Below are 186,291 nucleotides of genomic sequence, written 5' to 3'. Positions count from 1 at the left end.
GCATGTGTTAGGCACGCCGCCAGCGTTCGTCCTGAGCCAGGATCAAACTCTCAATTTAAAAGTTTACACTTTTAGTTTGAAATGATTAATCTGAGACAACTGTTAAGTTGTACACCAACAATTAAGTTGGTAACTCAAGCTCATTACATACTATTTAGTCTTACGACTAAAAATTTACTTTTTACTAAAGTAATTAACTGGTTTAGCAAAATATTATTTTGCTATTCTTTACCTATTTCTCTGTTTAATTTTCAAAGACCAATTTGTTTTGTCATTAAGTGACGACCTCTACAATTCTACTATTTAATTTTTAAATTGTCAACATATTTTTCTATTTTTTTAAACATTATTTCTAACTTAGAAAATTATTTAACTTTTAAAAATAAACTGCTACAGCTACTCACTCGGAGCGACAAAAACTATTATATCAAATCTCTTAGATACTGTAATTACACTATTATTATATTCCCATAGATTATTCTTATTTTTCGAAATATATCTTTCTTTTTCTCCAATTTACTCATAGTGATACACTAGGTTAGTTATATTGTAATTTTAATGATTGTTCACAAAACACCTCTAGTTTTTATAAGGAATTTATAACTATCCCTTATTTTCATTTGATTTTGCTTCATACAAGGAATATGAATATATAAAAAAAGCTTATTCGAAATAATTTCGAATAAGCTTTTTACTATTTTAATCTTCTGTTTCATTATTTGTTTCATCTTCTGTTTCATTATTTATTTCATCTTCTACTCTATCCTCTAATTCTAATTCATTATCTTCAGTAAATGGAGTTTCTTCAATTTCTTCTTGTAAAGAGTTCTCAACTGTATCAATTGCACTACTACAATTAACCCCTTCCTCACAATTAACTTCGTCACTACAATTAATTTTAGCTATAGCAACTATATTATCTCCTTCTCCACTCCTCATTAAAGTAACTCCCATAGTATTCCTACTTGTAGTTGATATTCCAGCAACATTTAACCTTATAACAATACCATTGCTATTTATAAGTATCATTTCATCGCCATCTTTTACTATTTTAGCACCTACAAGTTTTCCTGTTTTCTCTGATACCTTATAAGTTATTACTCCTTTACCACCTCTATGTTGAAGTGAGTATTCTGAAACTAAGGTTCTTTTTCCGAAACCATTTTCACTTATAACTAAAAGTTCCTCTTCAGGTGTAACAATATTCATAGCAACTACGATATCATCTTGTCTTAGCGTTAATGCCTTAACTCCCGTTGCAGTTCTTCCCATGCCTCTTACATCTTTTTCGCTAAATCTTATAGAATAACCATTTTTAGTAGCAAATAACATTTCACTATATCCAGTTACTATTGCAACTCCGATTAATTCATCATCTTCTCTTAAATTTATTGCCTTTAACCCATTCTTTCTTATAGCAGCATATTTATCAAGTGATGTTTTCTTGACTAATCCATGTTTTGTACCCATTATAAGATAATTATCTTCCGTAAATTCTTTAAGAGATATAACAGCTTGAATTTTCTCGTCGCTCGCTAAAGGTATAATATTAACTAAATTTGTTCCCTTAGCTGTTCTTCCACCTTCTGGAATCTCAAATGCTTTTAATCTAAATGCTTTACCTGTATTTGTGAATAATATAATATTATTATGAGTTGAGGTTATAAAAATATGTTCTACAAAATCATCTTCTTTTGTAGTGACACCTTGTATACCCCTACCCCCTCTTTTTTGAGCGCTATAGGTATCAGCTGGAAGTCTCTTTATATAGCCTGCATGAGTCAATGTTATTACAACATCTTCTTCTTGAATTAAATCTTCCTCATCTAAGCTATATGGATTTTTCTCTATTGCTGTTCTTCTAGTATCACCATATTTATTTCTGATTTCCAAAAGCTCATCATTTATTATTTTAAGAAGTACTGTTTCATCTGCTAATATTCCTTTTAAATAATTCACTGTTTTCATTAATTCATTATACTCATCTTCAATTTTATCTCTTTCAAGACCTGTAAGTCTTCCAAGTCTCATATCAACAATAGCAGTAGCTTGTTTTTCTGATAGATCAAAAGCATTCATTAAACTTTCTTTAGCTTCACTGATACTTTTTGCTGCTCTTATTAAACGAATTACTTCATCAATATGATCTAATGCAATCTTTATACCTTCTAGAATATGAGCTCTAGCTAATGCTTTATCAAGATCAAATTGAGTTCTTCTTCTTATTACCTCTTTTTGATGATCCAAATAATAAACCAAGCACTGTTTTAAATTTAAAGTTTGAGGTTCTCCATTTACAAGTGCTATCATTATAACTCCAAAAGTGTCTTGCATCCTTGTATGTTTAAATAGCCTATTTAAAACTATGTTGGGGTTTGCATCTCTTTTTAGTTCTATAACAATTCTCATACCTTCTCTATCTGATTCATCTCTAAGATCTGATATTCCATCAATTTTCTTATCTTTTACTAAATCTGCAATACCTTCAATAAGTCTTGCTTTATTAACTTGATAAGGTAATTCTGTTACTATAATTGCATTTCTGCCTTTATTTTCTTCAATGTCAGTTTTAGCCCTTACAAGTATTCTTCCTCTTCCAGTTTCATAAGCACTTTTTATTCCTGCTCTTCCTAAAATTATTCCTGCTGTAGGAAAATCTGGACCCTTTATTTTTGTCATTAAATCGCTTATTTCTACTTCTGGATCTTCAATAAGCATTAATACTCCATCTATAACCTCTATTAAGTTGTGTGGAGGTATATTTGTTGCCATACCTACTGCAATACCAGTTGATCCATTAACTAAAAGATTTGGAAATCTTGATGGCAAAACTGATGGTTCTTTTTCTTCCCCATCAAAGTTAGGAACATAATCCACTGTCTCTTTATTAATATCACGAAGCATCTGTATTGTAATTTTGCTCATTTTAGCTTCTGTATATCTCATTGCTGCTGCTGAATCACCATCTACAGAACCGAAGTTACCATGACCATCAACCAAAATACATCTTTGTGAAAAGTCTTGAGCCATTCTAACAAGTGCTCCATAAACCGCAGTATCACCATGTGGGTGATATTTACCTAAAACGTCTCCAACGATTCTAGCACACTTTCTATATCCTTTTTCTGGTGTTAACCCTAGTTCATGCATAGAATATAATATTCTTCTGTGAACGGGTTTAAGACCATCACGAACATCTGGAAGTGCACGACTTACTATAACGCTCATAGCATAATCTATATAGGATTTCTTCATTTCTTTTCTTATATCTACAGGTAAAACTTTTCCCTGATTGTTCATATGTTACACCTCTTTAAACAAAATATTTTAACGACATTTCTGAATATAATTAAATAATCTATACGTCTAAGTTAAGTACTTTCTTAGCATTTTCTTGAATAAATTCTCTTCGTGGTTCTACTTTATCACCCATGAGAATAGTAAATATTTCATCTGCTGCCATTGCATCATCTACACAGACCTGAAGGAGAATTCTCTCTTCGGGATTCATTGTTGTGTCCCAAAGCTGTTCTGGATTCATTTCCCCAAGACCTTTGTATCTTTGTATATCAGTGTTGGAGTCTTTTCCACCAAATTCCAAAAGTGTCTTTTCAAGCTCTTTTTCGCTATATACATACTGCTCTTTTTTACCCTTTGAAACCTTAAATAGTGGAGGTTGAGCTACATATACATGTCCCTCCTCAACTAACTCTTTCATGTATCTATAAAAGAATGTTAGAAGTAATGTTCTAATATGTGCTCCATCTACATCAGCATCTGTCATAATAATAATACGATCATATCTTATTTTTTTCACATCAAAATCTTTACCTATACCCGCACCAAATGCAGTTATCATAGCTCTAATTTCAAGAGATGCTAGCATTTTATCAATTCTTTGCTTTTCAACATTCATTATTTTTCCTTTAAGAGGAAGTATAGCTTGGAATTTTCTATTTCTACCTTGTTTTGCTGAACCACCAGCTGAATCACCCTCGACTAGATATATTTCACATTCCATAGGGTCTTTTGAAGCACAATCTGATAATTTCCCAGGAAGAGTTGTACTTTCAAGTATAGATTTTCTTCTCGTAAGCTCTCTTGCTTTTTTTGCTGCATCCCTTGCTCTAGCTGCATTTAATGACTTGTCTATTATATTTTTACCTAGCTCAGGATTTTCCTCTAGAACATTACTGATAGCCTCACCAACTATGCTATCAACTATGCCTCTTACTTCACTATTGCCAAGTTTAGTTTTTGTTTGACCTTCAAATTGAGGATCTGTAAGCTTTATAGATATTACAGCTGTAAGACCTTCTCGTACATCCTCACCAGATAAGTTTTTATCATTATCTTTTAAAAATCCAAATTTTTTAGCATAATCATTTACTATTCTAGTTAGTGCGTTTTTAAAACCAACTAGATGTGTTCCACCTTCTACAGTATCTATATTATTCGCAAAAGAAAATATATTTTCTGTGTATGTATCATTGTATTGTAATGCTATTTCAACAATATAATCATCCTTACTTCCTTGTATATATATAGGCTCTGGATGAACTTTACCCTTATTTCTATTTAAATACTCTACGAAGGATTTTATTCCTCCCTCATACAAAAATTCTTGCTTTTTATCTTCTCTTTCATCTTCAAGGGTTATTCTTATACCTTTATTTAAAAAAGCTAATTCTCTTAATCTTTGAGAAACTGTTTCATAATCAAAATCTATTTCCTCGAAGATTTCTGCATCAGGAGCAAAATATATTTTTGTCCCATGTTCCTGCGTTATTCCTATTTTTTCAAGTGTACTAGTAGTTTTTCCTTTTGAAAAAGTTTGCTTCCATATTTCGCCATCTACCTTAATTTCTACTTCACAAATTTCAGATAGCGCATTAACTACAGATGCGCCAACACCATGAAGACCACCTGATACTTTGTATGCTCCACCACCAAATTTCCCACCAGCATGAAGTACTGTCATTATAACTTCTACAGTAGGTATTTTCATTTTATGATGTATTCCTATAGGCATACCTCTACCGTCATCTATAACTGTTATAGAATTATCTGCATGTATAAAAACATTAATATTCTTACAAAAACCTGCCATTGCCTCATCTATGCTATTATCTACAATTTCATAGACTAAATGATGAAGCCCACGAATACTAGTGCTTCCTATATACATACCAGGTCTTTTTCTTACTGCCTCTAATCCTTCAAGTACTTGTATTTGACTTTCGTCATAAATATTATTTAATTCCATGAATGTTCCTCCTAATTTACTCTAAAGCGCATAATATACAGTTTCTGTTCTCTTAGCTAGTGTTTGAGATGATATTGGTGAAAAATATATTTTACTTTTTTTATCTACCTCAGCTATAACAAATGATTTAGACATATTCTTTGTTATTCTTTCTACAAAACCATCTTCTTCTGCCATTCTTAAAAATTGATTAGTGTCCGAACTGTACATAGTAGTTTCCATGTCAAATATACCTATAATGTCTTTTATAGGTACTACAACATTTTCCCCTAAATGTAAAAACATACGATACCCTCCTTAATATTAATACTATCTTATTTAAATCTATGTAATTTCTCTTAATTCACCTGATATAACCTCAAATATTTTACTTTCAGAATTTAAATGTTTTCTAATATCATTGATACCAGTGCAAGTAATTAATGTTTGAACTTCACTAATAGAATTTAATATATATTCTTGCCTTTTTGTATCTAATTCAGACAAAACGTCATCAAGTAATAATACTGGGTATTCTCCAGTTAATTCTTTTATTATTGCTAGTGCAGAAAATTTAATAGTTAAAACTGACGTTCTTTGTTGTCCTTGCGATCCAAAAATTCTAGCATCGTTGCCGTTAATATCTATAGAAAAGTCATCTCTATGTGGGCCTATTGATGTTGTTCTAGTTTCTATATCTCTTTTTCTATTTTTACACAGAAGAGAATACAATTTTTCTCCTATGTTATCAGATCCTTTTATGGGTGTTAGATACTTAATTTCTATTACTTCACTATTAGACGTTATATCACTATGTATTTTTTTTCCTTTTAAATTTAATTTTTCTACATAAGTAATTCTATCTTTTATTATAACCGCACCAAACTCACTAAGCTTTATATCATATACATCTATAATATCATCGTTTGTATTCCATTTCTTTATAGCCAGATTTCTCTCATTTAGAATTTTTTTATATTGAGTTAAGCTATAATAGTAACGGCTGCTTAACTTACATAGTTCTATATCTAAAAATTTTCGTCTATGTGAAGGTGAGTCTTTAACAATATTTAAATCTTCGGGAGAAAACATAATCACATTGAAACTTCCTACAAGCTCCGATAGTTTTAAAACCTTTATAGAATTAATATTTATTCCTTTTTTACCTTCTTTAAAAATCTTTATTTCTATCTTTTTATCTAATCTAGTTTTACATACATAAAGCTTTATATATGCTTCTGTGCCATTCCAGTTTATTAATTCTTTATCTCTATTGGTTCTATGAGACTTAGCCAAACTACAATAATAAATCGCTTCTAAAATATTTGTTTTACCTTGTGCATTATCTCCTACAAATACGTTGGTGCCTTTATTTAATTCTATACCTAACTTGTCAAAATTTCTAAAATTCATGAGTTGTAAATATTTTACATACATATAATCACCTATAATGATTATAACATATATATATATAATTATATTATTTAATATGTATAATTATATTCTTAAAATTCTTTTATAATAAGCATAAATTGTGCACCGCAGAATGTTTAATATTTCTACGGTGCATTTATATATTTTAAACTATTTTATAAGACTCATTATTAAACTCAATTATGTCACCTTTATTTAATTTTTTACCTCTTTGAGTTTCTATTTCACCATTTACTTTAATGTCCTCATTTTTTATATAAAATTTTGCTTCTGAACCTAAACAAGCTATTCCAGCCCATTTTAGAAAAGAATCTAATTTTATTATATCTGTCTCTATCTTTATTTCATTCATTTTAAAACCTTCTTCCCACAAATATTATTATAAATATATTTTTTTGTTAATTATTTGTAGCTCTTATTCTTACTGGTAATACCATATAAGTACAATTATTTATTTCCTTATTTTTTACCACACAAGGATTAACACCGCTAGAAAACTCCATAATGATTTCTTCCTCTTCCATGATTTTAAGTAGTTCTATTAGGTATTTAGAGTTAAATGCAATTTGCAGAGGCTCTCCTTGCAAAATTATATTTATTTCTTCTCTAGCCTTTCCCAATTGAGAATTAGATGTAATTACCATGTTATCTTCTTCTATATTAAATTTAACTAAATTTGTATTTCCCTCTTTTGCCATAAGAGATGCTCTTTCTATACAGTTTAGAAGTTCTGCTCTTTTAGCTGTTATTTTTAAATTATATTCTTCAGGTATTATTGAACTATATTTTATGAACTCACCTTCCAGGAGTCTTGATATAACCTTTGTTCTACCAATGTTGAATAGTATATGGTTTGGAGTGAATGTTATATTAACATTTTCATCGGTTTCTTCTAGTATTTTTGATACTTCGCTTAATGTTTTACCTGGTATTACAGCATTTATACTATAATCGTTATCTACACTTTCACTTCTAAAAGCTACTCTATATCCGTCTAGAGCTACAAGATTAAGCTTTTTGTCTTTTATTTCTAACAATACTCCTGTAAGAATTGGTCTAGTTTCATCTTGAGCAACTGCAAATATAGTACCTTTCATCATATTTTTTAATACTTTTTGAGAAATAGAAAAAATCATATTTTCTATTACATTAGGTAAACTCGGATAATCATCACTATTCATGTGTATTATAGTTGCGTAAGATTTTTGGCATACTATTTTAATCGAATTATTATCATCAGAAGATATCTCTATTGTACTATTAGGTAATTTTCTTATAATTTCACCAAAAAGCTTAGAATCTAGTACTACACTTCCATCTTCAATAACGTCTGCAGTAATTTTAGCTTCAATGCTTAAATCGATATCTGATCCTATAAGCGTTATCTCTTTATTTTTTGCAATTATTAATATTCCTTGTAGTATAGTCATAGTTGATTTTCCAGTAATAGCTTTTTGTACATTTGAAATAGCTTCTTGTAATACGTTTTTTTCGCATATAAATTTCATTAAAAAAAGGCCTCCTTGTCCACATGGGAAATTAATTAAAGATAGGTAAGATACTAATCAAAAATAGTAGTAATAGTAGTAGGGGCTGTTGATATGTTAATAACCTATGCTAGGCTTTAAGCCTGAACAATAATCCATCTAACTAAATGTGGACATGTATGCAAAAAAAAACCACAGTTATCCACAGTATCAACAGTTGAAGCTTATGTATTATTTTATACACAGGATTATATATAACTAGTATCAACAATTGTTAGTAACATCAGTTAATACAGGCATTATGCTACTTTTGACTTATCTTTTTAGTAAGTTCTGTTATGTTATCTTGTAAATTTTCATCTTCTTTAAGACCTTTAGATATTTTCTCGCAGGCGTGTATTACGGTTGTATGATCCCTGCCTCCAAATTCTTCTCCTATTTTAGGTAGTGACATATCTGTAAGTTTTCTGCACAAATACATTGCAATTTGTCTTGGAAAGGTTATGTTTCTAGTTCTTCTTGAAGATTTAAAATCTTCAACTTTTAAATTAAAATAGCTAGAGACTATATCTTGGATTAGTTCAATAGTTACTTGTTTTGAATTTCGATTAGAAATAATATCTTTAAGTGCTTCAGAAGCTAAATCTATACCAATTTCTTTATTAGTTAGTGAAGAGAAAGCTACTATTCTAATAAGAGCTCCTTCTAGTTCTCGTATATTAGATTTTATTTTTGTTGCAATATACACTAGGACCTCATTAGGAATAACTAAATTATCTACATCAGCTTTCTTTTTTAGAATAGCAATTCTAGTTTCAAAGTCAGGGGCTTGTGTATCGGCTATAAGGCCCCATTCAAATCTAGATCGAAGTCTGTCTTCTAGAGTAGGTATTTCTTTAGGTGGTCTATCACTAGATAATATAATTTGTTTATTTGCTTCATGAAGATCATTAAATGTATGAAAGAACTCTTCTTGAGTACGTTCTTTACCTGCAATAAATTGAATATCATCAATTAAAAGTACATCTACATTTCTATACTTATTTCTAAATTCTACGTTTTTGTCATCTTTAATAGAATTGATAAGTTCGTTTGTAAATTTCTCAGAAGATACGTATACCACCTTAGATTTAGGATTATTAGCCAATATATAATGACCAATAGCATGCATTAAATGTGTTTTACCAAGACCAACTCCACCATAAATAAACAGTGGGTTATATGCCTTAGCAGGAGATTCAGCTACAGCAAGAGAGGCTGCATGAGCAAATCTATTACTATTTCCAATTACGAAAGAATCGAAGGTATACTTCGGGTTTAACGTTGCAGACATTTCGTCATTAACCATTAAGCTATTCCTTTCGGCTTCTCGTTTTGATTTAGGTGACTCTATTTCTGCTACTTCTTCAGATAATATAAAGAATTCTATCTTATATGTTTTAGATGTAAGTAATTTTACAGCATTCATTATTAAATCTTTATATCTATTTTCTAGAATGTCTTTGGTAAAATTATTAGGAACACCTAATTTAAAAGTATTGTTATCTAAGGCCATAGGTTCTATACTTTTAATCCAAGTATTAAAACTAACTTCTGTAAGTTCGCCTTTTATTATGTTTAAGGTTTTTTCCCAGATATCTTTAATTTGGGTGCTCATTTTCTATCCTCCAGTCAATTAAAAAAAAATTTTATGTAACAGTAAACAATGTATAAACAAAGTTATAAACATTAAATTTATAACTTATAACTTGTTAATAAGTAGCATTAAAAATATGCACATGTTAATAACTTTGTTAATATTTTTGATTGGACTTAAATTACTAACAATATAAAAAAAAACATATCAACATATTAAATAACGAATAAATCTACTTATATAGCTAAAAACAGATAAAAGGTATAAATTTTGGACAATATTGTAGGAGTTATTCACAATTTTGTCCACAACTTGTGAATAACTTTATTTTTATATAGGTTATTCACAGCCCATTCTTATATAATATCAAAAAAAAGCAAGGTGTTCAAGAAGTTATCCACAAAAAAATATATAAATTTAAAAAATATCAACAATATTAATAAAAATGCTTATCTTGACATTACAAGGCTATGAATATATAATCTAATAGTAAAACTATAAATATGCGATTGTAACGTGATTGCTATAATGTAAGATTTAAAACGAGGGGGTGTAGTAGATATGTTCATGACTTACCAACCAAAAAAGAGACAAAGAAAGAAAGAACACGGATTTAGAAAGAGAATGAAAACAGCTTCTGGCAGAAACATTCTTAAAGTAAGAAGACAAAAAGGTAGAAAAAGATTGACAGCATAAGGGCCGCTAATGTGGCCTTTTTCTGCAATTTGCGGAAAAGAGGGCGGCTAATTTGAACATTAACGTGAAGAAATACAGAATTAGAAAGAATGCTGAATTTAGAACAGTATATAGGAGAGGAAAATCTTTTTCTAACGTATCATTAGTTATATATATTTATAAAAACGGTAAAGATATTAATAGATTAGGAATATCTGTGAGTAAAAAAGTTGGAAATAGTGTAATTAGAGGTAGAGTAAAAAGACTTATTTCTGAAAGCTATAGGCTTAATAGTGAGGGATTAAAGGCTGGGTATGATTTGGTTTTCATTGCAAGAAATCCTTCCAATTCTAAAAATTATAAAGAAATAGAGAGTGCACTTAAAAATTTGCTAAAGAAGGCAGGTTTGATTAATAATGAAAAAAATATTTATACTGGGCATTAAACTTTATAGAAAATATATATCACCTGTTAAAAGGCCTTGTTGTATATTTTACCCTACATGTTCTCAGTATACTTTAGAAGCTATTGAAAAATATGGAGCGCTAAAAGGCTCTATTATGGGAGTAAAGAGAATACTCAGATGTCACCCTTTTAATAAGGGTGGATTTGATCCAGTTAAATAACCATTCGGGAGGTTTTTTATTTGAATTTTGATTTTTTAACCGTTCCACTTGAAAAGCTATTTTTCTTTATACATAGTGGAGTGCACAGTATCATACCTATTGAAGATGTATCTTTTGGATTAACAATAATTGTTTTTACAATTTTAATAAGGGTGTTATTGTTACCATTAAGTATTAAATCAACAAAATCAACTGCTAAAATGGGTGCAATTGGACCAGAAGTTAAAAAAGTCCAAGCAAAATATAAAAGTGATCCGCAAAAGTCTCAGCAAGAAGTTATGAAACTTTACAAAGAAAATGGAGTAAATCCAATGGGTGGATGTTTGCCAATGATTATTCAAATGCCTGTTTTATTTGCTATGTTTTATGTATTTAGAAACTTAGATATGAATGGCGCTGGTTTCTTATGGATGAAGGATTTAACATTAAAGGACCCTAAGATGATATTACCAGTATTATCTATGGTTACAACATATTTTTCATCAAAAGTTATGCAACCAAAAGTAGTAGGAGACGATTCAAAATCTAAACAAACGTCAACAATGAATGTTGTAATGGCTATTTTTATGGGATTTATGAGTCTTAACTTTCCAGGGGCATTAGTATTATATTGGGTGTTAAATAACATACTACAAATACTTCAAACACTGTGGATTAATAAATTAGATGATTCAAAAAAAAAGATTTAACACAAGTGCCTAATAATTTTGATATTTAGAAAGGCGGGTGTAGTACAATATGAAGGTTATAGAAATGATGGGAAAAACCGTAGAGGATGCAATTAATAATGCATTGAATGAGCTTAAAGTTACAAGAGATAAAGTAGAAGTTAAAACCATAGATGAAGGTAGTAGAGGGTTTTTAAATATTATAGGGGTAAAACCTGCTAAAATTGTAGTGTCAGTAAAAAGAGATATTTTATTTGAAGCAAATATTTTCCTTACTGATGTACTTAAAGCTATGAATATGGAAGCAGAAATATCACTTAAAGAAGTAAATAATGAAATCAAAATTAACTTAATTGGACCTAATATGGGACTATTAATAGGATATAGAGGCGAGACTTTAGACTCTCTTCAATATCTTGTAAGCTTAGTTGTAAACAAAGATCATAATGAAGAATATAGAAGAGTAATATTAGATACTGAAAATTATAGAGCAAAAAGAGAAGAGACTCTAAAAAGACTTGCGTCTAAAATTGCCTATAAGGTAAGGGCTAGTGGTAGAGTATTAAAACTTGAACCTATGAATCCTTATGAGAGAAGAATAATACACTCTACGCTTCAAAATGATTCATATATTTATACCTTTAGTGAAGGTGATGAACCATATAGAAGAGTAGTAGTTGATTTAAAGAAAGCCTAAGGGCTTTCTTTTTAAATTATAAAAATAATTATAATGATGTAATAAAATTACAGAAACTATATAGATATAATGTGCTAATGAGGATATAATAATAGATACGCATAAAATTAGGAGGTAGTATTTAATGAAAGAATTCGATACTATAGCTGCAATAGCAACTAGTATAGGTGAAGGTGGTATATCTATAATTAGAGTGTCTGGTGATAAGTCTATAGAAATAGTAGGCAGTATATTTATAGGCAAAAATAACAGAAGACTTCATGATTTAAAACCTTACACCATGAGATATGGTCATATTATTGATAAAAATGGAAATAGATTAGATGAAGTTATTATTTCCTATATGAAAGGTCCCAAAAGCTTTACGGCAGAAGATACTATTGAAATAAATTGTCATGGTGGAGTAGTCGGTACTAATATAATTTTGAAAGAAATTATTCGCGCAGGGGCAAGAATGGCAGAGCCAGGAGAATTTACTAAAAGAGCATTCCTGAATGGTAGGATTGATTTAAGTGAGGCTGAAGCAGTTATAGACATAATAAGGGCTAAGACAGAACTAAGTTTAAAATCAGCCCTTATGCAATCAGAAGGTACAATTTCCAGGGAAATAAAAATCATAAGAAATAAATTACTTACTGTGATTGCACATATAGAAGCTACAGTGGATTATCCTGAAGAGGATATGGAAGAAGTAACTGCAGAAATGGTAAATGAAGATGTTACTGCATTAATAAGTGAAATCGACATACTTTTAAGTACTGCAGACGAAGGTAAAATTTTAAGAGAAGGCTTAAGCACTGTTATAGTTGGAAAACCTAATGTAGGAAAATCGTCACTACTTAATGCTCTTGTTAAAGAAAAAAGGGCTATTGTTTCCGATGTTCCAGGTACTACAAGGGATGCAATAGAGGAATATATAAGTATTTGCGGTATACCAATTAAAATAGTAGATACTGCAGGTATTAGAGATACAGAAGATATAGTTGAAAAAATAGGAGTAGAAAAATCAAAGGAAAAAATTGATGAGGCTGATTTAGTTATCTTAATTTTAGATCTAAGTAGTAAGATTTCTAATGAAGATAGACAAATCATTGAATATATAAAAGATAAAAAATATATTGTACTATTAAATAAAAGTGATTTAGGTGGTAAAATAGACGAGAGTGAACTGAAAAATCTTAAATCAAAATATATAACTAATGTTTCTATAAAAACAGGTGAAGGATTAGATCATGTTAAAGAATACATTAAAGACTTATTTTTCAAAGGTGAAATAAAAACTGAAGGAATATTTGTTACAAATAATAGACATAAACAGGCTTTAATAAGAGCAAAAGAAAGTTTGGAATCATCATTAAAAGCATTAGAATATACTAAGGCTATAGATTTGGCATCAATTGATATACGAAATGCATGGACGAATTTAGGTGAGATTACGGGAGAATCCTTAGAAGAAGATATTATACATAAGATATTCTCGGAATTTTGTCTAGGAAAGTAGGGATAGATATGAAATATATTGCAGGAAATTTCGATGTTGTAGTTATTGGGGCTGGTCATGCAGGTTGCGAGGCAGCGCTGGCAGCTGCAAGAATGGGATGTAAAACACTAATTTGTGCTATAAATTTAGATAGTGTTGCATTAATGCCTTGTAACCCCAATATTGGTGGAACTGCTAAAGGACATTTAGTAAGAGAAATAGATGCTCTTGGTGGTGAAATGGGAGTGAATATTGATAATACATTTATACAATCTAGAATGTTAAATACGTCCAAAGGTCCAGCTGTCTTTTCGCTTCGAGCACAGGCGGATAAAAAAGCGTACACTGAAAGAATGAAAAATGTATTAGAAAAACAAGAAAACTTATATTTAAAACAATTAGAAGTAGTTTCTATAGATGTAATGAATGGAAAAGTTGAAGGTGTTCTTACGAAAAATGGGGGGTACTTTGAGACTAAGGCTGTTATTATTGCTTCCGGAACATATTTAAAATCAGAAATAATAATTGGAGATCTTAGATTTGAAGAAGGTCCTAGTGGACTTCTTCCAGCTAACAAACTTTCTAAATCCTTAGAGGAAATAGGGATTAGACTCCGAAGGTTTAAAACAGGAACTCCAGCTAGAATAAATAAACGATCAGTTGATTTTTCCAAAATGGAAGAGCAATGTGGAGATAGGTCGATAGTTCCATTTTCATTTATAAGTGAAGATATAAATAGGGAACAGGTATCATGTTATCTGACCTATACAAATGAAAATACGCATAATGTAATTAGAGAGAATATTGGTAGGTCGCCACTATATAATGGATCTATTTCTAGTACGGGACCTAGATATTGCCCTTCTATCGAAGATAAAGTAATGAGATTTGCGGATAAGCAGAGACACCAAATATTTATTGAACCTGAGGGTGAAACTACTGAGGAAATGTATGTTCAAGGTATGTCAAGTTCACTTCCTGAAGAGGTTCAGATTGAAGTATTAAAAACTGTTCCAGGACTTGAAAATGTAGAAATTATGAGAACTGCTTATGCAATAGAATATGATTGCATATATTCCACGGATTTAAAACTTACATTGGAATTTAAAAACACTAGCGGATTATTCTCAGCAGGGCAAATAAACGGTTCCTCAGGATATGAAGAAGCGGCAGCTCAGGGGCTTATGGCAGGAATTAATGCTGCACTTATTATTCAAAACAAGGACCCATTAATATTAAAAAGATCTGATGCGTATATAGGAGTTTTAATTGATGATTTAGTTACTAAAGGTACTAATGAACCATATAGGATGATGACATCAAGGGCAGAGTATAGATTGCTTCTAAGGCAAGATAACGCTGATTTAAGGCTAACTGAAATAGGATATGGGGTAGGCCTTGTTAAAGAACATAGATATGATTTATTTGTGAAAAAGAAAATGCAACTTGTAGAAGAAATTAATAGAATTAAACACTTACAAATCACAAATAAAAAAGAGATAGAGGAATTTTTGATTTCTTGTAACTCTACACCACTAAAAAAGCCCATTAGCCTATATGAGCTCATAAAAAGACCAGAGCTTGATTATTATAAAGTTTCAAAACTTGATATTGATAGGCCTAAATTAGATAAATATGTACAAGAGCAAGTTAACATTGTTTCAAAGTATGAAGGGTATATCCAGAAACAATTAGAACAAATAAAACAATTTAAGAAGTTTGAAAACAAACTTATACCAAAAGATATAAATTATGATCAAATAAAAGGGTTAAGGATAGAGGCTATGCAAAAATTAGGTAAAATCAAACCGGAAAGTATAGGTCAAGCTTCTAGAATATCAGGGGTATCACCTGCAGATATGACTGTTTTAATGATATATATTGAGCAACAAAATAGAATTAAAAATAGTTTGATACCTAAAGTTAATATTTAAGTTATAAAATGAACATGGAGGTGGAATATGGAATACTTTGATATATTAAATGAGGCTAGTAATAATGTAGGGCTTGATTTTACTGAAAAAAAATACCAACAATTTATGAGATATAAAGATCTTATAAAAGAATGGAATAAAAAAATAAACTTAACAGCTATAAAAGAAGATGAAGATATAGTAAAAAAACATTTTATTGATTCTATGAAAGTTTTTAATTTTGAGGAGCTAAAGAGTGCGAAAAGTGTAATAGATATAGGGACTGGAGGTGGGTTTCCTGGTATACCTATGAAAATAATGAAACCCGAAATAAATATAGTCCTATTAGATTCACTGAATAAAAGAATTAAATTTTTAAACGAAGTAATTAAGGATTTAAATCTAAAGAATATTAGTGCAATTCATGGTAGGGCAGAAGATTTTGCACAAGAGCATCAGTATAGAGAAAAGTTTGATGTTGCAGTTTCAAGGGCTGTTGCTAATTTAACAGTTTTAAGTGAATATTGTATACCCTATGTAAAGGTTGGAGGATATTTTGTTGCAATGAAGGGACCTGCCGCTGAAGAGGAAATTAAGTGTTCACAAAATGCAATAAGGAAATTAGGTGGACGAATAGAACATATCGAAAAAGTGCAAATTGAAGACAGTGATTTAAAGCATAATCTTATAATAATAAGTAAAATTTCTGTAACTCATAAGCAGTATCCTAGAGGTGCAGGTATAGTTTCTAAAAATCCGCTGTTATAATGTCATAATTTGTCATACGATTTAATAAAAAAAAAGAAGGATATTAGACAGAAAGAGAGAATTGTTAATATAAGGAAAAAACTTGAGGGATGGTATATTATGCAAAACAACGTTAATTATGTATCTATTGAATTAATTTCACCAAATGTTTATCAGCCTAGAAAGCATTTTAATGAAGAAACTATTGAAGAACTGTCGCAGTCAATTAAATCTTATGGAATAATTCAACCACTAACAGTTAGAAAGAGTGGAGAAACTAGATATGAATTGGTAGCGGGAGAGAGAAGACTAAGAGCAGCAAAAAAAATAGGACTAGAGCAGGTTCCAGTAATAATTATAGATATTACAGATAAAGATTCTGCTGCAATTGCATTATTAGAAAATTTGCAAAGAGAAGATTTAAATTTTTTGGAAGAAGCAGTGGCTTATTCTAATCTTATTCAAGATCATTCCTACACACAAGAAAAGTTAGCTCAAATAATAGGAAAAAAACAATCAACTATAGCTAATAAACTAAGACTTTTAAAACTAGATAAAGAGATAACTAATGTCTTGGTAGAAAACAAACTTACTGAAAGACATGCTAGAGCACTTTTAAAATTACCCAATATAAACATTCAAAAGAAAGTGCTTAAAGTAATTATTGATAAATCACTAAATGTTAAATATGCAGAACAACTTATTGAAAGAGAATTATTAAAGTTATGCAGAGATGAAGTAGCTGTGGGGGGAAAGAAAAAAATCAAAGGAATTTTTGCTCCTAGAGTATATATAAATACGATTAAACAAGTTTTTGATAAGTATGGGATAAATGCAGAATATAGATCTAAGGAATTAGAAGATAGTATAGAAGTTACAATAAAAATACCTAAAAAATAACAAATATATAAAAAAGAGAATGTTTCACGTGAAACATTCTCTTTTTTTATATTTTTTTTGAGAAAAGACTATTAAATTGTGGTACATAAATATATAATAGCTTTAGAGAATATAAAGAGCTTTATATTCTCTAAGGAATTTTATATTATAAAAAAAAACTTTATAGCGAAAATAACTCATGAAAATAAGAATAATATTACGAATGGTAGGTGTAGTCATGAAAACTATATGTATTTTCAATCAAAAGGGTGGGGTAGGTAAAACTACTACGAATATAAATCTATGTGCATATTTAGCTATGCAAGGCAAAAAAGTTTTAACAATAGATATTGACCCTCAAGGTAACACCACAAGTGGATTGGGTTTTGATAAAAAAAAGATAGATTTATCAATATATGATTTATTAACATCGGATATTTCAATAAGAGAAACTATAAAAGAATGTGAACTAATAAAGAATCTATACGTAGTACCTTCTACAATGGAGCTTGTAGGTGCAGAAGTAGAATTAATCAATACAAGTAATCGTGAAAATATGCTAAAGAAAAAGCTAAAAGAAATTGAGGGTGAATTTGACTATATTTTTATAGATTGCCCTCCGTCACTTGGAATATTAACTATAAATGCACTTACTGCTTCAGATACTGTACTTACACCTATTCAATGTGAGTTTTACGCTTTGGAAGGTGTTGGTCAACTAATTAACACCATAGGGCTTGTTAGAAAATCTTTAAATAAAAAGCTGGAAATTGAGGGTATAATTTTAAGTATGTATGATAATAGAACAAAACTTTGTAATGAGGTTGTACTAGAAGTAAAAAAATATTTTAATAATAAAGTTTACGATACAACTATACCTAGAAATATAAGATTGGCAGAATCACCAAGTTTTGGACTTCCAATTATGTTGTATGATGATAAATGCAAGGGTGCAGAGGCATATGCGGAATTAGCAAATGAATTTTTAAATAGACAAGGGAGATGATTAGTGTTGAGCAAAAAATTTGGGCTAGGTAAGGGTCTTGGTGCTTTAATACCAGAAGAAGAATTTGCAGAGGATGGTTCCTCAATTATAAAAATATCTATGAATTTGATAAAAGCTAACAAAGATCAACCAAGAAAAAGTTTTGATCCTGGGAAAATATCTGAATTGGCACAATCAATAAAAGAACATGGTGTGATACAGCCTATCATATTAAATAAAGAAGGTGATATATATGTAGTTATAGCAGGTGAAAGAAGATTCAGAGCAGCTAAAAGTATTGGGCTAACTAATATACCAGCAGTCATAATGAATGTAGATAACAAAAAAATATTAGAAATATCATTAATAGAAAACATTCAAAGAGAAGATCTAAATGCTATTGAAGAAGCAATAGCTTATAAGAAACTAATAGTAGATTTCAATCTTACGCAGGAAGATATTAGTAAAAAGGTGTCCAAGTCAAGAACAGCTATAACAAATTGTATGAGATTACTAAACTTAGATGAAAGAGTTCAAGATTACATAATAGATGGGGTAATATCTGAGGGGCACGGAAGGGCAATACTCGGAATAAACGATAAACAAATACAATATGAAATTGCGCAAATGGTTATAGATGATAGTCTCAATGTTAGACAAACAGAGAAAGTAGTGAAAAATTTTGATAGCGAAAAAAAGGTAAAAGTAGTGGAAAAACAAAACAATATATACTATAAAGATGTATTGAATAAGTTAGAGAATCATTTTGGCACTAAAGTTTTTATAAACTCTAAGAATAAAAACAAAGGTAAAATAGAAATTGAGTATTACTCAGAAGAAGATTTTGAAAGAATTTTAGAAGTTTTTAATATATAATGTTTCACGTGAAACATAATAGGAAGGATGTAATTTAAAATGCAGAGTATATTTAATTTTATAAGTAATGCAGAGGTATATATAATACTATCTCTTATAGTTGTTGTTTTTATTTTAACAGTAATAATTATAATGACATATAGGTTTTTAAATAAATTAGAGAACAAATATAGAAAACTAATGAGAGGGGTAAATAAAAAGAATTTAGAAGATGTTGTTATATCATATTTAGATAAAATTGATGAAGTTAAAGAAGAAAATGATGTTATGAAACAAATGTTTAATGGATTAAATGGGCAGCTAAAAACTTGTGTTCAAAGGACTTCAATTATAAGGTATAAAGCTTTTGAAGATGTTGGGAGTGATTTAAGTTTTTCAATAGCACTGCTTGATGGAAACCAAAATGGGGTTATATTAACCAGTATATATGGTAGAAACGAAAGCACTACTTATGCTAAACCGGTGGATAAAGGGATATCTAGGTATGACTTATCACAGGAAGAGAGCAAAGTGTTAGAGCAAGCTATGAATTCTAAATAAAAAATATGAATATAGTATAATAAAAAATCTCTTTTAGGACAGAATAAAAACAAAGGGGTTTTTTTATGGTAATATGTATTTCACAAGAACTTGTAATTTTACAAGATGAGCTAATTAAAAGAGGTCATACAGTAATAAATAATAGAGAAAATAATGTCTGTTGTGACGCAATTATATGTAATCTTAAAGACGGTGGACTAATAAAATTGAATATGCAAAATAACATTAGAAGAGAAGGAACACTAATCATTGATAGTGGAAGTAAAACTATTGATGAAATAGAATATATATTGTGTAATAGAGTGTATAGTAATATTTTTTAAAATCACTTCTGGTATGGTTTTAGATTAACGAATAAATATGTACAAACATTACTAAAAATATATTTAGAAACATAAATCGAAATAACAAGTAAAGTATAACGTTATATTTTACTTGTTATTTCTTTAAACATACTGGAATTAAATTTCAACATCCTTTATAGTTGATTCATTATAAAGAGAATTAAATCTTCTTCCACCTATAGATTTGAGTATTGAATGATATAAACCGTTTGATATAGCATCAGCAAGCATCATAACTGTATACAATCTTGTGTTTTGAAGTACCATAAATTCAAAGGCACCAGATATATTTACAACGCCTGTTATGCTTAGGTCACCCACTTTAGGTAGATCTTTATTCATAGCTGCCCCAGGGCTTAAGGGCTTTTCCTCAACAATGATTTTACCTACATTTTGCAAACTACCTAGGCAAGCATCAATTGCAATAATATAAGGATTGGTGTAAGAATAGTTAATTTCATCAATTGTTTCACATAAATTTTTAGCATGTACTGGACATTCAAGACTACCATAAACATGGATTTCATTTCTAACTAAAAATTTAAGCTTATTTCCAACAAGGGGGCCTAAACTATCACCAGTAGACCTATCAGTACCAATACATAAAACTACAATAGGACGTGAACATTTAGCTATGGGAATAATATACTGACTTATAATATCTCTTAACTTATAAGTGCAATCTTTGGACATAGAATCTAAAATAACTTTATCTACCATAAAAAAACCTCCTATTTGGATTTTATCCATGTAGGAGGTTTTTTATTCTACAAAACTTCAACTTTTTTCAATATATTGTAAAACACTACTAAAAACATGCAGAATAACATTCCAAGAATACCGTTTGCTCGGAGTCCTATAAATATAGAGGCTAAAACCGCTACGGGATGAATTCCTAGTGAGGTAGATACAATTTTAGGTTCAATAATTTGTCTTACTATAGTGATAATTATATAAGATATTAAAAGGCCTAAAGCTGCTACATAATTATGCGATATAAAAAATATTATTATCAAAGGAAGGTATATAGCTCCTATACCAAAAATAGGTAATAAATCCAATACTCCACACAATATACTTAGTGTAACGGCATACTTAACTTTAAAAATTAAAAAAACAACTAAGGTTTCTAAAAATGTTATAGTGATTATTAATAAGTAAGAAAGTAAATAATTTTTAAACATTTTTTTTGATTCTTCAAAAATGGAGGTTATTCTATCTCCGTTTTTACTAGGAATTAAATCTGATAGTTTTTTAGTTGAAGATGATAAATCTTTTGTGAAGAAATATGTGGCAAGTAAAGTAAATAATAAAACCATTAGAATATAGGGTATAGCGGAAACAAAACCTAAAGTCTGTGAAAATATTTTTGTGGAGGCATCAAAACTAATATTTATGGTTTTAGTAATATACTCAGTGATATTTGACTCGATATTACTGAGTATACTTGGATCTAGATTTTTATAATAATTTTGCATATTTATTAAAAAATTGACTATGCTATCTTTGTTAGAAGATATATATAACTGTATATTCTTTGCCAGTTGTATTGTTTCGGAAGTTAGAGTAGTAATTACTAAAGTTAGTAATACAACAATTATTGTGAAAAAAACTGTTGTAGTTAATAATGATGCTACAGTACTTTTAACATTAAATTTTTCCATTAAATATTTTGTTGGAATTTTAAGAATTAACGCTAAAATAAGAGCTAGTACAAAAGGAAGGGTGTAGTCTATTGTTCCAAAAAATATTACAAAAATGAAAGTATACAAAATAAAGAATATAGCTAATTTATCAATTTTTTGTAGAAATTTATCCATGTAAAAAATCACACCTTTCTTATAATAGTACTTAGGGAATTCAGAGTATAATTAATGTCCTTAATATCGTTAAAAGGCCCAATACCAAATCTTAAAGTGCCACATGGATATGTACCTATGGTTTTATGAGCTAGTGGTGCACAGTGGAGGCCAGTTCTTGTTATAATTCCATATTCACTATCTAGTAGAAATCCCAATTCTGAATTGTCAATTTTTGTAGAATTAACAGAAATGGTTGCTGTTCTTTTAGAACTATCGGTTAATCCATAAATTTTAATGGAGTCTATATTTAATAATCCGTCTATAAATTTCTTTAATAAGTATTCTTCATGCTCTCGAATTGCGTCTATACCTTGAGTATTAATAAAATTTATACCTTCTAAAAGACCTGCTATACCGGGAGCGTTTTGAGTCCCACTCTCGAATTTATCAGGTAAAAAATCTGGTTGACTAATACTTGAAGAAAGACTACCAGTTCCGCCCTCCATAAATGAAGTACATGCTTCATTTAGAGTGTCGTCAATTAAAAATCCGCCAGTACCCTGAGGTCCGAGTAAACCTTTGTGGCCAGTAAAGGCTAGGGCATTACAATTTAACTTGTAGAAGTCTAAGGGTATTACTCCAGCAGTTTGTGCAGAGTCTATGATGAAAAAGATACCTTTTTCTTTACATATTTTACCTATAGCTTCGAGTGGTTGAATACTTCCAATAATATTTGAGGCATGAGATAGAACTACGAGCTTCGTATTAGGCTTAATTGTATTAACAAAATCATCTATGTTGATAAGGCCTTGTTTTGAACAGGGAACAATGTCTAATTCTATAATACCATTTTCTAAAAGACCGTTTAAAGGTCTTAGCGACGCGTTGTGATCCATTGAGGATGTTATTACATGCCAACCACTTTTTACCACTGTTTTTATAAGTGTATTTAATGAAGTGGTAATGTTTGGTGTGAAAATTACATTCTCAACTTTATCAAAGTTAAAAAAGTCCATTAATGCATATCTACAATTTAAAACAACTTTATTTCCTGCAAGAGACGCAGTGGTTACTCCTCTCCCGGGATTTGTTCCCACGTTCATCATATAGTTCATCATCGAAGTATAAACCGCTGATGGTTTAGGAAATGTAGTAGCTGCATTGTCTAAATATATTTTCATAGTTCCCTCCAATTTCTTTAAAAAAAAACAATAGTATTACTATATTTTATAGAAAGTGTAATATCTATTAATATTATCAATAACAAGATAAATTTTGTTTTGATATAATTTATAATATAAATAGTTTATAATAATATTATATGAGAGTGTATTCTATAATTTTATATCTAATAATTACATTATAATTACATATTTATTAATTAACGTATAATAGAATATTATAATCTAAAGCGTGGTAAATGTATATGAAATTAGAAGTTTTCCTAGAGAAAGGGGTGTGAAAGTTTTAAGTTAATTATTAAAAATTAATTTGAAACGTAAATAATATGAATAATATAATAGATTGTAAGGGTTTAAAATGTCCAATACCTGTAGTTAAGACTAAAAAATATTTTGATTCAATAGAAAGTGGAGATAGTACAATAATTGTAGATAATTTAGTTGCTAAAAAAAATATAGTAAAACTAGCTGAAGGCAGTGGATATAAGAGTATTGTAGAAGAAAAAGATAAATTATATTATATAAAAATATCTAAAGAAAAATGTGAAGTCTTAAACATTGAAACTAAAGAAAAGAAAAAATTTACTTTGGTTTTATCTAGTGATAAGCTAGGCCTTGGGGATGATAAGCTTGGAGATATGCTTATGAAAAGCTATATATATGCACTATCAGAAGCAGATTTAATACCTGATGATTTACTTTTTATTAACGCGGGGGTAAAGCTTACTATAAATAGTTCACCGGTACTTGATAGTTTAAAACAGCTAATACAAAGAGGAACAAACATATTAGTTTGTGGGGTGTGTATTGATTTTTATAATCTAAAGGACGAACTTGCTCTTGGAGAAATATCAAACATGTACACCATAGTACAATTAATGAATAATGCAGACAAGACTATAAAACTATAATACATGGAATAGGGTGAAATACATTGAATAAATATTATATAGTAACATTTCAGAATACACTTGAAGCTATGAAAGCAGAAAGAGAAGCTTTAAAAAAACAAATTGTGTTAATAGTTATTCCCACACCTACTTATATAACTAAGAGCTGTGGTATTAGCTTGAAAATAGGAGATGAAAACATTCAAAATATAATTGAACTTATAGAATCAGAAACTATAAAAGTTAAAGAAATTTTTATTCGAGATGGAGAGAGTGTAAAAGTTATGACCATATAGTTATGGAATTTAAAGGTGGGATGTGTAGTGAAAGTTTTTAATTTAGGAGACATTGTTGAAATGAAAAAAACTCACCCTTGTGGCAGCAAGAACTGGGAAATTATAAGGTTGGGTGCGGATATAAAAATAAAATGTTTGGGTTGTGCAAGGATAGTTATGCTTCCAAGAATAAAATTTGATTCAGCTGTAAAGAAAGTCATAAAAGAAAACCCTATAAAACAATAATAATAATAATACCTTGTTTTTTTTGTTGATAGGTGATATAATTTATTCTTGTAATCCCTGCCGTGCAATGCATGGCCGTTAGTCCGAGGGGAGGAGGTGAAATTAATGAGAAAATATGAAACTATATTCATATTACATCCATCATTAGACGAAGAAGCAGTTAAAACTAATGTTGAAAAATTTAAAAGTGTAATAGAAAACAATGGTGGAGTAGTTGAAAATGTTGATGCTTGGGGTAAAAGAAAATTAGCCTATGAAATACAAAAGGTTGGTGAAGGCCACTATACATTAATCAATTTCAATGCAAATCCCGATTTACCAAAAGAATTAGATAGAGTATTCAGAATTACTGACAGTGTTATAAGACATATCATAATAAATCCAGAAAAATAGGTGGTGTTTTTATGAATAAAGTTGTTTTAGTTGGTAGATTAACAAAAGACCCTGAGTTAAAATTTGCTCAAGGGACAGGAACAGCTGTAACCACTTTTACTATTGCCATTAATAGAAGATTTAAAAGAGAAGGTCAACCAGATGCTGACTTTATACCAGTAGTGGTATTTGGAAAGACTGCTGAAAATACTGCCAATTACATGAGTAAAGGCAAACTTTTAAGCGTTTCTGGAAACATTCAAACTAGAAATTATGAAGCTAAAGATGGTACTAGAAGATATGTTACTGAAGTAATTGCTGATGAAGTTGACTTCCTTGAATGGGGAGGAAATAAAACATCAGATACGAATACTAATCAAGGTGGCTATAAAGGCGAATCAAATGCTGGATCAAATGATTTTGGCAGTGCTAGCGATATAACACCAATTGATGATGGAGATATTCCATTCTAATATTAGGTAAGGAGGAAAAAAAACAATGGCTATGAACGAGCGTAAAAAAAGTGGCGGCGGTGCTGGTGGAAACAGAAAGAGAATGAAAAGAAAAGTTTGTGCTTTCTGTATGGACAAAGCAACTGCAATCGACTATAAAGACATAAATAAACTTAGAAAATATGTTACAGAAAGAGGGAAAATTCTTCCTAGAAGAATTTCTGGAAACTGTGCAAAACATCAAAGAATGCTTACTGTATCTATAAAAAGAGCAAGAAACATAGCATTATTACCATTTACTACTGAATAGTAAGCTTACTATGCATAGTAAGCTTTTACTAATAAATAGCAAATGACTGAAAGCAGCACCTTATGGTAGCTGCTTTTATTTTTCATTTATTAAAATCAAATAGAAATGAAGATTTAGTAAATAATTAAAATATAATTAGAAAAGGGTATATGCTACAGTACAATTTGTAGTATACTTGTAGTTGCAACCCATAAAATGTAAATGACGTGGAGCATTATATACAACTATAAATTACATATATATAAATAAACTTTAGTTGCATAAATAATGAGAAATCACTAAAATAGAGTTATAGGTATAAGGTTACAGGGGGAGATGGTATACTATGAAAAGAGAAGATTTTAATATAATGTCTAACGTTAGGATAATTGAAAGCATGAAGGCTGAACTACTATGTATAATAGGTGATTTCTTCAAATTATTAAGTAAAGGAAGTAATGTAGCTCAAGATGCTATACTGGATTGTATTTCAGGGGCGATAATACTCCTATATATTTTAGGTGAAAGATTAGGATACTCTAATGTAGCTGTAGATGAAAACATGAAAAAGAAACTAAAAGTTGGTATAGTTGAAGGAGATAATATAGAAAAGGATGGGAAAGACCTGAGTAAACTATATATGCACATAAAAGGAAGGTAACAATGGAAGAAAAAATGCGGAATAAAAATTATAGTACAAAAGCAATTGTAGAAGCTTCTCTTATATCTGTTATAATTTTAGTGATTATGATTATAATAGGATACTTACCAATTGTATCAGTTATAGGAACTTTAATATTACCAATTCCTGTGGCAATACTCTATATAAGGCATAATTATAAAATAACAATCATGGCTATAGTTTTAAGTGTAATTTTAACGTCCTTAGTCTATAACCCAGTAATGGCAATATATGCTGCTATAACTTGTAGCATTGTTGGTATTACGCTTGGCTATTGTATTAAGAGTAATAAAACATCATCAATAACACTATTGTATTTAGCTATTAGCAGCGCTATATCTAAAATATTAACTGTAGCTTTTTTTATGTTATTTATAGAAAAAGTAAGTTTTATGAATTTCCTTAATAACAAATTAGACTTTTTCAAACAATCAATGAATGGATCGTTACTAGAATTAAAAGCCATTTATACGCAATCAGGAATAACCCCAAAACAGTTGGAAATTTTAGATAAAAACTTTGATACAATAAAAGGAATAGATGTTAATATTTTTTTGGTAGCAATACCTGCAGCTATTTTCATTGGCGCTCTTATATCAGCTTATTTGAACTATAAAGTGTCCAGTGCTGTATTAAACAAACTAAATTACAAAATGAATGAAATTTTACCGTTTAGAAAATTTTATGTTAATAATATAGTAGGAGCAGTACTCATAGGCACGGTTTGTATAGGCATAATATTATCATCGAAAAACATACCGGGTGGGAACTATATACTTGAGTCATCTCAGTTTCTTGTACTGTGTGTGTTTATTATTAACGGGCTCGCTGCAAGTATATATTTTCTAAGAGTTAAAAGAAATTTATCTAAACCTATAGTGGTATTAATTATAGTGTTAACAATGTTAACGAAGGTAAGTAGTGTTTACTTTTCAATAGGACTTATGGAAATGGCTTTTGACTTTAGAAAGCTTGACCCTTATAGAATTAAAAGAAAATAATGGGGGCTAATTATGGATAATAAATATAATAATTTTAATGTTAATAATAAAATATATATGGTGACCATGGCCCTACTCATATGTATAATATTTTATTATGGACACATTGAAGCAGGAATGTTAACACTTGGATTATACGCAATACTGGCAGTGTATAATATTTATAACTCAAAGGTTAAAAAAAGTGAATGGAAAAAATTCATCGAAAACTTTTCATCTAAACTTGATATAGCAACAACAAGCACTTTAGTAAAGCTGCCATTTCCACTATTAATAATAGGGTATACAGGAAATATTTTATGGTATAATCAAAGTGTGACTACAATGCTCGAAGGAGAAGATCTTTTAAATAAAAACATTAAGGATATAATTAAGGAGCTTAATCTAAAACAAGTTTTAGAGGGTAAAAAGAAATTATTTCTAAATGTTAAAATAAAGGATAATTTTTATGAAGTTTATACTAATATGGTGGATACAAACGAAAATAAAAATATTAAAGATAAGATCATGCTCTTATATTTTTACGATACAACGGAAAAAACGAATTTAATAAAAGGTATTAACGGTAATAGAGAAAGCGTAATGTTAGTAGAGGTTGATAATCTTGATGATGTTGTTAAGACTACAGAAGAAGATAAGGCACCGCTACTTATTGCAGACATTGAAAGGGCAATAAACAGCTACGGACAGAGTGTAAATGCTGTGGTAAAAAAATATACATCAAATAAGTATGTTATTATAGTTCAAGATAAGTATATTGAAAAAGAAATAGAAAAGAAATTCGATATTCTAGATAATGTCCGTGAAATAAGCAATGGGAATAAACTTGCAGTTACTCTAAGTATAGGAGTAGGAAGGGGAGAAGATACGCCCCTTAAAAACTTTGAATTTGCTACGTCGGCTAAGGAACTTGCCTTAGGTCGTGGTGGTGACCAAGTTGTAGTGAAAAAAGGGGATAAATTATCTTTCTTCGGAGGAAAAACTAAAGAAGTTGAAAAAAGAACTAAGGTTCGCGCAAGGGTTATTGCTCATGTATTGATGGATTTAGTAAATGAGAGTGGCGCAATTTTTATTATGGGACATAAAAATCCGGATGCTGATTGTTTAGGCTCTGCAATAGGACTGTATAGCATTATTAAAGATTCAAATAAAGAATGTTACATTATTCTAGAAGGGATAAGTAGTGGCATAAAAAGTATGATGGATATATTATCAGAAGATGTAGATTATAAAAATACTTTTATAACAAGCGAAAAGTTTAAAAGTGTTAAAAAATCTAATAACTTGCTTATATTGGTAGATGTTCACAATGAAAGTTATGTGCAAAATTTTGAAATAGTTAAAGAAGTAGAAAAAGTAGTTATAATTGACCATCATAGAAAGTCACAGGATTTTATACAAGGGGCAGTGGTTAGTTATATGGAACCCTATGCATCATCTGCTGCTGAATTAGTTACTGAAATGATTCAATATATGGTAGATAAGCCAAAACTTAAACATGTAGAAGCTGTGTGTCTTTTGGCTGGAATATGTGTAGATACAAAGAATTTTTATTTTAAGACAGGGGTTAGAACCTTTGAAGCAGCAGCTTTTTTAAGGCGACATGGTGCAGATAGTTTGGATGTTAAAAAAATGTTCTCTGATGATTTAAGTATTTATTTAAAGAGAGCTGATATTATAAGAGCTGCAAAAATCGAAAATGAAATTGCCATAGCAGTTTGTCCTCCCACAATAGATGATACAGTAGTCGCTGCTCAAGCCGCGGATGAACTTCTAAATATTACTGGTATCGAAGCGTCATTTGTGATTGTTAAAATAGGAGATGAAGTATTTATTAGTGGAAGGTCTCTTGGAAAAATAAATGTACAGTTGATACTGGAGGCATTAGGTGGTGGTGGACATATGACTATGGCAGGTACGAAGTTTATTTCACTAAAACTTGAAGAAGTAGTGGTGAAATTAAATAGTGCGATAAAGGAATACTTAAGGGAAGGTGAATAATAATGAAAGTTATATTATTAAAAGATATTAAGAGTGTAGGTAAAAAGGGTGATGTAATAAATGCTGCAGATGGATATGCAAGGAATTTTTTGTTTCCTAGGAAGTTGGCAGAGGAAGCTACAGATGCTAATATGCACATACTAAATAGAAAAGATGAAAACGAAAGAAAAAAGAAAACTTCTGAAATTGAAGAGGCGCAAGAATTAGCTAATGAGCTTAAAGACAAAGTTATAAAAATGGTTATGAAAGCTGGAGAAAATGGGAAACTTTTCGGAGCAATTACAACTAAAGATATAGCAGTAGCATTAAATGAACAATGCAATTTAGAAATAGATAAAAAGAAAATAGTAACAGACACAATAAAATTATTAGGAACTTATGATGTAGAGATTAAAATATATCCAGAAATATCTACGAAGATAAAAGTTCTTGTTTGTGAGCAATAATCATATAAAACGGAGGGAGGAAGCGCTTTAGTAAATAAATGATAGTTTTATTTATTAGGGCGTAATAAGTTTGAATACATTATTTGTTAATAAATCAGGAGAAGAGATTGAAAAAGATACGTTACCAATAGATACCCAAATTGACGTTTTATATGAAATAATGAGAAATGTAATAGATGAGGGTAGCATAAAGGCGAAAACTGTAAAGTTTAAACTTCAAAAACATATTAAAAGTGATGATATATATAGAAGAGCATATGCTTTAAATAAAATCATTAGTAATGGTAAAGGAATAGATATAGTACCTAACCAGAAAAATATACATGAGGTGCTAGATAATACTAATGAGTGGCTCACTGAAGAAATAGCTAAGAGGTATGTCCAAAACAAGATTGAGGTTGAAGTAGAAAAAAACCTAATGGAAAAGCAAGATAAGTATATTGATGAAGTAAGACTTAGTATAATTAAAAAACAAAAAGGTCCTGAAAATGCTAAAACAATTAAAAAATATGAAGAGTTAAAAGCACTTGATAGGAGAAAACTTACTAAAAACATACAAGCTATTTTAAGACCAGAGAGTTTTAATGAAATAGTTGGACAAGAAAGAGCAATAAAATCTCTGCTATCTAAAATGGCATCGCCATATCCTCAACATATTATTCTTTATGGACCACCAGGAATTGGTAAAACAACTGCAGCTAGGCTTGCTCTTGAGGAAGCTAAAAAGCTAAGCTATACAATTTACGATAAAGATGCTGAATTCGTAGAGGTGGATGGTACTACGCTTAGATGGGACCCCAGAGAAATAACAAATCCACTACTCGGTTCTGTACACGACCCAATATATCAGGGAAGTAAAAGAGATTTAGCTGATGTTGGAATCCCAGAACCCAAAACAGGTCTTGTAACAGAGGCTCATGGAGGGGTATTATTTATTGATGAAATAGGAGAACTTGATAGCATACTCCAAAATAAATTACTCAAAGTATTAGAAGATAAAAGAGTTGAATTTTCATCATCATATTATGATCCTGAGGATGAAAACACACCTAAATATATAAAATATTTATTTGATAAAGGTGCTCCAGCAGATTTCGTTTTAATAGGTGCTACAACTCGTGACCCATCAGAAATAAGCCCGGCATTAAGGTCAAGGTGTACTGAAGTTTATTTTGAACCATTATCTTCCGGGGATATTGAAAATATCGTAGTAAATGCTGCAAATAAATTAGAGGTTGAAGTTGGCGATGGAGTTGCAGAGACTATTAGTAGATATACTATTGAGGGAAGAAAAGCTATTAATATTTTAGCGGATGCCTATGGATATGTATTGCATAATAGGGAAATATTATCTAATTCTAAGGTTAAAATTGAAGTTAAAGATTTATTAGATATTATATCTATAAGTAGATTAACTCCATATGAAGAATTAAATAATGAAGTTAAATTTGAAGTTGGACATATATATGGGCTTGGAGTATCTGGCTATATAGGATCAACTATTGAAATAGAAACATCAGTATTTGAGGCAAAGGAAAGTGGTAAAGGCCAAGTAAGGTTCAATGATACGGCCGGAAGTATGGCTAAGGACTCGGTATTTAATGCTGCATCAGTAATAAGAAAGACTACCAATAGAGATATAAAGGATTATGACATACATGTAAATATAATAGGTGGCGGTAAAATTGATGGACCTTCAGCTGGAGCTGCTATAACGGTATGTATAATCAGTTCACTCTTAGATAAGCCATTAAGACAAGATGTTGCAGTAACTGGAGAGATATCACTAAGAGGTATTATAAAACCTGTAGGTGGTATATTCGAAAAAATTTATGGTGCAAGAAGAAAAGGAATAAAGCTAGTTATACTTCCAAAGGACAATGAAAAAGAAGTACCTATTGATCTTGTGGATATCGAAACAAAAGCTATATCAAACATAGAACAACTAATGAAATTAGTTTTTTAACTAATATCATTAGTTTAGGAGAGATAAAAAATGGATACACCTCTTAGAAGTTTACCTTATAATTTAGAAGCAGAACAATCAATAATTGGGTCAATGCTTATTGATAAAACCGCCATATCAAGGGTGGTGGAGGTTTTAATAACTGAAGATTTTTACAGAGATTCTCATAAGGTTATATTTAATGCTATTTTTGAATTATACCAAAAAGATACACCTATTGACATGATTACTTTACTGGAACATTTACGTTCTTCTGAAAAATTAGAAGCTTCAGGTGGAATTACATATATCTCAGAGATAAGTAATTCAGTACCATCTACTGCAAATTTAAGCTCATATATAAAAATTGTAGATGATAAATCTATTTTAAGAAAACTTATAAGAGCTTCCACTGAGATTATGGAGAATTGTTATAATAAGCAAGACAACGTGGAAGCAGTAATGGATCTTGCAGAGCAAAAAGTATTTAATATAGCAGAGAGAAAGAATTCAAGTGAATTAGAACCGATGAATACGGTTCTTGAAAGAGGTTTTTTAGAAATAGAAAGAATCTTTAACAATAAAGGTGAAACAACAGGTATATCTAGTGGTTTTCCAGAACTTGATGATAAAACGGCTGGATTTCAAAAGGGAGATATGATTCTTATTGCAGCAAGACCTTCTATGGGTAAAACTACTTTTGCACTAAATTTAGCTGAGTATGCAGCACTTAGAGGAGGAAAAAGCGTAGCCATATTTTCCCTAGAAATGTCTAAGGAACAGCTTTCTTATAAATTACTTTGTTCAGAAGCAAATGTTGACATGTCGAAGCTTAGACATGGTGCTTTAGAAGATAGGGACTGGGAAAACATAGCCAAAGCTTCTGGTCCCTTAGCGGCTGCTAAAATATTCATTGATGATACAGCGGGAACTTCTGTTATGGATATGCGTTCAAAGTGTAGAAAACTAAAAATGGAGCACGGTATCGATATGATAGTTATTGACTATCTTCAACTTATGTCTGGTAGCAATACAGAAAGTAGACAACAAGAGGTATCAGAAATATCAAGATCTATTAAAGCTCTTGCAAAAGAGATGGAGTGTCCAGTTATTGCACTGTCACAGCTATCTCGTGCGCCAGAGCAAAGAGCTGACCATAGACCTATGCTATCTGACCTTAGAGAATCAGGGTCTATTGAGCAGGATGCTGACGTTGTTATGTTCTTATACAGAGATGAGTATTATGATGCTGAAACAGAAGATAAAAATATAGCAGAGCTAATAATAGCAAAACAAAGGAATGGCCCTATAGGAACAGTTAAGCTTGCATGGATAGGTCAATTTAGTAAATTTGCAAAACTTGATGTTATTTATAGTGATTAGGAATGAACTAAATTTTAAAAGCAAGAATAGGATAACAAAACTTATAAAGTTTTGTTATCCTATTTTTTTATAGATAATAACAAGAAATTCATATCAGGAATGAGCTGTTGTGGGTATTTGATTCAATGTATATATATCTACATTTGTATATATATATATAAATATAGATATATATATAGATGAACATAAATAAACATATATATGTAGATGAATATATATGTTTACAAATAGGCTAGTGGATAATATTTAGTATGTTTTTATATAAAGATCAGTACTATATAATGAAATTAAGATAAAAGAGTAGCGAGATGTATAAATATATAGGTATATAGATATATAAACATTTGTAGATATATTTACAAATGTTTATAAGTAGGCAGATAAACGTATATATATAACCTTACAAATATTTGAAAGTATTTCAAAATAAAAGAAGGATATTACATTTTAATACAGAATATATAGGTATAAACCATAAAAAGAAACATTTAGGAGGATAAAAAAATGAATTTAGTTGAAATATCAAAAAAATACCCTGCGCTAAGTAAAGTGTTAGCCTCTGTATTAACTGTAGACATAGGAAATACCTTTACAAAAACAAGTACGGATGTTACTTTTGCTAGTAGGGTATCATCAGTAAATAAACATGGTTCAAGGGCTACTGGAGTAAGTAACATCACTTGGAATGGAAAGTTATATACGGTGGGTAACAAAGAAGGTAAGCTTAATATGGAAGCTAATAAATACATGTCAGATCATTATAAGTTGAACCTACTTAATGCTATTGCGCTAAGTTTTAAAGGTGAAACTAGCATAAAGGTAAGACTTGCTGTAGGGCTTCCTGCTGAATACTATATAGATCATAGTGTTTCTCTCAAAAATGAGATTAAGAAGATGGAAAAACAATCTATAACATTAAATAGTAAAACATATGATATCGAAATTTTAGATGTACAAGTATTTAAACAAGGAGGTACACTTAGTGCTGAAACTATGGAAATGTTTAGTTATCCAATGCTTCTACTTGACTTTGGTGGAGGCACTTTAGATGTATCTCATTGGAAATATGAAAAAGATGAATTTGGTAATAAGGTGCTTGGAATGACTAAGGCTAGTAGTTTTGCTCAACACGGGTTCCAGCCGACAATAGAATCTATACTAACTAAATTTAATTCTGCAGAAGGTTCTGATGGTAATTATGATATATCAGATGCTATTGAATATTTAGAAGATAATGAACTACCTTTTGGAGAACCAAATGTGTTACAAGAAATTAAGGACCTAGTGTTAAGGCCGTATGTAGAGAAAGCAATAAGTTCGATTAATAGCTCTTTTAAACCTAATATTTGTAAAGATATTAGAATAATAGGAGGTCCTGCCGAGATACTACTAGAATACTTACAGAATGAATTTATTAGAACCGAGCCAAAGCTAATAGATAATAAAAATCCTCAATGTGCTAATGCTATATTATTTGCTGAAAGATATAAAGAACTGTTAGTATTAGAATTTTTAGATGGAAATAAAGAAGTTGCTGCAACTACAGAAGTAGGATATTAATTATGGGGGCACTCCGTAAAACTGTATCATCAAACTTAGGAGAGGAAACAGATAAAGATTTAATTGTTTATGTGAGCAATATGGAGAAGAAGGGTATCAATAATTCTAAACTTATAAAGCAGTCACTAAGATTTTACAGGGACTATGGAAATAAAGTTAAACAACTTGATACAGTCGATATTGCAAACATTCTGGATAACCCTGAAGTTAAAGAGTATATAGGTAATATAGTTGGAGATCTTTTTAGAAGTGCTATACCAAATTCTAATTCACAAATTAATGATATAGATATTGTTAAAAAATTAAAGAGAGAACAACAAGAGAGAGAGAGAGATTCTGTTGAGAGTGAGTATAAGAAAAAGCTTAATTGTGTTAAAGATATGTCCTTATAGAAAGGAGTGGCCGAAATGCCACTCTTTTTTACTGCTGAGACGAATAAATTAGATACATATAGTAAATTTTTTACACATATGATAAAATGTAAAGGGAATATTTAAAATAATAGGAAAAGGGTGATTTAATGTTCTGTCCAATTTGTGGATCTCAAAATGATGATGCATCAAACTTTTGTAAAACCTGTGGAATTAATTTATTGATTAATTCACAGAAAACAGGCGTAAGGAATGTCAGTGAAAAAAATTGGTTAGTTGCATTATTACTCTGTATTTTTCTTGGACCACTTGGTGCTCATAGATTTTATGTTGGGAAAACAGGTACAGGAATTTTAATGTTTTTAACTGGTGGCGGATGTGGTATATGGTTTATAATTGATATTATTTCTATTGTCACTAATTCATTTACGGATATAAATGGATTACATCTAAACAGAAATATGTATAGCTATTAAAACATCATCTGCGATGCTGTAATATTAACGACTTCAGAAGGAGACTTAGACTTCCTCTGAAGTTTTTTATTTGTTATAGCATGTAATTCCAAGTTATACAAATGGGAGACTTTCCCTCTAAAATACCGTTAAATATAGAAAAAGCTGAAGTCGCGATACATTCAGATTTTTTTAAAAATATGTATACTTGTCATTAAGTCGACTATATAATGTAGTATGAATATGTTACTATGAGGTTAATATATATGTGAAAAAATAATATTGGTGTATAATAAGGTTATTATAATATAAGGAGATAAATATGGAAATGAAAAAAATAAGTGAAATAAAAAAAGGTGATAGGGTTGAAGGGTTTTATATTATAAAATCTGTAGATAGCAAGGTTCCCAACAATAGTAATACAAATAAATATTTAGATTTTAATTTGGGAGATGTCACTGGAGATATAAATGCAAAACTCTGGGAATGTAATGAAGAATTAGAAAATAAATTTAAACAAAATATTTTAGTTAAAGTTAAAGGCAGTGTAAATGAGTGGAGAGGAAAACTTCAATTAAAAATTGAATCTATAAGACTTGTTGAAGAAAAAGATGGCGTTAAAATTGGTGATTACGTTGCAGTTGCACCATATTCTCCAGAGTGTATGTACGATGATATTTTAAATTACCTATCTAAAATTAACAATATAGATATTCAAAATATAGTCACCAATATTTTAAGTGATAATGAAGAAAAATTAATGTATTATCCTGCGGCTAAATCTAACCATCACGCTGTAAAATCAGGCCTTTTATATCATACGACAACTATGCTTAAGGCAGGAGAAAAGTTAGGCGAGATTTATACCTTTTTAAATATGGATTTACTTTATGCAGGTATAATACTTCATGATATTGGTAAGATATATGAAATGGATGCTAGTGAACTTGGAATTGTAAGCACATATACAGTGGAAGGGCAACTAATAGGCCATATCGTTCAAGGAATTAAAATGATAGAAACGGCAAGTATTGAAGTGAAAGCAAGTAAGGAAGTATCCATGTTACTGCAACATATGGTATTATCTCACCATTATGAGGCTGAATATGGAAGCCCTAAAAAGCCTATGATACCAGAAGCAGAAATGTTACATCACTTGGATATAATGGATGCTAGAATGTATGACATTAATAAGGCTTTAAGGGATACAGAAGAAGGTAAATTTTCAGAAAGAATATTTTCATTAGATAATATAAGTATTTATAAGAGTTTTATTAGTAAATAGGCTCAATTTTTTTATGAAGGTGATGAAAATGAAGGGAATAAATAGAGGAATTTGCATAAAATTTGTGAGACGATAACTAATTATAATTAGTTATCGAATAGAACAACGCACTTATTCAGTATTGTGAGTAAGTGTGTTGTTCCTTTTAATCCTGCAAGTTAAGTATATACGAACTATTATTAAAGAAATTTAATTATTATTCGCGTTTTGTATTGACTGAGTTAAACTGCTCTGATATTATTAAGTAGGTATAAAAACATGGATAACTTTTATTTTAAGTCGAAAAAGACAGGAGGAATAGTGAAATGAAAAATTTTTACGATGTAGTTATTATAGGAGCTGGACCTGCGGGAATATTTACGGCACTAGAGATATCTAATAAAAAACCTGAACTTAGTGTACTTATAGTTGATAAGGGAAGAAGTATAGAGAAAAGAAAATGTCCAGCTAGAGATAACGGCAAATGCGTTAAATGCAATCCTTGTGGCATAACATTTGGATGGTCAGGAGCAGGAGCGTTTTCGGATGGTAAGCTTTCGCTAAGCCCTGAAGTGGGTGGAAGACTTCTTGAATATTTTTCTGAAGATGAATCAAGAAAATTAATTGAGTATTGTGATGATATATATATAAAATTTGGGGCGAATGAAAAAGTGTATGGACTTAATAGTGACAAAGTTGAAGAAGTTAAATACGAAGCAAGCAAACATAATATTCGCCTTATTGAATGTCCTGTAAGGCATTTAGGAACAGAACTTGCCTATGAAGTTTTAAAATCTATGTACCATCATTTAATGGATAATACAAACACAGAGTTCGTTGAACTTAGTGAAGTAGAAGAAATATTAGTAGAAGATAACAAAGCTACTGGAGTCTTATTAAGAAGTAGTGGAGGCGTGGTTAAAGTCAATGCAAATTATGTTGTAGCAGCGCCAGGTAGAGGTGGAGCAGAATGGGTTTCAAATCAGGCTAAGAAACATAATATTACAGTTGCTAATAATGCAGTAGATATTGGTCTTCGTGTAGAGGTGCCCAATTCTGTTATGGACCATCTAACAAGGGATTTATACGAAGCAAAACTAGTATATTATTCTGATACCTTTGACAGTAAGGTTAGAACCTTCTGCATGAACCCAGGTGGAGTAGTTTCAGCTGAATATTATGATGATAATAAGCTTGCGGTTGTAAATGGTCATAGTTACTCGGATAAAAAGCTTAGAACAACTAATACAAATTTTGCAATGCTAGTATCTACTACATTTACAGAACCCTTTAATCAACCTATTGATTATGGTAAGTATATAGCTAAGTTAGGTAATATGTTAACTGGTGGAGGCATAATGGTTCAAAGACTGGGGGATTTATTAAAGGGAAGAAGAACAGATTATGATAGATTAGCTAAATCAACTACTGTACCTACTTTAAAATCAGCAGTTCCGGGGGATTTAAGCTTTGTATTGCCACAAAGGCATTTAACTTCCATTGTAGAAGCGTTAAAGGCTTTTGATAAGATAGCACCAGGGTTATATAGCAAGAACACCTTACTGTATGGAGTGGAAGTTAAGTTCTATTCTAGTAAGATCAGTACTAATGATAAATTTGAAACATCCATTAGTAATTTGTACACCATAGGAGATGGAGCGGGAATAACTAGAGGGCTAATGCAAGCATCTGCAACCGGTGTAGTCGTAGCAAGAAACATAGTAGAAAAGTCATATTAATAAGAAGTAACTTGAATAATTGGTTATTTGAATAGTTAACGTGTATAATTTAAAGGGTGTGTAAACATATGATCAATAAAATTCTTGAACTTAGTAGGAAATGAATTTTATTGCAAAAATAATTGAAAGCGAGGAATTTATATGTCAGCATTTATTGTTTTAGGAGCTCAATGGGGCGATGAAGGTAAAGGTAAGATGACAGATTATCTTGCACAGGGAGCTGACCTAGTTGTCAGATCTCAAGGTGGAAACAATGCAGGTCATACTGTAGTAGTAGGAGAAAAGGAATATAAACTGCACTTAATACCATCAGGAATATTATATAAAGATAAATTGAATGTAATAGGTAACGGGGTTGTTATAGACCCAAAAGCGTTATTTGAAGAAATTGACTACTTAGAAAAACTAGGTGAAAACATAACCCCTGAAAGATTGATTATTAGTGATAGATCGCAGGTTATAATGCCATATCATAGAGAGTTAGACAATTTATATGAAATAGCAAGAGGTAAAAATGATATAGGAACTACCAAAAAAGGTATAGGACCATGTTACACTGACAAGTTTGAAAGAAGTGGAATTAGAGTATGTGACATACTTAAAAAAGATGTTTTAAAAGAAAAACTTAAAACAAGTTTATCAATGAAAAATGATATAATAACAAAAGTTTTGGGTGGAAAAGCACTAGATTTTGATAAAATATATACTGAGTATTTAGAGTATGCAGAAAGAATGAGACCTTTTGTAAAAGATATATCAGTTAAAATTTATGATTCTATAAAATCAGGAAAAAATGTTTTATTCGAAGGAGCACAAGGTACTCTTCTAGATATAGATTATGGTTCGTATCCGTTTGTAACTTCATCGAACACTATTGCAGGAGGAGTTTGTACTGGAACAGGAATAGGACCTACTATGATAACAAATGCTGTAGGAATAGCAAAGGCATATACTACAAGAGTAGGAAAAGGACCATTTCCAACAGAACTTAATGATGAAACAGGAGAATGGATTCGCGAAAAAGGCTTTGAATTTGGTGTGACAACAGGTAGAGCAAGAAGATGTGGATGGCTTGACCTTGTTATATTAAAAACTTCGGCAAGAATTTCAGGTCTTACTAGTTTTGCTGTAACTAAAATAGATACCTTAGCGGGACTTTCAAAAATAAAAACATGTGTAGGATATAAATTTGAAGGAAGCATTATAGATTATTTTCCAGCAAGTTTAGAAGATTTAGCTTGTTGCGTACCAGTATATGAGGAGTTTGATGGTTGGGACGAGAGTATAGCAGATGCAAGAAGTTATAAAGAACTTCCTGAAAATGCAAAAATATATTTAAAGAGAATAGAAGAGTTTACAGGAACAAAAATTTCCATAGTATCAGTAGGACCTAAAAGAGATCAAACTATGGTATTAACAGAGATATAGCAGATAGAGATATATAGTTAGGAATAAAGGGCATACTAAAAATTAAATAAATATTTAAATTAGTAGATAATTGTGATACAATTATTTCAAATTTAAAAAAGTGAGGTAGATGATATGAAAATAACTAAGGATATGACAATAGGAGAAGTTGTAAGACAATTTCCAGAATCAGTAGAGATATTAATGGGATTTGGAATGGGCTGCGTAGGCTGTCCTTCAGCACAAGCTGAAACATTAGAAGAAGCAGCAATGGTTCATGGTCTTAATATAGAAGAATTAATGACTGCGTTAAACGCATAAAAAAATGAAGACACTTAGCAAATGCTAGGTGTCTTCATTTTTTATTAATAAATACTAAAAGGATTCTATAGAGTAGTACTTTTTATTTTTTTAATGGAAAGTACAACAGGTATGGTAATTATGGTAGCTATGATGGCTTCAGGAACACCATTTAATACAGCTATACCATATATGGTTTTAGCGGCTACAGATGCAGGTATACCCTTAGCAATAGCAAATTTAGCTGCATATAGAAAATATATCATTGTAAGTACTCCAAAGGTGTTGGTTAAAGAACCAATTACGGTAGCAAGTCCAATTTTTAGGCTATCATTTTTAATGAAGTTTAGTTTATAAACATAATAAGAAGTAAGACCAATAAGAACTCTTGGTAATATGGATACTAGAGGATTTATAAATGCAAAAGATAATATATTGGGAGCCATAATATTTTGCATAATGCTGAAGATCCCAAATATGAGTCCAATAGTCATTCCTACAATTGGGCCTCCAATTATTGAACCTATAATAACAGGAATATGCATAATAGTTGCTTTGGCACCAGGTAGTGGAATAAAACCGTATCCAGTTAAACCTAGTACTACACAAATAGCTGATAACATACCGATTGTTGTAAGTTGATTTGTTTTTATTTTTCTGTTTTTAATAGAATTCATAATCATGATTTCCCTCCGTTCTTATTCCATAAGGATATAAGTCGACCTTATTTATAAGCTTTATTAATAGTTCAGTTTCATAAATGAATACCGACATTAATATTTTAGCACTTTTTTAATGAAAATTACATAGAAAAGAATAATTTTATTTTGAGGATCATGATATATAAAATTTTGTGTAAACATTATACTGTTAATGTTTACCGAATCAATTTAGTTTGATATTATTTTAGTAATAAAGAAAATTAACAATTAACAATTATAATGAAATAATAAGAAATAAAGAGGTGGTATTATGAGTAGAATTCCAGTAATTACAGATAGAAATTATAACGTTCATTATTATGAAGTAGATATTCATAAAAAGGTTTTAATTACGAGTATTATAGATTATCTTGGCGATATGGCAATGTACCAAAGTGCAATACTTGGAGTTGGGGTAGATTATCTTAAAGAGAATAAGATGGCTTGGGTACTATATAAATGGGATATAGAAATGGAGTCGTATCCACTATTAAACGAAACTATAAAGGTGAAAACTTTTGCACATTCATTCAGAAAATTTTATGCCTATAGAAAATATGAAATTATTGATGCAGGAGGAAATAAAATAGGATATGCAAATTCTGTGTGGATTCTAATAAACACAGATAGAAGAAGACCAATAAGAATTACAAGTGATATGTATGAGGCCTATGGAATAGATGACAGCAATAATGATGCTTTAAACATTCAGGATATACAAAAAATAAATACAGTTCATGAAGAGAAAAGGTTTAATGTTAGGTATAGTGACATTGATACAAATAAGCATGTAAATAACGTTAAATATGTGGCGTGGGCGCTAGAAACAGTTCCTAAAGATATAGTATTAAATTATGAATTAAAGAACATTAGGGTAACCTACATAAAGGAAACAACCTATGGAGAAACCATAAATGTAAGCACAGAAATCATAAGAGAAGAAAGTAAAACAATATGTAGACATAAAATCATAAATGAAGAGGGTACAGAAATAACCCTCTTAGAAAGTACTTGGACTGAGTAAACTGGTGATTATTTAGAAGCACTTTTTCCTGCAATTGCACCAGAACTCCATGCCCATTGAAGGTTATAACCACCACAATCGCCATCTACATCTAATACTTCGCCTGCAAAGAATAAATTTGAAACGATGTTAGATTCTAGTGTATCGCCATTAACTTCTTTTGTATTAATGCCTCCAGCAGTTACTTGAGCATTGGCAAAAGAATTAGTACCAGAAACCTCGAATTTCCATTGTTTTAGAAGTTCATATAGAGCGATTTTTTCCTTTATGTTTAGATTAGAGCAAGGTTTATAAATATCTTCTACCTTTGCTTCTTTTAAAATTATTGGAATCACTTTCTTATTAATTATTCCAATGAATGAATCATAAACCGAACGATCTTCAAATATTGACCAATGATTAGATAAAAAATCATTTAGCGCTTTATGCTCAATAGTTGGTAACATATCGATTATTAAAGATGCTTTTTTATTTTCAATTGTTGCCATGGATGCAATTCTACTAAGTTGAAGAATTGGAGGGCCAGAAATACCATAGTCTGTGAAGAGTATTTCTCCAAATTCTTTTTGTACACATTTATCATTTATATATAAATCTGCATAACCATCAAATTTTACTCCAGATAGTGCCTTTAGTTTGTTATAGTTTAATTTAAGCTGAACAAGGGCTGGTGCGGGAGATATTATACTATGGCCTAATTGTTTAGCCAAGGTATATCCAGAGCCGTCAGAACCAGTTTTAGGGGCGGATTTACCACCGGTAGCAATAATTAGTTTTTCACAATTGTATGTAGCATCGTCTACTGTAGAAATAATAAATTCCTTCTTTTTCTTTACAATTTTTTTAGCTTTAGTGTTTATATACACAGGAATGTGTTTTTCTTCTAGAGCAAAGCGTAGTATATCCAGAACAGAAGAGGCTTGTAAGGACATAGGAAACATTTTACCGCCATCTAAAGTTACTAAGGGGAGTCCTAAACATGCAAAAAAATCTACAGTGTCTTTTATGGTAAAAGAATCTAGTATGTTATTGTGAAAATATAAATTTTCACTGTGATATCTATCGTTATTTATATTTGTATTGCTGATATTACATCTTCCGTTACCGGTAGTTAATATTTTTTTACCTAGCCGATCAGTGCCTTCAATTATAGCTACATCTATTCCATAGTCTTTAGCTATAAGAGCGGAGGTTATACCAGCGGCGCCCCCACCAATTATTATAAGAGAATGTTTCAAAAAAATCTCTCCCTTCGAGAAAGTGAATTATGTTTTTAATATAAAGTCTTTTACTTATGAGTTTACCCTAAAATGAGTAGATTGAACATGAATTTTTATTTTAAGACACAATAAATCATAGAATTTGCTTACTCACGACCAATATGTATTAAATAATGTATATTATATTTACAATAAAAACTGTTGAATTCACTGAACTTATTTGCTGTATAAAAAAAAAAATAAAAAAAAACACGAAAATATGTTGACACTTCGACAAAAATTATGTATTATAGTCTATGTTGGGTTGCGAGGCGTAAGTGCAATGATAACGAAAGCACAAACTAAATAAGTGACAACTTTTAATAAGGCTCCTTGGTCAAGCGGTTAAGACACCACCCTTTCACGGTGGTAACAGGGGTTCAATTCCCCTAGGAGTCACCAAAAAACATATATGGGAGCATAGCTCAGCTGGGAGAGCATCTGCCTTACAAGCAGAGGGTCACAGGTTCGAACCCTGTTGTTCCCACCATATATGGCCCAGTGGCTCAGTTGGTTAGAGTGCCGCCCTGTCACGGCGGAGGTCGACGGTTCGAGTCCGTTCTGGGTCGCCATATGTTTGCTAGCATGGCTCAACGGTAGAGCAGCTGACTTGTAATCAGCAGGTTGTAGGTTCGATTCCTATTGCTAGCTCCATTTAAAATTTAATAAGGCTCCTTGGTCAAGCGGTTAAGACACCACCCTTTCACGGTGGTAACAGGGGTTCAATTCCCCTAGGAGTCACCAAAAACATATATGGGAGCATAGCTCAGCTGGGAGAGCATCTGCCTTACAAGCAGAGGGTCACAGGTTCGAACCCTGTTGTTCCCACCATATATGGCCCAGTGGCTCAGTTGGTTAGAGTGCCGCCCTGTCACGGCGGAGGTCGACGGTTCGAGTCCGTTCTGGGTCGCCATATGTTTGCTAGCATGGCTCAACGGTAGAGCAGCTGACTTGTAATCAGCAGGTTGTAGGTTCGATTCCTATTGCTAGCTCCAAAAAAAGTCCTAAACATTTGCTTAGGACTTTTTTTTGTTTTAAAAAAAATTAAAATCACTATGATTTATAGTGATTTTAATTTTTTATTTATAAAAACAATTAAATTATTTTGATTTACTTAAATTTTTCTTTATTCTTATGTCTTCACAAAAGAATTTGCAAGCTGTAAAATTGCCGAGTAATCTTGAAGTTATTCTTTCGGAATAAGTATTAGCCAAATTCCCAAGAGTTAAATTAGTAGAAACTAGCATTTTCTTTTGTTTTAGTAATTTGGTGTTAAGTAAATTAAACATTTCCATTTTAGTAAAATCTGAAATTTGTTCGGTACCCAAATCATCTATAATAAGAAGGTCACAATTTATTAGCATCTCTTCTAAAGAAGTATCACCATTAAATCGAATTTCTTTTAAACCTTTAATAAGTTCCTCAGCAGTCCGATATACCACAAAAGAGCCTTTGTCCATTAGTTCCTTAGTGATACAGTGAGACAGAAAAGTTTTTCCTGTGCCAGGGCCACCGTAAAACAATAAATTTTCATCAGAGGTATCAAAATTTTTCACAAAGCTCATTGATTTAGATAAAATCTTTTCTATATTTTTTTTTGGAGATTCTGATTCAAGATCGCTTTTTTTAGAAGGATAGAAATCTAATTTAAAATTATCAAAGTTATGAGTTTTTAACATATTTTTAAGTTCGGAACCAGTGTAATAAACATCTATAACTTTTTGCTTAAAACAAGAGCATTTAGCATTTCCAATAAAACCGGTATCTCTACATTTATTACATTTATAATGTAAATTAAGGTAATCCATATCAAAACCGTTGGATACTAATAGTTCAGATTTCTTCATTCTTAAATCCATTATTTTTTCTCTTAGAGTGTGCAAGTACTCATCTCTATTATAAATACTTTTCATAGCACTAATAGATAATTCTATACATAATTTACCTATTTTTTGATCTATTTCAATAATTTCAGGATGAGTCTTTTCTATATGAGTTTTTCTGTTTCTAAAATTAGTTTCTTCTTCCAGTCTTACTTTATCATATAGTGCTAATATTTTTGTTTGATAACCCTTAATCATTATTATCCCATCCTAGTAATTTTTTTTCGAGTTCATCGAAGTCATAGGCTCTTTGTTCATAATCGTTAAAGCTTCCCTTGGCAGGTTTTGAACCAGCAGTATTAGATTTAGTAGTGAGTGTACGTTTTTTATCTTTTTTCTCAATATCCTCTAAAGAATTTATACCATCTTTAAACCAACTATTTAAAATACCATCAATATATTTAAAGTCGGCTCTGTTAAGTCTTGCAAAACAAATATCGCAAGCTTTAAATATAACGTCAAGAGAAAATTTATAAACATTTATCCACTTATCTAATATTTGTTCTTGAGGTTTCATTATTTCTGGAGCTTTTATTCCTAGATAATTTAATATTTTTCTGATATTTATCCATTTATCCTCGTGTTTTCTTATATAGGATTGTGCATCTTCAATATTTTTAATATTGGCATCATGCCATGCAATTGCAATGGTTTCTATATATCTATAGTCTACTTTACCTTTTGATACACAATATTGTATTAACAGAAGTATTAACTCAGGGGCAAAATTATAATCTTTTTGCCAGCTTAGGTACATCGTCATTTCTTTTGGGGATAATGGTCTTGCTATTAGTTTTTCAATATCTTGTAACATACCCTTAACCGAAGCATTAGCTAATTCTTCAATTAAATTTATACTATGCGAGTTATCAGTTGGAATATCTAATAAATCTAAAAAATCGATATTAAAATTACCCATATTATCAATGGCAGTCATTTTAATTAGGTTCTCATCATTCCAATAGTTCCAAGCATTAACAACATCTGTTTCTAGAAGTCCTAGTGTATTTGCAATAACAGAAGATGTTGCACCTATTTCTCCACAGGCACAATACTTTAGCCCAAGAAGATAAACTTTAACGAATTCTCCCCTAGCTCTAGGCATGAACTTATCTATAAAAATATTACTCACAGGAGTATATTTGAAATTCTCATTCTTAAACATGAAAGTACTCATAAAGTCACTACCTTTCTTTTCTATTATAAAACTATAATTTTAAATTATTTAAAATACCTTAGTTTATAAAAATTATATTATTCAACTTATAGTATACCATATAGGTGAAAATAGAAATAAAAAATATATTTCAATAATGTATATTATTAGAAATAAAGGGCATAATAAGTAAGTGCTATAGGAGGTATAAGAGTGAGTATTTTAAAAAGAAACAAAACAATTATAAGTGTGATAATCATAACACTTATAGTTACTGCTAATATTTTGTATTTCAATGTTTATAGATTTAGTGGTTATAAAGTTTCAATTGGAGGCAATACCATAACTTTCGTAAAAACTAAAAAGGAGTTTAACAAGATATATAGTGAATTGCAAAGCGAAATTAGATCTAAATATAGCAATGTCGTTATAAAACAGGATTTCACCTTAGATAATGCACAGGTAGTTAATTATGATATGTTTGTGAGTGGAGAGAACCTTAAGCAAGTAATGTTAAAAAAATTAAATATAGTAGTAGAAGTATTTTTAATGAAAGCTGATGATAGAAAAGTGGCATATGTGGCAAGCGAAAAGGTGGGAAGTGAAATTTTAAATTCCGTAAAAGACTATTATTCTAAGAAAACTGTGATGGATAGCATTAGAAATATAGAAATAAAAAATAAAATTAGTTATGAGCCTGCTAAAATAAAATTAGGGAACTTAAGTGAAAGCAGTGAAGTTATAAGTGCGTTAATAAAATACAATGGTAGTGCTAAAAAGCCACTTATAACAATAAAAGTAGTAGGCAATATAATAAAAGAACATAAAATATACCCTGCTATAATTATGCAATCGTCGAATAAATTAGCAACGGGTGTAAGTAAGGTTCAAAAGGAAGGTAGGGAAGGAGCAAAAAAAATTACTACTGAGATAATAGTCCTCAATAATAATACTGTTTCTGAAAAGTTGTTAAAAGAAGAAATTACAACTAAAGTTCAAAACAAGGAAATATTAGTAGGAAACTATAAACCAGTAATTCTTACGGCTTCTAGTACAATCAGTCCATCAAGAGGTAGTATAAGTTCAAACTTTGGTATGCGTTGGGGAAAAATGCATAATGGAGTTGATATAGCAGCAAATGTAGGGACGATAATAAATGCCGCATTAGGTGGTACAGTAACTTTTGCTGGCATACAGGATGGATATGGCAAGGTAATAAAGCTTGCCCATACTGAGGGCATAGAAACTACATATGCACATTGTAGTGTTATAACTGTTAAAAAAGGTGAAAATATAAAACAGGGTGAAAAAATAGGAGAAGTAGGAAATACGGGGAATAGTACAGGACCTCATTTACATTTTGAAGTAAGAGTAAATGGAGAGCCGCAAAATCCTGAAAAATACGTAAGGTAATAAAAGTTTAAAAGGTATATAAGTATTTGTATATGGAAAGCCTAATTTAAAAAAGGAGGCTTGAATTTTGAAACGCATTAATGGGAGAGAATTGGTTGATAAACAACGCGGGAAATTTATAAGTGGATTAGATAAGTATGTTGATACGGAAGGTATAGGCAGTAAGCTTGTAAATATACCTACAATAATTACAGGACTTAATGAAGATGGCACTATAATACAACAGGAAATTGAACCTTACGCATATGAGGTGATTGATCAAAATAGTTTATTTACAGATTAGTATTTTCATAATTACAGAGCATACAATTAAAGTGATTAACATATTATTTAGTTGTATGCTCTATTTTGGTGTAAATTTTTCGCAAGGTGTGCCCGTGGATTCTTTTACTAATAAGCATGGGAAATTCAAAGATTTAAAACCATAAAATTTACAACCTTTAGGGAAAGAAACATCCCAGGTAACATAATAATACTTGCATTTACAACAATTTATTTTTTCGTTTGCCATAAAAACTCCTTTAAGAAAATAAAATATTAAAACTTTAGTTTAATGATAGCATGTTTTAAGGCATAAAAAAATAGATATAGTTTATTTAAAATTATATCTATTAAAAAATAAAAAACTTAACCTCCAAGAGTTACATCTTGGTCATTATACCAATTTAAAGCATTTGATAAATGTTCCGGTTTAAAATCAGGCCAGAAGTCATCTATAACATAAAAGTCAGAATATATGGATTGTAATGGAAGAAATCCGCTAAGGCGCCGTCTTCCACCCCAACGAACAATCAAATCTACTCTAGAAATATCATTGGTTTTTATACAATTAAATATATTACTCCTTTTACTGCTTTTGTTTGTGTCAAGATTACTTAAATCCCATTCCCAACCGTAATTCACGAGAAAGTTTAGCTTTATACCTCCCTTTCCAAAGGTTCTACGGGAGGTGTATGGAAGTAGTTCTTTAGGAAACATAGGTGATTCACTATTTCCTACTACTAATAAATCAGCATCCTGTGTACTTAAAAGCTTTACTGCATCTACACAAGCTTTAACAAAAGCCTCTCTTTGCAAGGGTGGTCTTTTTGTGTTGTCAGTAGTAAACCCATAATAAGTAATTTCTTTTACACCTACATCTTTGCAAATTTTATACAAAGACAAACCGGGGTCTAGTCCAAAGGAATATCCTTTATCTTTTGATAGCCCATTGTCCACAGACCATCTTCTATTTCCATCGGGTATTATTCCAATATGATTTGGTACTCTCATGTTATCACCCTTTACTTGTGAATTTTTATAACTTATAAATGATAGTATCTCCATTATTGATATATTAATCCACACTTTCTATTTAAATTTTTTTCTGTATCCACATTTCCTGCATAATTCTTCAACTGCTTCTCTTCTGGAAAAACCATCTATAATGTTATTAGCTCTTTTAGTTTCAATTATCTCAGAAAAAGGAGTTTTATGAATGTTGCCTAGGTTAATTACGCCTTCTCCGTCAAGGCAGCAAGGTACTACTGTGCCATCTACTAATATGGCTGCTTGGGTTCTAAGACCATAACAAAAACTAGGACTACAATCTTCTTCTACTTTTAGATCTGGCCACTGAAATTCATGATCTTGGTTTAAATAAACTTTATTACAAAGTTTAATACCCCGACCGGGATGTATTTCTTCTTCAATTTTATATGTTAACTCGAAGGCATTTTCAATTACAGAAAGCAATTCGCTATTTTTCTTATTTTTGTGATTTGTGTTATTATCCACATCTAGATTCCATAATCTTAAGGAAAACAGGGTACTTGTTGCATTTATAGCCTCCTTTATAAAAGAAATAATATTATTAACATATTCATTTTTATCAGAAACACTGTCATTGCTATCAAAGCTATGCAGGGAAAAATTAATTTGTCTTAGTGAGGGCTTTAAAATTATTTTGTCTTTAACTTTTTTTATAAGTGTACCATTGGTAGTTATGTTAACCTTAAAACCTTTTTCATAACTTACATCCAAAAATTCATTTAACTTCGGATGTAGAAGGGGCTCTCCTTTAACATGCAAATATATATAATCTGTATGAGGCTTTATTTGATCCAATATATTCCTGAAAGTTTCTATACTCATAAACTCAGGAGACCTAAGCGTCTTTGGGCAAAAACTGCAGGAGAGATTACATACATTTGTAATTTCTATATAAAGCTTTTTAAATTTTTTCATCTTGTATACTCCAATCATAACTGCCTTTATTTATTTCATCCACATAGATTGTAGCATATAAAAAATATGATAACATATGTTTTAACATTTATGACACCCTGAATTTATATATGAATAATATTTTCACATGAGGTTAAAAATATATTTATAGTTAAAAAGGAGGAAAAGATTATGGCGTTATTAGGAAATCCATTTGTTGCAAATGTTCCAAGGCAAATGTCAAATGAAGAGCTAGCTCAAGCAATTCGTGTGGACATTGCTGGGGAACTGGAAGCTATCATAGGTTATGAAGCGCATGTAATGGCAACAGATGATGAAAGGGTAAAAAAAGTATTAGGTCATATAGCTGATGAAGAAAGAAGGCATGTTGGGGAACTTGAAGAAGTTTTATACATGTTATCGACAAAGGATGCTCAATTTATTGAGGAGGGAAAGCAGAAAATCAAAGATCAGAAGTCCCAAAACTTTCAAAATCCAATGCAGTAATCTTAAATTTATATATGAAAAATAGTTTTTTGCCATCCTTTTGGGTGGCTTTTTATATTATTACAAAAAATATGGCTTTTTTTAAAATTATATAAAATACAGAACATAAAAAGGGTTAAATTCATAATATATACAGTGTATTTATGTTATGGAGGGAAAAATTTGAAAAAACTAAATTTCGAGAATTTATACGTTAATTTTGGAAATGGAACAGGGAGAACAGAACCGATTATACCAAGGAAATATACCTTAACTCATTCAGATACTACAGGGGAATTATTTTTGACAATTGCAGAAAAATATGATTATAAAAAAATAAGTGACATGAGGGATGAAGTGCTAGCTGAATGGGTTTTCATTAATAATGAGTATGCCCTTATGGTTAATCTTATGGTAGATAAAGAAAAGAACCTAGTAATGTCAGCAGTTCGTAATAGCATTTTCGTTAAAGAATTACCGTTGGCATTACAGGCAATTAGATATGGCGATAAAGAATTTTTCGTAGAAAATTCTACTTTAGATAAAGCACCTATTTATGTAAAATTTAATTCTATTTATCCACTATTTAATCGCCAGGAACTATGGGGTACATCTTCAGATTATAAGTAAAGAATCTTAATTAAGCATCCAGATAGTATAATTTAAAACTCCAGCAAATGATACCCAAGCTATATAAGGAATCATAAGATAACCTGCAGTTTTATCTATTCTATAAAACTCAAAAGTAGTTAAAAGAATGAATACTAACAATACAAGAAGTTCTAAGAAAGCTAATGCATACAATCGGTATCTGAAAAATATAATGGACCAAAGAAAGTTTAAGAATAACTGAATACCATATAAAATGAGCGCTTTGGATACATCTACTCCTGATTTACAACTCATCCAAATTCTATAGGCAGCTACAGCCATTAAAAGGAATAGAATTGTCCATACTACAGGGAAAATCCAGCCTGGAGGTGAAAAAGATGGTTTATTAAAACTTTCATAAGCATTAGTAGGACTCATACTTAAAAACCCACTTAATAAACCTATACCCTGTGCTAATAAAACGCTAATTAACAAAGCTATAATGTTTTTCTTACCTTTTACCTTAAAAATATTAAACATAAAACATCTTCCTTTCTATGATTATTTTTAGTAGGGACGTTTTAGCAAATAAAAAAGCTTCTAAATAAGTATACTTACTTAGAAGCTTTTTTATACTATTTTTTCCACCGTTTTAGTTTACGAGTATTTTTTGTTAGAAAATATGCCATAATTTTAGGAATTTTCATTGCTACTATTTTTTCGGTTACTAGTGCTCTCATTTCATTTACAGTAATATCAGGCAAAGTAAATTCACCATTTTTATAACAATGACTGCAATATATTTCACTTAAACTTCCATCCGTTTCCGTTCCAGCACCTTTTTCATCCTTATATATAGGCATTCCACAACTTTGACAATTAGTATCTTTACTATTCATAAATAACACCCCATATCCAATAAATTTTTTAATTCACTTTAATGCTATACATTAAACCACCCTTTGCGTTTAAACCATAAAAACATTTCTATTGCAATAATAACCATAATTAATAAAATTATAAAATAACCGTATTTAAAGGTAAGTTCAGGCATATTTTTAAAATTCATACCGTAAACGCCTGCTATAAATGTTAGTGGTATAAAAATACTTGTTATAACAGTTAAAACCATCATATGTCGATTCATACGAGTTGAATTTATGGATAAATAATTATCCCGCATATCAGATGTCATTTCCCTATTAGAATCTACCATATATGAGAGTTTAATTAAGTGATCATGAATATCAGAAAAGTATAATTTGTGTTCATTAAACCCTTCAAGTCGCTGCGAGTTTAATATTCTATATAACAAATCACGCATAGAAGTTACTATTCTTCGGAGCTTTAATAAATCACTTCTCATCCCAAATACTTCATCAAGTAAATCTTTGGTGGGCTTTCTATCCACGTTATCTTCTATTTCAGTTAATTTGTCTTCAATTTTATTAATAGCTGGAAAGAAGCCATCAACGATTTCATCTAATATTTGATGGACAATAAAAGAAGGTCCCTTATCCCAATTTTTTTTAGTCGTTTTTGCTCTTGTCCATGCTTCATCTAATTCATTTAACTTAGTGCTATGAAAAGATACAATGTAGTTAGTGCCTACAAAAAGAGAAACTTCTACAGGTTCTAAAGTATCTTTAGTTAAAGCATTAAGCACAAAATAATTATATTTATTATAATAATCCAGCTTTGGCGTATTAAATGAAAAAACACAATCGTCTATGGATAAGTGGTGAAAATGAAAATAAGTGTCTAACAAGGATATTTCTTCTTCGTTGGGATTGTTAAAATCCATCCAGTACCACAGGATGTTTTCCTTTGATAAATCTTTTAAAGGTAAATTATAGATTGCATCTAAATCTTTTGTAATGGCTATGATCCGAATCATGTCAACTCACCCTTTCTAAAGAAACTTGTATTTTTAATACAGTTATAATTATCATATTATAACAATTTAATTATAATACAAATATTATTTATGACAATACAAATATTAAATTAATAAATATTTTTTTCCATATTGTAAATACTTAAAGGTATGGATATAAAATTATTTTATAAAAAAATTATAATAGTTATAAAATATTTTATCTTGACATATAATATAGAAAAATATATACTTTGATTATCAAAATATTTGAAAATCAAAGTAAAGGGAGAGGATAATTATGAAGTTACCTCCTTTAAAAATTGGAGAATTAATAGCAAGGGTACCTATAATTCAAGGTGGTATGGGAGTAGGGGTGTCACTTTCAGGTCTTGCATCAGCTGTTGCAAATGAAGGTGGAATTGGAATAATATCTACTGCTCAAATTGGGTATAAGGAAGAAGATTTTAGAACTAATACAAGGGAAGCAAACAAAAGAGCATTGAGAAATGAAATACGATGTGCTAGAAATCTTAGTCCTAAAGGTGTTATTGGAATAAATATTATGGTGGCTATGAATAATTACGAGGAAATAACAAGAATTGCGTTAGAAGAAGGAATAGATTTAATAATATCAGGAGCTGGTCTTCCGCTTGACTTACCTAAAATAGCTAAAGGATACAAAGTAAAACTTGCACCTATAGTATCATCAGCAAAGGCAATTACAATTATATCTAAGATGTGGGATAAGAAAAATAATTGTGCACCAGATTTAGTAATTGTTGAAGGTCCTAAAGCAGGGGGACATCTTGGTTTCTCTATGGAATCCCTCATTGAAAATACAACTCAGGATTTAAAGGAAATAGTAAAAGAAGTTATCGAAGCAATTAAGCCTTTTGAAGAAAAGTATAATAAAAAAATTCCGGTAGTAGCTGCTGGGGGGATTTATACTGGGGAAGATATTGCAGAAATTATAAAACTAGGTGCTGCAGGGGTACAGATGGCTACTAGATTTGTTGCTACAGAGGAATGCGACGCTAGCTTAGATTATAAAATGGCATATATAAGCTCAAAAAAAGAAGATATAAAATTAGTTAAAAGTCCGGTAGGTATGCCTGGAAGAGCTCTTGATAATAAATTTATGAAGATAGTTGAGGAAAATGGTTGTAAGGTAGAAAAATGCTCATTATGTATAAAAAAATGCGATCCAAGACAAACGCCTTATTGTATTACAGAAGCATTAATACAAGCAGTAAAAGGTAACTTAGATAGAGGACTTATTTTCGTTGGAACCAATGCTTATAAGGTAGATAAGATTACTTCTGTTAAAGAATTAATGAATGAACTGATTACAAATGCAGAACTCCATTTTAACCTTTAGTGCAAACATATAAATACTATTTAACATAAATTTGTTAAAAATATTGACAAACAACTATTGCATGGATATACTTTGACTATCAAAGCATATAAAAAATTAAAGTATGAGAAATGGAGATAAATATGAGTAATTCTGTTGGAGTTGTGAATGAACTACTAGTAGAGACATTTAATGATATATTGCAAATAGAGCAGAGAGCACTTAAAGAAGGTGTACTTAAAGATTTATCAATAACAGAAATTCATACTATTGATGCAATAGGAATGTATAAATATAGAACTATGACAGAAGTATCCCAAGATCTTAAAATAACTTTAGGAACTCTTACTGCAGCTATTAATAAACTCCTAAAAAAAGGGTATGTAGATAGAAAAAGGGGAGAAGAAGATAGAAGGTCAGTAATGATTGCCCTTACTAGAAAAGGAAAGCTAGCCTATAGAATACATGATAAATTTCATTCTGAAATGGTTCACGCAACTATAGATGGGCTTAATGATGATGAACAAGAGGTGCTTATAAAATCTCTTGAAAAATTGAATAGTTTTTTTAAAGAAAAGTATAAATTATAAATTAATGAAAGGGGTAGTTAAGCAATGAATGAGGTACAAATAATTGGTACAGGAAGTTATGCTCCTCTAAACATTATGACGAATCATCAGCTATCAGAAATTGTAGATACTTCTGATGAATGGATAGTTTCTATGACTGGTATAAGGCAAAGACATATATCACAAGGTGAAAATACTTCAGACTTGGCCACAAAAGCCGCATTAGAGGCACTAAAGGATGCAAATGTTAATGTTTGTGATATAGATCTTATAATTGTTGCAAGTACATCGCCAGATCAATTTGTCCCAGCTACGGCTTGTATAGTCCAAGGGAATATTGGAGCAGATAATGCTATGGCCTTTGATATATCAGCAGCTTGCACAGGGTTTATATTTGCACTTGATATAGCAATGCAATTTTTAAAAACTGGTAAACGAAAAAGAGCCTTAATAATAGGCGCTGAGGTATTATCAAAAATTGTAAATTGGGCAGATAGAAATACTTGCATACTATTTGGAGATGGTGCAGGAGCAGCAGTAATTGAGGTAGGTAATATGCCAGGAATTATTTCAGTTGAGTCAGTTTCTGAAGGTAAGAAGTGTAATCTTCTAACTTGTCCAACAGTTGATGTAAAGAATACTTTTACAAATGGTAAAGAAGATTTTAAAGCAAAAATAGAAATGGATGGTAAAGAGATTTTTAGATTTGCAGTGAATGTTATTGTAACTAGCATAAATAAAGTTTTAAAGGAAAACAATTACACATTAGATGATATTAAGTATGTAGTTTGTCATCAAGCAAATTTCAGAATAATAGATTTTGTTGTTAAAAAATTGAAGGCTGACAAAGATAAATTCTTTGTAAATTTAGATAGATATGGAAATACTTCAGCAGCAAGTATAGCCATTGCAATGGATGAAATGAACAAAACTAATTTACTTACAGCTGGAGATAAAATTATACTTGTAGGCTTTGGCGGTGGATTAACCTACGGAGCTGCATTAATAGAATGGACAATTAAAAAATAAAATTTTAGGAGGAATTATTAATGATATTTGAAAAAGTTAAAAATGTAATAGTTGAACAATTAGGGATAGACGAGGTAGAAGTTACAATGGAAGCAAATTTCTCAGATGATTTAGGAGTAGATTCACTTGAGATATTTGAAATTGTAATGTCTCTTGAAGAAGCTTTTGAAATTGAAATCCCAAACGAAGATATAGAAAATATTAAAGATGTAAAGGGAATAGTTAAGTATATAGAAGCAAAAATGAAATAATAGTAATTGTGGGGTTAGATAATTAGAGAGCTGAAATACTGTGTATTTTTCTACAATTATCTGACCCTAACTATATAGTTTAAGGAAGCAAGGAGGGGTAAAATGTTTAATTCCGTATTTTTTAAAGAACTAGGCGTAAAATATCCGATAATACAAGGTGGAATGGCTTGGGTTGCAGATAGTAGCTTAGCATCAGCAGTATCTAATGCAGGGGGCTTAGGTATTATAGCAGCGGCTAATGCACCAGTTGATTATATAAGAGATGAAATAAGAAAAGCAAAAAAATTAACAGATAAACCTTTTGGAGTTAATATAATGCTTTTAAGTGATAATGCAGAAGAAATTGCACATCTTGTGTGTGAAGAAGGCGTTAAAGTGGTTACTACAGGGGCGGGCAATCCAGGTAAATATATGGAACTTTGGAAGGCCCATGGCATCAAAGTAATACCGGTAGTGGCTTCTGTTGGGTTAGCTAAGCGTATGGAGAGAGCAGGGGCAGATGCAGTAATTGCAGAAGGTTGTGAATCGGGAGGACATATTGGAGAGCTTACAACTATGTCACTTGTTCCTCAAGTTGTTGATGGAGTTAATATTCCTGTCATAGCAGCAGGTGGAATAGGTGATGGACGTGGCCTTGCAGCAGCATTTATGCTTGGTGTGCAGGGAGTTCAAGTAGGAACAAGGTTTCTAGTAGCAAATGAATGTACAATACATGAAAATTATAAAAAAAAGATATTAGCTGCAAAGGATATAGATGCAGTGGTAACAGGGAGATCTACAGGACACCCTGTTAGAGTTTTAAAAAACAAGTTATCAAGACAATTTCAAAAGCTTGAAAAAGAAAACGCGACATTAGAAGTTTTAGAAGCATTAGGAGCAGGTTGTCTGCCAAGAGCAGTAAGAGAAGGCGATGTAGATATGGGATCTGTTATGGCGGGCCAAATTGCGGGTCTTGTAAAGAAAGAACAAAGTTGCGTGGAAATTATAGAAGAAATGTTTAACGAGGCAGAACAAGCGATTTTAAAGTTTAAGAATAATAGTATTATTTAATATAGATAAAAAATTTAGGAGGGAAATTATGAGTAAAATTGCTTTTATTTTTCCTGGACAGGGAGCTCAATATATTGGTATGGGCAAGGAATTATTTGAGAATATAGAGGTTTGCAAAAATATATTTAATATAGCAGATAGTGAACTTGGTTTTAAGTTAAGTAAACTTTGTTTTGAAGGCATGGACTCAGAGTTAAACATTACAGAGAATACTCAACCAGCTATTTTGACTACTAGCATAGCAGCCCTTATGGCATTAAGAGAACATGGCATTAAATGCGATGTAACTGCAGGACTTAGTCTTGGAGAATACTCAGCACTTATATGTAGCGGTGCTATGGGTTTTAAAGATGCGGTAAAGCTTGTTAAAAAACGTGGAAGGTTCATGCAGGAAGCAGTTCCTGAAGGAATAGGAACTATGGCAGCTATTTTGGGATTAGATGCCGATCTAGTTAAAGAAGCTTGTAGTGAAGCTAGAACTTCCGGAATAGTAGAAATAGCTAATTTAAACTGCCCAGGCCAAATAGTAATTGCCGGGGAAATAGCAGCAGTAGAATTTGCCTTAGAAATAGCTATGAAAAAAGGTGCGAAAAGGGTGATTCCACTACCTGTAAGTGCACCTTTCCATACTTCTATGTTAAAAACAGCAGCAGAGAAGTTAGAAATAGAACTCCAAAATATAGACATTAAAGAAACTAATATTCCTGTAATGACAAATGTTAGTGGTGACTATATAAAGAGTAAAGATGATATAAAAATTAATTTAAAACTTCAAGTTATGAGTTCTGTTTTGTGGGAAACAATTATAAGAAATATGATAAAAGATGGTGTCGATACCTTTGTAGAGATAGGCCCTGGCAAAGTATTAAGTGGATTTGTAAAAAAAATAGATAGAAAACTGACAGTGGTAAACGTAGAAGATTTGGCGTCTTTAAATAAAGCAATAGAACAGCTAAAGAGGTAGACCATTATGGGAAGAATAAAGGAGTGCAGATTAATGTTAAGTGGAAAAACAGCAGTAGTTACAGGGGCAAGACGTGGTATTGGAAGAGCTATAGCTATAAAGCTAGCGAAACTTGGAGCAAATGTAGTCCTTAACTATAGAAACAGTGTAGGTGGAGTACAAGAAGTAGTAAAAGAAATAGAAGCTTTAGGAGCTAAGGCACTAGCTGTTAAGTGTGATATAAGCAGTTATAGTGGTGTTGAGAATATGATGAAAAAATGTATTGAAGAATTCGGAAGTTTGGATATTTTAGTTAATAATGCTGGTATAACAAAAGATTGTCTTTTAATGAGAATGAAGGAAGAGGACTTTGATAGTGTTATAGATATTAATCTTAAAGGTGCTTTTAATTGCACAAAGCATGTATCCGCTATAATGCTTAAGCAAAGAAGTGGGAGAATAATAAATATATCCTCAGTGTCTGGGATTACGGGTAATGCAGGCCAAGTAAACTATTCAGCTGCAAAGGCAGGCATAATAGGTATGACTAAAGCGGTTGCTAGAGAATTTGCAAGCCGTGGAATTACTTGTAATGCAGTAGCACCAGGATATATTGCAACAGATATGACTGATGTGCTGCCAGATAAGGTAAAGGATGCTATAATGGGCACTATTCCACTAAAGAGACTGGGATGTCCAGAAGATGTTGCAAATGCAGTAGCATTTTTAGCCTCAGAAGAAGCTTCATACATAACAGGTCAAGTTATAAATGTAGATGGTGGCATGGTAATGTAATAAAGCAACAGTTAATTGCGATTTTAAGGAGGTTCATACTATGAAAAATAGAGTTGTTATAACGGGAATGGGAGCAGTTACTCCTATAGGAAATGATGTAAATAGCTTTTGGGATAATATAAAACAAGGTACTTGTGGAATAGATGTAATTAAGTCCTTTGATATTACTGACTATAAATGTAAGCTAGGTGCAGAAGTTAAGAATTTTGATGTAACAGTTGCACTAGATAAAAGAGAAGCTAGAAAAATGGATAAGTACTGTCAGTATGCAATGGTAGCAGCAGACGAAGCTATTAAAAATTCAGGACTCGATTTAGACTCTATAGATAGTGAAAGATTAGGAGTTGTAGTTGGTTCGGGAGTAGGTGGACTTAATACTATTGAGCAAGAACATAAAAAGCTTATGGAAAAGGGACCGAATAGAGTTTCTCCTTTTTTAATACCTATGATAATAGGTAATATTGGAGCTGCAAATATTGCAATAAAGTATGGTGCTAAAGGCGTATGTACTAGTGTAGTTACAGCTTGTGCTACAGGGACTAATGCAATAGGTGATGCTTTTCACTTAATTCAAGATGGAAGAGCAGACATAATAATAGCTGGGGGAGCGGAAGGATCAATAACTCCACTTGCTTTAGCAGGATTTGCTGCGTTAACAGCTTTAACCAAAAGTGAAGATCCACTAAGAGCATCAATACCTTTTGATAAAGAGAGAAGCGGTTTTGTTATGGGAGAGGGCGCAGGTATAGTTATACTTGAATCTTTAGATCATGCAGAAAAAAGAAATGCAAAAATTTATGCAGAGATAAAGGGGTATGGAGCAACTTGTGATGCTTATCATATAACTTCACCAGCACCAAGTGGAGAGGGTGCTGCAAGGGCAATGGTAATGGCACTTAAAGATGGAGAGGTTAATGCTGCAGAAGTATCTTATATTAATGCTCACGGAACAAGTACTCCATACAATGACAAGTTTGAAACTGTAGCTATTAAGTCTGCTTTTGGAGAATATGCATATAAAATACCTGTAAGTTCAACAAAATCTATGACAGGACATCTTCTAGGAGCATCAGGAGCTATAGAGGCTATAGTATGCATAAAAGCTTTAGAAGAAGGATTTGTACCACCAACTATAGGATATAAGGTAGTAGATGAAGAATGTGATTTAGATTATGTTCCAAATGCTGGGAGAAAAGAGAGTCTACAATATGCAATGTCAAATTCCTTAGGATTTGGTGGTCATAACGCTACTATATTATTGAAAAAGTGGGATGGTAAATAATGATGGATTATAAAAATATTGAACAATTAATTAAAACCGTTAGTGATTCAAAGCTTACCTCTTTTGAAATAGAGACAGAAGGCATAATGATAAAAATGGAGAAAAAAGAGAAACAAATAGTAGTAGAAAAAATGACTAGTTACGTTGCACCTGTAGAACAAGTAACTGGGGATTCATTAAATACAGAAAATGTAGCTGTAAATGGGTTGCCTGTAGAAAAACAAGATAATGATAGGGCTATCACAATAGAAAATGCAGCTAAGATATTGCTTGAGGAAAATATAGTTATAGTTAAATCTCCAATTGTTGGAACAATGTATACTTCTCCTGGTCCCGAATCAAACAATTTTGTAAAAGTTGGTTCGAAAATTAACAAGGGGGATACTCTTTGTATTTTAGAAGCTATGAAACTTATGAATGAAATTGAAAGTGAAGTCGAGGGGGAAGTTGTAGAAGTATTAGTTTCAAACGGAGATATGGTAGAGTATGGTCAGCCGTTATTCAAAATACTCAAAAAATAAAGGTGGAGACATTAACATGGAAAATATAAAAAATACTGCTTTAAATATAAAACAAATTCAAGAGATTATTCCTCATAGATATCCATTTCTATTTGTGGATAAGGTGGAGGAATTAGAACCAGGAAAAAGAGCTGTAGGATATAAAAATATAACTATGAATGAGTATTTTTTTCAGGGTCATTTTCCAACGGAACCAGTAGTTCCAGGAGTAATAATTATAGAGGCACTTGCACAGGTTGGAGCGGTAGCACTTCTGAGTATGGATGATTACAAAGGTAAAATTGCTTATTTTGGTGGTATTAATAAAGCTAGATTTAGAAAAAAAGTTGTTCCAGGAGACGTACTAAAACTTGAAGTAGAAATAATCAAAATGAAGGGACCTGTTGGAATTGGAAAGGCAGTAGCTTCAGTAAATGGAGAAAAGGCGGCAGAAGCTGAAATCACGTTTGCCGTAGGTATTTAATATTTTAGTTAATAATTTTAAGTGCAGGGAAGGTAAATAGTATGTTTAAGAAGATATTAATTGCTAATAGAGGCGAGATAGCGGTAAGAATAATTAGGGCTTGTAATGAAATGGGTATTCAAACTGTGGCAGTATATTCTGAGATAGATAAAAATGCTCTTCATACTCAAATGGCGGATGAGGCTGTATGCATTGGACCTGCTAAATCTGCAGATAGTTATTTGAATATGCAAAATATATTAAGTGCAACAGTGCTTACAGGCGCAGAAGCAATTCATCCTGGTTTTGGATTTTTGTCTGAGAATAGTAAGTTCGCACAGATGTGTGAGGAATGTAATATAAAATTTATAGGACCAGATTCACATAATATGGACAATATGGGCAACAAGGTAAAAGCAAGAGAAATAATGATAAACGCTGGAGTTCCTGTAGTCCCTGGTTCAGATGGAGCTGTTGACAGTGAGACAGAAGCTTTAATGTGGGCTAAAAAAATAGGATATCCACTAATGATAAAGGCCTCAGCAGGTGGCGGGGGGCGCGGTATAAGAATTGTTAGAAAACAAGAAGAGCTTATACCATCCTATAATACCGCTAAAACAGAGTCGAAAAATGCTTTTGGTGATGATACAATGTATATGGAAAAATTTATAGAAGAACCAAGGCATATAGAGTTTCAAATACTTGCTGATGAGCATGAAAATGTTATTCATCTTGGTGAGCGTGATTGTTCTATTCAAAGGCGAAATCAAAAAGTAATAGAAGAAGCACCAGGACCTGTAATGACGGAAGAACTTAGAAAACAGATGGGTGAGGTTGCAGTTAAAGCAGCTAGGTCTATTAATTATAAAAATGCTGGAACAATAGAGTTTCTACTAGATAAGTATGGAAAATATTATTTTATGGAGATGAATACTCGTATACAGGTAGAACATGCAATAACAGAAATGATTACCGGTGTAGATTTAGTGAAAGCTCAGATAAATATTGCTTCGGGACAAGTGCTTTCTTATAAACAGGAAGATATAAAAATTCAGGGGCATGCTATTGAATGTAGAATAAACGCAGAAAATCCTTCTAAAAATTTTATGCCATGTCCAGGCGAAATAAAATCACTTCATATTCCTGGAGGATATGGAGTAAGAATCGATAGTGCAGCATATCAAGGGTACAAGATACCACCCACTTATGATTCTATGATAGGAAAACTCATTGTACATGGTAAAAATAGAGAAGAAGCAATATGTAAAATGAGAAGGGCCTTAGGAGAGTTTATAATTGAGGGAGTAGATACTAACATTGACTTTCAGTTTAAAATAATAAACAATGATAATTTTATAAAAGGGGAATTTGATACTAGTTTTATAAGCAAAGAATTTAAAGATATTTAAAAACTAGCTAAACGCATACTGGAATTTATTGCCTATAAGGGTTATACTATGATATGTGTATAAAACAGAGTGGGTATGCTTTTAGAAAGGGGTAGCTATATGTTTGAGTTTAATCGTATATTTAAAAAGAGCAGGTATATTGAGGTTAAAAGTTTACAAGATGAAGATGGTGAGAATAAACCTAATATTCCTTCAGGAATGTGGGTTAAATGTCAAACCTGTGGTAAAATTCTTTATAGTAAGGATTTAGAGAATAGTATAATGACTTGTGAAAATTGTAGAACCCATTTTAGAATTGGGTCTAAAGAAAGAATAAATTATACCATAGATAGTGATACTTTTATAGAATATGATAAGAATATGATCTCAGATAATCCTATAGATTTTGAAGGATATGAAGATAAACTCCAAAGTTTTCATGATAAAACTTTATTAAATGAAGCTGTAATAACCGGAGAAGGAAAGATAAATGGTTACGATACAGTAGTTGCGGTGATGGATAGCAATTTTATGATGGGAAGTATGGGGTCTGTTGTTGGAGAGAAAATTACAAGGGCAATTGAAAGAGCAACAGATGCTAAAAAACCAATTATTATATTTACAGCATCAGGGGGGGCTAGGATGCAAGAAGGGATATACTCTCTAATGCAAATGGCTAAAACTAGTGCTGCGGTTGCAAGGCATAATAAAAATGGATGCCTTTATATAACTGTTCTTACAGACCCAACGACTGGAGGAGTTACAGCAAGCTTTGCAATGCTTGGAGATATAATAATAGCTGAGCCCAACGCACTGGTAGGTTTTGCAGGTAGAAGAGTTATTGAGCAAACTATAAAGCAGCAATTGCCTGATGACTTCCAAAGGGCTGAATTTTTGCTCCAAAAGGGTTTTATAGATAAGGTAGTAGATAGAAAGGCTATGAAGGATACTTTAACTCAAATATTAAAAATTCATTCGTAGCTAATATGAAGAAGATAAAAGTAACGATGGGGAGTGAGATTTTATGGCGACTTTACCTTTTGAAAAGCACATGTATGAACTAAAAAATAAAATAGATGAACTAAAGAATTTAGCAATAGAACAAAACATTGATTTGGGAAAAGAAGTAAGACAGATGGAAATTAAGCTTTATAATATGCAAAAGGAAGCCTATAAAAATTTAACTGCCTGGGACAAAGTAAGTATTGCAAGGCTTGTTGAACGCCCTACTGCTCTGGACTACATAAATCGAATTTTTGAAAATTTTATGGAACTTCATGGCGACAGATATTATGGAGATGATGCTGCTATTATAGGTGGAATCGCTGAAATTAATGGTACTCCAGTAACTGTTATAGCTCAGCAAAAGGGTAATAATACTAAAGAAAATATAAAGAGAAACTTTGGGATGCCAAATCCCGAAGGATATAGAAAAGCCTTAAGACTTATGAAACAGGCAGAAAAATTCAATAGACCAGTAATTTGTCTCGTAGATACTCCAGGGGCATATTGTGGAATAGGCGCAGAGGAAAGAGGTCAAGGAGAGGCAATAGCTAGGAATCTTATGGAAATGTCAAATTTAAAGACTCCAATAATTTCAATAGTTATAGGAGAAGGCGGAAGCGGTGGAGCACTAGCCATGGCTGTAGCTGATGAAGTTTGGATGCTAGAGCATGCAATTTATTCCATTTTGTCACCAGAAGGTTTTGCAACTATATTATTTAAAGATGCAAGTCGTGCAAAAGAAGCAGCTAATCAAATGAAAATAACGGCTCAGGATTTAATTAATTTTGGAATAATAGATAGAATTATAAAAGAACCTTTAGGTGGGGCACACACTAACGTAGATGAGATGGCCATAAGCATTAAACGTAATCTAGAGGAGTCCATTAATAGATTAAAGAGTGAACCTGTAGAAGCTTTACTTACCAAAAGATATTATAAATTCAGAAAGATTGGTAAAATAGTAGAGTAATGAATAATTTTTATAATGGAGCATTAAGAAAAGTATATATACTTTTCTTTTTTTTGGGTATTGAAGTGTTTGTATAAATCATACATAATAGAGTAGTAGAATATAATATTTATAAGAATTGCAAAGGGGAATTGAGTTATGGCTAAAACACTTAGTGATACAATTTTAGTAATAGATTCAGGATGCGATTTACCTTTAGAGTATATTGAACAAGAAAATATAGTACCCATAGGGTTAATATGTAATTTTAAAGGTGAAGCAATCCAGGATGACTTCGGGAAGAATTTTATTCGTAAGGATTTTTATGATGCTTTAAGGCAAGGAGAAATGCCTACTACCTCACAGATAAATAGTGAAAACTATGTGGAAGTTTTTAGAAAGTATGTAAGGGAACAAAAATCAATTATATATATTGCTATGTCATCTGCATTATCAGGGACCATAAATAGTGCAAATATAGGAAGAGAAACTATACTTGAAGAATTCCCAAAGGCAGATATAAGTATAGTTGATAGTAAATGCGCAAGCCTTGGACAAGGACTTTTAGTTTATTATGCTTATGAAATGTTAAAAGACGGAAAATCTAAAGAAGAAATAGTCACTTTTGTTGAAGAAAATAAGCTTAAGATTAACCATTGGTTTACAGTTAATGATTTAAACCATCTAAAAAGAGGTGGGAGAATATCAAGTTCAGCTGCGACCGTTGGTACACTGTTAAGTATAAAACCCGTTTTGTATATGGATAATGAGGGAAGACTTACGGCTTCTTCTAAATGCCGAGGAAGAAAAAAGGCAATAAATACCTTAGTTGAAAAATTCGTGGAAAGAACAGACCCAAATAAACAGCAAGTTATAGCTATAGGTCATGGGGATTGTATGGAAGATGCATTAACTCTTGAGGCTTTGGTTAGAGAGCATGGGAATGTTAAAGACGTGATTTTAAGTTATGTGGGTACAGCAATAGGGTCCCATACAGGTCCAGAAATATTAGGCTTATATTTTATGGCTGAGGAAAGATAATATCTAAGAAATAAGGGTGCAAAATCGCAATTATATTTATAATCATAGAGTAATATCAAACTCATATCTATAAATTAAAAGGGAGATGTTTTAGTACATCTCCCTTAAAACTATTCTGTTTCTTTTCCTAATTTCTTAGATTCCTTAGAAACGCCTATTTCATTGGCAGTTTCCATTTTCATATTAGATAACTCTTTTTTTGTTTTTTGACCAGCTTTCTTATTATCTTTACTGTTCTTGTTGTCCTTATGTGACATTGTTTACCCCTCCTTGTATTATTATGAATTAAAAATGATTATTAAACGTTTTTATCACAAATAATAAACATCTCAATATTTACTATAACCAATTTTATGAATTGTATTCCGGGTAAGGTTATTGAAATAGAAATTTTAGTGATATAATTAATAAAAATAAAATTATTTACACAGGAGGAAATAAATTATGAATAAAAAAATAGGATTTATAGGCTGTGGTAATATGGCACAAGCTATGATAGGTGGAATAGTAAAATCAAAATTAGTTTCTAGTGAAAGTGTAATAGCAAGTAATCCATCAAATAAGAATTTAAATAAAGTAAAAGAACAATATAATATTATAGTAACTAATGACAATAAGGAAGTTGCGAAGTTTTCTGATATAGTAATATTAGCTGTTAAGCCTTATAAATATCTTGAGGTTATTGATGAAATAAAATTATATTTAAGCAGCGATGCAATTATTGTAACTATAGCTGCAGGAATAACTTTAGAGGTGATGGGCAGTGCCTTTTCTGGTTCGGCAAAGGTTATAAGGACTATGCCAAATACTCCAGCACTGGTAGGAGCAGGAATGAGTGCAATCTGTGCTAATAGAAATGTAACTAAAGAAGAATTGAAAGAAGTAATAAATATTTTTGAGAGCTTTGGTGAGGCAGAGATATTAGAGGAAAAGCTTATGGACGTTGTTCCAGCAGTAAGTGGATCATCTCCAGCTTATGTTTATATGTTTATTGAAGCCTTGGGTGATGGTGCAGTGCTTAAAGGTATGCCAAGAGACAAGGCATATAAAATGGCAGCACAAGCGGTGCTAGGAGCAGCTAAGATGGTGCTTGAGACTGGAGAACACCCAGGGAAACTTAAAGACAATGTATGCTCACCAGGGGGGACCACAATAGAGGCAGTATATACTTTAGAAAAGAATAATTTTAGGGGCACAGTAATTTCAGCTATGGAGAGTTGTACAGAAAAGGCGATTGAAATGAGTGAAAAATAAAAAGTTTATACTTTGTTTAGAATTAGTTTATAGAAAGTAGAGACATGTACTTTAAAATGAAGTTATTAAAGATTTTCATGTTGATAAATTAATTTAAAACAAAAGGAGATGCTATAAAGTGAAATTAAAGAAAAAAACAATGATGGGAATAAGTTTTGTTTTAGGAACTGTAATGTTTACAACTACAGCTATTGCCCAGGTAGCTACAAAAAGTGGATATGATCAGCTTAAAGATTCTGTGAAATATACAGCGGAAGATTGTGCCACTAAACTTTCCAGTTATACTATTGATATGTCAATGATTTTAAAGGATAATGCTACTGTTATTTATTCGGAAAATTCTCTTAGTAAGTCAGATGTAAAAAATGGAGCTCAGGAATCTGTGTCAGAAGGACTACATGGTAAAACTAAGACAGAAAGTTATAACTACTCAGATAAAAAGGGTTCATTATATAAAAACAATGAAGAAAATGTTTATTATGAAACTGAATATACGAGCCCTCATGAGAATAATGCTTTCAGTAACCCTTTTAAAGAAGAAGGAGCTTCAGACATAGAAAAAATTGCAGATGCTCTTGTGGGGAATTTAAAAGACGCTGTTGTAGTTACTGAAAATATAGATGGAACTAAAACACTATCTGGTTCTTTGAGTGAATCGCAAATACCAGCTGTCATTGATGCAGTGGTGTCTTATTCTGCTAAGAGCCAATTTGGTAATAGTTATAATAATCCTAATAATGAGAGTAACATACCTAAAATAACAAAAGATGTATTTGTTAGTGAAGTTAAAGGAAATATGACAACCAATAAAGATGGGTTCATTCAAAGTGTGCTTGCTAGTGGTGTTATTTCTGGTAAAGATGAAAAGGGCACAGAGCATAAATTAACATTTGAGATGTTAATTAAAATAAGTAATGTTAACTCAACTAAGGTAAGTAGACCTGATCTTTCTTCTAAGAAAGTAGAGAAAAGTGTAGAGAAAGATTATAGTAAATTATCTAACCCAGAAAAATATTTAGGAAAATTTAAAACAGATATATTAATAGAGCAGGAAGGCGAATTTGTAAAAATAGGTGAGAAATTTGTAGATGTTACTGCAATAGACGATAAGGGTATTAGCGGAAGGCATTATGAGGTATATTTAAAGGGATATGAAGAGTATGCAACAAATAAAAAAGACTTCAAGTTTGATGCAAAGTTTGAAAAAGATCAATTTAGTGCAAATTTTAAAGTTGATGGCTCTTCAAAAAACAGTATGCAAGGGAATCTAAATATAAATATAGGTTCAGCAAAAATATACTTTTACACAGGTGAAAACATAAGTGGAAACATGATGCATGATGACGACTATAGTAAGGTATTCAAATAATAATAAATAAAGCATACTAAAATAAGTAGCAAGTCAAATCCATTACCACAATGACTTGTTATTTATTTTAATGTAAATTGGAGGCATGTAAATGGAGAAAGCTATTGAAATTAAAAACCTTTCCAAGGTATATAAAAACGGAAGAGGCATAATGGATATTAATATAGATATACATAAAGGCGATATCTTTGGGTTTTTAGGACCTAATGGTGCAGGTAAGACCACTGCTATGAAAATTATGACTGGGCTCATAAAGCCAGACAGTGGAGATGTTAAAATTTTAGGCCATAGTATACTTGAGGAATATGAAGAGGTAATGAAAAATGTAGGGTGTATTATAGAAACTTCGGAGTCTTATCTTTATTTAACCGCCTATGAAAATCTAAAACAAGTTTCAAGATATTATAAAAACGTTGACGCACAGAGGATACATGAAGTTTTAGAAATGACAGGATTGTTAAAATACAAAGATGAGAAACCAAGAAAGTTTTCTCTTGGAATGAAACAAAGATTGGGAATCGCAGCTGCGATTTTATCTAGGCCTCAGGTAATAATCCTAGACGAGCCCTTAAATGGACTTGATGTTGAAGGAATGATTTCTATGAGAAATATAATAAAAAATATAGTAGAGAAAGAAAATGCTACATTTTTTATATCAAGCCATCTTATCCACGATGTAGAACTAACTTGTACCAATATTGGTGTATTATACAATGGAAGGATGCTCAATGTAGATACCATGAAAAATATATTAAATAATTATGCAACATTAGAAAATTATTTTGTTAGTGAGGTAGAAAGAAATGGTAGAATTTAAAGCTTCTTTAATAAATGAAATTGAAAAGTTATACAAAAGAAAAAAAGTCTTAGTGGCAGGGATTATATCGCTTATTTTTATAATACTAGGGCAATTATCAATGATAGTGCTAAGAAACGGTTTTGGGGTACGTGGAGTTTCTAGCATGGAGTTCCCAATACTTGTACTTTCTGTGGTGGTGAATACCATTTTGCCCTTATTTACTGCGCTTGTTACTATAGAAAGTTTCTCTGGAGAATTTTCACAAAACACTATGAAGATTGCACTTACAAGGCCTATTACAAGACTAAAATTTTATGCATCGAAGTTAACTGCAATTATGTTATTTATATTTACTAATCTTATGTTCGTAATGATTTTTTCAATGCTAGCTGGGATGCTATTTAATTCAAACTCTTTTACCGTGCAAAGTTTTATAAGAGTTGTAATTTCGTATATTGTAACACTGATGCCTATGGTGATTTTATCAATAATCATTGCGTTTTTTACAAATATAATTAGAAGTGGGATAGGCGTATTTTTTCTATCTATCTTTGTTTTTATTGCGTTTAAAGGACTTGCAATTGTTTTTTATAGATATTCTGGCTTGTTTATTACATCTATGATGAACTGGTATACATTATTTATTATGGAAACTATTCCTGGGTTTCAAATATTTCTTAAGTTTATGATGATGATTAGTTATGCTATAATATTTTTTACAGCAGCATATTATTTATTTGATAAAAAAGAATTCTAATCCACTTTGAGGTGAAAAATGAATATAAAGAAACGGTTAATTCTATCCAATACTATAACTATAGTAATTCCTTTTGTTGTTACAGCTTTAGCGGCGTTTGTATTTATTTTTGTTTGCTCAAGAATTTTAAATAAGGATATAAGTTATGGTGATTTTAAAACATCTATATTCATAAAAACGGAATTATCTGATACTAGAAATTCTATATGGAAACAAAACATTGGTGATTTAGAAGACGAAAAAATTCAACAAGATTTGTATAAAAGGTTATTAAATATAAATGGAGATCTTATAATTCTCAAAAATAATAATGTTATATATACTTCTAAGGAGGTAAATAACATTGATATAGAAAAATGTTTAATAGAAGGGAATTCTAAATCTAGAAAAAAGTCAGTGAAAATTGATAATATAGATTACATGGTGGAAGTAGCTCAAATTAAATTTAAAGATGAAGCTTTGGGTAACGCAATATTATTGGCACCAACTTTTGAGTATTCAGGTGTTCTTGAAGCACTTATTGTTTTTATACTTGCAGTATTTATTTTTACGTTTATAGTGGTTAACATATTTATGTCATATATGCTTTCAAAAAGAATAATAAAGCCATTATCACTACTAAAAAATGCAGTAGGAGCTATTAGCAGTGGTGATTTGAATTTGGAAATAATCGAAGTAGGTGACCAAGAAATTGTGGACTTATGTGCTGATTTTGAAAAGATGAGAGTACAACTTAAGGATTCTATTCATATGAAAAAAAAGTATGATGATAATAGGACAATGCTAGTTTCAAGTATATCACATGACTTAAAAACACCTATAACTTCGATAAAAGGTTATGTTAAAGGTATTTTAGATGGAGTGGCAAATACTCCTGAAAAGCAAGAAAGGTACCTAAAAACTGTTTATTCAAAAACAGAACAAATGGATGTTATGATTAATGATTTGCTCTTATACTCCAAATTAGATTTGAGTCAGCTGCCTTTTAATTTTGAAAGAACTGACATTATAGATTATTTTCATTATTGTATTATTGAAAGTCAACTAGAACTTGAGAAATCCAATATAAAAATTTGTCTTAAAAATGACTTAAAAACATCAAAGTACGTTAAAATTGACAGAGAAAGATTCATGAGGGTTATACTGAATATCATTGATAACTCTCGTAAATATATGGATAAAAAGCTAGGCGAAATTATAATAATGCTTAGAGAAACCAATTCTAGTATTATTATTGAGATAAGAGATAATGGTTGTGGTATTGAAGAAAATGATGTAAATAAAATCTTTGATAGGTTCTACAGAGCAGACTCTGCAAGAAGCGAAGCAAATGGTAGTGGACTTGGACTTGCTATTGCAAAACAAATTGTAGAGGGACATAAGGGGAAAATATGGGCAGTAGGTCATGAAGATAAGGGCACAAGCATTTTGATATCGTTTGGAAAAATATCAGAAGAATAGAGGGATATTATGAAAAAGATTTTAATTGTTGAAGATGATTTAAGTATCGCAGAACTTGAAAAAGATTATTTAGAGCTTGAAGGCTTTGAAGTTAAAATATGTAGTAATGGAGTTGATGGGTTAAATGCATTAAAGACAAAAGGTTTTGACTTATTGATTCTTGATGTTATGCTCCCCAAAATAGATGGATATACTATTTTGCGTAGTTTGCAAGATGATAAGGACATTCCAGTATTATTAGTATCAGCAAAAAAAGAAGATATAGATAAAATAAAAGGGCTCAGCCTTGGTGCAGATGACTATATTACAAAGCCTTTTAATCCTAGTGAGCTTGTGGCTAGAGTAAAATCACATATAAGAAATTATGAAAGGATAAAAAATAAATTTATAACTCCAATTAAAAGTAACACAATTATAATAAGAGGGCTAGAAATAAAGAAAGAATGGAGGCAGGTATTTATAAATAGTGCTGAAGTAAATTTAACTCAAAAGGAATTTGAGATATTATTGTATCTAGCTGAGAATCCTAATAGGGTATTTAGCAAAGATGAATTATTTGAAAAAATTTGGGGATTTGATGCACTTTCAGATACTGCAACTGTTACAGTGCATATAGCAAGAGTTAGAGAAAAAATTGAAGCATCTACATCTGAACCTCAATATATTGAAACTGTTTGGGGAAGTGGCTACAGGCTTAGGGTATAAAAATACCCTAAGTCTTTATTTTTTTAAAGACCTTAAAATCTATTGACTTACGAACAAATGTTCGCTATAATATGACTATAGTATTAACAATAAAAATACCTGAAAAGTATTTTAAATATATAGTTATAATATTTTATAGTAGTTTGAATTAACAGATAGGTTTTGATTTTAAACGACCACTTTAGTGGATTATTGGGGGTAAACAAATGGAAAATAAGGATTTATTGGTTAAGATTAATTATTCACAAGAGGGTAATGATAGTTTACAAATAATTTATACTGCAAGTACTGAAAAGACTAGTCATCCTTCTAAGTATTTAATTTGTGGAGGAAGGTACAATAGAAATGGTGGAACTATAATGTTTAAAGCTAAAAACATAGAAGAAGCGGCGCAGATAGCTAATAATAATCTTGTAGCTAATGCAGGGGCTAATAGATATGGTACTCTAAAAGTGGTTATTTAATACATAATAGGTAATAAGTTAAGATGCATCAGCTTTTTTATCATAAAAGGATATTCTGGAATTTCAGAATATCCTTTTATGACGTTAAATAGCAAATTCTATATTTTTGATTACGATACCAAGTTGCTCTACAAGTGAAATAATTGTGCCCACTGCTTGTGCATTAGCATTGGGTCCTTTTTTTATAACTTTTACTTGCGGTCTTAAAGCAAAGTTAGGGAATACATCTGTTACCACACAAATATCACCAGTACTAAGTTTTACGATAGTTCCAGGAGTGTAAGGAACTATCGCCTTAGAAAATGCCTTAACCATTTCATAATCAAATTGAGTGTCACCATGGGAAAGTATATATTCAACAGCATCATTAGGACTCATAGCTTTTCTATAGGGCCTGTCCGAAGTAAGTGCATCATAAACATCTGCAATAGCAACCATTCTAGCAAATCTACTTATAGATTTATCTTTCATACTATCTGGATAGCCTTTTCCATCATATCGCTCATGATGCTGAAGAGCTACAATTCTACTGGGAGCAGATATATCTAGACAACCTTTTAAATAATCATAGCCTTTTGTAGTATGTGTTTTTATAGTTTTAAGCTCTTCATCATTTAAGGGGCCAGGCTTTAACAGTATATTTTTGGGGATAAGAGTTTTACCTATGTCATGTATAAGAGCACCCATGCATAATGTGTAAAGATCATTTTGATTTAGTTGCAATTGTACACCAAGGACTAGAGATATTATAGCCACATTTACACTATGCTGGTAGGTATAATTATCCATACTTTTAATATCTACTAGATTAATCATTACATTTTTTTTGCTTAGGATTTCATCAATTATATTTTTAGCAATACCTCCTATAGATTCAAAATATACATGCTTCTCTAATGCAAACTTTTTATTATTAAAATTTGTATTATCAGAATATAAACTGTATTTTTCAAAGCTATAAAAGGCATCTTTTATAGCTTTGATAGCAGTTTGTCGTAACTCGGGTTTTATTACATCCTCTATTACAGTGTCACTGTATTCATCATTAATATATAAAGAGTAAATTTGTAAACGTTTAATACGTATCAAAAAAATTTCGGTTAAAATAACACCTTCTCTTAAAAGAATTCTTCCGTTATTATCAAAAATAGTTTTAGCCAAACAATTTCCTGGTTTTGCAAATTCTAATGGTACAAACCTCATAAGCACACCATCCTTAAAGTTTAAAAAAACTGGCATATAAAATAACCATATATAAACAAAATTTAATAAATATATAAATATACTTTATACTATTATGGATAGAATTTCAACTATTAATCAAAAATAACATTAATGCAACATAATATTTAATTTTGTATATAATTATATGGCGCATTTAATAATAAAAAATACAATATTAGGGGAATAAAGGTGGAGGTTTAATTGGTATAATAACACATATGTTATAAAAAATGGTATAATATGTGTATTAAATTTATCTAATTAATATGTAAAGTGGTGATATTGTATGAAAAAGTCAATTAAAATATGGGTAGTGATATGTATTTTTATAGCTACCATTATCAGTACAATAATTATTAATATCCAGGATGACAATTATACTAGTAATAAAAAGGTAGAGGTTAAAATACAAGAGGTTAAAAATATTACTCAGGATAGTAAAAAAATAGAAGTTACTAAAGAGATTAAAGATGTTAAAGACGCTAGCGATATTGAAGTTAGTATTGTAGCGGTTGGTGATATAATAGTTCATGAAGAACAGCTAAAAGCTCAGTACAATAAGGCAATAGGAAAGTACAGTTTTTACAATAATTTTAAATATGTGAAATCACATATAGAATCAGCAGATATTGCTCTTGCAAATTTAGAAACTACCTTAGCTGGCGAAGATAAAAAATATACAGGATATCCACTCTTTAACTCACCTAGTAGTTTAGTAGATGCTATAAAAGTTTGTGGCTTTGATATTTTATCTACAGCTAATAATCATACTATTGATAGGGGCAGTGAGGGGGTTTTTAGTACTTTAGCTGAGATTCAAAAGAGAAACCTTAAAGCTATAGGAACAAGAGAAAATTTAAATGAGAAGCCATACATAATACAGGATGTAAAAGGGATAAAGATAGGAGTTATAAGCTATAGTTATGAAACACCAAGGAGTGGAAATGACAAAACGCTGAATGCAATAAAAATACCTGGTGAGGTTACAAATCTAATAAATACTTTTAGTTATGAGCATATTGAGGAGGATTTAAATAAAATCAAAGTTCAAATATATGAAATGAAAAAACAAGGTGCAGAGGCAATAATTTTTATTATTCATTGGGGAAATGAATATGAAAGAAAGCCTAATGTTCATCAGATTAGTATTGCAAATAAATTATGTGATTTTGGAGTAGATGTTATTTTAGGAAGTCATCCACATGTAATTCAACCTATTGAATTTATAACCTCAGAAAAAACAGGGAAAAGGTCTCTTGTGGTTTATTCTATGGGTAATTTTATATCAAATCAGAGATATGAATATACTGATAATAGATATACTGAGGATGGTATAATAGTAAATATAGATATTGTGAAAAGAGTGTCATCAGATGAAATTATAATAAGTGCAGTATCTTATATTCCGACTTGGGTGAATAAATACAGGAATAATAGTGAATTGGTATTTGAAATTCTACCACTGGGTGATGCACTGGCAAGTAAAGGGAAATATAATCTTAACGATGATATAGAAGTATGGAGAGCTTCAAATTCATCTAAAAACACTCAGATTTTAATAGGCGAGAATAGCGAAATATTAGAGCATAAGGTGCAGGAAGTTATGAATTAAATTAGTACAACTAAGATGCTATATGATTATTTTAAAGTGATTTATAAAAAAAATGGATATAAGTTTGAATAATTGAAATTATAAACTATAATGAAGGGTGAATCATCAATGAAATTGATGTTTTGAATAATTTCAATTGGGAGGAAAATATAATGAACAAATTAGAACGAAATGATATTTGTTGGTGTGGTAGTGGTAAGAAATACAAAAAATGTCACATGGAACAGGATACGTTTATAAGTAATATAGAGAAAAAAGTAGGATATAAGATACCTAGAGACATTATGAAAACAGAGGAGCAAATAGATGGTATTAGAAAAAGCAGTAAATTAACACATGAGATACTTGATATGGTTTCTGAAAAAATTAAAGCAGGAATAACCACAAATGATATAAATACGTGGGTACATGAATATACTATTGCACATAATGCATATCCTGCACCGCTTGGTTATTCGGGGTTTCCAAAGAGCGTATGTACATCGATAAATGATGTAATATGCCATGGTATACCTGATGACACAATACTAGTGGATGGCGATATAATCAATGTAGATGTGACATGTATATTAGAGGGCTATTACGGTGATGCCAGCAGAATGTTTATGATTGGGAAAGTTTCTAAAGAAGTATCAGATTTAGTACGTGTTTCAAAGGAATGTCTAGATCTTGGCATAGAACAAGTAAAACCATATAACACCCTTGGGGATATAGCATGTGTTATTCAGGAGCATGCAGAAAGTCATGGGTATTCCGTGGTATATGACTACGGTGGGCATGGTGTTGGAGTGGAGTTTCATGAAGAACCTTTTGTGCCTCATATAGGTAAAAAGGGAGAGGGTATGATACTACTTCCTAATATGACATTTACAATTGAGCCTATGATTAATATGGGCAGTCCGGAATCAGATGTGCTTGAAGATGACTGGACAGCAGTTACAGTGGATGGTTCATTGTCTTCTCAGTGGGAACATACCATACTGATTACTGAAACAGGGTATGAGATACTAACTTAAAATTGTATAATCTATTAAAAATACTCCCATAAATAGGGGGTATTTTTAAATTTTCATTCTATACTTACTATTCCACTTTAATTATATATATATATTCATCTAAGGGGAAAAAATCTTTTTTCCAACTTTTATAATAAGAAAAGTGTATTTTACATTGGCCAGTAGTTATGCACTTGAATTTCCAAATAATTTGAATCGTTCCTCCTATTATATTTGGTTTGTTAAAATCATATATTTTTTTCTCTTCTAAGGAAATAATAGAAAGATCAGATACTGTATAAAACCAGCAATAGCCTGTAGAAGGAGATTCTGTAAGTTCTATAATTATATTATCATTTAAATGGATAATGTTTATAAGTTCATGGCTCAAAACAATAGCATTTAATTTAAAATCATCATATTCTATATCCAAGTAATCACTCTCCTTAAAGCAACTGAGTATTGAAAAAAATTATGTCTATTACTAGTCTTTGTAAAATAATTTATTTTATCCATGTAACAACATTATTATAAATGTTGTTTTAGTAGTTATATTTGACCTTTCATAAGAAAACAAGACAAAATCAAATAAAATTTGTTATAATGATACATAAGTGTAATATTTAAATAAAATGGTATATATTTAATTGAAATTGAGGAAGTGATTATAATGGAAATTATAAACAATAGATATAGAATAGTAAAATGTTTAAAACAAAACAGGGTAGTTTCCAGTTATGTAGTAAATGACATAATAAAAAATTATGATACTATACAATTAAATATTCTTAATTTAGAATATATAGAAAAGGAACTAATAGAATTATATACCAAAGAATTTATAAGTTTAACTAATTTAGAATGCAAAAATATAATATCGGTATATGATTTTGATTTAGTTAATCTTTTAGATAATAAAAAGTTAGATGAAAAAGTTTATTTTTATACAACTGAGTATATTGAAAACAATTCTAGTATTTTAGATATTGTATGTGATATGGAAAGTGAAGAATTATTAAATTTATTTATAGAAATTTGTCAAAGTATAAATTATCTGCATTTAAAAGGTTTTACATATGGTGATATAAATTTATCTAATATTTTAATTGAAAATAACTTATCCAGTAAAAAATATAAAATTAAATTTAAAGACATTGCAACGGTTGAACTACAAAAACATAGTCTTTGGAACGATGAAGATGACGAGGATTATTTTAAAGCACCAGAATTATTAGAAGGAAAAAAAACTAGTAATATTAGTGACATATATTCACTAGGAATATTGTTAGTTATCATATATATTAAAAGTAAAAATAATAATTTTTTTATTTATGAAGAAATTAATCCCATTAATGAATTCGAATTTCAAGAATTATTTAAGAGTGATGAAGATTTTAATGTGAATATTAAAAAGATTATTAAAAAAATGATTTGTACTGATGTTTCAAAAAGATATGAAACTATTACTGAACTGATAATTGATATAAATATTTTTTTTCATAAAAATTATTTAACTAATAGAAAAGCAGAAACAGAAAAATTAAATTTTAATTTGAAAATGATAGGTAGAGATGAAGAAATTGATAAAGTTATCAACATCTATGAATCTATTAAAAATAAAAACAATTATAATTCTACTATTTTAATTCATGGGGAATCAGGTATTGGAAAAACACGATTTCTTAAAGCATTAAAATATAGACTTTCCCTTAATAAGGTAAATGTGTATAAAAGTTTTATACTGAATGCTTCCACTAAAAACAGTAATAAGGCTCTTGTAGATATATTAAAACAATTTATTTCTGAATGTGAAATAGAAGTGTTAGAAAGGTATGAGTCAGAACTAGTGAAATTCATACCTGAACTGCGAGGGGAAAAAAATATTATACCTTCTGAACCTTTAAGTGGGGACAAAGAAAAGTTTAGGCTTATAAATAGAACCACAGGTTTTATAGAAGAATGTATAAATAACATCCCTATAGTGTTAATTATCGATAATTTTCATTTGGCAGATGATTTTACTATAGAACTTATAGAATATCTTATAAGAAAAAAACTACCCAATAAAAACATTATGGTTATAATGTCTTACTGTGATGGAGAATGTATCCAAAATAACAAGTTTACAGAATTTACGAAAAATATATCTGGGAGTAGTGGTGTAAACAATATTTTTTTAAAAGAGCTAGGCGAAAAACAAGTAGGTAAAATGATTCAAAACATTCTAAGTATGCCTAATATACCTTATAAATTAGCTGATAGTATTTATGAAAAGAGTAAGGGAAATCCATTATTTGTTGAAGAAATTATAAAGAGTTTTTTCAACAAAAAATATATATATGTAAATGAAGAGAAAGGATATTGGACCAAGGAAGGAGAGCATTCTAATTTTATAATGCCCTCAGATATGCATGAAGTACTATTAAGCCAGATTAAAGAAATGGAACAAACTAATTATAATATTTTGAAAACAATATCAATATTTAAAAGTGCAGTTTCTATAGAGATAATTAAAAGATTTATTGAAAATCATTATATAGACATAGATAACGATATTGAAGGACTCGTTTCTTCGGGTGTATTATGTAAAAAAATAGAGGATAGAGGCTTTGTATTTGATTTTTACAATAAGTTTCTTAAAAATCTTATGTACGAAGAAATCAGTGATGACCATAGAAAAACTATGCACACATTGGCTGCGGAATTACTTCAACATCAATATACACAAGGGGGGACAGAATATATTGATGAATTAATTTATCACTTAGAAAAATCAAATCAGAAGGGGAAGATTATAGATTATTGCATTGAAAATGCAGAAAAGATGAAGGTACTAAAAAACAGAAGTGATGCAATAAAAAATCTAGCTAAAGCAGTATCTATTATGGATTATTCATGGGATCCCATTAAGAATATAAAGATTATTATGGATCTTGCGGATTTACACGAACAAGAAGGACATATTGATTTAGCTATAAAGTACTATCTATCCATAGATAAGTATAAAAAAAACACAGAACTTCACGTCTATATAATTGATAGCTTAATTAAAGTGGCAGGAGTGTATTTAAGTAGAAATAATATGGATAAGACTGTTCATTACATTGACAAAATTCAAAACATGTTAGAGAGGGTAGATTATCTTTCAGGAGAACTTAAATGTCAAGGGATTTTAGCTTCTGTATATGATATAAGACAAGAGTATGAAAAAGTACAAGCTATATCTAATAAGTGTATAAAACTGTGTATAGGAGAATACGAAGAGCTAATACCTATATTTTACAACCATAAGGGCCTAGTTTACTTAAGAAGTGGTAAAGCAGATGAAGCCTACACAATTTTTAAAAAAAACATAGAGGTATGTAATAAGTATAATAATATTAACGTGCTGATAAAGTCCCTTAATAATATAGGCGTTATATATGGGGATTATTATCAAAACGATGATGAAGCTATAAAATATTTTCTGAAAATAAAGGATATATGTGAAAAAAGCAATATGAGTAGTAGTGAGGTAGATGCGCTAATAAATATCGGTGCTACATACTTTTCAAAAGAGCAGTATAAAATATCCCTACAATATTTTGTTGAAGCACTAGAAAAGTGTAAAAAGTATGACTACGAATCTAAAGTTTTTTATTGTTATATTTCCCTTGCTGGTGTTTATTTAAAGCTTGGTGATTATGCGAATGCTGTTAATTATTATGAGCGATGTAATAAAGAGCTAGAAAACTATCCTGATCAGGGTAAAGATATAGGTGAGTTTTACTTTTTGGCTTCTAAAATTAACTATAAATTAGGCGATCTGCAAAAGGCTCAATTTTATATACAAAAGTCTTTATATTTATATGAGAATGATGAGTGTATTTTCAAATGGCAGGCTCAAGCTCTAAATCAGTATATAATGCTTCATTTGAGAGAAAATGAGGGAAACATAGATGAAAACATCCAAAACGTTATAACTATAGCTAGCAAAATATCATCTATAGAGAATAGGCTTAATATATTTTATGATATAATAATTTTTTTATATGAAAACGGTAAAAAAGAATATATTTCTATTATTCACAGTGAAATAAGCAAAATAGATATTGATATCAAAGACAATCGGGTGTATGTTAAAAAATTATACGTTGATGGGTTAATTGAAAAAAAGAAGAGTATTAAATTTTTAAAAGAAGCCATAGAATATTCAAAAAAATATAAAGGAATTGATATATATTGGAAAATATATACTTCTATCGGAGACTACTATTTTGATAAAAAGGATTATTTGTATGCGGTAATTTACTATTTTGAGGCTTGTGGTATGTTAAAAGATATAATTTTTCAATTACCGGCTAAATATAGATTATCTTACATCAAATTAAATAATGGGCTGATGCCTTTTAATAGTTTTTTAGCTATTAATAATTATTATAAGAGTAATAAAGATTCGGAAATCTTAGAATTTAAGCCTGTTACTGTTAGCGATGAAAAAGGATTATTATATTTATTAGAGCAAGTAAATCACAAAGATATTCTAAAAAATAAGAATTTTATAAAAGCTATAAAAAAGATATATTCTTCTTCACTACGTGATGATATTCATGATATAAGTGATGTGCTAGAAAATTTAGGAGAGGATAATGCAAAAAACTTAGAACTTATAATAGATTATTTGTCTTATATAACGTTAGCCACAAGGGGAACTATTATTATAATGGATAATGATAAAGAGTACAAAGTTATTGCAGCTAGTGATAGAAAAACCGAGTTGCCACAAAATCAAGAAGAATTAACTAAAATGTTTGGAAGAGAGAAACCTGTTTTAGTAATGGATGCAGCCATAGAACAAAACATGAATGGAGATGCAAATAGTATTCATAATACTTTAAAGGCGTCTATTTGCATTCCGATTGTTATGGGAAATATAAGTGAAAATGGATTTATGAAGAATGAAAGAAGAAAAAATACACAAGGCACCAAGCAGGTAATTGGATATGTATATATTGAATCACAAAGAGTGTTAAATAATCTTAATAGTGATAGTATGAAAAAATGTATGGAACTTAGTAAGGTTATAGGTATAATAATTGAAAAATACAAACTTAGATTAAGTGCTTCTATTGATAAATTGACGGGAACTCTCACTAGAAAATACTTAGAAGAGGCCTTAGATGAACAAGTTGAACTTTCAAGTCAAACGGGAGGTAAATTTTCTCTTATTATGTATGACTTAGACCACTTTAAAATGGTAAACGATAAGTTTGGTCATAGGACAGGAGATTATGCTTTAAAAAAGGTTTGCGCTATTGTTATGAATAATCTAAGAGATACAGACATTGTAGGCAGGTACGGCGGAGAAGAATTTATTGTTATTCTACCAGATACAGATATTTGCGATGCTGAAATTGTGGCTGAAAAGCTACGATACAAAATAGAAGATGAAAAAATACTAGACAATAGACGGGATGTCACCGTAAGTTTGGGTGTTGCTGCATACCCCATTCATGGCGAGTGGCAAGATGAATTAGTCGAGAGAGTAGATCAGGCTTTGTATGTGGCAAAAGAACGGGGAAGAAATAGATACTCTGTTTGGAACAGTGAATTCTCTAAAAAGGCTAAAAGAACAGATAGACTTACTGGGATAATATCTGGGAATGCAATACAAGACCATAGAAATGTACTTGCAATGATAGAATTAATTGAGCTTATAAACGTAAATACAAGTAGGGAAGATAAGATATATAGTTTGCTTGGTAGAATCATTGAAATTACAGAAGCGCAAAAGGGTATGTTATTTATTATGGACGATGAAAATATTATCCAAAAGTATTCAAGGGTGAATTTTAAAAATGAATGGGTAGACACCAATGCATATAACGAGAACATTATAAAGTCTGTGATCTTTAATAAACAAGGAGTTTTTAAAATAGATTGGGATACAATAACTGAGTATGATAGGGTAACAGGCGCCCCCAATTGGCAGTCAGTTGTTGCTATTCCACTGATTCAGGGTGATATAGTAAAAGGTGTATTATATTTAACAGAATCAACGACGATAAAAGAGTTTGGCTTTGAGGATTTTAATTTTGTAAATACTCTAGGTAAGATAATAGTTCCAATACTATAAAATTAAAACACTCATTAGCTTAGCTACTGAGTGTTTTAGTTTTATAATAACAATTGAAAAGTAATTTTATTTTTTATATGTAGCATAGACAGAATAAAAATGAGGAAACATAGATATATTAAATCATTCATGTTATTGGTAGGGTGGTATAAAGTGGTGTATAATGAATATATTAGACATTAGGTGATGCCCAGGTGGCAGGTTCCTACTACAAAAGTAGGAGGAATGATATGAAAGTAGGAGGAGGAAAAAATGAAATTTACTATTGGCAGTATATACCATGGTTTCAAGTTAATCCAGGAAAAAAAAATAGAAGAGTTAAATTCAGTGACAAGATTGTTTGTGCATGAGAAAAGTGGAGCGAGGCTACTTCATTTAGAAAATGATGATGATAACAAGGTGTTTTCTATAGGATTTAGAACACCACCTAAAAGTAGCAATGGACTTCCACATATACTAGAGCATTCAGTGCTTTGTGGTTCTAAAAAGTTTCCAACAAAGGAGCCTTTTGTAGAGCTCATAAAAGGATCATTAAATACATTTTTAAATGCTATGACTTTTTCTGATAAAACCATATATCCACTGGCAAGTAAAAATGAGAAAGACTTTTTTAATCTTATGGATGTTTATTTAGATGCAGTTTTTTATCCTAACATATATTCTCAGCCAGAAATATTAATGCAAGAGGGCTGGCATTATGAGCTAGAAAATAAGGAAGACAAACTAAATTATAAAGGTGTAGTTTACAATGAAATGAAGGGGGCCTTTTCGTCACCAGAAGGAACTCTTATGCGTAAGATTCAAGAATCTCTTTTTCCGGACACTTCTTACGGCGTAGAATCCGGTGGAGACCCAGAATGCATACCAGATTTATCACAAGAAGAATTTATAGATTTCCATAAAAAGTATTACCATCCTTCAAATAGTTATATATTTCTATATGGAGATGGGGATATTGATAAACAGTTGAGATTTATTAGTGAGGAATATCTAAATAATTTTGATGAAACTTTAGTAGAGTCAGCTATAATGCTTCAGAAACCATTTAGTAGTATGAAAGAAGTAGTGGTGGATTATCCTATTTCATCTGATGATGACGAGAGTGGCAAAACTTATTTAAGTATGAATTTTGTATCAGGAGATAATATTAGTAATCCAGAGCTACATTTAGCTTTTGAAATTTTAGAATATTTACTTCTAGAAAGTGCTGCAGCACCTCTCAAAAAAGTACTCGTAGAAGCAGAACTTGGCAAAGATGTATTTGGAAGTTTTGATAATAGCATACTTCAGCCAGTGTTTAGTATAGTAGTAAAAAATTCTAATGAAAGTGAAAAAGAAAGATTCAAGGAAATTGTATTTGAAGCGTTAAGGAACATAGTTAAAGAAGGAATAGATAAAAAGCTAATAGAAGCTTGTATAAACATAACGGAATTTAAACTGCGAGAAGCTGATTTAGGCGGTTTCCCAAAAGGATTATACTACTATATAACAAGTATGGATAGCTGGCTTTATGATAAAGACCCTACTATGCATTTAGAGTATGAAGGTTATTTAAGTAAAATAAAAGCGGCTTTAACTACGGATTATTTTGAAAAGCTTATAGAAAAGTATATACTAAACAATGCTCATAGTTCTATAGTTATTTTAAATGGTAAAAAGGGGCTAGCAGAAAAAAAATCTAAGGAATTAGAAGAAAAACTAGCAAGGTATAAGGAGAGTCTATCAGAACTGGAAATACAGGAAATAATAAAAGGGACAAAAGCACTTAAAGAAAGACAAAACACACCAGATTCTGATGAAGCCCTTGAAACTATTCCTCTACTTGAACGCTCAGATATTGAAACCTTAGTAGAGCATTTACCTTTAAAGGAAAGAGAGGAACAAGGTGTAAAAGTATTATCTCATAATATATTTACTAATAAAATCGCCTATATAAATATATTATTTGACGCTAAAAAAGTAGATATGGAGCTATTACCTTACGTAACGCTACTATCAACTATATTAGGAAGGGTAAGTACGAAGGATAGAAATTATGCTGACCTATCTAATGAAATTAATATTCATACAGGTGGAATTCATTTTGCCACAGAAGTATATGGCGAAAATGAAAATTATGAAAAATATAGTCCTAAGGTAGTAGTAAAGACTAAAGCTTTAGCAACCAGTATTCCAAAACTATTTGATATTGTTGCAGAAATAATTAGTAGTACTAAATTTGATGAAAAGAAAAGGCTTAAAGAATTAATTCAACAATTAAAATCAAGACAAGAAATGAAGATTGTTGATAGAGGACATGGTACAGCAGCAGGGAGACTTACTTCTTACTTTGCGCCAGCTTCAGCTTATATAGAAAAGATTGCAGGGATATCTTTCTATGAATTTATTGATGAGATTGAAAGAGATTTTGATAATAAAGCAGAAGAAATCATTGAAAATTTAAATAAGGTATCAAAGCTTATATTCAATGTAAATAATCTTTTAATAAGTGTTACAGGAGAAGAGGATATATATTCTGCTTTTGCATCAGAGTTACCTAAAATAATGAAGGTACTTGGAAAAGAAAAATTACCGGATGCAGAGTATGATTTTATGCTTAGTAAAAATAATGAAGCTTTATTAACTTCATCCGATGTTCAGTATGTAGCAAAAGGTTATAATTTTATTAAGAAGGGTTATTCTTATTCCGGTAAAATGCTAGTACTCAAAACTATAGCAAGCCTAGATTATCTATGGAATAGGGTGCGTGTGCAAGGTGGTGCCTATGGTTGCTTTGCTAACATAACTAGAACTGGTAATATGGTATTTGTATCTTATCGCGATCCAGGCCTCAAAGAGACTCTAAATGCTTATGACGAAATATATGATTATATAGGAGGATTTAAGGCCTCAGAAAGAGAAATGATTAAATATATTATAGGAACAATAAGTGAGCTTGATTCACCATTAACACCTTCTATGAAGGGTGAAAGAGCTACAGGATATTATATAAGAGGTATTACGCAGGCACAAAGACAAAAGGAAAGAGAAGAAGTACTAAGCACAACGCAGGAAGATATTGTGTCTTTTAGTACACTATTAAAAGATGTTACGGGTGAAAACTATTATTGTGTACTTGGAAATGAAACTAAACTTAAAGATAATAAAGAATTATTCGCGAGTTTGGTAAATATATTTAAATAAGGTGCCTTACGGCACCTTTTTTTCAAAAATAAAAGCAAGGGAGGCAGAGCCTATATGGCAATTAAAGCACTTTTCACATACAATTACGGTGGAGAAAAAATGAAAAATATAGAAGCTTTTGGGTATGATATAAAAGTAGTTAAAGAATCCGATTTAATTTATAGTGAGGACTTCGAGGATGTAGAAGTTTTAGTTTGTTACGATCCCTTTAAAACGCTAGAAATAGCGAAAATGAAGAAACTTAGATGGATACAATTATCTAGCATAGGCATCGATCAACTACCAGCAGAACATGTTAAAAACGCTTCTATTATAATTACAAATAATAAGGGTGGCTACAGTATACCTATGGGAGAATGGATCGTATTAAAAACTCTAGAGTTATTTAAAAGTAGCAAGAATCTATATGAAAATCAAGTTAATAGAAAATGGAAAATGGATACAAATATTCTAGAGTTATATGGTAAAACTATAGGGTTTATTGGAACAGGAACCATAGCAGTTGAGTCAGCTAAAAGATTCCAAGGCTTTGGTATGGAAATATTAGGAGTAAATACAGATGGCAGGGATGTTGAATATTTTAATAAATGTTATGATATGAAAGAGCTTTCCGAAATGCTTGTGCTGTGTGACGTAGTTGTGGTTACAATACCTTATACCAAAGCTACACATCATTTAATTAATGAAGACGGGTTTAAGGCAATGAAAACTGGAGCTTATTTTATAAATGTAGCAAGGGGTAGCATTGTGGATGAAGTTTGTCTTATTGAAAATTTAAAAAATGGAAAACTAGCAGGGGCTGCTCTAGATGTATACGAAGAAGAACCATTAAAAGAAAATAGTCTCTTATGGGATTTGAATAATGTTATATTAACTTCTCATAATTCCTGGATTTCTGAGATGAGAAATCAGCGAAGATTTAACCTTATATATAACAATATGGAAAAATATGTACACGACGAAGAGCTGATGAATGTAGTAGATTTAAAAAAAGGGTATTGAGTGTGGTAAAAGATTTTTTAAGGGGATAAGATAAATGGGAAGGGATAAAAAATTTAGGAATTTATTTATAGCAAGTAATGTTATGGCGGCAGTTGCAGCCTATGCTTCACTTTTCTTAGGCGAAAATATAAACGAAGTATATTTCTGGGGGATAATTATTTCTGTAGTATTTATAATACTAGGACTAGCAGCAAGAAGCAAAGCAATGTATTATAAAAAATTGCAAGAAATTAGAGAAAACTATGGTAAAGAGAATAAGCGAGAGAGAAAGTTTGAAGATATTAAATTATTATTTGATGCACTAAAATACAAAACTCCGGGAGAGATATATGTTGATGATCAAACTTATTTAGATTTAAATATGAACGAAGTTTTCAGAAGGGTGGATAGAACCTTATCTTCGCCAGGAGAGCAGTATCTATATCATATTTTGAGAAATCCAATCTTAAATGAAGGGAAATTAATTAATAGAGATAAGACTATAAGGTTTTTCCAAGAACATAGCGAAATAAGAGAAAAAATCCAAGCTAGCTTATTAAATCTTGGAAGACAGCGTAATAATACAATAACATCTTTTTTATGGGAGCAGATTTCCTATAAAACTTCCATGAAGCCATTGCTATATTTTCTAACAATACTAGCGTTTGGTTCTTTAGTTTCAATACCATTTATTGGTATATATAAAGCGCTTATTTCTATATTTGTTATATATGCTGCTAATCTCTATGTTAGTACTAAAATTAAAGCTAATATTGGTACAGAAATTAAGGCTATGGGATACTTAGGTAGAATTATTTCCCTTGCTGAAATTATGGGAAAAAACGAGGATAAAGGTATAAAAGAATATACTTCAAAGCTTAAAGAAAAAGCAAGTATTTGCAAGATAATAACAAAAAAAAATTCTGCTATTAGTATAGGAAGAATAGAAGGCGTGGATATGTTTTACGAGTACGTTAATATATTCTTTTTACTGGAGGCTAGAGGCTTTTATAGAATAATAGATGAGGTTAAGAAGCATTGTGAAGTATTAAGAGACATTTATTTAATTTTAGGGGAAATTGATGCATTAATATCAATTGCTTCTTATAGAGATGGACTTTTGGAATATACGGAGCCTAAGCTAACGAAGGGATTTAAGCAGATTGTGGGTGGAAATATAAAACATCCATTAATAGAAGCTGCTGTAGGCAATTCTCTAACTATAGAAAAAGGTGTTATTATAACTGGTTCAAATATGTCAGGCAAGTCCACTTTTTTAAGGGCGGTAGGTTTAAATGCATTATTCGCTCAAACTATTTTTACATGTCTTGCTACAAGCTATGAAGGTGGATATTTCAATATAGTGTCTTCAATGACTGTTAGCGATGATATAACTAGTGGGAAAAGTTATTATTTAAGTGAGGCAGAAGCATTATTTAGAATAATTAATGATTGCAATACTGATGTAACAAATTTATGCCTTATTGATGAGATTTTTAGGGGAACCAACCCTATTGAGAGAGTAAATGCTTCAGCTGAAATTTTAGCATATCTGTCTAATCATAATTCATTAGTAGTAGTAGCTACACATGACCTTGAAATAACTAATATGGTAGGAGATTTGTATGCGTGTTATTATTTTACTGAGAACGTAGGACAATATGGGTTGGATTTTGATTATAAAATAAGAAAAGGGGTATCTTCTACTAGGAACGCAATAAAAGTACTTGAATTTATGGGGTATCCAGAAGAAATTATTCATAGAACCAATGAAAGAATTACAAAAAGTCAAATATAAATATAATCATGCGAAATGTAAATATATAGATGCCACTTGCCACGAGGGTAGCCCCTTTGGAAAAGGGGTGGCACAAGGAGGAAATAATTATGAAAGCAGAAATACTAGCAGTAGGAACTGAAATATTACTAGGGGATATAGTCAATACTAATGCACAATATATTGCTAAAAGATTTGCGGATCTAGGAATAGCAGTTTACCATCAGACGGTAGTTGGAGATAATAGGGAAAGACTTTTAGACGCATATGCATTAGCTTTTAGTAGAGCTGATTTAGTTATAACTACAGGAGGACTCGGACCTACAAAGGATGATTTAACTAAGGAAGTAACTTTTGAATATTTTGGAAAGAAGAGTGTGGTTCATGAACCATCTCTAAGGATTCTTGAGGGCCATTTTAGAGATTTGAATAGACCAATGACGAAAAACAATGTGAAACAGACATATTTTCCGGTAGATGCAGTTATAATTCCTAATAATAATGGTACAGCACCAGGATGCATAATAGATCAAAACGGAAAAACAGCTGTACTTTTACCTGGACCACCTAGAGAAATGAAACCTATGTTTGAAGAGACTGTAGCTCCTTATTTGCAAAAGTTTCAGCAAGGTATATTAGTTTCAAAGGTGCTTAGAGTTATTGGAGTAGGAGAGAGTAAAGCTGAAGAAATGATAGAAGATATATTAGATAATCAAACAAACCCTACGGTGGCTCCCTATGCTAAAGATGGAGAAATGACTTTTAGAATTACAGCAAAGGCTACTACTTACGATGAAGGTATAAAACTTATGGGGCCTATGGAAACAAAAATACGTAGTAGGTTAGGTAGTAACATTTATGGGGAAGGTAATACAACACTTGAAAATGTACTTTCTGAAATGCTTGTAAGCAAAAAAATGACTATAGCAACGGCTGAGTCCTGCACAGGAGGAATGATAGCCAGTAAACTTATAAATTACCCAGGGATATCTTCTGTTCTTCTGGAGGGCGCTGTAACTTATAGCAATGAGGCTAAAATCAATAGACTCGGAGTAAAGACGGAAACCTTAGAAAAATATGGCGCAGTAAGCAGTGAAGTAGCAGCAGAAATGGCAGAGGGGATAGCAAAAACTGCAGGAGTAAATATTGGAATTTCAACCACAGGAATTGCAGGGCCAGGTGGTGGAACCGAAGAAAAGCCGGTGGGACTTGTATATGTTGGTTTATGCATAAATGGTAAAGTTAAAACTAAAATGCTTAAATTATCTGGTGATAGACAAAAGATAAGGGAAAGGGCAACTATGCAACTGTTAGACTTAGTTAGAAGAGAACTCTTGTAATATCAAGAGAACTCTTGTAATATCAAGAGAACTCTTGTAATATCAAGAGAATTCTCCTAACACCAAGAGAATTCTCGTAATTATAAGGGCAAAGTAAAGTCTACTAAAACAGATGAAAAAGGATGTGGTGCAAATGCATAATAAAGAAATAAATATATGTTTAGTAGGATTTGGAAATGTAGCACAGGGATTTTGTAGAATGTTAATAACTAAAAATCTAGAAATTAAAGCGAGTACTGGATATGAAGTTAAAGTCACAGCTATTGCAGGTAGGTCAAAAGGTTCTATTATTAACTCTATTGGCATAGATCTTACTAAAGCCCTTAGAGAGGTGAAAAACACTGGAAGATTTGATCCAAATGCAGAGGATACGGTTACTATGGAAACTCTACAGGTTATTAGAAGTTGTAGTGCAAATTTATTAGTTGAACTAAGCACCTTGTCTATTCATGACGGACAGCCAGCAATAAATCATATAGAAGCTGCATTTGATATGGGCATGCATGTTATAACAGGGAATAAAGGGCCTATAGCTTTTAAATATAATGAGCTTCGTTACAATTCAATAGACAAAGATCTTCAGTTTTTGTTTGAAACTACTGTAATGGATGGCACCCCTATCTTTAATTTTGTTAAATACACTCTACCAGGGTGTAAGGTTCTATCCTTTAGAGGGATACTAAATTCAACCACTAATTTTGTTTTAGAAGAAATGGAAAATGGAAATAGTTATGAGGATGCTATTAAAGAAGCTAAAAAAAGAGGGTTTGCAGAGGTTGACCCATCAATGGATATTGATGGATGGGATGCTGCGGCAAAAACTGCAGCTTTACTAAATGTGTTGATGGATGCCAATATAAATCCTACAGAAATAGACAGACAAGGAATAGCACATATTACTTTAAAAGATATAGAAAAGGCTAAAGAAAAGCAGTGTAAAATTAAGCTGTTATGTGAAGGATATATTGAAGATAATGTAGCAAAAGGTAGGGTGCATCCAGTTTGTATAAGTAGTAATGATATATTTAGTAATATAGATGCTACATCTTCTATATTAGCTATAACAACAGATTTAATGGGAGAAGTGCAAATAATAGAAAAGAATCCTGAAATTCAGCAAACAGCTTATGGTATATATAGTGATTTACTTACACTTATAAAGAATTTGTAATATTGAAATGCAAGGAACTTAGAAGAGCTAGATAATTATAATATACTTTTAAAATATGTAAAAACAGAACTATAAAGGCACATATCATTTCTGATATGTGCCTTTAAAAAATATGTTCTATTTAGTAGTAACAGGTGGAACAAAAACTCTTGCTGCAAGTTCAGTATCTAGCATATAAAGACTTGCTGGATCATCCTTGATTCTTGAAAGCTTTTTAATAATAGCTGTAAAGTTAGATTCTTCTTCCACTTGTTCATCAACAAACCACTTAAGCAAGCTTATAGTGGCATGTTCTCTCTCTTCTGTAGCAATGTCAGTAAGATTATAAATTCTACTAGTTACAATCTTCTCATGTGCTAAGGATACTTCAAAAACATTAAGGAATGATTTAAACTCATTTTGAGGGTTAGGCATTCCTTCTAATAATACTCTTCCATTCATTTCATTTACATAATTATAAAATTTCATAGCGTGAAATTTTTCTTCTTCGGCTTGTACTTTGAAAAAATTTGCAAAGCCATCAAAATCTTCTGCGGCACAATATGCTGCCATAGCTAAATAGATGTGTGCAGAATAAAATTCAAAGTTTATCTGGTTGTTAAGTTCTCTTAATAATCTTTCGCTTATCATAGTAATCCTCCTCGTAGTTATCCTGGATATAAAATACTAATTATATCCTTGAAAATGTCCATATATAATGGATTTATTTGTTTGCACCATGATAGTTGCTTTTAATTAATTATAATTATTAAACAATATCAATAGTATATAATATTCATAGTATACACCAAATGGTTTATACTGTATACATTATTAACTAAAGTTCAAAAAATATTAATATATCTTTTTAATATCATTATTTAGGGTAGTAGTTTCTCTAAATTTACAATTCCGGAACCTTGCATATATTTTGGTGAGTTTATTAAGTTTGAAGATACCTTAAGTAATGCCAATGTATCTTTGAAACATAAATCAATGTTATTTTCATATAAAAGAGCACAAATACCGCTTATAAAAGCAGCCGAACAGGAAGTCCCTGTATAAGTCGTATATAAATTAGTGATATGAGAAGGATAAAGTTTCATACCATTTTTTTCAGAGATAAATTGTTTGTCTGATAGGCAGGAACAAATATCAACACAGGCAGCAATCAAATTTGGCTTATCAAGTTTCTGAAAAGGCCCACAGGAAGAGTATTCATATATTTTTGGAGTTCCAATACTATCATAACCACCAACAGTTATACAATTACTAAGTGTAGCTATGCCCCTTATTGAACTTTTAATACTATTATTGCTTCCGCTAGGAACAATTATTACAAGGCCTTTTGATATTGCAAGGTCGAATAATTTTGAAAATAGTGAAAGCATAAACTCATTAGTTTCCATAGTTTCAAAAGGAAGGAGAATAATTTTAATTTTCAAGTCATTACTTTCATTAATTAAAGTTTCTAATGAAAATAGAATATCGGAAATAAAGCCTTTTCCTATTTTATTGAAGGCTTTAATCATATAAAGGTGGCTATTTTTAGCGACTCCTCTGTACATACCCTTTGAACCATAACCACTACCACATATTAAACCGCTGATAAAGGTACCATGACCATTATCATCATAAGGATACTTTAAATTATTAACAACATCTACAAACTTTTTAATTCTATTGCTTGGATTCAATAAATCACAATGGGGATATACACCACTATCAATTATTCCAATGCCAACGCCCTTTCCGGTAAGGTCATAGTTACTCTGAAAGGAGACATCATTAGATGAGAGTATGCTATTACCACATAATTGTGCATAGGAATCATAAATTATATATGATACCTGTGGATACTCTAGTAATCTGTCTATAGCATTAGAGGATAAAATAGCGCAAATACAGTTTACTCCCGGAATATGACGTAAAATATCGCACTTTAAAGATTGAATTTTATTTATAGTTTTAATTTCAAGAGATTTACAGTATATTATTACTCTATAATTTTCATATAGGTTACTTAGTAAAGCGTGCCTTAAGGAAGGATCTAACTTATTTTTCAAGGAAAACATGTATGCCTCCTAAGATATTGTTACATTATTATATTATATGCAAACTTTTATAATATGTTAATTAAAAATTAAAGTATATATTATCATTGTAATATATACTTTAAAACGTTATTCTTCACATTCGCTAAATGAAAACATTTCCTCACACATGTTAAAGAAAGCATTAGCAACAGGAGTTAAGGTTCGTTTTGAATTAACAATCAAATATAGATTTCTTTTTAAGTGTAAATCGCTAATTGCACTTATTTTTATTTTACTTCGATCAATATAATCAAATGATATTTTTTTTGAAATAATAGATACACCTGTTCCCAGCTTTACAAATTGCAGTAGATTGTCTAAATTATTAACTTCGCAGAATACGTTTAATAAATTGGGGTTTATACCATTTGACTCAAGAGCTGTATCTAGGGTACTCCTAGTTGCTGATTTTTTATCTCTAATTATAAATTTATATTTTAACAAATCCTTTAGAGTTATTTCATCAGGAATATTTAGGTCAGTACTAGAAACCAAAACAAGATCGTCTTCCATAAGCTTGTAACTTTTAATTTTTTCGTTTTTAATTGTTGTCCCAACTATACCAATTTCACAGTTAAGATCTAAAATATTTTTTATTATATCTCCAGAGCCTTGCTCTGTAATATTAAAACGAACATCAGGGTAGAGGGCACTAAATTTTTTTATAAGGTCTGGAACCAATGAATTACAAGGGGTAGTGCTAGCTGATAAATGTAATTTACCAGATACTTTCGTGTTAAAATTAGATAGATTAGAAATAGCATTATTACGAGTACTTATTAAATTAATTGCATATTCTAAAAAAGATTCACCAGCTGGTGTTAAGTAAACTACTTTGGAAGTCCTGTCAAAAAGTTGGACGTTTAATTCTTTTTCTAAGCTAGCGATATGGGAGCTTATTGTAGGTTGAGATAGGAAAATCATACTGGCTGCCTTAGAAAAGCTTTTAAACTTGGCTACGCTAGTGAAAGCTTCAATTTGTTTGAAATCCATAACGGGTCCTCCTTGAATATATATTGAAACTATAAATAGTAGTTTGTTTTAAATTGTTTATACCATACATCTATAATTATGCATATATTTATAGATAATTTCAACAGGTTATATGAAAAGAATATTTTAGCTCAAAAAAAATAGAAAGAGATTACTACCCTTTCCATTTAAATATTATTATACCCACAATCATTGTTCCAACGCCTATAAATTTAGACAGTGTAAACTTAATTTGATTCGCACCAAAAATTCCCAAGCTATCAATTAACCCAGCTGCTAAAAGTTGAGCTACTAATATAGTGGCAATGGAATAAGTTGGTCCTAGCTTAGTTATGCCTTGCATAACAGTAAATATAATTATTGAGCCTAGGACTCCTCCTAGTAAATACAATTTATTTACTTCTTTTATAGCGTTAAAATTACCATTGCCAACTATAAGAAGTATTAATAATGTCAGTATTAAACCAGAACCTTGAACTAAAACGTTAGTTTCCCAAAGGCCGATTTTTTCACTTGCTCTGGTATTAAAAACACCTTGAAGACTCATACAAATGCCTGCAATTATAGAAAAAATTAAACCCAATTACAATCACGCTCCTTTAGGTTAGTTTACCCAGAATGTATTGTAATATTTAAAAATATAATTTAATATCCATTGTCCTGTCTTTCATGATTAATATTGTTTTTATATAAATATGCATTTTGGATATCTTCACTACTAAATCCTAAGTTTTTACCTAAGCACAAGAAATTTTGAAAGATAGTTGTATAGTTATCCAATGAAGAAGAAGTTATAAAATCTGAAATATTTACATATAAATCTAAAAATTGCTTATATAATTCTGAAGTATTATATTTAGTATTTAAAGTTACATCATCAAAATTCTTTTCCAGCCCTATACTTAAAATAAAGTGAAGACAATCAACATATTCTTCAAGAATTATATCTTTAATTGAAGGTTTTTTTGTGCTCCAGAATTTAAAACAACGAGTTTCATTTGCTAGTTCCCCCAATTCCACTTGAAGGGAGAGTATTTTTTTTGGTAATAATTGCATGCCCTCTAGATTATGTTCTGTTAGAATTCGTTTGTCTAAAGTAGTTTGCATTTGAAATAGTCTTTGTAAATTCATATTTGAAACCGCCTTTTTATTAAATTATGCATATATTATAGAGAATATTTTTTAACCACCATTTGTTCTTTATTATTTATAGGTTTCCAAAGCTCTATTGCATTCAAGGTAACAGTCTTTGAGAAATTTTCGTCTTTAGCTAAATTACAAGCGGATAAATACTCATTGTCAGACCACTCTCTATCAGCAAAATTTGTATTAGCAAGTGAAATGTGTATGTTCCAGTTATCAATGTCTTCCCTAACAGTAAATCCCTGTGACTTTAATAGAGTATTTATATTTTTAGATAATTCATATATTGTGCCTTTATTTTTAATGTTTAAGTTAACAGATTTAAATGGAGGGTCAAAACAAATCACTCCATTTATATCAACTTGAAACTTAGTATAACCCTTTAAAATATGTTTTATGGAAATATCCAAATCCAAAAGATCAGGATTAGTTATTATTTCTAAAGTTATATGAAGCATAGGTAAATTGTCATCAGATTCATATAGGTTATATTTTTTACATAGTTTCTTTTGCATAGATTTCATATATTCATAAGAAACTTCATCAAATATGCCAACTAAGTAGTAAATCATTTTAATCACTCCCTTATGAAATATATAAGTTTTAAAATTTAGTAATCACGAAGAGTATAGGTTTTAACTAGCATTTCTTTTTTATTACTAATTTGTTTCCATAATTCAAGTCTAGAAACCTTTGCAAATTTAAAAAAATCATCTTTATCTAAACTACTATCAATAGAAATAGTACCTCCATTAGAAGACTTTTTAATTATGTGATTAGCATTAGCTAATAGAATATGCAAATTAATAGCTTCATTATCTTTATTAACATTAAAGCCATGCAAATCTAAGGTATCTGTAATACTTCTTGCTAGACGATAAATATAACCTTTATCTTCAACTTTAAGACTTACTTGACTGAAATTTTCGCTTAAACCAATATTATTATTTAAATCCACTTTGAATTTTTTATAAGGACTTATAATTTTGGAAACAACTACATCTAATTTTTCCAAATCAGGATTTGTAATAGCGGTTATAGGAATATAAAGATTAGGTGAACTCTTATATAGTTTAAATTTCTTACAAATATCTCTTTGAATATTTTGAACTGTAGAGTTAGATTCATCATCAAATAGTGCAACTAAAAAATATTTCATATCTTTCCTCCGAGTAAAATTAATAACCAAGATTGGTTAATATTATTTTGATTAAATTATAACTATATTATAACATAATATTTGAGTTTTGTATTTTATGTGTAAATTTATGTATACAAAAATAATTCAGTCCAAGTAATTTATACTTTTTTAATTATTAGCATAATTAATTTTAATAATGCTAATAATAATTTTGTAATTAATATAGAGAGGAAGGTGCTTTTTTTATGAAACATAATGATAGTATTGGTTGTACAGTAAATGAATGTAAATTTCATTGCAAAGAAGATAACTATTGTACTTTAAACAAAATTGAAGTTACAAAACATGAGAGTATTGCTAAAACACCAGAATGTACTGATTGCGCAAGTTTTAAAATATCATAACAGTAGAAAATCACTCGTATTTTACGGGTGATTTTTTAGTATTATGATAAAAACCATAATACTATTTTACATTTACAAAATAAATGTTAGAATATAATGTAGGTATGGTATAATTAAAGAATATAAATAAAAATATAGGTAACACAATATATAATGTATAGTGAGGATGGTACAAGTATGGATAAATTGGTAATTAACGGAGGTCGACGTGTTTTTGGTCAAGTGGAAATAAGTGGAGCGAAAAATGCCGCAGTAGCAATTCTGCCAGTGGCAATAATAGCGAGTAAGGGTAAGTGCATCATTGAAAATATTCCGGATATAGAAGATGTGAATTGTATCGAAAGAATATTAGAAGATTTAGGCTGTGAAATAAAAAGAGATAAAGACTCAGTGTCTATAGATAGTTCTAACACAAGTAGTAAAGATGCTAACACAGAAGATGTAAGAAGAATGAGAGCATCTTATTATCTTATTGGTGCGCTTTTAGCTAGGTTTAAACAGGCTAAAGTAGACCTTCCCGGGGGGTGCCCTATAGGCGTGAGACCTATAGATCAGCATATAAAAGGGTTTGAAGCGCTTGGAGCAACGGTAACTATTGAAGATGGTGCTGTAAATGTTAAGGCAGAAAAATTAATTGGAACTAGTATTTATTTTGATGTTGTTAGTGTAGGTGCAACAATAAATGTAATGACTGCTGCTACACTTGCAGAAGGAACAACTATTTTAGAGAATTCTGCAAAAGAACCACATGTTGTTGATGTAGCTAACTTTTTAAACTCTATGGGAGCTAATATTAAAGGGGCAGGTACTGATGTTATAAGGATTATAGGCGTAAAAGAATTAACAGGATGTACCTATAGTGTAATCCCTGATCAAATTGAGGCGGGTACCTTTATGATAGCGGCAGCTGCTTGTGGTGGAGAATTAACTGTGAATAATGTCATTCCTAAGCATCTTGAATCAATTTCTGCAAAGCTTATTGAAATGGGAGCAGAGGTACATGAAGGTGGAGACAGTGTTACTGTTAAAGCCGAAGGAAGACTCAAGGCTGTAAATATTAAGACCCTTCCTTATCCAGGATTTCCAACGGATGTTCAACAACCGATGAATACACTTTTAAGTGTTTCAGAGGGGAAAAGCATAATAAATGAAAGTATCTGGGAATCTAGATTTAAACATGTGGATGAACTTTTAAAAATGGGTGCAAATATAGAAGTTAAAGGAAGCGTTGCTACAGTATATGGCGTAGATAAACTTATAGGAACTGTAGTAATAGCATCAGATTTAAGAGCAGGAGCAGCACTTGTTATAGCAGGGCTTATAGCAGAAGGCACTACGGAAATTTTAGGAATTGAACATATTGATAGAGGATATCCAAATATAGAAGAAAAATTCAGGAGTATTGGAGCAGACATAAGGAGAGTTACTACATAACAATATAAAATCAAAGGAGACAATTATGATATTTTGTCCATTATATAGTGGAAGCACTGGAAACAGCATATTTGTAGAGTCAGAAAACACAAAAATTTTAGTGGATGCTGGTATGCCAGGAAAAAGCATTGAAAGTGCACTTAAACATATAAATCAAAATCCGAGTGATGTGGACGGTATTTTTGTCACTCATGAACATTCTGATCACATAAAGGGTGCAGGGATTATATCTAGAAGATATGACATACCAATCTATGCAAATATAAATACTTGGAAAGCTATGGAGAATAAAATAGGTAATGTAAAAGAACATAATATAAAGGTTATTTATAATAATTCTGTAGATATTAAGGACATGCATATAATAAATTATAATATATCACATGATGCAGCAGAACCTATAGGATACGCTTTATACAGTGGCAATAAGAAAGTTTGCATAGCTACAGATTTAGGCTATTTTTCAGAGGAAGTAAAGAATATAATAAAGGATGCAGATGTAATTTTACTTGAGAGTAATCACGATGTAGAAATGTTAAAGTTTGGTCCTTATCCTTATCCATTAAAAAGAAGAATATTAAGTGATGTGGGTCATTTATCCAATGAGGCATGCGGGAATGCAATAGTAGAAATAATGAATGATAAACAAAAACATATTGTTTTAGGTCATTTAAGTAAAACTAACAATTATCCTGAGTTAGCATATCAAACAGTGATTAATATTCTTAATGAAAACAACATTAAAATAGGTAGAGATATTTCTTTAACCTTAGCTAGAAGAGATATGCCTAGTGATGTAATTGAGTTTTAAAGGGGGAGGTCAAATATGAAAAGAAAAGTTAAAATATTATTATGTTCATTGTTACTTGTTTCAACGGTGTCATTTTTCGGGTGTGAAAAAAAAGACGCGAAAAGCGTTGCAAATAAAGAAAAGCTTGAAAATCTAAAACTCCCCCTAGAAAAAGAGGATTTAGTTGAGTTCGGTCTTTACTTTGATGGGTCTAAAGACGATACTACAGTAGAAATAATTAAAGATGTTAGGCTTATAAATAAAGAAGAGCTTATAGGGGAAACTATTATGCAAGAGCTTATAAAAGGACCTACAGCAAAAAGTGAGCTAAAACCAATATTGTCCAAAAAAACTAGATTATTAAGTTTTTCTATTAAAGACGGTATCGCTCATGTTAATTTAAGTAAAGAAGCTAAAATATCTATGTCAGAAACAAAAGAAAGAATTTGCCTAGAAAGCATAGAAGCTTCATTAACTCAATTACCATCTGTAGAAAGAGTTAAAATAACAATGGAAAATAAGAATGCCGATACTTTAGGTGGAAACTTTGATATATCCAAACCTTTTAACAAAAGTGAAATAACTTTAATTAAAGAATAAGAACTATGTATTCGATTTGTGAAATTTAGATATATGTGTTGAAAACTAATGCAATCTTTATTATAATAATGGAATGTAACAAAATACATTACGATTTAAAGGAGAATAGAAAATGGGCTTATATAAAGAATGGACAGATATGGTGGTTGATTATGTTAAAAGTAAAGGAGAACCTGCATTTTGGAGTGAATATGGAGAAGTTGAAAAACGGATTTATACTAAACTATTAGCAAATCATAAAGAGGAACCTAAGGGAAGAGTAGAAGAACTTGCAAAATACTTTGATGTATCAAATGTATACTTTATGGGATTTACTGATGGAATAAATGATAGTCTTATTCAATCTGTAGACTTAGAAAAAACTGAAGTGGATACAGAAGTACATTTTAAAATAGACTTTGAAAAACTTTATTTCAATATGTTAGATGCAAAAGCAGATTATCTGTATGAACTTCCACAATGGGAAGGAATCTTTTCTAAAGAAAAAAGAAAAGAAATTCAAAGAGATTATAAAGATTCTAAAACGGTAGTGAATACTGAAAAAATTGGAAGAAATGATGCATGTCCTTGTGGTAGCGGGAAAAAATATAAGAAATGTTGTGGAAAGTAATCTACAATATTCTGTAGTAAATCTATATTAATTGAATAGTTAACTCAATATATATGATAATAAATAAAACTTTGCACTTTTGTGTGGGGTTTATTTTTTTTTGAAAGGTCTACAGAATGCATAAAATAATACTTGTTGACCAATGGGGTCAATGATGTTAGAATATTATTAATATATTATAATCCTTGTTAAGTAATCATAACGTATGAAAGAGGGTGAACAAAATTTATTCGAAGTTTTTAAACTTAAATTTAGCAAAACAGGAAAAAATACTGGGGGCGTCTATTGCCGAATTTGCAGATAAAGGTTTTGATAAGGCGTCTACAAACGAGATCGTTAAAAAGGCAGGAATATCAAAAGGGATTTTATTTCACTACTTTAAAAACAAGAAAAATTTATTTATATTTGTTTATGATTATGCTATGGAACTTTGCATGAATGAATTTTTTAAAAAGGTTGATGAGGAAGAAAGGGATATTTTTATAAAATTACGACAAATAGTATCCTTTAAATTGGAGCTTATGTATAAATACCCTATGATTTTTAAGTTTTTTGAAGTAGCGTTAGGCGAAGAATGCAATGAGGTAAAAAGCGAGATAGAAGAAAGAAACAAAAAACTTATGGAGAGTAATTATAGTAAAGTATTTAATAATATTGATGCATCTAAATTCCGTGATGGGTTAGATGGAAGTAGGGCTATGAATATTATATTGTGGACGTTTGAGGGACTTTCTGCAAATGAGCTTCAAAAGGCAAAAACAACAGTCTCTAAACGGGTTGATTATGAAAAAGTGTTTGGTGAAATGAATATTTATATCGATATATTTAAAAATTCTTTCTATAAATTACCTTAACGTAAAGAAATCTATTTCAACTATAAACTAACAACCATACTAAGGGGGTATAAAAATGAATGTTATTGAAATAAAGAATTTGACTAAAAGTTACGGAAAGGCAAGAGGAATTATAGATGTGTGTTTTAATGTTGAGCAGGGAGAAATTTTTGGATTTATTGGGCCTAATGGTGCCGGAAAATCAACACTAATAAGAACACTATTATCTCTTATTTATCCGACCTCTGGCAGTGCTACAATTTTTGGTAAGGAATGCGTTGAATTTGGACCAGAGATAAAAAGAGAAATAGGATATCTACCATCGGAGGTTTTTTATTATGACAATATGAAGGTTATTGATCTACTAAAGTACTCAGCTAGTTTTTATAAGAAGGATTGTAGCAAGAGAATTAGTGAACTAGCCCAGATAATGGATCTTGATCTTAATAAAAAAATTGATGATCTATCCTTTGGTAATAAAAAGAAAGTTGGTATTGTCCAAGGACTTCTACACGAACCTAAACTTATTATACTTGATGAACCTACTAGTGGACTCGACCCACTTATGCAACAGAAATTTTTCGAACTCCTAGAGGAAGAGAATAAGAAAGGGGCAACAATTTTATTTTCTTCTCATATTTTGGGGGAAGTTCAAAGGCTATGTAATCGCGTTGCAATTATTAAAGAGGGAAAAATAATAAAGGTAGAGAAAATTAGTACCTTACAAGAAAATAACCATAAAAAATTTAAAATAGAATTGAAATCAAAAGTAGATGATAATTATTTTAATATAAGTGGTGTAACTAACTTAGATATAAAGAGTAACATAATAAGCTTTTTATTTAGAGGTAATATTAATTTTATAATGAAAAAGATTTCAGAAATAGAAATTACTAATCTTTGGATTGAAGAGCCAGACCTTGAAGAGATATTTATGCATTACTATGAAAAGGAGGACTAAAAGCTATGAATATGTTTTTACACGAAATGAAGGCTTATAGGAAATCCAATATTATATGGACATTTACTCTAGTTGCACTTGTTATACTTATGCTTGCAATGTTTCCAGCCTTTTCAAAGGAAGCAGAAACATTTAAAAAGCTACTGGAAGGATTCCCAGAACCAGTAAGAAAGGCATTGGGTATTTCAGTAAATAGTATATCTTCTATATTAGGATTTTACTCTTATATATTTTTATATATAACTCTATGTGGAGCCATACAAGCTATGAATTTAGGAACCTCCATTGTATCAAAGGAAGTTCGCGCAAAAACAGCTGATTTCCTTTTAACAAAGCCTGTTACGCGTTCGCAAATTATGACATCAAAGCTAATGGCTGCACTAACTTCGCTAATAATTACAAATGTAGCATATTTGATTGCTTCTAGCGTTATGGCAACCATGGTAAAAACAGAAGAATATAGTTTTAAGATATTCTTTATGATATCTATATCACTCTTTTTAGTTCAGCTTATGTTTCTTGCTTTAGGGGTCCTAATTTCTGTTGTAGTTCCTAAGATTAAATCAGTGCTACCAATTTCTCTTGGTACTGTATTTACATTCTTTATTATTGGAATGCTTGCATCTACTACAGGAGATGGTGCTATGAGATATATTACTCCCTTTAAGTATTATGACACAGGATACATCATAAAAAATTCTAGTTATGAGGCTTTATATATTATAATAGAAATAATATTTATGATTGTAGCAATTACGGCAAGTTACTTTGTGTATTGTAGAAAGGACGTACATGCTGTTTAAATGGGACTAATAATTCATAGTAATAAGGAATGAATAAAAGGAGGTTAGGTTATGAATATATTTAGTGTAGAGATGAAGGCACATAGAAAAAGCCTTATTATATGGGCTTTTGGTATTATATTTATGGTTGCGGCGGGTATGGGTAAATATGTAGGAATGTCATCTTCAGGACAATCTATGAATGAGTTAATGGATCAAATGCCAAACTCTATGAGAGCTATTATGGGAGTAGGTACTTTAGATTTGTCAAAGGCAAGTGGTTTTTATGGAGTGCTGTTTTTATATTTATTGCTTATGGCAACGGTGCATGCTGTTATGATTGGTGCTGATATAATTTCAAAGGAAGAACGAGATAAGACTACGGAATTTTTACTTGTAAAACCAATTTCAAGAGCAAAGATTATTACATCAAAACTATTGGCCGCCACAATGAATATTTTAATATTTAATATTATCACTTTGGTTTCATCAATAATTATAGTAGGTAAATACGGCAACGGTGAATCTGTAAGTGTAGACATATTAATTTTAATGATTGGGATGTTTATTTTGCAAATTATGTTTATGGCTATCGGAACAGCCATAGCTGCTGTAAATAAAAACTCAAGGGTAGCTATATCTATATCCACAGCAGTGCTTTTAATCACTTTTATATTATCAATAGTTATAGACATAAGCGGTAAAATTGATTATTTGAAATACCTAACGCCATTTAAATATTTTGAAGCGAAGAATTTGATGTTTGGCGGTGGACTTAAATGGAATTTTGTTATATTATCAATTGCAATTATAGCTGCAATGGTGCGCATCACATATGTATTTTATGAAAAAAGAGATATGAATATATAGTAATGCTATAAAAAAAATATATGATAGTAACGTAGATGGTGATTTAAAGTTTCATAGTGCATATATATGATGAAGGAGAATTAAAATGAATATAACTATAATTTGTGTAGGGAAAATAAAAGAGAAATATTTAAAAAGTGCTATAGGTGAGTATGCTAAAAGACTATCTAGATACTGTAAACTGAACATTGTTGAATTAAGTGATGAGAAAACTCCCGACAATGCCTCTGAAAAAGAAGAGATTATGATAAAAGATAAAGAAGGCCAAGTAATACTTAAGAGCATAAAGGATAATATGTTTGTAATTGCTTTAGAACTAAAGGGAGATATGATATCTTCAGTGGAGCTTTCAAATTATATAAGAGACTTAGGTATAAGAGGCGAAAGTAATATAGCTTTTGTTATTGGGGGTTCATTAGGGCTATCTAAGGCAGTTTTAGATAGATCTAATTATAAATTATGCTTTTCAAAGATGACTTTTCCTCATCAATTATTTAGAGTGATGTTGCTTGAACAAGTGTATAGAGGGTTTAGGATAATAAGTGGGGAACCGTACCACAAATAACGTAATTAGCATTAAAGCATCATGTTGCTATATTTAATAGCTGTGTGATGCTTTAATTAGTCTTTGACTTTTAAGTAGCCAGAAATTTTAACTTTAGGTTCCTCTCTTTTTAGGTTCATTTCAAACCTTTTGGGTGTGTAAATAATTTTCTGTTTTGTGAATTCAACGTTTTCATCACTAAGATGTATACGGATGGTTTCTGAAGTATCTTTTTCGTTCTACAGGCACATCAACTCTTTTTACTTCTTCTATAATTTCCTTGCCAATTTCTACGTCACCCTTTTGAACTCTACTTTTGGAGATATCAAGTTCTTCTTTACGGAGTGTGAGTTTTGCTGCATCATCGATGACCTCTTTGCTAGGGGCATCACTTTTTTTGAGAATTCCTTCAAATATGCTCATATATAAATACCTCCATCAATTAATAATTTTGATACGTTTATATATTGTCCTTTAAGAAATATATTACCCTGCTTAAAAATTAGTAAAAAGGGCAAGAATGCATATGGCATTATGTTTTTAACTCCGTTATGTGGTTTCTATTAAGTAATTAATCGCCTATAAGTGTATCGTCTGGATTTGTTTGTTCGATATACTTATCTAGATTTAATAGCTCTATTATATCATTTGGATTTATATTGGCTATATATTTAGCTATAGCTATTTTAATTGCTGCGTCCCCAGGCTCTGGAGAGAGGTCTATCTCTTTTTCATTTAATACTTGGAGCCATACTTTTACTTTTAACTTAATTAATTCAGATTCTATAGTAATGAACATTTAATGTTCCCCCTCTTATTTATGTTGAAAAACGTATAAACTTTAATTTAATTATGATTCTAAAATACTTATGCTATATTAGTATATTTATTACATTTATTATTAATACTAATAAAAAGGAATTTAACTTAAATAAATATATATTGACATCAAACATATTTTGGAATACAATTACTTTAAATTAAAAACTGTGAAGAGGAAAAGTAGATAATTTACTGTTAAAAGAGAGAGAAACTCATCGGCTGAAAGGTTTCTTAAGCAAGTATTATTGAAAACCACCTCTGAGTTGATTACTGAACACAAGTAGGTAATTCCGCAAACCGGCGTTAGAGGTATTGAGTGACAGAAGAGATTTTAATTTATACTTTCTGTAATTTGGGTGGAATAGGGACAAAAGCTGTCCCTAAATCGCGGTTTAACTCGTCCCTTATTTAGGGATGGGTATTTTATTTTTTGAAGGAGGAATATTTATGTTAAAGGTTGTATTAAAGGATGGCAGTGTAGTAGATTCTAATGACGAAGAAGGAAGAAGGGCACTAAGGCATACCACTTCTCATATACTTGCTCAAGCAGTAAAGAGATTATATCCAAGTGCTAAATTAGCTATAGGTCCAACCATAGATAATGGATTTTATTATGATTTTGACATGGAAGAATCTTTTACTATGGAGATACTTGAGAAAATTGAAATAGAGATGAGAAAAATAGTAAAGGAAGAATTAAGATTAGAGAGAACGGTAGTTTCTAGGGAAGAAGCCTTAAAGTTTATGGAAGAGAAAGGTGAGAGTTATAAAGTAGAACTTATTAATGATCTGCCAGAGGATGAAGAGTTAACTTTCTTTAAACAAGGAGATTTTATAGACCTTTGTGCGGGGCCACATGTATTATCAACTTCAAAGGTAAAAGCTTTTAAACTGTTATCAGTTGCAGGGGCATACTGGAGAGGTAGTGAAAAAAATAAAATGCTTCAAAGAATATATGGAACAGCCTTTGCTAAGAAGAGTGAACTTGATGAGTATCTAAATATGCTTGAAGAAGCGAAGAAAAGGGATCATAGAAAACTTGGGAAGGAACTAAAGTTATTTGCTTTAATGGATGAAGGACCAGGGTTTCCATTTTTTCTACCCAAGGGTGTAGTTTTAAAAAATAAGTTAATTGAGTATTGGAGAGAAATTCATAAAAAGGCTGGTTATGTTGAAATAGAAACTCCTATGATATTAAATAAAGAGCTTTGGGAGACATCTGGGCATTGGTCTCATTATAAAGAAAATATGTATACAGTAAATATAGATGGAGAAGAATTTGCTATAAAGCCGATGAACTGCCCAGGTGGAATGCTTGTATATAAAACAGAAACTCATTCCTACAGGGACTTACCAATAAGAGCAGGAGAGTTAGGAAAGGTTCATAGACATGAACTATCTGGAGCACTGCATGGACTTATGAGAGTTAGAGCATTTACTCAGGATGATGCTCACATATTTATGTTACCAGAACAGATAAAAGATGAAATAAAGGGAGTAGTTAAACTTATAGATGAGGTTTATTCAAGGTTTGGATTTAAATATAGTGTAGAACTTTCAACAAGACCGGAAAATTCTATGGGAAGTGACGAAGAGTGGCAATTAGCAGAAAATGCGCTTCAGGGGGCCCTTGAGGAAATAAATATGGATTTTACGATAAATGAAGGGGACGGAGCATTCTACGGGCCTAAGATTGATTTTCATTTAGAAGATAGCATAGGAAGAACATGGCAATGTGGAACTATACAATTAGATTTACAACTTCCTCAAAGATTCAACCTTCAATATATTGGAAGTGACGGAGAAAAGCATAGGCCGATTGTTATACACAGAGTAATATTTGGTAGTATAGAAAGATTTATTGGGATTCTGATAGAGCATTTTGAGGGTAAGTTCCCAACGTGGCTGTCACCAGTTCAAGTTAAAGTACTACCTATATCGGAACAGTATAATGATTATGCAGGGGATATAGTAAATAATTTAGAAAAAAATAATATAAGAGTTAGCATAGATTCAAGAGCAGAAAAGATAGGTTACAAAATTAGGGAAGCTCGAAGCGAGAGATTGCCATACATTATTGTTGTTGGTGAAAAAGAACAAAAATCAAGTAGTATATCTCTTAGAAGTAGGGTGAATGGTGATGAAGGTAGCTGCCTTCTTATGGATTTTATTTCAAGAGTTACCCAGGAAATAAATAGTAAGAAACTAGATAATTAGTTTCATAGATAGTTTGATTCGTCATTTTAAGCGGTGCGGAGTGAAATAATAATTGAAATACAGCTTATAATACCCTATAATAAAACAAACAAATGAAATTTAATGAGGTGTATTTATGTTAAAAGTTATTGTTGTTGGTGGCGGTCCTGCTGGGATTATGGCAGCCATTAGTGCATCAAAAAATAATGAAGTTATATTAATAGAAAGAAATAACGAAATTGGTGCTAAACTAAAACTAACAGGTGGGGGCAGATGCAACATTACAAATAATAGAGACATAGAGGAATTTTTTGATAAAATAGTGAGTAATAAAAAATTTTTATATAGCGCTCTTTATACATTTTCAAATATTCAACTTTTAGAGTATTTTAGAGAAAATGGATTAGAATATAAGGAGGAACTTGACCAAAAGATATATACCAAAAGTGATAAGGCAGATGAAGTTATAGAAGTATTAAAAAGCGATTTAGCACAAAATAAGGTTAAGATTATGTATAACAGCAAAGTCCAAGAGTTAATTATTAAAGATGGGGAAGTTAGAGGCGTAATAACTGACGAGGGAAAACGAATTTTAGGGGAAAAAGTAATTATCACAACGGGAGGAAAGAGTTACCCTGATTCAGGCTCAGATGGTTCTATGTTTGAAGCATTAAGTAACCACGGACATACTATAACGCCTTTATATGCTGCCTTAATTCCCTTAGTTATAAAGGAAGAGTTTATTAAGAGTTTACAAGGAGTTTCAATGAGGGATGTTGTAATTTCAGCTAAGATTAAAAGGAAAAGTATAGAAAAATTTGGTGACATGATATTTACTCATTTTGGAATATCAGGACCGGCAGTACTAAAGCTTTCATCTTATATAAATAAAGCTTTAGTAGAGGGAGAAGTGCAAGTTACCTTAGATTTTTTAAGAGACATATCTAAGACTGAAATATCAGAAATTATGAGGATAAGCCCAAATAAGACTGTACTTAATAATTTAAAAGGCACTCTTCCACAAAACTTCTTAAAGGAAGTTTTTAATCTGTTAGGACTAACTGAGGTTAAGGTTAATGATTTAAAGAAAGCAGATGAGAATAAAATAATCGGCTATATAAAGGAAATGAAGCTAACAGCAAGAGAAACACTGTCAATTAAAGCAGCTCAAGTAACTTCAGGTGGGGTTAAAGTAAAAGAAATAAATGCTTCAACCATGGAATCAAAGCTTATAAAAAATCTTTATTTTGCAGGAGAAGTTATAGATATTGATGCAGAAACAGGTGGATATAATCTTCAAATGGCATTTTCAACAGGGTATTTAGCAGGAAGCAATTAAGAGAAACCGACTTAGCTATTTAAGGTAAGTCGGTTTTTATTGTATTATCTTATTCATGATTAGCTATAAGGAGTTTTCTGTGTTTTATTTCTAAAATTTTAAGGTGTAACATGTTAATTATTGGAACCAGGTATAGATAAAAGGCATAAGGGATAAATCCTATACTACTAACTTCCATTGTCATGGTGGGAACAAAAGCTGCTATATTCCATGGAATAAGTGCAGCAAGTACTATTGCTGTATTTTCTAAGTCTATAGATAATTTATATTTATTTATGTTTTTGTCATCATAACTCTTATTCATAAGATGGTGTGTTAAAACAACGGAAATAGACTGGTTGCAACCAAAGGCAGCAGTGATAATGCTGGTAATAGCTGTATAAATAAATAGTGCATAGCGTGTTTTTGCTTTCATCAAAATATCTTCAATCTTTTTTAACATATTTGTTCCACTGAAAATGCCAGCTAGGGCGCAGGATACAAAAACAACTAAAGCTGGTTTCCACATGGATATAATTCCGCCACCTTTGAGGATATTTTTAAGTGAGCTTGCTTCTTCTAGTTGGAAGCCGAGAAGAATAAATTTCAATACTTCTATAGGCGTATTTTGCTGAAATATTATGGCAATAATTGAGGCTAGAACTATGCTAATAAACATAGAGATTTTAACATTTATTTTAAACAATGAAAAAACTAAGATGGTTATTGCTGGTAATAAAATAATCCAGTTAATTTTAAAAATGTTTATTATTTCAGTATCAATATTATTTTGTATTAGGTTTAATGGCTGCTTAAGTGAAATAACAAGATAAATAACCACAGATAAAATAAATGGTATTATTGATGTCTTAAACATATTCCATATATTTGTGTAAAGGTTTGTTTTGGTTAAGTTTGCAATTAAGTTTGCGCTAGAGGACATTGGAGAACATCTATCTCCGAAATAAGAACCAGCAATAATGGCACCTGCGGCAATATTTACATTTACATTGCCGGTTTTAGCCATTAAAATCAGGGCTACCCCCACAGTACTGACAGTTCCTAAAGATGTACCTAGTATAAAAGATACAACACAACTAATTATAAATGCATATAGAACAAAAAAATTCGGGTTCATATATGTTATTCCATAATATATTATGGCTGGAACTGTTCCTGAAGCCATCCATATACCAGTAATGCTCCCTATTAAAACAAAAATTTTTAAGACAATATAAGATTTTTTGCCTCCATCAATGGACATTTTAATAACATCGTTTAATGTGAAACCTCGTTTTAATGAAATGTAAGCAAAAATAAAAAAAGCAAGGACAAGTGGAAATCCTACAAATATTCCTTTCAAAACAGCAAAAATTAACGCGCAAAACGTAATTATCATGCCTATAATTATGTCCATAATTAACAACCTTTCATAAAAACCAATATTTTAAATTTAGAATATTTCCTATACAGTATTAGAAGATATTATAACATTATCTGAGATCATTATAACATGGATTTTTATTGTAATAACCAGTATAATTAGATAAACAAACAATAATAATTATTAGGAAGGTGTAAAATTATGAAAAATATAAAAATTGATAGTGGAAAAATAAATGCATCTGAAATATGTCTTGGATGTATGAGAATAAATAGTCTTTCGAAGAGCGAAGCATCTAATCTTATTAATACTGCATTAGAAGAGGGAATTAATTTTTTTGATCATGCTGATATTTATGGCGGTGGTAAATCTGAGGAAATATTTGCAGAAGCTACTAATATGAATCCAACTGCTAGAGAAAAATTTATAATTCAGAGTAAATGTGGTATAAGAGATGGATATTTTGATTTCTCTAAGGAGCATATAATAAACTCTGTAGAAGGTAGCCTCAAACGTCTAAATACAGACTATTTAGATACGCTACTACTACATAGACCAGATACTCTTATGGAACCAGAAGAGGTTGCAGAAGCATTTTCAATTCTTAAGACTAGCGGAAAAGTTAAATTTTTTGGAGTAAGTAATCAAAATCCTATGCAAATAAAACTACTAAATAAGTATTTAGACGAAAAAATTATTATAAATCAACTCCAACTCAGTATAACAAATACTGGAATGATTGATTCGGGGCTTAATGTAAATATGAAAATCAATCCTTCTATTGACAGAGATGGTTCAATTCTAGAGTACTGTCGTCTAAATGATATTACTATACAAGCATGGTCACCCTTCCAGTACGGAATGTTTGAGGGAGTATTTTTAGATAACGATAAATTCCCAGAACTAAATAATAAGATTAACGAAATTGCAGCTATCAAAGGAGTATCTAATACAGCAATTGCAACTGCATGGATTCTAAGACATCCTGCTAAAATTCAACCAATAGTGGGTACAACAAATCATAATAGATTAAAAGATATCTGCAAGGCTTCACAAATTAATCTCACAAGACAGGAATGGTATGATATATATAGGGCTGCAGGAAATAAGCTGCCATAATTTTATAAAACATTAATAGTAATTTATTTCAAGACATCTTATAGATTAAACTTGTACAAATAGGATAAAATTAATATAGACTACAAAATAAGAGGTGTATTTATGGATAACCTAAAAGATGTTAGATGGAAACAAAGATTTGAGAATTTCAATAAATCATATAAATTAATGGAAAAATATTAAAAGCAACAAATAACTTCAGAATTAGAAAAAGCAGGTATAATTCAATTTTTTGAAATGACCTTTGAGTTAGCTTGGAAGGTATTAAAAGATTATTTAGAAGCTGAAGGATATATTGTAAAAAGTCCTAGAGAAGCAATTAAACAAGCTTTTCAGATTGGATTAATAGATAATGGTCATGTATGGATAGATGTATTGGCAAATAGAAATCTAACTACAAATACTTACGATGAAGCGCTGGCTGATAAAATGGCAAAAGAAATAGTTGAATTATATTTTCCAGAACTTAAAAAAATGCATGATAGATTATCAGAGGAATTATAATATGTTTGGGTTGAAATTTTGCCACTACCTTATTTCTTTGACATACATCACTATGAAAGTATATCAAATGCTAACCTTAAAAAACATATAGATGATGAAGGAAAGATTGTATTTGATAGAAAATAGATCTTTCCTTTTAATTTAATTTATATCTGTTGCTATTATGAAGTTGTCTATTGACAAAGTAATACTTCGGCAGTAGAATTAAATTATACTTCGATACAAGAACTAAAGTTGGAGGGCTTATATGGAGATAAACAAAATACAGGAAATTATTTTTGATTATATTGATGAGTTTAAGATTTTGTTTTTTCCAGAACAGTGGAGTGATATATTCTTAGATTTTTCTAAAAATGAAATATTGGCATTATTATTATTGTATAGAAAAAAGAAGGCTAATATGACGGAAATAGCAGAGTATATAATAGCACCATTAAACACTGCTACAGGGGTTATTTCTAGATTAGAAAAGAAGCTTATGGTAGAAAGAATAAGAAGTTCAGAGGATAGAAGAATAGTTTTAATAACACTTACAGAAGCAGCTAGTAGAGTAATTGAGATGGAAAAGGCTGTGATTACTAAATATTTTACTAAAATTTACGGGGAACTTACTGATGATGAAATTTCTTCAGCTTTAAGCATTTATAAGAAAGTAATTGGAGTTTTTAAGGAAAGTGTGAATCCGGTTAAAGAAGAAGAGATTCCTGTTAAAAAGATAAAAAAAATTATTATTGAATAGGTTTTGTATACTTATAGCTCAGTAAATCTGAGCTATTGTTTAAAAAATATACTTCTATAAGGGAACTATTCACTAGGAGAAATAAGATTAGGAGGGATAACATGAAAAGAATAATTATTTTCACTGGGAAAGGTGGAGTTGGAAAAACTAGTACGGCTGCAGCTCATGCTTTGAAGGCTTCAATGGAGGGCATAAAGACTTTAATTGTTAGCACAGATATGGCACATAATTTAAGTGATATATTTATGCAGGATATAAAAAATGAGCCTACTAAAATACAGGAAAATTTATGGGGACTAGAAATTGACCCTAATTATGAAATGGAGAATTATTATGGGAGTATTCAAGCTGCTCTTAAGAAAATGATGACTTTTAAAAATGAAAAGCAACTAGAAAACTTTGAGGATATTGTTGTGTTTCCAGGAATGGAAGAGCTATTTTGTCTTTTGAAAATAAAGGATTTACATGATAGTGGTATTTATGACCTAATAATTGTGGACAGTGCACCAACAGGGGAAACTATATCGCTACTAAAGTTTCCAGAGCTCATGAGTTGGTACATGGAAAAATTATTTCCTATAGGAAAGGCTCTCATGAAAGTTATAAGGCCTATATCTAAAATAGCTTTTAACTTTGAAATGCCTGATAAACAAGCTATGAATGATATTGAAAAACTTTATTTATTGCTTTCAGAACTTCAAAACTTATTGAAGGATAGGGAGATTTGTAGTATAAGACTCGTTACAATTCCTGAGAAAATGGTTATTGAAGAAACTAAGAGGAACTACATGTATTTAAATCTCTATAATTTCAATGTAGATGCTATATATATTAATAGAGTATTACCAGAAGATATAGGCAATAGTTTTTTTGATGAATGGAAATGCATCCAAAAAAAATATATGGAAGAAATAGATTCAGTATTTTTGAATCTTCCCAGGTTTAAAATTAAATGGTATGAGGTAGATATAAATGGCATTTCCGGACTCCACCGAATAGTTAAAGATTCTCTTGATGTTAAAGATATATTAAAGGTTCAAAAAATAACATTTAATGAGAAATTTGAAAAGATAGAAGGAGGCTACAAACTTCAAGTATATGTTCCATTTGGAGATAAGAAAGATTTGGATTTATACGAAACGGGTTCTGATATATCTATTAAGATAGGTAACTTTAAGAGGAATATTCCATGCCCAAATTCACTTAGGCAGTATTCTATAAGTAAAGCCGATTTTAATGAAAATTATTTGTCTATATATTTTCAGGAGAAGGTGGATTAAATGAACAGTGAAATAATTAAGAAATTGATAAAGATAGAGAGACTTAAATATGAAATTATAAAAGATATTTTACCGAAAAAAGCATTGCATAGGCTTAATAACTTTGAGAAGGAAGCAATGACGATTATAAAAGATATTGCAGTGAGTGTTATGAGCGAGAGTTGTGAAAAATCAGAGGATGAAGTGGAAAAACAGGTTAAAAAGGTTAAGGTTGATTTTTTATAATTGTACAGGAGGGATTAAAGTGAGAATAATTTTATATACAGGAAAAGGTGGAGTAGGAAAAACAAGTGTCGCATCAGCAACAGCTTGTCAAATTGCAAAAAAAGGGAAAAAGGTGCTTATAATGAGTACTGATCAGGCTCATAGTCTTTCCGATGCTTTCGGGTTAAAACTATCAAATAGTCCTACTAAAATTTCGGAAAATTTGGAAGCTATTGAGGTAGATGCTCTTATTGAAAATGAAGCTATTTGGGGAAATATCAAGGGATATATAGAAAAACTGATGTTGTCTAAAACTGTTAAAAGCATTGAAGTAGAAGAATTACTTGTGTTTCCAGGCTTTGAAGATTTGATTTCGCTTCTTAAAATCAAACAGATTAATGATGAAAATAATTATGAGGTATTAATAGTTGATTGTGCTCCTACTGGAGAGACTATGTCACTTCTGAAATTCCCAGAACTTTTTAAGTGGTGGATGGAGAAAATCTTCCCTATGAAAAGAAAGGCTGCTAAAATTGTAAAGCCAATAATTGATCGCACAATAAAGATTCCAATTCCTGATGAGAAAACTTTTGATGAAATTGAAATTCTCTATAATAAAATTGATGAACTCCATATGTTAATGCTAGAAAAGGATAAAGTAAGCCTTAGAATAGTTACTACTCCAGAGAAAATTGTTATAAGGGAAGCTAAAAGAAATTTTTCTTATTTGCATCTCTACGACTTTAATGTAGATGCAATTATTGTTAATAAAATAATTTCTGAAGAGGGTGGGAAAGGGTATTTTGAAAAGTGGATGAAGCTTCAAACTGAAAATCTTAAAGATATAAGTGAAAGCTTTAGCCCAGTGCCTGTTTTTCAAACGGAGCTAATGCATAGTGAGGTTAGAGATTATGATTCGCTATTAAATATGGGGCAGAGCATATTTAAGGAAGTTTCTGCAGAGAGTGTGTTTTTTAAGGATAAAATTTTTGAGGTTGAAAAATCAAGTGAAGATGAAAGCTATTACTTAAATATAAATATGCCTTTTGTAGATAAAAAGGAATTAAATTTACTTCAAAAGGGGGATGAAATTAGTATTTCCATTAAAAATGAAAAACGAAATTTTGTGCTTCCACAAAAATTATATTCTAAGAAAGTTGTTAAAGCCAGTTATGAGGAGGGAAAGTTGAGGATACAATTTAATTGAACTTAAGAAAGACCTTGTATTTGCAAATAACGGTAAATACAAGGTCCTATTTTATTAGTCACTTCATATTTTATATCTGTTAAATAAAATAATGCACGTCAAAAATGTTGACGTATATGTATTTATATAGATATAATTGAATAAGATTACAAAAGGATATATGATAAAGGGTTGGGGGGGATTAATATAGTGATTAAAGATTCAAATAAAAGATTGATTATTAATATCTTATTTATTATAGCGTGTTTCACTTGTTTTAGCTTTATTAAACCTTGGATTAATTACTCAAAGGAATTAAAACATAGAATGTCTTATGATTTTGAAGGTTTTGGTACTGATTTAGAAAATGCAAATGAACAAATATCACAAATTTTAAAGTTAAACTCTTATAATAAAGAAAAAGATATTATAAATCGGCAGACTGTATTAAACTTTCATAGGTCAAATTCAAGTTCGCAAAATATTGGTGAGGGAAATAGTTATGAAAATTATTTCACATTATATCTTTTTGCAAATGAGGTAATCCAAAAAATATTAGCAGATGAATTAATAACTTCTGAAGAGAAAATATATTTAGAAAGCTTATATTCTTATAATGAAGAGTTAATAGTGGAGTATAAAAGTATTGTAGGTACTGCATATAATGGTTTTGATTTTGGTGAGCAGGAGAAACTAGAAAAAAACATAGTGAAAATATATAATAATTATTCGAAAAAATCAGGGGAACTATTAGACACGGAAAAATATAGTTTTATTAAGGATTACAGGGGGAATTTTAGTGGGAAAAGTTTTAATGAAGTAAATGTTGAAGATGCAAAAAAATATTGTGAAGAAGTTTTTTCAAAATTATTTAAAGCCGAACTATTACAGATTGATAATAGTTCGGAAATAAATGAAGATGTATATATATTTAAAACTAAATTATCATCAAAAACCCATGCCATAGCTGATGATCCAGTTTATAGCGTAGAGTATAATAAAAAAACAAAACAAATATCAATATATGGTGGTGCCTTCTCAGTGCCGAATTACGGACACACAGAGCAGGATTTAGATAATACAGCAAAGGAAATAATATTAAAATTTAGTGATAATACATTTAGATACGATAAGAAAATTAACTATGAAACAGATACTAAAATTAGAAGCATTGAATATTCATATATTGAAAAAGTAAACGGTATATATGATGAAATGAAGAAAATAAAGATATGTTTGGAACGTAATGGACTAATGAGTAGATTTGAAATAGTGTATCCATATGATGAAAAAATAATTGCACCAACAATAAGTAAAGATGAGATATTGAAGAAAATAAAAAGTGGGTCTGAAGTGCTAGATGTACTTACAATAAGGAATATTCAAGGTGAAATAGAATACGAAGTACACTTAAAATATATTAATACTATATATGTAGCTGTATTCGATGGACAAAAGGGTGACCTTAAATATTATGGAAGGGAAATACGAAATTATAAATTAGAATAGGATAAAGATTATCTGGGATTTAACATAAAAAGAACAGTAGGAAAATTAACAATCTTCCATACTGTTCTTTTTGTACTTTTAGTTATTATTTAGCTAGCCGAAGCTACATCAAATTGGCTATTATAAAGATCGGCATAGAATTCGCCTTTTGCAAGAAGCTCTTTATGAGTTCCCTGTTCTACAATATCGCCGTGATCCATAACAAGAATTAAATCAGCATCACGAATTGTTGATAAACGGTGAGCAATTATGAAACTTGTTCTATCCTGCATTAAGTGAATCATAGCTTTTTGTATCTGAACCTCGGTACGTGTGTCTACAGAGCTTGTTGCTTCATCCAAGATAAGGATCTTAGGATCTGCAAGTATAGCCCGCGCTATAGTTAATAATTGTTTCTGACCTTGAGAAACATTTGATACTTCTTCATTAAGTACCATATTATAACCATCTGGTAAAGTATGAACAAAACTATCTGCATGTGCTGCCTTAGCTGCTGCTATAACTTCATCATCTGTTGCATCAAGACGACCGTAACGGATATTTTCCATTATACTAGCATTATATAACCAAGTATCTTGCAAAACCATACCAAACATTGAACGCAGATCATTACGAGTAAAATCTTTTATATCATAACCATCTATTTCTATTGTACCTTGATTAGTATCATAAAAACGCATTAATAGTTTAACCATGGTAGTTTTACCTGCACCAGTAGGCCCAACAATAGCAACCTTCTGTCCAGGCTTTACTGAAACAGAGAAATCATTAATAATAATTTTATCAGCAGAATATCCAAAATGAACATCCTTGAAATCAACAAGGCCTTTAACGTCATTGTGTTCTACTGGAGTAGATGTCTCAGGTATTTCATCTTCCTCTTCTAGGAATTCAAATACACGTTCTGCTGAGGCTGCAGTTTGTTGAAGGATATTAGAAATTTGTGCAAGTTGTGCAAGCGGCTGTGTAAATTGACGTACATACTGGATAAATGCTTGAATATCACCAACTTCAATAGTTTTCCTTGCTGCAAGGTAACCACCGAGTATTGATACTGCCACATAGCCTAAATTACCTACAAAGGTCATAAGGGGCATCATTATACTAGTTAGAAATTGTGCTTTCCAGGCTACTCCAAATAGTTTATTGTTCATCTTGTCAAATTTATCAACACTTTGTTTTTCTCCATTAAAGGCTTTCATTACAATGTGGCCACCATACATTTCTTCAACATGGCCATTTACATTACCTAAATAATCTTGTTGCTGTTTAAAGAATATTTGAGATTTTTTTACGATAACTATAACGAGCCCTAGGGATAGAGGAATCATTATCATTGATGCAAGAGTTAATTGCCAACTTATAGTAAGCATCATAATGAGTACACCCACAACAGTTATAACTGACGTAATAATTTGACTTAAGCTTTGATTAAGGGTCTGACTAAGGGTGTCAACATCGTTAGTAACACGTGATAATACCTCACCGTGATTTGTACTATCAAAGTATTTAAGAGGCATTGTATTAATTTTTTCGGAGATGTCTTTTCTTAATTTATAACTAACTTTCATAGACACATCTGCCATTATAAAGCCTTGAATATAACTGAAAAGTGCACTTATAACATATAAAACTAGAAGTATAATGATGATTCTTCCTATATAATCAAAATCAATACCACCTGTTCCAGCTATTTTAGCTACAGCACCTTCAAATAATTTAGTTGTGACCTTTCCTAAAACCTTTGGTCCTATTATAGTAAATATAGAGCTAGCTATTGCAAATATTAACACGGTGATAATTGATAGTTTATAAACGCTCAAGTATTTAATAAGTTTTTTCATGGTGCCTTTAAAATCACGGGCTTTTTCGCCTGCGGCCATTGAACCGGGGCCCATATGTCCTCCGCCTCCTCGTCTTTGAGGAGGACGAGTCTCTTTCTTATTGTGTTCACTCATGATAATTCCTCCTTTGAAAGTTGTGACAGTGCAATTTCCTGATAAGTAATACAGTTTTTCATAAGCTCCTTATGAGTACCTGTGCCAACAATCATACCTTTATCAAGAACAATTATCTGCTCTGCATTTTTTATTGTTGATATACGTTGACCAACAATTAAAAATGTACTGGAGGAAATTTGTGATTTAAGTGCTTTTCTAAGTAGCACATCAGTTTTAAAATCTAGCGCAGAGAAGCTATCATCAAAAATATAAATCTTAGCTTTCTTTACGAGAGCACGTGCAATAGATAATCTTTGTTTTTGACCTCCTGAAACATTTGCACCGCCTTGGGATATTTCTCTTTTGAATCCCTCTGAATTTTCATTTATAAATTCCATAGCTTGTGCGATTTCAGCGGATTTTTTTATATCGTCATCTGTGGCAGATTCATCTGCATATTTTAAATTTGACTCGATTGTACCTTGGAATAAAGAACTCATCTGAGGTACATAACCAATATGCGAGCGAAGTTCATGTTGCGACACTTCGCTTATACTCATGCCATCAATAAGGATTTCTCCTGTTGTTATATCATAAAAGCGGGGGAGTAAGTTTATTAGTGTGGACTTACCTGCACCGGTAGAACCTATAAACGCAGTAGTTTCACCTGGCAAGGCTTTAAAACTAATATTCTTAAGAACATCTTCTTCGGCTCCTGGATACTTAAAAGATACATTTTTAAATTCTACTAGGCCACGCGCGTTACTATCAAAATGTTTAGGATTTATAGGATCTATAATAGTAGGTTCTATTTTCAAAACTTCGTAAATTCTCTGTGCGGAAACAGAGGCTCTTGGTATCATAATAAACATCATGGACATCATAATGAATGCAAAAATAATTTGCATAGCATATTGCATAAAGGCCATCATATCTCCTACCTGCATACTTGAAGCCGCAATTTGATGTGCACCAACCCAAACAATAAGTAGTGTTACGCCATTCATTATAAACATCATAGCGGGGAATAATGATACCATTACGCGATTTACGAATAGATTCGTTTTTGTAAGGTCAGTATTTGCTTTGTCAAATCTACCTTCTTCAAATTTTTGAGTATTGAAAGACCTTATTACCATCATCCCTGAAAGGTTTTCACGGGTAACTAAATTTAGTCTGTCAATAAGTTTCTGAATAATTTTAAACTTTGGAAGAGCAATTGAAAAAATAATCCCAATTAAGCCCAAAAGGACTATAACTGCAAGTGCAATAATCCAGGACATAGACGTACTCTTACCAAGAGCTTTCATAACGCCACCAATACCTAAGATAGGTGCATAAATCATCATTCTTATGGCTATTACTAAAACCGTTTGAATTTGCGTAATATCATTAGTAGTTCTAGTTATTAGTGAAGCTGTAGAAAATTTATCAAATTCTGCATTTGAGAAACTCTCTACCTTCGTAAAGATATCTTTTCTTAAATTTCGTGCAAGTCCGGTGGCAGTTTTAGATGCCAAAAGACCAACTGCAACAGTACATACTGCGCCAAGTAAGGACAATAAAAGCATATACATACCTACGTTTAGAATATAACTACTCTGGATTTTATCTGTATTCATTCCGAGGGCATCATATTCCATTTTAATAGGAGCGGCAGCAGCTTGGATAATCATGCTATCACCTAAAGTAGTAAATCTTTTATCCATCTGTTCACTTATTTTAGTTCGCTGCTGAGCAGGCAACTTAGCGAGTAATGCAAATAAATCAGTGTCAGCTGGTAATTTTGTTCCGTTGAAGGACACTTCACCACCATTTGCATCAGCCTTCATTTTTTTAATTCCAGAAACTGATAAAAATGCTTTCCCAATAATTGGGTTTAGCTTATCTATTTCTGTTTTAGAAATATCTTTTAATACATATATAGGTTCTTTTTCAAGCGCACTGTAATCCACAACATATTTATTATAATCAGAACTTGACTTGTCAACCAATATATAATTGTTTGAAACCTCAGTCTTTCCTGTATCACTAATAAATAATGTAAGTTTATCCATTTTACTTTTTCGTATGGCCTCTGGTACTGCATTTTCAATACCACCTTGCTGTATTCCTGTATTTACAATGTTAGACATATAGTCTGGCAGTGCAAGGTCAGCCATTGCTTGCACAAATAATAGAATTATTGCGATAAAAATCATGTAAGTAAATGGCTTTAAATATTTTGATAGTTTAAACAATGTATAATCAACTCCTTATTTAATGTATAATAATATATAAACATATTAATGAATTTCATCTGTGCTTTGTTTATCCATTAATTTTTCTAAAGTGTCAAAACCCTTTAATATTGTTTCAATTTCCTCAGCTGTAGCTTTTTTCATTATATTTTCAAAAGTTTTTTCGATTTTACAAAATTTTGTTTTAGAATTTTTTTTGAATTGAGCACTTATATTTACGTAAACAACTCTTCTATCTTCATTACTTCTAGTTCTTTCAACCAAACCTTGTTTTTCCAGTCTGTCAATAATTCCAGATACGGTGGAATTTGACAATCCAATTTTTTCGCTTAAATCGCTTATTTTCATTTCTCCATCATGAGATAATATACCCATCATCATACCTTGTGGACCTGTTAAATTCATCTCGTTAAAATGCTGACCCATACTACTTTTTAGCATATGACCTACTCGTTTTAGAGAACGAAATATCTTAATTCCACTACTCATTTCACTCAATTTCTCACCTTCTCCTCTAATAGTTTACCTTACGAAAATTTCGCATAATAATATTTTCTATAAAAACATTTCGTGTACAAAGTATATATTAATATTAAAGATATTTTTTGTCAATAGAATTCTTGTTAAAAGAAATTATTTACATAATAATTAGAGTGTAATATTTAAAGTAACTCATAAAAATTATAAATTTAGAATAAATCCTATTGAAATTTATATAACCTTGAAGTATACTGAATATGAAAGCGGTAACATATTTTAAAATGATCTAATCTTAATTATTGATATGGCAAGTATGTCAACATGTTCATTATTGATTTGGAATTTTGTAAGCGTTTTCCTAAATGTGAGGAGGCCTAAAATGGCGGTTACAATAAGTGATATTGCTAAAAAGGTGGGAGTATCTCATGCAACAGTATCAAGAGTTTTAAACACTTCGGGATATGTAAAAGATGAAACAAGAGAAAAGGTTCTAAATGCAATTAAAGAACTGAATTATACGCCGAGTGCCATAGCTAGAAGCCTCTCTATGAGTAAAACCAATACCATTGGGGTTATAGTTCCAGATATAAACAATTTATTTTTTGGAGATATAATTAAAGGTATTACTGAAATTGCTGATCTGCATAATTTAAATATAATTCTTTGCGGAACTGAGGAGGATAAAGATAAGGAACTAAAAGCTATTAACGTTCTTAGAGAACAAAGGATTCAAGGACTTATAATAACTCCAACGTTCTACAAGGATTCAAGTAATAGTGAAAATTTAGAATCCCTTAAAAACCTAGGAATTCCAATAATATTAATTGATGGACATGTTGAGTATCTTAACTTTAGTGGAGTATTTATCGATCACATACAGGGTGCTTATGATGGAACATCTGCGCTGATAAAAGAAGGCCACAGAAAAATAGCTATGATTACAGGAGCTATGAAGTCTAGACCAGCAGTAGAAAGATTACAGGGGTATAAAAAGGCCCTACAAGCTAATAATATTCCCATAGAAGATAAATATATATTTTATGGTGATTATTCACATGAGACTACTTATGAGATAACAAAAGAAATATTAAAAATGAATAATAGACCCACTGCTATTTTTGTAAGTAGTAATACTATGATGCTTGGTTGTATAAAAGCTTTTTATGAAGAAAAGTTAGATATACCAAAGGACATGGCCATTATTGGATTTGATAAGGTTGATGCATTAAATATAATTGGAATGAACATTAGTTTTATAAATGGTCCATCTATCGAACTTGGTAGAATTGGCATGAAGATGCTACTAGAAAGTTTAAAAATTGTGGAGCCTAGGGAGATTAAAAGAGTAACCATTTTGCCAGAACTTATGTTAAGTGGATCAGAAAAGTATATAGAAAAAAATAATAAAATATAAAGGAGTAGATTAATTATGAAAATTGAGCAATATATTGACCATACACTATTAAAACAACAGGCAAGTGAGGAAGAGATTATAAAAGTTTGCAGGGAAGCTAAAGAATACGGATTTGCTTCGGTATGTGCTAATGCATATTATACATCTCTTGTAAGTAAAGAGTTAAAAGGATCTAATGTGAAAACATGTATAGTTGTTGGATTTCCACTAGGGGCTACAACTAAGGAAGTAAAAGCATTTGAAGCAAAACAAGCTATTGAAAATGGAGCACAAGAAATAGATATGGTGGTTAATGTTGGTGCTATAAAATCAAACAAGTATGATGTAGTAAAAGAAGATATCAAAGCAGTAGTTGAAGCTTCAAAAGGAAGAGCATTAGTTAAAGTAATACTAGAAACATGTCTTTTAACTGATGATGAGAAAGTCAAAGTATGCGTAATATGTAAAGAAGCTGGGGCAGATTTTGTAAAGACGTCAACAGGCTTCTCAACAGGAGGGGCTACGGTTCATGATGTGAAACTTATGAGGGAAACTGTAGGACCTAACATGGGAGTTAAAGCAGCTGGGGCAGTAAGAACAGCTGAAGATGCAAAAGCTGTGATTGAAGCTGGCGCTAGTAGAATTGGAGCTAGTAGTTCTATTGCAATAGTTAATGGAACTAAAGATTCAAATTCTGATTATTAAGTTATAAAAATAAATAGAAAAATTAGAGGTGAAATAACATGAGAATGTATGATTTAATAATGAAAAAAAGAGATGGCGGCGAGCTTACTAAAGAAGAAATCAACTTTTTTATAGAAGGATATACCAGCGGATCTATTCCTGATTATCAGGTTTCAGCACTACTTATGGCTATATATTTTCAAAAAATGAACAAGAATGAAACAACGGATTTAACAATGGCAATGGTTAATAGTGGTGAAATAATCGATTTATCTGCTATTGAGGGTATAAAAGTTGATAAACATAGTACTGGTGGTGTAGGGGATACAACTACACTTATACTTGGACCTATCGTTGCAGCAGCCGGGGTGCCGGTTGCTAAAATGTCAGGAAGAGGGCTTGGACATACTGGTGGAACTATTGATAAGTTAGAATCATTTAATGGTTTCTCAACTACCATGACAATTGAAAAGTTTATGCAAAACGTAAATGATGTTAAAATCGCAATAGGTGGCCAAACCGCTGATTTAGCACCAGCAGATAAAAAATTATACGCACTTCGTGATGTTACTGCAACTGTTGATAATATGTCTTTAATTGCAGGAAGCATAATGAGTAAAAAAATAGCGTCTGGAGCGGATGCTATAGTACTTGATGTGAAAACAGGCAGCGGTGCATTTATGAAAAATATGGATGATTCTTTTGAACTTGCTAGAGAAATGGTTGATATAGGAAATAATGTAGGAAGAAATACTATTGGTGTGATAACTGATATGGACCAACCATTAGGTTTTGCAATTGGTAATGCCTTAGAAGTAAAAGAAGCTATAGATACATTAAAAGGTGAAGGGCCGGAAGACCTCACAGAGCTTTGCTTAACTCTTGGAGCACATATGCTCGTACTTGGGGAAAAAGCAAAGAATAGTAAAGAAGCAAGGGAAATACTTAAAGATATTATAAAATCAGGAAAAGGACTCCGAAAATTAAGAGAACTTGTAGTAGCACAAGGTGGTAATCCGGCTTATGTAGATGATCCAACATTATTTCCATTGCCAGCTATTGTAGAGGAAGTTATATCAAATAAGGTTGGTTATGTAAAAGGAATAAAAGCTGATAACATAGGAAGAGCAGCACTAGTTTTAGGTGCTGGGCGTGAAACTAAAGAAAGTGTAATAGATTTATCAGTGGGAATTGTTCTTCATAAGAAAATTGGAGATTTTGTAAAGATGGGTGAGTCTATTGCAACGATTTATGCCAGTGATGAGGACAAACAAAAGGTATCTGCAAAAATGATATTAGAGGCATATGAAATAGTAAAAGAAGAAATAAAAGCTAAGCCATTAATTAAAGGCATTGTTACAAAGGATGGTATTACAAGATATTAATTAAATATTTTAGATTCTCCGCTGATTTTAGTAGAGTAGAGAAAGTATATATTACTAAAAATGCATTTGTTTAGCATTGGTGATATATACTTTTTTCTTTTTTAATTGTGCTAAAGTGATGTTTTGGTTTACAATATATATAATAGAGTGGGGGGGGGTGACTTTGTGAATATTTTAATTGTAGAGGATGAACAGGATATAAGAGAACTTTTAGAAATTCATTTATCGAAAGAGGGGTACGAAATATTTACAGCCGAAGATGGTATGCAGGCCTTAGATTTATTTCAAAATAAAGATATAGATATTGCACTTCTTGATGTTATGATTCCTAAAATAGATGGGTTTATGGTTCTTCAAAAAATTAGAGAAACTAGTGAAATACCTGTAATTTTTATAACTGCGAGAGAAGAAGAGGCGGATAAAATTCGTGGGCTTGGACTTGGAGCAGATGATTATGTAATAAAACCTTTTAGTCCTATAGAAATAACTGCAAGAGTTAAGGCTCAGTTACGACGGTATTATAAATATTCAAATAAAACGCATAAAACATGTGTAATAATAGGAGAACTTATATTGGATAAGGAAAGCTGTTGTATTTATAAAAATGATATAGAGCTAGCTTTAAATCCAAAGGAATATAGACTACTTGAGTTTATTATTGAAAACCCAGGAAAGGTATATACTAAAAAGCAGCTATATGAGATAGTTTGGCAAAATCCATATTATGGGGACTCTAACACCATTATGGTACATATAAGTCATATTAGAGAAAAGATTGAAGCTGATCCTAAAAATCCTATATATTTAAAGACAATAAGGGGCATAGGGTATAAAATGGAGAATAAACATGATTAATAGAAAAAAATTAAATAAAATATCAATGCACTTTAAAAGTAAAAAAATGGCTACTCAATTGTTCGGGAATTATATTTTATTTCTAGTTATTTTAATTGGCATATTTATGCTAGCTATTGGGGCACTATTGCTTTATATTTCTATCAATAATAAGGATGCGCCAACAGTTAATACCACAGCAGATTATATTATAAGGCAAGATTATAAGGATATTGATTTTTCAAATGTTATAAAGTACAAGGGTTTTGTTGAAGTACTTGATACAAATTTAGTAGTTATAATGGAGAATGGAAGTAAACATGAAGCAGGCTTTAAATATCCAATGCAATATTTTCATGATATGGTTACAAATAGTTTAAAGGATGATTATTTTTATTCTAGTAAATATGGGGATAACGAAGACTTTATTTTGATTACAGCAATGCCTAACAATATTTATGATACTTATATCTGGGGACTTGAACATATAGAACTTCTAAGAGAGGTTAGTAAAGCAGAAAGAACCAGAATTACTTTTCTAAAAATCTTTCCATTTATAATATTCATATTTTTGCTATCTACAATGGTACTTTATTCTAAACTTACATCAAGGATTTTTGTTAAGCCCTTAAAGAAACTTTTACAAGGAGTTAATACTTTAAAAAGTGGTGAATATTCAGCCCGGGTTGAAATTAATTCAATAAATGAAATAGGAAAGTTAAAAGATGCTGTTAATTTAATGGCAGAAAAGATACAAGAAGAAATCACTCTAAAGGAAAAATCAGAGCAAAACAGGAAAAGAATAATTCTTGATATATCTCATGATTTAAAAAATCCATTAACAAGTATATTAGGATATTCAGAACTTTTATTAGAAAATGATGATATTTTATTAGAAGATAGAAATAAGTTACTAAGGGTTATTAATAATAATAGTAAAAGGGCAAATGATTTAATTCAAGATCTTTTTGAACTTTCACGCGTTGAAAGCACGGAATATAAATTAGATATAGAGAGCCATGATATAGGCGAATTTTTAAGAGAGCTTATAGCAGGTTATGTGCCTATGATGGAGCAAAATGGAGTGAAATATGAAGTTGATATTACAGAGGATGAAGTAGAGCTTTCTTTTGATAGAAAAAACTTAGATAGAGCCTTAAGTAATATTATATTAAACAGTATTAAATATAATAGTACAGGGATTACTATTAGAGTGAAGCTTTTAATAGATGATGGTATGACTTTAATTATTATTGAAGATGATGGAGTAGGAATACCTAAGGAACTTCAAGAAAATATTTTTGAACCTTTTGTTCGCGTAGATGATACAAGGAACTCCAAAACAGGTGGCACAGGACTAGGTCTTGCAATCTCGAAGGCCATAATTGTTAAGCATGGAGGAAGTATTTATTTAAAGTCGGACATAGAGAAAGGTTGCAAATTTATAATCAGATTACAGGAGAGTGAAAATGAGTGATATAATAATTAGGAAGGAAGAAGTGGTATGATTATAGGTACAGGTAAAATATACTTATATGCAAATTGGGTACATTCTTTAAAAGAGAAAAGGATGATAGTAAAAAGTACCATAGCTAAGGTGAAAAACAAGTATAATGTTTCTATAGCTGAGGTAGAAAATCAAGATATGCATCAATCTATTGTAATTGGAATTGCCTGTGTTAGTAATGATACAAGACACGCTAATAGTATGGTACAAAATGTGCTGGACTTTATAGAGGATACCACAGAAGCTATTGTGGAAAAGGTAGAGATGGAAATATTATAGAACAAATATATTGGAGGGTAATAAAATGTTAAAAAGGATCAAAGTAAATTTAGAGGCTGTAGAAGCAATGCACTATTTTTGGCAGGCTGCTAGTGAAAAGGACAATATAGCAGAAAAGTTTTTTTATGATGTAGCAGAGATGGAAGCTTTATCTTGCGCTTATGATGAGGAATTTAATGCTGAATCAGTAAGAAGAGCTTTAAGTGCAATAAAAAATAGAGAACCTTTTGTTGGGAACAAGAAAGAGTTAAAATTCTGGAACAACAATATGTTTATGATGGAGGACTTAGAATACACAAACGCAATGATTCAACCTGTAAAAAAACTTAATCTAGACAATATGATAGAAAAATTAAAGGGTGATACCTGTGAAAGTAAATATGATGAATTAGAGGTTATATTCTCTCCACTACATTCAGACGAATATTTAATTACTTCGAACAAATTAGTGATTAATTTCTTTAGAGTAAAGCCGGATTTTGTAGAGGATAAAATATATATTGCAGACAAAGAGATCAATGAATACATAGAAGAAAAGCTAAATTCATTAATTAGTAAATAAGGTAAAGGAGAGGGATACTTGGATAAATCAAAACAATTAGGAGAAGAGAATATAGGGAAGCTACTTATGAAGTTCTCTATTCCTGCAATTGTAGGCATGTTAGTAAATGCACTATATAATATTGTAGATAGAATATTTATAGGACGAGTAGATACACTTGCTTTATCGGGGGTTACAATTACATTTCCCATTTCTATTATAATTATGGCTTTTGGAATGTTAGTTGGGATTGGTGCTGCTGCACTAATATCTATAAGGCTTGGACAACAAAAAAAGGAAGAAGCAGAACATATCTTAGGTAATGCCTTCACCTTAATTATTATAATTTCACTTATAGTAACTATTTTGGGACTTGTATTTTTACAACCAATGTTATTAAAGTTTGGTGCTAGTAAAGCTACTATGCCTTATGCAAAGCAGTACATAACAATAATACTTATGGGATCAGTTTTTCAAAGCTTAGGATTTGGACTAAACAATATTATACGAGCTGAAGGTAATCCACGAATAGCTATGTTTACCATGCTAATTGGTGGAATCTTAAATACAATTTTGGATCCGATTTTTATTTTTGTTTTCCATATGGGAACAAGAGGGGCTGCTATAGCAACTGTTATTTCTCAAGTGGTAAACACTATATGGGTATTGTATTATTTCCTTGGTAGGGGAAGTGTATTAAAAATATATTACAAAAATTTAAAATTAGATAGTAATGTTGTAAAGAGTATATTTGCGATAGGAATGTCCCCATTTTCAATGCAACTTGCAGCAAGTCTTGTAACTATTATTTCTAATAAAAGTTTAGTCAAATATGGTAATGACGTTTCACTTGGAGCTATGGGAGCTATTATGAGTATCTCTATGTTAGTACTAATGCCTATTTTTGGAATCAATCAAGGCTCTCAACCCATAATTGGTTATAATTATGGAGCAAAAAAATATGATCGTGTTAAGCGTGCTTTAAAACTTGCCATAATTGCAGCTACAACAATTACTACTACTGGATTTATAATAATACAGCTATTTCCAAAGCAACTTATAAACATATTCAGCAATGATCCAGCGCTAATAGAAGTAGGATCCAAAGGAATTAGAATATATCTATTTTTGCTTCCTGTAATAGGATTTCAAATAGTTGCTTCAAATTATTTTCAAGCTGTAGGTAAAGCTAATATATCTATATTTTTAGGACTTAGTAGACAGGTTATAATCCTTATACCATTATTATTTATTTTACCGAGATTTTTTGGCTTAAAGGGTGTTTGGGCGTCAGCGCCTAGTTCAGACGTAATATCTTCAATCTTAACGGCTGTGTTCTTATTTGTAGAGATTAGACATTTAAATAAATTACATGGCGAAGATAAGGAAATAATTATATAGTGTATTTATAGAAAAACAAAATTAAAAAAATAGTGAGATTAGTTAAGAGGTACAATTAATCCCACTATTTTTTATATTGTGTAAATAATAATGCTTTTAGTATGTTACTTTTTATAAGTAGGGTTATGGAGTTTTTTTTCAAGATTCTTTATGCGATTTTCTATTTTTTTTAACGCATTACAATAATCTAACATTGAGTCATCAATGTAATGATTAGTTTTAAAAATTGTGTACAATTCTCTTCCCATATCTTTGTAGAGTTCTTCCATACTGTTTTCTTCTGAATGAATTTTATACTTAATTTTAGATGTTTCAAGAAAGTCTTCAGATTTGTTTGATAGTTTTTCTAGACTATTGCTTATTGAATCTTTAATCTTGCTTAAATCAGGTGCTGAAGGCATATAATCGCTCCTTTCTATTTAGTTGTTAAAAAATATTTATAGAAGATAAATTCTCGTATAGTAGTATAAACTTTTCTTTTTATGTTATAATTTAAGGTAAATAGATAGACTTAATAACATAATATTTACAGTAACCTGTAAATGTGACTAAGAAATATAGTTACATTAAATAGTTATATACTTTTTAAACAAAGTATATGTTTAATAATTAAATTTAATATGGTGGTGATACGGTGAATAATAAAGAAAAGCCAATAGGATTTTTTGACTCGGGAGTGGGTGGAATAAGTGTGTTAAATGAATCTCTTATAGTACTTCCAAATGAGGATTTTGTGTATTTTGGGGATTCAATAAATGCGCCATATGGAATTAAAGATGTAAATGAAGTTAAAAAATTAACCTTTAATGCAGTTGATTTTCTTTTAAATAAAGGGGTAAAAGCAGTAGTAATTGCCTGTAATACAGCCACTAGTGCAGCAATAGATGAGCTCCGAGCAAAGTATAAGGACATACCTATAATTGGGATAGAACCAGCACTAAAGCCAGCTGTAGAAATAAGTTTAGGTAAAAGCGTAATAATTATGGCTACTCCCATGACTTTAGCTGAAAAGAAGTTTAAAGGTTTAATGGTGAAGTATAATAAGGAAGTTAATATAATATCTCTACCCTGTGCAGGGCTTGTTGAACTAATTGAAAATGGGATTATAGAGGGAGAGCAAATCAATAGCTACCTAAAAGACAAATTAAAGGATTTTATGCATTTAGATATAGCATCTATAGTACTAGGATGCACTCACTATCCTTTTATAAAAAGCGAATTAACTAAAGTTGTTGGTGATAAAACTATTATAATAGATGGAAGTGTAGGTACGGTAAACCAACTAAAAAGACAGCTTATTAAAAGCAATCTTTTAAATGCAAAGAAAACAAAGGGAATCATAACTATATATAGTTCGGGCACCAACAATACTATGATAGATTTAAGCTATAAATTATTAAATAAAAATTTGATTTAAAACATATATTATACATGTGAAAACAGTCTGTACCTAGTTTATAGGGCTTGACTGTTTTTTTTGTTTCTTGGGTTACGTATTAAAGAGGTTATATAAAAGAAATTGTATAATTAATTATAGCAATATCATCACTATCAGAATAAACTAAATTAGGCATTTTAAAAAAAACTGAGGAAATAAGGTGATGAGATGAGAGTATTTAAATTAAAAAAAAATGACGAACATCACATAGGGCATGATATATTTGATTTAAAAATTCAAGAGAACAAAAAAATCAACTGTATAATTGTAAGCAATCCGGTGCATAGTAATTGTTTATGTGTGGTAAATCATCTAGTGTGTAAATCTGTAGAAAATAAAAATATTGTTCAGCTAATCATTGCAAGCGAATATAAACAGTTAAATGATATTACCAGCTTTGGTAGTATAGATGTTGGCTATGAATACGATGGGGTTGAGCCTATTGAGAACTTAGTAATAGATATATTTAATATTGGTAAAAATCAAGCGGTAGATATGCTAGAAGATAATTTTTTAATAATACTTCCTGGAGGAAATATTCATATAAAATTCGAGGAACCTCAGGAAAAATTGGTTTTGGAAATGAGTCTAGAGCAGCAAGTTATTTAGTTCGTTCCTATTCAAGACGGCTAAAAGAATAGCCAGCAGAGATACTAGTTATTCTTTTAGATGGTTAAATGTATAATTTGCATATGAAAAGTGATATAATTTATAATGAATACATAATAAAAGGAGAGATAATGATATGAATCCAATAGTAACAATTAATATGGAAAATGGTAAAGTTATAAAAGCAGAATTGTACCCAGAAGTGGCACCTAATACAGTGAATAATTTTATTAGCCTTATAAATAAAGGATTTTACAATGGAATTACTTTTCACAGAGTAATACCAGGATTTATGATTCAAGGTGGATGTCCTGAGGGAACAGGTGTAGGTGGACCAGGATATTCAATAAAAGGTGAGTTTTCTTCTAATAAATTTAAAAATAATTTAAAGCATTCAACTGGTGTTTTATCAATGGCTAGATCAAATGATTTAAATTCAGCAGGAAGTCAGTTCTTTCTTATGGTAGCTGATTCTAATCATTTAGATGGAAGTTATGCAGGATTTGGTAAAGTAACTGAGGGCATGGAGAATGCTTTAGAAATAGCTAAGACTGAAAGAGATTTTCGAGATAAACCACGTGAAGAACAAAAGATAGAAAGTATGACGGTTGATACTTTTGGAATTGAGTACAGTGAACCACAGAAAATGTAAATAAATATTGGCGGTAAGGGGGAAGATGGTATGAATTACATTAATGAAAAGCTTATTCTTGCATATGGGTTAACTCAAGAGGAAGAGGAAAGACTTAATAGTGTACTGTTAAAACACAATATATTACCTTGTAAAATAATCCAGAAAAACATGGGAAACTTAACAATTAAAGATATAATGCAAAATATAGAAGTTAAAGAGTGTAATATTGAATTACCCCTTGAAAAATTACTCTTATTTAATAATTATAAAGATAAGGAACTATATGATTTAATTGATAATATAAGAGAAGCTAAAAGTGCTAGCACTATACTAGCTGCGGTGACGCCAACATCTATGAAATGGACGATTGGTTACCTATTAGAGCATTTAATAGAGGAAAGAGAAGCATATAAAATAAAGAAATAACAAAATATATAAATCTTCTGCCATATGCAGAAGATTTATATTTTATAGAAAAATATAAATGATAGTTGAATTTCTAGGATATTTACAAAGACTATTAAACTGGAAAGGCGGAGAGTTATGAGCAGAATAGGAGATAAGATTAAACAGGTAAGAGAATCAAAAGCGGTGAGTCAGAAAAATCTAGCTAAAAAAATTGGAGTTTCTGAAAGCTTTATTAATGATATTGAGATGGGTAAAAAAGTTATAAATGAAAAATTTATAGAAAAAATTTCTAAAATTTTAGGAGAAGAAATTGGAGACACTTCTGTATCTTTTCAATCTGATGACCGAGAAGAAGAAAGAAAGCCAAGATTTGAAAGACCCAGTGTTCAAAACGTAAAAGAAGTTTGGAACGATGCTTTTAGTTCGGTTTTAAAAGATGTTTCTATTTATAAATATGATTTGATTAAATCTATAGGTATAAAACAAATGCCCGTAATATCAAATAAAATAGACGGATATGCTCAAGATAAAGTACTGTTTTTAGAAATAGAAAATGATGATATGCTTGGGTTTAGAATTTGCAGTGGAGACATTGCGTTTGCTCATTTAACACATGAAATAGAAAATAATGCTATTTCACTTGTGGATTATAATGGAGAGAGAGTATTAAGGCAAATAAAGAAATTGGATAGTAATAAAATACTGTTAATAAGTAATAAAGCGTCACTCAGAACTGAGACAGTTAATCATAAGGATATTGTAGTAATTGCAAAACTAGATAGAGTAGAGTTTAAGTTATAATCTTATTAACAAAACACTATGCATAGTTTATAATATAGTATATTATAATTTGTAGGGGTTATTCATTATAATACTAACTTAGTAAGTTAAATAGTTTGAAATTAATAAGGGACAAAATGAGGGGGATTAACATAATGAAAGGCACAGTAGTAGCAACATGGATGAAAACTTGTAGGAAGCTTTATGGTGATGGTGTAGTTGATAATGCAATGGAATCAGTGGGATGGAGTGCACATAAAATATTTTCACCTGTAGAGAACATAGATGATGGACAGGTTAAAAATATAATAGGTAGTATATCAAAAAAACAAAATATACCTCTTGAAAAATTGTGGAGAAACATAGGGAAAGATAATATAACAGCTTTCCATAGAGATTTTCCTGCATTTTTTCAGACTGAAAATGTATATTCATTTTTAAAATCGCTATTTGATATACATGTAGTAATGACAAAAAAAATTGATGGAGCTAAACCGCCACTTGTGGGTATAAAACCTATTTCAAGCCGTGAGGCAATCTTTACTTATAATTCTAAGAGGGCAATGTTTGATTATTTTTTAGGACTTTTAGATGGGACTTGTGAGTATTTCAATGAGAAAATTGAAATTCAGCAAATAGAAAAAACTTTGGATAGTATGAGTTTAAAACTTACATTTGATAAAGATATTTATTATAAAAAAACATATAAAATTAATAAAATGCTATCTTTAGGGTTTATTAAAAAGGTACCTTTTAAAGTAGGTATGGTTACTTTCATTATATCTTTCCTTGGAGCTGTAGCCTTGATGACAGGAGAGAATATAGTACAAACATTAGGTTTTGCTGTATTATCTGGAGCAGCTTCAAGCCTTGCGTCTTTTATAATGGGAAGACCTATGACTCTAATTTCACAAACTATAGACCAAATAAATAGTAATAATTATGTTGAAGATGGAGATATAGTAACTGGAGATGAATATGAAGAGGTTTATTTAAAACTTAAGGAATATAAAAAAGTATTTAGAGCAGATTTTGTTGAGTTTAAAGGCGTAACTGACGAGATGGATACATTCGCTGAAAACATTAATAAAATCTCAAGTATTATGAATAATACCTCTGAAGATATATCAGGAGTAGTGGATCAAATGGCAAACTGTTCGGTAAGCCAAGCAGAGAATACTGAAAATGCTGTTTTAATTTTAAATGATAATATAAGGTCACTTAAGGATATTGTCAAAAATGAAAACAATAATAAAGATGAATTAGAAAAGGCTATTGTAAAAATAAATAATAGCTATGAAAACGTTGATAGTACAAGTAAAAATATACTTGGAACATTAGAAAAATTTCAAGAGGTTAAAGATAATGGCATTAGTTTAGAGACAAAGGCTCATGACATAACAAATATAGTATCAATTGTTTCTCAAATTTCTGAACAAACAAATCTGCTGGCTCTAAATGCGTCTATTGAAGCTGCTCGTGCAGGTGAGCAAGGTAGGGGATTTGCTGTAGTTGCAGACGAGGTTAGAAAGCTTGCAGAACAGTCCAAGAGTGCTGTAGAAGAAATTAATACTAATCTAATTGAATTTGTTAAGGATATAAATTCACTTGTTGTTAAAATCGGTGACCAGTATGATATTCTTCAAAATGAAACGAAAGGGCTAGAAGAGGTAAGAGATATAAGTTATGAGGCTACAATGTCTGTTAGAATAGTTTCCACATCAATGATAAATACTATAAATGATTTAGATAGAGAAGCTGAATCTATTTCAAACATATATGAGACAATAGAGTCTTTAGCTGCAATTGCGGAAGAGAGTTCTGCATCTTCGGAAGAGGTAAGTGCAAGTGTTGGAAGTTATACTAGTGAAATAAAGAAACTTATTGATAGTATATATGAATTTAAAAAGATAACAAGCTCATTTAAAAATGAACTTAGAAAATATAAAATATAGCTTTCATTAGAGCTGTTAGGAGGGTCGCAAATGGAACAATTACAAAAGAAAGTCTTTGATTATGAATGGAAGGATATTATAAAACGTGGTTTGTGGGGACTAAGCATACCATTAATAAGTTTGACTTATCCAATATTAAATCAATATAGAGGAAGTACTAATTCAGTGGTTACATTTGTAGACAATCTTATACCTTTTAATAAGTATTTTATATTACCTTATGTATCTTGGTATGTATTTATTGCAATTTTCTCGGCTATTTTATGCGTATTAGATAAAGAAAGGTATTTAAAACTTCTTATAACTATAAATATAGGCATGATTACATGCTATGTAATTTATTTCTTTTATCCAACGTATGTTCCAAGGCCCATAATAGCAGGAAGTGATTTCTTAAGCAATTTAGTTTCTAATTTATATGCTGCGGATAATCCTTATAATGCGTTCCCAAGTATTCATGTTTTGAATTCTACATTAATAGCTTTTTATATTTATACATCAGAAAAGGTTAATAAACTTACTAAAATAATTTGTATAATTATGTCTATGTCCATAATTATATCTACTATGTTTATAAAACAGCATTATTTTGCTGATGTGGCGGCAGGTATAATATTCGCTTGTGTATTATATTTTTCCTTTAAGAATATAAATTTTTATTTTCATAAGGATAAATCTACTACATACGTAGAATAATTATTACCTAAAAAATCCTCATGATTTTAATCATGGGGATTTTTCACCGTTATGAAACACTATAATTTCCATTTTTACGCATCGCTTAGATCAAATTCTGGTACGAAATCTTTAGATGAAGTTCCACTTTCTTGAATAAAACATTTTGTGATACCTATACTTAAGCAGTAATTAATTAAAACATCGTAATGATAAGGGTTTAAGGGCTTGTTTATTTCAGCATATTTATACGCTTCATGCATAGGAACATACTGATTCATTAGGCTAATATATACTGAGTTATTAAAAGTAGTATATATAAAATCTATTATTTTTTTAGAGTCAAATAATAAACCAGGTAGCATTAAGTGCCTAATTATTACCCCCCTTTGAATCATCCCGCTGCTGTCGAATTTGACTTTGCCTACTTGGGAAAACATTTCAGTAATAGCTTTAGAGGCTGTATTAAAATAATTAGGGGCTCCAGAATATTTAATTGCATATTTATCTTTATAGTACTTTAAATCAGGTAAATAAACATCAATAAATCCTCTAAGTGCCTTAATGGTGTCCACATTTTCATATCCATTTGAATTATAGAGAATAGGAATATTAAGTCCCTTATCTTTAGCAAGTTTTAAAGCTTCAATTATCTGGGGTACATAGTGAGTAGGTGTAACTAAATTTATATTGTGGGCTCCTTTTTTTTGTTGCTCTAGAAAAATCTCACTAAGTCTTTTAATAGATACTATTTTCCCGAAACCTTCATTACTTATGCTATGATTCTGACAAAACACACATTTTAGATTGCAATTAGAAAAAAATATAGTGCCAGAGCCAAGTACCCCTGAAACACAGGGTTCTTCCCACTGGTGTAAGGAAACTTTAGCTATTTTTATTTCCTTAGAAGACCGGCAAAAGCCTAATTCTCCTTCTAATCTATTAGCATAACATTTCCTAGGACATAGATTGCATTTTTTTAGTAGACTTAAAAAAGATGAATCATTTAATTCTTCTGTATCATTATTAATCATTGGTATCTCCCTTTTGTATAGCTAGCGGTAGAATCTAAGATAATATATAGAATGTATATAAGAATTGTACATCTCATTATAAATAAGGTCAATTACGCTTCTTAGTAGTTTTTCTATAAAATATAATACATTGAACTAAAAAAATAAGACTTATTGCACCAAAGCCAGGGTAAAGGACTTTTATTAAATTCCTAAAGCCAATTTGAGAAATAGGTATAGCTATAATAAGTATCAAAATTACAGCTTTTTTATAAGATATATTAAATTTTTTCTCCAAGGTTTTTCCTACACTATATATATCAGAAACTTCAGTTGAAAACATTTCGCAAAATATTACACAAAGTAGAAGAATTTGCATTAACATACCAAAGCGGTGTGTTATGTATAGGAGAGGAATTTCGTACTTGAAAATTTGAGGTATGTTTAATAAAAGCATTACATTTACTAAATAACATAATAGGGTTAGAACTAGTGCACCTATTATAACTCCAGGAATAAGAATACGTTTATGCTTCATTTCTTGACTTAAAGGAACTAGAACGCCACTACAGCATAGCATATTAAAACCAGCATAAAGTAAGGCTGATAAAAACCATTGACCAGGAATTATATTATTTTTATAAGATGGAATTTGTTTTATATAGGAGGCGCTTACTATATCTCTATAAAATACTAAGTATAAAACAAATATAGTTATAATAATTGTAATAAGACATGGCACTATAAAGGAATTTATAGTTATTAACCCTTTGGTATCTTTAAGAAGCGTATATAAAGAGATTATGGCCATGAGTAAAATTCCTACCCATTTTGAAATGCCAAAATATTGATGAAGGAGTGCACCGCTTCCAGCTAGTATTATGGCAGCACCGCTAATCAAGAAAAAACTTGTAAAAATGTCTGTAATGCTACCAAAAAAACCTGGACTTACAAGAGTTATAAGCTCTGTATAGGAACTTATATTATTGTTTACACTAATAGAAATTATAATAGAACTTATTATAATATAAATTAAACAACATATCAGAATACCCCAAAAGCTTATATATCCATAAGTACTGAAAAATTGAGTTATTTCCTGCCCGGAAGCAAGTCCGGCACCCACTATGGTACCGATAAATACAGCAGCAATTTGAAATATTGGACCAATTGTTTTTTTCAAAATATCTCCTCCATAAAATTATTAAATTAAGGTTATACTTAAATAAAATGCTTGTCTTTATAAATATATGTATAATATTTAATAATAAATAACGATTTTATAAATTAAAACTTTATTTATAGGGAAACTATAATAAATCTAACTTTGTAAACCTTGAATATGAGAGCAGTTATAATCAATATTATTGAATTAAAATTCATTTAGAGGGAGTGGAAATATTGAAAAAGTTCTTAAGCTGTTTATTAATAATGGTATTTGTTTTGTCTTTTACAGCGTGCACAAAAGATGAGGAAGAGGAAAAAGTACAAACTAACACTTTTGAAATTCAAACTGCGACCAATGTAGTTGAAAATTATATGAAATTAATTATGAAAGAAGATTATGAAAATGGAAAAAAACTATATACTAAGGATTTGATTGTAAAAGCTTTAAATATGCCAATTAACGATATGAAGGTAAAGGGTTATAAAGTTACAGAAAGTAATGAAGTTGGGCGTAGTGGGATTTTTAAGGTTAGAGTTACAAGGACATCCATGGTTAGTTCACAGTCATGCCTTGATGAATATTCTATTAAAATCGTTAAAGATGGAGCTGAATACAAAATAAGTGAGATTACTAGTAATCCGGAAAAGGAAGCTTTCGTTGATGGTATAGGTATTAGATATAGAGATAAGAAAAATGTAAAAACTAATTTAATAATTGATGAAGCAGGGCTTCCCAAATATGCATACTCTAGTGAAGATGCAGCAAGTCTTTATAAAATAATAGTACCAATAAAAAAATTTAGTTCCATAAATTTTAGCTATGAAGGAGAAAAACTTGCAGTTAGTACTTATAATAAAAATTCCTTTATAGGTATTGTTAATATTGATGAGTCGCTAGCAGTTCAAGGAGATGCTGCGGATAATTCTGGTGGAGCTTCGGGAGTAGAAGGAGGCGGATCTGGAGAAGTAGCTAAGGAGAAACCAATTGGTAAAGAGTTAATTCCAGTTGATTTATTGCTGGATTGTAAAGTGGATTTTATGACCTTCTCATTAAATGAAAAATTTCTTCTTGTTCAATACATTAAAGAGGACATGGGTAAGTGTATTAGGATTTACAAAGTAGACAATGGAGATATGATTCCTGTTAATTTTGAAAAAGATTATCCTATAGAAAATGTGGAAATAGTATTTTCATCCTTCGGTGAGGATATTATGACGTATGAAGTGATACCTAAATCAAAACTTAATAGTTCGGAAATTGATATTGTTGGTAAATGGAAATTAGATCTAAAGACTTTTACCGTAGATAAATTATAATTAACGCTGGCGTGCTATACTATAAGGTATAATTAGTATGAAGTTAGTAAATTAATTAAAATGACTAGTTTAGTAACTAGTCATTTTAATTTATACCTTACATAGAGGAAGGAAGAGATTAATGCAGAGTGCATGGGGTGACAAAAGATATCATAGTTTGAATTATTTTTTAAGAGAGAAGTTTCACGGTAAGGTTTTTAAGATATCGCTTGATGGCGGATTTTCATGTCCCAATAGAGATGGAACCATTAGTAGTGGAGGATGTTTATTTTGTAGCGAAAAGGGATCAGGAGATTTTGCTGGAAATAGAGAATTTACTATTAAAAAACAATTTGAAGACATAAAACATATGATGAGTAAAAAATGGAGATCAGAAAAGTATATTGCTTATTTTCAAGCTTATACTAGTACTTATGGACCAATAGAAGTTTTAAGAAAAAGATATGAGGAAGCAGTATCACAAGATGGTGTTGTGGCACTTGCTATAGCTACTCGACCGGATTGTTTAGGTGATGATGTGTTAGATCTTATAGAAGAATATTCGCATAAAATATACACATGGATTGAATTAGGGCTTCAAACTTGTAACGATGAAAGTGCAAAAATCATTAATAGAGGATATAAATTATCAAAGTTTGAAGAGGCACTCAAAAATCTTAATGAGAGAAATATTGATGTGGTGGTGCATACTATTTTTGGTCTTCCTGGTGAAAGTGCATTAGATATGTTAAAGACAATAGATTATGTAGCTAGTAAAGATATAAAGGGTATAAAAATGCATTTGCTTTATCTTATAGAGAATACACAGATGACTGAGTTATATAAAAGTGGAAAACTAAAATTTCTAGAACAAGAAGAATATACTGATACAATTTGCAAGGCAATCACTAGGATTCCACCTAATATGGTTATCCATAGATTAACAGGCGATGCGCCAAGGGAACTATTAATAGGTCCTATGTGGAGTTTAAAAAAATGGGAAGTTTTAAATGGTATAGATAATAAATTAAAGGAATTAGATATATATCAAGGAGTTAATTTTAAAATTTAAGAGAGCATTTGTGTCTTTCTACAAATTAACTTTATGACTTTTGGGTGTTTTGCGAATAGATAAATATAATTTAAAGGATTACAATGTATGTATATTGAAAAGCATTTAAAATGTATATGTAGGAGGAATAAATTATGTCAAATTTATCATTAAGGCACATATTCAAGGTTTATACTGGAAACGTAACAGCGGTAAAAGATTTTAATCTTGAAATAGAAGATAAAGAATTTATAGTTTTCGTAGGACCATCAGGGTGTGGTAAATCAACGACCTTAAGAATGATAGCAGGTCTTGAAGAAATCACAGAGGGTGAAATATATATTGGTGATAAACTAGTAAATGATATGGCACCTAAGGATAGAGACATAGCTATGGTTTTCCAAAACTATGCATTATATCCTCATATGACAGTATATGATAACATGGCTTTTGGATTAAAACTAAGAAAAATGCCAAAAGATGAAATAAAACAAAAAGTTACAGATGTAGCTAAAACACTTGATATAGAACATTTACTCGATAGAAAGCCAAAGGCACTATCAGGTGGACAAAGACAAAGAGTAGCACTTGGAAGAGCAATAGTTAGAAATCCAAAGGTGTTTTTAATGGACGAACCGCTATCAAACTTAGATGCTAAACTAAGAGTTCAAATGAGAACAGAAATAGCAAAACTTCATCATAAACTTCAAACAACTTTTATATATGTAACTCATGACCAAACTGAAGCTATGACAATGGGTACAAGAATAGTTGTAATGAAAGATGGACTTGCTCAACAAGTAGATACACCTAATAACATATATGAGCACCCAGTTAATATGTTCGTTGCTGGATTTATAGGAAGTCCTCAAATGAACTTTATGGAAACTAAAGTTTTAGAGCAAAATGGGGAAGTAGTTCTTACTTTTAATGATGAAACTATAATATTACCAAAGGATAAAGCTCAAATAATAAAAGAAAAATCTTATATTGGTAAAACTGTTATAATGGGTATTAGACCTGAAGATATCGATGATAATGTTTTATTCCTTGAAAAAAACAAAGATTCAGTTATAGAAGCGCAAGTTGAAGTCTCAGAGCATATGGGTGCAGAAACTAATATTTATATGTCAAAAGGAGATACAAGTATTGTAGCTAGAGTTAACGGATCATCTAATGCCAAAGTTGGAGATAAAATTAAAATTGCTTTAGATACAAATAAAATCCATGTTTTTGATAAAGACACAGAAATGACTATAGTATAGGGGGAATTCAATATGTACAATTTCACTGAATTCCTGAAGGATTTGAGTCATTCATCAAACATACCATTTAATGTAGTTACGGAAGATGGTATTGCATTATATGTTAGTGACTTAGATATTGAAAATTCACATATAACTAACTTTACTATTATGCTTGGACGTGTTAAAGGTATAATCAGTTTAGAGGAGAAGTATGAAAATTGTACATCCTTACTTAAATATATTATCGAAAATAATTATACCCAGAATTTTTTAACTAAAGAACAAGCGGTAATTGATATTTTGGAAAATAGAGAAATTTCTATTGACAATATTGTTCTTAATTTACCTTTTCTTAAAAATGGGTGTTATATACTATTAATAAGCGTAGATGGTAGTAAGTATGAATCTCTTAACATAATAAAACAAATATATGATAACGAGCCAGTAGTAAGCTTAATATATAAAGATAGTATCCTTGTAGTTGGTGATTTTGCTGAAATAGAGGAACATGCAGAAAGTATAAAAGAATCTATTTCATCAGATCTTTATTGTAATTGTTATGTAAGTTATGGAGATAAAACTTATGATATAAAAGGAATTAAGAAAGCTTATACTGATGCCGCACAATGTATGGAACTTGGGAAAAAATTCGATATAAAGGATCATATATTTAATTACAATAAAATGCTATTTGAGAAAATTGTATATAACGTAGATAACAAAATTAAGCAGGAATTGTTAGGGATGTTAAAAGACAAATTCGATGCTCTAGATAGTGAAATGATAGTGACTATTGAGCAGTTTGTAAATTGTGGTCTTAACATTAGTGATGCTGCTAGAAAACTATATGTTCATAGGAATACTCTGATTTATAGGTTGGACAAAATTAAAAAAGAAACCAATTTTGATATCAGGGAATTTAAAGATGCCTCTGTGTTCCTTATTGCCTTTTTAATATGGAAAGAAAATAAGGAATAAATATATAATTAATTTGAAACTCTGTTTTTACATTATGTAAAAACAGAGTTTTTTTTAATTAAGGGAAATCAAGGTAATCAAAAATAAGGGGACGGTTAACAAGTATTTAATCTTAGAGTTTATTTCAAAGTTTTATTAAAGGCTTGTACCTGCTCATTGCTAAATGTATTATTAACCATATATTTTCATTGGACTTACAATTTGATTAGTTAAAGTGTTATATATTTGAATGCTTGTCCAAATCTAGCTAAAATTAATTTTCTGCCTATTAAATATAAAATTTTTTATTTGAAATAATTGATTAAAAAACATATAGCTTATATTGTATAGTTGAATTCATAATAAGAATAAAATTCGATAAATTCTTCTATAATATTTTCATATTTTTGCTCGGACTCAATTAATTTAATACCAATGCTAGTTAATTGAGAAACTCTAGCTTGAGTAATATTTCCAAGGGAGTCAGATATATCGCTAAATTTTAAATAGCAGAACCGCCGCATTAAAACAACTGTTAAGGCTTTTGCGTCTACAAGCTTTCGATTGTATTTAGTAAAAAAATTAAGCGCAGAGATATTCATCTTTGATGCTATAAATTCAATTACATCTTTAGGGGTATAATTTGTTGTAAGTATTTTTCGGCCACTTCTATATTCTGTTTTTTCATCTTCAAATTCAAATTCTTCTTTTAGTTTTTCGTCAGTGCATCCATTAACGAGGCTATAGTAACTTTTCCTTGCAGTGTAAAGGTTATTGCTAAAAAAACTCATTATAAATCTAAAATCAACTATATTGAAATGATCTCGTCTTTTCCCAATAAATATTCCCAAACTAGAAAATGCATATTTTTCAGGACAATCTTTAAATTCACATATACTGGAAGGGTTATTATGTATATATAATGATACGGTCTTTAAGTATAGGTCATTATCAACTATTATGCTTTTAAACCTACCTTTAAAAAGATGTCCATCTCTTTTATATTTTTTATTAAAGTACATTGCATAAGAAAAATTTATTCCATGCATTACTTTTGATATATCTGCGCCATTGGAATCAACTAATAAATGTACATGGTTATCCATAAGACAGTACCCGTAAATTTTAACACTGTGTAGTTCTTTGTACTTCTTCACAAGGGATAAATACTTTTTCTTATCTTCGGAATCCCTATATAAATTTACCTCGCTGATACTTTTGCACATAATATGATATATAGCGTCAGCTGCTTTTAATCTTGCCATTCTTGCCATGGAATATCACCTCTACTCATAAGATTTCCTTTAAATTATTGCCATTGGAGTGAAATGATATTCATGTTTTTGTGCTAATTGCTTAAAAACTTGTTAACCGTCCCCAACTAATTTATAATTGCATAGAGGGAGTGAAAATAATATGAAAATAGATATAATAGTTTCTGCCGATGATATAAAAAACGAAAAAATAGAAAATAAAACGGTGATAGTAATAGATATGCTTAGGGCAACTAGTGTAATAATTACGGCACTCAATAACGGATGCAAAGGTGTGATTCCTGTTTTAACAGTTGAGGATGCAGCTGATATTGTGAAAAATAGCAAAGTGGGGTTTATGCTAGGGGGAGAAAGAAATGCATTGAAAATAGAGGGGTTTCATTATTCAAATTCTCCTTTAGAATACACGAGAGATACCATTGAAGGCAAAACTCTTGTGATGACTACTACTAATGGGACTAAAGCTATAAAAGGATGTGTTGGTGCTAGTAACATCTTAATAGGTGCCATGCTAAATGCCAAGGCTGCTGCAAAGAGAATAATAGAGTTAAAAAATGATGTTGTGATAGTCAATGCGGGGACTTATGGTGAATTTTCTATAGATGATTTTTTATGTAGTGGGTACATAATCAATTGTGTGTTAAAAGAAATAGAAGCAGATCTATCAGATATTGCTGTTACTTCGCATTATATTTATGAAAACAATGAAGATATATACAGTTTTATAAAGTATGCAAGTCACTATAAAAAGATTATGGAATTAGGTCTCGAAGCAGATTTAGACTACTGCTGTAGAAAAGATATTATAGATAATGTTCCAGAATATATGAATGGAATTATAGTTTAAGAGAAATACGGTGCTGTATAAAGAAGGCACTGTATTTTTTTTCGTAAATTTTATGAATAAACTCATTTAATTTTAAACTTTTTATTAATTAATGGTATCTTATATATGTAAAGTAAATTGTTGTGGTGGAAAAAGGGGGAACGTTTTGATTAGTGAACAGCTTATGCAAAGAATAAAAACTAAAGATAGAGAGGCTTTTAAGGAATTGTTTGATACGTATAGAGAAAAAGTGTATAGAATGAGTTACATTATTTTAAAGGATAAAACAGCATCGGAAGATGTGCTTCAGGAGGTTTTTATTCAAGTATATCTAAAGATAAGAGATTTAAAGCATACTGGCGCTTTTGAGGTATGGTTATATAGGATTACGATGAACTGCTGTAGAAAATTTATTAAAAAAGAGAATAAAATAAATACAATAAATGTAAATGAAAACTATGATACCTATACTGATATACAAGATAATGAAATAAATACTCCGGAAAACATAATAGTGAATCAAGAATTATGTAAGGAAGTAATGAATGTATTATACGAACTTCCAGAGCATCAACGAATTTCATTAACTTTATTTTACTACAATGAATTGTCGATTAAAGAAATTGCAAATGTAATGAAATGTGCTGAAGGTACTGTAAAATCAAGATTATTCCATGGTAAAAAGTATTTGAAAGACAGAGTAGCTAAAATAATATAATTAATACATAGGGGAGAAGATATATGAAACTTAATGAAATAATAAGAAAATCTATAGAGAGTGAAGAAAAAAATGCAAATTTAAATCCTTATGAGTATGATAAATTATTGAATAAAATAGAATGTGAAATAGACAAGAGAGAAAGTAAAATTAGTGAACGCATTAAGCTAAGAGTAAATTCCTTTATGAAGAATTTTAAGTTGCCATTTAATTATAAAGATATTATTGAAGTTGGTCTATTAATAGCAATAGTTGTTGGAATTCCTTTAAGTATAGTTCATTATACTAAATATTATAAAAAATATGAATATGTAGATTCTATAAAAACAAAAGATACAATAGAGGAAGTAAATAATAGTGTAAACCTAGCAATAGAGAGGATAAAAGCTAATTATAAACAAGTCGTAAGCACAAATGAATTTGAGGATAATTATGTGTTAGTCCAATATAAACGAGAATATGATGGTACAAGTTTTGATTTGTATAATTTGAAAACTGGACACAAAGACGAAATAGTAACAAGTGGATTTTCTAAACTAATTCAAATAGTAAATGAAAATGAAATTTTGTTCTTTGAGGGTGGCAAGGAAGCTGAGACTCCCAGCTGGTCAACACCATATTATGTTAGATATATTAGGATAAAACAAATTGCTAACACTGAAGGAAGTTTCAAAGGTGTTATAGAACCTGCCTTTTTCAATGTAGAAGAGAGTATAAAGTTTGGTGAAAAAAATTCTGATATGATTTCAAAAGTTGATATCTTAGGAGAATTATTTAGTGTAACTTTTAGCCCAGCGCCAGGAAAAGAATCTATGTTTCTTGCAGCTTATAGTGCTGTTCCAGTTACAACCACTAACTATATAAAGGATAAAAATCAATTAGTTCTAGAATTTAAAGATTGCGAAATAGATGAAAAACTTATAAATGCGAAGTACAATATTTCTGATAATGAATATATTAGTGGGTATGAAATTATTAAAAATCAGAATGATAGTAAATTAATTGTAAACTTAAAATCAATGGCTAAGGCATATAACTGTAGTACTGCTGGTGTGGATGATGTATTAGTTAAACTGGATATTAAGTTTATGAACAAAGAGGAAGAATCAAGTTCATTAAATCAAACTAAAAGTCTAGAGGCATTACTTAAAAGCTATAACTATAACGTTATTGTGAATAGTGGATTTGATTTTGAAATAGAAATCCCACAAAATTTTGTGGACAGTTCAGAACTTAAAGAACAATATTTGCAATATTGTAATGAGCTATCTAAGGCTATGGGCTATGATATATCCATCTTAAGTGGCAAAACAGTTGATGTAAAGGGATGTGGTGTTAATAAAAACGGTGATACATCAAAAACTTTTGATGTAATATCCATAGGTTTAAATGGGGAAATATGTGGAGTGTGGATGCTTGAAAATAAAACTAGTAGACTGTTATCTTTAACAGGGGAAAGCTTTATGGAAGTAACCAAAAAATCATGGCAGCAGTGGAGTAAGGAAAATGGTATTAAAGTAAATGAGAAAGATATTGATAATGAATTTAAGAATATAACATTAAAAGAATTATATAACATGGGGTTAAAGAAATAAATTTTAGAATTATGTGAGCTGGTTAAGGTACTAACCGGCTCAAGTAATACACTATTTTTTAATTTTAAACCACTTGGAACACGAAAAATTTTAAATAGTAAGATTCATCAGAATTCCACAGTATAGGATGATCTGCTGATTGAGTTCTAAACTCTACTTGTCTAAGTGTTCTTTTAGCATCGCTTGCTGCATCTGCTATTGTGTCTCTAAACAAATCAGGTTTCATAAAATGAGAACAAGAGCAGGTTACAAAATATCCGCCTGGTTTAACTAATTTAATACCACGTAGGTTAATCTCTTTATATCCTCTTGTTGCGCCATCTACAGTAGAACGTGATTTTGTAAAGGCTGGAGGGTCAAGGATAACTACATCATATTGTCTTCCTTCTCTTGACCATTGACGCAAAACATCAAAAGCATTATGGCATTCGAATTTAACTATATCTGAAAGCCCGTTAAGCTCAGCATTTTTTCTGGAATATTCTACTGCATATTCAGAAATATCTACTCCAAGTACACTTTTGGCTCCAGCTATACCAGCATTAAGAGCAAAAGAACCTGTGTGGGTAAAACAATCCAAAACGTCAGCATTCTTGCATAATCTATGTATAGCAGCTCTATTTTCTTTTTGATCTAAGAAAAATCCAGTCTTTTGACCGTTTTCTATATCAACAATATACTTAACTCCGTTTTCAACAATTTCTATGTTAGTGTCAAATGGCTCTGTTAAGAACCCTTTTGTTTGTTCCATACCTTCAAGCTCTCGAACTCTAGCATCACTTCTCTCATACACACCTTTTGCGCCATATTCCTTAGTTAGTAACTTAACAATTATATCTTTATATTTATCTATACCTAGCGCTAGTGATTGAATAACATAATAGTCTTCATATTTATCTATAATCATTCCAGGTACAAAATCTGCTTCTCCAAATAAGAATCTACAGCTAGAATAATCTATAACCGTTTTTCGGTAGTCAGATGCAGCGCGTAGCTTCTTTCTAAAAAAATCTTCATTTATTTCTTCGTGTATGTCTCTAGTCATTATTCGTATGGCAATTTTAGAAGCATCATTTATAAAGCCTTTTCCTATAAATTCTTGTCTGAAATTATATACCTCAATTATATCACCATTTTCATATTCACCATCAAAGTATTCAACTTCATTAGCATATATCCAAAGATGTCCACTTTCTGCATTTCTACCTTTACCTCTATATAAGTAAAATTTACAAGTCATATTAAATCCCTCCTGTACTTTTTAGGGGCATAAATTAATTTTTAATAATAAATATTACCCTATTTATCTATAGTAGTATACCACACTGAAGTAAATTGTAATATAAAATCCATAAAATTCTTTTGACATTATAGGAGTTATAAATTACACTTATATATGTGTCATTTTTATATGTATACTTGAATTAAGGAAATTTAAATAAAAGTTGGATGTATTTTCTTTCAATGGACAGATATATATAACATACCAATATTACAAAAAATATAAATATAAAAAATCATATTATAGTAAGGAGAAACACAAATGAGTAGATTAGTAGTAAAGAATATGAGTCATGGATTTGGTGACAGAGCAATATTTGAAGATGTATCTTTCAGATTACTTAGAGGTGAACATATAGCCCTTATAGGAGCTAACGGAGAAGGAAAATCAACCTTTATGAATATTATTACAGGCAAGCTTATGCCAGATGAAGGTGATGTTGAATGGTCAAGTAGCGTCAGAGTTGGATATATGGATCAGCATACTGTTTTAGAAAAGGGAAAAACCATTAGAGAAGTTTTAAGGGATGCTTTTAAATATCTTTTTGATTTAGAGGAGGAAATGCTTGTTGTAACAGAGAAAATGGGAGATGCGACGCCAGAAGAGCTAGAAAAGTTACTGGACAGAATGGGAACAATTCAAGATTTGCTTGACAATAATGGATTTTATGCTATTGATTCTAAGATAGATGAGGTAGCAGCAGGAATTGGACTTAAAGACGTAGGTCTTGAGAATGATGTTGCAGATTTAAGTGGAGGACAAAGAACTAAAGTCCTTCTTGTAAAACTTTTATTAGAAGCTCCAGATGTCCTACTGCTTGATGAGCCTACTAACTTTTTGGATGAAAATCATGTGGAGTGGCTTAGGAGATATCTTCAAAATTATGAAAATGCATTTATCCTAATATCCCATGATATTGACTTTTTAAAAGATGCAGTCAATATAATATATCATGTAGAAAATAAAAAGTTAACTAGATATATAGGCTCTTATGAAGAATTTTTGAGAATTCATGAGGCTAAAAGGTTGCAATTGGAAGCTGATTATGAAAAACAGCAAAAGGAAATTACTAGACTAAAGGTTTTTGTTGCTAAAAATAAAGCAAGAGCTTCTACTAGTGGAATGGCAAAATCAAGACAAAAAAAATTAGATAAAATTGACAGAATAGAAGTTGCAAAAGATAAACCAAAACCACAATTTAATTTTAAATCTGCAAGAGCTTCAGGGAAAATAATATTTAAAACTGTGGATTTAGTTACTGGGTACGATAGTCCATTATCTAGACCATTAGATTTATATATGGAAAGAGGACAAAAGATTGCTTTAACTGGTGCTAATGGTGTTGGGAAAACAACACTACTAAAGAGTCTTATGGGTGATATAAAAGCTGTGTCAGGTAAGACAAACTTAGGAGATTATCAATATATAGGATACTATGAACAAGAAATAAAGGGAGTTAACCGCAATAATTGCATTGAAGAGTTTTGGCAAGAATTTCCTAGTTTAACCCAAGGTGAAGTAAGATCTGCACTTGCTAAATGTGGACTTACTACAAAACATATTGAAAGTAAAGTTACTGTGCTTAGTGGTGGAGAGCAAGCGAAGGTAAGACTTGCTAAGCTTATAAACAGGGAAAGTAATATATTGATTTTAGATGAGCCTACCAATCACTTAGATGTAGATGCTAAAGAAGAGTTAAAAAGGGCACTAAAAGAATATACAGGGAGTATACTTATAGTTTGTCATGAACCGGAGTTTTATCAAAGCATAGTGACAGATGTTTGGGATTGCGAAGAGTGGACAACTAAAATAGTGTAATTAACCATAAAAAGAGCTAGAATAATTTCTAGCTCTTTTTATATATCACACTATTGACAGTATTTCTAGTTTAAGACGTTTAATCCTAGGTCTAGTATATTAGCAAATAATGATAATGTATTAGCATTTGGAATAACATTATTTTTAATATCTAATAATTTTCCAAGTCCATAATTTGTGAATATACTTACAGTAGTGAAATTAATTTCACTTAGATCACATATAATATCAGATACAGTTAAATTAATTTTAGTTGTATTATTAATGGGCTCTACTATGCTATAAAGTCGTGTTTGATTGTTATATCTTAAAACTTTTAAAGTTTCGCTTATTACAATTTCTTTAGTTTTAGTCTTTATGTCATATTTTGAAGTAGTGGCAGCGATATTATTTATAACAAAATAATAAACATTTCTTTTGTAGTTTACCTTATCTTTAAATTTCTGTAATCTTTCTAAGTTTAATTCTATATCTACTGCGATTTCTTCGTTTTCTAAACTTCTAAAACTTTCTTTTATGTAAGTTAATTCATCTTTTCCATCAAGTTCTCTATATAAGATATTCATGCAGTTATCATAAATATCTTCAAATGAACTAAATGGTAAGGAATATTTTATATTATTTAAAACAAGATAAACCTTAAATTTAGCAGATTTACTGTTGTTAGATGAATAATTGACTTCAACTAATAAGAGCTCATTGAGTAGTTCTGTATCAAGTGTTATTTTTTCAATTCCTTTATTAAATTGCACAATGTAATTTTCATTAGTAGAAAAGTTTTGTGTTTGTTGATTTATTATATAAGTACCTTTAAAACCAGATTTGGTAATTTCACCAACTCTAAGTGAGCTTTTCATTGGTAGTTTCTTTAAATTTATATATGGTCTATTTATACATAGGTTGTTTTCAGATATTATTCTCATATTAAACTCCTTTAGCGATAACAAAATTATTAGTTTGTTTTATAAATTATAACATAGTTAGTACTTAAAAAAATAATAAACTTGATTTGAACATGTATGTACATGTAAGTTAAGGCTTGTATATACATGCAAATAGTCTTATTTTAATAATATTTATTTCTATAAATGGGATAAAATATTGAGTATCGATAATATACTAAGACTATAGATATCGAAACTTGAGATTAAAAAGGAGATAAAAAATGGCAAGAGAGGGTAAAGAAAACACTAAACTACCTGATAATATCATGGTTTATTCAGATAGTGAGAAAAGATCGTTTGTATTAGTGTCAGAAGATAAAGTAGTTGAGATTACAAAAAAATTTATTAATGAAGTTTATAAAAAACTTTATCAATAGTTCATGCAATTATTTTCAGCTAAATATAGTAAAATTACACATAAAAAAGATTGATAATAACAAATGAGAGGCATATATTTTAGCAATATATGCCTCTCATTTGTTAAATAGTAGAACCTTCTTCATTATTAACAGTATCATCTAGGGTAATTATTAGATCTCTTTTTACCCAGCCTTTATTATTGATGTTAGTCTGAGATTTTAGACATACTTCATACCAGTAAGTATCAAAAATTTCAGCTGAATCTTGAATTTCTAAGGAAGTTTCTTTAACTATATTAGATAAAACTGGTGAACTTTCCATAGGACTTAGATATAGACTACAACCTTCTTTTGTAGTTCCAGTTTTGAAAAGTGAAGCTTTGTATTTTATAATAATAGGTCCCTGCGAATTACGCGTGCTTTCAATTTTTGATTTGAATTCTCTATTCTGTCTGGAAATAATTTTCAGTTGAGTTTTCTGGTTTGATAATTTTTGGTTCATGATAGTATAATATACTCCAAAGCATATTAAAATAATTGAAATTAAAAAAATAACCAATAATAACTCTCCTTGTAAATTGATTCTTTTAGATAATGATATATTATTATAATAGAGATTAAATCAAATATTTGTGCATATCCTAAATTACATAATCCTTCATAGTATATATATTCAATTCAAAAGTAAAAAATTCATATTAAAAACCTATTCTATGCATAGGTTTTAATATGAATATCTAAATGGCTGTAGTTAATTCATTGTATTCTACTATATACATATCTGCATGACTTATAATGTCTTCCTTTTGCTCTTTAGAAAAGTCATCATATACGCCTATTACCTTCATTCCAGCGGCTTTTGCACCTTTAACTGCAGGGAGTATATCTTCAAATACAATACATTCTTCTGGTTTTACACCTAATTTTTCAGCTGCAAGTAAATATACATCAGGAAAGTTTTTTCCTCTACACACTTCACTGGTAAGAGTTATAGAGTCAAAATAATGATATATATCATTAGACTTTAAACAAGCTTCTAAAAGAGTTTTACTATTACTTGTAGCTAGTCCTATTTTTATATTTAGTGATTTAAGTAAAGCTAAAAATTGTACTACACCAGGTTTTACTTTTACACTGTTAAGGTACTCTTCATAAGCAAAATCTGTCCATTCTTTTTTAATTTCTTCTATAGTATCTGGTATATTAAAATTATTTTTAAAATATGCTGCAGTGTCATCAAAGCTAAGATGTTCTATTTGGCTTTTTAGATTGGAAGGTAAATCCATATTTCTTTTTTTAAAATAATCTGTATCTATCTTACCCCAAACCCACATAGAATCAACAAGAGTACCATCTAAATCAAAAATTGCAGCTTTAATATTTGTTAGCATTCCATCACCTCTTGTATAAGTATAACATAACTTAGACGGGTATTTTACATCTAAGTTTCTCTTAAAAGAATTTATATGTAAGAATAGAACAGATAGTTCCAATAAAAATACCCACAATCACATCTGTAGGGTAATGAACCCCTATGTACATCCTAGAAATACCTACACCACATGCAAGAGGTATAGTTATAAATCCAAACATAGGGAAATATAGTGCTATTATAATAGCTAATGAAAATGCACCAGTAGTATGTCCGGATGGGAAGGAGTATTTATCTATACCTATTTTTTTTATATTCAAATTTGGAATATTTATAAAAGGTCTTAACCTGGTAACGGTCATTTTTAAGATTTTGCCAATACCAGTGCTGATTGTTATAGAAATCATGGCACGAACAGCCATGGAGTGAAGAGTATCACCTTTTAATAAAAAAACAACGGTGCAAAATACAAACATAAAGGAAAAAGATCCCAGGTAAGTCATGGCGGGCATTATAATGTCTAAAAACCTACACTTCCAAGAATTATTTATAATTTTAAGTAGATTAATATCTCTAAGGCGTATATATTTAATTATTGCTTTCATAAAAACCCCCTTAAATATAACGAATTATTTTTAATAATTACTCAATATTATATCATATTATATAAAACATTTACATTGTGAGATATTTACTAAAACTCTCTGCGGAAGATTTTTGTTTTATTTTTATCCTTAAAATCAGCGGCAGTATCAATGCCAATCTTACTTAAAATCTCATTCATACAAGTACTATCTATGGCTATTTTAATTTTACTGCTTTCAGCAAATTCATCTACGGTGCGCTTGCCAGAGCTTGCACTTATAAGTGATTTAGGGCCTCCTACGCAGCCACCAACACAACCCATGCCTTCTATGAAATTAGCATCTATATCCCCGTTTTGCGCTTTAGCAAGTAATTCTTTGCATTCCTTCACGCCGTTTGCTTGAGTAGCTTTTAATAAACTATATTTTTCGGGAAATAATCTTTCTATAACTTCTCCAATAGCGATAGATACTCCTCCTGTTCTAGCATAAAGCCTGCCACCTCTAGAAGCATATTCTGTAGAAACATCTTCTTCTAGTTTATCTAATTGAATATTTAATGTGTCAAAAATATCCTTAAGTTCTGTAAAGGTAAGCACAAAATCTATATCACCTAAAAGGTCACGATCTTTAGCTTCGCCTTTTTTTGCAATACAGGGGCCTATAAATACTACCTTGCAGTTAGGGTTTAGTTCTTTTAAAACTCTACCTGAGGCAATCATGGGGGATATAGAAGGAGAAACATGCTTCACTAGAGTGTGGTATACCTTCTTTACCATTCCTACCCACATAGGGCAGCAGCAGGAAGTAATCATTAAATCTTTTTCCACTTTAACAATTTCATCAAATTCAATAGCTTCTTTTAATGTAAGCATATCTGCAAAAAAAGCTACTTCAACCATATCTGCAAAACCAATTTTTTTAAAAGCAGTTCTAAGTTTATCTATATTAACATTTGCTCCAAACTGGCCAGCAATTGCAGGGGCTACGGTTGCTATTATTTTAGAATTTCCTTTTAACAAATTCAAAAGAGGAATAAATTCTACCTTATCCATTAAAGCACCAGTGGGACAAGCATCTACGCAAAATCCACAGTCAGTGCATTTATCATTGTCAATATAGATAGTACTCTTTTTATTATCTATTAATATGGCATCAAAAGGGCAAGAAGCTTGACAGGGAGTCTTTAAAAAGGTGCCTATACAATCCATAGTGCAGGGCTTGATTTTGTTTATAACTTTATGATTTGATTCATAAGATAAGATGGCTTTTTTTAAATCTTCTATGTAACTATCAGAAAAATCTACCACTACTCCGCAAAGCGAAGAGATTGTAGAACTTAGCTGATTTTTATTTATATTTTTTTGAGACAATAATTCTTGTACACTGTCTTCAAAATTATCCTCATAATAGGATTTAACAAGGGTCTTGAAAATTGTAGTATTGAGTTTATTCAAAATAATCACTCCTAATTGGTATTTTTAATATAGCATTATGTTAGCACAGTATTTAAAAAAACAATATTTATTATTTTGCGTAAAAGGAGTAAGTTTATACATTAAGGTGCATTAAAAATGTACAATAAAAAAGAGTTGTCATTAGACAACTCTTTTTGGTCGGGGTGACAGGGATTGAACCTGCGACCTCATGGTCCCAAACCACGCGCGCTCCCAGCTGCGCTACACCCCGACGACAAGATTTATTATATAATAGAATTGGATAAAAGTCAACAGTATGTGTAAATACTTTTTTTAAATATGTGAAAATACTTTTTTATATACATAAAATGCGATTTTAAAATATAGTTAAGGCTATACATGATAATACTTACAAGCTATAATTTAAAGTGGAATACAGTTTGGAAAGCTTTATTCGTATTAAGGAATAGTATTTAGGGGGAGGAAATTATGTATAAATATTTAATAGAGGGCTTACTTATAGGATTTGCTTACGTGGCACCTATAGGTACACAAAATATATTTGTAATTAATACAGCTATACGTAAAAGCAGGTTAAAGGCATATCAAGTGGCATTTATTACTATATTTTTTGATGTATCTCTTGCGCTTTCATGCTTTTTAGGAATGGGAGCACTTATGGAAAATTTTAAAATTTTAGAGATGATTATTCTTTTAATAGGAAGTGTAGCTGTAATTTATATTGGTATAGGCCTTGTGAGACAAGTTCCAAAAGCTTTATCCGAAGAAACTGTGGATGTGAATAAATCAAATATAAGAATAATATGGATGTGTTTTGCAGTCACTTGGTTAAATCCTCAAGCTATAATTGATGGATCCCTATTGCTTGGACCTATGAGAGCATCTCTGCCTTTAAACATGGGTATTTACTCTATTATAGGGGTCTGCTTGGCCTCGTTAATTTGGTTTACTTCACTTACAACAATTGTGTCACTATTTAAAGGGAAATTTAGTATTAAAGTTATTAGAATAATAAATTTAGTATGTGGAGTAGTCATAATAATATATGGATTTAAATTAGCATATTCCTTTGTTAAATTAATTATTTAAAAGAAGAAAGCAGTTTGAGGAAATGATATTAAAATTATATCATCCACAAAACTGCTCTCTATTTTTCATTTTTTAGCATCCTTTTCTTTATCACCAATACCTCTAGTAGGCACAGTAGACATAACGAAACCTACAAGTATAGACACTAAGGCAGGCGCTATTATGTTAATATATACTATAAATCTGGTTTTGTACAAAACTAAAGCAACAAGCGAAGTGATTAGTACACTAGCTACAAAAATAATAATTACAAATTTTGCAAAAGAACTCATAAATTTTTCATATAACCTATGACGAGTTGGTCCACTTATAATACTCCTAAACAGAAAGTAGGAAGCAAAAATTATTATAATATCCACTATAGATGAAACTAGAAAATTTTTCATTGCATATACCTCCAAAACAAATTTTCATAGTTAGTGTTACCAAAGATTAATACTTTTACGCAATATAATTATAAAATGTAGGACTGAATTATATAAATACAAATATTTACATTGGAGATAACTTGTTATAATATAAAAGTATAATATCTTTGAAATAATTAAATATTATTATGGGTAATGAATTAAGCATAAAAGGGAGAATGGGAAATAATGAATAATATACAGGAAATTTTAGAAAAGCAAAGGGGATATTTCAATACTGGACAAACGAGAGATATAAATTTTCGCATAGAAAAATTAAAAATGTTAAAACAATCCATAGTGAATAATGAGAATCAAATACTAGAGGCGCTTTGGGCTGATTTACACAAATCAGAATTTGAAGCTTATGCTACTGAAATAGGAATAATTTTAGAGGAGATAAATTTTGTTATAAAGCATTTGAAGTCATGGGCAAAGACTAAAAAAGTGAAGACTCCATTAACGCATTTTTTATCCTCTAGTTATATATATTCACAGCCTTATGGGGTTAGTTTAATTATGTCACCTTGGAATTATCCATTCCAACTATTAATAGCTCCACTAATTGGATCTATAGCAGCAGGTAACTGTGCTATGTTAAAACCATCTGAAAATTCGCCAAAGACTACTGAAGTAATTGTAAAAATTATGGAGGAGTGTTTTAAAGAAGAATTTGTTTCTGTGGTTGAACCATATGGTGGTAAGGAAACGGCAGAGGCACTTTTGAAGGAAGAGTTTGATTATATATTTTTTACAGGTAGTGTACCAGTTGGTAAAATAGTAATGGAGGCAGCATCAAAACATCTTACCCCTGTAACCTTAGAATTAGGTGGGAAAAGTCCTTGTATAGTGGACAAAGATGCTGATGTAAAGCTAGCAGCTAAGAGAATAGCTTGGGGAAAGTTTTTAAATGCAGGGCAGACTTGTGTTGCACCGGACTATATTTTGGTGCATGGAAGTGTTAAAACAGAGCTTCTAGATGAAATAACAACATATATTAAAGAATTTTTCGGAGAAGATCCAGTAAGTAGCAATGATTTTCCAAGGATAATAAACGAAAGGCAATTTAATAGGCTTTTAGGATTATTAGGTGGAGGTAACATTGTTACAGGTGGAGAATATAACAAAACAGAAAAATATATTGCGCCTACAGTTATAGATAGCATAACCTGGAATGATCCTATTATGTTAGATGAGATATTTGGACCTATTTTGCCAGTTATGGAATTTGAAAATTTAGAAGAGGTTATTAAAATGGTTAATTCAAAACCTAAACCTCTAGCATTATATTTCTTTTCTACTAATAGAAAAAACCAAGAACGAATAATAGAAATGATTTCTTATGGTGGAGGATGCATAAATGATACAATTATGCATGTAGCATCACCATATTTGCCATTTGGTGGGGTAGGGGCTAGTGGTATGAGTGCTTACCACGGCAAAGGAAGTTATGATGTTTTTTCTCATAAAAAAAGCATGACCAAAAAGAGTGATATTATAGATGTAAAAATAAGATATGCACCATACAAGGATAAGATTAAATGGTTAAAAAAACTAATGAAATAGAAATGACAAATAAGCCTTGCAAATGCAGGGCTTATTATTTAAACAACGGTTTAGAAGAAGTTCTTAGAACTTATCAAGGATTTTTCTGAATACTTCTATTGGTTGTGCGCCAACTATAGTGTATTTATCTTCTATAATAAAAGTAGGGGTGCTATTAATTTTCATTCTATGAGCATCATTAGAATTATTATTTAAAGTAGTTGCATAGGTTCTATTTTTAACAGCATTAATAAGGATCTCTTTATCTAGACCCAGAGACTCGCCTAAATCAGAAAGCACCTGTAAATTTCCGATGTCTTTTAAATCTCTAAAGTAAGCATCCATTAAAGAAGAATGATACTCTTTAATCTTTCCATTCTCTCTAGCAAACTCTGCAGCCTCTAATGCATTATGAGAATTCACCATTAGCTCTAAGTTACCGAAGCTTATTCCATATAGTGATCCTGAGGAATTAAGGTTAGACAACATATTTTCTAAATTAGATTTACTGAATTTTTCACTAAGACTTATGCCTTGGTCTGGAGTATCCGGATGTATTTCTAGTCCTAGCCACTCAATTTCAAGGTCATATTCTGTTTCAAGTTTCTCGACAATACCTTTGCCGACATAACAGAAGGGTCAAATATAGTCGGAGAAAATTTTAATTTTTATACTCATAACATACCTCCAATTCCTTATACAATATAAATGTGTCTTATTGTTAATTATTATGCATATTTATATTATAAACTTAATGATAGTCAGTTTCAACAAATAACTGTTATTAATATAATTGTATTGAAGAATACTTAGATTGTAGCATATCCCAATAAACATGATATAATATATTGTAAACAAAATAGTTATATTTATTTTTTACTGGAGGAATTATATGATTTATGAAAAAAATAAACTGAAAATAGATAGCGATTTTAATGTGAGGCAAATCCAAAAGGACGAGTATAACATTGATATAATAATCCCATTAGAGTATAGGTGTGTAAATTTATATTTTACTGATTTTCCTAAGTGCATAAATTCTAGAGTGCAATTTCCATCAGTAAAGAGCATACTAATAAGATTTTGCATTATAGAAGATAATAGCATATGTACTATACACTTTTTAAGTGACAGCGGAGTTCATTCCACTATAGCAAATTTTGAAATAGATTATAGTGAAACATATATAGAAATAAGGGATAGAGAATTTTATGTGAATATGAAAATGAGGTATAAGGAAATTATGACCTGATAATAATTGTACCTAAAGGATTTAATTTATGCTAATATAAGAATACAAGATTTTTTATCATCTTAGGAGGAAAACAAATGAAAGAGATTAAATTTAGTAAAACAACAAAAAAAATGGCTATGAAGCAAGGGGCATTTAGTATTTTGATGAGCTTTGCACTATTTATTGGGGTAGTAGGGTTATTTTTTCGCGGAAGAACTGGAATGGCAGGAATATTCACAATGGTAACCATTGTATCTATAGCGTTTTCAACATCATTTATTATAAAACTTAGAAGACTTGAAAATTTGAACTATTTAACATTTGAAAAGGATAGATTTGAACTTAATAGTAATTTTGCGTCAAAGGGTAAGACTATCATGTTTAATGATATAAATAAGGTTCAAATAACAAAGAAAAATATTATACTAACAGTAGGTAAAAAACCTTATACTCTACTTCTACAACATATTGAACCAGAGAAGACTAAAGAAGTGGAGCAGTTTTTTATGAAATATAACAGAAAGTAAGAAAGTGACTGGAAAAACTAAAGTATATTAGTTTTTCCGGTCACTATTTTAAGTCTTATAAATTTCTAATCACTCTACAGGGATTACCTGCGGCTAAAACATTTTCGGGAATGTCTTTGGTTACTACACTTCCAGCTCCAATTGTAGTGTTTTTACCTATTTTTATTCCGGCGCACACTATGACGCCGCCGCCTAGCCAAGCATTATCTCCAATTTCCACAGGTTTCCCTAGATCTTTTCCAGCATTTCTTTCCACTGAATTAAGAGGATGGGTAGCGGTGTATATATGCACGTTTGGGCCAAACATTACATTGTCACCAATTTTAACCTTAGTTAAATCAAGAATAACGCAATTATGATTTGCATAAAAGTGCTTTCCAATTTCAATGTTATAGCCGTAATCACAAAAGAAAGTAGGCTCTATGTAACAAGTATTTTCTGTTTGAAATAAATTTCTGAGCAAGGCCTTTCTCTCATCATATTTATCAAAAGCCATACTATTAAATTCATGGCATAAATTACCCGCCCTTTCTCTATCTGCAAATAATTGTTGGTCCTTTCCATCGAAAAGCATGCCTGCCAGCATTTTTTCTTTTTCTGTCATAGTATCTCCCCCTTATTAATATTTAAATCCAGTATACCATTAAAGATAAAAAAATTTATACCTCTGAAGTAATGCCTTCTTTTACAATAATAGCGTTGCCACCGACCTTTACAATTAGGGTGTTTTTGCTTCCCGCCAGGCTTACAATTATTTTACTCGGTCTATTCATATAATATCCTTGTTCACAAATTAGAGTTATAATATCTTTAAATTTAATAACATCATTTTTTACTAGATATGCACCCAAGGATCCATTAGAGGTTCCTGTGGCAGATTCTTCATTTATTCCAACGGCAGGACCAAAGTTTCTACAAGCGAGAGTAGAAGATTTTTCTTCGGTTTCAAGTGTAAAAGCATGAACTCCAGTAATATCAAGATTGTTACTATACTCGGTTAATTTAGCAAAGTTCGGATTTATGGATTTTAGAGTTGATAAACTTTTAACCGGAAGTATAATGTCTGTAAGCCCAGTGGATACAGCCTGAGGGACAAGAGTATACCCGTCTATTCCTATATCACATACATTTAACCCCATAATTTTAGCAAGTTCACCTAGGTTTTCAACATTAAAAACGAATTTTGGTTTAGTTTGGGTCATCATTACATTTTGTATTTTAGTATCTTTAAAACAAAGCTCAACTGGTAATATTCCAGCCTTGGTTTTTTGGTTTATAATTTTAACATGATCAGTTCCGGTAATAATACCTTTTGAAGCTAAAGCGAAGAAAGAAGCAATTGTAGCATGACCGCATAAATCTACCTCTTGAATGGGTGTAAAAAATCTTACCTCATAATCTGACTCATCATTCTGTAGTGGAAAAATAAAGGCAGTTTCCGATAGATTCATTTCTCGGGCAATACTTAACATATCATTATAATTAAGGCCAACAGCATTGGGCACTACCCCAGCTGGATTACCACCCAGGGAATTATCTGAAAAGGCATTTACGGTGTATATAACTTTTTTCATAATAAATACATTCCTTTCTAAATTCAATTAATCTAAGCACCTTCATTTAAGAATTTGTATTGAGACATATAAAGATTATAATATAATCCCTTTAGAACTATAAGTTCTTCATGGGTTCCACTCTCTACAATTCTCCCATCGTCTATAACCATTATTTTGTCGCAATCTCTTATAGTTGATAATCTATGTGCAATAACAAAGGAGGTTCTACCAAACAAGAGCTTCTTAATTCCTTTTTGTACAAGCTTTTCTGTGGTGGTATCAATATTAGAAGTAGCTTCATCCAGAATTAATATTCTTGGATTAGCAAGGAGTGCACGAGCGAAGGATATAAGCTGCCTCTCGCCTACAGAAAGCCTAGCCCCTCTTTCATTTACTTCTGTTTCATAAGCATTCGTGAGCTTCATGATAAATGAATCGGCATTAACTGCAATAGCTGCAGCTATTACCTCATCATCTGTAGCATCTAGTTTTCCGTAACGAATGTTCTCCATAATAGTAGTAGAAAACAGGAAAGTATCCTGTAGCATAATGCCCATTTGACTTCGAAGGGACCCTATATCAACATGAGATATATTTCTACCATCAATTAAAATTTCGCCACTATCAGTATCGTAAAATCGACTAATCAAGTTTATTACAGTAGTCTTTCCTGCTCCTGTAGGACCTACTAAAGCCACTGTTTCTCCAGATTTTATTTTAAAATTAATATTGTTTAATACGGGAACATCATCATCATAACTAAACATTACATTTTTAAACTGAACATCACCTTTTATTTTGGGCATTTGTATAGCACTATCAATACTTAGTATATCTGGTTTGACGTCTAGTATCTCAAAAATCCTTTCAGCAGAAGCAAAATTTGTTATTAATGAGTTATAAAAATTACTTATATTCATAATAGGTCTCCAAAACATTGAAATATAAGCGCTAAAGGCTACCAGTTCACCAATAGTTAATTGGTTTGCTTTAATAAGCGGTACACTATACCAATATACAAGTAAGCTCCCAAGCCCCCAAGAAAGTTCTACCATTGGCCAAAACAAATCATTTAACCTTACTGCTCGCATAAAGGAATCCATCATATCTTTAACATAGGATACAAAGGTTTTAGAAGTTTTGTCCTCGGAGGCAAAAGATTGAATAATTCTTATGCCAGAGAAGTCCTCATGTGTGTATGCATTAAGATTAGAGCGTCTAGATCTATATATTTGCCATCGCTTTCTAGAAAAAATTTCTATAGTAGCAAACCCTATAATTAATATTGGCAGAAATGATATGGAAATAAGAGCCAATTTAAAATTCATAGAAAACATGATAATTGTAACAAATACAAGGGTTAAAATTTCTGGAATTAGGTTAGTTACGCTACTAGAGAAAAGATCTTGAAGGGAGTTTACATCTCCAATAACCCTTGCAAGTATTTTTCCTACAGGTCTATTATCAAAAAAAGTGAGGGATAGTTTCTGAATATGAGTATACAATTCTTGTCTTATATCCAGTAGTGCAGAGTTAGTAACAGAAGCCATCATATTAAATCTTATTTTAGATGCAATAAGTGCTATTATATTGAAAACTAGCATAAACCCAGCAATTTTAAATAATCCTTTTATATTGGAGTTTACTATATATTTATCTATTGCTAGTTTCAAAATATATGGGTTTAGTAGGGAGCAAATCATTACTAAAATCATAAGTAATATGACTAAAACTACTTTGACTTTATAAGGTTTTAAATAACTAAATATCCTTCTAATTAACTCGCCCTTAGAAGTTGAATTAATCTGTTCATCTTGTTTTGTTGAATTCTTATTCATTATATCACCACTCCTTCTAGGTCCATAAAGTCTGTAAATTGTTGATTGTAAACATCATAGTAGTACCCTCTTTTTTCAAGAAGGGTTTTATGATTCCCCATTTCCACTATGTGGCCATCTTCAAGAAATAGAATCATGTCTGCATTTTTAACAGCAGATATTCTATGCGCAATAATAAAAGTAGTTGCATTATTATTTCTATTGTGAAGATTTTTCAGAAGATTGTATTCAGTTTCCATATCTAGGGCTGAAGTTGCATCATCAAGTATTAAAATGTTTGAATCATTGACTAGTGCTCTTGCAATAGAAAGTCTTTGTTTTTCACCGCCAGATAGACCCAGGCCTCTTTCGCCAATAACGGTATCATAACCATCCGTAAGATTTTGAAGGAATTCATCTGCACAAGCATCCGTGCAAGCCTTTTTAATTTCTTCAGTGGAGGCATCATGTTTTCCAAAACGTATATTTTCAGAAATACTTTCTGAAAACAGGAAAGTGTCTTGAGCAACAAGGGACATTTTACGCCTCAAATCACCTATGCATATATCACGCACGTCATTACCATCTACAGTAATACAGCCCTTTGAGATGTCATAATATCTGCCTATAAGATTTATAAGGGAACTTTTACCAGAACCTGTTGTTCCCATTATTGCAACGGTGCTTCCAGCGGGTATATCTAAATTTATATTTTCAAGTATATAATTATCATTGTATTTAAAAGACACATTTTCAAACTTTATGTGGCCTTTAACTTCGTTCATAGGTAGGGCGTTATCTTTATCTTTAATTTCTGGCACAACATCCATGATATTAAAGATTTTTTTGGAGGAAGTATTAGCTTGAGTTATCATATTTGTAAGCCAACCTATCATCCTCATAGGCCAAATTAACATCCATACATACTGGCTAAAGGCTACGAGTTCACCAATAGATAATGCTTTATCAATTACGAGCACGCCACCGGCGCATACTACAGCTAGAACGGATATATTGCACAAAAATTCTATCATAGGAAAGTGTCTACTCCAAATTTTAGCTTGTTTCATATTGAGATGATAATTTGTTTTGTTGTGATTTAAAAATTTTGTTGTTTCATGTTTTTCGCGAGCGAAAGCTTTTACAAGCCTTGCGCCAGCAATATTCTCTTGAGCGGTGGTGTTTAAAACTGCATTGTGATCACTTATTTTATCAAACGCTTCTCCCACCTCTTTTTCAAGTTTCATTGCTATATAACCGATAAGTGGCATAGTTAGGAGTGTTATTATAGCAAGCTTCCAATTTATGCGGAATATAAGGATAGAGGCAACTAAAAAATAAATTACCTGTTCTATAGCAAGGCTTATACCAAAAGCGATGGACATCCATACATTATCCACGTCAGAACTCATTCTTGACATAAGTTCACCAGTGTTCATGCTATCAAAATATTTAAAAGGTAAACTTTGAATATGATTAAATAAGTCGGTTTTTAAATCTATACTTACTCTAGAGGAGACATAATCTAATGTGTAGTCTTTAACATAGCCTAGTATTGATCTAGCAATAGTAATTCCAGCTAGAGACATTAACACAAAAGTAAGAAGCTCGTATTGTTTAGCTTGAAGGACCTTATCAATCATTATTTTAACTAAATAGGGATTAAACATATCAAGTGCTATGCTAATTAACATTGCAATAGCAGGTAGAATAATAAATAGTTTATACTTTGTAACATATTTTAAAATTCGTTTCATTAAAGTGATGCCCCCTTAAGGCTGATGTATTTTTAGAATTATACTTTAGAATTTAACTTATTTATTAATATAAAAAAGCCATGGATATATCCATGGCTTTAAAAATCATTAATATTATGTTAGTGCATTAATTACACATAATAAATTAACTCATATAAAAAGGTCATGGACGAATAGCCCATGACCAATGTTTATAATCTCATAAAAATAATTTAAGTGTTAAAAATCATTATGAAAAGATAATTTTCATTAAGGTAGGACTATAATATAAATTTTTACGCATAGAAGTACTGCTAAATACAACTAAATTAAATACTGTTTTAGCATAAGTACGAACTTCATTATTGATCATGGTTACTACCTCCTTTTCATAATTAAAATTATAATCATTTTTCAAATGATTACTTTTTAATAATACTTTATTTGTTAATGTATGTCAATAAGTAATTTAAAAAATATTCAGTGAATTATTTTAAATACATTTCTCCTACTTTATTTACATCTCCTGCACCCATTGTAATAAGTATATCCCCTGGTTTTAAATTAGTGTTAAGGTGGTGTACAATTGCATCAAAACTATGCAGGTTTATACAATCTACATTTTTCTCTCGGATTCTGTCTCCAAGCATAGTTGAGCTTATTACCCCATTGTCTTTTTCTCTTGCAGCATAAATATCTGCAAGGATTAAACTGTCCAGATTATAAAAAGAATCTGAAAAATCTTCAAATAAACTTATGGTTCTTGAATAAGTATGGGGCTGAAAAACACAATAAATCTTATTGTGAGGGTAATTTCTTGCAGCACTTAGGGCTGCTTTAATTGCTGTAGGATGATGAGCATAATCGTCAATAACAGTTACCCCATCTTTAGTTCCTTTAAGTTCAAATCTTCTATGTGTACCATTAAAACCTGATAGGCCGTCCACAATTGAGTTTTCAGAAAAACCAAGGATTAGAGCTGTACCTATACTTGCAAGAGAATTTGACACATTATACTCTCCAGGTACATTAAGATTTATTTTAAATAGCAATTTGTCATCTTTATATGCATCGAAGGTAGCACAACCTAGGTTATTATAGCTAATATTTTTTGCCTTAAGTGTTCCTTCGTTTATACCATAAGTAAGTATGTTACAGTTATAATTATTTTTTAGAACAGTTTTAACATTTTCATCGTCTATATTTGCAACTAAATATCCATCAGCAGGTATAATATTAATGAACTTTTTAAAGGCATCTTTAATATGATCTATGTCTCTGTAGTAATCTAGGTGATCTGCATCTATATTTAGTATTGTACCTATATAAGGGAAGAATTTTAGAAATGATTCCTTGTATTCACAGGCTTCTGTAATAAAATAGTCTCCATTCCCAGCTAAAACGTTGCCTTCGATGGCATCGAGTTCTCCACCTACTAGTATGGTAGGGTCCACATTTTCTTTTAAAATTATGTGAGCTATCATAGAAGTCGTTGTAGTTTTACCGTGGGTACCTGATACGGCTACATTATATTTATGTCCTTTCATAATATGACCTAAAAATTCGGCTCTATCCATTAAAGGTAGGTTTAATTCTATAGCTTTAATATATTCAGGGTTTTCAGGAGAGATAGCAGCAGTGTAAACAACTAAATCTGCATCTATTATGTTATCACTACTATGGCCTATATAAATCTCGGCACCCTTTTGTTTAAGTTTGTTTGTTATATGTGACAACTTCATATCAGATCCAGAAACCTTATAGTCGTTTTTCATAAGGATTTCTGCAAGGCCACTCATACTTATACCGCCTATTCCTATGAAATGAACTTTTTTGTTTTTATCTCTTATAAAATCAAAAGACATTATATCAACTCCTCTTTCTTAATTATATACAAAATAACATAAAAACAATACAAATAAGCAATAATATTTTTATGTTTTGAATTTAATTAGATAACCGTTGTAAAAAACACGAAATTGAACTACAATAAAATTACGAATGATAAAGATTTTTTATTTATTATAATTCGTAAAATAAAAATAAATATAGGTGATAAATATGAATAAATATAGTAGAAATCAAAGAGTTACAGGTATTACTAAAATATTAACAGAAAATCCTAATAAGACAATAAATTTAAAAAAATTTACAGAATTATTTAATGCAGCTAAATCAACAATTAGCGAAGATATTGTTATTGTTCGCGAAACACTAAATGAATTATCTATGGGAAGGATTGAAACAGTTGCAGGCGCAGCTGGGGGTGTAAAATATATCTGCGGAGTATCAAGCATTGAGAGCAGTATATTTGCAGACGAGTTATGTGAGATCTTAGCACAGAAGGACAGAATAATACCAGGAAATTTCATATATATGACTGATATTATGTATAATCCGGAAATAGTGCATAAAGCAGGGATAATTCTTGCATCTGCTTTTAGTGAACTAAATATAGACTATGTAGTAACGGTAGAGACTAAAGGAATACCACTTGCTTATGAAGTAGCAAAGATGATGGGGGTTCAATTAGTTATAGTAAGGCGTGATACTAAGGTTACTGAGGGAAGTACTGTTAGTATAAATTATATATCTGGTTCAAGTGATAGAATTCAGACTATGTCTCTTTCAAAAAAATCCATCAAAGTAGGAAGCAAATGTATTTTTATAGATGATTTTATGAAAGCGGGAGGTACTGCAAGAGGTATAATTAATTTGCTTAAAGAATTTGAAAGTGAAGTTTTAGGGGTTGGAGTTCTTATTGATAATATAGAAAATCAGCATAAACTTATAGATGATTATATATCAATTATACAGTTTAAAGGGATAAGTAAAGAGGGTAAACCTCTGTTAATTTCATCAAAAACCACTAAAGAGGCATAATATTCAAAAAATTAAATTTTTTTTTACAATTTAAGAAGGAAAAACCCAAGTTATAGAGAAATAGTATAATATTAACGCAACTTGGAGGTGGAGTGTATGGAAATTACAGACGTTAGAATTAGAAAAATAGCTACAGAGGGTAAAATGAAAGCAATTGTATCAATAACTTTTGATAATGAATTTGTTGTTCATGATATTAAAGTTATAGAGGGACAAAGTGGACTTTTTATCGCTATGCCCAGTAGAAAAACTCCAGATGGAGAATTTAAGGACATAGCACACCCAATAAATACTGGGACAAGAGAAAAAATTCAAGCAGCTATTTTGAGTGAGTATGAAAAAGTAAAAAATGAAGAACCAGTAGTAAGAAAAGTAATAGAAAAAGTACAAGAAAATTTAGAAGAAAAAGTAGAAGAAAAAGTAGAAGAAAAAGTAGAAGTCTAAAAAGGGGGTAACCCCCTTTTTATTTTTTAGATAAAAAAATAAAATTTAAGGTTAGTTGCAATTAAGGGTTATATAAAATATAATATAATAAGTATTTTAATTAAAAACAATAAACATATAATGTTTTAATTTGTCGAATGAAGGTATAGAGAGGTGTTTTATTTGTATAAATGCGCTATAATATTAGCTGCGGGTGAAGGAAAAAGAATGAACTCTAATACTCCTAAGGTTCTACATAAGGTTTGCGGCAAAGAAATGATAAATCATGTTGTTGATACTCTTAGAGGTGCAGACATTGAGACCGTTAATGTTGTAATTGGAAGAGGAGCTGAGAAGCTTAAAAGTGGAACACAGGATAGAAAAGTCAGTTATTCCCTTCAAAAGGAACAATTAGGGACAGGACACGCAGTAATGTGTGCTAATGAATTTTTAGGCGACAATGAAGGCACTGTAGCAATATTTGTTGGAGATGGTCCGCTAATTACTGAAAAGACGGTTAGGGAACTAATAGATTATCATGAAAAAGGGGATTTTAAGGCGACTATATTAACTTCAAGCACTGATGATCCTGCAAAGTATGGTAGAATAATCAGGAATGAAAATGGTGATGTTGAAAAAATAGTGGAGTTTAAAGATTGTACTGAGGAAGAAGTATTAGTGCAAGAAATAAATTCAGGAATGTATTGCTTTAATATAAAACAATTACTTAATAGTTTAGATAAGCTAAATAATAATAATGCTCAAAGGGAATACTATTTAACAGATGTTATTGGTATATTAAAAAGTGAAGGATGTAAAGTTGGAGCCTTTGTTGTACCAGTGCAGGAAATTACTGCTGTTAATTCTAAGGTAGAGCTTGCAGAGGCAGAATTAATTATGAGAAGAAGAATAAATAAAGTACATATGGAAAATGGAGTTACATTAATGGATCCGACTAATACGTACATTGGCTCTGATGTTATTATAGGGAAAGATACTATTATATACCCAGGAAATATACTTGAGGGTAAAACTATTATTAGAGAAGACTGTATTCTTTATCAAAATAATAGAATTGTAGATAGTATTCTTCAAAAGGGAGTTTCTGTTCAAAGCTCTGTTGTAATTCAAAGCCAAATAGGTGAGGAAACTACAGTTGGACCTTTCGCATACATAAGGCCAGAAAGCATCATTGGTAAACATGCTAGAATAGGAGATTTTGTTGAAATTAAAAAGTCGACTATTGGAGATAATACAAAGGTATCTCATCTTACTTATATAGGTGATGCGCAGGTTGGAAGAGGATGTAATTTTGGATGCGGAACTGTAGTTGTAAACTATGATGGAAAGTCAAAATATAAAACTATAATAGGCAATAATGCTTTTATAGGTTGCAATACTAACCTAGTGTCACCTGTAAAAGTTAATGATAATGCATACATTGCTGCTGGCTCTACAATAACAAAAGAGGTGCCTGAAAATGCACTTTCAATAGCTAGAGCAAGACAAGTAAATATTGAAAACTGGGTAATTAAAAAAGGCCTAAAAAAATAATTTCGTAAGGGTAATATTTAATAAGTAAATTATAAGGGGAGGTGCAAAACTGATTTTTGTAGTGGACTGGGAATATAAAAAAACAATTCCTATTATACTGCTGTTTTGTTTAGTGGACAAAATAAAAGTCTATATGAATTATATTGAAATGTGATTTGTATTAATTTTGAGGATCAGGACTACAGATGATAAACCATAGCAAAAATATTAAGATTTTTACTGGTAATTCAAATCCTAAATTAGCTGCAGATATAGCGGAAATACTGGGACTAAAAGTTGGGGCTTCAGAGGTTGGAACTTTTAGTGATGGAGAAATATCTGTTAACATTCATGAAACTGTTAGAGGAGCAGATGTATTTGTTATTCAATCTACTAATGCTCCAGTTAATGACAATTTAATGGAACTTCTTATTATGATTGATGCTTTTAGGAGAGCTTCAGCAGGTAGAATAACTGCTGTGATACCGTATTATGGATATGCAAGACAGGATAGAAAAGCAAAAGCCAGAGACCCAATTACAGCAAAGCTTGTGGCAGATATTATAACAACTGCAGGAGCAGATAGAGTACTTACTATGGATTTACATGCAGCTCAAATACAAGGATATTTCAATATTCCTGTTGATAATTTAATGGGAACACCTATACTTGCAAAATATTTTATAGAACATGGATTCAAAGATAGGGATGATGTAGTTGTGGTTGCACCAGATCTTGGAAGCGTAGCTAGATCAAGAAAATTTGCAGACAAATTACATGCACAAATAGCTATAGTTGATAAGAGAAGGCCCAAGGCTAATGTTGCAGAGATTATGAATGTTATAGGTGATATTAAGGGAAAAACCTGTATTATGATGGATGATATGATAGATACTGCGGGGACAATAACTAACGGAGCTAATGCACTAGTTAAACTAGGAGCGAAAGATGTGTTTGCTTGTTGCAGTCATGGCGTTCTATCTGGACCAGCTATTCAAAGGATAAATGATTCAGTAATAAAAGAATTAATTTTATTAAATACCATTGATGTGCCAGAAAGTAAACACAGTGATAAATTCACTACTTTATCTGTAGCACCAATTATGGCTGAGGCTATAAGGAGAATATATGAGAATGTTTCTGTAAGTAAATTATTTGAGGATGTACAATAGCCTTCATGTCATGATGTGAGGTAAAAATTGTAATTTATAGATGCATATTTTAAATAACGCTACTTTGTTATCTTTATAATAGAGTAGCGTTATTTTTTATGTAATTCGTTATAATATATGTTGAATTAAAATTGTTATAATTATTTATATAAAAGCGAAATATTGATTATAATATATATAAGCAATAAAATGCTAAATATCAAAATCATTTAAGGAAATTGGTGAATAAATTGTAACATTTTAAAAAAAACTAATAAGTTAACGGTAAAGTATGATAGATTAGTTATAAGATTAATTATTTTTAAAAACACACAGAATACAAAAATATCAAAAATAATATATAATAAACAGATAAAAAAATTTGGAGGTACAAATATGGAAGGAACTATAGGAAAAATACTAATAGTTGATGATGATAAAAATATTGCTGAGGTAATTAAGATGTATCTTGAAAGTTCAGGGTATGCAACAAAAGTAGCATATGATGGTAGGGCTGCACAGGAGGTATTTTTAAGCTACAAACCAGATTTGGTTCTTCTAGATGTAATGTTGCCTTATATTGATGGAATTGATGTTTTAAAATGGATAAGAAAAGATTATGAAACTCCAGTTATTATGCTTACTGCTAAAGGGGAAACCTTTGATAAGGTATTAGGACTAGAACTTGGAGCTGATGATTATGTAGTAAAACCTTTTGAACCAAAAGAAATAATTGCAAGAGTGAAAGCTGTGCTTAGACGGTACAACTTAGATAATGGTGGTAAGGAAGTTTTAAATTTTGAAGGATTAGAAATTGACATTAATTCTTATAATGTTACATATAAAGGCGAAGAAGTAAAAATGCCGCCTAAAGAATTTGAATTAGTACATTATTTAGCTCTTAATAAGAATAGAGTATTTACTAGGCAACAATTATTATGTGAGGTTTGGGGATATGATTATCCAGGAGATTCTAGAACTGTGGATGTACATGTTAAAAGGGTAAGAGAAAAACTTCAAGGGGGACCCAATTGGCAAATTGAGACTGTTTGGGGAGTAGGATATAAATTTGAGGTGAAATAAATGGTGAAAAAAGGGCTGTTTTTTAAAATGCTAGCAACCTATACTATTATAATTTCTCTTAGTTTAATATTTATTGCTTCTTTTTTGTCATATTGGTTTCAAAATTATTTTTTTAGTGAACGAAAAGAGCAATTTTTACAAAACTCCTATGATATACAAGGATACGCCCTTAAATATTTGGAAGGTGATGTTTCGGCTCAGAAAATAAATGAAATAATAACGATGTATGGTAAGTTTATAAAGTCGGATATTTGGCTTACAAGTAGCTATGGGTATGTTTACGCTGTATCTAATAATGAGCATGAGGATTTTATGGGTAAACAGGTTTTTGGGAAGGAGCTAGAAGATCTTAGACTTGGTCAGACATTTGAAACTACAGCCACCTATGCTGGGATATATGATAAACCTGTAAGAGTCTATGGCACCCCCATAATGTCTGAGGCAGGTGAGTTTAAAGGATCCATAATATTATACAATTCCATTGAACAATTAAGTGACTCGCTAAAAAGGGTTTATGAAATAATTTGGATATCTGCAATTTTTGCAATAATATTTTCGTGTATAGTCATATATTATTTTTCCCAAAAAATAATTATAAAGCCCTTAGCTGAGATTAATTCTGTAGCTAAGAAAATATCAAATGGCGATGTGGATAAAAGGGTTTATTTGAAATCCAACGACGAAATTGGAGAACTTGCCCAATCTTTTAATTTTATGGCTGATTCAATAGAAAAAATAGAGAAAAATAGACGAAATTTCATATCGAATGTATCCCATGAGATTAGGTCACCTATAACATCAATTAAGGGCTTTATTGGTGGAATATTAGATGGAGTAATTCCTGCGGAAAAAGAAAAATATTATTTATCTATTGCCTATGAAGAAATCCAAAGACTAACAAGGCTTGTAAGCGATTTATTAGATATGTCTGCAATAGAGGCTGGGGAGTTCAGTTTAAGGATTATGGAAGTGGACATAAATGAAATTATTAGACTTACAGTTATAAAAAATGAAACTAAAATAAAGGAAAAAAGGGCAGCTGTAGATGTGTGCTTTGATGAAGATAATTTATTTGTAGCTGGAGACACAGATAGGTTAGTGCAAGTTATTACAAATTTACTTGATAATGCAATAAAATATGTAAACCCAAGTGGGAAAATAAAAATTAGCTCAAAAACTAAAGGAAAAAAAGCCTTCGTTTCTGTTTTTAATGAAGGTCCTCTAATAGCGGAGGAAGATTTAAAGCATATTTGGGATAGATTTTATAAAGCAGATAAATCAAGGACAGCAAAAGATAGTACTGGGCTTGGATTATCTATAGTGAGAAATATAATAACACAATTACAGGAAGATATATGGGTTGAAAATAAGGATAATGGCGTTTGTTTTACTTTTACATTAACGAAGGTAAAATAACTCATAAAAGATTGAAATAATGAAATCTTTCAATTAAAGATTTAAAGGCGTTCCTGCAATTAAATTATAAGTAGTAGGAGGTAATGCTATGAATAAAAAGGATAACCATAAAACTTCTGAAGAAATAAGAGATGCTATGTGGAAGAATGCAGAATGTGGTCATGATATTTTTGGAGAAATTAAATTTAGAAAAAACAATAAAAAGAATTATTTTAAATTATCTTTGAAAGTATTTAGTTTTATACTTATAGCATCACTTTCTGGTGGAATTACAGCCCAATTTGTAATTGCTAAAAACGGAGCGGCAAAAAATTTTAACGGTGTACTAAATTCCGGAGGGTTAGGGAACAATAACACTAGTGGGACTTATGATAATTCTATTTCAGAAGTTGCGCGGAGGGTGTCGCCGGTGGTGGTTGGCATTAGTAATAAGGCAGAAGGAATAGAGAATACTGTAGAAGGTAGTGGTTCTGGAATTATATTTAAAAGTGATGGATATATTATTACTAATTACCATGTGGTTGAAGGTACAACAGAAATAAGAGTAAAACTTAGTAATGATAATATTTTGAGTGCTTCGTTAGTAGGAAAGGATGAGAGAACGGGTTTAACTGTTATCAAAGTTGAAGCTAATAACTTGCCCGTTGCAAAATTCGGAGATTCATCAAAGATTAAAGTTGGAGATTTAGCTATTTCAATTGGGAATCCACTTGGAAAAGAGTTTACGGGAACAGTTACTGCAGGAATTATAAGTGCAACAGACAGAAAAATTAATATGGTTGATAAAAAAACTGCAGAACAGACCATATATAAAGTAATACAAACAGATGCAACCATCGGTTCTGGGAGTAGTGGTGGAGCATTATGTAATATCTATGGAGAAGTTATTGGTATAAATAGTTTGAAAGTAAGTTCTTATGGTGACGCTTTTGGAATGGGATTTGCAATTAACTCAAATGAAGCTCAAGATATTATTAATGATTTAATGACCGATGGCAAGGTTATTAGACCATCTATAGGCATTTATGGCAAAACAGCAATTTCAGCTGACGGTGGTGGTGTAGAAGGCGTATATGTACAAGAAGTTATTAGAGAAAGTGGAGCCGCTATAGCTGGGATTATGCCTACTGATATCCTAACTGAAATAGGTGGGCATAGTGTCAAAAACATGGAGGATTTAAATAGTGTTTTGTCAGCGTACAAAGTTAATGATGAGGTACCCTGTAAAATTTGGAGAAATGCAAAAATAATAAATATTAGTATAGTTCTCTCTGAACTAAAAGTAAACTAAAATAACTAGTACATTTACTGGTTATTTTTTACATTGATTAGTGTGAAGTGTATAGTAATATTTATATATAATGTGGAAATTAATAATATTTTAGTATATTATTATTAATAAAAGAACTAAAATAATTATGTGTTAGATAAATATCCTAAACATAAGAATATTTGGAGGTAGTAATGTACTTGGTAGTTGGACTAGGAAATCCGGGAGATGAATATAAACATACGAGGCATAACGTGGGATTTGATATAATTGATTTAATGAAGGATAAGTATAACATTAGCATTAATAGGATAAAATTTAAAGGTGTATATGGAGAAGTTAATATATCAGGAGAAAAAGTTATTCTCTTAAAACCTAGCACTTATATGAACTTAAGTGGAGAGAGTGTACGAGAAGCAGTTTCTTTTTATAAGATTACCAGTGAAAATATCATCATAATACATGATGATATTAGTTTGCATGCAGGTAAATTAAGAATACGAAGTAAAGGTAGTGCAGGCGGTCATAATGGACTTAAAAGTATTATTTCTAATTTATCCTCAGATGTGTTTACAAGAATAAAAATAGGGGTAGGACAACCACAAAATTCTTTAATACCTCATGTTCTAGGAAAATTTTCTAAAGAAGATAGGGTGCTTGTAGAAAAAACTTTTGAGGCTAGTATAAAAGCTGTCGAAACCATAATAGAAAAAGGATGTACTGAGGCTATGAATGATTTTAATGGGTTTAGCGCTTAATTAAAGTCATTATTAAAACATTATATATAAATTATTCAGTGAGTGAGAGGTGTTAGCATGAGGCTAAAAGGGCTTATGAAGCCTTTGAAAGATAGTAGTCAGTTTAAGAATATAATAAGTAATATAGAAAAAAAAATGTATCCAATTGGTGTATATGGACTATCAGAATCAGCTAAGGACTATTTATTGAGTGGTGTGTACGAGCAATTGGATAAATCCCTATTAATTTTAACTCACAGCGATGTAGAGGCTAAAAATATTTATGAAGACTTATGTTTTTATGCTAGTGATGTGTATTATTATCCAACTAGAGAAGTGGGATTTTATAATGCAGACGCTGTATCTGGTGACCTTAGATGGGAAAGACTAAAAGTAATGAAAAAGATTACTGATAAGGGTAAGAAAATAATAGTTACTTGTATAGAAGCCCTAGCGGCTACTTATGTGCCTATAGATTTTTTCCGAAAATATATTTTCAAACTATCTGTGGGAAGTACATTAAATATTGTTAACTTTTCGGAGAAGTTAATTCAATGTGGATATGAAAGAGTAGATATGGTGAATACTAAAGGTCAGTTTTCCATAAGAGGGGGTATTATAGATTTGTATCCTCCTATTTCTTCGCTACCCTTTAGAATAGAACTTTTTGATGAAGAAATAGATTCTATAAGAACATTCAATAGTGAAACTCAAAGAAGCATTGATAAGGTAAATGAAATAGAGATATTTCCAGCAAAGGAAATAATATTAACTAAGGAAATAATGAACAATGGACATAACAAAATAAAAGAAGATTTAGAAAATGTATTAGGTAGCTTTAATAAAAGAAAAGATAAAGAAAGTATAGAAAGAATAAGGTCTTTAGTTAATGTTAACTTAGAACAGCTTAAAGAAACTTGGAGCTTTGACTCTGTGGATAGTTATATGCCTTATTTTTATGATAATACATCCACTTTTTTAGACTATATGAAAGATTCTTTTATTGTAGTTGATGATGCACAGAGGTGCTCTGGGAAACTGGATAGTGTGTATTTTGAGTTTCAAGAAAATTACGAGAATTTCCTAAAAAGGGGTAATATACTTCCTAAACAAGCAGGGAATCTAATTAATAAGGACGACATATATCAGGATTTAAGAGCCCTTGAAGTGATGACATTAGAGTCTATTGCTAAATCTGCAAAAGTGCTTAAGCCAAGGTCTATAGTATCTTTTTCTCAAATCGAAGCTAATGATTATCATGGAAAGATAGAGCTTCTTATTGAAGATATAAAGGATAAAAAGTATAAAGGTTATAAGATTGTAATCCTTTCTGGTACAAGAACCAGAGGTGAAAGGCTAATAGATACGCTTAGGGACAGAGGCATTGATAGTGTATATAAAGATAGTATATCTAAAATTGAGTTCGGGGAAGTAGTAGTTACCTTTGGTAATCAATTAAGAGGGTTCGAATATCCAGAGCTAAAGATATGTGTTATATCAGACAAAGAGGTTTTTGGAAGAGCAAAAAGAAAAACTGTTAGTCGTTCCAGTAAAAAAGGAGCAAGTAAAATTAAAAGTTTTACAGAACTTAAACTGGGGGATTATGTTGTTCACGTAAATCATGGTATTGGTGTGTACAAAGGAATTAATCAGTTAGAGGTTCATGGTCATAAAAGAGATTATTTGGTCCTTGGATATAGCGCCAATGATACCCTTTATGTTCCTGTAGAACAATTAGACATGGTGCAAAAATATATTGGAAGCGAAGGCAAAGTTCCAAAGATTAGTAAGCTAGGTGGAGTAGAATGGGCTAAAGCTAAAAATAAGGTAAAAAACTCTATTGCGGATATTGCAGAGGAGTTGGTAAAGCTTTATGCAACAAGGGCTACACTTAAGGGTTATAGATATAGTAAGGATACTGTGTGGCAAAAGCAATTTGAGGAAGAATTTCCATATGAGGAAACACCAGATCAAATAATAGCAATTGAAGAAATTAAAAAAGACATGGAATCGGATAAACCAATGGACAGATTAATATGTGGAGACGTTGGATATGGTAAAACCGAAGTAGCTGTTAGGGCAGCTTTTAAAGCAGTTATGGATGGTAAACAAGTAGCATTTCTAGTACCAACTACTATTTTAGCGGAGCAACATTATAAAAATCTTACTGAAAGGTTTTCTGATTTCCCAGTAAAAGTTGAAATGGTTAGTAGATTTAGAACGCAAGCACAACAGAAAGTTGTTCTTAAGGCTACAAAAGAAGGAAATGTAGATATATTAATAGGTACCCATAGAATAATTCAAAAGGATGTAAAATTTAAAGATTTAGGTGTATTAATTATAGATGAGGAACAAAGATTTGGTGTTACTCACAAAGAAAAAATAAAGAGCATTAGCAAGAACGTAGACGTAATTACTCTAACAGCCACACCAATTCCAAGAACCCTCCATATGTCGCTTACAGGGGTAAGAGACATTAGCGTGATTGAAACGGCACCAGAAGAAAGGTATCCAATACAAACTTATGTGGTGGAGTTTAATGACCAATTAATAAGGGATGCAATTTTAAGAGAATTAAATAGAAGTGGTCAAGTTTTCTTTGTGTACAATAGAGTAGAAACTATAAAAGAAATGGCAGCCTATATAGGTAAACTAATTCCAGAAGCTAGGGTTTGTATTGGCCATGGGCAAATGACAGAAAGGGAACTTGAATCTGTTATGATAGATTTTATGGAGAACAAGTATGATATATTAGTGTGTACCACCATCATTGAGACAGGAATAGATATCCAAAATACCAATACCATAATAATTTATGAAGCTGATAAGATGGGTCTTTCTCAGCTTTACCAATTAAGAGGAAGAGTTGGGCGGTCTAATAGAATAGCCTATGCGTATCTTACTTATAAAAAAGATAAGGTGTTAACTGAGGTAGCTGAAAAAAGGCTCAAGGCAATTAAGGATTTTACTGAACTAGGGTCAGGTTTTAAAATTGCAATGAGGGATCTTGAAATTCGTGGTGCTGGAAATATGATGGGAGCAGCTCAACATGGACATATGGCTTCGGTAGGGTATGATTTATATTGTAGGATGCTTGAAGAAACAGTTAAGAATATAAGGGGTGATGTGGAAGATTATTCTATTCAAACTTCTGTTGAAATTAAAATAGATGCATATATACCTAGTACATATATAGAGGATGAATCACAGAAAATTGAAATATATAAAAAAATTGCGGCTATTGATTGTTATGAGTATATGTTAGACATACAAGAAGAAATAGAAGATAGGTTTTCAGATATACCAATACCTGTTGCAAATCTTATGAATATAGCCTATCTTAGAAGTATATCATCAAAGGTGGGAATAATAGAAATTAAAGAGGTAGATGAGGAGGTAATACTGCAATTTGATAGTGGTGGTCGGATAAATGGAACATTAGTTAAAGCGTTAATTAATAAATATAATAGGAGTATTGTATTTAAATTAGGTAATAAACCAGCCTTTGCATACAAAAATAAGAATTTAACAAAAGAAGATACTATTGCAAATCTCATAGATATTGTGAAGTATATAAAAAGTATAGTTGAAAAAAAATAAATCTATGATAAAATTGATAGGTATTGTAATAAGGATTTAGATTTAAATTTAATTACAATATCATATATAGAATGGGGGAAGTAAAATGAAAAACGTAAAAAAAATAATTAGTATAGCTTTGATAACTATATTCACTACATCTTTAATTGGTTGTAATATGATAGAAAAAACACCTGAAGGTGTTGCTAAAAGTGTAGTAGCAAAGGTTTTTGATGCTAAAGTAACAAGAGGAGAGGTTGATAAAGAGTTATCGGCAATAATTCCTCAAATTAAGGAGCAATTTGGAGAAAATTATGCCAGTAATACCGAAGCTATGGATACAATAACAAAGCAAAAGACTCAAATATTAGATAATTTAATCGCTGGAAAGATCATGAATTATAAAGCAGAAGAACTAGGAGTAATGCCTACTGAAGAAAAGATAAATACTGAAATAAATAAACAATTAGAAGAAATAAAGAAAAGTTTAGAAAGTGAAGCAAAGTATAAAGAAGAATTAAAAAAAGCTAACCTTACAGAAGCGGATTTAAAAGAAAGAATAAAGCCAAGTATTATTCAAACCGCTTTATACACAGAAGTTACAAAAGATGTTAAAGTAAACGAGGCAGAGGAAAAAGTATACTATACTGCGAGTCCAGTTATGTTTACAGAAAAACCGAATAGAGTTCAAGTAGCACATATTTTAGTTGCAACGCCGGAGGAAGCAGCTGCAATTAAAAAACTTTTAGATGCGGGTGGGGATTTTGAAGCACTTGCAAAAGAAAAAAGTATTGATACAGGGAGTAAAGAAGCTGGTGGAGACTTGGGATTTGTAGAGTATACTAATACTAAAATTGATCCAACTTTTCTGAAAGCTGCTATTGCCACAGAAAAAGGTAAGGTTTCAGAACCGGTTACAACAGAGGCTGGCGTTCATTTAATAAAAGTTCTTGAAAAGGAAGAGTATCCTGTAAAGAAATTTGAAGCTGTAAAGGAAGAAATACAAAAGACACTTTTAGCACAGAATAAAGAAAAGAAATGGACAGAAACTATTGAAAAATGGAAAGAAGAAGGCAAAATAACGAAATATGAAAAAAATCTATAGAGTTTTATTATAAAGAATACCTTTAATAGGGGGTATTCTTTATTTTTTTTTAGGTTTTTTTGAATATTAAAATTAAACATATACAAAAGTGCATAAAATTTCAAGTTTAGAAAGATAATAATAGTGGAAGTGTATTATATAAGATTTTATATAAGGAGGGAATTATTTAAATGAAAGCAACCGGTATAGTAAGACGTATAGATGATTTGGGAAGGGTTGTTATACCAAAAGAAATAAGAAGAACTCTGAGAATACGAGAAGGAGATCCTTTAGAAATATTTACGGACAGAGAAGGTGGAGTTATTTTAAAAAAATATTCGCCTATAGGGGAACTAAGTGAATTTTCTAAGGAATATGCTGATTCGTTACAACAAACTATTGGTAATGTAATAATTATATGCGATAAGGATAACATAATATCTGTAAGCGGCGGTGCTAAAAAAGAATATGTCGATAAAAAAATCAGTATTGAATTAGAAAAAATTATGGAAGATAGAAAAGCTATCATCTTAGGTGAGGGCTCAGAAAAAATCATAGCATTGTATGATGATGAAGTACAAAACAAATACAATGCGCAGGTTATTGCGCCAATAATAACTGAAGGTGATGCAATTGGAGCTGTACTTATAGTATCTGCAGAGCCAGAAGCTAAATTCGGGAATTTAGAATTAAAATTGGCTGAAACTGCTGCATCTTTTTTAGGAAAACAAATGGAACAATAAAAGTATAAGAGTAAAAAGTATATATTACTGAGCAAAGTAAAACGATTTGCAGTAATATATACTTTTATTTTTGTGATATGAGTAATAATAAGTCCTTTAATCAAGTAATTATAATCAGAGAATGTATTTGCTGTAGCTACTATAGGAGTACAAGGGGGGTTATTATGAAGAAACAATCATTGATAAAAGGGACTATTATGCTTGGGATGGCAGGATTATTTGCAAGGTTTTTAGGACTATTTTTTAGAATTCCTATCCAGGCACTTATAAAAGATCAGGGTATGGGATACTATCAAATGTCTTATCCACTCTATATGACATTCGTAGCGGTAGCTTCTGGGGTTCCGATAGCCATGTCTAAATTTATTGCTGAAATGAATGCTAAAAATGATACCGAAGGAGCCTTGCAGGTCTTAAAGCAAACACTTTTTTTTATGGTTACATTAGCCACCGCAGTTACTGTGCTTATGCTAATGTTTGCAAGGCCTATTATATCTGTATTGAAGTGGGATCCTAAATCATATTACTCATTTATGGTTATTGCAACAGCTCCGATTTTTGTTTCTATTATGTGTACATTTAGGGGCTATTTTCAAGGGCTACAGAATGTTAGACCTACGGCTATTTCCCAAATAGTAGAACAAATTGGAAGAGTTTTCGCTGGAGTTTTATTTGCATATTTGTTGTATCCAATGGGAATTGAATATGCAGCTGCAGGAGCAGCTCTTGGAACTCTTGTTGGTGGAGCTATGGGAAGTATATATTTATATCTAACTTATTTGAAATCTAAAAAATGGATGCCAGTAAGAAGTGTAGCAAAGCGAAAACACATTTTAACAGAACTGGGAAAGGCTGCACTGCCAATATCTATGGGAGCTGCGGTAGGGACTATTATGTCATTAATAGATTCAGTTTTAGTGCCACAGCAACTTCTAAAGGCTGGATTCACACAATTGCAATCAGCTGTTATGTATGGACAGTTGACTGGGAAGGTGTTTACGCTTATGAATGTACCCTTGGCACTTTCAGTGGCTCTATGCGCGTCATTAGTGCCGATAATTGCAGAAGCATTTTATTTGGGTAGAAGGGGGGAACTAGTTAAACGGGTAGATATGGCCATCAAACTGTCTAATGTAATTTCGCTTCCATCTTCTTTAGGTATGTTTTTTATGGCTTATCCTATAATGTATTTAGTTTTCATGAAAGATGCAGCTGGATATGAAATTTTACAATATATATCTATATCAATACCTTTTATAATTTTAACTCAAACTAGCACGGCAATACTCCAAAGTATAGGCAATTATATGAGACCTGTATACAATTTAGGGATAGGTTGCATGGTAAAAATTATCGTAACATATGTATTAGTTTCCTTGTCATTTGTAAATATATATGGAGCAGTTATAGGAAGTATTTTAGGGTATGTTACAAGTTGTATTTTAAATATGTATGAACTTAAGAGAAATATAAATATGAAGGTTAATATTGTGAGCGCTTTTATAAAACCAGCTATTGCAGCCATTATAATGATAATTGCAGTTGTATTTAGTAGTGCTAGTGTTTATAATTATACAATGAGCATAGGTTTGTCTTGCATAATATCCATAATAATAGGTATTATTGTTTATTTATTATTTGTTTTTTTACTGGGGATATTTGAATATGAAGAAATTAAAAAGAGATTTTGTAAATGAAATAAAAATAAGGGAGTGAAAGCTAATGATTAAAGTAGTGGGGCTTGGTCCTGGGGAAGTAGAATCACTAACTATAGGAACGTTAGAAGTGCTTAAAGGAGACAAAAAAATTTATCTGAGAACACAAAAACATCCCACAGTCGATTACTTGAAGTCTATAGGGATTGTGTTTGAAACCTACGATGATAGATATGAACAATATAATAATTTTGATGATGTGTATAGGGATATTGCAGAAGATCTTATTGAAAAGCACCATAAATATGGAGATATTATTTATGGTGTTCCAGGCCATCCTCTTGTGGCAGAAACTTCTGTTAAACTTTTAATAAATCTTTGTAAGAAAAGCGGAATAGATATAGAAATTCTTCCTGCGGTTAGCTTTATAGATGCAGTTATTGAAAGTTTAAAATTAGATCCTATAGAGGGGCTTAAAATTATAGATGCCTTTGATATAAAGGATCAAGTTTTAGATAAAAGAGTAGGGGTTATAATAACGCAAGTATACAATAAATCTATCGCTTCTGATGTGAAATTAGCACTTTTAGAGTATTATAAGGATGATATGGAAATTTATTTTGTTAGGGCGGCAGGGGTAAAGGGTCTAGAAAATACAAGGAAAATTAAATTATATGAACTAGATAGACAAGAAGATGTGGATTATTTAACTTCAATTTATATACCGATAGAGATGGATGCTACAAAAGATTTTCATGATTTAACCTCAATTATAGATGTATTAAGAGGAGAAAATGGATGTAAGTGGGATAGAAAGCAGACCCATGAATCTTTGAAAAAAAACCTTATTGAAGAATGTTATGAAGTTTTAGAAGCTATAGATGAGAAAGATGAAGATAAAATTATTGAGGAACTAGGTGACGTACTTCTACAAGTGGTATTTCATGCGCAAATAGGAAAGGAACAAGGATATTTTAATATAAATGATGTTGTTAAAGGAATTACTAATAAGATGATAAATAGGCACCCTCATATTTTTTTTAATAAAGAAAATTTGAGTCCGGAAGATGTTTTGCTAAATTGGGAAAATATAAAGATGAAAGAAAAAGGATTTAAAAGTTATACAGATACACTAAAACATGTTCCGAAAAATTTACCGGGCTTAATGAGAGCAGATAAGGTTCAGCAAAAGGCCGCAAAAGTTGGGTTTGACTTCGACTCAGTTGAGACTGCTATGGGGAAAGTGCTAGAAGAACTGCAAGAAGTAAAAGATGTATATAAAGGGAAAAATAGGGCAAAAATAGTAGAGGAAGTGGGGGATTTAGTGTTTTCTACTGTAAATGTTGCTAGATTGCTTGACATTGACCCTGAATTTGCAGTAAATTATACTATAGATAAATTTATTGGCCGCTTTCAGTACATAGAAGAAAATGCAAGGGATAGAAACTTAGATTTGGTCAATATGTCACTTGTAGAAATGGACACATTATGGAATGAATCTAAAAGACAGTAAATTTATTTAAAAAACAAAATTAGTCTAAAAAGAAGGAATTTCAAAATTGGTGAAGAATATGCTTTTAATAGCGTATTCAATAATAAGGAGGTAACAAAAATGAATAAATCAGAATTAATTGCAAAAATTGCAGAAAAATCTCAGTTAACTAAAAAAGATGCAGAAGCAGCGTTAAAAGGAATTATAGAAACTATCGAAGAAACACTAGAAAAAGGTGAAAAAGTTCAACTAGTTGGATTTGGAACTTTTGAAACAAGAGCAAGAGCTGCTAGAATGGGTAGAAACCCAAGAACAAAGGAAGAAATTCAAATTTCAGCATCAACAGTTCCAGTATTCAAAGCTGGTAAAGAATTTAAAGATATAGTAAATAAATAATTTTTACTATGATTTGAAAACCTGGATGTATATCTAGGTTTTTTCTTTTAAAGACTTTGGTTTAAAATAGTAAATTATATTAATAGTGGAGGCGTGAATATGAGACTGGATAAATATTTAAAAGTGTCAAGAATTATTAAGAGAAGAACCATAGCAAAAGAAGCATGTAGTGGTGGTAGAGTCTCTATAAATGATAAAGTGGCTAAGGCCGGAACTGTAGTAACCGAAGGTGACATTATTGAAATTAAGTTTGCAAATCAAACATTAAAGGCTAAAATTATTAATATTTTAGAACATGTGACAAAAGACACTGCTAAACAAATGTATGAAATGATTTCAGGAAGAGAAGACAAGGAAGAATAAATGTTGATAAATATAATTCTTAATTAAGTTTGATAAGCATATATATTTTATAGGAATATAATGGTATGTAATGGATTGAGAATTAAGAAATCTTTAATTCCCGATTTTTATTAAATTTAATGAGGAGGATATTATGGAAGCCAAGAAAGAAATGAAAATAGAAGATAAAAAAAGTAATTTGATGCTAGAAAACAGGAACAAATTAAACATAAGTGGAATTATAGAGGTTATAAATTTTAATGAAAACCAAATATTATTAAATACAAACGTAGGAACAATGATGATAAAAGGACAGGATTTAAAGATGAATAAATTAGATGTACAAAATGGAGATGTGGTAATAACTGGTAAGGTAGATTCTTTTGTTTACACTAGTGGCATTAGTAAAGCTAAAAAAGATAGTATAATATCAAGATTGTTCAGGTAGAATAGTTATGATAATATCATTAATAGGCCAAGTTAAACTTATAATATTCGGGTTGCTAGCGGGAATAATAACTGGAGTATGTTTTGATATATATAGATTAATAAGAGGATTCGAAAATACTAATAAAGCTATGACTATAATACAGGATTTGCTATTTTGGATATTAAATTCCATAGTTGTTTTTATGTTTTTGATGTATACTAATAAAGGGTATATAAACTTTTATGTGTACTTATGTTTAATAATAGGAGTATACTTATATTTGAAATGCTTAAGTACAGTTTTTATAAAAGTGCAAATTAACCTTATTGTGTTTTATGGAAAAGTATTTAGGGTGGGATGGAATATCATTTTATATCCAGTCAATTTATTGATTTATAAGCTGAAAATAAAAAAAAAGTATAAATTATAAAGAAATAGCTTGAAGAAATGTGAAATACAAATTAAAATAGATTAAGTAGCATAAGGAATACTCATTCCATTGAAAGGAAAAGGGTATGGAATATGAAAAAAAAATTTAGTATTAAGACTATCGTATTGGCTTTTGTACTAGTATATGTTTTTTATGTTTTAATTCAACAACAAATAACTATGGTTAGACAAAAGAAAGACATACAAAAGTATAATGTTGAATTACAAAAGAAAGTGGGAGAAAATAAATTGCTGCGGGATGAAGTAGAGTTATCTAAAAGTGATAAATATCTAGAAAAGTTGGCAAGAGAAATTTTAGGTCTTGTTAAAGAAGGTGAAACTCCTGTAATGGATAAGAAAAACTAAATGCTATAATTATTGTTATGCTTATTATTAAATTAATATAGAAAATAAAAAACATTATTTTTGAGGAGGAACTTTTTAATATGACCTTAATGGCTGGAAGTATTGTAGAAGGCAAAGTAGTAAATATCACCAATTTTGGTGCGTTTGTAGAAGTGGATGGTAAAACAGGATTAGTGCATATATCTGAGGTGTCAGATACATTCGTTAAAAATGTAAATGATCATCTTAAAGAAAATGATATTGTAAAAGTTAAAGTGATTTCTGTGGATGATAATGGTAAAATAAGTTTATCCATAAAACAAGCTGGAGTACCTAAAAGATCTATTAAACCAATGGAGATAGACTGGGAAAAGGAAAAAAGCAAAGCAAATGCAAGTGGATTTGAAGATATAATGACTAAATTTTTAAAAGATAGCGAAGAAAGATTTCAAGATGTTAAAAAACATCAAGAAGGAAAAGGTAGAGGCTATAGTAAAAAAACTTCTAGTTATTAGAAGTTATGTGTATAGGAACTAAGTATTTAGTTCCTATTTTAAAAGAAATAAAAAGTTATTGACAATGGTTTGTACATCGGATATAATAAAACATGTCGCTATGAAGTAGCACTAGATTTTGAAGTGAGCATGTAAGGGACAAATATGCTGGAGTGGCGGAACTGGCAGACGCACAGGACTTAAAATCCTGCGGTGGTTAAACACCGTACCGGTTCGATTCCGGTCTTCAGCACCAAGTATCGCGGGATGGAGCAGTTGGTAGCTCGTCGGGCTCATAACCCGAAGGTCGTAGGTTCAAGTCCTACTCCCGCAACCATTATGGCGGAATAGCTCAGCTGGCTAGAGCATTCGGTTCATACCCGAAGGGTCGTAGGTTCAAGTCCTATTTCCGCTACCATTCTAATATAGTATTATCGTATTAATTTAGTAAACTAATCATGAAAAATATTGACATATTAGTCGTATTAGTATACAATTAAACTTGGTTTTGGTAAAATTTTAGTAATAATATCGCGGGATGGAGCAGTTGGTAGCTCGTCGGGCTCATAACCCGAAGGTCGTAGGTTCAAGTCCTACTCCCGCAACCATT

General features: G+C 30.8%; 183 protein-coding genes, 13 tRNA genes, 1 rRNA gene, 1 pseudogene and 1 other annotated feature. Of the genes and pseudogenes, 144 read left to right on the top strand and 54 right to left on the bottom strand.

Going from position 1 to position 186,291, the window contains the following annotated elements:
- The 8 genes from ACREWB_RS10570 to dnaA all read right to left on the bottom strand — a co-directional run.
- Positions 1–58: ribosomal RNA gene (locus tag ACREWB_RS10570) — 16S ribosomal RNA — on the bottom strand; the annotation flags it as partial.
- A 641-nt stretch (positions 59–699) separates the two neighbouring features.
- Positions 700–3,300 carry a DNA gyrase subunit A gene (gyrA, locus tag ACREWB_RS10565; protein ID WP_431547406.1) on the bottom strand — a complete coding sequence of 867 codons (2,601 nt, stop codon included), beginning with the start codon at positions 3,298–3,300 and terminating at the stop codon, positions 700–702.
- Between the two features lie 58 nt (positions 3,301–3,358).
- Complete coding sequence (gyrB, locus tag ACREWB_RS10560) at positions 3,359–5,266, bottom strand: DNA topoisomerase (ATP-hydrolyzing) subunit B (RefSeq protein ID WP_431547405.1); 1,908 nt, start codon at positions 5,264–5,266, stop codon at positions 3,359–3,361.
- A gap of 21 nt (positions 5,267–5,287) precedes the next feature.
- Positions 5,288–5,551 (bottom strand): extracellular matrix regulator RemB, encoded by a 264-nt coding sequence (remB, locus tag ACREWB_RS10555; RefSeq protein ID WP_431547404.1) that lies wholly within the window; start codon positions 5,549–5,551, stop codon positions 5,288–5,290.
- 39 nt (positions 5,552–5,590) lie between these two features.
- Positions 5,591–6,682 (bottom strand): DNA replication/repair protein RecF, encoded by a 1,092-nt coding sequence (recF, locus tag ACREWB_RS10550; protein ID WP_431547403.1) that lies wholly within the window; start codon positions 6,680–6,682, stop codon positions 5,591–5,593.
- Positions 6,683–6,824: 142 nt separating this feature from the next.
- The gene (yaaA, locus tag ACREWB_RS10545; RefSeq protein WP_431547402.1) at positions 6,825–7,031 is read right to left on the bottom strand and encodes a S4 domain-containing protein YaaA; all 207 of its coding nucleotides are present in this window, start codon (positions 7,029–7,031) and stop codon (positions 6,825–6,827) included.
- A gap of 46 nt (positions 7,032–7,077) precedes the next feature.
- Positions 7,078–8,187: a DNA polymerase III subunit beta gene (gene dnaN / locus ACREWB_RS10540; RefSeq protein ID WP_431547401.1), complete on the bottom strand. Its 1,110-nt coding sequence runs from the start codon at positions 8,185–8,187 to the stop codon at positions 7,078–7,080.
- A 283-nt stretch (positions 8,188–8,470) separates the two neighbouring features.
- Positions 8,471–9,823: a chromosomal replication initiator protein DnaA gene (gene dnaA / locus ACREWB_RS10535; RefSeq protein ID WP_431547400.1), complete on the bottom strand. Its 1,353-nt coding sequence runs from the start codon at positions 9,821–9,823 to the stop codon at positions 8,471–8,473.
- A gap of 540 nt (positions 9,824–10,363) precedes the next feature.
- Here dnaA and rpmH point away from each other — a divergent pair.
- The 13 genes from rpmH (at position 10,364) to ACREWB_RS10470 (ending at position 20,211) form a co-directional block, all read left to right on the top strand.
- Complete coding sequence (gene rpmH / locus ACREWB_RS10530) at positions 10,364–10,498, top strand: 50S ribosomal protein L34 (RefSeq protein ID WP_431547399.1); 135 nt, start codon at positions 10,364–10,366, stop codon at positions 10,496–10,498.
- A gap of 64 nt (positions 10,499–10,562) precedes the next feature.
- Positions 10,563–10,922, top strand: a complete 360-nt coding sequence (rnpA, locus tag ACREWB_RS10525; protein WP_431547415.1) for a ribonuclease P protein component — start codon at positions 10,563–10,565, stop codon at positions 10,920–10,922.
- A complete protein-coding gene (gene yidD, locus ACREWB_RS10520) occupies positions 10,894–11,103 on the top strand; it encodes a membrane protein insertion efficiency factor YidD (protein WP_431547398.1) in 210 nt (69 codons plus the stop codon). The genes rnpA and yidD overlap by 29 nt, the downstream gene beginning before the upstream one ends.
- 20 nt (positions 11,104–11,123) lie before the next feature.
- On the top strand, positions 11,124–11,792 hold the full coding sequence (gene yidC, locus ACREWB_RS10515; RefSeq protein WP_431547397.1) for a membrane protein insertase YidC: 669 nt from the start codon (positions 11,124–11,126) through the stop codon (positions 11,790–11,792).
- 49 nt (positions 11,793–11,841) lie between these two features.
- Complete coding sequence (gene jag / locus ACREWB_RS10510; RefSeq protein WP_431547396.1) at positions 11,842–12,468, top strand: RNA-binding cell elongation regulator Jag/EloR; 627 nt, start codon at positions 11,842–11,844, stop codon at positions 12,466–12,468.
- Between the two features lie 124 nt (positions 12,469–12,592).
- Positions 12,593–13,969, top strand: coding sequence for a tRNA uridine-5-carboxymethylaminomethyl(34) synthesis GTPase MnmE (gene mnmE / locus ACREWB_RS10505; protein ID WP_431547395.1), 1,377 nt, complete (start codon positions 12,593–12,595; stop codon positions 13,967–13,969).
- 8 nt (positions 13,970–13,977) lie between these two features.
- On the top strand, positions 13,978–15,882 hold the full coding sequence (mnmG, locus tag ACREWB_RS10500) for a tRNA uridine-5-carboxymethylaminomethyl(34) synthesis enzyme MnmG (RefSeq protein ID WP_431547394.1): 1,905 nt from the start codon (positions 13,978–13,980) through the stop codon (positions 15,880–15,882).
- A 27-nt stretch (positions 15,883–15,909) separates the two neighbouring features.
- Positions 15,910–16,629, top strand: a complete 720-nt coding sequence (rsmG, locus tag ACREWB_RS10495) for a 16S rRNA (guanine(527)-N(7))-methyltransferase RsmG (RefSeq protein ID WP_431547393.1) — start codon at positions 15,910–15,912, stop codon at positions 16,627–16,629.
- Between the two features lie 99 nt (positions 16,630–16,728).
- Positions 16,729–17,508 carry a nucleoid occlusion protein gene (gene noc / locus ACREWB_RS10490; protein ID WP_431547414.1) on the top strand — a complete coding sequence of 260 codons (780 nt, stop codon included), beginning with the start codon at positions 16,729–16,731 and terminating at the stop codon, positions 17,506–17,508.
- Between the two features lie 217 nt (positions 17,509–17,725).
- Positions 17,726–18,493: a ParA family protein gene (locus tag ACREWB_RS10485; protein WP_431547392.1), complete on the top strand. Its 768-nt coding sequence runs from the start codon at positions 17,726–17,728 to the stop codon at positions 18,491–18,493.
- A gap of 6 nt (positions 18,494–18,499) precedes the next feature.
- Positions 18,500–19,348 (top strand): ParB/RepB/Spo0J family partition protein, encoded by an 849-nt coding sequence (locus ACREWB_RS10480; RefSeq protein ID WP_431547391.1) that lies wholly within the window; start codon positions 18,500–18,502, stop codon positions 19,346–19,348.
- Positions 19,349–19,387: 39 nt separating this feature from the next.
- Positions 19,388–19,888 (top strand): DUF4446 family protein, encoded by a 501-nt coding sequence (locus tag ACREWB_RS10475; RefSeq protein WP_431547390.1) that lies wholly within the window; start codon positions 19,388–19,390, stop codon positions 19,886–19,888.
- Positions 19,889–19,953: 65 nt separating this feature from the next.
- A complete protein-coding gene (locus ACREWB_RS10470) occupies positions 19,954–20,211 on the top strand; it encodes a YkuS family protein (RefSeq protein ID WP_431547389.1) in 258 nt (85 codons plus the stop codon).
- A gap of 138 nt (positions 20,212–20,349) precedes the next feature.
- Here the strand turns inward: ACREWB_RS10470 and yyaC are convergent, their stop codons facing one another.
- From yyaC to ACREWB_RS10455, 3 genes are read right to left on the bottom strand one after another with little or no spacing between them, the layout of a single operon-like run.
- A complete protein-coding gene (gene yyaC, locus ACREWB_RS10465) occupies positions 20,350–20,952 on the bottom strand; it encodes a spore protease YyaC (protein ID WP_431547388.1) in 603 nt (200 codons plus the stop codon).
- 47 nt (positions 20,953–20,999) lie between these two features.
- Positions 21,000–22,052: a sporulation integral membrane protein YtvI gene (ytvI, locus tag ACREWB_RS10460; protein WP_431547387.1), complete on the bottom strand. Its 1,053-nt coding sequence runs from the start codon at positions 22,050–22,052 to the stop codon at positions 21,000–21,002.
- An 8-nt stretch (positions 22,053–22,060) separates the two neighbouring features.
- A complete protein-coding gene (locus ACREWB_RS10455) occupies positions 22,061–23,215 on the bottom strand; it encodes an aminotransferase class V-fold PLP-dependent enzyme (RefSeq protein ID WP_431547386.1) in 1,155 nt (384 codons plus the stop codon).
- 326 nt (positions 23,216–23,541) lie between these two features.
- Between ACREWB_RS10455 and yedF the strand changes: the two genes are divergently transcribed.
- From yedF to ACREWB_RS10360, 19 genes are all read left to right on the top strand, one after another.
- Complete coding sequence (gene yedF / locus ACREWB_RS10450) at positions 23,542–24,126, top strand: sulfurtransferase-like selenium metabolism protein YedF (RefSeq protein ID WP_431547385.1); 585 nt, start codon at positions 23,542–23,544, stop codon at positions 24,124–24,126.
- Between the two features lie 23 nt (positions 24,127–24,149).
- Entirely contained in the window at positions 24,150–24,401 is a 252-nt protein-coding gene (locus ACREWB_RS10445; RefSeq protein ID WP_431547384.1) for a putative Se/S carrier protein, read from the top strand.
- Positions 24,402–24,428: 27 nt separating this feature from the next.
- Positions 24,429–24,626, top strand: a complete 198-nt coding sequence (locus ACREWB_RS10440; protein ID WP_431547383.1) for a DUF951 domain-containing protein — start codon at positions 24,429–24,431, stop codon at positions 24,624–24,626.
- A 105-nt stretch (positions 24,627–24,731) separates the two neighbouring features.
- The gene (gene rpsF / locus ACREWB_RS10435) at positions 24,732–25,019 is read left to right on the top strand and encodes a 30S ribosomal protein S6 (RefSeq protein WP_431547382.1); all 288 of its coding nucleotides are present in this window, start codon (positions 24,732–24,734) and stop codon (positions 25,017–25,019) included.
- 11 nt (positions 25,020–25,030) lie between these two features.
- Complete coding sequence (locus ACREWB_RS10430; protein ID WP_431547381.1) at positions 25,031–25,471, top strand: single-stranded DNA-binding protein; 441 nt, start codon at positions 25,031–25,033, stop codon at positions 25,469–25,471.
- Positions 25,472–25,496: 25 nt separating this feature from the next.
- The gene (rpsR, locus tag ACREWB_RS10425; protein ID WP_291642173.1) at positions 25,497–25,760 is read left to right on the top strand and encodes a 30S ribosomal protein S18; all 264 of its coding nucleotides are present in this window, start codon (positions 25,497–25,499) and stop codon (positions 25,758–25,760) included.
- A gap of 325 nt (positions 25,761–26,085) precedes the next feature.
- Positions 26,086–26,400, top strand: a complete 315-nt coding sequence (locus ACREWB_RS10420; RefSeq protein WP_431547380.1) for a MazG-like family protein — start codon at positions 26,086–26,088, stop codon at positions 26,398–26,400.
- Positions 26,401–26,402: 2 nt separating this feature from the next.
- A complete protein-coding gene (locus tag ACREWB_RS10415) occupies positions 26,403–27,422 on the top strand; it encodes a YybS family protein (RefSeq protein ID WP_431547379.1) in 1,020 nt (339 codons plus the stop codon).
- A gap of 12 nt (positions 27,423–27,434) precedes the next feature.
- Positions 27,435–29,423, top strand: a complete 1,989-nt coding sequence (locus ACREWB_RS10410) for a DHH family phosphoesterase (RefSeq protein WP_431547378.1) — start codon at positions 27,435–27,437, stop codon at positions 29,421–29,423.
- Between the two features lie 2 nt (positions 29,424–29,425).
- A complete protein-coding gene (rplI, locus tag ACREWB_RS10405; protein ID WP_431547377.1) occupies positions 29,426–29,869 on the top strand; it encodes a 50S ribosomal protein L9 in 444 nt (147 codons plus the stop codon).
- Between the two features lie 70 nt (positions 29,870–29,939).
- A complete protein-coding gene (gene lonC / locus ACREWB_RS10400; protein ID WP_431547376.1) occupies positions 29,940–31,835 on the top strand; it encodes a Lon family ATP-dependent protease in 1,896 nt (631 codons plus the stop codon).
- Positions 31,836–31,865: 30 nt separating this feature from the next.
- Positions 31,866–33,197 carry a replicative DNA helicase gene (locus ACREWB_RS10395; RefSeq protein ID WP_291642184.1) on the top strand — a complete coding sequence of 444 codons (1,332 nt, stop codon included), beginning with the start codon at positions 31,866–31,868 and terminating at the stop codon, positions 33,195–33,197.
- A gap of 504 nt (positions 33,198–33,701) precedes the next feature.
- Positions 33,702–34,757, top strand: coding sequence for a ParM/StbA family protein (locus ACREWB_RS10390; RefSeq protein WP_431547375.1), 1,056 nt, complete (start codon positions 33,702–33,704; stop codon positions 34,755–34,757).
- Between the two features lie 2 nt (positions 34,758–34,759).
- On the top strand, positions 34,760–35,149 hold the full coding sequence (locus ACREWB_RS10385; RefSeq protein WP_431547374.1) for a hypothetical protein: 390 nt from the start codon (positions 34,760–34,762) through the stop codon (positions 35,147–35,149).
- A gap of 128 nt (positions 35,150–35,277) precedes the next feature.
- Complete coding sequence (locus ACREWB_RS10380) at positions 35,278–35,604, top strand: TM2 domain-containing protein (RefSeq protein WP_431547373.1); 327 nt, start codon at positions 35,278–35,280, stop codon at positions 35,602–35,604.
- A gap of 301 nt (positions 35,605–35,905) precedes the next feature.
- Positions 35,906–36,868 (top strand): 3'-5' exoribonuclease YhaM family protein, encoded by a 963-nt coding sequence (locus tag ACREWB_RS10375; protein ID WP_431547372.1) that lies wholly within the window; start codon positions 35,906–35,908, stop codon positions 36,866–36,868.
- Between the two features lie 305 nt (positions 36,869–37,173).
- A complete protein-coding gene (locus ACREWB_RS10370; protein WP_431547371.1) occupies positions 37,174–38,586 on the top strand; it encodes an NAD(P)/FAD-dependent oxidoreductase in 1,413 nt (470 codons plus the stop codon).
- A 141-nt stretch (positions 38,587–38,727) separates the two neighbouring features.
- On the top strand, positions 38,728–40,014 hold the full coding sequence (locus ACREWB_RS10365) for an adenylosuccinate synthase (protein WP_431547370.1): 1,287 nt from the start codon (positions 38,728–38,730) through the stop codon (positions 40,012–40,014).
- A 114-nt stretch (positions 40,015–40,128) separates the two neighbouring features.
- Complete coding sequence (locus ACREWB_RS10360; protein WP_431547369.1) at positions 40,129–40,314, top strand: DUF1858 domain-containing protein; 186 nt, start codon at positions 40,129–40,131, stop codon at positions 40,312–40,314.
- Positions 40,315–40,379: 65 nt separating this feature from the next.
- Here the strand turns inward: ACREWB_RS10360 and ACREWB_RS10355 are convergent, their stop codons facing one another.
- A complete protein-coding gene (locus tag ACREWB_RS10355) occupies positions 40,380–40,976 on the bottom strand; it encodes an ECF transporter S component (RefSeq protein WP_431547368.1) in 597 nt (198 codons plus the stop codon).
- A 289-nt stretch (positions 40,977–41,265) separates the two neighbouring features.
- On the opposite strand from ACREWB_RS10355, the gene ACREWB_RS10350 reads away from it, so the two are divergent.
- Positions 41,266–42,018, top strand: coding sequence for an acyl-[acyl-carrier-protein] thioesterase (locus tag ACREWB_RS10350; RefSeq protein ID WP_431547367.1), 753 nt, complete (start codon positions 41,266–41,268; stop codon positions 42,016–42,018).
- Between the two features lie 8 nt (positions 42,019–42,026).
- On the opposite strand, the gene ACREWB_RS10345 is transcribed toward ACREWB_RS10350, so the two are convergent.
- Complete coding sequence (locus ACREWB_RS10345; protein WP_431547366.1) at positions 42,027–43,256, bottom strand: BaiN/RdsA family NAD(P)/FAD-dependent oxidoreductase; 1,230 nt, start codon at positions 43,254–43,256, stop codon at positions 42,027–42,029.
- Positions 43,257–43,604: 348 nt separating this feature from the next.
- Between ACREWB_RS10345 and ACREWB_RS10340 the strand changes: the two genes are divergently transcribed.
- From ACREWB_RS10340 to ACREWB_RS10305, 8 genes are all read left to right on the top strand, one after another.
- Positions 43,605–43,679, top strand: a tRNA-Glu gene (locus tag ACREWB_RS10340).
- Between the two features lie 12 nt (positions 43,680–43,691).
- Positions 43,692–43,767, top strand: a tRNA-Val gene (locus ACREWB_RS10335).
- Positions 43,768–43,772: 5 nt separating this feature from the next.
- Positions 43,773–43,849, top strand: a tRNA-Asp gene (locus tag ACREWB_RS10330).
- Between the two features lie 7 nt (positions 43,850–43,856).
- A tRNA-Thr gene (locus ACREWB_RS10325) sits at positions 43,857–43,931 on the top strand.
- A gap of 15 nt (positions 43,932–43,946) precedes the next feature.
- Positions 43,947–44,021: transfer RNA gene (locus ACREWB_RS10320), tRNA-Glu, on the top strand.
- An 11-nt stretch (positions 44,022–44,032) separates the two neighbouring features.
- Positions 44,033–44,108: transfer RNA gene (locus ACREWB_RS10315), tRNA-Val, on the top strand.
- A gap of 5 nt (positions 44,109–44,113) precedes the next feature.
- Positions 44,114–44,190 (top strand) — tRNA-Asp (locus ACREWB_RS10310).
- A 7-nt stretch (positions 44,191–44,197) separates the two neighbouring features.
- Positions 44,198–44,272, top strand: a tRNA-Thr gene (locus tag ACREWB_RS10305).
- A 105-nt stretch (positions 44,273–44,377) separates the two neighbouring features.
- Here ACREWB_RS10305 and ACREWB_RS10300 read toward each other — a convergent pair.
- Positions 44,378–45,358, bottom strand: a complete 981-nt coding sequence (locus tag ACREWB_RS10300; RefSeq protein ID WP_431547365.1) for an ATP-binding protein — start codon at positions 45,356–45,358, stop codon at positions 44,378–44,380.
- A complete protein-coding gene (locus tag ACREWB_RS10295; protein WP_431547364.1) occupies positions 45,351–46,337 on the bottom strand; it encodes a DnaD domain protein in 987 nt (328 codons plus the stop codon). The genes ACREWB_RS10300 and ACREWB_RS10295 overlap by 8 nt, the downstream gene beginning before the upstream one ends.
- Positions 46,338–46,529: 192 nt before the next feature.
- On the opposite strand from ACREWB_RS10295, the gene ACREWB_RS10290 reads away from it, so the two are divergent.
- Positions 46,530–47,729: a M23 family metallopeptidase gene (locus ACREWB_RS10290; RefSeq protein ID WP_431547363.1), complete on the top strand. Its 1,200-nt coding sequence runs from the start codon at positions 46,530–46,532 to the stop codon at positions 47,727–47,729.
- A 67-nt stretch (positions 47,730–47,796) separates the two neighbouring features.
- Positions 47,797–48,012, top strand: a complete 216-nt coding sequence (locus ACREWB_RS10285; protein ID WP_431547362.1) for a hypothetical protein — start codon at positions 47,797–47,799, stop codon at positions 48,010–48,012.
- Between the two features lie 344 nt (positions 48,013–48,356).
- Here ACREWB_RS10285 and ACREWB_RS10280 read toward each other — a convergent pair whose 3' ends face one another.
- Both ACREWB_RS10280 and ACREWB_RS10275 read right to left on the bottom strand, forming a co-directional pair.
- Entirely contained in the window at positions 48,357–49,001 is a 645-nt protein-coding gene (locus ACREWB_RS10280; protein WP_431547361.1) for an undecaprenyl diphosphate synthase family protein, read from the bottom strand.
- A gap of 78 nt (positions 49,002–49,079) precedes the next feature.
- Entirely contained in the window at positions 49,080–49,955 is an 876-nt protein-coding gene (locus ACREWB_RS10275; RefSeq protein ID WP_431547360.1) for a radical SAM/SPASM domain-containing protein, read from the bottom strand.
- Between the two features lie 171 nt (positions 49,956–50,126).
- On the opposite strand from ACREWB_RS10275, the gene ACREWB_RS10270 reads away from it, so the two are divergent.
- Positions 50,127–50,441 carry a demethoxyubiquinone hydroxylase family protein gene (locus ACREWB_RS10270; protein ID WP_431547359.1) on the top strand — a complete coding sequence of 105 codons (315 nt, stop codon included), beginning with the start codon at positions 50,127–50,129 and terminating at the stop codon, positions 50,439–50,441.
- Positions 50,442–50,603: 162 nt separating this feature from the next.
- Entirely contained in the window at positions 50,604–51,050 is a 447-nt protein-coding gene (locus tag ACREWB_RS10265; protein ID WP_431547358.1) for a staygreen family protein, read from the top strand.
- A 6-nt stretch (positions 51,051–51,056) separates the two neighbouring features.
- Here ACREWB_RS10265 and ACREWB_RS10260 read toward each other — a convergent pair whose 3' ends face one another.
- The 3 genes from ACREWB_RS10260 to corA form a co-directional block, all read right to left on the bottom strand.
- Positions 51,057–51,551 carry a TspO/MBR family protein gene (locus tag ACREWB_RS10260; RefSeq protein WP_431547357.1) on the bottom strand — a complete coding sequence of 165 codons (495 nt, stop codon included), beginning with the start codon at positions 51,549–51,551 and terminating at the stop codon, positions 51,057–51,059.
- A 95-nt stretch (positions 51,552–51,646) separates the two neighbouring features.
- Complete coding sequence (locus ACREWB_RS10255) at positions 51,647–51,910, bottom strand: zinc ribbon domain-containing protein (protein ID WP_431547356.1); 264 nt, start codon at positions 51,908–51,910, stop codon at positions 51,647–51,649.
- A gap of 44 nt (positions 51,911–51,954) precedes the next feature.
- The gene (corA, locus tag ACREWB_RS10250; protein ID WP_431547355.1) at positions 51,955–52,908 is read right to left on the bottom strand and encodes a magnesium/cobalt transporter CorA; all 954 of its coding nucleotides are present in this window, start codon (positions 52,906–52,908) and stop codon (positions 51,955–51,957) included.
- Between the two features lie 280 nt (positions 52,909–53,188).
- On the opposite strand from corA, the gene ACREWB_RS10245 reads away from it, so the two are divergent.
- The 14 genes from ACREWB_RS10245 (at position 53,189) to ACREWB_RS10180 (ending at position 65,512) form a co-directional block, all read left to right on the top strand.
- Positions 53,189–54,268, top strand: a complete 1,080-nt coding sequence (locus tag ACREWB_RS10245) for an NAD(P)H-dependent flavin oxidoreductase (protein WP_431547354.1) — start codon at positions 53,189–53,191, stop codon at positions 54,266–54,268.
- Between the two features lie 122 nt (positions 54,269–54,390).
- Positions 54,391–54,837 (top strand): MarR family winged helix-turn-helix transcriptional regulator, encoded by a 447-nt coding sequence (locus ACREWB_RS10240; RefSeq protein ID WP_431547353.1) that lies wholly within the window; start codon positions 54,391–54,393, stop codon positions 54,835–54,837.
- 24 nt (positions 54,838–54,861) lie between these two features.
- Positions 54,862–55,845, top strand: coding sequence for a beta-ketoacyl-ACP synthase III (locus tag ACREWB_RS10235; protein WP_431547352.1), 984 nt, complete (start codon positions 54,862–54,864; stop codon positions 55,843–55,845).
- A 20-nt stretch (positions 55,846–55,865) separates the two neighbouring features.
- Positions 55,866–56,096 (top strand): acyl carrier protein, encoded by a 231-nt coding sequence (gene acpP / locus ACREWB_RS10230; protein WP_431547351.1) that lies wholly within the window; start codon positions 55,866–55,868, stop codon positions 56,094–56,096.
- A 102-nt stretch (positions 56,097–56,198) separates the two neighbouring features.
- Positions 56,199–57,146 carry an enoyl-[acyl-carrier-protein] reductase FabK gene (fabK, locus tag ACREWB_RS10225; protein WP_431547350.1) on the top strand — a complete coding sequence of 316 codons (948 nt, stop codon included), beginning with the start codon at positions 56,199–56,201 and terminating at the stop codon, positions 57,144–57,146.
- Positions 57,147–57,174: 28 nt separating this feature from the next.
- Complete coding sequence (gene fabD / locus ACREWB_RS10220; RefSeq protein ID WP_431547349.1) at positions 57,175–58,110, top strand: ACP S-malonyltransferase; 936 nt, start codon at positions 57,175–57,177, stop codon at positions 58,108–58,110.
- Positions 58,111–58,143: 33 nt separating this feature from the next.
- Positions 58,144–58,884 (top strand): 3-oxoacyl-[acyl-carrier-protein] reductase, encoded by a 741-nt coding sequence (gene fabG, locus ACREWB_RS10215; protein WP_431547413.1) that lies wholly within the window; start codon positions 58,144–58,146, stop codon positions 58,882–58,884.
- Between the two features lie 40 nt (positions 58,885–58,924).
- A complete protein-coding gene (gene fabF, locus ACREWB_RS10210) occupies positions 58,925–60,166 on the top strand; it encodes a beta-ketoacyl-ACP synthase II (RefSeq protein WP_431547348.1) in 1,242 nt (413 codons plus the stop codon).
- A 2-nt stretch (positions 60,167–60,168) separates the two neighbouring features.
- Positions 60,169–60,687, top strand: a complete 519-nt coding sequence (gene accB, locus ACREWB_RS10205; RefSeq protein ID WP_431547412.1) for an acetyl-CoA carboxylase biotin carboxyl carrier protein — start codon at positions 60,169–60,171, stop codon at positions 60,685–60,687.
- Positions 60,688–60,703: 16 nt separating this feature from the next.
- Positions 60,704–61,150, top strand: coding sequence for a 3-hydroxyacyl-ACP dehydratase FabZ (gene fabZ, locus ACREWB_RS10200; RefSeq protein ID WP_431547347.1), 447 nt, complete (start codon positions 60,704–60,706; stop codon positions 61,148–61,150).
- Positions 61,151–61,191: 41 nt separating this feature from the next.
- Positions 61,192–62,538 (top strand): acetyl-CoA carboxylase biotin carboxylase subunit, encoded by a 1,347-nt coding sequence (locus ACREWB_RS10195; RefSeq protein WP_431547346.1) that lies wholly within the window; start codon positions 61,192–61,194, stop codon positions 62,536–62,538.
- A 99-nt stretch (positions 62,539–62,637) separates the two neighbouring features.
- Positions 62,638–63,498, top strand: a complete 861-nt coding sequence (gene accD / locus ACREWB_RS10190; RefSeq protein ID WP_431547345.1) for an acetyl-CoA carboxylase, carboxyltransferase subunit beta — start codon at positions 62,638–62,640, stop codon at positions 63,496–63,498.
- A gap of 43 nt (positions 63,499–63,541) precedes the next feature.
- Positions 63,542–64,492 (top strand): acetyl-CoA carboxylase carboxyltransferase subunit alpha, encoded by a 951-nt coding sequence (locus ACREWB_RS10185; RefSeq protein WP_431547344.1) that lies wholly within the window; start codon positions 63,542–63,544, stop codon positions 64,490–64,492.
- Between the two features lie 138 nt (positions 64,493–64,630).
- A complete protein-coding gene (locus tag ACREWB_RS10180; protein WP_431547343.1) occupies positions 64,631–65,512 on the top strand; it encodes a DegV family protein in 882 nt (293 codons plus the stop codon).
- A 110-nt stretch (positions 65,513–65,622) separates the two neighbouring features.
- Here ACREWB_RS10180 and ACREWB_RS10175 read toward each other — a convergent pair whose 3' ends face one another.
- A complete protein-coding gene (locus ACREWB_RS10175; protein ID WP_431547342.1) occupies positions 65,623–65,769 on the bottom strand; it encodes a small, acid-soluble spore protein, alpha/beta type in 147 nt (48 codons plus the stop codon).
- A 187-nt stretch (positions 65,770–65,956) separates the two neighbouring features.
- Between ACREWB_RS10175 and proC the strand changes: the two genes are divergently transcribed.
- The 7 genes from proC (at position 65,957) to ACREWB_RS10140 (ending at position 72,321) form a co-directional block, all read left to right on the top strand.
- Positions 65,957–66,766, top strand: coding sequence for a pyrroline-5-carboxylate reductase (proC, locus tag ACREWB_RS10170; protein ID WP_431547341.1), 810 nt, complete (start codon positions 65,957–65,959; stop codon positions 66,764–66,766).
- Positions 66,767–66,884: 118 nt separating this feature from the next.
- Complete coding sequence (locus ACREWB_RS10165) at positions 66,885–68,135, top strand: hypothetical protein (RefSeq protein ID WP_431547340.1); 1,251 nt, start codon at positions 66,885–66,887, stop codon at positions 68,133–68,135.
- Positions 68,136–68,226: 91 nt separating this feature from the next.
- Entirely contained in the window at positions 68,227–68,952 is a 726-nt protein-coding gene (locus ACREWB_RS10160) for an ABC transporter ATP-binding protein (protein WP_431547339.1), read from the top strand.
- Positions 68,939–69,691, top strand: a complete 753-nt coding sequence (locus ACREWB_RS10155; RefSeq protein ID WP_431547338.1) for a DUF2705 family protein — start codon at positions 68,939–68,941, stop codon at positions 69,689–69,691. Before ACREWB_RS10160 ends, ACREWB_RS10155 begins: the two co-directional genes overlap by 14 nt.
- Before the next feature lie 18 nt (positions 69,692–69,709).
- On the top strand, positions 69,710–71,152 hold the full coding sequence (locus ACREWB_RS10150; RefSeq protein WP_431547337.1) for a sensor histidine kinase: 1,443 nt from the start codon (positions 69,710–69,712) through the stop codon (positions 71,150–71,152).
- A gap of 9 nt (positions 71,153–71,161) precedes the next feature.
- Positions 71,162–71,857: a response regulator transcription factor gene (locus ACREWB_RS10145; RefSeq protein WP_431547336.1), complete on the top strand. Its 696-nt coding sequence runs from the start codon at positions 71,162–71,164 to the stop codon at positions 71,855–71,857.
- A gap of 206 nt (positions 71,858–72,063) precedes the next feature.
- Entirely contained in the window at positions 72,064–72,321 is a 258-nt protein-coding gene (locus ACREWB_RS10140) for a hypothetical protein (protein ID WP_431547335.1), read from the top strand.
- A gap of 84 nt (positions 72,322–72,405) precedes the next feature.
- Here ACREWB_RS10140 and ACREWB_RS10135 read toward each other — a convergent pair whose 3' ends face one another.
- A complete protein-coding gene (locus ACREWB_RS10135; protein ID WP_431547334.1) occupies positions 72,406–73,524 on the bottom strand; it encodes an HD-GYP domain-containing protein in 1,119 nt (372 codons plus the stop codon).
- A gap of 307 nt (positions 73,525–73,831) precedes the next feature.
- Here ACREWB_RS10135 and ACREWB_RS10130 point away from each other — a divergent pair, with 307 nt between their 5' ends.
- On the top strand, positions 73,832–75,157 hold the full coding sequence (locus tag ACREWB_RS10130; protein ID WP_431547333.1) for a CapA family protein: 1,326 nt from the start codon (positions 73,832–73,834) through the stop codon (positions 75,155–75,157).
- A gap of 152 nt (positions 75,158–75,309) precedes the next feature.
- On the top strand, positions 75,310–76,173 hold the full coding sequence (locus tag ACREWB_RS10125) for a methionyl aminopeptidase (RefSeq protein ID WP_431547332.1): 864 nt from the start codon (positions 75,310–75,312) through the stop codon (positions 76,171–76,173).
- A gap of 67 nt (positions 76,174–76,240) precedes the next feature.
- Here the strand turns inward: ACREWB_RS10125 and ACREWB_RS10120 are convergent, their stop codons facing one another.
- Positions 76,241–76,585 (bottom strand): protease inhibitor I42 family protein, encoded by a 345-nt coding sequence (locus ACREWB_RS10120; protein WP_431547331.1) that lies wholly within the window; start codon positions 76,583–76,585, stop codon positions 76,241–76,243.
- A gap of 237 nt (positions 76,586–76,822) precedes the next feature.
- On the opposite strand from ACREWB_RS10120, the gene ACREWB_RS10115 reads away from it, so the two are divergent.
- From ACREWB_RS10115 to ACREWB_RS10090, 6 genes are all read left to right on the top strand, one after another.
- Positions 76,823–82,267, top strand: coding sequence for a diguanylate cyclase (locus tag ACREWB_RS10115; protein WP_431547330.1), 5,445 nt, complete (start codon positions 76,823–76,825; stop codon positions 82,265–82,267).
- A gap of 252 nt (positions 82,268–82,519) precedes the next feature.
- Positions 82,520–85,450 carry an insulinase family protein gene (locus ACREWB_RS10110; RefSeq protein WP_431547329.1) on the top strand — a complete coding sequence of 977 codons (2,931 nt, stop codon included), beginning with the start codon at positions 82,520–82,522 and terminating at the stop codon, positions 85,448–85,450.
- 54 nt (positions 85,451–85,504) lie between these two features.
- The gene (locus ACREWB_RS10105) at positions 85,505–86,452 is read left to right on the top strand and encodes a phosphoglycerate dehydrogenase (RefSeq protein WP_431547328.1); all 948 of its coding nucleotides are present in this window, start codon (positions 85,505–85,507) and stop codon (positions 86,450–86,452) included.
- A gap of 34 nt (positions 86,453–86,486) precedes the next feature.
- Positions 86,487–88,229, top strand: a complete 1,743-nt coding sequence (locus ACREWB_RS10100) for a MutS-related protein (protein ID WP_431547327.1) — start codon at positions 86,487–86,489, stop codon at positions 88,227–88,229.
- A gap of 89 nt (positions 88,230–88,318) precedes the next feature.
- Positions 88,319–89,548: a competence/damage-inducible protein A gene (locus tag ACREWB_RS10095; protein ID WP_431547326.1), complete on the top strand. Its 1,230-nt coding sequence runs from the start codon at positions 88,319–88,321 to the stop codon at positions 89,546–89,548.
- Positions 89,549–89,681: 133 nt separating this feature from the next.
- The gene (locus tag ACREWB_RS10090; protein WP_431547325.1) at positions 89,682–90,719 is read left to right on the top strand and encodes a hypothetical protein; all 1,038 of its coding nucleotides are present in this window, start codon (positions 89,682–89,684) and stop codon (positions 90,717–90,719) included.
- Between the two features lie 117 nt (positions 90,720–90,836).
- Here the strand turns inward: ACREWB_RS10090 and ACREWB_RS10085 are convergent, their stop codons facing one another.
- From ACREWB_RS10085 to ACREWB_RS10055, 7 genes are all read right to left on the bottom strand, one after another.
- Entirely contained in the window at positions 90,837–91,349 is a 513-nt protein-coding gene (locus ACREWB_RS10085; protein WP_431547324.1) for a ferritin, read from the bottom strand.
- A 230-nt stretch (positions 91,350–91,579) separates the two neighbouring features.
- Positions 91,580–92,773: a S8 family serine peptidase gene (locus ACREWB_RS10080; protein ID WP_431547323.1), complete on the bottom strand. Its 1,194-nt coding sequence runs from the start codon at positions 92,771–92,773 to the stop codon at positions 91,580–91,582.
- 108 nt (positions 92,774–92,881) lie between these two features.
- The gene (locus ACREWB_RS10075) at positions 92,882–93,787 is read right to left on the bottom strand and encodes a selenium metabolism-associated LysR family transcriptional regulator (protein WP_431547322.1); all 906 of its coding nucleotides are present in this window, start codon (positions 93,785–93,787) and stop codon (positions 92,882–92,884) included.
- 154 nt (positions 93,788–93,941) lie between these two features.
- The gene (locus ACREWB_RS10070; RefSeq protein WP_431547321.1) at positions 93,942–94,370 is read right to left on the bottom strand and encodes a DMT family transporter; all 429 of its coding nucleotides are present in this window, start codon (positions 94,368–94,370) and stop codon (positions 93,942–93,944) included.
- 62 nt (positions 94,371–94,432) lie between these two features.
- Positions 94,433–94,918: a dUTP diphosphatase gene (locus ACREWB_RS10065; protein ID WP_431547320.1), complete on the bottom strand. Its 486-nt coding sequence runs from the start codon at positions 94,916–94,918 to the stop codon at positions 94,433–94,435.
- Between the two features lie 35 nt (positions 94,919–94,953).
- The gene (locus ACREWB_RS10060) at positions 94,954–95,502 is read right to left on the bottom strand and encodes a 2'-5' RNA ligase family protein (RefSeq protein ID WP_431547319.1); all 549 of its coding nucleotides are present in this window, start codon (positions 95,500–95,502) and stop codon (positions 94,954–94,956) included.
- A gap of 38 nt (positions 95,503–95,540) precedes the next feature.
- Entirely contained in the window at positions 95,541–96,089 is a 549-nt protein-coding gene (locus ACREWB_RS10055) for a hypothetical protein (protein ID WP_431547318.1), read from the bottom strand.
- A 227-nt stretch (positions 96,090–96,316) separates the two neighbouring features.
- Between ACREWB_RS10055 and ACREWB_RS10050 the strand changes: the two genes are divergently transcribed.
- From ACREWB_RS10050 to rlmH, 10 genes are all read left to right on the top strand, one after another.
- Positions 96,317–96,475, top strand: a complete 159-nt coding sequence (locus tag ACREWB_RS10050) for a DUF1540 domain-containing protein (RefSeq protein WP_431547317.1) — start codon at positions 96,317–96,319, stop codon at positions 96,473–96,475.
- 177 nt (positions 96,476–96,652) lie between these two features.
- Positions 96,653–97,909: a UDP-N-acetylglucosamine 1-carboxyvinyltransferase gene (murA, locus tag ACREWB_RS10045; RefSeq protein ID WP_431547316.1), complete on the top strand. Its 1,257-nt coding sequence runs from the start codon at positions 96,653–96,655 to the stop codon at positions 97,907–97,909.
- A 25-nt stretch (positions 97,910–97,934) separates the two neighbouring features.
- Positions 97,935–98,720, top strand: coding sequence for an MBL fold metallo-hydrolase (locus tag ACREWB_RS10040; RefSeq protein ID WP_431547315.1), 786 nt, complete (start codon positions 97,935–97,937; stop codon positions 98,718–98,720).
- 15 nt (positions 98,721–98,735) lie between these two features.
- Entirely contained in the window at positions 98,736–99,299 is a 564-nt protein-coding gene (locus ACREWB_RS10035; RefSeq protein WP_431547314.1) for a GerMN domain-containing protein, read from the top strand.
- 112 nt (positions 99,300–99,411) lie between these two features.
- Positions 99,412–99,909 carry an SEC-C metal-binding domain-containing protein gene (locus ACREWB_RS10030; RefSeq protein ID WP_431547313.1) on the top strand — a complete coding sequence of 166 codons (498 nt, stop codon included), beginning with the start codon at positions 99,412–99,414 and terminating at the stop codon, positions 99,907–99,909.
- A gap of 215 nt (positions 99,910–100,124) precedes the next feature.
- The gene (locus tag ACREWB_RS10025) at positions 100,125–100,763 is read left to right on the top strand and encodes a TetR/AcrR family transcriptional regulator (RefSeq protein WP_431547312.1); all 639 of its coding nucleotides are present in this window, start codon (positions 100,125–100,127) and stop codon (positions 100,761–100,763) included.
- A gap of 55 nt (positions 100,764–100,818) precedes the next feature.
- Complete coding sequence (locus ACREWB_RS10020; protein WP_431547311.1) at positions 100,819–101,703, top strand: ABC transporter ATP-binding protein; 885 nt, start codon at positions 100,819–100,821, stop codon at positions 101,701–101,703.
- A gap of 5 nt (positions 101,704–101,708) precedes the next feature.
- The gene (locus tag ACREWB_RS10015) at positions 101,709–102,506 is read left to right on the top strand and encodes an ABC transporter permease subunit (protein WP_431547310.1); all 798 of its coding nucleotides are present in this window, start codon (positions 101,709–101,711) and stop codon (positions 102,504–102,506) included.
- A gap of 51 nt (positions 102,507–102,557) precedes the next feature.
- A complete protein-coding gene (locus tag ACREWB_RS10010) occupies positions 102,558–103,355 on the top strand; it encodes a DUF2705 family protein (protein ID WP_431547309.1) in 798 nt (265 codons plus the stop codon).
- An 85-nt stretch (positions 103,356–103,440) separates the two neighbouring features.
- Positions 103,441–103,920, top strand: coding sequence for a 23S rRNA (pseudouridine(1915)-N(3))-methyltransferase RlmH (gene rlmH, locus ACREWB_RS10005; RefSeq protein WP_431547308.1), 480 nt, complete (start codon positions 103,441–103,443; stop codon positions 103,918–103,920).
- Positions 103,921–104,097: 177 nt separating this feature from the next.
- Here rlmH and ACREWB_RS10000 read toward each other — a convergent pair whose 3' ends face one another.
- On the bottom strand, positions 104,098–104,322 hold the full coding sequence (locus ACREWB_RS10000; RefSeq protein ID WP_431547307.1) for a DUF2382 domain-containing protein: 225 nt from the start codon (positions 104,320–104,322) through the stop codon (positions 104,098–104,100).
- Between the two features lie 148 nt (positions 104,323–104,470).
- Complete coding sequence (locus ACREWB_RS09995; RefSeq protein WP_431547306.1) at positions 104,471–104,698, bottom strand: hypothetical protein; 228 nt, start codon at positions 104,696–104,698, stop codon at positions 104,471–104,473.
- 181 nt (positions 104,699–104,879) lie between these two features.
- Positions 104,880–105,106 (top strand) — a binding site (T-box leader).
- 62 nt (positions 105,107–105,168) lie between these two features.
- Here ACREWB_RS09995 and thrS point away from each other — a divergent pair.
- Entirely contained in the window at positions 105,169–106,938 is a 1,770-nt protein-coding gene (gene thrS / locus ACREWB_RS09990) for a threonine--tRNA ligase (protein ID WP_431547305.1), read from the top strand.
- 115 nt (positions 106,939–107,053) lie between these two features.
- Positions 107,054–108,256 carry a BaiN/RdsA family NAD(P)/FAD-dependent oxidoreductase gene (locus tag ACREWB_RS09985; RefSeq protein WP_431547304.1) on the top strand — a complete coding sequence of 401 codons (1,203 nt, stop codon included), beginning with the start codon at positions 107,054–107,056 and terminating at the stop codon, positions 108,254–108,256.
- A gap of 49 nt (positions 108,257–108,305) precedes the next feature.
- Here ACREWB_RS09985 and ACREWB_RS09980 read toward each other — a convergent pair whose 3' ends face one another.
- Positions 108,306–109,652: a Na+/H+ antiporter NhaC family protein gene (locus tag ACREWB_RS09980; protein ID WP_431547303.1), complete on the bottom strand. Its 1,347-nt coding sequence runs from the start codon at positions 109,650–109,652 to the stop codon at positions 108,306–108,308.
- 168 nt (positions 109,653–109,820) lie between these two features.
- Between ACREWB_RS09980 and ACREWB_RS09975 the strand changes: the two genes are divergently transcribed.
- The 7 genes from ACREWB_RS09975 (at position 109,821) to ACREWB_RS09945 (ending at position 116,160) form a co-directional block, all read left to right on the top strand.
- Positions 109,821–110,738, top strand: a complete 918-nt coding sequence (locus tag ACREWB_RS09975) for an aldo/keto reductase (RefSeq protein ID WP_431547302.1) — start codon at positions 109,821–109,823, stop codon at positions 110,736–110,738.
- A 192-nt stretch (positions 110,739–110,930) separates the two neighbouring features.
- Positions 110,931–111,242, top strand: a complete 312-nt coding sequence (locus ACREWB_RS09970) for a nucleotidyltransferase substrate binding protein (RefSeq protein WP_431547411.1) — start codon at positions 110,931–110,933, stop codon at positions 111,240–111,242.
- A 247-nt stretch (positions 111,243–111,489) separates the two neighbouring features.
- Positions 111,490–111,981: a MarR family transcriptional regulator gene (locus ACREWB_RS09965; protein ID WP_431547301.1), complete on the top strand. Its 492-nt coding sequence runs from the start codon at positions 111,490–111,492 to the stop codon at positions 111,979–111,981.
- A 101-nt stretch (positions 111,982–112,082) separates the two neighbouring features.
- Positions 112,083–113,261, top strand: coding sequence for an ArsA family ATPase (locus ACREWB_RS09960; protein WP_431547300.1), 1,179 nt, complete (start codon positions 112,083–112,085; stop codon positions 113,259–113,261).
- On the top strand, positions 113,262–113,486 hold the full coding sequence (locus tag ACREWB_RS09955; protein ID WP_431547299.1) for a hypothetical protein: 225 nt from the start codon (positions 113,262–113,264) through the stop codon (positions 113,484–113,486).
- Positions 113,487–113,505: 19 nt separating this feature from the next.
- Positions 113,506–114,672, top strand: coding sequence for an ArsA family ATPase (locus ACREWB_RS09950; RefSeq protein WP_431547298.1), 1,167 nt, complete (start codon positions 113,506–113,508; stop codon positions 114,670–114,672).
- Positions 114,673–114,861: 189 nt separating this feature from the next.
- On the top strand, positions 114,862–116,160 hold the full coding sequence (locus ACREWB_RS09945) for a hypothetical protein (RefSeq protein ID WP_431547297.1): 1,299 nt from the start codon (positions 114,862–114,864) through the stop codon (positions 116,158–116,160).
- 89 nt (positions 116,161–116,249) lie between these two features.
- On the opposite strand, the gene ACREWB_RS09940 is transcribed toward ACREWB_RS09945, so the two are convergent.
- From ACREWB_RS09940 to ACREWB_RS09930, 3 genes are read right to left on the bottom strand one after another with little or no spacing between them, the layout of a single operon-like run.
- Positions 116,250–118,118, bottom strand: coding sequence for an ABC transporter ATP-binding protein (locus ACREWB_RS09940; protein ID WP_431547296.1), 1,869 nt, complete (start codon positions 118,116–118,118; stop codon positions 116,250–116,252).
- The gene (locus ACREWB_RS09935) at positions 118,115–120,340 is read right to left on the bottom strand and encodes an ABC transporter ATP-binding protein (RefSeq protein ID WP_431547295.1); all 2,226 of its coding nucleotides are present in this window, start codon (positions 120,338–120,340) and stop codon (positions 118,115–118,117) included. The genes ACREWB_RS09940 and ACREWB_RS09935 overlap by 4 nt, the downstream gene beginning before the upstream one ends.
- Before the next feature lie 45 nt (positions 120,341–120,385).
- The gene (locus tag ACREWB_RS09930) at positions 120,386–120,829 is read right to left on the bottom strand and encodes a MarR family winged helix-turn-helix transcriptional regulator (RefSeq protein ID WP_431547410.1); all 444 of its coding nucleotides are present in this window, start codon (positions 120,827–120,829) and stop codon (positions 120,386–120,388) included.
- Between the two features lie 370 nt (positions 120,830–121,199).
- On the opposite strand from ACREWB_RS09930, the gene ACREWB_RS09925 reads away from it, so the two are divergent.
- From ACREWB_RS09925 to ACREWB_RS09890, 8 genes are all read left to right on the top strand, one after another.
- Positions 121,200–122,234, top strand: a complete 1,035-nt coding sequence (locus ACREWB_RS09925; RefSeq protein WP_431547294.1) for a LacI family DNA-binding transcriptional regulator — start codon at positions 121,200–121,202, stop codon at positions 122,232–122,234.
- Between the two features lie 15 nt (positions 122,235–122,249).
- Positions 122,250–122,918: a deoxyribose-phosphate aldolase gene (gene deoC, locus ACREWB_RS09920; RefSeq protein WP_431547293.1), complete on the top strand. Its 669-nt coding sequence runs from the start codon at positions 122,250–122,252 to the stop codon at positions 122,916–122,918.
- A 38-nt stretch (positions 122,919–122,956) separates the two neighbouring features.
- The gene (locus ACREWB_RS09915; RefSeq protein ID WP_431547292.1) at positions 122,957–124,282 is read left to right on the top strand and encodes a pyrimidine-nucleoside phosphorylase; all 1,326 of its coding nucleotides are present in this window, start codon (positions 122,957–122,959) and stop codon (positions 124,280–124,282) included.
- A 165-nt stretch (positions 124,283–124,447) separates the two neighbouring features.
- Positions 124,448–125,137 carry a response regulator transcription factor gene (locus tag ACREWB_RS09910; protein ID WP_431547291.1) on the top strand — a complete coding sequence of 230 codons (690 nt, stop codon included), beginning with the start codon at positions 124,448–124,450 and terminating at the stop codon, positions 125,135–125,137.
- Positions 125,130–126,593: a sensor histidine kinase gene (locus ACREWB_RS09905; protein ID WP_431547290.1), complete on the top strand. Its 1,464-nt coding sequence runs from the start codon at positions 125,130–125,132 to the stop codon at positions 126,591–126,593. The genes ACREWB_RS09910 and ACREWB_RS09905 overlap by 8 nt, the downstream gene beginning before the upstream one ends.
- Positions 126,594–126,620: 27 nt before the next feature.
- Positions 126,621–126,902 (top strand): DUF503 domain-containing protein, encoded by a 282-nt coding sequence (locus tag ACREWB_RS09900; protein ID WP_431547289.1) that lies wholly within the window; start codon positions 126,621–126,623, stop codon positions 126,900–126,902.
- Positions 126,903–126,927: 25 nt separating this feature from the next.
- The gene (locus ACREWB_RS09895) at positions 126,928–127,464 is read left to right on the top strand and encodes a TDE2712 family protein (RefSeq protein WP_431547288.1); all 537 of its coding nucleotides are present in this window, start codon (positions 126,928–126,930) and stop codon (positions 127,462–127,464) included.
- An 18-nt stretch (positions 127,465–127,482) separates the two neighbouring features.
- A complete protein-coding gene (locus tag ACREWB_RS09890; RefSeq protein ID WP_431547287.1) occupies positions 127,483–128,844 on the top strand; it encodes an MATE family efflux transporter in 1,362 nt (453 codons plus the stop codon).
- Positions 128,845–128,948: 104 nt separating this feature from the next.
- Here the strand turns inward: ACREWB_RS09890 and ACREWB_RS09885 are convergent, their stop codons facing one another.
- Positions 128,949–129,245, bottom strand: coding sequence for a hypothetical protein (locus ACREWB_RS09885; protein ID WP_431547286.1), 297 nt, complete (start codon positions 129,243–129,245; stop codon positions 128,949–128,951).
- Positions 129,246–129,478: 233 nt separating this feature from the next.
- Between ACREWB_RS09885 and murI the strand changes: the two genes are divergently transcribed.
- The 7 genes from murI (at position 129,479) to ACREWB_RS09850 (ending at position 135,364) form a co-directional block, all read left to right on the top strand.
- The gene (gene murI / locus ACREWB_RS09880; protein ID WP_431547285.1) at positions 129,479–130,261 is read left to right on the top strand and encodes a glutamate racemase; all 783 of its coding nucleotides are present in this window, start codon (positions 129,479–129,481) and stop codon (positions 130,259–130,261) included.
- 189 nt (positions 130,262–130,450) lie between these two features.
- The gene (locus ACREWB_RS09875) at positions 130,451–130,891 is read left to right on the top strand and encodes a hypothetical protein (RefSeq protein ID WP_431547284.1); all 441 of its coding nucleotides are present in this window, start codon (positions 130,451–130,453) and stop codon (positions 130,889–130,891) included.
- Positions 130,892–131,027: 136 nt separating this feature from the next.
- Positions 131,028–131,543, top strand: a complete 516-nt coding sequence (locus tag ACREWB_RS09870) for a peptidylprolyl isomerase (protein ID WP_431547283.1) — start codon at positions 131,028–131,030, stop codon at positions 131,541–131,543.
- Between the two features lie 30 nt (positions 131,544–131,573).
- Positions 131,574–131,951 (top strand): DUF3783 domain-containing protein, encoded by a 378-nt coding sequence (locus ACREWB_RS09865; RefSeq protein WP_431547282.1) that lies wholly within the window; start codon positions 131,574–131,576, stop codon positions 131,949–131,951.
- A gap of 117 nt (positions 131,952–132,068) precedes the next feature.
- On the top strand, positions 132,069–132,734 hold the full coding sequence (locus tag ACREWB_RS09860) for a S24 family peptidase (protein ID WP_431547281.1): 666 nt from the start codon (positions 132,069–132,071) through the stop codon (positions 132,732–132,734).
- A gap of 134 nt (positions 132,735–132,868) precedes the next feature.
- The gene (locus ACREWB_RS09855; RefSeq protein ID WP_431547280.1) at positions 132,869–134,668 is read left to right on the top strand and encodes a heme NO-binding domain-containing protein; all 1,800 of its coding nucleotides are present in this window, start codon (positions 132,869–132,871) and stop codon (positions 134,666–134,668) included.
- 30 nt (positions 134,669–134,698) lie between these two features.
- Complete coding sequence (locus tag ACREWB_RS09850) at positions 134,699–135,364, top strand: phosphatase PAP2 family protein (RefSeq protein WP_431547279.1); 666 nt, start codon at positions 134,699–134,701, stop codon at positions 135,362–135,364.
- 74 nt (positions 135,365–135,438) lie between these two features.
- On the opposite strand, the gene ACREWB_RS09845 is transcribed toward ACREWB_RS09850, so the two are convergent.
- Positions 135,439–136,377 (bottom strand): radical SAM protein, encoded by a 939-nt coding sequence (locus ACREWB_RS09845; protein WP_431547278.1) that lies wholly within the window; start codon positions 136,375–136,377, stop codon positions 135,439–135,441.
- A gap of 88 nt (positions 136,378–136,465) precedes the next feature.
- Positions 136,466–137,542 carry a YkvI family membrane protein gene (locus ACREWB_RS09840; RefSeq protein ID WP_431547409.1) on the bottom strand — a complete coding sequence of 359 codons (1,077 nt, stop codon included), beginning with the start codon at positions 137,540–137,542 and terminating at the stop codon, positions 136,466–136,468.
- A gap of 215 nt (positions 137,543–137,757) precedes the next feature.
- Here ACREWB_RS09840 and ACREWB_RS09835 point away from each other — a divergent pair, with 215 nt between their 5' ends.
- The 4 genes from ACREWB_RS09835 (at position 137,758) to ACREWB_RS09820 (ending at position 142,095) form a co-directional block, all read left to right on the top strand.
- On the top strand, positions 137,758–138,840 hold the full coding sequence (locus ACREWB_RS09835) for a hypothetical protein (protein ID WP_431547277.1): 1,083 nt from the start codon (positions 137,758–137,760) through the stop codon (positions 138,838–138,840).
- A gap of 121 nt (positions 138,841–138,961) precedes the next feature.
- A complete protein-coding gene (gene mnmL, locus ACREWB_RS09830; protein ID WP_431547276.1) occupies positions 138,962–139,891 on the top strand; it encodes a tRNA modification radical SAM protein MnmL/YtqA in 930 nt (309 codons plus the stop codon).
- A 134-nt stretch (positions 139,892–140,025) separates the two neighbouring features.
- On the top strand, positions 140,026–141,135 hold the full coding sequence (locus ACREWB_RS09825; RefSeq protein ID WP_431547275.1) for an ABC transporter ATP-binding protein: 1,110 nt from the start codon (positions 140,026–140,028) through the stop codon (positions 141,133–141,135).
- A 12-nt stretch (positions 141,136–141,147) separates the two neighbouring features.
- The gene (locus ACREWB_RS09820) at positions 141,148–142,095 is read left to right on the top strand and encodes a PucR family transcriptional regulator (RefSeq protein WP_431547274.1); all 948 of its coding nucleotides are present in this window, start codon (positions 141,148–141,150) and stop codon (positions 142,093–142,095) included.
- 317 nt (positions 142,096–142,412) lie between these two features.
- Here the strand turns inward: ACREWB_RS09820 and ACREWB_RS09815 are convergent, their stop codons facing one another.
- A complete protein-coding gene (locus ACREWB_RS09815) occupies positions 142,413–143,348 on the bottom strand; it encodes a transposase (protein ID WP_431547273.1) in 936 nt (311 codons plus the stop codon).
- 142 nt (positions 143,349–143,490) lie between these two features.
- On the opposite strand from ACREWB_RS09815, the gene ACREWB_RS09810 reads away from it, so the two are divergent.
- The 3 genes from ACREWB_RS09810 to ACREWB_RS09800 all read left to right on the top strand — a co-directional run bounded on the left by ACREWB_RS09810 (position 143,491) and on the right by ACREWB_RS09800 (position 146,487).
- Positions 143,491–144,195 carry a 2-phosphosulfolactate phosphatase family protein gene (locus ACREWB_RS09810; protein ID WP_431547272.1) on the top strand — a complete coding sequence of 235 codons (705 nt, stop codon included), beginning with the start codon at positions 143,491–143,493 and terminating at the stop codon, positions 144,193–144,195.
- A gap of 145 nt (positions 144,196–144,340) precedes the next feature.
- Positions 144,341–144,892, top strand: a complete 552-nt coding sequence (locus ACREWB_RS09805; protein WP_431547271.1) for an RNA polymerase sigma factor — start codon at positions 144,341–144,343, stop codon at positions 144,890–144,892.
- Positions 144,893–144,915: 23 nt separating this feature from the next.
- On the top strand, positions 144,916–146,487 hold the full coding sequence (locus tag ACREWB_RS09800) for a hypothetical protein (protein WP_431547270.1): 1,572 nt from the start codon (positions 144,916–144,918) through the stop codon (positions 146,485–146,487).
- 64 nt (positions 146,488–146,551) lie between these two features.
- On the opposite strand, the gene ACREWB_RS09795 is transcribed toward ACREWB_RS09800, so the two are convergent.
- The gene (locus tag ACREWB_RS09795; protein ID WP_431547269.1) at positions 146,552–147,727 is read right to left on the bottom strand and encodes a class I SAM-dependent rRNA methyltransferase; all 1,176 of its coding nucleotides are present in this window, start codon (positions 147,725–147,727) and stop codon (positions 146,552–146,554) included.
- Between the two features lie 303 nt (positions 147,728–148,030).
- Here ACREWB_RS09795 and ACREWB_RS09790 point away from each other — a divergent pair, with 303 nt between their 5' ends.
- Positions 148,031–149,587: an ABC-F family ATP-binding cassette domain-containing protein gene (locus ACREWB_RS09790; RefSeq protein WP_431547268.1), complete on the top strand. Its 1,557-nt coding sequence runs from the start codon at positions 148,031–148,033 to the stop codon at positions 149,585–149,587.
- A 65-nt stretch (positions 149,588–149,652) separates the two neighbouring features.
- Here ACREWB_RS09790 and ACREWB_RS09785 read toward each other — a convergent pair whose 3' ends face one another.
- Positions 149,653–150,510 (bottom strand): hypothetical protein, encoded by an 858-nt coding sequence (locus tag ACREWB_RS09785; RefSeq protein WP_431547267.1) that lies wholly within the window; start codon positions 150,508–150,510, stop codon positions 149,653–149,655.
- Between the two features lie 242 nt (positions 150,511–150,752).
- Between ACREWB_RS09785 and ACREWB_RS09780 the strand changes: the two genes are divergently transcribed.
- Positions 150,753–150,908, top strand: coding sequence for a hypothetical protein (locus ACREWB_RS09780; protein ID WP_431547266.1), 156 nt, complete (start codon positions 150,753–150,755; stop codon positions 150,906–150,908).
- 103 nt (positions 150,909–151,011) lie between these two features.
- Here ACREWB_RS09780 and ACREWB_RS09775 read toward each other — a convergent pair whose 3' ends face one another.
- The 5 genes from ACREWB_RS09775 to ACREWB_RS09755 all read right to left on the bottom strand — a co-directional run bounded on the left by ACREWB_RS09775 (position 151,012) and on the right by ACREWB_RS09755 (position 154,535).
- Entirely contained in the window at positions 151,012–151,392 is a 381-nt protein-coding gene (locus ACREWB_RS09775) for a hypothetical protein (protein WP_431547265.1), read from the bottom strand.
- A 235-nt stretch (positions 151,393–151,627) separates the two neighbouring features.
- Positions 151,628–152,281, bottom strand: coding sequence for an HAD family hydrolase (locus ACREWB_RS09770; protein ID WP_431547264.1), 654 nt, complete (start codon positions 152,279–152,281; stop codon positions 151,628–151,630).
- 61 nt (positions 152,282–152,342) lie between these two features.
- On the bottom strand, positions 152,343–152,867 hold the full coding sequence (locus ACREWB_RS09765; RefSeq protein WP_431547263.1) for a phosphatase PAP2 family protein: 525 nt from the start codon (positions 152,865–152,867) through the stop codon (positions 152,343–152,345).
- Positions 152,868–152,956: 89 nt separating this feature from the next.
- Positions 152,957–154,303 (bottom strand): [Fe-Fe] hydrogenase large subunit C-terminal domain-containing protein, encoded by a 1,347-nt coding sequence (locus ACREWB_RS09760; protein ID WP_431547262.1) that lies wholly within the window; start codon positions 154,301–154,303, stop codon positions 152,957–152,959.
- Positions 154,304–154,459: 156 nt separating this feature from the next.
- A tRNA-Pro gene (locus ACREWB_RS09755) sits at positions 154,460–154,535 on the bottom strand.
- Between the two features lie 218 nt (positions 154,536–154,753).
- Between ACREWB_RS09755 and ACREWB_RS09750 the strand changes: the two genes are divergently transcribed.
- Positions 154,754–155,374 (top strand): LysE/ArgO family amino acid transporter, encoded by a 621-nt coding sequence (locus ACREWB_RS09750; protein ID WP_431547261.1) that lies wholly within the window; start codon positions 154,754–154,756, stop codon positions 155,372–155,374.
- 65 nt (positions 155,375–155,439) lie between these two features.
- Here the strand turns inward: ACREWB_RS09750 and ACREWB_RS09745 are convergent, their stop codons facing one another.
- Positions 155,440–155,760 (bottom strand): hypothetical protein, encoded by a 321-nt coding sequence (locus tag ACREWB_RS09745; RefSeq protein WP_431547260.1) that lies wholly within the window; start codon positions 155,758–155,760, stop codon positions 155,440–155,442.
- A gap of 210 nt (positions 155,761–155,970) precedes the next feature.
- Here ACREWB_RS09745 and ACREWB_RS09740 point away from each other — a divergent pair, with 210 nt between their 5' ends.
- Positions 155,971–157,347, top strand: coding sequence for an aldehyde dehydrogenase (locus ACREWB_RS09740; protein WP_431547259.1), 1,377 nt, complete (start codon positions 155,971–155,973; stop codon positions 157,345–157,347).
- Positions 157,348–157,410: 63 nt separating this feature from the next.
- Here ACREWB_RS09740 and ACREWB_RS09735 read toward each other — a convergent pair.
- A pseudogene (locus ACREWB_RS09735) lies at positions 157,411–157,953 on the bottom strand (DsbA family oxidoreductase); the annotation flags it as partial.
- A gap of 265 nt (positions 157,954–158,218) precedes the next feature.
- Between ACREWB_RS09735 and ACREWB_RS09730 the strand changes: the two are divergent.
- Together ACREWB_RS09730 and ACREWB_RS09725 are read left to right on the top strand one after the other, a co-directional pair.
- Positions 158,219–158,578, top strand: coding sequence for a hypothetical protein (locus tag ACREWB_RS09730; RefSeq protein WP_431547258.1), 360 nt, complete (start codon positions 158,219–158,221; stop codon positions 158,576–158,578).
- Between the two features lie 77 nt (positions 158,579–158,655).
- Positions 158,656–159,087: a hypothetical protein gene (locus ACREWB_RS09725; protein ID WP_431547257.1), complete on the top strand. Its 432-nt coding sequence runs from the start codon at positions 158,656–158,658 to the stop codon at positions 159,085–159,087.
- 55 nt (positions 159,088–159,142) lie between these two features.
- Here ACREWB_RS09725 and ACREWB_RS09720 read toward each other — a convergent pair whose 3' ends face one another.
- From ACREWB_RS09720 to murC, 5 genes are all read right to left on the bottom strand, one after another.
- Complete coding sequence (locus ACREWB_RS09720) at positions 159,143–159,691, bottom strand: sugar O-acetyltransferase (protein WP_431547256.1); 549 nt, start codon at positions 159,689–159,691, stop codon at positions 159,143–159,145.
- A gap of 55 nt (positions 159,692–159,746) precedes the next feature.
- The gene (locus ACREWB_RS09715; RefSeq protein WP_431547255.1) at positions 159,747–160,661 is read right to left on the bottom strand and encodes a PhzF family phenazine biosynthesis protein; all 915 of its coding nucleotides are present in this window, start codon (positions 160,659–160,661) and stop codon (positions 159,747–159,749) included.
- Positions 160,662–160,693: 32 nt separating this feature from the next.
- The gene (locus ACREWB_RS09710) at positions 160,694–162,481 is read right to left on the bottom strand and encodes an ABC transporter ATP-binding protein (RefSeq protein ID WP_431547254.1); all 1,788 of its coding nucleotides are present in this window, start codon (positions 162,479–162,481) and stop codon (positions 160,694–160,696) included.
- Positions 162,481–164,217, bottom strand: a complete 1,737-nt coding sequence (locus ACREWB_RS09705) for an ABC transporter ATP-binding protein (protein ID WP_431547253.1) — start codon at positions 164,215–164,217, stop codon at positions 162,481–162,483. The genes ACREWB_RS09710 and ACREWB_RS09705 overlap by 1 nt, the downstream gene beginning before the upstream one ends.
- A 467-nt stretch (positions 164,218–164,684) precedes the next feature.
- Positions 164,685–166,061, bottom strand: coding sequence for a UDP-N-acetylmuramate--L-alanine ligase (murC, locus tag ACREWB_RS09700; RefSeq protein WP_431547252.1), 1,377 nt, complete (start codon positions 166,059–166,061; stop codon positions 164,685–164,687).
- Positions 166,062–166,257: 196 nt separating this feature from the next.
- Here murC and purR point away from each other — a divergent pair, with 196 nt between their 5' ends.
- The 23 genes from purR to ACREWB_RS09585 all read left to right on the top strand — a co-directional run bounded on the left by purR (position 166,258) and on the right by ACREWB_RS09585 (position 186,289).
- The gene (purR, locus tag ACREWB_RS09695; protein WP_431547251.1) at positions 166,258–167,079 is read left to right on the top strand and encodes a pur operon repressor; all 822 of its coding nucleotides are present in this window, start codon (positions 166,258–166,260) and stop codon (positions 167,077–167,079) included.
- A 96-nt stretch (positions 167,080–167,175) separates the two neighbouring features.
- Positions 167,176–167,523: a septation regulator SpoVG gene (gene spoVG, locus ACREWB_RS09690; protein ID WP_431547250.1), complete on the top strand. Its 348-nt coding sequence runs from the start codon at positions 167,176–167,178 to the stop codon at positions 167,521–167,523.
- Between the two features lie 162 nt (positions 167,524–167,685).
- On the top strand, positions 167,686–169,056 hold the full coding sequence (gene glmU / locus ACREWB_RS09685; RefSeq protein ID WP_431547249.1) for a bifunctional UDP-N-acetylglucosamine diphosphorylase/glucosamine-1-phosphate N-acetyltransferase GlmU: 1,371 nt from the start codon (positions 167,686–167,688) through the stop codon (positions 169,054–169,056).
- 185 nt (positions 169,057–169,241) lie between these two features.
- Entirely contained in the window at positions 169,242–170,207 is a 966-nt protein-coding gene (locus ACREWB_RS09680; RefSeq protein WP_431547248.1) for a ribose-phosphate pyrophosphokinase, read from the top strand.
- Positions 170,208–170,582: 375 nt separating this feature from the next.
- Positions 170,583–171,269 carry a response regulator gene (locus ACREWB_RS09675; RefSeq protein ID WP_431547247.1) on the top strand — a complete coding sequence of 229 codons (687 nt, stop codon included), beginning with the start codon at positions 170,583–170,585 and terminating at the stop codon, positions 171,267–171,269.
- Positions 171,270–171,272: 3 nt separating this feature from the next.
- A complete protein-coding gene (locus tag ACREWB_RS09670) occupies positions 171,273–172,685 on the top strand; it encodes a sensor histidine kinase (RefSeq protein WP_431547408.1) in 1,413 nt (470 codons plus the stop codon).
- A gap of 136 nt (positions 172,686–172,821) precedes the next feature.
- Complete coding sequence (locus ACREWB_RS09665; RefSeq protein ID WP_431547407.1) at positions 172,822–173,976, top strand: S1C family serine protease; 1,155 nt, start codon at positions 172,822–172,824, stop codon at positions 173,974–173,976.
- A 173-nt stretch (positions 173,977–174,149) separates the two neighbouring features.
- The gene (gene pth / locus ACREWB_RS09660) at positions 174,150–174,713 is read left to right on the top strand and encodes an aminoacyl-tRNA hydrolase (RefSeq protein ID WP_431547246.1); all 564 of its coding nucleotides are present in this window, start codon (positions 174,150–174,152) and stop codon (positions 174,711–174,713) included.
- Positions 174,714–174,770: 57 nt separating this feature from the next.
- Positions 174,771–178,292 carry a transcription-repair coupling factor gene (gene mfd / locus ACREWB_RS09655; protein ID WP_431547245.1) on the top strand — a complete coding sequence of 1,174 codons (3,522 nt, stop codon included), beginning with the start codon at positions 174,771–174,773 and terminating at the stop codon, positions 178,290–178,292.
- Positions 178,293–178,377: 85 nt separating this feature from the next.
- Positions 178,378–179,376 (top strand): peptidylprolyl isomerase, encoded by a 999-nt coding sequence (locus ACREWB_RS09650; protein WP_431547244.1) that lies wholly within the window; start codon positions 178,378–178,380, stop codon positions 179,374–179,376.
- 170 nt (positions 179,377–179,546) lie between these two features.
- A complete protein-coding gene (spoVT, locus tag ACREWB_RS09645; RefSeq protein ID WP_431547243.1) occupies positions 179,547–180,098 on the top strand; it encodes a stage V sporulation protein T in 552 nt (183 codons plus the stop codon).
- Positions 180,099–180,262: 164 nt separating this feature from the next.
- A complete protein-coding gene (locus ACREWB_RS09640) occupies positions 180,263–181,795 on the top strand; it encodes a putative polysaccharide biosynthesis protein (protein ID WP_431547242.1) in 1,533 nt (510 codons plus the stop codon).
- Positions 181,796–181,820: 25 nt separating this feature from the next.
- Positions 181,821–183,266 carry a bifunctional methyltransferase/pyrophosphohydrolase YabN gene (yabN, locus tag ACREWB_RS09635; protein ID WP_431547241.1) on the top strand — a complete coding sequence of 482 codons (1,446 nt, stop codon included), beginning with the start codon at positions 181,821–181,823 and terminating at the stop codon, positions 183,264–183,266.
- 45 nt (positions 183,267–183,311) lie between these two features.
- Positions 183,312–183,641 (top strand): non-specific DNA-binding protein Hbs, encoded by a 330-nt coding sequence (gene hbs, locus ACREWB_RS09630; RefSeq protein WP_291639418.1) that lies wholly within the window; start codon positions 183,312–183,314, stop codon positions 183,639–183,641.
- Positions 183,642–183,740: 99 nt separating this feature from the next.
- On the top strand, positions 183,741–184,004 hold the full coding sequence (locus ACREWB_RS09625) for an RNA-binding S4 domain-containing protein (protein WP_431547240.1): 264 nt from the start codon (positions 183,741–183,743) through the stop codon (positions 184,002–184,004).
- A gap of 133 nt (positions 184,005–184,137) precedes the next feature.
- A complete protein-coding gene (yabP, locus tag ACREWB_RS09620) occupies positions 184,138–184,431 on the top strand; it encodes a sporulation protein YabP (RefSeq protein WP_431547239.1) in 294 nt (97 codons plus the stop codon).
- Positions 184,432–184,438: 7 nt separating this feature from the next.
- Complete coding sequence (yabQ, locus tag ACREWB_RS09615) at positions 184,439–184,843, top strand: spore cortex biosynthesis protein YabQ (protein ID WP_431547238.1); 405 nt, start codon at positions 184,439–184,441, stop codon at positions 184,841–184,843.
- Positions 184,844–184,935: 92 nt separating this feature from the next.
- Positions 184,936–185,208, top strand: a complete 273-nt coding sequence (locus ACREWB_RS09610) for an FtsB family cell division protein (protein ID WP_431547237.1) — start codon at positions 184,936–184,938, stop codon at positions 185,206–185,208.
- An 80-nt stretch (positions 185,209–185,288) separates the two neighbouring features.
- Positions 185,289–185,702: a S1 domain-containing RNA-binding protein gene (locus ACREWB_RS09605; protein WP_431547236.1), complete on the top strand. Its 414-nt coding sequence runs from the start codon at positions 185,289–185,291 to the stop codon at positions 185,700–185,702.
- 146 nt (positions 185,703–185,848) lie between these two features.
- Positions 185,849–185,937: transfer RNA gene (locus ACREWB_RS09600), tRNA-Leu, on the top strand.
- Positions 185,938–185,942: 5 nt separating this feature from the next.
- A tRNA-Met gene (locus ACREWB_RS09595) sits at positions 185,943–186,018 on the top strand.
- A 4-nt stretch (positions 186,019–186,022) separates the two neighbouring features.
- A tRNA-Met gene (locus ACREWB_RS09590) sits at positions 186,023–186,099 on the top strand.
- A 114-nt stretch (positions 186,100–186,213) separates the two neighbouring features.
- A tRNA-Met gene (locus ACREWB_RS09585) sits at positions 186,214–186,289 on the top strand.
- Positions 186,290–186,291: the final 2 nt, after the last annotated feature.

This window comes from Clostridium sp. (genome assembly GCF_050717635.1).
In the GTDB taxonomy this organism is placed as follows: domain Bacteria; phylum Bacillota; class Clostridia; order Clostridiales; family Clostridiaceae; genus Clostridium_AD.
The sequence above is the reverse complement of the archived record's forward strand: the minus strand, read 5'-3'. Positions and strand labels throughout refer to the sequence as shown.

What these genes read in the sequence shown, in the direction of transcription:
- ACREWB_RS10010 (WP_431547309.1), top strand. Translation starts at nt 102,558, where the DNA reads ATGAATATATTTAGTGTAGAGATGAAGGCACATAGAAAAAGCCTTATT.
- rpmH (WP_431547399.1), top strand. Translation starts at nt 10,364, where the DNA reads ATGTTCATGACTTACCAACCAAAAAAGAGACAAAGAAAGAAAGAACAC.
- ACREWB_RS09720 (WP_431547256.1), bottom strand. Translation starts at nt 159,691, where the DNA reads ATGACAGAAAAAGAAAAAATGCTGGCAGGCATGCTTTTCGATGGAAAG.
- yabQ (WP_431547238.1), top strand. Translation starts at nt 184,439, where the DNA reads ATGATAATATCATTAATAGGCCAAGTTAAACTTATAATATTCGGGTTG.
- ACREWB_RS10260 (WP_431547357.1), bottom strand. Translation starts at nt 51,551, where the DNA reads ATGTTTAATATTTTTAAGGTAAAAGGTAAGAAAAACATTATAGCTTTG.
- ACREWB_RS10470 (WP_431547389.1), top strand. Translation starts at nt 19,954, where the DNA reads ATGGTAATATGTATTTCACAAGAACTTGTAATTTTACAAGATGAGCTA.
- ACREWB_RS09820 (WP_431547274.1), top strand. Translation starts at nt 141,148, where the DNA reads ATGTACAATTTCACTGAATTCCTGAAGGATTTGAGTCATTCATCAAAC.
- ACREWB_RS09850 (WP_431547279.1), top strand. Translation starts at nt 134,699, where the DNA reads ATGGAACAATTACAAAAGAAAGTCTTTGATTATGAATGGAAGGATATT.
- ACREWB_RS10430 (WP_431547381.1), top strand. Translation starts at nt 25,031, where the DNA reads ATGAATAAAGTTGTTTTAGTTGGTAGATTAACAAAAGACCCTGAGTTA.
- ACREWB_RS09930 (WP_431547410.1), bottom strand. Translation starts at nt 120,829, where the DNA reads ATGAGTAGTGGAATTAAGATATTTCGTTCTCTAAAACGAGTAGGTCAT.
- ACREWB_RS09965 (WP_431547301.1), top strand. Translation starts at nt 111,490, where the DNA reads ATGGAGATAAACAAAATACAGGAAATTATTTTTGATTATATTGATGAG.
- ACREWB_RS09895 (WP_431547288.1), top strand. Translation starts at nt 126,928, where the DNA reads ATGTTAAAAAGGATCAAAGTAAATTTAGAGGCTGTAGAAGCAATGCAC.
- spoVT (WP_431547243.1), top strand. Translation starts at nt 179,547, where the DNA reads ATGAAAGCAACCGGTATAGTAAGACGTATAGATGATTTGGGAAGGGTT.
- pth (WP_431547246.1), top strand. Translation starts at nt 174,150, where the DNA reads ATGTACTTGGTAGTTGGACTAGGAAATCCGGGAGATGAATATAAACAT.
- ACREWB_RS09925 (WP_431547294.1), top strand. Translation starts at nt 121,200, where the DNA reads ATGGCGGTTACAATAAGTGATATTGCTAAAAAGGTGGGAGTATCTCAT.
- ACREWB_RS09955 (WP_431547299.1), top strand. Translation starts at nt 113,262, where the DNA reads ATGAACAGTGAAATAATTAAGAAATTGATAAAGATAGAGAGACTTAAA.
- ACREWB_RS10185 (WP_431547344.1), top strand. Translation starts at nt 63,542, where the DNA reads ATGGCGACTTTACCTTTTGAAAAGCACATGTATGAACTAAAAAATAAA.
- ACREWB_RS09885 (WP_431547286.1), bottom strand. Translation starts at nt 129,245, where the DNA reads ATGCCTTCAGCACCTGATTTAAGCAAGATTAAAGATTCAATAAGCAAT.
- ACREWB_RS10060 (WP_431547319.1), bottom strand. Translation starts at nt 95,502, where the DNA reads ATGATTTACTACTTAGTTGGCATATTTGATGAAGTTTCTTATGAATAT.
- ACREWB_RS10275 (WP_431547360.1), bottom strand. Translation starts at nt 49,955, where the DNA reads ATGAAAAAATTTAAAAAGCTTTATATAGAAATTACAAATGTATGTAAT.
- dnaA (WP_431547400.1), bottom strand. Translation starts at nt 9,823, where the DNA reads ATGAGCACCCAAATTAAAGATATCTGGGAAAAAACCTTAAACATAATA.
- ACREWB_RS10020 (WP_431547311.1), top strand. Translation starts at nt 100,819, where the DNA reads ATGAATGTTATTGAAATAAAGAATTTGACTAAAAGTTACGGAAAGGCA.
- ACREWB_RS09960 (WP_431547300.1), top strand. Translation starts at nt 112,083, where the DNA reads ATGAAAAGAATAATTATTTTCACTGGGAAAGGTGGAGTTGGAAAAACT.
- ACREWB_RS09810 (WP_431547272.1), top strand. Translation starts at nt 143,491, where the DNA reads ATGAAAATAGATATAATAGTTTCTGCCGATGATATAAAAAACGAAAAA.
- mnmG (WP_431547394.1), top strand. Translation starts at nt 13,978, where the DNA reads ATGAAATATATTGCAGGAAATTTCGATGTTGTAGTTATTGGGGCTGGT.
- ACREWB_RS10475 (WP_431547390.1), top strand. Translation starts at nt 19,388, where the DNA reads ATGCAGAGTATATTTAATTTTATAAGTAATGCAGAGGTATATATAATA.
- rpsR (WP_291642173.1), top strand. Translation starts at nt 25,497, where the DNA reads ATGGCTATGAACGAGCGTAAAAAAAGTGGCGGCGGTGCTGGTGGAAAC.
- ACREWB_RS10145 (WP_431547336.1), top strand. Translation starts at nt 71,162, where the DNA reads ATGAAAAAGATTTTAATTGTTGAAGATGATTTAAGTATCGCAGAACTT.
- ACREWB_RS09915 (WP_431547292.1), top strand. Translation starts at nt 122,957, where the DNA reads ATGAGAATGTATGATTTAATAATGAAAAAAAGAGATGGCGGCGAGCTT.
- ACREWB_RS10065 (WP_431547320.1), bottom strand. Translation starts at nt 94,918, where the DNA reads ATGAATTTACAAAGACTATTTCAAATGCAAACTACTTTAGACAAACGA.
- ACREWB_RS09780 (WP_431547266.1), top strand. Translation starts at nt 150,753, where the DNA reads ATGGCAAGAGAGGGTAAAGAAAACACTAAACTACCTGATAATATCATG.
- jag (WP_431547396.1), top strand. Translation starts at nt 11,842, where the DNA reads ATGAAGGTTATAGAAATGATGGGAAAAACCGTAGAGGATGCAATTAAT.
- ACREWB_RS10355 (WP_431547368.1), bottom strand. Translation starts at nt 40,976, where the DNA reads ATGATTATGAATTCTATTAAAAACAGAAAAATAAAAACAAATCAACTT.
- ACREWB_RS10375 (WP_431547372.1), top strand. Translation starts at nt 35,906, where the DNA reads ATGGAAATGAAAAAAATAAGTGAAATAAAAAAAGGTGATAGGGTTGAA.
- fabF (WP_431547348.1), top strand. Translation starts at nt 58,925, where the DNA reads ATGAAAAATAGAGTTGTTATAACGGGAATGGGAGCAGTTACTCCTATA.
- rpsF (WP_431547382.1), top strand. Translation starts at nt 24,732, where the DNA reads ATGAGAAAATATGAAACTATATTCATATTACATCCATCATTAGACGAA.
- yidD (WP_431547398.1), top strand. Translation starts at nt 10,894, where the DNA reads ATGAAAAAAATATTTATACTGGGCATTAAACTTTATAGAAAATATATA.
- mnmE (WP_431547395.1), top strand. Translation starts at nt 12,593, where the DNA reads ATGAAAGAATTCGATACTATAGCTGCAATAGCAACTAGTATAGGTGAA.
- ACREWB_RS10280 (WP_431547361.1), bottom strand. Translation starts at nt 49,001, where the DNA reads ATGAGAGTACCAAATCATATTGGAATAATACCCGATGGAAATAGAAGA.
- ACREWB_RS10080 (WP_431547323.1), bottom strand. Translation starts at nt 92,773, where the DNA reads ATGTTTTCCTTGAAAAATAAGTTAGATCCTTCCTTAAGGCACGCTTTA.
- ACREWB_RS10380 (WP_431547373.1), top strand. Translation starts at nt 35,278, where the DNA reads ATGTTCTGTCCAATTTGTGGATCTCAAAATGATGATGCATCAAACTTT.
- ACREWB_RS09715 (WP_431547255.1), bottom strand. Translation starts at nt 160,661, where the DNA reads ATGAAAAAAGTTATATACACCGTAAATGCCTTTTCAGATAATTCCCTG.
- ACREWB_RS09640 (WP_431547242.1), top strand. Translation starts at nt 180,263, where the DNA reads ATGAAGAAACAATCATTGATAAAAGGGACTATTATGCTTGGGATGGCA.
- ACREWB_RS09625 (WP_431547240.1), top strand. Translation starts at nt 183,741, where the DNA reads ATGAGACTGGATAAATATTTAAAAGTGTCAAGAATTATTAAGAGAAGA.
- ACREWB_RS09825 (WP_431547275.1), top strand. Translation starts at nt 140,026, where the DNA reads ATGTCAAATTTATCATTAAGGCACATATTCAAGGTTTATACTGGAAAC.
- yedF (WP_431547385.1), top strand. Translation starts at nt 23,542, where the DNA reads ATGAATAATATAATAGATTGTAAGGGTTTAAAATGTCCAATACCTGTA.
- ACREWB_RS09650 (WP_431547244.1), top strand. Translation starts at nt 178,378, where the DNA reads ATGAAAAACGTAAAAAAAATAATTAGTATAGCTTTGATAACTATATTC.
- purR (WP_431547251.1), top strand. Translation starts at nt 166,258, where the DNA reads ATGAATAAATATAGTAGAAATCAAAGAGTTACAGGTATTACTAAAATA.
- fabD (WP_431547349.1), top strand. Translation starts at nt 57,175, where the DNA reads ATGAGTAAAATTGCTTTTATTTTTCCTGGACAGGGAGCTCAATATATT.
- ACREWB_RS09765 (WP_431547263.1), bottom strand. Translation starts at nt 152,867, where the DNA reads ATGAAAGCAATAATTAAATATATACGCCTTAGAGATATTAATCTACTT.
- ACREWB_RS10410 (WP_431547378.1), top strand. Translation starts at nt 27,435, where the DNA reads ATGGATAATAAATATAATAATTTTAATGTTAATAATAAAATATATATG.
- mfd (WP_431547245.1), top strand. Translation starts at nt 174,771, where the DNA reads ATGAGGCTAAAAGGGCTTATGAAGCCTTTGAAAGATAGTAGTCAGTTT.
- ACREWB_RS10000 (WP_431547307.1), bottom strand. Translation starts at nt 104,322, where the DNA reads ATGAGCATATTTGAAGGAATTCTCAAAAAAAGTGATGCCCCTAGCAAA.
- ACREWB_RS10300 (WP_431547365.1), bottom strand. Translation starts at nt 45,358, where the DNA reads ATGATTAAGGGTTATCAAACAAAAATATTAGCACTATATGATAAAGTA.
- fabZ (WP_431547347.1), top strand. Translation starts at nt 60,704, where the DNA reads ATGGAAAATATAAAAAATACTGCTTTAAATATAAAACAAATTCAAGAG.
- ACREWB_RS10115 (WP_431547330.1), top strand. Translation starts at nt 76,823, where the DNA reads ATGGAAATTATAAACAATAGATATAGAATAGTAAAATGTTTAAAACAA.
- yaaA (WP_431547402.1), bottom strand. Translation starts at nt 7,031, where the DNA reads ATGAATGAAATAAAGATAGAGACAGATATAATAAAATTAGATTCTTTT.
- ACREWB_RS09855 (WP_431547280.1), top strand. Translation starts at nt 132,869, where the DNA reads ATGAAAGGCACAGTAGTAGCAACATGGATGAAAACTTGTAGGAAGCTT.
- ACREWB_RS10085 (WP_431547324.1), bottom strand. Translation starts at nt 91,349, where the DNA reads ATGATAAGCGAAAGATTATTAAGAGAACTTAACAACCAGATAAACTTT.
- ACREWB_RS09740 (WP_431547259.1), top strand. Translation starts at nt 155,971, where the DNA reads ATGAATAATATACAGGAAATTTTAGAAAAGCAAAGGGGATATTTCAAT.
- ACREWB_RS09900 (WP_431547289.1), top strand. Translation starts at nt 126,621, where the DNA reads ATGATTATAGGTACAGGTAAAATATACTTATATGCAAATTGGGTACAT.
- corA (WP_431547355.1), bottom strand. Translation starts at nt 52,908, where the DNA reads ATGATTCGGATCATAGCCATTACAAAAGATTTAGATGCAATCTATAAT.
- ACREWB_RS10370 (WP_431547371.1), top strand. Translation starts at nt 37,174, where the DNA reads ATGAAAAATTTTTACGATGTAGTTATTATAGGAGCTGGACCTGCGGGA.
- ACREWB_RS09905 (WP_431547290.1), top strand. Translation starts at nt 125,130, where the DNA reads ATGATTAATAGAAAAAAATTAAATAAAATATCAATGCACTTTAAAAGT.
- ACREWB_RS09875 (WP_431547284.1), top strand. Translation starts at nt 130,451, where the DNA reads ATGAGAGTATTTAAATTAAAAAAAAATGACGAACATCACATAGGGCAT.
- ACREWB_RS10350 (WP_431547367.1), top strand. Translation starts at nt 41,266, where the DNA reads ATGAGTAGAATTCCAGTAATTACAGATAGAAATTATAACGTTCATTAT.
- gyrA (WP_431547406.1), bottom strand. Translation starts at nt 3,300, where the DNA reads ATGAACAATCAGGGAAAAGTTTTACCTGTAGATATAAGAAAAGAAATG.
- murC (WP_431547252.1), bottom strand. Translation starts at nt 166,061, where the DNA reads ATGTCTTTTGATTTTATAAGAGATAAAAACAAAAAAGTTCATTTCATA.
- ACREWB_RS09680 (WP_431547248.1), top strand. Translation starts at nt 169,242, where the DNA reads ATGATAAACCATAGCAAAAATATTAAGATTTTTACTGGTAATTCAAAT.
- ACREWB_RS09605 (WP_431547236.1), top strand. Translation starts at nt 185,289, where the DNA reads ATGACCTTAATGGCTGGAAGTATTGTAGAAGGCAAAGTAGTAAATATC.
- ACREWB_RS10420 (WP_431547380.1), top strand. Translation starts at nt 26,086, where the DNA reads ATGAAAAGAGAAGATTTTAATATAATGTCTAACGTTAGGATAATTGAA.
- ACREWB_RS10415 (WP_431547379.1), top strand. Translation starts at nt 26,403, where the DNA reads ATGGAAGAAAAAATGCGGAATAAAAATTATAGTACAAAAGCAATTGTA.
- yyaC (WP_431547388.1), bottom strand. Translation starts at nt 20,952, where the DNA reads ATGGTAGATAAAGTTATTTTAGATTCTATGTCCAAAGATTGCACTTAT.
- fabK (WP_431547350.1), top strand. Translation starts at nt 56,199, where the DNA reads ATGTTTAATTCCGTATTTTTTAAAGAACTAGGCGTAAAATATCCGATA.
- ACREWB_RS10175 (WP_431547342.1), bottom strand. Translation starts at nt 65,769, where the DNA reads ATGTCACATAAGGACAACAAGAACAGTAAAGATAATAAGAAAGCTGGT.
- ACREWB_RS10125 (WP_431547332.1), top strand. Translation starts at nt 75,310, where the DNA reads ATGAACAAATTAGAACGAAATGATATTTGTTGGTGTGGTAGTGGTAAG.
- ACREWB_RS09980 (WP_431547303.1), bottom strand. Translation starts at nt 109,652, where the DNA reads ATGGACATAATTATAGGCATGATAATTACGTTTTGCGCGTTAATTTTT.
- ACREWB_RS09860 (WP_431547281.1), top strand. Translation starts at nt 132,069, where the DNA reads ATGAGCAGAATAGGAGATAAGATTAAACAGGTAAGAGAATCAAAAGCG.
- ACREWB_RS10040 (WP_431547315.1), top strand. Translation starts at nt 97,935, where the DNA reads ATGATATTTTGTCCATTATATAGTGGAAGCACTGGAAACAGCATATTT.
- ACREWB_RS09770 (WP_431547264.1), bottom strand. Translation starts at nt 152,281, where the DNA reads ATGCTAACAAATATTAAAGCTGCAATTTTTGATTTAGATGGTACTCTT.
- ACREWB_RS09865 (WP_431547282.1), top strand. Translation starts at nt 131,574, where the DNA reads ATGAATTACATTAATGAAAAGCTTATTCTTGCATATGGGTTAACTCAA.
- proC (WP_431547341.1), top strand. Translation starts at nt 65,957, where the DNA reads ATGAATAAAAAAATAGGATTTATAGGCTGTGGTAATATGGCACAAGCT.
- ACREWB_RS10245 (WP_431547354.1), top strand. Translation starts at nt 53,189, where the DNA reads ATGAAGTTACCTCCTTTAAAAATTGGAGAATTAATAGCAAGGGTACCT.
- ACREWB_RS09750 (WP_431547261.1), top strand. Translation starts at nt 154,754, where the DNA reads ATGTATAAATATTTAATAGAGGGCTTACTTATAGGATTTGCTTACGTG.
- noc (WP_431547414.1), top strand. Translation starts at nt 16,729, where the DNA reads ATGCAAAACAACGTTAATTATGTATCTATTGAATTAATTTCACCAAAT.
- ACREWB_RS09795 (WP_431547269.1), bottom strand. Translation starts at nt 147,727, where the DNA reads ATGACTTGTAAATTTTACTTATATAGAGGTAAAGGTAGAAATGCAGAA.
- rsmG (WP_431547393.1), top strand. Translation starts at nt 15,910, where the DNA reads ATGGAATACTTTGATATATTAAATGAGGCTAGTAATAATGTAGGGCTT.
- ACREWB_RS09665 (WP_431547407.1), top strand. Translation starts at nt 172,822, where the DNA reads ATGTGGAAGAATGCAGAATGTGGTCATGATATTTTTGGAGAAATTAAA.
- ACREWB_RS09710 (WP_431547254.1), bottom strand. Translation starts at nt 162,481, where the DNA reads ATGAATAAGAATTCAACAAAACAAGATGAACAGATTAATTCAACTTCT.
- rlmH (WP_431547308.1), top strand. Translation starts at nt 103,441, where the DNA reads ATGAATATAACTATAATTTGTGTAGGGAAAATAAAAGAGAAATATTTA.
- murA (WP_431547316.1), top strand. Translation starts at nt 96,653, where the DNA reads ATGGATAAATTGGTAATTAACGGAGGTCGACGTGTTTTTGGTCAAGTG.
- ACREWB_RS10295 (WP_431547364.1), bottom strand. Translation starts at nt 46,337, where the DNA reads ATGAGTACTTTCATGTTTAAGAATGAGAATTTCAAATATACTCCTGTG.
- ACREWB_RS10150 (WP_431547337.1), top strand. Translation starts at nt 69,710, where the DNA reads ATGAATATAAAGAAACGGTTAATTCTATCCAATACTATAACTATAGTA.
- ACREWB_RS10140 (WP_431547335.1), top strand. Translation starts at nt 72,064, where the DNA reads ATGGAAAATAAGGATTTATTGGTTAAGATTAATTATTCACAAGAGGGT.
- ACREWB_RS09940 (WP_431547296.1), bottom strand. Translation starts at nt 118,118, where the DNA reads ATGAGTGAACACAATAAGAAAGAGACTCGTCCTCCTCAAAGACGAGGA.
- ACREWB_RS09995 (WP_431547306.1), bottom strand. Translation starts at nt 104,698, where the DNA reads ATGTTCATTACTATAGAATCTGAATTAATTAAGTTAAAAGTAAAAGTA.
- ACREWB_RS10160 (WP_431547339.1), top strand. Translation starts at nt 68,227, where the DNA reads ATGGAGAAAGCTATTGAAATTAAAAACCTTTCCAAGGTATATAAAAAC.
- ACREWB_RS10030 (WP_431547313.1), top strand. Translation starts at nt 99,412, where the DNA reads ATGGGCTTATATAAAGAATGGACAGATATGGTGGTTGATTATGTTAAA.
- ACREWB_RS09730 (WP_431547258.1), top strand. Translation starts at nt 158,219, where the DNA reads ATGATTTATGAAAAAAATAAACTGAAAATAGATAGCGATTTTAATGTG.
- ACREWB_RS10110 (WP_431547329.1), top strand. Translation starts at nt 82,520, where the DNA reads ATGAAATTTACTATTGGCAGTATATACCATGGTTTCAAGTTAATCCAG.
- mnmL (WP_431547276.1), top strand. Translation starts at nt 138,962, where the DNA reads ATGCAGAGTGCATGGGGTGACAAAAGATATCATAGTTTGAATTATTTT.
- ACREWB_RS10395 (WP_291642184.1), top strand. Translation starts at nt 31,866, where the DNA reads ATGGATACACCTCTTAGAAGTTTACCTTATAATTTAGAAGCAGAACAA.
- ytvI (WP_431547387.1), bottom strand. Translation starts at nt 22,052, where the DNA reads ATGGATAAATTTCTACAAAAAATTGATAAATTAGCTATATTCTTTATT.
- ACREWB_RS10385 (WP_431547374.1), top strand. Translation starts at nt 34,760, where the DNA reads ATGGGGGCACTCCGTAAAACTGTATCATCAAACTTAGGAGAGGAAACA.
- ACREWB_RS10255 (WP_431547356.1), bottom strand. Translation starts at nt 51,910, where the DNA reads ATGAATAGTAAAGATACTAATTGTCAAAGTTGTGGAATGCCTATATAT.
- ACREWB_RS10390 (WP_431547375.1), top strand. Translation starts at nt 33,702, where the DNA reads ATGAATTTAGTTGAAATATCAAAAAAATACCCTGCGCTAAGTAAAGTG.
- ACREWB_RS09985 (WP_431547304.1), top strand. Translation starts at nt 107,054, where the DNA reads ATGTTAAAAGTTATTGTTGTTGGTGGCGGTCCTGCTGGGATTATGGCA.
- ACREWB_RS09725 (WP_431547257.1), top strand. Translation starts at nt 158,656, where the DNA reads ATGAAAGAGATTAAATTTAGTAAAACAACAAAAAAAATGGCTATGAAG.
- ACREWB_RS10015 (WP_431547310.1), top strand. Translation starts at nt 101,709, where the DNA reads ATGAATATGTTTTTACACGAAATGAAGGCTTATAGGAAATCCAATATT.
- accD (WP_431547345.1), top strand. Translation starts at nt 62,638, where the DNA reads ATGTTTGAGTTTAATCGTATATTTAAAAAGAGCAGGTATATTGAGGTT.
- deoC (WP_431547293.1), top strand. Translation starts at nt 122,250, where the DNA reads ATGAAAATTGAGCAATATATTGACCATACACTATTAAAACAACAGGCA.
- ACREWB_RS10055 (WP_431547318.1), bottom strand. Translation starts at nt 96,089, where the DNA reads ATGAAATATTTTTTAGTTGCACTATTTGATGATGAATCTAACTCTACA.
- ACREWB_RS10485 (WP_431547392.1), top strand. Translation starts at nt 17,726, where the DNA reads ATGAAAACTATATGTATTTTCAATCAAAAGGGTGGGGTAGGTAAAACT.
- dnaN (WP_431547401.1), bottom strand. Translation starts at nt 8,187, where the DNA reads ATGAAATTTATATGCGAAAAAAACGTATTACAAGAAGCTATTTCAAAT.
- ACREWB_RS10195 (WP_431547346.1), top strand. Translation starts at nt 61,192, where the DNA reads ATGTTTAAGAAGATATTAATTGCTAATAGAGGCGAGATAGCGGTAAGA.
- ACREWB_RS09705 (WP_431547253.1), bottom strand. Translation starts at nt 164,217, where the DNA reads ATGAAACGAATTTTAAAATATGTTACAAAGTATAAACTATTTATTATT.
- ACREWB_RS10240 (WP_431547353.1), top strand. Translation starts at nt 54,391, where the DNA reads ATGAGTAATTCTGTTGGAGTTGTGAATGAACTACTAGTAGAGACATTT.
- ACREWB_RS10075 (WP_431547322.1), bottom strand. Translation starts at nt 93,787, where the DNA reads ATGGATTTCAAACAAATTGAAGCTTTCACTAGCGTAGCCAAGTTTAAA.
- ACREWB_RS10270 (WP_431547359.1), top strand. Translation starts at nt 50,127, where the DNA reads ATGGCGTTATTAGGAAATCCATTTGTTGCAAATGTTCCAAGGCAAATG.
- ACREWB_RS09675 (WP_431547247.1), top strand. Translation starts at nt 170,583, where the DNA reads ATGGAAGGAACTATAGGAAAAATACTAATAGTTGATGATGATAAAAAT.
- ACREWB_RS10095 (WP_431547326.1), top strand. Translation starts at nt 88,319, where the DNA reads ATGAAAGCAGAAATACTAGCAGTAGGAACTGAAATATTACTAGGGGAT.
- ACREWB_RS10455 (WP_431547386.1), bottom strand. Translation starts at nt 23,215, where the DNA reads ATGAAAATATATTTAGACAATGCAGCTACTACATTTCCTAAACCATCA.
- remB (WP_431547404.1), bottom strand. Translation starts at nt 5,551, where the DNA reads ATGTTTTTACATTTAGGGGAAAATGTTGTAGTACCTATAAAAGACATT.
- ACREWB_RS09815 (WP_431547273.1), bottom strand. Translation starts at nt 143,348, where the DNA reads ATGGCAAGAATGGCAAGATTAAAAGCAGCTGACGCTATATATCATATT.
- ACREWB_RS09775 (WP_431547265.1), bottom strand. Translation starts at nt 151,392, where the DNA reads ATGAACCAAAAATTATCAAACCAGAAAACTCAACTGAAAATTATTTCC.
- ACREWB_RS10130 (WP_431547333.1), top strand. Translation starts at nt 73,832, where the DNA reads ATGAAAAAGTCAATTAAAATATGGGTAGTGATATGTATTTTTATAGCT.
- ACREWB_RS10105 (WP_431547328.1), top strand. Translation starts at nt 85,505, where the DNA reads ATGGCAATTAAAGCACTTTTCACATACAATTACGGTGGAGAAAAAATG.
- ACREWB_RS09845 (WP_431547278.1), bottom strand. Translation starts at nt 136,377, where the DNA reads ATGATTAATAATGATACAGAAGAATTAAATGATTCATCTTTTTTAAGT.
- ACREWB_RS10155 (WP_431547338.1), top strand. Translation starts at nt 68,939, where the DNA reads ATGGTAGAATTTAAAGCTTCTTTAATAAATGAAATTGAAAAGTTATAC.
- ACREWB_RS09975 (WP_431547302.1), top strand. Translation starts at nt 109,821, where the DNA reads ATGAAAAATATAAAAATTGATAGTGGAAAAATAAATGCATCTGAAATA.
- ACREWB_RS10050 (WP_431547317.1), top strand. Translation starts at nt 96,317, where the DNA reads ATGAAACATAATGATAGTATTGGTTGTACAGTAAATGAATGTAAATTT.
- ACREWB_RS10365 (WP_431547370.1), top strand. Translation starts at nt 38,728, where the DNA reads ATGTCAGCATTTATTGTTTTAGGAGCTCAATGGGGCGATGAAGGTAAA.
- ACREWB_RS10135 (WP_431547334.1), bottom strand. Translation starts at nt 73,524, where the DNA reads ATGAGGTTTGTACCATTAGAATTTGCAAAACCAGGAAATTGTTTGGCT.
- yabN (WP_431547241.1), top strand. Translation starts at nt 181,821, where the DNA reads ATGATTAAAGTAGTGGGGCTTGGTCCTGGGGAAGTAGAATCACTAACT.
- ACREWB_RS10360 (WP_431547369.1), top strand. Translation starts at nt 40,129, where the DNA reads ATGAAAATAACTAAGGATATGACAATAGGAGAAGTTGTAAGACAATTT.
- rplI (WP_431547377.1), top strand. Translation starts at nt 29,426, where the DNA reads ATGAAAGTTATATTATTAAAAGATATTAAGAGTGTAGGTAAAAAGGGT.
- ACREWB_RS10235 (WP_431547352.1), top strand. Translation starts at nt 54,862, where the DNA reads ATGAATGAGGTACAAATAATTGGTACAGGAAGTTATGCTCCTCTAAAC.
- accB (WP_431547412.1), top strand. Translation starts at nt 60,169, where the DNA reads ATGGATTATAAAAATATTGAACAATTAATTAAAACCGTTAGTGATTCA.
- ACREWB_RS09610 (WP_431547237.1), top strand. Translation starts at nt 184,936, where the DNA reads ATGAAAAAAAAATTTAGTATTAAGACTATCGTATTGGCTTTTGTACTA.
- fabG (WP_431547413.1), top strand. Translation starts at nt 58,144, where the DNA reads ATGTTAAGTGGAAAAACAGCAGTAGTTACAGGGGCAAGACGTGGTATT.
- ACREWB_RS09785 (WP_431547267.1), bottom strand. Translation starts at nt 150,510, where the DNA reads ATGAGAATAATATCTGAAAACAACCTATGTATAAATAGACCATATATA.
- spoVG (WP_431547250.1), top strand. Translation starts at nt 167,176, where the DNA reads ATGGAAATTACAGACGTTAGAATTAGAAAAATAGCTACAGAGGGTAAA.
- ACREWB_RS10100 (WP_431547327.1), top strand. Translation starts at nt 86,487, where the DNA reads ATGGGAAGGGATAAAAAATTTAGGAATTTATTTATAGCAAGTAATGTT.
- recF (WP_431547403.1), bottom strand. Translation starts at nt 6,682, where the DNA reads ATGTATGTAAAATATTTACAACTCATGAATTTTAGAAATTTTGACAAG.
- ACREWB_RS09790 (WP_431547268.1), top strand. Translation starts at nt 148,031, where the DNA reads ATGAGTAGATTAGTAGTAAAGAATATGAGTCATGGATTTGGTGACAGA.
- gyrB (WP_431547405.1), bottom strand. Translation starts at nt 5,266, where the DNA reads ATGGAATTAAATAATATTTATGACGAAAGTCAAATACAAGTACTTGAA.
- ACREWB_RS09745 (WP_431547260.1), bottom strand. Translation starts at nt 155,760, where the DNA reads ATGAAAAATTTTCTAGTTTCATCTATAGTGGATATTATAATAATTTTT.
- yabP (WP_431547239.1), top strand. Translation starts at nt 184,138, where the DNA reads ATGGAAGCCAAGAAAGAAATGAAAATAGAAGATAAAAAAAGTAATTTG.
- acpP (WP_431547351.1), top strand. Translation starts at nt 55,866, where the DNA reads ATGATATTTGAAAAAGTTAAAAATGTAATAGTTGAACAATTAGGGATA.
- ACREWB_RS09800 (WP_431547270.1), top strand. Translation starts at nt 144,916, where the DNA reads ATGAAACTTAATGAAATAATAAGAAAATCTATAGAGAGTGAAGAAAAA.
- thrS (WP_431547305.1), top strand. Translation starts at nt 105,169, where the DNA reads ATGTTAAAGGTTGTATTAAAGGATGGCAGTGTAGTAGATTCTAATGAC.
- ACREWB_RS10035 (WP_431547314.1), top strand. Translation starts at nt 98,736, where the DNA reads ATGAAAAGAAAAGTTAAAATATTATTATGTTCATTGTTACTTGTTTCA.
- ACREWB_RS10180 (WP_431547343.1), top strand. Translation starts at nt 64,631, where the DNA reads ATGGCTAAAACACTTAGTGATACAATTTTAGTAATAGATTCAGGATGC.
- ACREWB_RS10090 (WP_431547325.1), top strand. Translation starts at nt 89,682, where the DNA reads ATGCATAATAAAGAAATAAATATATGTTTAGTAGGATTTGGAAATGTA.
- ACREWB_RS09870 (WP_431547283.1), top strand. Translation starts at nt 131,028, where the DNA reads ATGAATCCAATAGTAACAATTAATATGGAAAATGGTAAAGTTATAAAA.